A 230,686-nucleotide genomic window follows, 5' to 3' on the forward strand; every position below is an offset into this window, starting at 1 on the left:
TCGATGACCCGCAAATTTACGGGGCAGGCCTTCTGTCCTCAGTCGGGGAAAGCCGGCACTGCTTGACGGATGCCGTCAAGAAACATCCGTTTTCACTCGCGAAGGCGCTCGCAACAAAACATGACGTCACGAGCATGCAAAAAGAATTGTTCGTCTGTGAATCATTTGAACAATTGCGTGATGCATTAGAAGAGTTTGCGCAGACGATGTCATACGTCCGTGGCGGGCGTCACGGCCTCATCAAGGCGGTCGAGTCAGGTAATCTGTCGACGCTTATCTTTACGTCCGGTCTCTCGCTCGTCGGTGTTCCAGCAGCACAAGAAACATTCGAAACACTTGATCTCGTTCGATTTACTGGACCGACGGCACTTGCAGCGAATGGCGAAGTGCTAGAAGGTCAATCCCAGACGGAGCATCCGAACGGCTTTACGCTCTTACACGGGGAAGAATTGAATGCGGTTCTCGAGCAAGTCGAAGTCGGCGAGCGACTTGACTGGGTTGAAGGGACGTTACAATTGACGGGGCATGTCGCAGCAATCGAGCAAGTGAACGGCAAACGTGCCATCGCCGTCCTGAAAGACGTTCGATTGACGAAAAATGGTGTGACGGAGTTATTCGACCAACTGGATCTCGTGATCGGTGCGATTACGTCAACTTTCCCGGGAACAGAAGTCGAAGCCTTAAAACCGATTCCGGAAACCGTTGAATTTGAACGGATCGAACGTCCATTGACGGCAGCTGATCCGATTTTCGAAGCTGTTCGTGCGATTCGTGAAGGTCAGGCGAGTCAGTCGCGTCTGTCACAGCTGATTGATCAGACACTTGTCCAGTTACCGGATGCCTGGTTACTCCGGCTTGAACTGCTTGAACTGGCAGATGAAGTCGACCAACCGCGTCTCCTCGACGACCTCGAGCGCCTGAAGCAGACGTCACCGGAACGCGACGAGTTGATCACGCGTGGCATCAAGATGCTTGATCTCGTTCGTGCATGAAGTGGACGTTCGAGAAATCTGTCCAAACCTGTTAAAATGAATACGGTTCGTGGATGAAACGTAAACATAGGGGAGTGGACAGTGTGAAACAACCAAATTATTTTCAAGACGTCAAACAGTTCCATCAAACATTTAATCACCCGGGAGCGGAACGACCAACCCCGCTCGAACTCGAGCGTGGCATCAAACGGGCAACCTGGACGACAGAAGAAGCAGCAGTCGAGTTTCTGCATCAATCGTCACGGGATGAAGCCGAATTTTTAGCAGCAATCGATTCCCTCAAAGCAGGGATTGACCGGGCTGTTGAAAAATCATTAAAAGAAGTCTATCCGACGACGTCCATCGAACGTCTCGTTGGTCAAGGTGATGCCTTGACGGACGCCCTTTACTTCATCATGGGTAGCTTTGTCGAAGCAGGACTCGAACCGGGACCTCTCTTTGAAATCGTCCAACGCGCGAACATGGCGAAACTCGGGCCAGACGGTCAACCGATCTTCCGAGAATCCGATCAAAAAGTCATGAAACCGGACGGTTGGTTGCCACCGGAACCGCAACTCGAGGCCGAAGTGTTACGGCAGATGGATGAAAAAGCTTAAGGATGGAATACGATCGAACAAAAAGAACCACTTCCGCTTAGTCAGGGAAGTGGTTCTTTCAGCGTATAGACAAACTATAAGGAAGCGTAAGCATGCGGTATCGAGATGCAAACCGTTCGCGCGTCCCTGTCTCGCCTCGTCTTCAAAGCGACAATCTTCCGCGCCGCTACAGCAAAGCTGCAGGGTCGCGAACGATTGCTTTTCGCTTCAAAAGCGATTCGAGACGGATTGCGCCCTAAACCGTCTGCATGACTAGCTTTCCGTCATAGTGTTACCTAAAAAGCGTCACGTTTCGTTGACTCCTGCGGGGAAAGCAACGAAAAAAGACGCTCTATCTCCCGATAGTACTTTGTCTACAGTTTAAAAGAACCACTTCCGCTTAATTAGGGAAGTGGTTCTTTTTTTGAAAGTGAGTACATATTCGTTCTCTACAATCAGCTTACATTTGATAATCCGGCAGCACGAGCTTGCCGTCCGATTGAAAAATGATGCCTTCCGCTTCTAATGCAAGTTGCTGTTCTATCCCTTGTGAAATCTCGCCTTTGGCGTTGACGACGCGATGCCATGGTAAACGTTCCGCCTGACTCATACTATGCAGAATCCGGACGACTTGGCGAGCCGCCCGGGGATTTCCAGCAAGACGCGCGATTTGACCATATGTCGCGACACGTCCTGCGGGAATCGCACGAATGAGCGCTACGACGTCCTGCGTGAAGGGGGTCATCGGTCTTCGTTTGTCGAGACGATGTATTGCTGGACTTGATCGTCCTCATCAAAACCGATCGTGACATCCGTGATGTCTTGTTGGATGCGAAGCTGCAGTTCGAGTCGGTCTTTAATGTCGTCCGCTTGCGCTACGGTCATCGCCGGATCGATTTCAATCTCGACTTCGACGTGGAAGTGGTCACCTTCTTTGATGACTTCAAGTTTACTGATATCACGGACGTCAGGATCTTGCATGATTAAACCACCGAGCCGTGCCGCCATCGTTTCATCGGCTTCACCGAGTGCTCCGGCAGCGTTTTGCAAGAAAACGTTACCGACGACATAAAACATCATCAGACCGATGAGGACAGAGGCGATGCCTTCCGCTTGATGATAAGGCGTCACATGTGAAATGACGACGGCGATCATCGCGACGATGCCACCAGCCGTCGCGACTAAATCTTCTAAGAAGACAAGTCGTGTCGCAGGCTTCGCTTGTTTTAATGATCGAAAACTTTCGAGAATGAGACGTGGTCCTTTTGCTGTCAGTTTGGCATCGTGGGCAATTTCTTTCATCGCCTTAAAGAAGACAGCACTTTCAAGGAGGACACCGGCAAATAAGACAGATAGGGTGATCCAGAAGCCCGTTGACTCCGATGGGTCGATAATGTGTCCAATTCCTTCATGAATCGTTTCGTAAGCCATGATGCCGACGAATAAAATTGCGCCGAGCAGAACGAGGTTGACGAGTCGACCGAAGCCATTCGGAAAGCGTTTTGTCGGTGCTTTTTTACTGAGCGCTGAACCGATGAAGACGAAGAACTGGTTCGCGGCGTCGCCAAGTGAGTGCATCATTTCGGCGAACATCGCAACGTTTCCGGTTAAGGTGTAGGCAATGGTCTTGATGATGGCAATGATGGAGTTGACGATTCCGGCTGTTAATGCCGAACGATTTCCTCGTCGTAATAATGTAATGAATTCTCCCATGAGTGTGCTCCTTTTGTTAACAAACTATAGTAATAGTAGTAGTCTACACTAAATCGATAGGAGAGACTACAAAAAACCGCTCCGCACGAGGCGGAACGGCTGGATATCGAGCTATTACGTCAAATCAACGGTTTTGTTGATTTCACTCGAGTCATCATTTCCTGTGACTTTCTTCAGGACTTGTTTGACAGACTTAGTCGTGTTTCCCGTTTCCCAGTACTCGGCAGCTTCCGTATCAATCTTGATTAAAACGACTTTCGGATCTTCATAGCTTGTCCCGAGATACGCTTCGTACCGTGGACTCCATAGTTCTTTTTTGCGGGCGACATCTTCGACGATTTCTGCTTTCCCGCGAATCGAGACGTATGATTTGTCGACATAGGCGACGTTGACACTCGGATTTTTTAAGATTTCATTGTATTTCCCTGTTTCTTTTGAAGTGAGGAACCAGAGATCGCCATCGAACTCGATATCCTGTGTTTGCATCGGACGCGAGACAAGACCTTCATCTGACACTGTCGTCAGCATCGCCGTTTCGATTTTATCGACTAATTTTTTGACCGTTTCGACTGCTTCTTGATTCGTTGACATGTACAACACCCCATCTGTTCAATTTTTTTTACTGCTCACTTTAAGAATGTTCCCTGAATTTAAAATTGAAAACGTCATCAACGAATCAAGAAGCAGTTTTATTGCATTCCGTCGTTTCTGAGGCGTACAGTCTAAGTATGAATTTCAGTTTAAAGGAGCGTTTTACACGATGAAATTAAGTATATTGGATCAATCACCTGTCTCAAAAGGACAAAGCCCGTCAGAAGCATTACAAGAAACCGTCGATCTTGCGAAAACAGCAGATGAGCTCGGTTACACACGTCTTTGGGTATCGGAACACCACTTCGCGAAGACACTTGCCGGGTCGAGCCCGGAAGTCTTAATTGCCTACATGGCAGCTGTGACGAAACAAATCCGTCTTGGTTCAGGTGGCGTCATGTTACCTCATTACAGTCCTTACAAAGTTGCGGAGAACTTCCGTGTCTTAGAAGGGCTTGCCCCGAACCGGATTGACCTTGGGCTTGGCCGGGCACCGGGCGGCATGCCACTTGCGACACGTGCCTTACAAGAAGGTTCGTCGCCACGATTCGGAGGTGCCGACTACGGCGAGCAGCTTGACGATCTCGTTGATTACCTTAAAGACGGAGCACCGGCCGATCACCGTTTCGCAGGACTTGTCGCGACACCGGAAGTCGATACGACACCGGAAGCGTGGTTGCTCGGATCAAGTGGCGGGAGTGCGTTAAATGCAGCACAACGCGGATTCGGTTTCGCCTTCGCTCACTTCATCAACGGACAAGGCGGACAAGACGTGATGGATTATTACCGTCATAATTTCATGGCGACAACGTTTAATGAAACACCACAGACACTCGTCTCGATTTTCGTGACGTGTGCCGAAACGACGGAAGAAGCAGAACGGTTAGCATCAAGTCTCGACCTGTCACTGCTCTTACTCGAAAAAGGGGTTTCGTCAACCGGCACACCGACTCCGGAAGAAGCCGCAGCATACCAGTATTCGTTCCAAGATCAATTCCGGATTGCCGAAAACCGGAAACGGATGATTGTCGGAAATCCCGAAGACGTTGCCCGTCAATTGCAGGAACTCGCCGATTCATATGGAACGGACGAAGTGATGATTGCTTCGATGATTGCCGACAAAGAAGCGAAACAACAATCGCTCCGTCTCATCATGGACGCGGTCAAAGCAACGGTTTAAGTTAATCAAAACGTTCATCTCAGCTTACTGAGGTGGACGTTTTTTCAGGTTCAGCGATCTGATTCTTCGTAAGGCGTTCTGCCCGGATGTCATGGCGTAAATGGAAAAATCCAATCCCGACCGTCACGAGTAAACCGGACGAACTGATTCCGAGGATCAGATTGAGCGAGACGTAATCACTTAACAAGCCGAATAACAATATCCCGATTGGCGTAATCCCCATTGCGAGCGATTCTAGGACACCGATGACACGTCCTAAGTAAGCCGGATCGGTTTGCCGCTGGACGAGCAGTTGAATCGGAATGTTTGACCGGAGGATGATGAACCCGACCGTAAAGGAGAAGAGGAGAAAATAAGCAAATGTCCAGCTCGACGGAACGATTCCGAGTAACGGTAACAGCGGTGAAAGAAATAACACCCCGACTAAAGCAACTGACTGGAACAACGTCATCAATGGATGTTTGATCGTGAAGCGAGGGAGCGCAAGAAGCAGTGAACTGAGCAAGAGACCGAGACCTAAAGCGGCTTCAATCGTTCCGAACTGAAATGGTGTAACGTTAAGACGATCGAGCAAAATGATGGGATAGATGACTTCTAAGGCGATGAAAAAGAAATTCAAGACAAGTGCCATCAAGATGAGCGTCGTCAATACACGTTGCTTAAATAAATAACGATAACCTGACTGAAAATCTGCCCACATCGATGGCGGGCTTTCTTCATGAACGGCGGGGATGACGCGAAACGTCAGCCGCATGTTCCACAGCGCAGCGAGAGAAAACAAGCTAAGCGGCAAAAGCGTGAAAAGATGGATCGGTGCAAAGGCTAAGAGGAAACCGGCTAGCATCGGAGCGACAATCGACGAAAGGGAACTGATACTTGAAATGAGGGAATTACCACGTTGCAGTTCCGTATCGTCGAGCAAGCGGGGTAAGGAACTCATCAAGGTGACGGAAAGAAAGGTCGAAAGAGCCGTTAAAAGAGCACTGACGATCATATAATGAATCGTATGGACCGGAAAAAAGGTGGCATACCCGGCAAATCCGGCGAGTATGAAGGCACTTGTCGCCTCGGTCGTGACGATGATTTTTTTGCGGTTCCAGCGGTCGGACAGTACGCCGGCAACGGGCGATAACAGAATCCGCGGCAGTGTTCCGGCAAGTAAGACGAGTGCGAATTGCAGCCCGGATGACGTTTCCCGTAATACGGTCAAACCCGCGACGAACGTAAAGAGACTTGTTGCGAACAACGAACAAAACTTACCAAACAGGAGCCGTTGTAAATTTTTCGACATCATGATTCCTCCTTTTTGTTCAATTAAATTGAACTTTCCTTTATACTAGAAGAACAGGAGAAGTTTGTAAATATAAAAGTTAAATTAAATTGAACTTTATGAATGAATTGAGGTTAAAGCGATGCTTGGACAACGGATTAAAGGTTTACGAAAAGCAAAAAAAATGACGCAGTCGGATGTCGCAGACGGCATCATGACGAAATCGATGCTCAGTATGATTGAAAATGGTAAAGCGACGCCGTCTTTACCGGCATTACAAGCAGTCGCCCGGCGCCTGCATGTTTCAATCGACGAGTTGTTGATTGACCCCCGTGCCATTGAAATGAAGCAGGTGATTGAAAAAATCAATGCGCCGACAGGTGACTACTATGGGGAAGAACAGATCGCCGACATGCTTGCACCCTATTTAGAACCGGCGATTGATTCTTACTGGCAAGGTCGCATCTATGAGATGTATGGAAACGCATTACGTTTTTCGAACACGGAACAGGGCTTACATTATTTCGATTTAGCGGAGGAAATTTACAAGCGGCTTGAATTACGGGATGAACAGATCAGTGTGCAAATCTCGAAAGTCTATTTCTTATTTTTCCTGCGCCGTTACGAAGAGGCGTACCGGAAGGTGGATGCGATGATGATTCATCAGGACGTCCCACTTGCACCTGAAACGTTTCTTGACTATCAAATGTTACAGGCTCTCCGCGTCAGTGTGAACGAAGACAACTGGAGTCAGTCGATTGATTTTTTACGGGAAGGCATCCGTTATATGCGGGAAAAAGGCGTCTACAGTGACGTCAGTAACTATCACCGGTTGCTGGCGTTGTTCTTAAGTCTAGACGGAGACTTTGAGGCGGCCGACCATGAACTGGAATTACTGGAACATTTCTTTTTGTTCACGGAAGCAACAGCGTTCGAACGGATTCTTGTCGAGTTGACGAAAGGGACGATTGCGGTGCACCGAGAGGACTATGAAGGCGTCCAGTATGCGCGGGAAAGACTCGTTGAAGTCAATATTGAAGCGTGTATTCATTACATCGGATACTTCGAAGTCTATCTGTGTTTATGGAAGGACTCAAAAGAGACACTCCCGTTTGGCCTGCAAAGCGGTGTCACTAACATTTGGCGCGGTGCACATTTATGGCAAGTTGGCGGTGAATACGATCACGCGATGATGTTATATGCGCTCGCATTAGCGATGCGCGCCGGAGTCGGAATGGACCGTCGGGCAGAAGTGGAAGAAATGACGAAACAACTGTCACCGGGACGATTCAAACAAGAAATCGAGCAGATCTTAGCGGAATTGTCGTAAAAAAAACAGGGCGGGAAGACCCGGCAGGAAGCGAGGATTGTGCTTCCTTTTCCTACAGAAGTCGAGGATGAACATCTCGTACATCTATATCAGAGTCAAAAAAGACCCGACTTCCTGTCGACTAAGGGCAGGAAATCGGGTTTTGTGTCTCGCCTGAGGTAAGCGCGAAAGAATACTTGTTTTTTGAGTCAACCTTGTTGCATCAGAGGGCTTTAAAGCCCAGTAATTTTTGAGTCCAGTACTTTTCCGACAGGCGACTGATGCCGAGTGACGGTGTATTGGCATGGATGAATTGGTCATTGTTCAACATGATTCCGATGTGGGTCGGACCTGCGGCATACGTATTCTCGAAGAAGATGATATCTCCCCGGACCGGCTGACGTAATTTCGACAGCTTTTGACCGAGGTACAGGTCGTTGTTCCAGTAGCCATTGACGTTCGTCCGCCCGACTTTGTAACCGGCCGTATTCAACGTGTAGTTGATGAAACCCGAGCAATCGAATCCGCCGTTGATTGGGCTACTCGACCCCCAAACGTACGGTGTCCCGAGATACTGTTGACCGATTGAAATCGCCCGTTCCATGACACCGGAAGCAGGGACAGTCAAGACAGGAGGCGGTGTTACAGGCGGAGTCGTTGCAACAGTCCCGGTCGTGATATAGCTTTTCGCGACATAATAGTAACCTGTCCCAATTTTAATTTGGTACCAACCGGCTGTTGAACCGGTCGTTTCACCCATCACTTGGACGGTCGAACCGTGGGCAACTTGGGTGAAGACTTGTGAGGAAGTCGTCGGTGCCGTCCGGACGTTCAACCCTGACGGTGCATTGACGGTATAGGTTTTGGCTTGATCGACCGGAATGATTGAGACGCCATTCGTCGCAGGCGGTGTTTCTTTTGCTGTTGCAGCAACATAACTCGTGGCGACGTAGAGGACTTTTCCGTCGAGCTTGATTTGATACCAGGCGTCGACCGTACCCGTCACCGTCAAGAGCGTTTTATTCGGAATCGTTTTGTAGATTTGTGCCGACGCCGATGCTGCTAAGCGGGCATTCAATCCGCCACTTGCATTGACCGTATATTGTTTGGTCGCATCAACGGCTTTAACGGCTGTTGCGACAGGTGTCGTCACTGGTGGTTTCGATGTCGTTTTGACGGTTGATTTTTTCGCAGTGATGAGACTGGCATGAACGTATGCCGTCTTTTTCTTGTAGACGATTTGATACCAAGAACCGGTTTTCTTTTTGACGGACACGGCTGCATTTTTAGTAAGTTGTCCGACTTTTTTAGAAGCCGTATTCGCTTTCTCACGAACATTGACACCAGCTGTATTCGTTATGTAGGTCGTTGTCGTCGTCGTTTTAGCTGTCGTCGTCGTTTTTGCAGCAGTAGCTGCTTTCACATAACTTGAAGTAATGAATGCTTTTTTCGATTGATACCGAATTTCGTACCAAGAACCTGACTTTTTAACAGCGGTTACCGTTGTACCTTTTTTTAAGGTTGTGATGATAGGTGCGGAAGTAGTGGCAGCAGTTCGGATGTTGACATTTTCGGTTAACGTTAACTTTGTGGAGGCGGCTTCGACCGCGGTCGCTGAACTGACCAACGCGAGCGTCGTCAAAGCGAGAAGTGTCTTTTTCAAGTTGCGTAACTCCCTTCCAAAATGGTTCGAATAGAATCGTTGTTACCATTTTGTCATATGAGATGTTAATTCCCCTGTTTTTAAAATATATTTTTTATGAAAAAACTTACTTTGATTTTCAAAAATAATGATCTGTGTTTTGAGGCGCGATTAATCTAGAGTCTTCTTGTACACTAGAATTAGCTAGGAGGGGAATTTACAAATGTTAAAACGATTTTATCAATACTACATACCGCATAAACGCTTGTTTTGGCTCGATTTTTCGTCCGCCTTATTCGTTGGTATACTCGAGCTCGCGTTTCCGCTTGCCGTCCAGTGGTTCATCGATTCTTTGTTGCCAGAAGGCGAGCTGAACTGGATCATCTTAGTCAGTGTCGGTTTACTGTTGCTTTATGTCATCAGTACGATGATGCAGTTCGTCGTCAACTACTTCGGGCATAAGCTCGGTATCAATATCGAGACCGACATGCGGCGCCAATTATTCGGACACGTTCAAAAACAGTCGTTCCGCTTTTTTGATAACACGAAAACAGGGCACATCATGAGCCGGATCACAAATGACTTATTCGATATCGGGGAACTGGCCCACCACGGACCGGAAGATGCCTTCATTGCCGTGATGACGTTACTTGGTGCCTTCTCGATCATGCTGACGATTAATGCGCCGCTCGCGCTCGTTACCGTCATTGCTGTTCCGTTCCTGATTTGGTTGATTAGTTATGCCAACGTCCGGATGAATCGTTCGTGGGACAAGATGTACGGCAATATCGCCGAAGTCAACTCACGTGTCGAAGATAGCGTCTCAGGCATTCGTGTCGTCCAGTCGTTCACGAACGAAGCCCACGAAGTTGCACGGTTCGAGCAAGACAATGCAACGTTCCGTCAATCAAAGATCAATGCCTATAAAGTCATGAGTACGAGTCTGTCCGGTATTTACTTGACGACACGCTTGATGACGCTCGCCGTTCTTGTCTATGGTGCTTATTTAAGTTATAACGAACGACTCAGTTACGGCGAACTTGTCGGATTCATTCTTTACATGAACATCTTGCTGAAGCCAATTGATAAAATCACGGCACTCCTCGAACTTTATCCGAAAGGGATGGCAGGTTTTAAGCGATTCGCTGAAATGATTGATCAGGATGATGAGCTGAAGGATGCGCCAGACGCAATCACGGTCGATCGTCTGCATGGTGCGATTGAGTTCGATGATGTTAGTTTCGGCTACGAAGCCGATCGATTGATTTTAAAAAACATCAATCTGTCCGTTGAACCCGGTCAGACAATTGCCTTCGTCGGAACGTCGGGTGCCGGGAAAACGACGATTTGTTCGTTAATCCCTCGCTTTTACGATGTTTTAGAAGGGGCGATTACGATTGACGGCATCGATGTCCGGCAGATGACAAAAGCTTCGCTCCGCCAACAAATCGGGATTGTTCAGCAAGACGTCTTTCTCTTTTCGGGGACGATCGCTGAGAACATTGCTTACGGAGATTTAACGGCGAATCGGACGGATGTCATCGCAGCTGCCGAGCGCGCCCATCTCGGACAGATGATTGCTGATTTACCAGAGGGGTATGACACACAGATTGGGGAGCGGGGCTTGAAGTTATCCGGGGGACAAAAACAACGTCTGGCGATTGCCCGGATGTTCTTGAAGAATCCGCCGCTATTGATTCTAGATGAAGCGACATCTGCTCTTGATACAGAGACGGAAGCGATCATTCAAGAATCGCTCGCGGAACTCTCGAAAAATCGGACGACATTGATCATTGCCCATCGTCTCGGGACGATTCGAAATGCAGACCGGATTCTCGTCGTTACGAAAGAGGGCATCATTGAAGACGGTACACATGACGAATTGATTAAAAATGGTGGTTATTTCTCCCGATTACTTGAAAAGCAACGGGTCTGACATGCCTTTGAAAACCGGGTACCGGCTGTCTTTTCATTTGAAAGACGAGGTGAACCCGGTTTTTTCTTTTGAGGAACTTCGATGCGTATAGTCAGATTCGGGAATGATTTGTCAGGAAAAGGGGAAAACAGAACCGAAGGGAGGGCGCTTTGATGTATGGATTATTTTGTGAAAACTACAATCAGACCTATGCCATTCTCCGCGAGGAAACGTCCCACGATTTCCGCCGCTTTTTTGCCTTATCGTATACGATTCAAGACGTCGTGTTCGACCGAGCGGCCTACGATCGCTTAGCGCATGCCATTAAACGAAAGACAACACGCTTTTCAGCACTGCAAAGTCGCTATACGCCACTGCTGATTTCGCAACTTCAACTTTATAGCGACCGACCGGAACAGTTAGTCGAGCAAGTGATTGAAGCTGAAAAGCACATTAAACGACGCTTCATCAAAGACAAAGCCGTCCGCCCGTTTTTTGCCCTTGGAGAGCTCTTGAATCGACAGCGTGGTACGGACGCTTTGCCGGTCGTCGAACACTTTCGAGCAGAACGTCCGGGGTTGAATGTGACGAAACAATACGTCGTTACGGCAGCATTGATGGATCAAAAACAATTGCTCCCATCCTTCATCGAAGATGTCAAGACGAGTGAAGAATGGCTCAGTAGATGGATGGGACCGTCAAGCGAACGATTGATTGCCGCTCAAATCCTTGCTGCGTCAAACAATCAAGTAGAACAAAAACAACGGATTGAAAATTGGGTGGACATGCTTGAAAAGCGAGAAGTTCGCATGTTTGAACGTCTCTTCCCGCTACTCGCCCTTGTGCGTTCGACTGATCGTGTCGACTTGATATATGTGACACGGGTCGTCGATCGGGAACGGTCGCGGAATCGGTTTTCCGAAGAAGTCAACTGGTTGCTTGCGTTTCATCTATTACTGGCTAAAGCGGGGCATAGTCGGTTGCAATCAACCTTACTTGTACTCGAAACGCTTGAATTGACGAAAAAACGCTAAAAAGTAGCTCGCCAAATACATGGCGAGCTACTTTCAGACTGTAGACAAAGTGCTATCAGGAGAAAAAGTGTCTTTATTCGTTGCTTTCCTCGGGCGAGGCGCAAGCCGTTGCTCCTTGGTCCTATCGGACAATGAGCAGGGTATTGCCTGCCTCTGCAAGTGCGTTAAAAACGCACTTTTTCCCGTAGGAGTCAACGAAACATGACGCTTTTTAGGTAAGATCGTGACGGAAAGCCGGGCATGGAGACGTTTTAGAGCGCAATCCGTCTCGAATCGCTTTTAAAGCGAAAAGCAATCGGTCGCGACCCTGCAGCTTTGCTGTAGCGGCGCGGAAGGTTGCCGCTTTGAAGACGAGGCGAGACAGGGAAGCGCGAACGGATTTCATCTCGATACCGTATGTTTACGCTTTTTAATAGTTTGTCTACACGCTAAAAAGTAGCTCGCCAAATACATGGCGAGCTACTTTTTTGTCAGTCGAACGTCGTAAACGTTGCATGCTGTTCGACAGGATACAACTCTTTCCCGGCGACATCATTTAAAATCAATTGATTTCGCGAGACCGACATTCCAAGATTGTCGGCGGCAGGACCGTGCGAAAGCTCTAAGTTCGTCGTCGCGTACAACTGATGATTTGTTGCGATGGAACGAACGATCCGGTAATTCGCATCGACTTTCCAAGCCTGTTCACCTTCGAATTCGATGTTCAATCGGTCAATGAAGCGCGGTAATGCCGGGACAAAACCGGTTGCTGCGACGACGGCATCCGTGTTCGATGTCCGGACTTGGTTGAGTTCCGTATGACGCATCTCGATTGCAAATGACGTATCGTGTGTAATTTGTTCGACCTCAAGATTTGCGCGAATCTGGACGCGGTCTTTTTGATCCGTCGTCAAATCATAGAGGTGTTCGTAAATGGCCTGTAAGGTTTCCGGACTGATCCCGTTTTGCGACCGCTTGAATTTCGAGACGGCCTCTTGCCGGGTTTCAAGTGGTAATTGATTAAAATACGTGACATAACTTGGCGAAAAGATTTCTTCACCGAGTTTTCCGGTCTCAAGTGTTTCAAAAATCGTCGAACGTGAAATCCACTCGAGTTCGAGGTCCGGCGAGCGGTCGCTCGTCAATAGGTCGAGGAAAATTTCTGCTGCACTTTGACCCGATCCGACGATGGAAATTTTATTTTCCGACAGGAGCTGTTCTTTCTCCATGACATATTGTGTGTTGTGAATGACGTTTGAATCAAACGTATCGGGAATTGAAGGTTTAGACCCTGTTCCGATGACGACGTTACGTGTTTCATATGTCTTCCGTTCACCCGTCTTGACGTCTTCGACAAGCACCTCATAACTATCACCCGTGTCCTGAACATCGATGACGCGGGTCGAAAAACATAAGTCATCGAGTTGAGTTGCGACCCATTTCAAATACGAATTGTATTCTTGGCGCGAAATCAACAATTTTTCATAAAAATAGAACGTATGCAATCGATTGATGGAACGCAAGTAGTTTAAATAAGTAAAAGAAGACGTCGGATCAGCAAGTGTGACTAAGTCAGAGATGAAACTCGTTTGCATCATCGAGTCTTTAATCATCATCCCGGGATGCCACGAAAATTGTTCGCTTTCATCAAAAAAAAGTGTCCGTAATGGTGTCGGATGAGCGAGTGCGCTCAACCCTAAATTCATCGGTCCAATCCCGATGCCAATCAAATCATACATAAAGAGAGCCCCCCAAAGATATTGTTCTAAAACAATACCCGATATGGGAGGCAATTGAAACGTCTTGATGTGGAAGATTATAACTGATCGGTTGTCGTCGTCGTCGTCTTAACGGTCGATGTTTTACCATCGCGGATAATCGTCAACGTGATGTCACCGTCCGATTTAATCAGTGCCGTCTTGATGTCGACAAAACTCTCAATCGCCGATCCGTTAATTTTCGTGATGACGTCACCTGTTTTTAGCTTCGCGGAGGCAGCCGGACTGTTCGGTTCAACTGACATGATGACGACACCGGTTTTTTGGGATTCAGGCAACTTGACTTGATCAAGCAAATAACCGGCCGGGAAGGCGGAAACGTCCTGCAAGGCGACACCAAGTGTCGGATGTTTGACTTCACCGGTCGTTTCAAGCTGTTTTAAGATGGGCAGCGCATCGTCGATCGGGATACTGAAACCAACGCCTTCGACACCCGTTTCAGCAATCTTCATCGAGTTGATTCCGACGAGCTGACCTTGTTCGTTGATTAAGGCACCACCAGAGTTACCGGGATTGATGGCTGCATCGGTCTGAATGACGGTCGTATTGAAGTCATCTTGCCCATCGCTGTTCGTGTCGACAGGGACCGTCCGGTCGTTGGAACTGACGATTCCACGTGTGACGGAGTTTTGGAATTCACCGAGCGGGTTTCCGATGGCAAGAACGGTTTGACCGGCTTTTAAGTCAGCTGATTTTCCGACCGTGATGACAGCGGGAACGTCTTTTGCGTCGACCTCGAGGACGGCAAGATCGTATGTCGCGTCGCTACCGAGTAATTTCGCGCTCAATGTGTTACCGTCGTTTAATGTCACTTCGAGTTTCGAGGCACCGTCGACGACGTGGTGGTTCGTTATGATGTAGGCCTTTCCGTCTGCTTTTTTATAGATGACACCGGAACCGGAGCCGCTCGCCGCTTCTTCTTGCGTCATGCTGTTACCGGTTTGGTAGTTCGTGACGGTCACGACCGATTTTTGTGCAGAGGCGACGGCGTTCGTCACAGGGTCATTTGATGTCGTTGAAACTTGTTTCGGCATGCCGTTTGAAAGAGGCGTGTCCGCGACTTGTTGTTCTTGATCCATCAAAAGTGGAAACGCGATTGTTGCCGTCAAAACGGCACCGATGATGCCTCCTGTCAGTCCGGGTAAAAGTTGTTTTGTTTTTCCTGCCATATCGACCATTCCTTCCGTATCAATTTCTATTTTTACTGTATCAGATAACCAAACTGAAAATGAAATTGCGGACGTTTTTCCAAAATGACTCATCATTCCCCACAATTGTGCGACAGTTTCTTAAAGTTGAGCGAAAAGGGTTCGTCCGTTACACTGAGTTTGGTTCTTACTTATATCAACGGGGAGATGGAAGTCATGAAGTATGTGTTACGTTTGTTGTACGGTGGAGGATTATTATTTGCTGGGGTCGGTCATTTTCGAAACGAAAAAGGATTTGTCAGCATCATGCCGTCCTTTATTCCGTTTAAGCGGTTTTTCGTTCAAGTGACGGGTATCATCGAAGTACTATACGGTTTGATGTTGTTGACAGGTAAAGGTGTCGACATCGTCCGCAAGACACTACCTGGTTTTTTGTATGCCGTGTTGCCGGCGAATGTCAACATGGCCGTCAATCCGCAACCGATCAACGGTAAAAAATTGCCAGCCTGGGCGTTATGGACACGTTTGCCGCTACAATGGGTCTTAATCGCCTTAGCCAAACGTCTGAAATGAAATGAAGCCGCCGAGTCGATGTGATTCGGCGGCTTTCTTTAGATTAAAAACGTTTATTGACAGCGAGCAGGGAAGCTTTCGCAATTTGTTCGTACGTTGAATCATTCGGGTGGAACTGATCACTTGAGAGATCGCGTTTGACATCACGGACTAGGTTGAACGTATCGATGACTTCAATATCATATTCGAGTCCGAGTTGACGCGACTCGGCATTCCAATTTTGGACGATTGCGTCAAATGCCTCACCATTTTCACTGGCACGGAAAGGATTATACAGTCCGACGTAGAAGATGACGGCATCGGGATTTTCATCTCGGAGAATTTTAAAGGTCTTCTCCAAGTTGGTTTGAGCTGATTTAATCGTATCAGCAGTCTTTTTTGCATCAAAGTTTGCGACACCTTCACCACGGTTGAACAAATCATTCCCGCCAATCGTCACCGAAATGACTTTTGCCTGGCTAAGGGAGCGGAGGACTTCTTTTTGTTCAAGTTGCTTCAGTAAATCTTCCGTCCGGGCTCCGCTGACGGCGAGATTTTGGAAACGTTCGACGGTGTTGTCTTTTTTAAGTTCTTGACCGACGATTGCTGCATAACTGTTTCCGTTCGAAGCACCGACGCCGCGTGTCAACGAGTCACCTAAAGCGACGTAAGTCCCGCCTTTTGCAACGGGTTCTTCTTTCGTTGGTGTCAAGACCGCCCGTTTTGGTGGATTAACGACGTCGTTATAGGCGCTTGCAAATCCGTACCCGAAAAGTGCGGTCAAGATGAGCGAAACGCTTAAAAATAAAGGCCAAGCATATCGTTTCATGAATCGTTCCTCCTTTTACTGTTACGATGATTGTAGCAAAACTTTAGGAAATGTGCGGTTTTGAAGTGCTTAAACAAGTCAAATCATTCATTATTCCGCTAGAATAGACCATAAGAGGTGAGAAACGTGAATCCAACTGTAAAATTAGAATCGGTCACGAAGGTGATCGGAAAGAAAACAATTATTGATAACATTTCGTTTGAAATCTTCCCTGGAGAAGTCTTCGGATTTCTTGGACCGAATGGTGCCGGGAAAACAACGACGATCCGGATGCTCGTCGGATTGATTAAGCCGACGTCGGGTAAAATCACGGTCTGTGATTTTGATGTCCGCAAACAATTTGTCCAAGCGATGGAACGAATTGGTTCGATCGTCGAAAACCCAGAGCTTTACAAATACTTGAGTGGGCGCGAAAACTTGCGTGTCTTCGCCCGGATGTTACCGAATGTCGATGAAGCTCGGATTCAAGAAGTCATTGACTTAGTCGACTTGACGGCGCGGGTCGACGATCAAGTCCGGACGTATTCCCTCGGGATGCGTCAGCGCCTTGGGATCGCCCAAGCCTTGCTCGGTCGTCCAAGTGTTTTGATACTCGATGAACCAACAAACGGACTCGATCCGATGGGGATTCGTGATTTACGTCAATTCATCCGGAAACTCGTTGATGAGACAGGATTATCGGTTTTAGTCTCGAGCCACATCCTGGCTGAGATTGAGATGCTCGCTGACCGGGTCGCCATCATGAGTTACGGCAAAATCGTTCAAGTCGGGACGGTCAAGGAGCTCGTCGAGTCGCTTGCGCCAGGTGTCGACTGGCGGGTCGATGATGCCTTTAAAGCGAATGAAATTTTATCTGCGTCTGAAGACGTCCAAGTCTCTGAAGTCGTTGATGCGAATACCGTCCATACATTGATGGATTCAAGTAAGACACCGGCACTCAACAAACAGCTGTTTGAAGCCGGCGTCGAAGTCTGGACGATTGAACGAAAAGTCCAGACGCTCGAAGATCTCTTCATCACACTGACAGGGGGAGATCATATTGCGTAATCCGAACATGCTTGGTCTCGTCCGCAACGAAGTGACGAAAATTGCTTCGAAAAAACGTTTTGCCGTCGTCGCAATCATTTTAGTCGTTCTTGTCTCGATGTTTACGTATGCGCAGTATCGTGACATTCAAGAACAAATTAAGAAACAAGGAACGCTCGATTGGCGTGTCGAACTGCAACAAGATATCGTCGATACACAGAATCGACTGGCTTCGAGCAGTATTCAAGACGAGTTCCGCCAGTTTTTAGAATTTGATTTAAAACAGAATCAATACTATCTCGACAATGATATCAATCCGAACTACCCGGGTGCACCGACGTTCATCCGGATTTTCTTCTCGCAAGGATTAACGTTAATCTTGCCGCTCTTCATCATCGTCATCATGGCGGACATCGTCAGCGGGGAGCAAAACGACGGGACGATCAAGACGCTCTTGTCGCGGCCGGTCCGGCGCTGGAAAATCTTGATGGCGAAATGGATCACGGTCTTACTCTATACCTCGATGCTGATGGCATTGACCGCGTTCGTCTGTTACGCGATTTCCGGCATCGTCCTCGGGTATGACGGCTGGACCGCCCCGATTTTGACCGGGTTCCAAGCTTCGCCGAGCGGGACGTTCTCGACCGAGTTCGTGCATACGATTCCGATGTGGGAATACCTCTTGATGGCAATCGGTCTCGCCTGGATCGTCACAGCCGTCGTCGGAACGATTGCGTTGATGGTCTCTGTCCTCGTCAAGAATACGGCGACCGGGATTGGCATCATGATGGCAGTCTTGATTTCCGGAACATTGTTGACGACACTCGGTTCGAGCTGGACAAGTTCGAAATACCTCGTTAACGTCAACTTTGGACTAATCAATTATCTGGATGGTCAAGCACCACCGATTGAAGGCATGACGTTGCCGTTCTCGCTTGCCGTCCTTGGCTGTTGGACAGTCGCGACACTTGGGATCGCTTTCTGGAACTTTACGCAAAAAGATATGTATTAATCAAAAAAACCCCCTGTCCCGAATTCGGAACAGGGGGTTTTCGCAACGAGCAAGCCCGTCACTTGGAATCGAGAGGCAGTGCCTCTAACAGAAAGCCGATGCAGGTCAACTTCCGCGCTACGTACCAATCGTATCTTAATCATAGCGATTCCATTAATTGGTGTCAAACCTGCTCGAATGGGTTTACAGAAGCTTTAATTTGTAAAAAGGTAGATAACAGGTAAAAGAGGAGGGGCTAGGATGGCGGATTGGGGAATTATGTTGACGGGGTTAGTGATTTGCGGCTGGTGTGTATTCAGCGCGATTTATGACGACTTCATTCGTCGTGTTTAATCGTGTGAATCGTAACAAGTAGGGTACATGTCCTTTTTCTTCAGGATAGGTGCTCTTTTTTTGTCTCAAAACGGCTACGGCAGAACCATGAATTATGGTACACTGACATCAAAAATGATCAGTGTAGGAATGGTGATGTAAAGTGAAACAACCAGTCATCGTCATCGTCGGTCCGACTGCGGTCGGAAAAACGAAGACAGGTATAGAATTAGCGAAGCGCTTGAACGGTGAAATCATCTCCGGTGACTCCGTCCAGGTCTATCAAGGAATGGACATCGGTTCAGCGAAAGTGACAGAAGAAGAAATGGACGGTGTAGCGCATCATATGCTCGATCTTGTCAATCCGGATAATGAGATGAGTGTTGCTCGTTTTCAGACGCTAGCACGTCAGGCGATTGCGGACATTGCAAATCGAGGGAAAATACCGATCATCGTCGGCGGGACCGGGTTATACATCCGGGCGATTTTGTATGACTATCAATTTACAGCACAAGCGGAAAATAAAGAGTTGCGGCAGGAGCTGGAACAGTTTGCAGCGGAGCAAGGCGCAGATGCACTCCATGCCCGCTTGCGTCAACTCGATCCGAATCGGGCAGAGGAAATTCATCCGAACAATGTACAACGGGTCGTCCGGGCGATTGAAGTCGCCGAGAGTGGACAGACACAAACGTCCGGTAGTGAACCGAGCTTATATGAGAGCTTGCTGTTTGTCTTACATATGGACGACCGGGATCGCTTATATGACCGAATCAATGAGCGGGTCGATTTGATGGTGGGGCAGGGACTCGTCGAGGAAGTCCGGCGGCTTGTTGACGCCGGCTTCGCCGATACAAAAGCGATGCAAGCGATTGGTTACAAGGAAATCGTCCCTGTTTTAAGTGGTGCACCACTTGAACCGGCGGTCGAACAGTTGAAACGTAACACGCGACGCTTCGCAAAACGGCAATTAACGTGGTTCCGTCATCAATTTGATGGCGTTTGGGTAGAAATGGGAACGATTTCATTTGAACAAAACTTCAAAATTATCTATGATAGAACAGTAGGGTTTCTGAAAGCGGTTAACTCGGACTGGCCTGAAGACAGAAACAGATAAAATAGAGGGGGCACGGGGTCTTATGAAAGCGACATACAACATTCAAGACTATTTTTTAAATCAATTACGAAAAGATGCGGTTCCAACAACCGTCTTCTTAATCAGTGGGTATCAATTACGGGGATTAATCAAATCATTTGATAACTTCACGGTCATCTTAGAATCAGAAGGAAAACAACAACTGATTTATAAGCATGCCATCTCGACGTTCGCGCCGGCACGTAACGTGACGTTGTACGAACAAGAGGAAACGGAAGAAGTATCGCGTTAAACAAGACGACCGCGGGGGCCGTCTTGTACGAATTGCAATCCATTTAGATGAAAGGTCGCTGCGAAGTGACTTTTCATCTTTTTTTGTGGAGGATGACGAATGATACAGGAAAAAGTTGCTGGCGTCTTGTACCGACTCGCCTTCACAGCGCATTCATCATAATAACTCTTTTAACTCGTCGAAGGCTTCCGCGTATCGTCTTAACGAGACGTCTTTATAGAGACATGTCTTCGTCAGGCGGTCGTCTGTCGTCATCTCGTCGAAATACGTCTTTAGGATAAAGCTGTTGCGGAGCATCGACGGCGTGATCAACCGTTTATTATCCGACCGTTCATTGAGTTGCCGCATCATTTTCGTGATCATGACGATCGAAAGCTGTTTCGGCGCATTTTTACTGTAGAGCCAGCGGAACGTCATCCGGGCGAAGTCGAAGGCGACGAAAAACGGGTCCGTTGTATGATACCGTGGACGGACAGGTTCCGGAACGGTCTTCAAGTAACGAAGCATGACGTCCTGATCCTCGCGCTCGATTTGTAGTTTATACGTGTTCCCGAGCCGGTCGTGGACGAGCATCTCTTGCTGGGCAAAATTGAGGTCTTGCATCTTCAGTCCGATGATGTGGTGAACACGTAATCCGTACCGGTAGAACAATCGTAAAATCAATTCGTTGCGGTCGATCAAGTAGGGACGGGCGACGAGCTGGTGATCGGTCAAACCGCGGTCGGACTGATTCGTCCGGATCAACTGGTCATATTCTTCCTGTGAAGCGACATGGTGTGGACCGAGCTCATGGGTCGGTTGGGCATATTCAATCAGTTTTGCTTTTGATTGTCGGATTTGATAGTTCAGTTGATTGATGACGGTGACGATTCGGGCGACCGTCGCTTGTTTATAAAGTTTTTCCTCAATCAAGTATTCGTTGATGAATGTCTTCCAGGAATCGAGCGGAATCGCTTTAAAATCATCAATCGTCTCGAACGGTTGGTCGACTTCCGTCATGTAGCGGTGGACCTCGATTAAATCATAGCGGTACCGCCGGACGGTTGAGTCTTGTCGCCCGCTGACCGTCAAATAGAGGAGATACCGTTCGATGAACTCGGGCAACGTATAATCCAGTCGTTCGCGTGCCATGTTCCGCCTCCTTCAAACTTGTTATTCTTATCATAAACCGAACGAATGTTTCCTGTCCAAAAAAGTTCAGACGTGTAGCGGCGTGTGGTATGATTAGGGACGCAGAATGTCTTTATCTTGAAAGGAATGATTTTATGTCAGAACGCGTTATTGTCGTCGGTTGTCAGCTCCCCGATGTGCCAGACCATATTTATGCAGAATCGGTCGCGGAGCTTGAAGCACTCGTCACGACTGCGCACGGAGTCGTCGTTGGACGACTCGATCAAAAACGGCAAGCAGTCGATCGGCGTACGTTTATCGGAAAAGGGAAGGTCGAGGAACTGGTCGCGCTAGCGGAAGAACTCGAACCGGATTTAATTATTTTTAATGCAGAAGTTACTCCCGGTCAGATGAAGAACATCCGGATTGCACTTGAAGACCCGGAATCAATTAAATTGATTGACCGGACACAGTTGATTCTCGATATCTTTGCCGGACGTGCCCAGTCACGGGAAGGGAAACTGCAAGTCGAGCTCGCGCAAATGAGTTATTTGTTACCGCGTCTCAGTGGACAAGGAACGCAACTGTCACGTCTTGGTGGTGGGATCGGGACACGTGGTCCGGGTGAATCGAAACTTGAGACGGACCGTCGCCATATCCGTCGCCGTGTCGATGAAATCAAGAAACAGCTTGAGACATCGGTCGCGCACCGGGCCCGTTACCGGGAGCGTCGTAAAGAAAATCAGACGTTCCAAATCGCACTCGTCGGGTACACGAATGCCGGGAAGTCGACGATCTTCAATCGCTTGACGCACGCCGACACGTATGAAAAAAATGAATTGTTCGCGACGCTTGATCCATTGACACGTCAGTTCGATTTACCGGAAGGCGGACAAATCCTGTTGACGGATACGGTTGGATTCATCCAAGACCTTCCGACGAAATTGATTGCTGCCTTCCGTTCGACGCTGGAAGAGGTCCTCGAAGCCGATTTAATCATCCATGTCGTCGATGCCTCGAGTGAACACTATCTCAACCAAATGCAGACAACGAACGATGTCCTCGATGAGCTCGGAGCGGGTGAAATTCCGCAACTCGAAGTCTTCAATAAAAAAGACCAGTTGACAGACTTGTTCACCGGAGGAAAATTGCTGATCTCAGCACTCGATCCGACTGATATCGAACGGTTAACGCTCGAAATCGAAAAGTCGATTAGTGAGATTTTGGAATATCTCGAAATCCGGATTCCGGTCGAGGCGTTTGCTCACTATAACCCGGCAAAAGAAGTCATGATGAATTTAAAAGAACAATATGAAGAGGATGGATCGGTCACGCTTAAAGGGTACTTGCGTAAAGACACGCGTCTCTACTCGACATTGAAACAATACGAGGTGTAAGCATGTTTACAGAGTTAACGCATTATGAAACGATTCGCCCCTTCGTCGAGACGGCGGAGACGCGAATCGCTCCCGGTATCAAACGGACGCAAGAGATCGCGGAATACAATCAGTTCCGCGTCTTGAACGCGTTCCGGAAACACAAAGTCAGCGATTTCCACTTCATGCCGTCGACGGGTTACGGCTATAACGATGAAGGGCGCGATACGCTCGAACGGATTTATGCCGACGTCTTTGGTGCAGAAGCCGGACTTTGTCGCGCCCAAATCATCAGTGGGACCCATGCGATTGGAATCGCCTTGTTCGGGTTACTCTTGCCGGGCGACGAATTGCTGTATATCACAGGCAAACCGTACGACACGCTCGAAGAAATCGTTGGCATCCGGGGTGACGGGCGGGGCTCGTTAAAAGAACTCGGTGTCACCTATGACGTCGTCGAGATGAAACAGGCGGAGACGATTGATATCGATGCCGTTCTTGGCCGGATCACAAACAAGACGAAAGTCATCGGGATTCAGCGGTCGAAAGGCTACGCGACACGGCGCAGTCTTCCGGTCGAAGAGATCGGTCAGGCGATTGCGGCGATTAAAGCCGCGCATCCGGACGTCATCGTCTTTGTCGACAACTGTTACGGTGAATTCGTCGAGACGATGGAACCGACCCATGTCGGGGCTGATTTGATGGCAGGCTCACTGATTAAAAATCCGGGTGGGGGTCTCGCGAAAACAGGCGGTTACCTCGTCGGGCGGACGGACTTGATCGAACGGGCATCGTTCCGGATGACGACTCCCGGAATTGGTGCAGAAGCGGGCCCGTCGCTCTACTCGCTCCAAGACATGTATCAAGGGTTCTATATGGCGCCGCACACGGTCAGCCAGGCGTTGATGGGGGCGATGTTTACGTCGAGCATGATGGAGCAGTTCGGATTCGACACGGCACCGCATTACGCAGCAGAGCGGACGGATTTGATTCAATCGGTCTCTTTCCATGCCCCGGAACCGATGATTGCTTTTTGTCAGGCGATTCAAGCGGCGTCGCCGGTCAATGCTCATGCCTTACCGATTCCGGACTATATGCCGGGATATGCGGATGATGTCATCATGGCAGCAGGGACGTTCATCCAAGGGTCGTCGATCGAATTGTCGGCCGACGGACCGATTCGTGCGCCCTATACGGCTTACGTCCAAGGCGGGTTGACATTTAGTCACGTCAAAATCGCCATCATTTCTGCCGTCGACCATTTGATGGAAAAACAATTGATTCCGCAAACGCGGGTTTAAAATAATTACAAACTGTGAAAAGACCTTTGATGACAGGTTGTCTGACTTGTAGGAAAGTTGTGTTAACTTTCCTGACATAGCTTGACAACTTGCCTCACAGAGGTTTATTCTCATGGAGTAAGGAAAAAGGAGGAACGACATGGCAGACGTAACACGACAGTCCAAGCCACTGTTTCCGATCGGAGTCGTTCAAGAGTTGACCGCGTTATCTGCCCGGCAGATCCGTTACTATGAAGAACAGGGACTGATCAAACCGGAACGGACAGAGACGAAACGCCGCCTCTACTCGTTCAACGATGTGGATCGTTTACTGTCGATCAAGGAATATTTGGATCAGGGACTGAATATCGCAGGGATTAAAATGATTTTTGACAATGATCTCATCAAACGAGAACGCGTTGCGGAGACGGTCGTCAAGACACGTCCGGAACTATCCGATGGAGAGTTGTATAAACTCCTGAAAAATCAACTGAAGGAAGCAGGTCAACCTGGAAAAACGTCGCTCATCCAAGGTGAGCTCGGGCGTTTCTTCAAGTAAGTACCTGTTACCATATATGAAAAACAGAATCGGAGAGGGGAACTGTTACATGACACGCCGCAACATTACACGAGAAGACATTATGAAAATCGCTAAAGCTGAGGACGTACGTTTTATTCGTCTACAATTCACAGATATCCTCGGTACAATCAAGAACGTTGAAATTCCAGTAAGTCAATTGGAGAAGGCACTTGATAATAAGATGATGTTCGATGGTTCGTCGATTGAAGGATTCGTCCGGATCGAAGAATCAGATATGTATCTCTTCCCAGACTTAAACACATGGGTTGTCTTCCCATGGACTGAAGATGGAACAGGTAAAGTCGCACGTCTCATTTGTGACATTCACAATCCAGATGGCACATCGTTCTCAGGTGATCCACGTGGTCAATTGAAACGCGTACTTAAAGAAATGGAAGAGCTTGGTTTCTCTTCATTCAACGTTGGACCAGAACCGGAATTCTTCCTCTTCAAGAAGGATGCGGAAGGTCGTCCGACACTTGAATTAAACGACCAAGGTGGATACTTCGACCTCGCACCTGTCGATCTCGGTGAAAACTGCCGTAAAGAGATCGTCATCGAGCTCGAAAACATGGGCTTTGAAATCGAAGCATCACACCACGAAGTCGCACCGGGTCAACACGAAATCGACTTTAAATATGCGGATGCCATCACGACTGCCGATAACATCCAAACGTTTAAACTCGTCGTTAAGACGATTGCTGCGAAACATAACCTGCACGCGACATTCATGCCGAAACCACTCTTCGGTGTCAATGGTTCAGGGATGCATGCGAACATGTCCCTCTTCAAAGGCAACGAAAACGTCTTCTTCGATGAAGAGAACAGCAACATGCAACTCTCTGACGATGCACGCGCCTTCACAGCAGGTATCTTGAAGCACGCTCGTGCCTTCACAGCGGTCTGTAACCCGACAGTCAACTCGTACAAACGTCTTGTTCCTGGTTATGAAGCACCTTGCTACGTCGCATGGTCAGCCCGTAACCGTTCACCGCTCGTCCGAGTTCCTGCTGCACGTGGTCTTTCAACTCGAATCGAAGTTCGTTCAGTTGACCCGGCCGCTAACCCGTACCTTGCACTTGCGACATTGCTTGCGTCAGGTCTTGACGGAATCAAAAACAACTTGCAAGCACCTGCACCGATCGACCGTAACATCTACGTCATGGACAAACCAGAACGTGTTGCGAACGGCATCGATGATTTACCATCAACACTCAGCCATGCACTCGAAGTACTCAAAGCAGATGACGTCGTCATGCACGCACTCGGCGATCACATCGCGGAACACTTCGTTGAGCTCAAAGAAATCGAGTGGGATATGTTCCGGACACAAGTCACGGAATGGGAACGCGATCAGTACATGGTCTTGTTCTAAGTCTACTGGAAACGCCCGAATTTATTTCGGGCGTTTTTTAGCGTGTGGACAAAACAACATAAAGTGATAAAAGCATCTCCCTTTTCCGTTGCTTTCCTCGGGCGAGGCGCAAGCCGTTGCTCCTTGATCCTCACGGACAATGAGCAGGGTCTTGCCTGCCTCTGACAGTGCGTTAAAAACGCACTTTTTCCCGTAGGAGTCAACGGAAGAGCGATGCTTTTTAGACCGTCGCGCAGCCGTTTTGAAGACGAGGCGAGACAGGAAAATGCAACACGCAAGCATATCGGTATAACCCCTTCATTAGAGTTTGTCTACAGCCTGGAACGTCTGAATTTATTTCGGGCGTTTTTTTTGTGAGAATTCAAATTGATGGATGCTTACATTTTTATGATTTTATCAAAAATAGGCGAGAATACGCCCACTTCTAAACGATCAGGGTGAAGCCCGAGTGAAAGTGGGAGATGAATCGCCACCCTCTCTTTCGGGTATATCCTTTGTAAGGAGGTGAACCTCATGTTGACTCACAAGGCCTACAAATTCAGAATTTACCCAACAAAAGAGCAGGAAATCCTGATCGCGAAGACGATCGGTTGTTCGCGCTTCGTCTTCAACCACTTCTTGGCGAAGTGGGATGAGACATATAAAGCGACAGGTAAAGGACTGTCCTACGGGTCTTGTTCGAAAGAACTCCCGTCGTTGAAGCAAGCGTTCGACTGGCTGAAGGAAGTCGATAGCACGTCTGTTCAAACGAGCGTCAAACATCTTGCTGATGCCTTTGACCGCTTCTTTAAGAAGCAGAACGAAAGACCCCGCTTCAAGTCGAAGTGCAACCCCGTTCAATCGTACAAGACGAACATTCAAGGCAAGTCTCAACTTCCAGAAGTCTCGATCGTCGGCAACACGATCAAAATTCCAAAGCTGAAGTGGGTTCGTTTCGCCAACTCGAGGCAGGTCGTCGGACGCATCTTGAACGCGACCATCCGGCGGAATGCTTCAGGAAAATACTTCGTCTCCCTGCTCGTCGAGCAGGAAAGCAACGAACTGCCGAAGACGGGCTCATCCGTCGGCGTCGATGTCGGATTGAAGCACTTCGCCATCCTGTCGGACGGCACGGTGTACAAGAATGACCGTTACTTCCGCTCGCTTGAGAAAAAGCTCGCACGTGAACAACGTAAGCTCTCTCGTCGTCAACGGTTGGCCTTGGACAAGAAAGTAACACTTTCCGAGGCGAAGAACTATCAGAAGCAGAAGCGGAAGGTCGCCCGCATCCACGAGAAGATCGCGAACAAGCGAACCGATTTCCTGCACAAGGTATCGACCGAGATCGTCAAAAACCACGACGTCATCGGGATCGAGACCTTGCAGGTGAAGAACATGCAGAAGAATCGCAAGTTGAGCAAGTCCATCTCGGAGGTCAGTTGGTCGGAGTTCTTCTGCATGCTCGGATACAAGGCGGAATGGTACGGAAAGACCGTCGTGAAAGTCGGCAAGACCTTCGCCTCTAGTCAACTGTGCTCCCGTTGCGGACATCAACACAAAGACGTGAAACATCTTGGCTTGCGTGAATGGACATGCCCTAGTTGCGGCATCCATCACGACCGCGATGTGAATGCAGGACTGAACCTCAAACGAGAAGCTGAACGCCTCTTAGCTTCTTCAACCGTCGGGACGACGGGGTTAGCCTGATCAATTTTCGACCGTTAGGTCGGATCACTCAGGAATCCTCCACCTCTAAGCGAAGCGTAGGTGGAGGTAGTTCAACTTATGAACGGAGGGAAGCAAATGGAACTGAAACGAGCGGAACGTAAAATCGAAGCCCATCAGGAAGGTGCAGTGATTGGAGAAATCACATACAGCGACACGAACAACGGCATGTGGATCATCGATCATACGTATGTCGATCCCGCGCACCGGAACCAGCAAATCGGCGAACAACTCGTTGCCGAAATCGTCAACTGGGCACGGGAAGTTAACGTCAAGATACTGCCGTTATGTCTGTTTGCGAAAAAAGAGTTTGAACATCAATCGGATTATCAGGACGTACAAGCAAATACGTGAACACAAAAATCTCCTCCAGTCTCTCAAGACCAGAGGAGATTTTTTTCGAGTCATTGTTTGTGATCCCTGACTTTCATTTTGCGAGAAACAACCATCGCGCCGAAATAGGCGACGACGTACAACGCGACCAGTCCTTGTTTTAGCATATAGGGTAGATCCATTTGACTCGCGATCAGAAAAATCGCGCACAGCAATATCAAATAGGGTACAAACTGCTTATTTGGCACATCGGGACCTCCTTCACTATCCATTAATTTCTATTTTAAGGATAATACAAAGGATGCATCGAAACATGTTAAAGATGAATGAAGTGCTTACAGATACAATCGTAGAAATGCCATGGTGACGACACCGGTCACGACCGTCCAGGATAGACTTTTGCTGAAAATTGCCACCGCCATCGTCGGTAGTGCTGCGAAGATATGAAGCGTCGAAATCGTCGGAAACGCGTCGTCTTGCGCGATGAGTAGATTTTGAAAAAAGAGGGCACCAAGCAGGCAGACCGGAATGAACGAGAGCCATTCCGTTACAAGGCGTGGTAACGTCAGTCCATGAAGGACAAGAAACGGTAAGACGCGTGGAATCCAAGTGACGAGTCCACACGCTAAAAAAAGAGCGATTAATTCTGGACGGATTTCCATCGTGTGATCACGACTCCTATACTTGCACCACCGAGTGTCGCGCAAAGAACGGCGACTTCTGGAGAAAAGTAGCGCATGGTGATGTAAAGCAATAGTAAGACGATCAGTAAGAGGCAACTGTTCACGGCAATGCGGGAACGTTCTCCTTCGAACTGTAAGTACAATAAGCCGATGAACATCGCCGTCAAGGCAAAGTCGAGACCGAAGCGCTCCGGATCAGGGAACCAACTGCCGACGAGTGCTCCGAGAACGGTTGCGACAATCCAGCTAAGGTATGCAGTCAAGTTCAGGCCATGCATGAATGACGGAGAGAGTTTGCTCTTTTGAGCAACATTCATCGCGACAGCGAACGACTCATCTGTCAGTAATGTCCCGACGCCGATCCGATCACGGATATGCCGGGTCTCAACATGCGGTGCAAGCGTCAGACTCATCAATAAGTGCCTGAGATTGACGATGAACGTCGTCAGGATGATCGCGGAAAACGGGCTGTTCAACAGCAACAGGCTCGTGATGATGAACTGGGCGGCACCGGCGTAAATGAAGACGGACATGAATCCGACTTCAAGAGGGGATAAACCGGAGGCACGACCGACGATGCCGGCTGAAAAACCGATTCCGAGATAACCGAGAACAGTTGGTAAACAGGCTTTGACCCCTGCTTGGAATGAAGAAGACACGACACAATTCCTCCTTTTTTGACATGTAAGATGAGCATAGCATCCGTACTCAGAAATGGACACTAAGTGGTCAATATTTTCATATGTTTTCTTGACATAAGTTTGCTTGAATTGTGGTAAAGACTAAGTGGTAGTGCAAAAATTCGTTAGGCGAAGGAGCGTTCAAGATGGATAAATTAATGCAAGATGCCAACCGATTCGTATCAGATATGGTGGAAGGTCTCGTTTTAGCTCATCCGGATTTATATGCGAAAGTCGACGGCGTCAATGTCGTAAAACGAAAAGAACCACTGAACGGAAAAGTTGCTCTCGTTTCGGGTGGCGGAAGTGGACATGAGCCAGCCCATGCTGGTTTCATTGGTGACGGGATGTTAGCTGCAGCAGTTTGTGGGGAGGTCTTCACCTCGCCGACACCAGATATGGTCCTTGAAGGAATCAAGGCAGCAGATGCTGGTAAAGGCGTACTTCTCGTCGTTAAAAACTATTCCGGGGACGTCATGAACTTTGATATGGCGAAGGAACTGGCAGAACTTGAAGATATCGAAGTCGAGACGGTTGTCGTAAAGGATGACATCGCCATTAAAAAAGAAGAAGATCGCCGCGGTGTCGCAGGTACAGTCTTTGTCCATAAAATTGCTGGTGCGGCAGCGGCAGAAGGCAAGTCGCTTGCTGAAGTCAAAGCAATTGCCGAGAAAGTCATCGGAAGCGTGCGTTCGATTGGGATGGCACTTTCACCGTGTTACATGCCGGAAAGCGGAAAACCTGGTTTCGACTTACATGAAGATGAGATGGAAATCGGAATTGGAATCCATGGTGAAAAAGGAATCGACCGGAAACCGGTTGCGTCCGTTGAAGCAATCGTCACGGAACTGCTCGACCGACTGACAGCAGAAGTAACAGACAAAAAAGTCGCTGTAATGGTCAATGGTATGGGTGGAACGCCGGAATCGGAACTCTACATCACCTACAAGTATGTCGCGGAACAATTACAAGCAAAAGGCTACGACATCGTCCGGCCATACGTTGGAAACTATATGACATCGCTTGAGATGCACGGTTTCTCGATTACGTTACTTCCGGTCGACGACGAGCTCGTCGGTTACCTTGACGCAAAAACGAATGCAATCGGTTTTTAATCAGACTAAAAATTTTTAAAAGAAATAGAAGAGGTGGATTGAAATGAAGTTAACGACAGAACAGTTTCGTGAAAGCTTACTGAAGGCAGCAGCACAGATTGAAGCCCATAAAGATGAACTGACCGATCTTGATCGTGAAATCGGCGACGGTGATCACGGGATTAACATGTCACGTGGTTTTCAAGCCGTCCAAAAAGAACTAGAAGCACATGGTGAGTATGAAGATTTAGGTGATTTGTCAAAACAAGTTGGGATGACGTTAATCAAGACGGTCGGTGGGGCGTCTGGTCCGTTATACGGAACAGCGTTCGTCAAGTTCGCCGGAGCCTTTAAAGGGAAAAAAGAAGTGGAAGGGCAAGAACTGGCACAAGCTTTTGTTGAAGCGACGGAAGGCATCAAGATGCGTGGAAAGTCTGAATTCGGTCAGAAAACAATGGTCGACATTTGGACACCTTTCCATGAGGCCTTGAGCAAAGAGGCGGATTTAAACGCTGCACTCGAACAAGCGCTCCGTGATACAAAAGAACGTGTCGCGACGAAAGGGCGGGCTTCCTACTTTGGAGACGCGACAGTCGGCGTCCAAGATCCAGGTTCTTTATCGAGTGCACTCTTGTTACAAGAAATCGTGGAGGTGCTACATGGTTAATGTAATTCTCGTTTCACACAGTGAAAAACTGGCGACTGGTCTAAAGGAACTGCTTGCCGAAATGGCACCGGATACACCAATCCTGCTAGCGGCCGGTTTAGCGGATGGAAGCATCGGGACAGATGCTTCGCGCATTGAAGAGACATTGAATGCGCTTGACGATGACGGTGTCATCTTGACGGATATCGGTTCTGCAACAATGAATGCGGAGTTGGCCCTTGAACTGTATAGCGGTGACAAAACGGTCCAATTCGTCGAGGCGCCGCTCGTCGAAGGGGCATTTCTCGCGGCCGTCTTGAGTGGTCAATCGAAGTCACTGACTGAAGTCGTCGACGGATTGAAAAATGAATTCGCCTAAATGATTCGCCTAAGACCGTTCTCCCTTCTAAGTCAGGTATCTGCCTGCTCATTTAGAGGGGAGTTCTTTGGTGTGGCATTGAGAAGGTGTATGAATTTAAAAGGGCAAAGACAAAAAAAGAAGCAATTTCGAGTGATATCGAAATCGCTTCTTTTTTAATAGAGTGGTGCAAAAGTCATCGTTGTCCGATTAGACGTTTGCGTTGGCTTCTTTTTTATTCGGTGTGAATGCCATTGTCGCTTCGACCGCTTTTTGCCAGCCGGCATAACGTTTTTCACGATCGTCTTCTTTCATTTCAGGTGTAAACTGACGGTTGAGTTTCCACTGTTTTTTGATTTCTGCTTTATCTTTCCAATAGCCGACAGCTAGACCAGCGAGGTAAGCTGCACCAAGTGCCGTCGTCTCATTGATTTCCGGACGATCGACGGGAACGCCGAGAATATCCGATTGGAATTGCATCAAGAAGTCGTTCGCGACGGCTCCACCGTCGACGCGTAACGTTTTCAGTTCGATGCCAGAATCTTGCTGCATCGCTGTCAAGACGTCGCGAGTTTGGTAAGCGAGTGACTCGAGTGTTGCGCGGACAAAGTGCTCTTTTTCTGTCCCGCGTGTCAATCCGAAGATAGCACCGCGAACGTCGCTATCCCAGTACGGTGCACCAAGACCAACGAAAGCAGGAACGACGTAGACACCGTCTGTTGAATCGACTTTCAAAGCGTAGCCTTCTGAGTCTTTTGCATTTTTTAACATCCGGAGACCGTCACGCAACCACTGGATCGCAGAACCGGCAACAAAAATCGAACCTTCGAGTGCGTATTCCACTTTGCCGTCGACACCCCAAGCGATCGTCGTCAGGAGTCCGTGGTCTGAAGAAACGGCTTTTTCGCCCGTATTCATCAACATGAAGCAACCTGTACCGTATGTGTTTTTCCCTTCGCCCGGTTCAAAACACGTTTGACCGAACAAGGCAGCTTGTTGGTCACCGGCGATACCGGCGATTGGAACTTCGAAGCCGAAGAAGTGATACGGGACTGTGTTGTCATAGACTTCACTTGATTGACGGACTTCTGGCAACATCGATTTAGGAACAGTCAGGATTTCAAGTAATTCATCATCCCATTGTTGTTCGTAAATGTTGTACATGAGTGTCCGTGAGGCATTCGTGTAGTCTGTGATATGTGTTTTCCCACCTGAGAGCTTCCAGACGAGCCACGTATCAATTGTACCGAAGAGCAGTTCCCCGTTCTCTGCTTGCTCGCGCGCACCATCGACGTTATCGAGAATCCATTTGACTTTTGTTCCTGAGAAGTAGGCGTCGATGAGTAAGCCAGTTTTATCGCGGAATTTTTGATTGAGTCCTTGTTCTTTTAGCTCATCACAAATGTCGGCTGTTTGACGCGATTGCCAGACAAGGGCGTGATAAACTGGTTTTCCAGTTTCTTTGTTCCAGACGACTGTCGTTTCACGTTGGTTCGTGATTCCGATACTCGCGATTTCGCTCGGTTTGATGTCAGCCGTTCCGAGTGCATCCGCCATGACTGCTAAAATCGAACCCCAGATTTCATTTGCATCATGCTCGACCCAGCCTGGTTGTGGGAAGTATTGTTTGAATTCACGTTGAGCAGAGTTGACGATTTGACCATCATGGTCGAAAATGATGGCGCGTGAGCTTGTCGTTCCTTGGTCGAGTGCTAAAATATACTTGTTTTCCATCTGTGAGTCCCCCTTGAATAGTTAAGATACCTAATGCTCAATCAAAATAGCAGTTGATAGATGAAGACGGCGATTGCGCCTCCGATGATTGGTCCGACAATCGGAATCCATGAGTAACCCCAGTCTGATGATCCCTTACCCGGAATCGGTTAGATCGCGTGGGCGATACGTGGACCAAGGTCACGGGCTGGGTTGATTGCATAACCCGTCGTACCACCGAGCGAAAGACCGATGACGACTACGAGGAGACCGACGATCAACGGATTGAGCCCGTCTGCGAACGTATTCGCTCCGAGCGCCAAGATACCAAAGACGAGGACGAACGTCCCGATGATCTCAGATACTAAGTTCGATCCCGTATGACGGATCGCTGGACCTGTCGCGAACACACCGAGTTTTGCGGCTTGATCTTCTGTCGCTTCAAAATGTTTCATGTAATGAAGCCAAACGAGTACTGCGCCAAGGAATGCTCCGACAAGTTGAGCAGCGATATAGATAGGTACATCTGCCCACGGTAAGTCAGAATTGAGCGCGAGCGACAAAGTAACCGCTGGGTTCAAGTGGGCACCACTGGATGCCGCGATGTAAACACCGGTCATAACGGCGAGACCCCAAGCGAGCGTGATGACAATCCAGCCACCATTTTCAGATTTGGTTTTCTTCAGGACGACACCGGCGACGACGCCATCCCCGAGTAGGACGAGAATCAATGTTCCCATCATCTCACTAATAAAATTACTCATGCAAAAACCCTCCCTTTGGATTAAAGCGAATAATGCCTTTCTATTTAAACCTAACCTGAATTGATAACGTTTTCAATACAAATAATTGAAATATAGGAATAGAAATTTTCAATATTTAGGTTTAAAAAAATTAGAATTGGATAATAAAAAGACTTTTTCCATGATTGAATGGAAAAAGTCAGAATCGACGTTTTTTTCGTTTCTTTTTAGGGCGGAACCAACTACTCGTATGATCAAGGATGATATGAATCGTACTTGCGGTCATCACACCGATAATAAAAGCAGGCATGACGTCAATTAATGAGTCGACCGTGCTTGCTTGAATGATTTCACTATAGAAGGCTAAAAAGAGGAGTGGAATCAATAAAGCGGCACTGTAGAGTAGACGGATGACATCTCCGATGATCAAGCCATGTGACCAAATGGAACGGTGCGGCATAATTTTGACGTATGGCATCCAAAGGACACGCAAAGGACCAAAACGATAGTAAGGTTCCGATTTTAAGTCTAAGTCGGGCGAAAGCCATAATGTCCCGACGGCGATTCCGACAGCGGTCGGGAGCCAATCCGTTTGATTCGTTGCGACCGAATAAACAACATATCCCGTGAGGGCAACGGAGTTGACCGTATCATGTACATTTCCAGAAGGCATGAAAAAAGACCAGCTCTGCTGGTCCCTCTCTTAGTGAATCGTCCGGTAAACGCCGATGACCTTGCCAAGAATCGACACGTTATCGAAATACATCGGGTCCATCGAGTCATTTTCTGGTTGGAGACGTACCTGTTGATCTTCTAAGAAGAACCGTTTGACTGTCGCTTCACTATCTTCGGTCATCGCAACGACAATCTCCCCGTTTTCTGCTGTGTTTTGTTGACGCACGATAACACGATCGCCATCAAGAATACCTGCATTAATCATCGATTCGCCATCAATCGTCAACATAAAGACGGTTTCATTTCCTACATAATGTGCAGGGAGTGGGAAATGCTCTTCTATGTTTTCAATCGCAGTGATCGGAAGTCCGGCAGTTACCTTGCCGATAACGGGGACATGGACGATCGCTTCGTTGATTTCTTCAGGTTTATCAAGCAATATTTCAATCGCGCGTGGTTTCGTCGGGTCACGGCGAATCAGTCCACGTTTTTCTAGACGATCCAAATGACCGTGTACCGTTGAGCTTGAAGCAAGACCAACAGCTTCACCAATTTCACGAACTGAAGGTGGATAGCCCTTTAACTTCACTTCAGCGATGATGTAGTCAAGGATTTCTTGTTGACGTTTAGACATTTTCCGCATACGAATTGCCACCTCTTTCCGGATTGGTTTTTTTAGGATTTAGGAATATATGTTTCTAGAATTACTATAACATAGAACAAATGAGCGTACAAACAATTGTTCGATGTTTTTGTATTGACCGAACACTGGTTCTGTGTTTATTATAGATTATGCGAACAATTGTTCTGAGAACATTTATTCTAATAACCTATTTGGAGGGATTCATGATGATTCATTCTATTCGTACTCATGCCTTTTCAATTCTGTTTTATACGCTCAGTTTTGCTTTCATTCTTTTTCTTTTAACACCACGACCAGATGAAAAGGTCCACCAATTACTTACAGCGTCAGTCACGGTCGATGAGAACGTAACGGTCGAACAAGTAGCTGAAGTCTACAATGATGGTTCGATGACGAACCAAGAATACATTGACTGGCTGATCAAGAACAATGAGCTCGAAACAAAACATGTCATTTCGAAAGATAAAATCGTTGTACCAATCGCACAACAATGACAGAATATAAAAGTTGTTGAATGAACGAACAGGGGTGTGAGGTACGATGAAAGTAGTAATCTACTGTCGCGTCTCGACGGAAAAAGAAGCACAAGAGAGCTCACTAGAGCGGCAAAGAGCAGAACTGTCGGGACTCGCTTTAAAAAAAGGATTTGAAATCGTAGATATCATCGTCGAAAAAGAAAGTGGCTATGATGTAGAGCGAGAAGGGATATTGACCGTTCTTGATTATGTAACGCGTCATCTGGTAGAAGCAGTGCTCGTGACAGACGATACACGAATCGGACGAGGAAACGCCAAAATCGCGATTTTGCATACGTTCAAAAAACACGATGTCCAGTTGATGACGATGGAGTCAGACGGTGAATACAAACTGGCGGATGCAGAAGCGATGGTCCTCGAAATCGTTTCACTCGTTGAGGAATACCAACGGAAGCTCCACAATGCAAAAATTGCACGCGGCATGCGACGGGCTGTCGATAATGGTTTTAGACCCGAACAAAATCTCAATCGGCAAGGCGAGAATGCCGGCCGCAGTCGAAAGGAAGTCCCGATTGAAGAAATCGTTCGATTACGTGAACTTGGTTTGACGTTTGCTGACATCGCGACGACCTTGCGGGGCATGGGGCATGACATTTCGAAAGCGACGGTCAATCGGCGTTATCTTGAGTATAAAGAAGTTGTCCAGTCTTATGAATGAAAGCAGGTGTTGTGTCATCTTGACGCGACAAACTTGCTTTTTTTTTTCGGGTCTTTTACAGTAAGGTTACTATTGAAGTGCTCTATGTTGAGTCAAACAGAAAGAGGGATATTATGTTATCACAAGAACAACTCGATCGAATTAATGAACTTGCCAATAAATCAAAAGTCGAACCGTTAACAGAAGCTGAGACGGCGGAACAAAAAGAATTAAGAACGGCCTATTTAGAAGCATTTCGTGGTTCGTTCAAAAATCAAATGATGGGCATCAAAATCGTTGATGAAGAAGGAACGGATGTTACGCCTGAAAAATTGAAGCAAGCACAAGAAGAAGAACGCAATAAACAGTAAGCAAGTTTTGTATGAACGAAAGCTGCGTCGCTCAATCCGTGAGCGAGGTAGCTTTTTTAATGGGAAAATCAGTAATGTGTATCATGAAAGTCGCTTGAAAAGGGCAATAGAGAGCGCATTCATTTTAATGTGACATACTATTTAGAAAAGTTGTATCACATTTCTGTGTGTGCTAAAATGATATAGAATTTGTGAAAAAGAGAGAGGATGATTGTTTTGACGAACATGACAACAGTAGAATTATTAGCAGTAAATACGATTCGTACCTTATCGATTGATGCAGTACAAAAAGCGAACTCGGGCCACCCGGGAATGCCGATGGGTGCAGCACCGATGGCATTTACATTATGGGCGGATCATATGAACCACAACCCTAAAAATCCAGAATGGTTTAACCGTGACCGTTTTGTACTTTCAGCAGGACACGGTTCAATGCTTCTCTACTCACTCCTCCATTTATCAGGATACGACCTCGCGATGGATGACTTGAAGTCATTCCGTCAATGGAACTCAAAAACACCGGGTCACCCGGAATACCGTCACACAGCAGGTGTTGATGCGACGACTGGTCCACTCGGACAAGGCATCGCGATGGCTGTCGGTATGGCGATGGCAGAACGTCACCTCGAAGCGAAATACAACCGTGGTGATTTAAACGTCGTGGACCACTTCACGTACGGAATTTGTGGAGATGGAGACTTAATGGAAGGTGTCTCTGCAGAAGCGGCTTCACTCGCAGGACATTTAGGTCTTGGTAAACTCGTCGTCTTGTATGATTCAAACGATATCTCGTTAGATGGTGACTTGGACAAGTCATTCTCTGAAAACGTCCAACAACGTTTTGAAGCATACAACTGGCAAGTCATCCGTGTTGAAGACGGAACGGATATCGATTCGATTTCAAAAGCACTCGACGCGGCGAAAGCGGAAACAACAAAACCGACATTGATCGAAGTCAAAACGGTTATCGGATTCGGTTCGCCGAACAAATCAGGGAAATCGGCTTCACACGGTGCACCACTCGGCGATGCGGAAATCAAATTGACGAAAGCAAGCTACGTTTGGGATCACGAAGAATTCTATGTACCGGAAGAAGTCAAAGACTTGTTCGAAGAGCGCATCGAAAAACGTGGCGCTGATACAGAAGCAACATGGACAGAAAAAATGGAACAATATAAAGCAGCACATCCGGAATTGCACGCTGAGCTTGTTCAAGCAATCAACAATGAATTGCCGAGCAACTGGGAAGCAGATCTTCCGACATATGATTTGACATCGAAAAAAGCAACACGTCAGACAAGTGGGGAAGTCTTGAACGCTCTTGCGAAAAACATCCCATCAATCTTCGGTGGATCAGCTGACTTAGCTGGTTCGAACAACACGATGCTAAAAGGCGAAGCTGACTTCGATATCGATCCAAGCGGCCGTAACATCTGGTTCGGTGTCCGTGAGTTCGCGATGGCAGCAGCTGTCAACGGAATGGCACTTCACGGTGGCGTCATCCCTTACGGTGCGACATTCTTCGTCTTCTCAGACTACTTGCGCCCGGCAGTCCGTCTTGCAGCATTGATGGGGATTCAATCAATCTTCGTCTTGACGCATGACTCGATCGCAGTCGGAGAAGATGGTCCGACACACGAGCCAGTCGAACACTTGATGAGTTTCCGTGCGATGCCGAACTTGACGGTCTATCGTCCGGCAGACGGAAAAGAAACGATTGCCGCTTGGAAAACAGCTGTTCAATCGAAAAACAAACCGACGTTGCTCGTCATGACGCGTCAAGGTTTACCTGAACTTGAAGGCACGACAGTCGAAGGTGCTGAAAAGGGTGGTTATGTCATCGCAGGTGACGTAAACACAGCAGATACAATCTTGATGGGAACGGGTTCAGAAGTTCACTTGCTCGTCGAAGCACAAAAACAACTCGGTGAAAACGTTGCGGTCGTTTCACTTCCATCATGGGAGTTGTTCGAAGCACAAACAGCTGAGTACAAAGAATCTGTCTTACCAAAACGGATCACGAAACGTCTTGCAATCGAAGCAGGCGCGTCACTCGGTTGGTACAAGTACGTGGGAACAGAAGGACAAGTCATCGGAATCGATCGTTTCGGCGCATCGGCTCCAGGAGACCTTCTATTAAAAGAGTACGGCATGTCTGTCGAAAATATCTTGGAAACAGTCAAGCAACTCGGATAAGTGGAACAGGTGCGCGTTCATGCGCACCTTTTTCATGCATTATCTATGCAAACGGTTAGAATTATAGTATAGTAAAAAGCGACGTTTTAAGTTAGAGGAGGAAGCAACTTGGCTACATGGATTTGGATTTTAATTGCCCTTCTTTGCTTGGTAGCAGGTGTCGCCCTTGGTTTCTATATCGCTCGTCGATACATGATGAACTATTTGGAGCAAAACCCGCCAATCAACGAAGATATGATTAAGACATTGATGATGCAAATGGGTCAAAAGCCATCACAAAAGAAAGTCAACCAAGTGATGCGTTCAATGAGTGGTTCGATGAAATCACCTAAAAAATAAGCAGTTTCAAAAGGAGACCGTTGTGGTCTCCTTTTTGTTTGCTATTTACTGGAAAGATGGCTAATCTAAAATGTGAGACTATTTAAAATACTCAATTGATTTGAAAAAGGGGGGAGACTTGAATGGGAGTCTTCAAGAAATTGAGTTGGTTTTTTCGACTCGAATGGAAAGCATATAGCATCGGCATCATTTGTTTGATTTTTGTCGCAGGTCTCGAAGTGATTCCACCAAAAGTCATCGGGACGACCGTCAATGGATTAAGTGACGGTACATTGACGAAAGAGCGATTGTTTACACTCGCCGGGGTGCTCGTATTGATCGGAGTCTCGACCTACGTCATCCGTTACTTTTGGCGTTTTTACATCTTCGGCGCATCGATTCGGCTGGGCCGGTTGTTGCGGAGTCAGCTGTATGGGCATTTTTCAGATTTAGACCAATCGTTTTATAAGAAATACCGAAGTGGGGATTTGATGGCGCATGCGACGAATGATGTCCAAGCGGTTTCAATGACGGCAGGGGCAGGGATTTTGACGCTCGTCGATTCTGTGACGATGGGGAGTTTTGTCGTTGTCATGATGGTGACGACAATCAGTTGGAAACTGACACTCGTTTCCCTTCTGCCGATGCCGTTGATGGTCTACTTGACATCGCGTTACGGGAAGATGCTGCATTCCCGTTTTCATGATGCACAGGAAGCCTTTTCTGACTTGAATGACAAAGTAGCAGAAAGTATCAGTGGCGTCCGTGTTTTAAAAGCGACGGGGGAAGTCGAGTCAGACGTGACGACATTCACGTCGTTATCGGATGATGTCGTACAAAAAAACCGTCGTGTCGCAAAAATTGATGCGTTGTTTGATCCAACGATCTTTGGACTCGTTGGTCTATCGTATATCATCGCCGTCGGATACGGAGCGTATTTATTACAACAAGGGGAAATCCGGATCGGTGACATCGTCGCCTTCACTACATACTTAGGTCTCTTGACGTGGCCGATGCTCGCATTCGGCTGGTTATTCAATATCGTCGAACGAGGACGTGCTTCGTATGACCGAATCGAACGAATGCTTGCCGTGGAACCGGAAATTAAAGATGCGAAGGAAGCGGTGACGACCGTCGATTCACCACGACTCGATATCGCGATTGACCGTTTCATCTATGACACACAACCGGTTCTTGAACAAATCGATGTCACACTCGAGCCCGGAAAGTCGCTCGGAATCGTCGGACGGACAGGTGCTGGGAAGTCGACGTTCGTCCGGTTATTAACCCGCGAATATGATGTCAAACAAGGAGCCATTCGAATGGGAGGACAAGACATTAAACAACTCCTCCGCGAAACGGTCCGGAAGCAGATCGCCGTCGTCCCACAAGACCATTTCTTGTTCTCAGCATCGATTGCGGACAATATCGCTTTTGCGAAACCAGACGCTTCGATGGAACAAATCATGGAAGCAGCTCGTGTTGCTGCTGTCCATGACGATATTCTTGGTTTTAAAGAAGGTTACGCGACGATGGTTGGAGAACGCGGCGTGACGTTATCCGGTGGACAAAAACAACGGATTTCGATTGCCCGGGCGTTACTCGCCGACTGTCCGATTTTAGTGCTCGATGACGCGTTATCGGCCGTTGATGCGAAGACAGAAGAGGCAATCATCGATCATTTCCGCACGGCTGATAACGAACAGTCGCAAATCATCGTCGCCCATCGCTTGTCGGCCGTCTCCCATACGGATGAAATCATTGTCCTCGACGCGGGACGAATCATCGAACGGGGGACACATGAGCAGTTGTTGCGGCGAAAAGGCTGGTATAAAGAAACGTATGACCATCAACAACTCGAATCATTAGTTGAACAAGGGGGTGGACCGTTTGAATCATGATATCAATGAGAAAGACGTCTTGAAGCGTTTGCTTCGGTTTGTCGGTCCCTTTAAGAAGCAAGTCTTTGTGGCGTTCCTTCTTTTACTAGTCACGACGGGTGCAAAACTCGGAGGACCTTATTTAGTTAAAATCTTCATTGACAACTATGTCACGACTGGTAATTATCCAGTCCAGGAAGTCGCCTTATTATTTAGTGCCTACCTCATCTTGCATACGACAGGGATTATCGTCGATTATTTGCAAGCATTTGAATTTCAAAAAATCGCGTTAAAAGTCATTCAGCGCTTACGGATTGATGTGTTTCGTCACGTCATGCACCTGCGACTCGCTTACTTTGACCGGACACCGGCTGGGGTTTTAGTCTCGCGGATCACGAATGATACGGAAGCGATCAAGGAACTCTACATCGGCGTCCTCTCGACGTTTGTCCAAAGTGGTGTCCAATTGATCGGAACCTATATCTTCCTCTATTTCTTGGACCCAACGCTTGCGACAATCGCACTTGTCCTACTGCCTGTATTTTATTTCGTCATCTGGATTTACCGCAAGTACTCGACGAAATATTATGCAGAAGTCCGCGATTTGTTATCGAAAATCAATGCCCAGTTAAATGAATCGATCAACGGGATGGCAATCATCCAGCAATTCCGCCAAGAAAAACGATTGATGGCGGAATTTGAAGAGACGAACGTCGCCCACCAAAATGGTCGTTATAAAAACTTAAAGCTCGACAGTTGGTTACTTCGCCCAATCATCGAACTGATGCTGGCGCTCTCAATCGCGACACTCGTCACGTACTTTGGATTCTTATCGTTTACGGAGACGGTTCAAGTCGGTGTCGTCTATGCCTTCATTAGTTATCTTGAACGCATTTTCCAACCTGTTCAACAAATCATGCAACGGTTGTCTGAATTCCAACAGGCGATTGTTTCGGCCGACCGTGTGTTTAAAGTTCTCGATACGGATGAGCCGGAACCGACGAAAGGATTGCCTGGTGCAGCGAGCGTCACGGATGGACATATCGTCTTTGAAGACGTCCGGTTCAGTTATGATGGCGAGACGGAAGTCTTGAAAGGGATTACCTTTGAAGCGAAAAAAGGACAGACGATTGCCCTTGTCGGTCAGACGGGAAGCGGGAAAAGTTCAATCATCAACATCTTGATGCGATTTTATGCCTATCAGTCAGGACGCATTTTGATTGATGGACAGCCGCTCGAACAGTTGTCGGAAGATGAATTACGGCGTCACGTCGGACTTGTCTTGCAGGATTCGTTCCTCTTTACGGGAAGTGTCGCTGATAACATTCGGTTGTTTGACGATCGGATTTCGTTCGGAACCGTTGAAGAGGCGGCCCGTTTCGTTCAGGCGGATGGTTTCATTCACCAGCTCGATGACGGCTATGATAGCCCGGTCGCCGAACGCGGGGCAACATTCTCAGCCGGAGAACGGCAATTGATTTCGTTTGCACGAACGATGGCGCGTGATCCAAAAATCTTAATCTTGGATGAAGCGACAAGTTCAATCGATACTGAAACGGAAGAGAAAGTTCAGACGGCATTGAAGCGAATGCGAGAAGGGCGGACGACGATTGCAATCGCTCACCGGTTATCGACGATTCAGGACGCCGACTTGATTCTTGTGTTACATCAAGGGGAAGTCGTCGAACAAGGAAATCACCAAACGTTAATTGCGAAAGACGGACTCTATAAAAAAATGTATCAATTACAGTCGGGTCATGTGACTTCGATTTCGTAAATACACACAAAAAGGCCTGCCAGGCGATCTCGCCCGGCAGGTTTTGCTGTTACTTTTTTTAATTAGTAGACAGTTACTGTGACGTTTTGGCGTCCCCAGTTGATGGCTTCTTGTTGTGAACCAACGAGAAGGTCAAGTTTGTTACCTTGAATTGCGCCACCACGGTCGAGGACGATAGCTTCACCGATACCTGAGATGTGCATGCGTGTGCCGATCGGGTATTGTGAAGAAGCTGCTACGATACGCATACCATTGTACGTGATCGTGTTTGTTACATCATAACCGCTAGCAGTCAATGCACGACCGTTGTAAAGTTGGCTACCGTTGCTTGATGGATCGTTCGTGTATGCACTTACGTTCATCGTCACTTTAGTACCAGACTTCGCTGAAGTCGTTTGTTTAGTTGCAGTAGCCGGTTTAGCTGCTGCTTTAGGTGCTGGCTTAGCTGCTGGTTTTGCTTCTGCTTTAGGAGCTGGAGCTGGAGCTGCTGAAGTTGAAGCAGTAGAACCAGAAAGTGTAGTGTAAGCACTATGCACATAGCGCGTTTTACCATCGATTGTTGTTTTAATCCAAGAACCGACTTTACTTTCTACGTTTACTGTTTCCCCTTTATACAAGTTACCTACATCTTTCGAGTTCGTAGTAGGTTGTGTCCGAACGTTTAATACTGCCGTAGTGACTGTAGCTTTTTTAAAGTCGAATGATGAGGCAGCAGTAGTATATGCGCCATGTACATAACGTTTTTGGCCATTGATGCTTGTTTTGATCCATGCGCCAGAACGTCCTTCGACATTTAATGTTTGCCCTTTATATACGTTACCTACGTCTGCTGATGCTGTTGTAGGTGCTGTGCGAACGTTGAGTACTGCTGTGTCTACTTTTACCGTCTCTGAGGCAGCCTCTGTCTCTTGGGCGAATCCTACTGATAGAGCCGTTGCTGCAAGTCCTGCAGCGAAAACTGCTTTTTTCATTATTGATGTCCTCCTGACATATGCTGTGTTTACTGTTCCTACTCTACACCCCGAAACCGGGTAGTGCGTTTACAGGTCAATGTCATTAAAGTTACAAAAGAGGTCAGTGTGACAAACAGATTGCAAAAAGCGTGTTTTTGTCATTAGTAGGTCATAAAGCATGGTTTTTAAGTGGGTTCATAAGTCTTTATGCCTATATAAAGAATAAACGGAAGCAATTGTAATGTACAAAAGTCATGAATCAATCCCTTGTCTAAAAATAAGTTGAACCATCTTCTAATCAGACCGGAGGCGAAGTTTGAAAGAAGAAGGGGGGCATGACAATGAAAAAGCGATTGAACAAAAACAAACCCTCTGAATGGAAAGAGGGTTTGCTTAGAAAGGATTAGTGATCAAACAAGTACACTTAATGGAAGGTGCCACGAAATGACTGCATTGAATTTTCGTTTTATGTGAGGAGCCGCTCATTTGAAGAGCCGACGGCATAAGTTTGCATAATCCGTGTGTACTCGACTAATAACAAATCGAGTTCGTGACTGAGCTTCAATACATGGGGAGAGGTGAAACTAGACCGATCTGCTTGAAGATACAGTTCGCTTCGTTTTGCTTCAATTGCTAAGGTCAGTAATTGTTGGCTTGTCATAGCAGTCTCCCTTACATTGGTGTCGTATCCATATTCTAGCAAGTGATTATTCGGAGTGCAACGATATTTTAGTAAGATAAAGTAAATGTAATTTTTTTGTAATTTGAGAAGTCACGAATCTTTCTTATCTTTTGTGAGATAATAGGTGCTAAATGATGCGGAGTTTGGCAAAATAGAGAAGAACTTCTTCTTATAGAAAGGAGCTGCTGAAATGGAGCTCTCGCTGTGGTTAGCATTTGGGGCAGGGTTACTGTCATTCGTGTCTCCCTGTACGCTACCGTTGTATCCGGTATTTCTTTCGTACATTACCGGAGTATCTGTAACGGATTTACAAGAAAAAGGTGTCCGGGAAAGACGTTCACTTTTCCATACACTCGCCTTTTTAGTCGGGTTCGCACTCGTGTTCGTCGTCCTAGGACTGTCGACGTCACTCTTTGCGGACGTCTTCATCACGTATCGCGATACATTACGGATGGTTGGGGCCCTCGTGATTTTCGTCTTCGGGATCGTCTTAGTTGGTTTATGGCAGCCGACGTTCTTGATGCGTGAAAAAAAATTGAATCTTGGTGAACGCAAGGGCGGTTACATCGGTACAGTCCTCGTCGGAATCGGATTTGCTGCTGGATGGACACCGTGTACAGGTCCAATCCTTGCTGGTGTCATCGGTCTAGCGGCGACGAATCCGAGCCAAGGTATGCTCTACATGCTGTTTTATGTCCTTGGATTTTCGATTCCCTTCTTATTAATGGCCTTTTTTGTTGGACGTTCGAAACTCCTTGTCCAGTACAGTCTCAAAATGACGAAATTCGGTGGCGCCTTGATGATGGTCTTCGGAGTCATGTTGTATTTCAATGGCTTGAGTAAATTTGCGGCCTGGATGAGTGATATCGTTGGATTTACAGGATTTTAATTGAGGAAGTGATGAGATGATTTGGATATCAACAGGGGTCGCGCTCGTGATGGGGTTACTCATCAGCTTCATACGGGTGAAGGCGTCGGCGAAACCGACAAATGCCAAAAAGATCTTAATCCCTCCGTTCGCGATGTCGACCGGGATGTTGCAATTTTTATACCCGGCCTCTCGTTTGACTTGGACGGAGGTCGCGGAAGCATTGATCGTCGGGATGATTTTCAGTGTCTTCTTGATTAAGACGTCAAATTTTTATGAAGCAGAAGGTCAAATTTATTTGCAACGTTCAAAAGCATTTTTTATCGTTTTATTCGGAATCTTACTCGTACGGACGGTCGCAAAATTTGTGATCGGAGGTCAAATCGATATTTTTGAGACAGGTGGAATTTTCTATCTCGTCGCGTTCGGAATGATCGTCCCGTGGCGGATCGCCATGTATTTGAAGTACAAACAAGTCAAGTCGGGGATTGTTCCCGTCGAACATTTACCACAATCATGAAAAATGACCGCCTTGTCCGATTTACTGGACAAGGCGGTCATTTTTTGAATCCATCACACAGAATCTCGATCACTCAAAGTGGATGGATTCTGTCATCATTAACTTTGGAAGTAGAGTTCATATTCACGCCAATCGATTGCGTGTTCTTTTAAGGCTTTTTTCAAAAATTTATGATCACGTTTTGGAGTCGCTGAAATATATCCTTTGACGACAAGCTCTGACGTCATGACCGATGCACGTTCTTCAAGTGCGAACTGACCGATCCGTCCGGCAATTTTCCGCCGTGCAACGTCACGAAACGCTGCCGGAACAGGCATGACGAGGGCATTCAATAACTCCATTGTCTCGTCCGTCCACAAGTGTCGTGTTTGGTCGATGTACTCATCTTCCCAATCCATCATCGATTTGCCGTCTTCTTTCGGGAGTTTTTTTAAGAACTTCCGGAACATGAAGAAGCCGCCAATCGCCATTAGTGTAATCATGATAAAGCCCCAGAGCAAAATTCCGTTCATGAACCATGCCATCCGTGACTCATCCCCCTTTCAACATCATTTATAGATTAGCATAAATGGTTTTCTCATGCTATGATGAATGACGGAGAAAGTGAGGAGAAGAGATGTTACAGCCATATGTACAATTAGATGAATCCGGACGACCGCAAAAGGGGAACTTACCCGAGACAGCAGACGGTCGCGTCGTCGAATTTTATTATGATACGAGTGGAACGGAAATCACGGTCGTATTCGTGACGATTCCTGCTTTTGATGCCAGTCGCAAGCGGGCATTTACCGTCGGGAAGACGTTTAAGACGATCTCGACTCTTGAAGATTTTACATTAGTGAAATATGACCTTATAGATCATCAGATCCTCGCGACACTTGAAATGTTCGCCGATGGATCGAAGCGTCAAATCGACGCTTCGAGATTGCTCGACTATTAAAAAAAGAAGGAGACGCGGATTGCCGCGACTCCTTCTTTTTATTTCGCGTTCAGCGTGATTTGATCATGGTCAAGCTCGGCGATCCCGCCAATCGGAAACGTAAATAAAGGTTCCGTGTGACCGAAATCCGCATTCGCGATGACGGGGATTGTTTTAAGTTGCGGATAGAGACTGACGAGATAACGTAAATGTTCTTCCGTCATCTTCGTTGTCAGTTGGAACCGTCCGAAGACGATGCCACAGATTTCGTCAGCGCCCGGTTGTGCCAGCAACGAAGCAAAATCACGGGCAAACGTCGCCGGATGGACCTCGTAATCGTCCTCTAAGAAAAGGACGGCTTGACGTAAATCTGGGAAAAACGGCGTACCTTGTAATAAGTTCAACGTACAGAGGTTTCCCCCGAGAATCCGGCCGCGTGCTTGTCCGGACGATAAAATAAGATGACCGTCGTTCAAAGACGTGATGGTCCGGCCATCCATCGAGTCGTGCCAGTTGACGCTCGGGCGGACGGAGACCGGTTCGACTCCAAATAACATCTTTTTGAAATAGTCGAGCGTGTAGGCGTCACGCGAACTGAGTGCGCGTAACATTGGTCCTGAGTAAGTGACGAGACCTGTTTTTGTGAAAATCGCATTACTGAGCGCCGTAATGTCAGAGAACCCGCAAAGAATCTTCGGGTGGGTCCGAATCAAATCGTAGTCGAGTCCCGAAAGCAATTCGTTTGAGCTGAAGCCACCACGGACGCAAAGAATCGCGTCGACAGACGAATCCGCAAAAGCAGAGTGGAGGTCGTCAATCCGACAAGCGGGATCACTCGAACCGAACGGGTTAGTCGCACGGGCATGTTGACTGATTGAGACGCGGAGTCCGAGCGTTTCTAACAGTTCGATGGCATCATTGATGATTTTTTCATCGACACGCGCTAAGCTCGAAGCAGGCGCAAGGAGACGGACATGCGAACCTGCCTTTAGTTTATCCGGAGTAATCGGCGTCAACTGGCTTTCGATACACTCGATCCGGTTTTTGAACGGATCCTCCGTAAACAATCGCCGCCGTGGTGCAAGGCGATCGTCAAACGTGACCGGGTGACCGGCTTTATTCAAGCGCTCGGCGACACCATCCAAGTCGGGAAACGTGAGGCCGGGAGGTGCTTTTTTAGCCGGCTGAAAATTTTGTTCGATGCCAACGTGAATCGCTGCAGCGTGACTTGTAAACCAAACGCCACCCGTCGCACGGACACCAACGGGCTTTTCGACTTCTTTCATATGTAGTAGCCCGGCATAAAAAGCCCGGGTCGCATCTTCTGAAGCAGGTGGCGCAGCTAACTGAACATGATCAAGCATGACGACACTTCCTTTCGTGGTACATCAACCGACAAATTGTGTGACCCGTTTAAGTTCACGTTCGACAAAGTCTAGATAGAAGGAACCGTCAATGCGGTGGTCAAGACTTTGGGCAATTTCATAAATATTCGAACGGAGCAGTCCGAGGTAGCCGGCTTCTTCTTTACGGGCTGATCGGTAAGAGGCTGCGTAATGAGCGAGTAAGAACTGAAGGTAGCCGCGATCTGTCAAAAGCGGAATCAATTGTTTTTTCTCTTCCATCGACCAGACGTAATTCGGGTTGTAATACATTTCGGCGTAAAGATGATACGGTTCGTCACCACCTGTGAAGAGCGGCTTGACGCGGCGTACTTCTTGTGTGAGTTTCTCCATCCAATCGAATCGGTCCTGTTTACGACTGATGAACAATGGCAAGATGTACGGATGGGCCTGGTCCGGCATCCGTGAACACCCGCGCTCGTGTCGGATTGCTGCATACAATAGAAGTGCCCGGTCTTCGAAACCACGTTCAATCGCATACGTCATCCGGCTGAATCCTTCACACGACGGACAATCACTCAGTTCATCGGAAGGGGCATCAATCCATTCTTCCAAGTATTGATCCGCTTGTTCTTCGTCACCAAGTTTACTGTAAATCATGAAACCGATATAATCACGGGTCCGCGCAAATCCGTTGGCGTCACAAAAGTCGCTAAAACGTTCATAATCCGCCTCTAGCAAAGCGATCGAGACGTCTTCTTGTTCAGCGGCATAAATCAAATACGATTTATAGTTCCAGTACAGGTCAAGCTCCTGTTTATGTGTCAGTGTCAGTTCGTCCTTACGAATCCAGTCCATCAATAATGAAAACGAGACGAGGAACGAGCGGAAATGTCCGAGATCAAATTGATTTTGAGAAAAGGTCCATAATGCTAAGGGGCGAAGTGAATCGTCGGTCGTATCTTCAAAAATTGTCCAAAGTGATTCGCCACGTTCAAGTGACGGATTTTCCTCTTTCAATCGAAGATATAAGCTATTGAGTTCTTCATGAGGGTTCATCTGTACCCCTCCTTTCTTATATGAGTATACCACGCAGCGGATGAGAAATCGTTGATGATGCGGGCGCAACAAAAAATGATTCCGCTACGCATCAATGGCGCCTCGGAATCATTTCAAGAATTTGTGGGTGCAGTTCATTTGCCGGATGTAGTAAATCCTGGATCGTATAACTATTAAGTACCTGATGGAACGCTTCAATCGCTTCATCAAAGGCTGTTCGTGCAGGGTCGAGAGATGGGTATTCCACCATTCCCTCTTGCGGGTCCAAAAAATGAGTTGTTGGTTCGAACAACTGTACGATGTCACCGAGATAAATTTCATCCGGAGGACTTGCTAAGCGAAATCCGCCACCACGACCACGGACAGAATGAATCAAACCATTTTGTCCTAAACGATAGACGACTTTCATCAGATGATTTTTAGAAATGTCGTAACAGTCCGCTACTTCCTGGATTCGGACAAGCCGATCCGCATGTGCGCCTGCAAATAAAAGCGACCGGATCGCATAGTCCGTATAACGTGTCATGCGCATGTATATCACCTACTTAACTTAGATACTAGATGGGATTCGGAGGAAGAACAAGTCTTAATGTGTTTAATCAAACAAGTATTTTCAAGATTGTTTTTGCGTAAGGGTTCGGGCATAATAAAGGGGAAAGGTAGGTCATGGTATGCATTTTGATCAAGCATTACACCTCTTACAAAAGATGGGTCCAGAAGTGGATAAACGCGGTTTACGTATCGCGAGCCGGTTTTATGATCAGTTAGAAAAAAATCATAGCCGACAGCTTGAACAAATGGGACAGCAGGAGATGCGTTTACAAAATCGTGAACTTCGGATTTTACGCCTCAGTCGCCTGTTGCATCACGTGACGAACCAACAAGAACCGAGTGAATTGTTTAAGCTCGTTTTACTCGAAGAAATCAATCAAACGAAATCATTCATTCTGTCTTACTCAGAAATCGTCAGTCAGGAAATCCTACTCGCCGTGCAATGGGAATTTAAGCTTGAAGCGACAGACCCGTTGCTCGAAGCATGGTCTGTCGTCCATCACCAACTTGTTGATACGTGTCGTCACTTTTGTAAGTATTCTTCTCGTGACGATTCGAAGCAGCTTGAGGTGCTGTTGATTGCAGAAACACATCATTTAGGTGCTGTCATTGACGAAGCGAGGTATGCGTTGACGAATCAACGGAAGACGACGCTCGTCCACCTCAACGACAGGGAGGCGGTCTCGGCGAAGATGACGCGGACACTGGAAGGTCTGATTCAAAAGGGACTTGTTTTCCATACGATGCACCAAAATAGTGCGGATGAAGGGACGGCTGAATTTTTAGAGATGATTGCAAGCGACGACCCAATCGTATTCGTCAGTGGATCGAGTCGGTTCATTGCGGACGTCCAACGGATCCTCGAGCCATTACCGGTTATCTTTGGTCCATTTGTCGCGGATAATGCATTGCCATCTTAATGAAGGAATGCCTGAAAAAAGTTGTTTCAAGTACGAGAGCGGATACCCCGATGTTTTCGAGGGACGTCCGCTTTTTTTGTCGAATTAGCGTTGCTCGTGCGCAAGCTGGTTGGAATAACGGACTTTTCAGCAGAAAGAGGAGAACTGTTCGTTTTTCTTGAAAGCTATTAAGAGTATCAATGCCGGAGAATTCTTTCAAACTTTCAGGAGGGGTGACATGATTAACATCGAGAACCTGACACAACAGTTTTCAAACGGTAAAGGAATTTTTGATGTCACGATCAATGTGGAGAAAGGCGAAGTATTCGGGTTTCTCGGACCGAACGGTAGCGGAAAATCAACGACGATTCGCCATTTGATGGGATATATGAAGCCGCAACGCGGGCGGGCGACGATAAAAGGGCTCGATACGTGGGTAAATCAGGCGCAAGCGCGAGGTCACGTCGGGTATTTACCCGGCGAAATGGCGTTCCTCGACGGAATGACGGGGCTCGCGTTTCTCAACATGATGGCCGGTATGCAAGGGTCAGACAATCCAGACAGACGTGACGAGTTGATTAAAAAGCTCCAATTCAACCCGAACACACCGATTCGCAAGATGTCAAAAGGAATGAAGCAAAAGATTGGAATCGTCGCGACATTCATGCATGACCCGGAAATCTATATCCTCGACGAACCGACGTCGGGACTCGATCCATTGATGCAGAACTTGTTCATCGAACTCGTTCTTGAAGAAAAAGCACGTGGCAAGACCTTCTTGATGTCGTCTCATAGTTTTGCTGAAATCGAGCGAACATGCGACCGGGCAGCGATTATTCGTGACGGCAAAATCGTCGCGACAAAAAATATTCATGAGTTGCAGACAATGCAACGAAAATCATTTAACGTCACGCTCGATGAAGAAGTGGCTGTAGCCGCTCTGCTCGCTTCCGCCTTGACGACGGAGCGAATCGACGTGCGGACGGTCCGGGTCGAACTCCGTGGGAATTATGATTTACTCATCCAAACGCTCGCCCCGTATCATATCAAGAACATCAGTGCCGATGACCAAAGCTTGGAACAAATTTTTATGGATTATTATAATCAAAAGGAGTTGGGGAAATGAATCTCGCTCTTTATCGTCATATGATGCAGCTCCATCTGAAGATGTTTTTTGGTTTCGGGGTCGGCTCAGCCATGTATGTCACGTTGATCACTTCCTTGTATCCGCTGCTCGACGACAACATGGAACAGATTGACGACATGATGCAGATTTTACCGGAAGGAATGATGCGGGCATTCGGAATGGAGTCGATCAGCAACTACGGTCAATTCATCTCGGCCGAATACTATGGTCTGTTTTATCTTTTAATCTTGGGTGTCTTTAGCGTGATGGTCGCGATTCAACTCGTCGCACGGCTCGTCGACCGCGGTTCGATGGCCTATCTTTTATCGACGCAGGTTTCACGAACGAAAGTCATTGTCACACAAATGCTCGTCTTAATCAGTGGTTTAATTGTGATTCATGTTTTGACATTCGCGGGCGGGGCGCTCGCAGCACGGTTCTTAATCGATACGGACCGAATCGCACTCACTGAATTTTTCCAAATCAACTACGTCGGGTTTTGCTTGTTCTTAGCCGTCAGCGGTTATTCGTTCTTGATCTCCTGTTTGTTCAACGATGAAAAAAATGCTTTTGCGGTCGCCGGTGGCGTAACCTTTCTATTTTACGGGATGAACATGATGGGAAAAATCGTCACGAAAATCGACTGGATTCGGCATTTTACGCCGTTTTCGCTTTATGAACCCGGAAAAATCGCTAGTGGGGAAGGTGAGGTCCTCGTCTCAGTAATCATTTTAATCTTGATTGGTCTGCTGAGCTATGGTCTTGCCATCGTTCTTTTCCGGAAACGAAACTTGCCGTTGTGACTTTTTCTTGGGTGAGACACAAGGTGATGTCCCTTGCTCCTAACAGAGAACGAGCAAGAAACACCATTCAATGCAACTAAAAAGACAAGCGATTGATTTGATTAAAATCTAAATCGCTTGTCTTTTAGTTTTTTACAGGAACAGGTTAAAGCAACTATTTAGTATTTTTTTAAGTTTACTACCAACTTCTTCTTTAAGACCATTCACCTTACGCCGACTCGGACAACCGTTTCGCACGGCGAATCGAACGATCGAGTGCCAAGTAGACGAGTCCCGATAAACAACACGCGACCCCGATGGCGCCAAGCGCATAGTCGCCGTGACCGGATTCAAGGAACAGCGAACCGAGGAGCGGTGCCGTCACGCCGCCAATCAACCACTGCACGCTCGCAGCACCGTTATACGTTCCCCGTAAGTGAACCGGCGCGATTAAAGCGATGAATGTCATTTGGACCGGTGACATGATCATTTCACCGACCGTATAAAGGGCGTATATGACGAGTAAGAGAATGACGATGACGATATAATCCGTTCCGAGCGAGAAGAAGTAGGACGGGACGAATGCGAGTAAAATCATGCCGAGTCCGAAGACGCTTGCGCCGAGTAACATGACTTTCCCGAACGATTTACCGGATAGCTTCGCAGCAATCGGAAATTGGAACAGGACGACCATGATGCCGTTCAGTCCCATCAAGTACGGGAAAGGATTTTTTTCGTCCGGCAATCCCGGTAAGGCTTCTTTTAAGAAGACGGGTAACATGTTTTCGACGAGCGTGAAGCCCATCGAGATGAAGACACCAGCCGCAATGAAGATTAAAAAGACATGGTCCTTTCGTAAGACGGTCAGTGAAGAAAGTTGTGGTGTATCCACCGGATGCTCGATTTTTTCAGGTTTCGTCTCACCAATGAACAGCAGGAGGACGAGGGCATAAAGTACATAAACAATAGCCGCTCCATAGAAAATCAAGGACCGATCGATAAAGAGGACGGCGCTACCGATCAATGGACCGAACGCAGCCCCGATGTTATGCCCCATCCGTAAGAGACCAAACGATTCGTTTAATCGTTCCGGTGGCGTGACATCAGCGACCATCGCGCTCGCTGCCGGGTGGAATAAAGAGTTCGTTAGACCGAGCGTCGCATTTAAGATAAGCAACGGCCAAAATGTATCGGCAAACGTAAATCCGATCAGGGCGAGCGCATCCCCGACGATGGCGATGACCATCAGTGGTTTGCGGCCGTAAATGTCGGCGAGGTGCCCGCCGAGGAAGGATCCGAACAACGCGGAAATCGGACCGATCGCCATGATGACACCGACGAGGAGGTATGAATCGAGTTGGTCGGCGTAATAGAGTACGAGAAATGGTGCAATCATGAACATCATGATACCGGTTAACGTTTCCCCGACGAACCGGATCCAAATGTTACGGTCGAGCAGTTTTAATGAGTTGAACATAAATAAAACCCCTTATTATTCCGTTTTTAGACAATAGAAAAGACGGATACGCACAAATATGGGCATACCCGTCCTGATATAAGGGGGCAGCATGTACGTATACGCATACGCACACCCTGCTTAATTTTTAAAAAATTAAACGATTGGGTGACGTACAATGATCGCAGATGAGTTTGATACCTGAATCTGTCGCTGTGCTTGTGGCTGTTTCATGTGTACGTCTCCTCCTTCTAGTTAGTTAACTTCCTCGTCATCGTATAGAACATCAGGACGAGTTGTCAACTAAAAATCTGAAAATTAAGTCAATCATGTGAAATAGACGAACAGCTGAAAATTCGGTATGATAGACTAGTTGCGAAAAATGAGCTGGTTACAAGTATTGAATTTATCGTGAAGGGACTTAATCATACATGACAAAATTACAAACTGAAGTCGAGAAACGCCGGATTTTCGGTATCATCTCCCACCCGGATGCCGGGAAAACGACATTAACAGAAAAATTCTTACTCCACGGAGGGGCAATCCGGGAAGCAGGGTCGGTCAAAGCCCGAAAAAATTCGAAATTTGCCAAATCCGACTGGATGGAAATCGAGAAACAACGCGGAATCTCGGTCACGTCATCGGTCATGCAATTCGAATACGATAAAAAAATCGTCTCTATCATGGATACACCGGGTCACTCGGACTTCGGGGAAGATACGTACCGGATCTTGACGGCCGTCGACTCGGCAATCATGGTCATCGATGCGGCGAAAGGGATCGAGTCACAGACAAAAAAACTTTTCCAAGTCTGTCGGATGCGCGGTATTCCAATTTTTACATTCATCAACAAAATGGACCGTCAAGCACGTGATCCACTCGAATTGATGGAGGAGCTTGAAGAAGTCCTCGGTATCCCGTCTGTTGCCGTCACGTGGCCGGCAGGATCAGGACAACAGTTCGAAGGGGTCTACGACCGGGTCAACGAGAAGTTCCACTGCTTCAAACAGGACCGGAAGACGATTGAGCTGGGGGAAGAAGGGCTCGCAAACGACGAACTCGCTAACTCAATCAACAATGAAATGTACGATACGCTCGTCGATGAAGTCGATTTACTCGACGGCGCCGGCAATGCCTATGACGAGGAATTGATTGCAAAAGGTGAACTGACACCGGTCTTCTTCGGTTCAGCTCTCGTCGACTTTGGTGTCACACCACTGCTCGAACACTATCTCAACTTGTCCCCGTCCCCGACACCACGGGAATCGAACAAAGGGAAAATCGAACCGGCACAAGAATTCTTCAGTGGGTTCGTCTTTAAGATTCAAGCGAACATGAACCCGAACCACCGGGACCGGATTGCCTTTATCCGCATCTGTACCGGAAAATTCGACCGTGGGATGGATGTCGTCCTGACGCGGACAGGTAAGAAAATGAAATTGTCGCAATCGACGCAGTTCATGGCAGATGAGCGGGAAACGGTCAACGAAGCCTTTGCTGGAGACGTCATCGGTCTCTACGACTCGGGCAACTATCAAATTGGCGATACAATCACGAACGGTGATCCGTCACTCCAATACGAAGCCTTGCCGACATTCGCACCGGAATTATTCTTGAAGGTCTTTACGAAAAATGCCCTGAAGTCAAAACAGTTCCAAAAAGGGATTGAACAATTGGCACAAGAAGGAGCGATTCAAGTTTATAAGACGGAATACAACGAGGTCATCCTCGGTGCGATCGGTCAACTTCAGTTCGAAGTCTTCGAACACCGCCTTAAAGGCGAGTACGGCGTCGATATCTTAAAAGATGCGGCGAACTTCCAGGTCGCGAAGTGGGTCAAGGTGACAGAAATCAATGACGTGAAGAAATTGACGGATTCACGGACGGTCCTCGTTTATGACCGTTGGGAAAACCCGGTTCTCCTCTTTGCGAATGATTTCGTCTACGAACGCTTCGTCCAAAAAAATGAAGGTACGATTACATTAGTCGATTCGCCGCAACAGCTGAACGATTAATCAAATCTTGAGAGAGCTTTTCCGCGTCAGCGGAGGAGTTCTTTTTTTGCTTCGCTGTTTTGCTTCAGAAGAACATGGGTAAAAAAGGAAAGTAGTCCGATTCATACATTTTGTGAGAGGGATGGTGTTAACGATGGCGAAAAAATTCGTAGGCGTTTTTCATGATCAATCCAGCTTGGAGCAAAAGATGCATGCTTTAAAAGAACAAGGACATAAGGACTCCGACTTTTCAGTCGTCGGACGGGATGAAGCGGCCGAAGAGACATCGGGTGCGTCTTGGGTCGATGAAATGAAAGCGAAGTTCAGCAAGGAACCACCGTTACGCGAGACACTGAAACGCGTCGGGCATTCGGACGACGAAGCGGCGAAACATTATGAAGAAGTCGAGCGTGGTGGGATTGCCTTGTTCGTCAAGGAACGGGACGATCACGACCACGATCATGACCATGATCACGGGCATCGTCATGACCACACGGAAGATCGTCACGGAGGGAAAGTCGAAAATCCTGGCGTCAATGATTATGAGTCGGAGCAGGATGCGAATCACGAAAAAAGTACGCGGACGAAATGGGACGCAGACGATTTAAATAAATAAGGGACGAACACGGATTGGCTTTGATTAAACAGCCATCCGTGTTTTTTATTGGAGAAGTGTCTTCACTACCGCTGAAAAAAGGACGGGTGCTATACTGAAAGCACTTATTGAAGAGGTGAAACCATGAAAAAAACAGTCGCAACACTTACAGGGCTCGGATTACTCGGAACGGTCTTTATGACGCGTTATCCGTTATTCGGTCGCCGACCGTCTAAAGCCGATCAACAGGATTACAGACGATCCGCCCAGTTCAAAAATGGAAAGTTTCAAAATGAACTGCCGTTTCAACTGAAGATGGAATGGGAGACAACAAAAAGTATCTTAAAAGATTATGGGCGGGAATTGCCATCTTTAAAACCGGTCAAGCCATTACCTGTCGTACCGTTTGAGCGACGGACAGACGGGACAGAACCACGTGTGACCTGGTTCGGGCACTCGGCGTTCTTACTTGAACTCGATCAACAAACGATTTTCTTTGATCCGATGCTCGGTCGAGTTCCGTCACCATTCCCGAAATTCGGAGGCGGACGGTTCCAAACGACGGCACCGGTCGATCTCGATGCCTTGCCGCTGATCGATCTCGTCATCTATTCGCATGACCATTATGACCACTTGGATTATCATTCGGTTCTGGCATTAAAAGACCGGGTCGGCCGATTCATCGTCCCGCTTGGTGTCGCGAGCCGCCTGAAAGGCTGGGGTGTCGACGCAAGCCGGATTACGGAACTCGATTGGCACGAATCGATTGAGACGAATGGTCTTCGTCTGACGGCCACACCGGCTCGGCACTATTCGGGACGAAACGGGCTTGATCAATTTTCGACGCTTTGGGCCTCATGGGTCATCGAAGGCTCGAAAAAAGTCTTCTTCAGCGGTGACAGCGGGTATGGTCCACACTTTAAGGCAATCGGTGACCAGTACGGTCCGTTTGACTTGACGATCATGGAGTGTGGGCAATACGACACCCGTTGGTCGAGCTCGCATATGTTGCCGGAACAGACGCTTGCGGCACACCTCGATGTCAAAGGGGATGTGATGATTCCCGTTCACTGGTCGGCGTTTACACTGGCGTTTCACCCGTGGTTCGAACCGGTCGAACGGCTGTTGAAGGAAGCGGCGAAACATGACGTACCGGTCGTGACACCGATGATCGGTGAGAGCGTAACAGTTGCGAGTCAGACCCGTAAATGGTGGAGAGAAGTACGGTGAAGGTAGGTTAAGTGAAACTCATCGTCTTTTCCCGTACTTTCCTCAGGCTCGTTTGTCTCTGACAGCTCGAAAAGAACGCACTTTTTCCTGTAGGAGTCACGGGAAGAAGCCGAGGTTAATGGACTGCCATCAGATGATGACTCAAAAAAACATCCCCGCTCTTTCGCCTGTCGCGAGAGAGCGGGGATGTTGTGTTTTCGGACGGGTTAACTGGCAAGCCGTTCTGATTGAGTTTCTCGTCGCACGCGAAAACGTTCGATGACTTCAAACCCAAGCACAAGCATTGTTCCGATCAATAAGCCGTTACTGAAGAACGGACGTAACGTTAGCGGCAAAATCTCCGCCAGAACCGTCGATTGTAACAGAATACTGATTCCGATGACGGCACAAATCGCAAAGGCGTGTTTCCGACGGCTGGTCGTCATGCTGCTTTCAGCGGACTGCCAGGCAATCAGGAACATATGCGGTAACGTGGCGAGCAACGCCGCACTGGCAACACTGCGCGGCAACGTCGCGATGATCCCGATGATACTCGGGAAAAACCCGACCAAGGCGATGACGAGTGAGGCAATCAAAAACGGTCGGCGGTCCTTACTTCCCGTCTGGGCGATGAAACCACTTGTGATCGGCAACGGGACCGGAACGAGCGTCGAGAACGTCGCCGCGATCAAGTGAATGATCCCTTCGACCGTCAGACCCTGATGCAAGGCCCCTTTTTTCTGAATCGTCGCTTCGACGGCACTTAACGCAGCAATCAAGTTGACGATTAAAAGAATCGCAAACGGAATCGCGACGAGAAACGCACTGCCGTCAAATTGCGGCATCCCGAACGGTAACGCGGTCGGAACGGCAAAGACACCGGATGCTTCCGGCAGTGACGGGCGACTGACCAACCAGCCGACGACGATGCCGATCATCAAAGCGAACGGACGGAGCCGTGCCGGACCAAACTGGCTCAGTCCGAGGACAAGCAGGAATGTCAGAACACCGGCAAGACGTGTCGCTTCGACGGCGAGAACGGCACCCAGCATGACGCCGGTCAGTTGAATACATAATAAAAGCAAAAACGTGCCGCTGACGAGCGGCGTAAAGACCGGTAATAAAAAGCGGGTCCATCCGGTCAACCCGAGGAAAATCAAGACAACACCGGCGATGACGACCGCGGCCATCGCAATCGTAAAGGCCGTTTTTGAATCGACCGGCAGCGCGGCGATGACGACGAAGATACTGACCCATGAACCGGCCGGACCGGATACGATCGGTAACCGGTGACCAAACATACCATGAAGAAAACAGGCAATCCCGCCGACAAAGAAGGAGCGTTGGACAAGAGCGGCCGTCTCGACACTCGAGAGGTCGAACAGACTGGCAACGACGATCGGCAAGGCAATCGTATTGGCTAATAAGAAAATAATCCACTGGACTGTGGATGTCGTACGTTTCACAAAAATCGTCTCCTTTAAAAATCGCTGATTTTAGCATCGTATCATATGATTGATGTTATGATTCATACATATTTATGACTGAAAACATATGAAAGAGATGATGAATATGGATTTACGCCAATACCGCTATTTTTGTGCGGTCGTCGAAGAACAATCGGTCACGCGGGCAGCGGAACGGCTACGGATGGCTCAGCCTGCCTTGACGCAACAAATTCGCAAGATGGAAGAGTTGCTTGGCGTGCGGTTGATTGAACGCGCGGGACGCGGCATCCGGATTACATCGAGCGGTGAGCGGCTCTATGAACGGGCCGTCTCACTGTTGCGCTATGAAGCGGAAACGCGGATCGAAGTCAGTGACATCAAGGAAGGGCGGACCGGCATCTTACGGATCGGCGTCAATACGTTGTCCGCCGGCCGCTTGACGGGCTGGGTCCAAGAGATGAAACGACGGCATCCGCGGATTACGTTACAAATTCATCAAGGCGAGTCTGCTGCTTTGATTGATCGTTTGAAGGATCATGCGATTGACGTGGCACTCGTCCGGCTGCCGATTGAGGCGCAAGGCGTCACGATCGAGTGGATGGAAGAGGAACCGTTTTATCAGATCCATCATCCTGATTTTCCGGATGCCGATATGATTATTCCGAGTCAGGAAGGACTGGGTGTCTTTCAGACGCTCAGTCAACAGTTCGGGGTCGTCTCGCAGGAAACGTGTTCCGACGTTTTGACCTTGATTGGACTCGTCCGGTGTGGACAAGCGGTGACGCTGTTACCGGAAAGTACGCTCCGCGAGCTCGACATGACGGGACTGGTGCGGGAACGGTTACCGGACGCGACGAGTACGACGGCTCTTGTCTGGTTGACGGAAGATGGTCAATCGGCACTGACCCAACAATGGGTCTCGATTGTCCACGAGTAAGAACGAATTGTTAAAAAAGGGATTTTATAGGATACTTGAACAAGAGACAGGAAGGTAAGGGGGAGGATGAAATGAAGACGATTCGCGGAAAGTACGGCGAAGCGAAGATTTTTACCCACAATGTCGATGACATGACGATTGAGCAAGTGACAGGGATGCTGAATGAAAAGATTGCTGTCGACGGCAATGTCCGAATCATGCCCGATTGTCACGCTGGCAAGGGCTCGGTCATCGGAACGACGATGCGGATTCACGATAAAGTGGTTCCGAATCTCGTTGGTGTCGACATTGGCTGCGGGATGTTATGTACACAAATCAACCGTGAAGGAACAGCTGGTGTCGATTATGAGAAGTTGGATGCTGCGATTCAGGCACTGGTTCCGAGCGGCATGTCCGTCCGCAATCAGCCGCACCGCTTGTCGGAACAGATTCCGTTTGAGCAGGTGTTGGCACCGTTCAACGAAACACGGGCCCGATTGTCGATTGGTACGTTAGGCGGCGGCAATCATTTCATCGAATTGAATACAGACGAGGAAGACAATCTCTACCTCGTGATTCATTCCGGCAGCCGGAACCTCGGAAAAACGATTGCCGAACATTATCAAAAGTTGGCGGAAAGCTCACAATTCACCGTCGATACGGCGTCGGTCGTCGCATCGCTGAAAGAACAGGGACGGGAGCAGGACATCCAATCGACTCTGGTCGAGTTGAAGAGTCAGTTCAATGAAACGAATAAAGATTTGGCGTACGTGTCCGGTTCCGATATGGACAACTACCTGCATGACTTAAAAATCGCTCAAACGTATGCAGCACTGAACCGTCAAGCGATGACCGACGTCATTGTTGAAGCGATGGGCTGGTCGGTCATGGAACAGTTCGATACGATCCATAACTACATCGATCTCGAACAGATGATTCTCCGCAAAGGTGCGATTTCGGCGCAAGCTGGTGAAGTCGCCATCATTCCGATGAACATGCGCGACGGTTCACTGATTGTCAAAGGAAAAGGCAATCCGGACTGGAACTATTCGGCACTACATGGGGCAGGACGGATCATGTCCCGTTCGAAAGCCTTTAAATCCGTTGACCTCAAAGAATTTGAAGCGACGATGCAGGACGTCTGGTCGAGCTCCGTCGTCGAATCGACGCGTGATGAGTCACCATTCGTCTATAAACTGATGGAGGAAATCATCCGGAACACAGAGGACACGGTCGAGTTATTAAAAGTCATCAAGCCGCTTTATAACTTTAAAGCGAAGTGAGCCGGCAGGCGTCTGTGACTTTGAGCCAGACAAAAACCCCCGACCATCTGATTGGAAATGAATCAGTAGCGGGGGGATCGGTTACATAATATTTACCCGTTGTTAGTCTTCACTACTGCTGTACCAAAATCGGCGTTGAAGGCACGGCACCAAATCACGACGGTATTGTACTTCGTGAAATCGACATCTTGAGGGACGGCATAATTTTGATTGCCGGTATTGCCTTTTAAAGCCCCTAAGTTGATGCCTTCTTTTGGCTCCATACCCGGTTGAATAAGATAAACGAATAAATCTGTACCGTTCGTCGTCTTGAAATCCTCAAACCGGAGATACTGACCGTCATCTGCTTGAATCGTTTTGAGTGTTCCTGAGGTTTGATAGTTTTTTTCTCCATCGACGAATTTACCGGAGAACGTAAGCTCTTCCTCCTGCGTGCCAGGTGTCGTGGCTTCCGTTTCATCTTCAGTGTCTGGTTCCTGTTCTTCCGTTTTGACGTCAGAGGAAGTCGGGGGAAGTCCTTCGTCAACGGCTTTATCAAAAAGAAGCGGTGAGACTAACCACCAACTGATTGCTAGGATACCGACGATGACGACACCAAGGAGTATTTTTGTAATCGTTTTCATATGCATCACTCCACTTCAGAGGTTTTTCAGTGCAGCGTTCGGACATCTGCGTCTTGGTTAAATTTTATCATATGTGGAAGATATCCGTTCATCCGAAGACGCTAGTTACTTAGATATTTGTAAGTCTCCCCCTCATCAGCACTGCGGAGAAAGCCTGCTTTTACAAGTACGGATTGGGAGGCACGATTTTCATGTTCTGTATACGCGCAGACTTGCGTGACCTTCATATCCCGCAGTCCAAACTCGGTAACGGTCTTGACGGCTTCCGTCATATAACCGTGGCCGCGGAAGTCCGGTTTCAGGACATAGCCGATCTCAGCAATGTTGTTTTTGTAGCCGCGGCAAAAACAGCAGTTCCCGATGAATTCGCCGGTCGACTTTAAGTACAGTCCCCACGTGATTCCGTCCCCATTAAAGTAATCGCGGGCAATCTGACTCAAGATGTTGACTACGTCAAGGCTGTTTTTTGCCTGTTGACCATCATATGCCGTAATCTCAATCATCTGGTTCGCTTCACTGAAGCGAATTTCTCTTAGTAACAGCCGTTCGCTCATTAGTTCAGGAAAGACATCAAAATAGTATTTTTCTTTCACGGGGCATGCCTCCTTGAATTTGCTTCTTACCTCAAGTGTACGTTATCCGATCCGAATCGGAAGCATAACATCATCAAGACTAAAAATCCGTTCATTAATCAGGAGGAATTTACATGAAAAAGAAAGCCTTAGTCGTCATTGATATTCAAAATGACATGACAAAAAACTACAAAGAAGTCATCGGTACGATCAATCAGTCAATCGATTGGGCGGTTGAACAGGACATGCATGTGGTCTACATCCGGCACGAGAATTTATCGGCCGGGACAAGAACGTTTAAGACCGGGACACGTGGTGCCGAGTTGGCACCTGATTTGAATATCGTTTCAGATCATGTATTCACAAAATATAAGGGGAACGCCTTAACGAGTGAAGCCTTCGCAGCATTCATTGGGCAGCATGAGATCACCGACTTTTATCTGACCGGTGGAGACGCGACGGCTTGTGTCAAATCAACGTGCTTTAACTTACGTAAACTGGATTACGACGTGACGGTGATTACGGACGGGATCACAAGTTACGATAAAAAGAAACTGCCGGAAATGATTGAATACTATGCGAAAAAGGGGAGTGACATTGTTCAATTCAATAATTTAATTCGTAATTAACCAATACTTTTGAACAGAAAGCATTATGAATCAGCTTGAGAGGAATGGAGTAACGTGAAATTAATTTTGATGGGAATCAGTATTATTTTATTTGGAATCGCTCTGATGATCGGCTTTAGTCCAATGGGATTAAATGACTTTTTGGGTATTAAATTTGGAATGACAGTATCATTTGTTGGGTTACTCGTTACGTTCATGGACTTTTTTATCAGTGTGAAGCAATAAGCGTTTTAAAAAGCTGAAATTGAATGCCTCGATGACCAGTGTTGCGGAAGTCATGTATGGCAAAAGCTAAACATCTGTTTGACCGCTCGGGAGAACCGATTATTCTGGTTAGTCGCGTGAACAAAGGTGCTTCTTTGTTTGATCCAGGACCTCTTTTGTTTCCAGCACAGGAGGTCCTTTTTTGCAATTTTATCGAAAAAGTACGAAAGCTTGTTTGATTTTTTTACTATCTTACGTCAAGCAAATAGCGGATATAACTGATAGACCCATGTAAGGTATTTGCTGTCTCTAGTGTAGGGAACGAAACAATGTTTCGTCTATTTCTCATGGTTTGACCATCGTCAAGATAAATCAGGAATTATCCATCATCTGTCATCATTTTGAGCTTATAATTGAAGTGAAAACTGCTTATTATAGAGAAGTAAGAAATATTGGCATGTGAACTACACCATTTATTTAAAAGGAGAGATGTAACGTGTTAATCGTCGCAATTTTGACGAGTATAGCTTTGACAGGGATTCATGTGTACCAAGCTTCACGTCGGGTATGGAAAATGAAAGTATTCAAGAAGGAGCATGGAAAAAGTTTCCCTGTAGTATTGTCTTCATTGAATGAAGCATCTATTAGTCCATTCGTTTCAATGACGATACATATCACATTAAGTTATTTCATGTTTTTAGGATTGTTTGTTGGGGATGAATTGACATTCTTTGAGTTTTGGTGGATACAGCTCTTTTTTCACTTACCTGTTCCCATCCCATTCTTTTTCGCATCATTCCTGCAAGTGTATTATTTCTTCAAAAGGAAGCCCTGGCACTTGGATGCTTCATCGCTTATCTCATTCAAGCAAGTTAGTCAGTGGCAATCCATCGTGAAAAAGCATGGTAATGTATCTTTTGAAGATAATTATCGTTTTTTATTCAAATCGACTTTGGATGAGCAGAAGATTTTAGATGAAAGATACATCGCTGACATACTGCGAGCAAGTGATTTGCTTGTACAACAACAGCGAGCGGAAAAAGAAGTTTCAGATTCGAGTGCTTTTTTGAACGTCGAAATTGACGAAGAGGTTGACTTACTAAACGCATTGAACGAGGAACTTATCGGATTGTTTGATAGTTTGCTCTATGCAGTAGGAATGAAAAAGTCTCCCGCTTATATAGAAGAGAAAAAACGGGAACTGATGCAACGAAAACTCAACAAAATGATTTCCCCGGAGAAGCGGATTCCAATCGCTGAGGTAGAACTCTTAAAGTTGGTTGGAGACACCGATACGGAACCAGAAGTAAAAGCAAAGGCGAATGACGTACTTTTAGCCATTAAAAGTCGAACCAAGCAAGGGCAAGCGGAGTCGAAACGTGAACTGGACATGATTACTATCAAAACAGCGATGACAGTCGAAGGTATCACGGAAGAAGACTTGAAGAAATTGAAATGAATAAGATTAAACCTAAGACATCCATCCGGCTGTCTTTTTTCACGGATGCTGTGATGGTCACCGCTCTTTTTGCTTATCATAAGGAAACACATCAATAGGTATGAACAAAATAGTTTATTAAGAGCGACTATGACTTGGCGATAAAAAATGTTCTAGTCTCTGAAATGGCATATATTCGAAAAGTAAATGATATCTTTAGCCGAATCGATGATTGTTACTAGGATGCTGACGAGGTCGTCATACTGGATTGAATCATTTCAAAATTAACAGCAGCTTTAATCTCACGATTTGCCACTCTATTGTTCAAAGTGCTTATCAAAATCAGGCGAGAAGACTCCCACTTCTAAACGTCTAGGGCGAAGTAGGAGATAAATCGCCTTCGGACAAGGCGTGTCTTGCAACACGTCGATTGTTCGACAATGCTGGTTTAAAAACAATGAAAAACAGGAAAAAATTAACTGTCGCGTTCTTTGAAAACTGAAGATATGGGGTTGTGACAGGAAGTTCGTCTGTCACGTAAAATCTTCAACGTTCACCTTGCGGATGACCGAAGTAGCAAAAACCAAGCAGAGTAGGCATCCGCGCAAAAGAAACGGACAAGATAGACTTACAACCGTCGGGACGACGGGGTTAGCCTGATAAACTTCCGACCAATCGGTCGGATAACTCAGGAATTCTCCACCTCTTAGCGAAGCATAGATGGAGGTAGTTCAAGCAGTGGTGAATTGAACGATTCCAATCCATACGATAAATAAAAAATGAGAGAACTCCGCCATGAAGGAGCTCTCTCATTTTTTGTCTCTATTCAAACATTCTTCAGTATCATTAGATGCGATTAAATGATCAACGAATCGTTTTTAAGGCGCCAGCCCAAGGGATGACTTGATCGAGCATTTGGTTGACGGAATCTGCTTGAACGGGTGCTGCTTTTAACACCGCTCCATTCTCAAAGTCAGTGAACAGCGAAAGGGCAGGGTGGACGCGGACGTCTGCAATCAACAATTCGCCTAAAATCCCGCGTAAATGTTCTGCTGCCCGGGCACCGCCGACTGAACCGTACGAGACGATACCGGCTGCTTTGTTATTCCACTCAACACGAAGGTAATCGAGAGCATTTTTTAAGGACGCGGCAATCGAATGGTTGTATTCCTGTGTGATGAACACAAATCCATCCTGAGCGGCAATCGCTTCAGACCAGGCAGCTGCACCGGATGCATCGCCGTCTTTTTCACCGAGCAGCGGTAATTTGTAATCGGCGATGTCAATGATTGTATAGTTGGCATCTCCGCGTTTGTCCGCCAGTTCTTTGACCCAGTTTCCGACTTGTGGACTCAAACGGCCTTCACGTGTTGATCCCAGGATGATCCCAATGTTTAATGGTGTCATGTTCGTTTCCTCCTTTAATGGTGGTGTTTCCATTGGACCAAATAGTTTACTGAATAGATTCAAGATAATCCCTCGGGATTACAAATATTCTTTTTCGATCTTGCGTGTGCTGCGGACGGTATCGATCGGGCGGACCATTTGCTCGATCTGTTGACGTTGTGGTTCGAGGAATGGAGGTAATGATAATTTTTCTCCGACCGTTTCATACGGCTCGTCTCCCATGAAACCGGGACCGTCTGTTGCCCATTCGAACAGAACGCCGCGTGCGACACGTGCATACAAGGATTCGAAGAAGAAACGATCGACGTAGCCCGATGTGTTGAATTGTAAGTTGTGCATCCGTTCGATCCATTCATTTAAAGCGGCTGTATCTTCGACCCGGAACGCCACGTGATGGACGGTTCCGAATCCTTGGCGTCCGCTCGGAAGGAGAAGGTTATGTTCAACGATGACTTGCGCACCGTTGCCGCCTTCGCCCATTTCAAACAGATGCAGGGATCCGGCTTTGTCGATTTCCCGCATCAGCATCGCTTTTTCCAAGACATCTTTTAACCGGTCAAATTCGGCAATCCGGATGTGGATTGGACCTAAACCGGTAATTGCGAATTCTAATGGAACAGGACCGTTTTGCCACGGAGTTCCGGAGGCAATGCCTTCGTTATGCTCGTCTGAAATCAGCATATACTGCTGGTCATCGAAATCGACGAACGAAAGAGTCTTCTTACCGAACTGTTCTTTGATGCCGCGATGCTTCACGTCGTATTTATCGAATCGTTTGATCCAGTAGTGGAGTGCTTCGTCCGTCGGCACGCGGAAAGCGGTTTTAAAGATTTCATTTGTTCCGTGTGTTCCTTTTGGAATGCCAGGGAAGTCAAAGAACGTCATATCGGTACCGGCTGAACCTTTATCGTCAGCGAAGAATAAATGATAGGTCTGAATATCGTCCTGGTTAACAGTTTTCTTGACCAAACGCATGCCTAAGACATTTGTGAAGAACTCATAATTTTTCTCGGCACTGCTCGTGATGGCCGTGACGTGGTGGATTCCTTTTAATTCATTCATCTAAATCGCTCCCTTAATCGTTATTATCTCGAATTCGAGATATATAGGTAAAAAAATTTACTTATTTTGGGCTTGGTAGCCTATTTTTTTAGCAGTCTTAATGAACAATTCAATTTCCACCTGGTCAATCCCTTGGAAAACCTGATTAATGGCTTGTTCATGTTCTGGAAAAATCGTATCCATTAACGTTTGACCTTCTGTGGTGAGTTCCGCAAATGTCACGCGCCGATCCTCCGGACAGGCTTGGCGGACGACGTAGTTCTTTTTTTCGAGCTTATCGATGACATAGGTGATGCTGCCGCTCGTAATCAATACTTTTTTCCCAATCAGCTGAATCGGTTGCCTTCCTTTGTGATACAACAACTCGAGTACGGAAAAATCAGTCGGATTTAGTCCGGACTTCGCAACATCCTGTTTGATGACTTCATGAAGCGCATCGACTGCGCGGACCATGACTGTCAGTGCTTTTAAGTTCGGATTCGGCTGTTCCATTTCGTTCACCTCTTTTATCTTCAATTCATATATCTTCAATTCAAGATAAATATACCGTCTGTTTTTTATGGCGTCAATTGTTTTGATTGGTTTCTGATTGCATACACAGTTCGTTTGTCTAAAGCCTGATGTGGAATGGATCCATACAGCAACATGAAAAGAGGCAGCCCGTATCGTACGGGTTGCCTTTAGGATGGGGGAATACTTCACCATTTCAGTTCATTTAAAAACGTAAGAATGTCTTGGTTGATATCATTCATATCTTTTCCTAGTGTCATCAAGTGTTTGGAATGCGCAAATCCTTTAATCGTTTTTTGATCCGAAGTTACGCTTTCGAAAATCTTCTCGGCACTCGTCTTGTATGAGGGATCATCCAATTCCCCATACATGACGCAAACAGGAGAGACTATCGACGTTAAATGGTCTCGCGTCCTGTTAATGAGTTGTTCGAAGTCGGTCAGCGATTCAAAAGGGAGGTGCTCCAGTTCAGACATTTCAGAGGCAATCTGTTTGTCCTCTTTCCCTTCGAGTTGCTTATAGCGCTTGGCATAATAAACGATTCGTTTCTTTAGAACGGCTGCTTCTTTATCCATCGGTACGGACAGGGTGACTACACCGTTGATTTGCAACTCCTGTGCCGTTTTTAAAGCAAGAACACCACCCAGGGAGAGACCGACGACTGCTATTTGTTTAAATCCTTTGTCTTGCAACAGCTGATAACCGTCGAGAACATCTTGCCACCAGTCGGATGGTCCATACGACAAAAGGTCTTCTGGGGGCAGGCCATGTCCACTCAGTGTCGGGGCATAGCAGGAATATTGATTATGTTGCAGATAGCGACCAAGCTTTTTCATATCATTCGGATTGCTGGTGAAGGAATGCAAGAGCAGAACAGCGCGTTCGCCGCCTTCGTAATAAAAGGGCTTAGGGGGTAATAGTCGCATAGAAAAGTAAGTCCTCATTTCGTAGTTTCTGTCATGAATAAAAAAATCCTGATTTATCTTTAAAATGTAAAATATTATTATTTTCTTACTTTTTCACTACCTACATTTTGTAAAAAATATGATAAGGTGGATATATATTTTTAAAGCTTGATTTGTCCCAAAGAGGGAATCAACATTACCTCACTAATATTGCGTAAGAATCTTTTAAATGCAAAATTTTCTAAAGTTAATTAAAAATTTTGCGTTTTTGAGGATTATAAGAAAAGAGGAAAAAATAATGAACATTTCAGAATTAACTTTAAAAAACTTTAGATCTTTTGGAGAAGAATCGCAAACCGTCTCTTTCGATAAATTAACTGCATTAATAGGATCAAATAGTACTGGAAAGACTAGTTTAATATTAGCTTTATTGAGGCTTTTTGGCCAAAAAAATATAGAACGAAACTTAATTAAAAGTGATTTTCATTTATCTCCATTTGTAGATTCTAAAAGTGTTAACGAAATCAAATTATTACTTGAAGTGAAAATAGATTTTCCGGAGCTGATAGATACAGAGGTAGAAGAAGTAGATACAATACCTGACTTCCTTAAACATATAATTATAGATTCTCCAGGTAAAGCACCATACATAAGAATAAGATTGACAGGAGAATGGATTCAAGGTCAAAATCCAGAAGGAAATATAGAACAAGAAATATGCTATGTAACAGTTCCTTTTGGCGAAGACGAAGAGAGTGCTGTTCATCCAATTCCATTACATCATAGAAATCTGATTCAAATGATGTACGTTCCTGCAATGAGAGATCCAGCACTACAACTAAAGAATGCTACGGGAACTTTACTTTGGCGAATATTTAATAGCATTACTTGGCCAGAGAAGTTTAAGGAGGATATTAAAGAAGCAACAGGACCAGTAATAAAATTATTTAAAGATGTTGAGGACGTCAGTTCAATACAAGAGGTTCTAAATATAGAATGGAATAAATATCATCGAGAAATACGATATCAAAATGCTGAAATAATTTTTAATAGTAGTGATTTAGATAGTATGTTGAAAAAAATTGAAATCGCATTTTCACATAACGAAGAGGGTTCTATAACAAGTGTTAATGAATTAGGCGATGGTTTAAAATCTCTTTTTTACATTACGTTAGTTTCATCTTTATTAGAAATCGAACAAAATATCGATAGCGATAATAAGCCATTATTAAATATATTAGCTGTGGAAGAACCAGAAAATCATATTTCTCCTCATTTATTGGGAAGAGTAGTAGCAAACCTAAACAAAATATCACAAAAATCAAATTCTCAAGTTGTTTTATCATCACATAATTCTTCAATTATTAAGCGAATAAGTCCTGAACAGATAAGGCACTTACAGATTATTGAAGGTCGTACTAAGGTGAATAATATTAAATTACCTGATAAGACAAGTGATGCATACACATACATTAAAGAAGCGGTTACAGCATACCCAGATCTTTACTTTTCGAAGTTGGTGATTTTAGGAGAAGGAGATAGTGAGGAAATAGTTTTGCCGAAAATTCTCAATGCATTTAATATTTATCCTGATGATACAAGTATTTCTATCGTTCCATTAGGTGGAAGGCATGTAAATCATATGTGGAAATTATTAAATCAATTAGCTATTCCTCATCTGACATTATTGGATTTAGATAAAGAAAGAAATGGTGGTGGTTGGGGAAGAATAAAATATGTATTAAATCAATTAAATGAAAATGATAGATGTACTAAATCTTTAAGAACTGTACTTAAATCGAATGGAGCCGATAGAAGATTTTATACATATTCGTTAAAAGAACTGGAAGGTTTTCATAATAGACCTGTTACTAATAAAGTAGGTATGGATCTTTGGATAAGAAAACTAGAACGGCATAATATCTATTTTTCTTATCCTTTAGATATTGATTTTTCAATGTTGAAATCCTTTGAAACAGAGTATAAAGGTGTAATGCCTCAGGGACCTCGACTTCCAGAAAAAGATAGTACAGATTACGAAGAAAAAATTAAAAAATCAATAATAGCAACTTTAAAAAGTGAAAACGCGCTTGGTGAAACTTATAATGAAGAAGAACATGAATTAATGGTTTGGTACAATTCTTTGTTTTTAGGAAGAGGTAAACCAAGTACGCACATTGAAGCCCTAATGACACTTCGAACGGAAGGTTTTTTAAGAACGGCTCCTGCTGAATTATTAAGATTAGCTAGTAAAATTGAAAGTTTAATTCGATGAAGAAAGAAGGGAATGAAGATGAGACTGATAAAATCCGAAGACTGGTTACCTTCTGACCGAATTGTTTTAGAAGCCTCTGCATTAAAAGCAGTCAAGCAATCAGGAAATGTGTCAGTAATGGCAGGTCCTGGAGCAGGAAAAACTGAATTACTAGCTCAAAAAGCCGGATTTTTATTTGAAACAGGTGAATGTAAGGCGCGAAAAAAAATACTAGCAATCAGTTTTAAGGTTGATGCAGCTAAAAATCTTGAAGAGAGAGTTAAAAAAAGATACGGAAAAGATATAGCGATGCGTTTTGAGTCTAAAACTTTCGATTCTTTTGCTAAAGGATTACTAGATCAATTTATATGGGCTGTTCCAGAAAATTATCGCCCGAATAAAAAATATGATCTAATTTTATTCGAAAAAGAAATTAATAGAATCATTAAAGGGAATTTGAAGGAATCAAACCCATACTATCCAAATTGGCAATACGAGTATTCTGAAGATGTCTTAAATAAAAAACTAATTGAAGAAAGACTGCCGTTAGACTTAATCGAGTCTGATCTTTACTCATGGCTTATAAACAAGTCGTGGTCAATTTTAACCAAAGGAACTAGTTCTTTAAATAGTTCCTTAACCTTCCCTATGATTTCGATTATTGTCGAATATTTGCTAAGAAATAACCCGCAACTAATAAAAGCTATTAGATCTACTTATACACATGTCTTTTTAGATGAATTTCAAGATACTACACATGTCCAATATGATTTAATCAAAACTCTATTTATTGACTCGAAAGTTTCCATTACAGCAGTTGGAGATGAAAAACAGAGAATCATGGGGTGGGCTGGAGCAATTGACGATGCTTTTAACGTCTTCAAAAATGACTTCAATTCAAGTGAATTTACATTGATAAATAATTTTAAATCTGCACCAGAATTGGTAAAAATTCAGAATGTCTTTTCGAAATCAATCAGTGAAAATTCTTTGACTGTGAATTCTGCTGGTTTATGGGAAGAAATGGATGGGATTTGTGAAGTTTGGATATTAGATAATCATTTAAAAGAAGGAGACATTATTGCAAATTCAATTCAACAATGGATGATAGAAGATGGATTAACTCCTAAAGAATTTTGTATTATTGTTAAGCAACAAGAGCACATTTATGGTAAAGCGGTAGTAGATTCTTTGAATAGATTAGGTATAAATTCTCGGTTTGAAAAAGAATATCAAGATTTATTAGCAGATGAATGTATTGCAATAATAGTTTCAATTATAGAGTTATCTTTTTTAAGTAAAAATCCAGAATTATGGTTATCAATTACTGAATGGTTTATCGATATAAGAAAAACAAATCGTAAAGAAGAAATTGTTTTAAAAAAATTAGAAAATTCGATATCTATGTTAGCTCAAGGTGTTAGGAAAAAGTTAGAGCTTGCGGACGAAGAAAACTGTGAACATCTACTTGAAGAGATATGTAAAGAGATTTTAGAATTTATAAATTTAGAAGATTTAAAATCAAGATTTCCAAAATATAAACAGTCTGATTTATTAATAAAAAATATAGAACGTTTTATTGAGAAAATGACAATAGCTTATAAAAAATGTTTTAACTGGATAGAAGCTATAAATGATTTCAATGGTGAATTTAGTATACCAATTATGACTATTCATAAAAGTAAAGGCTTGGAATATAATACTGTATTATTTATAGGGCTAGAAGATGGAGCATTTTGGAGTTTTGAATCACAAACAGAGTCGGATAAAAAGGCTTTTTTTGTAGCGCTTTCTAGAGCTAAACAACGTATTATCTTCACATTTAGTAAAACAAGAGAAGTACTAAATTATAGGAAATTGTCCGTTAAAAAGCAATCGCTACGAAATATTTCAGAAGTTTATCATATTTTACAAAATGCTGAAGTTCCTATTAAGAGGTTTTAAAAATAAATAAGTCTCTATATAAAACTATCTACATCAAAAAACGCCCCCGAAACAACGGGGACGAAGCAACAATCTTTTTTCAATTAAACCGTCTCATCCGTAAACGTTTCACCCGTCCGGCGCACGGTCGCTTCGAGTTCGGCCGCAATTGCATTGATTGCTTCTGAATCTTCATTTACCTCGCTGATGATGATGACACCGTAGTGATCGGCACTGATTTGGTTCAGTGTCCGGTTAAACAAATCAAACGAATCGCGTTCATTTTTTTCGTCCCGGTTTGCGCCGATCAGGTACCCGGCGACAGAACCGACGAGCATCCCGAATGGTCCACCGACGACACCGACTGCCATTCCGATCATCGAGCCTTTGAACGATTGATCCTGTTGCGTAAAGTCGATCGCATCGATGAACGAAAACCCGTCCGTCTCATCACGTTTCGCTAAAACCATCTGTTCCATCTCGATTTCTTTGATCGCTTCAAGATCCTTGATCATCTCAAAGCCGGTTTTGGCTTTTTCTAAATCGTTGAAAATAATCGTCGTAACGACGTGGGTTGCATCCTTGTTTTTATATTGTGCCATAATGTCCGCCTCCAGAAAGTTCTGATGTCGTTCTACAGTTTAATAGTACCCGGAACGGAAGTATCGAAAACTAGAAACGTGAACTCCGCCTAAGCATATGATTGATATAACTTCTCAATTAGGCGATAAGGAAAACTTATCACAAGTCTTTTGTTCTTCCAAATTGTAACGAGACCCATATTATACTATGATAGAGGTGTACAAGTAAGCGGTATCAGGGGCTTGATGTCGTCAACACTTAAAGGGGGAATCAGCATGAAACAAACGCAACCAACGCAAGACGTGTTTGGTGCACGCCGCTCGTTTGAAGCGAACGGTAAAAATTACAACTATTACAGCCTTGAAAAATTAGAAGAACTTGGACTAACGGAAGTTAAGCGTCTTCCATATTCAATCCGTGTCCTGCTTGAATCGGTTCTTCGTCAACAAGATGGCCGCTCGATCACGAAAGAACACGTCGAAAACTTGGCGAAATGGGGAACTGCCCAAGTTTCGAACGATATCGACGTCCCGTTCAAACCGTCACGCGTCATCTTGCAAGATTTCACAGGTGTTCCGACTGTCGTCGATCTCGCGTCACTCCGTAAAGCGATGCAAGACCTCGGTGGAGATCCATCGGTCATCAACCCGGAAGTTCCAGTTGACCTCGTCGTTGACCACTCGGTCCAAGTCGATGCATACGGTTTCGCTGGTGCACTCGCTGAAAACATGGATTTAGAGTTTGAACGCAACGAAGAGCGTTACAAATTATTACGCTGGGCAACGACTGCTTTCGACAACTACCGTGCCGTTCCACCGGCAACAGGAATCGTCCACCAAGTCAACCTCGAGTACTTGGCATCGGTCGTCCTTGAAAAAGAAACGGCAGACGGCACAGTCGACGTCTATCCGGATACACTCGTCGGAACAGACTCACATACGACGATGATCAACGGTCTTGGTGTCCTCGGATGGGGCGTTGGTGGAATCGAAGCGGAAGCCGGCATGCTCGGACAACCGTCATTCTTCCCGGTCCCTGAAGTCATCGGTGTCCGCATCACAGGTGAAATGCACCCGGGAACAACAGCAACAGACGTTGCGCTTCGCATCACGGAAATGCTCCGTCAACAAAACGTTGTCGGTAAATTCGTTGAGTTCTTCGGTCCATCGCTTCACTTGATGTCATTATCTGACCGTGCGACGATCGCCAATATGGCGCCGGAATACGGTGCGACATGTGGATTCTTCCCAGTCGATACAGAAACGTTGACGTATCTCCGTTTGACAGGTCGTGAAGAAGAGTTGATCGAGAAAGTTGAAAACTACTCGAAAGCAAACGGCTTGTTCTACACACCACAAAACGAAGATCCAACGTTCACGAAAACAGTTGAACTTGATCTTTCGACGATCGTTCCTGCGCTTGCCGGACCAAAACGTCCACAAGACCGGATTGACTTGACAGACGTCCACACGTCATTCGAAAAAGCGTTGACAGCGCCGCAAGGCAATGCTGGATTCGGTCTTTCTGAAGACGAAAAAGATAAAGTCGCAGTCGTCCAGTATGAAGACGAAGCGGTCGAAATGCGTACAGGGGACCTCGCGATCGCAGCCATCACAAGCTGTACGAATACATCAAACCCATACGTCATGATTGGTGCCGGACTCGTTGCGAAAAAAGCAATCGACCTCGGATTGACAGTTCCGAAATACGTCAAGACGTCACTTGCTCCGGGATCAAAGGTCGTAACGGATTACCTTGAGAAATCAGGACTTCAACCGTACCTCGATGAGCTTGGATTCAACACGGTCGGTTACGGCTGTACGACATGTATCGGGAACTCGGGTCCACTCGACCGTGCTGTCGAAGATGCAATCCTCGGTTCAGACCTGCTCGTCTCGTCTGTCCTCTCGGGTAACCGTAACTTTGAAGGTCGGGTTCACCCGCTCGTTAAAGCGAACTACTTGGCATCACCACCGCTAGTCGTTGCGTACGCAATCGCGGGAACAGTTGATGTTGATATCATGAATGCTTCACTCGGAACAGGTAAAGATGGACAAGAAGTCTTCTTCGCAGACATCTGGCCGTCCCGTGACGAAATTCAGACGATCATCAACACAGTCGTCACACCACAAAGCTTCCGTGCTGAATATGATTCAGTCTTCACAGGAAACGAACGTTGGAACAACCTCGACGTTCCGACTGGCGATCAATATGACTTCGACGAAGCGTCGACATACATCCAAAACCCGCCGTTCTTCGAGAACTTGGCAAAGGAAGCTGGACATGTTGAAGCATTAAATGATCTCCGTGTGTTCGGTAAATTTGCGGATTCTGTTACGACAGACCACATTTCACCAGCCGGATCATTCTCGAAAACGACACCAGCCGGTCAATACCTCGTCAATAAAGGCGTTGCACCAAAAGACTTCAACTCATACGGTTCACGTCGTGGTAACCACGAAATCATGATGCGCGGAACGTTCGCGAACATCCGGATCCGTAACCAAGTCGCACCGGGAACAGAAGGCGGATTCACGACGTACTGGCCAACTGGTGAAACAATGGCGATGTACGATGCTGCGATGAAATATAAAGAAGATGGCACAGGTCTCGTCATCCTCGCCGGTAAAGACTACGGTATGGGCTCGTCACGTGACTGGGCTGCAAAAGGAACGAACTTGCTCGGCGTCAAAGCCGTCATCGCCGAGAGCTTCGAGCGGATTCACCGTTCAAACCTTGTCATGATGGGTGTCTTGCCACTGCAATACGTCGCAGGTACGTCTGCTGAGTCACTTGGTTTAACAGGTGAGGAAGCAATCAGTATCGCGATTGACGAATCTGTCCGTCCGCGTGACATCATCCAAGTCACAGCGACAGCTGCTGACGGAAAAGTCACGAAGTTCGAAGCGATTGCTCGCTTTGACTCGGAAGTCGACATCGATTACTACCGCCACGGTGGAATCTTGCCGATGGTCCTTCGCGAACGTCTGCAAAAATAATGGATTGTCGTTGATTGAAAAGGTGGGGGGAACCCCGCCTTTTTCTATAGGAGGGAGGCCAGCCGATGAGTCGGTTCAAAAAGTGGTTTCAGCCGAAAGAGGAAGAACCGTTACCGATTCGTGATGTCACGCTCGATGAAGTCAAACAGGCGACCCACGAATTTGAGTTAACGTTACCGAAAGGGACGAACCGGACGGTCTTACTCGACGAAGCACAAAAAATTGATTTAGACCGCCTGGCTGTCCACCTCGGTGTCCGGTCGACACAAAGCTTTTACATGTCGCGGGAAACATTTGCGATCATGGAAGCAAAAGACCGGGACATCGTCTATGAGATGGATCACGTCCAGCTCGCCGTCGATCGCTATTTTGATAAAGAAGGTAAATTACCATTGAAGAAGTACACGAAGACATTTCAAGTCGATTGTGCGATGTTATTTGCGACAGGCTTTTTACGCGAATTGCCACAGCATTCGTATTATCTCGTCGACGAATCGATGATCATCGCACGTGAACCAAAAGAAAATTAACCGAAGACGGGATGAATCGCGCGCACGTGATTCATTTCGTCTTTTTTTGTCGATTTGTATGTTCCATGAACGGAATCGTTCAAAAGTCTGCCGTATTTCCTCAGAAATCAGTTGAACTTAGACAAACCCTTTGTATTCTAGGCGTAAAACCGATACCATTAACTATGAATCGAGACTGATTAGGATGGTGTACATGGCATGACGAAACGAACGAGTACATGGATTGCTGTAGCAATCGTGGCAATGGCGATACTCCTTGCCTATAATTTTTATCTACTGAATACGACACAGACCGCTAAAGATGATGAAGCGACTCCGGTCAAACCGTTCTATACAATGTCACACATCCAGTACGTCGAAAAGAAATTATCGACGAAGGAGGATGCGCTGGAAGCACGGACGTACGAAGTCGTATTTGACGATCAGGGTCATTTCCGAACGGAGGTCATCGAAGGACCTTCGACAGGCACGACGGCGATTTGGGACGGTGAAATGTTCCGGGAATACGACGCCGACGGCAAGCTAGTCAATGAAACGGAAGCGTCGAAAAGTGTCAGTGCGCCGCGTCCATTCTTATCGCGTGGCTTCAATGAACAAATTCTTGACTTCATCGATAAAGGTGACTTTGGTCAAATCGAGGGCGAAGCGGACATCGCTGGTAATGCAGCAGACGTCTACGTCAAAAAAGAACCGGCCAGCACGGTTCCGGATGAGTGGATTAAACAATATCCATCGTTCTTCGATAAAGAAGACAATCAAGAAGAAGCGACATATTATGTCGCATCCGACCGTTCGAAAGTGTTAGGGGCGGAGTCACGGAATAACGGCAAGTTATTCTATTCCGTCAAAATGAAAAAAATCGAGTCGTTGGATGAATTTGATCCAGCTTGGTTAAAAATGAAGTAATCGAAAAACCGACTTGAACGTCGCACCTCGTGGCGACAAAAGTCGGTTTTTTCGAGAAATAGGAGGGACTAAAGCGATGGAAGCATTCTCGAAAGAGGAGATGTTCAAACAAATTGAAGCCTGGGAACAGGGTGAAAAAGTCGAGGAGGTCCGCGCCTTACGCTACGCACAAAGTAGTCGGCTGATACACGAGACGGAAGCACTCGTCCGGATTCTCGCGCTACTCGTCGAACACCGGTACATCATGACGGGACGGATTGATGCGCTGGCAGAAAGCTGGATTCAAGAAATCAAACAACACGGTCGCTTACCTGAACGCTTGGAGCAATTGATGATCGAACAACAATTACAAGGCAGTTATCAACTGCTCGTCGCGAACACGTTCCCGACGATTCGTGAAACGGATAATGCCAACGCAAAACGCTCGGCGACAAAAGATATGATTCAGCAGGCGAGTCAAATCGTACAAGAAACGGAACAAGTCGTCGAATTGACGGAACGCCTGCGACGGATCGACGCGACGCGCTGGACGGAATTGTTCGAGGCAGCAAAAGCGCTGCTCCTGTCGAGCGCCCGACTCGAACAGACGGCGACGGAGTTCGTCAACAGCTTACAGGAACGGTTTTACTCACGCGAAGCCTTCCGCGAGATGACGGAGCTGAAGGTGACGGCGACGGAAGAGTTACGCCGTGTCGTCTCATTGCTCCCGATTGAGATCAAACAAGTCGAACGCTCGGCACTCGAGGAACTCGATGCGATGATCGGCCTCGAAGACATCAAGCTCCGAGTCCATCAAATGTACCGGTTCTTGAAGTACCAGCAAAAACGGACGGAAGACGGTTACCGGTCGAGTGACCAGCCGTCACTGCACATGATTTTCATGGGCAACCCCGGGACCGGCAAAACGACGCTCGCTCGTCTGATGGCGAAAATCTATCATGAACTCGGATTGCTCGAACGGGCGGAAGTCGTCGAGACGGACCGGTCGTCGCTCGTCGGTGCATTCGTCGGTCAGACAGAAGAGCAAGTCATGAGTAAAGTCCGCGAGGCGGTCGGGGGTGTCCTCTTCATCGATGAGGCCTATGCCTTGAAACGGTCGGGTCAAAGTGGGAATGATTACGGACAAGCGGCAATCGATACGCTCGTCGCGGCGATGACGAGCGGGGAATACGCGGGACGTTTCGCCGTTGTCCTCGCCGGTTATCCGGAAGAGATGCGTGACTTCCTAAAAGCGAATCCGGGACTCCGGAGCCGTTTTCCGGAATCGAACCATTACCTGCTCGCCGACTATACGGATCAGGAATTGCTTGAAATCGGTCGGTCGATTGCGACGTCTAACGATTATGTCTTAACGGATCAAGCGGAGCGGACGCTACTTGCCCGTCTCGAACGCGAACGGGTCGACTCGAGTTTCGGAAACGGGCGTGCCGTCCGCAACATCGTTCTCGATGCAATCTTTAAGAAGGGTGCAAGCCTCGGCGAGAGTGCGAGTCACGAAGACTTTGCCCTGCTCGAACAAGCGGACTTCGAACTCGCGGCACCGGAAGATGAGTCGATTGATGCAAGGTTAGCGTCACTCGTCGGTCTGACAGAGCTAAAAGCAGAGCTCAAACAAATCCAGGCACTGCTCTCGATGCAACAACGGCGCCAGGAAGCGGGCTTCCAAGTCTTACCGGTCGAACTGCATGCCGTCTTCAGCGGCAACAGCGGAACAGGGAAGACGACGGTCGCCGCCCTTTATGCTGACGTGTTACGTCAAGCCGGGTATTTGAAACGCGGACACTTGAAAGTCGTCAGCCGGGCCGACCTCGTCTCCGGTTATGTCGGACAGACGGCGCAACAGACGCGCGACGTCATCCGGGACGCACTCGGTGGTGTCTTGTTCATCGATGAAGCCTATTCGTTAAACGGCGGGGCAAATGACTTCGGCAAAGAAGCAATCGATACGCTCGTCGACGAAATGACGAAACATAGCGATAACCTTGTCGTCGTTCTCGCCGGCTACGAGCAACCGATGCAGGCACTGCTTGCAAGCAATCCCGGTCTGAAGTCACGCTTTAAGCGCGAACTTCACTTCCCGAACTACGCAAAAGACGAGTTGATTGAAATCATCGTCAACTATGCGGAACGCTACGGGTACGTCCTGACGGAAGACGCGCGTCTTGCGCTAGAAGAACAGATTCAAGTCGTACCGAACGGCAATGCCCGCGCTGCGATTACAATCGTCGAGCGGGCAATCGCAAAACAGTCCGTCCGATTGATTGACAAAGCGAGTGTCAGCGGTTCAGAATGGTCCTATCTTGAAAAAGAGGATTTTTAAGGGGGAAGCTACATGCACACGATTGAAATACCGGTTCGCTATGCGGAAACGGACATGATGGGGATTGTTTATCATTCGAATTACCTCGTTTATCTTGAAATCGCTCGGACGGAGCTGATTAAGTCGCTTGGTCTTGATTATAAGGAAATGGAAGAGGCAGGCTACGTCTCACCGGTCACGAACGTCAATCTCGACTACAAACGGTCATTGACATATGGCGATACGGCGACGGTTTCGGTCTGGATCAGCCATTACGACGGACTGCGGACGATTTACGGATATGAAGTCAAAAATGCGGATGGTCAACTTGCCGTCGCCGGAAAAACGACCCATGTCGTCGTCAAAAAAGAGAATTTCCGACCGATTCGTTTACCAAAGGTCTTTCCGAACTGGCATGCCATCTATGAACAGATGAGTGCTGAGGATGCACGACTCGTCTCGAACTAAGCCTAAGCCCTCAGCAGGATTTCTTGCTGGAGGGCTTTTCTATTGTGTCAATTAGAGGTAACATAGAATAGCACGAAGGAAGAGGGGAATACACGATGAAGAAAATCGTAGCAGTCAGTACGTTAGCGCTCCTCCTTGCAGGATGTAATCCTGGGGATCAAGGCGCAGAAGATGCCACTAAAACAGAAGATACGACAAAAGAAAAAACGGATGATACCGTCGCCAAGGAAGATAAGAAGACAGACGCAGAAGTAGCGAAAGAAAAAGAAGCAGAAGAAGCAAAAAAAGAAGCGGACGCGAAAGCAGCTGCTGACAAGAAGGCTGCGGAAGAGAAAGCAGCAGAAGATAAGGCAGCAGCAGACAAGAAGGCAGCAGACGATAAAGCCGCTGCTGATAAAAAAGCCGCAGACGATAAAGCAACCGAAGATAAAGCAACTGAAGATAAAGCATCTGAGGATAAAAAGGATGATGGTAAAACAACATCGTCGCAAGATCCTGAGCCAGATAAAAAGTCTGAACCGGAATCAGAGACACCGGACGTCGATAAATCGGATACGAAAGCCGATTTAGGACTCGGTGAACTCGTTGTCGTCAATAAGAAATACAGTTTGCCAATTGACTACAAACCGTCTGATCTCGTCGTTCCAGACGTCAGTTTCTCTTACTCGGGCGTGCTCGAACAAAGTTACATGCGCGCACCTGCCGCAAAACAAATTGAGAAGATGTTCGCAGCCGCTAAAAAAGATGGCGTGACGTTGAATGCGGTCAGTGGTTTCCGGTCGGGTCAACGCCAGACCGTCCTCTACAATAACTATGTCGCACGAGACGGAAAAGCAGCAGCCGATCAATATTCGGCACGTCCTGGTCACAGTGAACACCAGACAGGGCTTGTCTTCGATATTTCAGCACCGAGCGTCGGAAACGGCTTGACAGCTGAACTCGGTAACACAAAAGAAGGTAAGTGGATTGCGAACAATGCAGCAAAGTATGGTTTCATCGTTCGTTATGATAAAGGGTTCCAAGCGCGGACAGGGTATACGTATGAGCCATGGCATATTCGTTACGTCGGTGTCGGTCCTGCAACACAAATCAAAAATAATGGACAGACTCTCGAAGAATATATGAAGGTCGGTCATTAATACTTTGGAGGTTGACCATGATTGAAATCATTGGGATTTTGATTCTCGGCTATCTGCTTGGATCGATACCATTTGCGTTACTTGTCGGAAAATGGGGACACGGGATTGATATCCGCCAGCACGGGAGCGGTAACTTAGGAACGACGAATACGTTTCGTGTCTTAGGTAAAAAAGCTGGGATCATCGTCTTGATTGGGGATCTCGGTAAGGGGGCGGTCGCGAGTCTCGTTCCGATTTTACTCGCGTCAGAGCTCCACCCACTCTTTGCCGGGCTCGCGGCAGTCATCGGACATATCTATCCGATCTTCGCAAAGTTCAAAGGTGGAAAAGCTGTCGCGACGTCAGGTGGGATGTTACTTGTGACAAGTCCGATCTTATTCATCATCCTGCTTGCCTCGTTCTTAACGACGCTTCGTTTCAGTCGAATGGTGTCGCTCAGCTCGATTGTCGCAGCAAGCATCGGAATCGTTGCTGCCGTGTCGATCGGCATCGTACAACACGACTGGATTGTTCCGACGTTCTTTACCGTACTTGCTTTGTTCGTCATCTTTAAGCACCGCGATAACATCGGTCGGATCCGTCAAGGGACCGAGTCGAAGATTCCGTTGTTTGATAAAGAAAAGCAATAACAGTCTGACTTTAGTCCACCTTTATTCACGTCATCCGTGAATAAAGATGGACTTTTTTTGTATGAGGGACGTGTTAATTCTGAAAAAATGAGGAATTCAACAACAATTCATAGGAAGCACACGTTTTTTTACACCGGATTTACAAGACCTTTACAGACGTTCGGTACACTAGAACTAGTACTCGTTAATGAAGGGGGAAGGTCGTGTGTCGTTACTCGGAGAAGAACGAAAAGGACAAATCATGAAATGGCTTGAAGAAGAAGGGAAAGTCATGACGAAAGATTTAATTGATCGATTGGATGTTTCAGGGGAGACCGTCCGTCGCTACCTGGAGGAACTCGAGCGGGACCGCCAACTCAAACGTGTTTATGGGGGGGCGATCTATCAAGGCGGGAAACCGGAATCGCCGATTTCTCGTCGGACGGATCAATTGTCACGTCGTCTTGCGCGTTACGCGAAAGGCTGGCTCAGTGAATACTCCTGTATTTTTTTAGGAAAAGGGGAACCCGTCGAGCACTTATTGCCGTACTTAACGGGAACGGCGACGATTGTGACGAACTCGCTGTCGATCGCAAACCATCTGGAACAATGTCGTAAGAATGGACCGTTCAGCGGTGAAATCCGCTTACTTGGCGGAACTGTCGATACCTATGGTCAAACCGTCGGTGTCGAAGTGTTGCAAGCACTTGATTCCTATGCGTTTGATGCCTGTTTCCTTGCATTTGACGGCGCAGAAATCGAACGAGGCTTCGTCAGTGACGACATCGAGTCATCCTTGATTCAAAAAGCCGTCATCGGTTGTACGAAAGACGTCTATGCCTTTTTAGCATGTGACGAGTTTGAGGGGAATCGCAAGTATAAAGTCGCCGAGTTCCGACGGGCTAAAATCGTCCTCAGTCCTTCGACCTATCCACCATCATGGGAGATGAAGTTGTTTAACGAACGGGTGAACTGGACCGTCGTCTCGTGATACACTAATGCGGGAGGGATGTACATGTTAGAAGTAATCGTTGCAACCGTCGAAGAGGCGACGGCTGCAGAACAAGCAGGCGCAGATCGACTCGAGCTCGTATCTGCCTTATCGGAAGGTGGACTGACACCCAGTTACGGATTGATTCGTCAAGTGCTGTCGGCGGTCGAAATCCCGGTCCATGTCCTTGTCCGGCCACATAGTAAGTCATTTGTCTATTCAGAAGCGGATCAGGAAACAATCATCACCGATATCGACTTGATTCGTGAATTAGGGGCTGCCGGCATCGTCGTCGGTTCGTTGACAGCGGATGGACGGATTGATGAAGGATTCCTCGGTCGTGTCATCAAACACAAAGGGGAGCTGTCGCTGACGTTCCACCGGGCCATCGACAGCAGCCGTGATATCCACGAAGCAGCAGAGGTCTTAGCCGACTTTCCGGAAGTCGACCGTATTTTGACGTCAGGTGCCAAACCGACGGCGCTCGAAGGGCAGGCGGTCATCGCGGAACTCGTCGAACGACACGAGGAATTGACGATTTTACCGGGCTCCGGCATTACCGTCGAAGCAGCAAAAGAGTTGTTGGAAACGACGAAAGCGACTGAACTCCACGTCGGTTCAGCGGTTCTCGTTAACGGAAAAGTCGATGCATCAAGAGTATCGGCCTTGAAATCACTTCTTTAAAAAAGCATCGGTAACGAGAGGTGCATCTTCCCTGAGTGGGAGGGTGGGCCTCTCCTTTTGTTTGTTGCTGTCGTCCGTCCATCTTTCAGTAGTTTGTCACAACTTTCTCTGAAATCGAAGCACGTCCCTATTTTTTCAAGCGGGACTACGTTAAAATCAAATGGGAAAGTGAAGTGAGAAGGGGTTTATGATGACAAATTCAGCGTACAAAAAAACAGCACTCGCGACATTAAAAGGCAACTGGTTTGTAGGGCTAAGCATTTCAATCGTTTATTTTGCGATTTTTGCCTTAGCGGCCAGTCGAATGTCGTTTGATCAAGAAGACATCGGAAGTATGATGAAGTTCGTGGGCTTGAACATCGTCGTCACGATTATTTTGGCACCGGTCACGGTCGGACGGACGATTTCCTACTTACGGTTCGTTCGAGGTGAAAAAGCCGGCATCGGAACGTTGTTCGAAGGATTCGCTTCGTTGAAATCATATGTCCGGACGATTCTTTCGTACACGGTCGTCACACTGCTCGTCTATGCAGGATCATTTTTGATTTTACCGGCGATCTATTTCTATCTTGTGTACCGACTCGTCCCGTACATTCTCGTCGATCGTCCGGAACTGTCGTTTATTCAAGTATTAGGGGAGAGCCGACGGATGATGCGTGGACAGAAACGCCGTTTAATCAAACTTTACATCAGCTTCATCGGTTGGGGAATTCTCGCCTTGTTGAGTACGGTCGGTGTCATCTTCCTGACGCCGTATTTCGATACGACGATGGCGCATTTTTATGAGAAATTAAAAGCGGAACAACCAACAGCAGTCGAATAATTGGCACGGATGGGTCCTCTGAGAAATCGGAGGACCTTTTGAGTTGGACTGGACGAAGAGGGATAACAATAGTTGAAAGAAATGTGTTTTATCCGTTCGCGCCTTCCTTCCCTTGTCTCGTCTCCCAAGCGGCAGTGATTTGTGCCGCTTCGCTACGCTGCAGGGTCACAAATGCACTGCTATTCGCCAGGGAGCGATTCAAGACGGACGGCTCGGTTGAATCGTTTTGTTTTCAGAAGCCAAAGATAATATGCTCAGAGGTATGCTGTTTGTGAGTCATGTAATGGTAAATTCGGAGTAAACCGACCGTTCGCGCCTCCCTCCCTTGCCTCGTCTCCCAAGCGGCAGTGATTTGTGCCGCTTCGCTTCGCTGCAGGGTCACAAACGCACTGCTATTCGCTAGGGAGCGATTCAAGACGGACGGCTCGGTTGAATTGTTCTATTTTCAAGAAGCCAAAGAATAGTATGCTCAGAAGCGTGTTGCTAATGATTTGTGTAAGGATGAACTTTTTCTGATTAGGTTGTAAGCCGACCGGTCGCTCGTTCCAGTCTTGCCTCGTCTCCCAAGCGGCACAAATCACTGCTATTCGCCAGGGAGCGATTCAAGACGGACAGCTCGGTTGAATTGTTCTATTTTCAAGAAGCCAAAGATAATATGCTCAGAATCGCTTCGCTTTTCGTGACTCCTACGGGAAAAAGCGCAAGGTAACCTTGCGCTGTCAGAGCCAGGCGAGACCCTGCTCCTTGTTCGTCAGAAGCAAGGAGCAACGGCTTGCGGCTCGCCCGAGGAAAGCACGGGAAGCAAGAAGCGGTTGCCGCAACAAACGGACTTTGCTCTTTATGATTTCTACGTGAAAAGCACGGGAAGCAAGAAGCGGTTGCCGCAACAAACGGACTTTGCTCTTTATGATTTCTACGTGAAAAGCACGGGAAGCAAGAAGCGGTTGCCGCAACAAACGGACTTTGCCCTTTATGATTTCTACGTGGAAAGCACGGGAAGCAAGAAGCGATTGCCGCAACATACGGTTGCCATATACGATTTCCCGTTAACCGATATCAATTGTTCAAAAAAAGGTCCACCCAACTGAATCGGGCGGACCTTTTTGTTACGGTTGCTGCTGCTGTGATTTTTCAGCGAGTAATAAATAGAGTGCTTGTGTACCAGACTCACCGTGCCCCATCGCTGCGAGCTCGTCATACAGTGATTTGACGAGCGCGAGACCCGGTGTCGAAATTCCCATCTCATCCGCCCGTTCAAGTGCCAGACGCATGTCTTTGATGAAATGTTTGACAAAAAATCCTGGTGAATAATTCTCCGCGATGACACGCGGAATCAAGTTCTCAAGTGACCAACTGCCGGCAGAACCACTTTTAATCGTCTCGACGAACTGCGTCGGGTCGATGCCAGAGCGTGTGACGAACAGCAACATCTCGGCTGTCCCAATCATCGAACCAGCGATGGCGATTTGGTTTGCAAGTTTCGCCGATTGTCCTTTTCCGGGACCGCCGAATAATGAAATCGAGCGTCCCATCGCCTCAAACAATGGTTTGACGTCAGCGAAAGCCTGTTCTTGACCACCGACAAGAATCGCGAGTGTCCCGTTCTTCGCACCAAGGTCACCACCTGTGACAGGTGCATCGAGTGCAACGAGCCCGTTTGCTTGTGCCTGCTCCGCGATTTTGACGGCGAGCGCCGGGCTTGATGTCGTCATGTCGATGACGATCGTCCCGGGCGCGGCATTCGCTAAAATTCCGTCTTCACTGAAGTAAATCTGTTCGACGTCTTCCGGGTATCCGACGATTGAAATGACGACGTCTGCGCCGGTGACGGCTTCTTTAATCGTGTCGACGATCGTCGCCCCGTCCTGTTCGAGCGGTAAGCCTTTTTCTTTTGTCCGGTTATAGCCTTGAACGGCAAAACCAGCTTTCAGCAAGTTTCGCACCATTCCTTGCCCCATGACACCGAGTCCAATAAATCCTATTGTTTTCGTCATCTGTGATTCCCCCTGATTGCATCGGTCTGACCGATGAATTGTTGCGTTACGAGTTTATTATACAAAACATTCGTCTCGACGAGGGAGTCGTGTGTTCCGATTCCGGAAACCCGTCCGTCCTCGAGAACGATGATTTGATCCGCGTGGCGGACTGTCGCCAGGCGGTGAGCGATGACGAACGTCGTCCGTCCGCGCATCAAGCGTTCGAGTGCTTCCTGGACGACACGTTCCGATTCCGAGTCAAGGCTAGACGTCGCTTCGTCGAGCAACAAGAGTTCCGGATCACGCAGCAAGGCACGGGCGATCGCAATCCGTTGCCGTTGTCCACCCGACAGTTTGACCCCGCGTTCGCCGATTTCCGTCATGTAGCCGTGCGGGAACGACTGGATGAAGGCATCGGCATTCGCCATTTCGGCAGCGTCACGAATTTCCTGTTCCGTTACGTCCCGGACGAGTCCGTACAGTAAATTATCACGAATCGTTCCCGATAAGACCGGTGAATCCTGCGCGACGTAACCGATCGCCCGGCGCCAGCTCTCAAGCCGGAACGTCTCGATGCCGTCCGGTCCGAGTGAAATATCACCTGACGTTGGTTGATAAAACCGCTCGAGCAACGCAAACAACGTTGATTTTCCAGAACCGCTTGGTCCGACGATCGCCGTCGTCTGGCCGTGCGGTAAGGAAAAGGACACGTCATGCAGTAACGTCGTCTCATCATAGCCGAACGAGAGCTGATTGAATTGAACCGCTCCGAACGGACGGGTGACGTCACGCGTTCCTTGTTGCTCCGGCTGTTCTTCGAGCAGTTCGGAAATTCGTTCTGTCGCCCCGCGTGCTTTCTGGAGTTTCGAAATGAATTCCGTCATCGTCACGAGCGGGGTCATGATTTGGAACAAGTAGAGTGAAAAGGCGACGAGCTCACCGGCAGAAATTTGGTTCGTCGAGACCCGGTAAGCTCCGAAGCCGATGATGATGATCAGCATCGATGTCAGCGTCACGTTGAACAGTGGTAACAGAATCGCTTGAATCCGACCTTCTTTGACGCCGAAGCCGAAGAGATTTTCAATCTTTTCGTTTCCACGGTCCATTTCGTAAGACTCGGTCGCTTGCGATTTGATGAGCCGGACTTCGCTCAACATCTCGGCGAAGAAGCCGGATAAGCCGGCGAGTTCTTTTTGGGTCGCCCGGGAAATCTCGTGCAATTTCCGGACGAGCGGGATGATGATCAGTAACGTCAACGGAACGGCAATCACCATGACAAGCGTCATCTGCCAATCGAGGAAAAATAAAATCGTGATCGCTCCGATGATGGAAACGACGGACGTCAACAGGCGGACGAGCTGTTCCGACAACAATTGTTGTAACGTCGTCGCGTCGTTGTTGAGACGGGAGACGAGCTCCCCTGATTTTGTTTCATCATAAAACGGGACCGGGAGACCGAGAAGGTGTTTCCACAGTAATGTTCGTAAGTTAGCGACGATGCGTTGTCCGGCAATCTGGAGCCAGTAAATCGAAAAAGCATTACTGACGAGTTGGACGAGAAAAACGACGATGAATAAGGAAATCAGTCCCGGTGTCAGCCGATCGACCGAGAAATTATCAATCAGTGATTTTAAGAACCACGGAATCATCAGTGCCGCTAATGCCTGGATGACTGAGACGGCGACGGCTGCTGATAGCAGACCGACCGGTGGATTACTTCTCTTGAGAAGATGTAAAAATGATTTGAATGTAGCTTGCTCCATACGTGCACTTCCTTTCCTACCTATTGTCTTGCGAAATTGAACCGGGGTCAACTTATAGTGATTGCTTGACAGTGTTTCCGTTTCTCGCTGACACTGAAGACAGATAGGTAAAAGAGAGGACGAGAGAAATGAAAGTACTAGTGGATGCCGATGGATGTCCGGTCGTTGATTTGACGATTCAGTTAAGTGAGGGAATAGAGGTGTTTTTAGTTTGTGATACGGCACATGAATTCAACCGGGCGGGGGCGACGACGATTACAATTGGGCAAGGTCCGGATGCGGTCGATTATGCGATCGTCAACCGGATTTCACCGGGCGACATCATCGTCACACAAGATTATGGACTGGCGGCACTTGCCTTAGCACGAAAGGGGCGACCAATTGATCAAAATGGGCGGATCTTCACGGATGACAATATCGATTTCCTGTTGCATACGCGGCATGTCGGTCAACAAATTCGCCGCGCCGGTGGACGGACGAAAGGCCCGAAGAAACGGACACCACATGAGGATAAACAATTTGCGGCGGCTTTTGAAACATTATTAGCCCAACAGCCATTAAAATGATTTTTCGCCTGACAAACGACGTGCATGGTATAATTTTAGAAACGAATTTTTAGGTGGGAGGAAGAAGTGCATTGAAAAAAGTTATGCGGTATCGTCCAACTAAAAAAACACGACCATATCGTTTGAAGAGTGGATCGTTTCCTTCGATCGAGCAAAGCACGGACGTCACGGCAGATCAGCAACAAATCGGTCAGCTGAAACACGACTTGCTCGCAGCCGAAGATAAATTAAGACACCGAAATGAAATCATGGAAACACTCGCGACACAAAACGTCGAATCTGCGTGCGAGACGCTTCTGTTGAAGCTGCTTCCGCTCATCGGATTGACGCGTGGTGCGATCATTCTCTACCGGCGCGAACAACTCAGTCATGTCGTGACAGAGGGGGTGGAAGAGATGGAGTTGATTGAAAAGGACTTAGATCAATATTCCGTTTTGCGCCGTGCATTTGTGATGCGAAAGTCCGTCCAACTGCCGATTGAAACAGGAGGATATGAGTCCGCGATTCCAATCCAGTCACCGAGTAACAACAGTGTCGTCGGGTTGATTTATTTAAAGCATGAGTTCGAACAGTTCAATTTAGAACAAGTCGGAGACATCTTAGACTTGTCACGCAAGCTCGGGATGACGTTAGAGCGACACCTCTTGTTCCATCAGATGGAGCATGAAAAAATCAAGACGTACCAGTTACTCGATTCGATTCGCGAAGCAGTCCTCTACATCGAGAGTAGTGGCGAACAAATCTATGCCAACCAAGCGTTGCTCGATATGTTCCCGCCAAAACTGTTGAATCAAGCACAAGGGTTTCGGCATGCCTACGAGCGGGCGACATCGCTGTTTGAGCACGTCGACCAGCCGGATGCGTTACACGATTATATTGGTCAGCTGATGAACGGTGATATACCGGGTGAAACGATTGAACTGTCCGCATTTCGAGGCAACCTCTTGCTCAGTGCCTATGCGGAGCGGATTGCGATTGCGAACGTCGAATGGGGCATGATGCTCGTCTTGCGCGATGTGACGAAAGATAAAGAACTCGACTTGAAGCAAGCTGAATTCGTGTCCATCGTCTCTCACGAACTGCGGACGCCGCTCTCTTCAATCATGGGATTCACAGAATTGTTGATGAAGCGTTCCCTCGACGGACCCCGTCAAAAAAAATACCTCGAGACGATTTATTCCGAGACCGTCCGTTTGTCTGAGCTGATCCACGACATTCTCGAAATTCAAAAGGGTGAAGATTTGACGCAAGGGGCAACAAAAAGAACGATTGATTTAAAGAAACTGCTGATTGAAATGAAAACGATGTTCGAGTTAGCGAGCAGTGAACATACAGTGCGGATGGCGTTCGGTTCAGGGGCACATCTCTTGATGGCAAGCGAAGAAAAAATGAAGCAATTGTTTACGAACTTAATCATGAATGCGATCAAATACTCACCGAATGGTGGAAACATCGAGATACGTACTGAAGTGACAGCGCAGGACCTCCGGATTGAAGTCGAAGATGAAGGGATCGGTATTCCGGATAAGGCGTTACCGTTCATTTTTGATAAATTCTACCGGGCCGATAACTCGGATACCCGGAAAATTGGCGGAACAGGTCTCGGACTTGCGATTTGTAAAATGATCGTCATGGACCATGGGGGTTCGATTTCTGTTCAGTCAGAAGTTGGTGTCGGAAGTCGCTTCATCGTCGAGTTCCCGATTCATCCGATGTCATGATACGAAAGGAGGCAGCACGATGAAAAATGCTCAAAGCCGCTACGAAGCCTTACATCCGCTCGTCGAAGAAATTTTAGGGAAACTCAGTGAAAAAATTGGCGTCAATTCGTTATTTTTCGCACTGAATGATTCAAGTAGCAACTTCATCGTCAAAGCAATCAATCAAGATCAAGAATTGATTGAAGAAGGATCGACGCATGTGTTCAACCACGTCCTTTGTAAACTGGTCATCGATGAAAATGCAGGGAAACTTCAAATCAATGAGTTGTTGACGAGTCCGTTGACGGTCGACCATCCCGTCACGAAGGCATTAGGAAACGGGAGTTTTCTGGGTGTCGCAATCAAAAACGCCGACAATGAGAAAATCGGAACGCTTTGTGCCTTTGACGATCGACCATATGACTTCTCAGCGAGCGATTTAGCATTGATTGAACATTACGCTGATGTCATTAGCAAATCGATCAGTGTCGAAACATACGTCATTAAAGATGCCTTGACGGATGTGTACAATGAACGGTACATGAACCGTTTGATTTCAAGTGTGACGATTCATCCAGCATTTTTAATGGTCTTGAACCTCGATAACTTTCACGCAGTCAATGCCAAATTCGGATACCGTGTCGGCAACCGGGTTTTACAAGTCCTCGCCGACCGGCTGAAATATGTTCCGATTCCGAATCATGTCGTCGGACGGAAGGACGGCAATGAATTCATCATTCTTGCGCCGCTTGATGAACGAGAGTTTGAACAAACGGGTGCGATGTATGCCGATTACATCATGGCAGCAATCGAGGCGCCGATCGCGGACATCGGATTTGAACCGATTCATTTGACGGCGTCGTCCGGCGTCAGTTTGTTGACGGGGGATTATACGAACCGACAGACGCAAGTCTATGCGGCAGAGGCCTTGATGCAACAAGTGAAGCTCGATGGAAAAAATGGCATTTTGTTCGTCAACCAGCAGCGAGAGTTCGAACAGCATCCGTTCGCTTCCGTTCTTGAAGAAGAGTTGACACATGCGTTAGAACGCGGGCAATTCGAACTGTATTACCAGCGGATTCTTGATATGAAGCGAGGGGTGACCGTTGCGGTCGAAGCCTTATTACGCTGGAACCATCCTGTGCTCGGATTCGTCAGCCCGACTGACTTCATTCCAATTGCAGAACGCATGGGGGTCTTTGGCGACATCGGTCGATTTACGATTCGCCAGGCGATTGCCGATCGCGAACGGTTCGAAGCAGAATTCGATTTACCGGTTTCAGTTGCGGTTAATCTTTCCGCGAGTCAATTCCAGTCGAATCAACTGTTAGAAGAACTCTTATCCTTTTCGAAGCAAGCAAACTTTAAACAAGATCGTGTCGTCCTCGAGATTCGGGAAGAAGTATTGCAGACAGGACGGAAAAAAGCAATTGAGCGCCTTGAACTGTTACGAAGCGCGGGATACCGCTTGACGGTCGATCATTTCGGTAGCCATTATGCATCGCTCAATTCATTGCTTCATCTACCGGTCCAGGCGGTCAAGCTCGATCCGATCTTCACCCGACGTTTGGCTCAAAATCAGCTCGAGCAGTCAATGATTCGCTCAGTCTATGCTTTGACGGAAACATTAAATATTTCACTTGTCATTCAAGAGGTCGAGACATTATCGCAATACAAGCAGGTGGAAATGCTAGGCGAGCGTTTGTATGTCCAGGGGCATTATCTGCATCATCCGCAACCGCTCGATAAGTTGATTACGGACTTTGCGAAGAAAATGCAACCTCTTGATGTTTAACGGAAATCGTTCAGGGAATACTCTTAACTGTAGCTTAATTTTGTTAAGGGGGATTTCTCATGAATGAACAACACGATAAAGAAACAGATCCAATTACATCAGGTAATCAGATGACGAATGATGAAATTGCGGGACGTGACAAAGAGGCAGCACCGGATACTCGCGATAAGCATGATCAAGCAAAAAACCAAAAAGCGGATGCTGAGAAATCAGCCGATGCGTCCGATGAACAACCGGATCTTTCGCACGAAGCAGACGACGACTCTGATGTCGAAGCGAACGAGGAAACGAATCAAGATAACTAAGTGAGCGAATCGCATTCGTTCCACGCACTTAAAAGGCATCGACTCTTTCAGATGAGTCGATGCCTTTTTGAATTTAAATGAAGAGGTTATCTGGCAAACACTTCTTTTTCGTTCAATCGGGCTGAACGGGTCTCGCTTTTTTACGGCGAGCAGTTGGAATGTTGCATTTGCTTCTGCATAATCGGTACATGTGTCAGCGAGCGTTTCCCATTCATAAGGGGAATCAGAAAGAATATTTTTTTAATATCTGTTCGCGGTTTGTCCCTTGCAACATACAATTGACGAAGACTGCGCCTTCACGCAACTGGTTCAAGATGTTGTTTACGAACGTCGTCAAGCATCGCTACTGCTACTTCCCGCATCGCCGCCGTCAAATCCGCCGTCGACCATTCCGCCATCTGTCGCATGCGACGTGTCAGTAAGATCGACTGGAAACAGTAAAAAGGGGACTGTTTCCGTCGCAATGTCGTCGATCGTCGGAGCAAGTTGAGCAAACAGTAGCTGCAGTGTCGGATGGTTCGCGAGATAGAGCCGGACAGCCGTTAAAAAAAGTAAGTCCTTTCGATGCTTGAAGTGGACATCCGAGCGAAGTTGCTCGACGATTTGGTCGAGTTTTGAAGCATGTTCGGCAGGATCACCGAGTAAGGCGAGCAGACCGTGGAATGCAAGTGGGATGTGAGATTTACGATAACGTGTGCGCGATGCCCGTAATTGGTCGACATACGCCTCGAAATCGTCTTCAGGTAAAAGTGAAAAGAGGAGAGCGACGATATAGGTCTGTTGGGCGCGTCCAAACCGTTTCTTTAACCGATCGTAAGCGTCTTCCACGCGTGCAAGAAGATGCTCGACTTCACCGCGCTTGTAACATTGGAAAAAGAAGAGTGAGCCGAGTAAAGGGGAGACGATGAAACGGTGTTGTTTTTTGGCGAGTCGGTAAAGGGATAACGTCCGATGTAAGTGAGCGTCTGATGGATTAAGTCGGCTGATCAGCAGAGCGGTCGAGAAGGCATTTGCAGGATGCGTCATGCGATGCGTCGCAAAAAAACTTTGAATCGACATCATTTCCGTGATGCGCTCAAACGGAGACGCATCAAAAGCGTGGATTTTCGATGCGAGGAGCAGTGCCTGGGTCTGGTGCGAATGTAAGTGAAGTTCGATGTAATCAGCAGTCTGTTCGAGCGTCGAAAATTCTGTCGCATAATGGCCAATCGTTTGATCAAAAGCAAGTTCGATCAAGATATTGTCTTGGTAGCTAACAAAATACTGTCCTACGTCTTCGAGCTGATGCAAAAAGCGTGTGCTTTCCTCCATCACAGCCCACCCCCATCTTCATTTTCCCTATTTTACCATGAGCAACCGGTAGAAGTTAACCGTCGAGTTGATCAATCATCCGTTCGGCGGCACGTCGATAGAGATTGCTCATATGTGCAAGTGAAAGGATTTGTTGCAGCTGATCGATTGGTTCGTTTTCATCAGCCAACGCTTGCTCAGCTTCGAATGTCTCGAGATTCCGTACCGTGTTTTCTAGGTAGCTTGCATAGAAGGCTTCCAGATTGAGCGTCTCGTTTGCAACACCTTGATTCAATTCAGTCAATGTTGCTTTGATGTCATTGATTGAGACGGTTCCTTTCAGTTGATAAATCAAGCTGATCAGAATGAGATGATTCTTCGTATATTTTTTATTCGTGACGGGGAAAAAGAGTTTCTTTTTCGCGTAATTGTTAATCATCGTCTTCGTCAAAATCGTTTCGCCTTCTGTCCGCGTCGTTGCTTCAAATGTCCGTTCGAACAGTTGAATGACTTGATCCATATACAAGTCGATGTTCGGAATATCGTCTAACTGGAGTTGGCGATCGAGCGGTCGCGATTTGTCGTCATCGTGTGTCATTAAAAAAACCTCCATGAAATTTACAGGTAATGCTTTCTATTTCTCTACTATATGATAAGATATCTATATAACGCCATGTAGTATTGAAAACTACATAACTTTTGGAGGGTAACTTATGAAAACGTATATGCGCGAACCGATTAATGGATTGACTCATCTCGGGGGAGCCATCTTTGCCTTTGTCGGACTTCTTGCTCTAGTCATCAAGGCCTCACTTGAACGGGGCGCGGCCATCGCCATTGTCGCGGCCATCATTTTCGGAGTCAGTATGATCGCCCTGTATGCCGTCTCGGCAACTTATCATATGGTACTTGCAAGTGACCGGGCGATTGCGATTTGGCGCCGCCTTGATCACTCGATGATTTATTTATTGATTGCCGGATCCTACGCACCGTTTTGTCTCATCAGTTTGAACGGACCGACCGGTTGGGTATTGTTCTCGATCGTCATGTTGATTGCCGTCTTCGGAATCACATTTAAGTTAGTCTGGTTCAACAGTCCGCGTTGGTTATCGACGACGCTTTATATCGGAATGGGCTGGATCATGGTCTTCGCGATTACGCCGCTTGCCGCAGTTCTGTCGCCAGTCGGAATCGGCTTACTATTCCTCGGCGGAATCTTTTATACCGTCGGTGGAGTCATTTACGGATTGAAACCAAGTGCATTATCGTTCAAGTATCTTGGTTTCCACGAAATTTTCCACGTCTTTGTCTTACTTGGAAGTCTCGCGCACTTCTGTTGCGTCTATTTCTTCGTCATTTAACGTTCATGAACCGGGTACGGCGGAGACGTCGCACCCGGTTTTTTGATTAAAAGGCGCAGGATTCGGGAAAACTATCAGTGAACTGGAATTAGAGAATGGAGGGTGAACGATGCAAGAACAGGATAAAGCATTGATTGCGCAAGCTGCACTCGCATATGTAAAACCCGGCATGACACTCGGTCTCGGTACGGGTTCGACGACACGCTATTTTATTGATGCTGTAGGAAAAGCAGTGGACGAAGGATTAAAAATCGAAGCGATCGCGACGTCGATTGAGACGGAAGAACAGGGCAAGCGGCTCGGAATACCGATGCGTCAGTTACGTGATGTCGAACAGCTTGATCTCGTCATCGATGGGATTGACCAGATTGATGAACAGTTCCAAGTCATCAAAGGCGGCGGCGGCGCATTGTTCCGGGAAAAGCTCGTCGCGCTGCAAGCACGCGAAGTGTTGTATCTCGCAGACAGCTCGAAGTTCGTTCGCCGATTGACGGGACCTTTACCGGTCGAAGTCGAACCGTTCGGACAGACACATGTCGAACGACTTCTTGCGGACAAAGGAATTTCCTATACACACCGCAAAACGGCAGAACAAGCATTCGTGACGGATGGAGGCCATTTGATTTTGGATGTCGCCCTGGATCGTGTCCCGGACGTCGCCCATTTCGTACGGGAATTGAAGTCATGGAGCGGTGTCATCGAAACCGGTTATTTTGAGCGGCAACCGGATCATGTGTTGACTCTAGAACACGGAAATATCAAACTGCTTGCCCACCCAACGATGCGGAGCGGTGGCGGAATCGTTTGAACTTGACTCAACGTAGTCGGGATAGATAAGTAGTGCATCATTACTCGTTTTTTAAGGAGGAACAGTCATGAAGCTACGGAAGCGATTTTTATTTGGAGCCGGTGTATTGGCAGGTACAGGACTTGTCATGAAAAAAATGAAATCACGGCGCCCGCCGAGTCATTTGAAGGAGTATTTGGACCACCTCGATCAAGATGAGAGTCAAGATGCGGATAAAGACGAGGATGAAGTAGGATTGACGAAGCTTGATTCGATGTACCGGTCAGAGTGGCAAGCGAACGGATTCCCGCGTTCGCAACAAGAACTCGATGAATTAAATAAATAAAAAAATGACAGAAATCCGGAAGCGGACTTCTGTCATTTTTTTTAGTATGTAAGAGACCCGGCGATGATTAAGCCGATCGATAACGAGAGGAACAACAACAATAAACCAACGGCTTCGTTGTTGGCATCGATTTCCTTCGTCATGCTGAGACGCGGAATGAGCAGATCGGCAAGATAAAACAGGACGATTTGGAAAACGATCGCGAGAGCCCCCCACAAAACCATGTCGAGGATACTGACAGAGTTTGCGATACTTGAATAGAGCACGATCGCAAGTCCGAGAATCCGTCCGCCGAATGCATAAACGGCTGCTTTTTTACCTTGACGAATCAATTCCATTTCCTTTGATTTTGTCGTCACTTCAAACAGGACAACACCGATTGCGAGCAAGAGCGTCGCTACACCGATATAGGCGAGTGTTGATAAAAACAAGTCACTGAATGCCATATCATTTCCCCCTTAAGAACGTTTCTTGTTGTTGCGGTCTTTTTTTTGCTGAATCGCGACATAGAGCTCAAGTAAGGCACCTACTAAAATCCCGGCCGATACATACAGATAAAAATTATCTCCGATAAATCCAAACAATAAACCGAGGAGAAGACCAATGAAAATGTACGGTCCTTTTGTTAACTTCATATTCTTCACCTGCCTTACTATCAAACGTAGCTGATTTTTTGGATTACGTCCATCCTTAATTGAATCACGTCGTCGTCGCGATCTCTTTTTGTACGGAATGGAGCGTGACTTGGTTTCGACCGGATTGTTTAGAAGCATACAGTGCTTGATCGGCATGACGGACTAAATGATCAATATTTGAAGTTGTCTCTTCAAAGCTTGCGACACCAAAGGATGCCGTCACGCGAAGTGTTTGCCCGGTCTGTGTCGTGAAAGGAATAGTTTCAATGCGCTCACGCAATTCTTCAGCGAGGGCCAAGACGCACGTTAACGCAAGATTTGTGATGATGAGTGAAAATTCTTCGCCGCCGTTTCGTGCTAGGTAGCCAGTATCTCCGACTCCATCACGTAACCGTTTTGAGAATTGACGTAACACGTCGTCACCAGCCTCATGCCCGTACGTATCATTGACCGACTTAAAGTGATCGATGTCAATCATGATGAGGGCGACCTGCTGTTCTTTGAAAATACTTTGCCGTTTAATGTCCGTTAAGTAATCTGAAAAAGCACGCGAGTTGTGTAGACCCGTCAAAAAGTCGATTTGCGCTTTATGTTGGAACGTCCGTAACGCAAGCTTCGTCATCCGGATGTCTTGGATGATGAGTAAAGTCAACCAGCTACTGACAAAAGATGCAGGGGTGATGACTGACAGGATTTCGACGATTTGACCGGTATCGCGTAAAACGATGCTTAAAATGATAGCGTGCAGAAGCGTCGCATAAAGCGTCACCGTCATGAAGGTCTTTTTTGAATACAAAGGCATCAGTTTGACAATCAGGGAAATACCGACAGCGAGACTGATGATGAAAAAACATGCCGCATAAGCTGCGAAATTCGTACTGATGGTAAAGCGGTAAACGATGATGGCGACAGTCACGATGAACGTCGGCAGTGGACCTGCGAAATAGGCGGCGACAATGACTGGGATATGGCGTAAGTCGACTAAAATCCCAGGGGCCGGTTCAATCGTCATCTGCATCAACACAATCGCGATGACACTCAAACATAGACCATACAAAATACGCAGTGATCGTTTGGAGTCTAGTGTGATCGGTTGAGGAGATAATTTTCCGAGTAAATAAAATCCACTCATCAAAAAAGTGATATTGTGAAGAACATCATAGATGATTGTTTTCATATGTCGTGGACTCCTTTTAAACCGATTATGTCTATTGTACTATAATGCCGACATCGATTTTCAAAAAAAATATCATTAGTGTTTCGTCTGATTGTTGAGTAGTGGGCATATTCTCTCATGGCTTCAAAAAAAATACATATGACCTCAATGGTGAACATGAGATGTATGTGTTTATAATGATGCTGACGCGGTCGTCATGATACCGGCTTATGCAGCACCGCTAGGTCTGATGCCGAAACAGGATGCATTCGTCACGGAAGTCAAAAAGTTCTTAGAAGAAAATTATGATGAAACGGCGATACCGGCTTTCAACTGATATTCAAACAAAAGTGACTTGTCGGACAATCGTTAGAACTCAGTTTAAAAAATCACCCGCTTCACACGTCTGCTTGGCGTCGTGTAAAGCGGGTGATTTTTGTTGATTAAAGCAAAATGGACGGTCTGCCTGATCAACTCAAAACCGCTTCATTGTGCCGTCAATTGTTTTGCATAACCGCTCTTTTTCAAAATTTCCTCAGTCGGCATGTGTGTCCATTCTTTTACTGGGATATCAGGATTTTTCTGAATGAAGTCGGTCATAATCGTATTTCCGATCGCATAATTCGACCAGCCGGGAATCTGCAAATCATGATTGCCATTTTGTAAATCAGAAAATGTGGCGTGATACGCGTTTACTTCATGCAGAACATGCTTAAAGGAATGGTCGAGCAGTGGTTCTGTCCAAGGTGGATTGACATCTGGATAGAGAGCTTTCGCAAATAAATCTGCTTTTCCTTCCGAAATGATATTATCGGCAATCGATGAAATTCCAAGCTTTTCGAGTAAAACGGTGTGATGGTATTCATGGACAACTGTATAGGCAAGCATCGATTGATCGACATCACGATCGATGTAAAGCACTAACAGATTTTTGGCGAGTGCAACTCCTGTCACACCACCCATTCGTTTGTTGTTCGTGGGGTTATCTGCGTTGATAGGAGCGACTAGTATAACTAAATCGTTTTGGCGAGGTAACTGTTTCAATGCTTGTTGCAACGATTGTTTGATTTGTTGCTGTATCTCGGTTTGATGCTGCTGTAAGTAGGTGACGTTTTCTTTTAAGTGTTTGAGGTCGTTCATCGGTTGGTCGAGTGGATTATAGACACCAAGCTGTTCCGAAACCTGCTCCTGCTCACGTATCCGGTGATTTTCTTTTAATACATAGCTTTCGAACAGCGCTCCATTTTCCGTCGGAGCTTTCAGTGCTGCATCGACATATGCCTGATAGGCATCGTAAAGTGGGATGATCTTAATTGTTTTATCATCTTGAGTGAAGGTAATACCCGTCGGCTTGGTTTTTTGTGCTTCCGGTTCCTCGGAGCACCCGGCGAGCAAGCTAGCTAAGACGGCACTCACAATCAATCGTTTCATACCAATCACGTCCTTTCTTCTGTTACGTGGGAGAGCGTTCGAAGAAACCATTTTTTGAAACATTTCTTCTTTTATTAGCGTATAGTAAGATAATGTAAGAATCAAATTGATTATGGATTTTATTGGATTAGAAACTAGGAGGGAATCGCGTGCGGAAAAGTTATGAATTCTTTTTGCTTTATAACAAAGAAATGTTCTTCAATAAGTTTGCTTATCTCTATACGCTCGCCGTACCCCTTGTCATCGTTCTCCTGCGCCACTTCGACTGGTTCAAGGATTCCCCGACGTGGACGGTCTTTCAGTCGGCGATGATTCAATTCTTTGCGATCATGATCGTGTTGACTGCAATCAATGGAATCGGCATTTCATTACTCAACCAGCGGGAAAGTGGCTTTTTGAAGATGTATACGTTTTTGTCCGGGCAAAAATTCCCGGTCATCTTCGGGCGTCTTATGTCGCAATGGTTTTTCCTCACGTTGAACATGTTCGCTGCCAGCCTGATGATGGCGATGGTATTTCATCAACCGTTGCTGAAGACCGTACTGATGACTGGATTACTTGCGCTGATCGTCCCACTGCCGGTCTTTGTCTGTAGTCTGCTGATTGCTGCGCTCCCGTTGAAACCGGAGACGATGACACCACTCGGGACGATTTTAATTTTTGCCGTCTTCGTTTTCATCGATGTATTCGAACTGACGGATAATCGGCTGCTTGCGTTTTTTTCATTCTTGAATCCAGCGAATTTAATCTTGAATGAAGCCCGCTTCCTGACAGGCAGTGTCAGTGACGGGACAATAGGCTTATCGATTCTAACAGGTATCCTGGTTTATATAGTAGTCGGCTACGTTGCCTATCAGCGGTTGTCGATTACGTCAAAAACAAATCGTTAACGGAAGGGGACGGACGGATGCAACTCGGGACAATCGATTATAGTTATGATAAAAAACGGATGATTTTAGATAAAGCGGAACTTGAGCTCGATCCGGAACGGTTGAATGTCGTAATCGGTTTAAACGGTTCAGGTAAATCGACCTTGTTTGACGTTGTTGCCGGGGCACTGCCGGCGGACGGGTTTCAACCGCCGTTTGAACGGACGGAGATTCTTTATCAATTGCAGCAGGCACCGCTCCCGCCGATGCTAAAAGGAAAAGATTTAGTCCGGTTGATTTTGAAAAGTGACCGGACGGAGCCGTTCCGTTCGTTATGGGATACATATGTCGCCTCGTTACGCGAACAGGAGCGAAGCCGGTTAGAGCGTCTGCAAGACTTACGGCTCGGTCAGATGTCAGCCGGTGAAAAACGGTGGCTGGTCATCCGAACGGTCTGTCATCTCGATCGTACACTCTACATCTTTGACGAGCCGACGGTCGGGCTTGACCCGGAGTCACGACGTTTCGTCGTCGAGGCGATCGGTGCGTTACTCGACCGTCAAAAAATCGTATTATTGTCGACGCACATATTGCATGAAGTCGCCCACCTGCCGTGCAGGATGCATTTTCTCCATCATGGAAAAATCGTCTACAGCGGCTCCTATCATGCCTTCGTCGCGCGTTATGAGACTGATAATCCAGATATCGCGTTTGAGCGTTTCTTGGCGGAGCAGCAGATTTCGTAACGGAAAGTGACGTCCGTTCATCAATTCTTCACATCAAGAGACGTTTGAAGCGGTGCCGGAAGAGGAACTCCTTCTATTGTAGGATCATTGTTCATTGTTTCGTGTTTTCTCGGAAAGGATGTTGATTATGTCAGAACGTGTCTTCATCAGCCCAAGCAAGTACGTCCAAGGAAAAAACGTCATCGACCGGCTCGGTACATACGTGAGCCCGTTCGGAAACAAAGCACTGTTGATTGCAGACGAAGTTGTCTTTAAAATCGTCGGACAACGGATTCATGACTCCTTTGAAACCGAAAAGATTGGTATCGAACAAGTCGACTTTAGTGGCGAAGCATCGCGGCATGAAGTCGAACGAATCACGAAGCAGGCGAAAGAAGCGGACGTCCGCTTTGTCGTCGGGGTCGGCGGTGGGAAGACACTTGATACGGCGAAAGCCGTCTCGGACGAACTGACGGTGCCTGTCGTCATCGTGCCGACGATTGCTTCGACTGATGCGCCGACGAGCGCGTTATCGGTCATTTATTCTGATGCCGGGATTTTTGAGAGTTATCGCTTCTATAAAAAGAATCCCGATCTTGTCCTCGTCGATACGAAGCTGATCTCGGAAGCACCGGCGCGATTCTTCGCGTCCGGGATTGCCGACGCGCTCGCGACCTGGGTCGAGGTCAGAAGTGTCATCGCATTCGGCGGGAAGACGATGGCCGGTGGTCGGCCGACGATTGCGGCAGAAGCGATTGCGAAACGCTGTGAGGAAGTATTGTTCGAACATGGTCGACTCGCGTATGAGTCGGTTCAAGCAAAAGTCGTCACGCCGGCTCTTGAAGCAGTCGTCGAAGCGAATACGTTACTAAGTGGACTTGGTTTCGAAAGTGGGGGACTGGCCGCGGCACACGCGATTCATAATGGCTTTACAGCACTTGACGGGGACATTCATCACTTGACACACGGCGAAAAAGTTGCGTTCGGGACGCTCGTCCAGCTCGCACTTGAGCAACACAGTCAAGAAGAAATCGAGCGGTATATCGCATTTTATATGGACCTCGGGTTACCGGTCACGCTCGAAGACGTCAAACTCAAAGATGCCTCGCGCGACGACATCTTGAAGGTCGGGGAAGCGGCGACGGCAGATGGTGAAACGATCCATGATGGATTCGACGTGACGGCGGAAGAAGTGGCTGATGCAATCATCGCCGCGGACCGTTACTCGAAAGCCTATCAATCAAAATTAAAATGAGTCAGAAAACAAACACCCCCGACCGGATGTGGTCGGGGGTGTTGTCTTATAAGTAATCGAGCGGATTGACACTGCTTGCAGCGGATGTTGCGCTGTAGACATATGTACCACGATGAAGCTCGAAATGAAGGTGTGCGCCGAAGGCATTCCCTGTTTCGCCGACCGTTCCGATCAGTTGTCCTTGCGAGACCGTTTGACCGACTGAGACGCTCCGGCTGTTTAAGTGAGCATAAAGGCTCGTGAAGGAAGATCCGTCAATTGTATGAGTCATCATGATGTAGTTCCCATACGCGCCGTAGTTTTTAGACGTCGTGACTTTACCAGCAGCTGTCGCGTAGACGGGTGTTCCTTTTGCAGCACCATAATCGATGCCGTTATGGAACGTATAACCGTAAACGCCGCTTGAAGAACCGTATCTTTGTGTGATAGTACCTTTCGTTGGTGTAATGAAGGTTTTTGAAGCTTTACTCGCTGCTAAATATGTACTTGTTAGTGACGTAGTTGAATACTTTGTGACATAACTACTGTAAACATAGCGTTTTTCTCCATTATAAAGAATCTTCGACCAATTACCTTCTTTTCCGAGGTAGAGATATCTTTCACCATTATCGACTGATCCAACTATACGGCTGCTAGTCGATGAACCTGTACGAACGCGAAGATTATCAACATTAATTTTTACTTTATCATAACTCGTTACAGAATATTTTTTCACATAAGAAGAATATACATATACTTCACGTGATCCATAAAGAATTTTAGTCCAGTTCCCAGATTTCCCGAGATATTTATATGTATACCCTTTGTTGACACCAGCGATAATAGTTGAGGATGTAGAAGGACCAGTTCGAACTCGTAATCCATCTTCAAGTATTTTTACTTTATAGTACGTTGTCGCAGCATCAACTTTCGGTACTGCATATGTTGTCATTCCAGCTACTGCAATGGCAGATACTGTTAAAGTCGTAAAAATTTTTTTCATATATGTTCGTCCTCCTTGAAAATCAACACGATAGGTCAGTTATTTGCTGAAAATATGTTCTACTAAATTTCATAAATGAGTATAACATTACTTAAAATGTTTAAATATTACATTAACATTTCGGAAATGTTTCAATAGAATATATTTAAGTTATCTAAAAATAATATATGACATTTATTGGTTTTTCTATATATATCAACGTTTTTTAGATGTTTAAAAAATGTTCATACACTGGGGAATTGATAAAAAGTGTGACAAGATGAGGGCGTTTAAGATAAAATTGAAATGGAAATAATAGTATTTTTTAAAATTTGAATTTTTGTAATATTGATGTTTAAAAAATTTTTTTAAGTTTTCAAAATAGGAATCTAAACAAAAAAGACACCTGATTAGAGGTGCCTTTCATTGACTTAAAGTAAGTTGAGTGGGTTGACACTACTTGCGGCTGAAGAGCTGCTGTAGACGTAGCTGCCGCGATGAAGTTCGAAGTGAAGGTGAGCACCGAATGCATTACCTGTGCTACCGACTGTCCCGATCTTCGTTCCTTTTGCAATCGTTTGACCCGCATAAACTTTACGTGAATTGAGGTGGGCATAAACACTTGTGTAGGTTAAACCGTTCACCTTATGTGACATCATGATGTAGTTTCCGTACGCGCCTTGATATTTTGATGAGATGACTTTCCCAGTGGCTGTCGCATAGACAGGAGTTCCTGTCTTCGCTCCGAAGTCGACACCGTTATGGAACGTATATCCGTAGCGGCCGCTTGCATTGCCATAGCGTTGCGTCAGAGTCCCGCTTGTCGGGCGAGTGAAGCTAGACGAGACAGACGCTTTTTTTGCAGTGCTCGTTTTAGACTTGAGGCTGTACTTTTTAACGTATCCTGAGTATACGTAGCGTTTTTCTCCACCGTAGATGATTTTCGTCCAGTTTCCTTTACGTCCAAGGTATTTAAACGTTTGGCCTGAGTTGACGCCTCCGATGATCCGGTATTTTGTTGAAGGGCCGGTCCGAACGCGAAGTCCGTCTGCCATGACTTTTACTTTGTAAGAAGTTCCAGCTGCTTCAACCTTACCTGTACCCGTAACTGCAAATCCTGAAACGACAAGCGCGCTCATCGTCATAGTTGTCAAAATACGTTTCATGTTGTAAATCCTCCTGATGTGAAAACAAAGTGTCGGGTCAATGAAAAATGAAATGACTGAGTCATTTAATAGGATGTGTTGTATATAGAGTAGATTGAGTTAGTAGAATGAGTGGTGCTTTCGAACAAACTGAGTATAGCATTCGGAATTTACATATCGATATTTCAATTTTATTTCTAAAATATCTTTAGATAATATATATTGTAATCTTTATTTTTGAATAATTACGCAATCCCTTGAGATGAGGGTTCATCCATGTCATCTGTTTGACTTTTTTATTACAAAGTCAATTATGGGAAATTGTGATATTGTATCGAAACATAACAAAGGAGTGTGAAACAGTTGGATATTAACTTTAAATTTGATAAGCAACGATTCAATCATCGGGCGGCTGCCGTGATCGTCAAGGAAGGGTGCCTCTTAATCCATCGGAATATTCGAGATGATTTTTGGGCCTTAGCCGGAGGACGGATTCAACTGATGGAGAGCGGGGAGACAGCGGTTGTCCGCGAAATCAAAGAAGAATTAGGATTAGAAGCACAAGTTAAACGTTTTTTGTGCGTCCACGAAAATTTCTTTACATATGAAGACGTCGCTTTTCATGAAGTAGGTTTTTATTACGAAGTCGAGTTGTTGGATGAGATCAATGTGACGACGGAAGATTTTTACGGTGTCGAGGGCGAGGAACTGATTTACCGGTTCGTCCCGATCGACCAATTGCCATCCATTGAATTCTATCCCCTACAGCTAAAAACGATGCTCAAGACAGGTGAGTGGGACCGTCTAATAAAAGAATGAGTTCCTGGAGTAAGACTTGTATCCCCTTTTTGAAGGGGATTCTGGCTGTAGACAACGTGCGATTGGGAGATTGAGCGTCATGTTTCGTTGCTTTCCTCGGGCGAGGCGCAAGCCGTTGCTCCTTGATCCTCACGGCCAACGAGCAGGGTCTTGCCTGCCTCTGGCAAGTCGCGTTAAAAACGCACTTTTCCCGTAGGAGTCAACGAAACATGACGCTTTTTAGGTAATACCGTGACAGAAATCTAGCATGCAGACGGTTTAGCGCGCAACCCGTCTCAAATCGCTTAGAACCGATTGCCGTTTTGAAGACGAGGCGAAACAAGGCAGCGCGAACGGATTGCCTCTCGTTATAGCCTATTCATGTTTCATAAGAGTTTGTCTGTAGTCAGTATCCCCTTTTTGAAGGGGATTTTTTTGTGGAATGACGTTTATTCATATATCGCAAGGGAATGTTAACTAAGGAAGTCAATTATCAAAGTAGAGGGGATGAGTAAGATGCGCGAAAAGCAACTGAGGGACATGCATGAAGAAGCAAAAGGGCAAACACAAGATCATCAACCAGGAATCGAATCGGAAATGAATCCGGAACCGATTTATGACGATCCCGAGTATGTCGGCTCCGGGAAGCTGAAAGGGAAAGTCGCGCTCATCACTGGCGGTGACAGCGGGATTGGTCGCGCCGTCGCGATCGCTTACGCAAAAGAAGGTGCAAATGTCGCGATCGTTTACTTAAATGAAGGACAGGACGCGGAAAAAACGAAGCAGTTAATCGAAGGGTACGGAGTTAAGGCCCTTGCATTTGCGAAAGACGTCAGCCGTCCGGAAAATGCAAAACCAATCATTGATCAGGTACTTGAGGAATTCGGTCAACTGAATATTCTCGTCAACAACGCAGGAAAACAATTTCCGCAAGATGATTTTTTAGACATCACACCGGAGCAGTTGCAGGAGACGTTCGAAACGAACATCTTCTCGATGTTTTATTTGACGCAGGCTGCCGTACCGCATCTTAAAGAAGAAGATACAATCATCAATACGTCGTCCGTGACGGCTTATCGCGGGGCACCGACGTTAATCGATTATTCGGCGACAAAAGGGGCGATTACGACGTTAACACGTTCGCTTGCATCGAGCCTCGTGGAAAAAGGCATTCGTGTCAATGCCGTCGCACCGGGTCCGATTTGGACACCGTTAATTCCGGCGACGTTCTCTAAAGAGAAGGTCGAAGCACATGGGGAAGACACGTTACTGAAGCGTCGGGGACAACCTTCAGAAAATGCTCCGGCTTATGTCTATCTCGCATCACGCGACTCAAGTTACGTCACGGGGCAAACAATCCATATCAATGGCGGCGATTACATCACATCATAAGGAGGTCTTTTTTATGAAGAAGAATCCGAACGAAGTACCGGAACACGAACCGAATCACGAACCGAACGAAGTGCCGGGAACACCACCGTCGGAGATTCCGGACACCCCGCAAGAAGATCCAATTCGTCAACCGGAACCGGACACGTTCCCGGAACCGACAGAAATACCGGATGCACCACAAGAAGATCCGACACCGTATTGATGGCAGCGATGACCTAACTAGCTGATTGACACCGATTGCATTTACTTATGGGGAGGTAACAGTATGACGAATAAAAAAGAAGAACAAATGAAGGCGCACCAAATCGATAACACGAAAAAAGCGGGACTGACGACGAATCAAGGGTTGAAAATGGCGGAAGATGAATTTTCGCTAAAGGCAGGACTACGGGGACCGACATTGATTGAAGACTTCCACTTTAGAGAGAAGATGACACACTTTGACCATGAACGGATTCCAGAACGAATCGTCCACGCTAGAGGTGTCGGGGCACATGGTGAATTTCAGGTATACGAACCGCTAGCTGAGATTACGAAAGCGGGCTTTTTGAACGATCCCTCGAAAACGACACCGGTCTTCGTCCGTTTTTCGACGGTCCAAGGGTCACGCGGTTCAGGAGATACGGTCCGTGATGTCCGCGGTTTCTCGACGAAGTTTTATACGGGTGAAGGCAACTACGATTTAGTCGGGAATAACATTCCGGTATTCTTCATTCAAGATGCCATCAAGTTTCCTGATTTCGTCCATGCCGTCAAACCGGAGCCACATACGGAAGTTCCGCAAGGCGCAAGCGCGCATGATACGTTTTGGGATTTCATCGGTCAAAATCATGAGACTGCACATACGGTCATGTGGGCGATGAGTGACCGTGGAATTCCACGGAGCCTTCGGATGATGGAAGGGTTCGGCGTCCATACATTCCGACTCGTCAACGCACAAGGGAAGGCACACTTCGTTAAGTTCCACTGGAAACCAAAACTTGGTGTTCATTCGCAAGTCTGGGATGAAGCACAAAAAGCACTTGGTAAAAATCCTGATTTCCACCGCGTTGATTTATATGAAGCAATCGATAAAGGGGATTTCCCGGAGTGGGAGCTCGGACTGCAATTGATTGCGGAAGAGGATGAGTTTAAGTTTGATTTTGATATTCTCGATCCAACGAAACTATGGCCGGAAGAAGAAGTACCGGTCCGACTCGTCGGTAAAATGACATTGAACCGAAATGTCGACAATTTCTTTGCGGAAACAGAACAAGTAGCGTTCCACCCAGGACACATCGTTCCGGGAATTGATTTTTCGAATGATCCGTTGTTACAAGGGCGGTTATTCTCATATACGGACACACAGTTGTCCCGACTCGGAGGACCGAACTTCCATCAAATTCCGATCAATCAGCCGGTTTGTCCGTACCATAACAATCAGCGGGACGGCATGCATCAGATGGCGGTCCATAAAGGACAGACGAGCTATCACAAAAATGGTTTGAATGAAAATCAGCCTGAGCCTGTCCCGGTCGAAGAAGGCGGTTTTGAACATTACCAGGAAAAAGTCGACGGCCATAAAGTACGTGGCCGGAGTGAAAGTTTCCTCGACTTTTATTCACAGGCGAAGCTCTTTTACAACAGCATGACTGCTGTTGAACAACAACACATTCGTGATGCCTACAGCTTCGAGCTCGGAAAGTGTGAATCTGATGTCGTCAAAGCGAATGCCGTCGATCTGCTGAATCATATCGACCATGCCCTCGCGAAAGAGGTTGCGGAGAACATTGACGTTGCGGTACCGACGACGGATGAAGGGGTTCAATCAGAGAAACGCTCAGATGCCCTCAGTATGGAACATACGATTCGAAAAACGGATACGCGCAGTGTTGCTCTGTTGCTTGCAGGGGACGTGGATGCAAATCAGGTGAAGGCGTGGGTCGAAAAACTAGCGGAGCATAACATCAATTACAGCCTCGTTGGTAAAAAAGCCTATACACTAGGTGAAATGAAAGTAAAAGAAACGTATGATACGGTCGATTCAAGTTTGTTTGACGCCGCATTCTTAATTAGCGCATCTTCAAAAGTAGCGGACGACGTGCTCGAATTTATCGAGAACACGTATAAACATGCTAAACCGCTGGCGTTACATCTCCATGATGACTCAGTACTCGATAAGTGCCGTGTTGAAACGGATCAACCGGGTGTCTTCTTATTCAAAGAACATAACTTGGATCATTTTGATTCGTTCATCGAAGGCATCGCCCAAGCACGTTTTTGGGACCGGAAATAAGAATAGTCAAGGACCTCCAGCGTTGACGGGAGGTCCTTTTGACGTCGTTAAAATAACGTATGACTCTAATCAATATGTAAATAAAAGCCCTTTTTACACTGCTGAATCTTTACTCTTCATAAAATTTGTTTACATCCTGATAAATGACAAAATAATCAAAAAAACAGGAACTTTTTAGGTAGGTATCCGTAGAATAGGTTAAACAAAGGGGGAAGTTCAAATGGAAATCATTTTGGGGATCATTGCCGTCGGAGCAGCATTTTGGTTTTTCTTCAGTTACTTACTCGGCTTTAAAAAGAAAAATATCACGATGACGTTTGACGATCGTTTTTATACGCTTGATGAACATGTCAAAGCGATCGAGCAGAAATTAAAGCAGGATGGAAAACAGGTCGAGTACTTAGGAAACCGCCGTTTTTTAGTAAGCGGGAAACGTTATCTGTTCGTTGAACGGACCGTTTCGATGTCAGGTGTTCCGATGCAACAGACGATTTTAGAGTTCGAAAAGTAAGTAAAAAAGGTGATGCCGACTCAGAAATGAAATCGGCAGCACCTTTTTTTATGTCGATAGATAATTGAGACTAACAATTCTAGAAGGCTGGTCAAAAAGAAATAAAATCAATAGATGGGAAATGATTGACAGTCAACTGTACTATCGATATGATACAGAGAGAAAGTGTATTACTGTTTTAATACAACGAACGGTGAAAGGTGGTCGAGGGCACGTGCAATTTGACCAAAGAAGCCCGGTGTATCTTCAAGTCGTCCGTTGGTTTAAGGAACGAATCGCGACAGAAGACTTAAAATGCGGGCAAGAAATTCCATCGCGTCGGGAAACCGCTGCGCAACTTGGAATAAATCCGAATACGGCTCAAAAAGCATACAAAGAAATGGAGGACCAGCAATTGATTACGACAGAACGGAATGTACCGAGTAAAATCACGATGGATCAAAACATTGTAAAAAAAGTCCGGACGGAGATGTTGGACGAAGCAGTCGCACAATTCATCGAGGCGGTCCAAGCGATTCAGATACCGCTCGGCGAAGTCGTTACAAAAGTCGAAACCGTCTATCAATCAACGGAACGGAGGAAAATTGATGCTTGAAGTCCATGGATTAAAGAAACGATATGGTCGTAAGAAACCGATCTTAGAAGGGGTTTCCTTTTCAGTTCGCCCGGACAGTATCACCTGCCTGATTGGTTTGAACGGGGAAGGGAAATCGACGATTTTAAAAGCAATCATGGGCCTTGTGCCGATCGACGCCGGAACAGTGCTGGTCGACGGTGAAGTCTCGCGCGAAAAAATTGCTTTTGTTCCCGATCTTCAAACGATGCCTTCTTACATGACGATTGGAGATGCTTTGCTTTACATGAGTGATTATTATCCGGACTGGAATCCGAAGGTCGCGGAAGAATTAATGGGGCTGTTGAAGCTGTTATCGACCGACCGGATTTTAGAACTGTCAAAAGGAAATCAGGCGAAGTTCAGTTTGGTGCTCGGTTTTGCACTAGATCGTCCCTATTTGTTGCTTGACGAACCTTTCGCAGGAATTGATTTATTTACGAAAGAACAAATTGCCTGGCTATTTTCGAGTCATTTCATGGAAGGACGTGCAATCTTGATGACGACGCATGAAATCGTCGAAGTCGAACATTTGATTGATCGGGTCGTCTTTTTACAGGATGGTCGGATTATCGATGAACACGATACAGAAGAAATGCGGGAAATGTACGGAAAATCGGTCCAAGACCGCATGCGGGAGGTTTATCAACGATGAAACAATATCTGATGCTGACGAATGAAGAGTTAAAACGAAGCTGGAAAATCATCGTATCGTTCATTCTTGCGATTGCGAGTATCGAAATCTTAATTGTTGTCGGACGAATCATTTACCATGAACGCCAAGTTCAAAGTTACATGAAGAGTGCAAAACTGTCTGAAGTCGAAGCGATTCAAGAAATCGGGAAATTATCGTTTGAACAAGCCAGTTCTTATTTCAGTTATATCATTATGATTGGAGTTGCGTTTGTGTTGCTGTATGCGATTCAAATCTGGTACCGGGATTGGTTAGGTGAATCCAAATACATATATCGGTTATTACTATTACCAGGTAGTCGCGCAAAAATCTTTTTCGCAAAATTTACTTCACTCGTACTCGTGATTGTCAGTTTCCTTGGTTTACAGTGGACGGTGATTCAACTCAGTCATGTGATCTTCAACTGGTTAATTAAAGGTGGGTACAGGGAGTCTTCTACGCTCGGTCTTTCAAGGAGCCTTAATAAATTGTACATGATGAACTTAGTCGATTTACTTGTGCTGGTCGTCTTATCGCTGTTCATCGTCAGCTTCTTGTTCCTGTTCGTTCTGCTTGAACGGTCATACGGGAAATCAAAAGGGATGCTGTTCATCATCATTGAACTAGTTGCCTTTATAGTTATTTCAATTAGTATGCAGTATAGCTTAGAAATGATTGACGGGTTGCTTCAAGAAGAATTCGGAGCAATCGTTCTGTCAGTATTTACGTTGTATTTTATTTATACAATTTGGAGAAGTTTGCGTTTGTTAAAATGGAAAATCACAGTATAAGGAGGAAACCATGCGAAATTTTAAATTTGTACTCATTCTGACTGTCGTCAGTTTCTTGACGATCGGCATTTACGGATGGTTCATTCATTCGATGGATGAATCAGAATTTGTAATCGAGACGGTCAAAGGTGATCCAAAACAACAAGCAGTCCAGTCCATCCACGCTGAAATCTTAGATCGTGGTCTAAAGCCAATGGATTATGAGGTCACGCTGGATGGTCGTGTGCAAAAAACAACACATGATTTTGTGGACCAACTCTTCAAAAATCCTTTTGACACCGTCGATGCTCCCCTTGCGTTCCGACGCTTTATTGCACCTAATTCGGTTAATACGTTAGAGCAAGATGGTATTGTCTATGCGATGCGTCTGCAGAAAGAGGGACGATGGGAACTACAATATTTTAATCAAAAAAAACAACGCCTCTTTAAAAAAACAGTATCAGCACCAGCTGGAATCAAGTACAAAGGGGAAGTGCAATTCAATCCGTTCCAACGTTCTGGTGACAGCCTGTACGTTTATGTCGTAGATGAAGATCCAACGAGTGTAGGAAATCATTTCTTTAAGTTCGACTTAAAAGCAGATACGATTCGAACAGTCGATTTACCGAAGACATCAAATGAGTACTTCAATGTTCTTGGGATTAACGGTGAGAAAATCGTTTATCAGACAGAAGGAGATATCAATGGATTAGACGCGACTAAACGAAACACGTACATCAGTGATGGAAAAACGGTTCAATCTCTGACTGCACTAGATTCAATCGATCTGTATCAATCTGAACTCATCGAGGATGGAAAAAAACTTGTTGCGCTTATAGATGATGTTGATCAGGAAAACTTCAAGTGGATTGTATATGATATCAGTAGTAGGAAGGTGACTCATCAATCAAATGATTTTAACAAATGGCAGGGTGCTGACGGGTCAAGTACATATTTCCGACTAGAAAACGGAGTAATCTACACGGGGGTAAATACAGGGACCGGCATCTTTAACGTCCAAGTGATTGATCCGTTGTCGGGAAACGTAATTTATGAAGGCAATATCAAAGATCGATTAAAGGGGAAAAACATAATATTAAATGAACTCGTAATAAAATAATTGTGATTAAGGCTGAAAACCTGTTGCAACAAACAATTTTAGAGTTCGAAAAGTAAGTGAAAACGCGCGGCTGACTTCATTTCAGAGTCCGCCGCGCGTTTTTTGTCATTGGTACGATTTAATGAGGATGTCCTGTTTTGTGTAATAGCTCCATGTCAGGTCCTGGGCTTCGACTTTCTTCGTCGTCACGGCAACAAACGTATTTTTACTCGTATAAATGCCGACGAAGTTCGGCGTCTTCGCTTTTTTCGCCTGGACGAACAATAAGTCACCCGGCATCGCTTTTTTCAGTTTGACGGTCTTCAATGGCATCAGTGCTTGCTTCGCAACCGTCCGCTCAAGCATCAAACCGCTTTTTTGATAGACGTATTGCGTGAAGCCTGAAGCATCAAATCCTTTTGTCGTCGTGCCGCCTTCTTTATACGGTGTCCCAATCAGTGACGTGGCGAGTTTTGCAATCGCAAGTTTCTTTTTCGCGAGTGCTTTTTCGGACAACGGTTTTTTCGTCTCGACTTTTGTTGGTGTTGCGGCATACGCAACGACTGGACTGACGGAAGCCGTTACGAGTAAGGCAGTCAGTGGGATGGCATAATACGGTTTCATGAAAAAAACTCCTTTAACTAAGTTAGGGTGAACAGCTAACTTCAGCCTATCATGTAGATTTACAGATAAAGCAACAAGTTGGCAACATTTCCCTAACAGTCTTGTAAGGTTCGGGCTGAGAGGATGGCTTTTTTGACGATAGAAGGGACAAAAAAAGATTCCCTTCACATTGTGTCCGAGGAAACAAGTGAAGTGAGAATCTTTTCGTTCCAGTTCGTTTATGATACGCGTCGGTCGAGTCGGAAGCTAATCGCAGTCAACAACGCGGCAAGCAAAGCGACTAGTCCGCCGACGAGCGCCGTATTCATCATCGGTCCGCTCGCATACACGAGTCCACCGAGCGCGGAGCCGAAGGCAATCCCGACGTTACTTGCGACCGGCATCAAGGACGCAGCCAGTCCTTTCGCTTCCGGATTGAACTTTTCCGCCAAGTCGATCAAATAGATTTGTGTCGACGTCGTCAATAAAATCGACATCAGTGACATCAAGGCGATGTTGATCAGTCCGAGCGTGACGGAAGACGTTGTGACATATAGGGCTGCTAAGACGATGGCTTGCACGACGAACACGAACCGTAACCGGCCGATTGGATTATGACTGGCGATCTTCCCGGCGAGAATGTTACTGAAAATCGAGACGACGCCGTACGCGAGGAGGATCGGACTGATCCAGCCCCGCGGCAGCTCAAGTTCAAGTTCGAGAATCGGCACGAGGTACGTGTAGACGACATAGGTCGCACCAAAACCGAACGACGGGATGAAGAAAGCGATCATGATGCGCGGATTTGCGAGCAGGCGCAGTTGATCCTTAACCGAACTTGTCGCCGTCGCCTGTTGCCGTGGGACGACTTTGAAGACGGCAAGAAATGCTAGCAACCCGAGACCGGTCGTCAGCCAAAACGTCGCTTCAAAACCGGCGTGTTGCCCGATGAACGTGCCGATCGGAACACCGAAGACGTTCGCGAGCGTAAAGCCGCCGAAGATGAACGACACGGCGACACCGCGTTTCGCAATCGGAACACTGTCACTCGCGACGACCATCGCCAGCGAAATCAAGACACCGGTCAGGACGGCGGTGACGATCCGTGTGGCGAGCAGAAGCGAGTAGGTGTCGGCGATGCTGCTGCAAAAGTTCAAGACGACCCAAACAAAGATCAGGCTGAGCATCAATTTGCGACGTTCGAACCGCCCCGTGATCGACATCGTGACCGGTGTCCCGATCGCGAAGGCAATCGCAAAGGCGGAGACGAGTGTCCCGGCTTTCGCGATCGTAATCCCGAGGGCCGAAGCGATTTCTGATAAAATCCCGACGATGACGAATTCGCTTGTGCCTAAGACGAACGTCAGCAGGGAGAGGGTGGCGATTAAAAGCCAGTCCGTTTTACGTAAACGGGTAGTAGATGACATATCAATTCCTCAATTCTAGCGCCAAGCGGCGCGAAACTATCGTTTTTCAGAATAGCATGATTCGTGTGTCAGGTGAACGGGAATCGGATGGAAACGGAAAAGAAGTACTATTTTGAATAGCATGTCAATTTTCTTCAGGCAAGACTACGCTATAATGAAGGAGAGCGAACCGGACCAAACTAAAAATCGAAAGGTAGTGAGAAAAATGCAAGCGACGATTACGTGGAATCACAAGATGGGCTTTAGTGGCATGACGGAGTCCGGACACCAACTGGCAATGGATGCAGCACCTGAAAATAACGGGGAGAACGGCGCACCACGACCAACCGAGTTGTTGTTGCACGCAGTCGCCGGCTGTACGGGGATGGACATCGTCTCCATTTTAGAAAAAATGCGTTTACCGTTAACCTCGTTTGAGATGGACATTGAGGGAGAACGGGCGACGGAACACCCGCGCCGCTTTACGACGATTTCGATTCATTATCGTCTCGAAGGCGACTTGCCGGACGATAAAGTCCGCCGTGCCGTCTCGTTATCAAAAGATAAATACTGTTCTGTCTCGAAATCGCTGAATGCTGAAATTGAAGTCTATTATTCAATCAATGGCGTCCGAAACGAGGAACCGCTTTGAAACCGATTTACCTGCTTTTAACGGCATGCTTTTTGACGGCATGTGCGAGTGAACCAGCAACAGAACCGAAGACGAAACCGGAACCGAAGACGAGTCAGCAACAGCCGGTCGCTGACGAACCGACGGCTGCTGAACAGGCGGAGCAAGATATCAAACGTCAGCTCGAAAAACTCTCGACTGCTGAGAAGGTCGATCAATTGTTATACATCGGGATCAGCGGGACGACGTTATCGGACGCGGACCGCCGTCTGTTAAACGATCACGCGATGGGCGGTGTCCTGTTACTCGGAGGCAATATCACGTCAGACGCCCAACTGAAAACCTTGACGGCAGCAATCAAGAACGCACAAGACGACGAAGCGCTCGCTTTCCTCGGCTTCGATGAAGAAGGAGGACGTGTCAGTCGTGTCCCGGATCAAACGTTTCATTTACCTCCGAGTCTGACGCTCGGTCAGAAAAACGATCCGGCATTGATGTTAGAAACCGGACAGGCGCTTGGTGCGATGTCACGGTTTTATGGATTTAATATGGATTTTGCCCCGGTTCTTGATGTCAACAGCAATCCGGCGAACCCGATCATCGGTGACCGGGCAGTCAGTGCTGAGCCGGATGACGTCGCGCGACTCGGTATTCCCTTAATGGAAGGAATCAAGTCGGAAGACGTCGTTCCGGTCGTCAAACATTTTCCCGGACACGGCGATACGACCGTCGACTCGCATGTCGGCTTACCGACCGTGACGAAGACGAAAGCGCAACTCGAGCAACTGGAACTCGTCCCGTTCAAAGCGGCCATCGATGCTGGAGCGGAGATGGTGATGGTCGCACATATTTTATTCCCGGCGCTCGATGCGAACAATCCGTCGTCGTTATCGGAGCCGGTCATGCAACAGCTATTGCGTGACGAGTTGAAGTTTGATGGCGTCATCGTGACGGACGACCTCGTAATGGGTGCAATCACGAAACAATATGGTCTCGCCCAAGCTGCGCGACTGGCGCTAGAACGTGGTGCCGACATGGCGATGTTCTCGCAAGCCGGTGCTTACGCGGATGTCCATGCGGCAATTATGCAGGGGATCAAAGACAAGTCGTTATCACGGGCTGACCTCGACGCGAAGGTGACACGTGTCTTACGTCTGAAACAAGCGTATGATTTAGCAGACACGAAGCTGATTCCAACGCGTGAACAATTGACGGAACAGGTCAAAACGATCAAGGATACGCTGAACTGACAAGTCAGACTAGAAATCAAGCGAGTGGTCATGGTAGACTACGAATGAACCAACCAACACTAAATAGTTCTACACTAGGGGAGTCTCGCAGCAGACTGAGACGGAAATATCCGGACCCTTTGAACCTGATCTAGTTCGTACTAGCGGAGGGAAGTGGCTTCTGATTATCATCCTGTCTCAGGTCTTACCTAGACATTCTTCGGACCACTCCATCATGTTCATGGGGTGGTCCTTTTTGTGTAGCAAGGAGGAGAAGGTATGCGTCCGAAGTTACATATTGTGACGACCGGGACAAAAGAGCTGACACATCTTCTAGAAGTCTTGCCGGCTGTTTCGCCGTACGCCGACAAGATTCATATCCGGGAACCGGGTTGGTCGGCGGACCGACTCGTCCAATTGATCGAGGCGCTAGTATGTGCCGGTGTTCCACGTGAAAAACTAATCGTCCATGACCGGCTCGATGTCGCCCTCGTGACGAAGGCAAGTGTCCAGTTGACGTCGCGTAGTATTCCCGTTGCCGTCGTGCGCCGTCAATTCGGCGAGCTACAGATCGGCCGATCAATCCACTCATTGACGGAAGCGCTTGAGACGGGCAGCGACTTCGTCATGTATGGTCATGTCTTTGCGACGGCGTCAAAACAGGACGTCGCCCCGCGCGGACTCGCGGCACTCGCGCAAATCGTCACGTTTTCAAAAGTCCCCGTCATCGCGATCGGTGGGATTCAGCCGGAGAATGTCGCGGGTGTCCTCGCGACCGGCGTTGCTGGCATCGCTGTGATGTCAGGGATTCTCGGTCAGGCAAATCCGGTCGAAACAGCCCGGTCGTATCGCGAGGTGCTTGATCAATGAAAGCAACAGAGACTTTAATCATCGGTGCAGGCGTAATCGGTTTGATGCTCGCCTACGAATTGCTCAAACGAGGACAGCCGGTACGCGTGCTTGAGCAAAGCCGGTGTGGCGAAGGAGCGACGCGGGCGGCAGCCGGCATGCTTGCGACGGATCATGAACTGATGCCTGCCTTACATCAACTGGCGGCAGCGAGTCGACAGCTTTATCCCGACCTCGTCCGTGAGCTGTTTAATGAGACCGGCATTGATAGTGGCTATAAAGAAAATCCCTTTCGGTTGATCCGGGGGCACGAGGAAATTCAATTTGCATCCGTCGGTCAAATTGATCCCGTCCAGTTGACGCGTTCGCTCCGTCAGGCAATTATCGGACGCGGCGGTGTGATTGAAGAACAGACGACGGTCACGGGACTGCTCCGGGCAGGGGCGACCGTCGTCGGCGTTGCGACGAGTAACGGTAAGCGCGAAGCGAGGAACGTCGTGGTCGCAAGCGGTCGGGGGGCGGAAGCGTTACTCGCGACGAGTGGTATCGAGATCGCGACGGTCCCGGTCAAAGGCGAATGCCTTGCCGTCCGGCTTCCGGGACATGTCTTGACCGAGACGTTGTTTAGCGACGACGTCTACCTCGTCCCGAAGTTTGACGGACGGATCATCATCGGGGCGACGGAACGGATCGGTGACGAGACGACATCGGTCAGCGTCAGCGGGATTGAACATCTCCTGCAGGCGGCGGCGCGACTATTCCCGGCAATCAGAGAAGCGGAAATCGTGGACATCTGGTCCGGGATTCGTCCACAAACAGCGGACGGATTGCCTTATCTCGGGCAGGTCCCGGGAGTCGGGCACCTATTCGTCGCGACCGGGCATCATCGGCACGGGATATTACTCGCCCCAATCACGGCGTCCATCCTGGCAGACGAGGTAACGGGCATCGCGACGAAATATGAGCTTCGTCCGTTTTCATTACATGAATCGAGGAGGAACACGAATGCAACTCACCATTAATGGTCAACCGTATACGCTTGACGGATCGATTTCGACAATCGACGGATTGATTCATCATCTCAATTTGACGGAAAAAATGGTCATCATCGAACAGAATCGACAGATTGTCGAGCGGACAGCATACCAAAACACACCCATTCAAACAGGCGATTCTTTTGAAATCGTTCACTTCGTAGGAGGCGGTTAATCATGTTAACGATTGGTCAAACGACATTTCAGTCGCGGTTATTACTCGGAACGGGCAAATACCCCGACGTGACGACACAGCAGCAAGCAGTCGAGGCATCGGGAGCAGACATCCTGACTTTTTCCGTGCGCCGGATGGATATCTTCGAAGCGAGTCAACCGAACTTTTTAGAGGCGCTTGATTTGAGTCAGTATCATTTATTACCGAACACGGCGGGGGCGAAGACAGCGGAAGAAGCGGTTCGGCTGGCAAAACTTGCCCGCGCGTCCGGACTGTGCGACATGGTCAAAGTTGAAGTCATCGGTTGTGATAAAACGCTGTTACCGGACCCGATCGAAACGTTGCGGGCATCGGAAGAATTATTAAAAGAAGGATTCACCGTCTTACCGTACACGTCAGACGATTTGTTGTTGGCACGAAGACTGGAAGAACTCGGGTGTCACGCCATCATGCCTGCCGCGTCCCCAATCGGATCCGGACAAGGAATTCTAAATCCACTGGCCTTAAGCTTCATCATCGAACAGATGACGGTCCCGGTCATCGTCGATGCAGGAATCGGTTCACCGACCGATGTCGCCTACGCAATGGAACTCGGCGCAGACGCCGTCTTACTTAATTCGGCTGTCGCCCATGCGAACGACCCGGTCAAGATGGCGCGAGCGATGAAGCTTGCCGTCGAAGCGGGGCGACTTGGCTTTGAAGCGGGACGGATCGAAAAGAAACGGTACGCGACGGCGAGTAGTCCCGAGACAGGGATGAGTCGATGACGGATCGTTATTCACGGCAAACCCGGTTTCGTCCGATCGGTCAGGCGGGACAGGATGAGCTGACAAAAAAACATGTCCTCATCATCGGCATGGGCGCACTCGGAACGGCAAGTGCCGAACAACTCGTCCGGGCCGGAATCGGCAAGCTGACGATCGTCGACCGTGATTACGTCGAGTGGAGCAATCTTCAACGCCAGCATCTTTATACAGAGGACGATGCCGCACAGCATGTCCCGAAAGCGATCGCGGCGGAGCGCCGCTTAAATGCCATCAATCAGGAAGTCGAGATTATAGCCCATGTCACCGATGTCACGCGTTACGAATTACCGCAATTGATCTCAGGTGTCGATTTGATTCTTGACGCAACCGATCACTTCGATATCCGGATGCTGATTAATGATGTGGCGGCGCAACACAAGATTCCGTGGATTTACGGAGGGTGCGTCGGGAGTTACGGCATGACCTATACGGTCCTCCCGGACGAGACCCCGTGTCTGCATTGTCTGCTCGAACATTTACCGCGCGGGCAAGCGACGTGCGAGACGGCGGGTGTGATTGGTCCGGCGATTCAACTCGTCGCCGCTTATCAAGTCACGGAAGCCTTGAAACTCCTCGTCGGTGCGACGGACGCGTTACGGCAGGAATTGCTCGCGTTCGACGTCTGGACGAATGAACAGAGCCGGATCAATGTCGCGTCTTTAAAGAAGGCATCATGCCCGTCCTGCGGCGAGAACCGGACCTATCCGTATTTGACGCACATGCCGGTGCAGTTTACAACATTGTGTGGACGTGACGCCGTCCAGGTCCGTGGAGATGAATCACGTGACTTAGAACGTCTTGAACAGAATCTGAGCCCGGTCGTCAGTATCGTCGCGAAAAATCCGTACTTGCTCAGTTTTAAGACAAAGACGCATCGATTCGTCGCCTTTCGTGACGGGCGTGTCCTGATTCATGGGGAACAGGAACTCGTCCGTGCGAAACAGCTCTATCACGCCTTTTTCGGTTAAAAAGTCACAAATAAATCAAACTAACATTCAAAATATATGTTTTAGATGTTTGGAAAAGAGGTAAATAAGACTTCAAGACATAAAATGGCGTTTTAGGTAGACTGAAAGCGAAGAGGAGTGATTAGGATGAAACAAGAATTCGATAAAATGGTCCAATCATCGGACCAGACGAAGCGGACAGAACAGACAGCTGAACCGGTTCAGCAGGCGAATTGGAATCCAGATCGGTACCGGACAAACTTAAATCCGTTCTATCTGTCACCTTGTAGCGTCGAACGACGGGAAGATGTTGAAGCACATGCCAATCATCTGATCGAAGTTGAACCAGACGCGTCCCCTCTTGCCCAAATTTTCGAGCAACAACAAACAGCCCATATACCGAACAAACATCGTAGCTCAAAATTCACGACAGGAATTGTAGTCGGTGCTATCATCGGAGGGTCCGTCTCCATCATCACTTCTGTCAAGCGGTTGCGGCACAAACATTAAGGAAATGAATGCATGGAATGTAAAGGATAGTAAGGTCCGGTCGCGTCCGGTCTTTACTGTCTTTTTTTTGATTGCAGACGCATGCCGGATCGAAGCGTATGCGCGGACGAGAGTCGTCATTGCCGTTTAAGACGTGTTAAACTGGACTTAATATATTAGTAAAGTGAGGGTGAGGAAAGATGAAATGGATTCATACAGCGGATTGGCATTTAGGCAAGATCGTTCACGGCGAATCGATGATTGACAATCAACGGGCCGCGCTCGAAGCATTTTTAGCATTACTCGACCGGGAACGTCCGGACGCGGTGGTCATTGCGGGCGACTTATATGATCGCGCCGTCCCACCGACCGAGGCGGTCGAACTGCTCGACGCGACACTCGCGGACATCGTCCTCGACCGCGGGATTCCGGTCATCGCGATCAGCGGTAACCACGATTCGGCGGAACGGCTCAGTTTCGCGACGACCTTGCTCGAACGGTCAGGTCTGCATCTCGCTGGTAAATTAACACCGGTGATTGAACCAATCGAGATTAAAGGCGTCAAGTTTTATCCGGTCCCGTTCGCAGATCCGGCGATCGTCCGTTACGTCTATCAGGACGACACGATTCGGAATCATGACGAAGCGATGCGAAAAATCATCGAACCCTTAACAATTACAGGACCGAGCGTCCTCGTCGGTCATGCTTTCGTCATCGGTGGACTTGAGACCGACTCGGAGCGTCAACTGTCGGTCGGGACGGCAGGGCAAATCAGTGCCAGTACGTTTGCGCCGTTCACTTACACGGCACTCGGTCACCTACATAACCCGCTCGCGATCCGTTCCGAGACGATCCGGTACAGTGGATCACTTTTAAAGTATTCGTTTTCGGAAGCGAGTCACGTCAAAGGCGTTGATATCCTGACGCTCAATGACGCAGGAACGTTTGAACGTCGCTTTGAGCCGATTGCCCCGAAACGCGATTTACGGGAGGTGACGGGAACGCTCGCCGAGCTGATGGATCCGACGTTCGTCGCGACACAATCGACGGACGACTACATCAAAATCAACTTGACGGACGCGGAAGCGTTGATTGATCCGATGGGTAAGCTGAAAAAAGTTTATCCGAACATCCTGCATCTAGAGCGGACCGGTTTTACCCGTGAGAGCACACGCTCCGTCCAAGCATCGCGCGACCAGGTCAAGACGGCGACGCTAACCGATTTATTCAGTGAGTTTTATGAAGCAGTCCGGGAAAAACGACCGACGGATGCGATGCAGACCGTCTTAGAGGAGGAAGCGACATGCGGCCAGAACGATTGACCTTACGGGCGTTCGGCCCGTTCGCAGAAGAACAGACGATTGATTTCACGGCACTCGCCGGACGGACGATGTTCGTCATTTCCGGTAATACGGGAGCCGGCAAAACGACGATTTTTGATGCCTTGACGTTTGCCCTTTACGGGGAGACGTCAGGCGGCGAACGGGAGATGACGGATTTACGGAGTCATTTCGCGCGCCCGGATGTCAAAACGGAAGTCGAACTGGAATTTTTACTGAAAGGTGAACGCTATCGTGTGATTCGCCAACCGAGCCAACCGCATCCCGTCAATAAAACGGACTATGCGCACGAGGCAGAACTGGCACGGTTCGACGGGACGGCGTGGCAACCGCTCGCCATTAAAATTCCCGAAGTCAAGCAACGGGTGCAAAGTCTGTTGCAGCTTGACCATAAACAGTTTTCGCAAATTTTGCTGTTGCCGCAAAATAAATTCCGGGAGCTATTGATGGCGGAGTCAAAAGACAAACTGCAAATCCTGAAGCAATTGTTCAAGACGGAGCAGTACGGTGAGTTCCAGCAACGCTTGCACCGGAAAGCACTCGATCTTGCAGCCGCAATCAAGGAGACAAAAACGAAACAGCTCGCAAAACTGGAGGAATTGCCATTAGAAGTCGATTGGGTCAATCAAAACGAGACGACGATCCGGAGCGTGACGGATGAATTGCTAGCGTCGCTCGATGAAACGATCACTGCCGCAAAAACAGTCGAACAGCAGGCACGTCAAGACGTCAATCAGGTCAGTGAACGCTTCCGCCAGGCGGAACAACTCGAACATGCCTTCGTCGAACATGAACGGCTGTCGCGACTCGAGCAAGAACTCGCCGTGACGTTACCCGACATCACGCGACAAGCGAACCGGTATGAGATTGCGACACGTGCCGCGGCCATCACGGGACGATACGATGCCTTCTTGTCAGAGCAACAGACGGTCGTCCGCCTCGAGACGGCGCAAACACAATTGACGACAGAACTGACGACGTTGCAAGGACGTCTCGACCAAATCACCGGACAAGCGGAACAGTTAGCGAGTCGCGAACAAGAAATCCGCGACGGAGCCCGACGGATCGACCAAATCGAGACGGAATTGAAGCAACTGCGCGAACAGGAACACCTGCAACAAAAACAAAAAAAATTGGCGGGGGACGTCGCACGCCTGAACCCGCAAGCATTGCTGACAGAGCGTGAGACCAAACGTGCCGAACGGACCCGCATCCAAGCAGAACTTGCGGCACTGGCTGACGTCTCGGACACGCAACTGACGTTACAAGAACGGCGCTTCAGTCTTCAGACTCTCGAACAAAAGCGGCTCGAATGGCAACGGAGTGAAACGGAACGCGAACAATTGATTGAACGCGGGACCCGTGTCCGGAAAGAGAAGGAAGCGGCGGAAACGGCCTATGCGGAAGGACGGCGCAAAGAACGGATGCAACTCGCGTCCGAGCTTGCTGAACATCTGCACGATGGGGAAGCGTGTCCCGTTTGCGGGAGCCGTGAGCACCCGGAACCAGCGGTGAAGACACAACTGGATGACGTCGAAGCATTGCATCAGCTGTACTTAAAAGCGCAGACGGCCCATCAGGAATTACAGGCGACGTATCGGACGCTTGCGGAGCGGAAGCAACAACTCGAACGCGATATCATGACACTCGGGCAAGAACAGACGCTGCCGACAGAACTCGATTTGATTCGTTCAGAAATCAACCGTCTCGTCGCAGCAGAAGCCGAACAAAAACAGCAACAAGACAAAAAACGTCAGCTCGAACAACGCTTGCGGACGCTCGAAACAGAACTCGAGACACTGACAAGTCAAATCGATCAGCAACTCGCGTCACAAGGAAAACTTGAACTTGAGCTTGCCCGACTCGAGGCATTGCTGACGAAAGCAGGCGGGCCGTCGGCGTCGAAAACAGTTCTCGAACAGGAACAACAGACACTGCAGGCGAAACAGACACAATATGAAACCGACCGAGCGACGGTCGATCAACAAAAAAATCAACTCAATCGGGAAGTCGCAGAACGACAGGGACGCCTTCAAAACATTACTGAAGAGGCGACGACGCATGCGGCAGCGCGGACGCAGGCGAAGGCTGACTTGGAACAGGCCTTGTCGGAAGAGCATTTTGAGACATTAGAACAGTTCGAACAGGCCCGTTTGTCCCGGCAGGAGATGCAACAACTCGCAGCAATGCTTGAAGCGGATCGTGTCAAGCGCCAGGAAGTTGCGACAGGACTCGAACGCTTGAAGCAACAAATCAATGCCGCAGCGCGACCGGATCTTGCGCAGTTACGGACGCTCGTCGAAACAGCGGAAGGACGCTTGGCGGAAGCAATAGACCAACGTGTCGGTGCCGAGAAGGAACACATCCATGTCAAACAGCTGATTGATGCCTGGGCGACGCTCCAACAAACGATTGAAGTCGAGGACGCCCGGTACGGGATCATCGGGGAGCTGGCACGGGTCGGCGTCGGTGAAAATGCGCAACGGATGACGTTCGAAACCTACGTCCAGACGGCGTACTTCGATGAAATTCTCCAGGCGGCAAACCGCCACCTAACGGAGATGACATCAGGTCGCTTCCAGCTTGAACGGAAGACGGAAGCCGGGAAAGGTCTAAAGAAATACGGACTCGACCTGAATGTCTTTGATGCCTATACGTCACAAACGCGGCATGTCAAAACATTGTCCGGGGGCGAAAGCTTTAAAGCGTCGCTTGCGCTGGCGCTTGGTCTGTCGGAAGTCGTCCAAGAAGCGAGTGGCGGCGTTTCCCTTGAGACGATGTTCATCGATGAAGGATTCGGAACACTCGACCCCGAGTCGCTCGAACAAGCGATCGAGACGTTACTGTCGATTCAAGCGAGCGGACGGATGGTCGGGATCATCAGCCACGTCCAGGAACTGAAGTCACGGGTCGATGCCAAAATCGAAGTCACGCAAGGAAAAACAGGCTCGACGATACAGCTTGTCGTTGAATAAGGAGTGAGACAAATGGAAGTCAATCAAATGGTAACGAAGTCGGATTTAATCCGCGACCTGAAACAGCTCGGGGTCGAACCGGGGATGAAAGTGTTCGTGCACAGTGCGATGAAACAGATCGGCTGGGTTCCGGGCGGGGCACAAACTGTCATCGAAGCCGTCCAGGAAGTCGTCACCGAGACAGGCTTGATCATGATGGCGACACAAAGTACCGATAACTCGGACCCGAAAAACTGGAGTCGTCCTGCCGTACCGGAAGAGTGGTGGGAGACGGTCCGTCAAGAAATGCCGGCGTATGATAAACGGAAGACGCCGACGCGGAGCGTCGGCAAAGTGCCGGAATTGTTCCGGACGTTTCCGGACGTCGAGCGCAGCGACCACCCGATGTGGTCGGTCGCAGCCTGGGGGAAAGATGCGGCCGAGTTCGTCGCGGACCACACGCTCGAGAACGGATTCGGTCCCGGCTCACCGATTGAACGGTTCATCGAGGCGGACGGTCAGATTCTACATATCGGCTCACCGTGGGATTCGACGACGGTCTGGCATTATGCCGAATACGGGATTGAGCGTCCGGACATCGAGAGCGGGTGTAAAATCAAACAAGGCGATGACGAAGTATTCGTTCACTATTGGCACCGCTTGATTGATAGTGACCCATTCGGTCCGATTGGCGAAGGGTTCACGGACGAATCGTTCGTCACGAGCGGAAAAATCGGGGGTGCGACATCACACCTCGTCTCCACTAAGGAATCGATTCCCGTCGTCATGTTCCAGCTGAGTGCTTTAAATAGCTGGTTAAGCTGAAACTTTTTCAGGAACGATTCGTAATAAGACACAGAGAAATTAAAAGGAGTGAAAGCAAGATGGCAACACGATTTAAAGTAAACCCAGCGCTGCGCCGTGGTTTTGAGACGGCACGGGCTGGTGAACGACCGATGACGAAAGCAGGGACGATGAGTAAGATTTTCCTGCTGCTAGCCTTCGTCACGGCAGCTGCCGGAGGAACGTGGTTCTTTTTAGCAGCGAATCCACAATTTTTATTCCCAGCCTTGATTGGCGGGGTCGTCCTCGGCTTGATTTTTGCACTGATCATCACCTTTAAACCACGGACTGCTCCGGTACTTTCACCGGTCTACGCAATTGTCGAAGGGGTCGCGGTCGGTGCGATTTCACTGATGTTTGAAAGCATGTATCCAGGGTTAGTCGGTAAGGCGGTCCTCGCGACCTTCGTCGTCTCGTTTGCGATGTGGTTCGTCTATACGACCGGGATGATTAAAGTGACGCAACGGTTCCGTTCTGCTGTCACGGCAGCAATCCTGTCGATTCTTGTTTTGTATGGCGTCAACTTGTTGCTCGCCTTGTTCGGTGTCGACCTTCCGTTCATGACAGGCAGCTCGCCACTCGCGATCGGGATTCAGTTCGTCATCGTCATCGTCGCCTCGCTGTCACTCGTGATGGACTTCGATTTCATCTCGCGCCAAGTCGAGGCACGGGCACCGAAGTCGATGGAATGGGTCGCCGCATTCGGATTGATCGTGACGATCATCTGGTTGTACATCGAAATGCTTGATCTGTTGTATCGTCTGGCAGCGCGAGATTGATGCGTAGTTGAGAAATCGTTTCCGCTTTTTAGCGGAAATGATTCTTTTTTTATTAAGTACCTTGCATTATAGAGTACATTGTTTTACATTGTATATAAGAGGTGGTGGGAGAAGATGGAAATTGATAAAGAGCTGTTAAAAGGACATATCGACACCTTGATTTTGGCGTTACTGGTCGACAAGGACCGGTACGGGTATGAAATCGCAAAAGAAGTGCGGGAAAAAAGCGCGGATGCGTTTGAGTTAAAAGAAGGAACGCTTTACCTGTCACTGAAGCGACTGGAAAAGAAGGCGGCCGTCATCTCGTACTGGAGTGATGAAGCGGCTGGCGGTGCACGCCGCAAGTATTACCATCTGACGGACGAGGGACGGGCGTTACTGAGGACGAAACGGCAGGAATGGCAGGTCGTCAAACGATTGATGGATCAATTTTTAGGAGGGGACCCCGATGATAGATGAGTATGTAAATCAGCTCTACCGCTCGGCTGATCCGGATTTGCCGGAAACGAAGGAACTGAAAGATGAAACGCGGCAACACCTGGAAGAAACCGTTTCTGAGTTGATATCAGATGGGTATGCGCAACAATTAGCGATGAAGATAGCGATCGAGCGCTTTGGTGGCGAAGAACAGTCGCAGGCGTTGATTCAAGAATTGCAACTGGTGCAGAAGCTATTCGCAAAACGGATTTTACGTGCCGGGATTGTTGTATTGGTGTTGAGCCTGATGTTTGGTTTCAGTGGTTTCATCGTCCGGAGTACATCGGCTATTTCGGAAAGCGGTATTCGACACCAACTAGGGGAAGAATGGAAGGCAACTGATTCCGCTCCGCTGAAGACAGTTGTCGAAGAAGAGTGGATGGTCACGGCAGCCCGGATATACAGTACGTCGACTGAAGGCGAGCGATTGACACTTGAACAAAGCTATGGAAAAAGCGTCCCCGCTGTTTTTCAACCGTTCATGTCATCACCTCTTAGCGGTGCACCGGACGAAGGGTGGGAAGTCGAATTTGATGAGATTGATACGGTCGTCATCGGTTTAGCCCTTGCATTACTCGGATTATCGGCGGCACATGTCTTGTTTGCAATCTGGATCATCATTCAGCGGCACCGGACGGATCGGCTATCGCGAACGACGACCGTCTTGTCGATCGTGATTCCTGCCCTCAGCATCTTGTTGTATTTCGTCACAAAAAAACGACCATAACCAAAGGAGGAGAAGCCGTTGCAATCGATTATCTGGACAGAATTAAAACGAAGCATGACACGTCGGACGTTATGTCTGGCTTTGCTGCTCCCGCTGATTATCCTGTTACAGTTTAACCAGGTTCGGACCGGATACGTATTCTTGACGTGGCAGGGGGTGTTCGAAGAATCTGCCGGAACGATTATCGCCGTCGCGTTTCCGTTAATCTGTTGTGTGCTGTACCTGCCAACGGTCGCCCGTGAAATCGATCATCAGTTCATCCGGTACGCGCGGACCCGTGTTTCGCTAACGGACTATCTCATTGCCAAAGGAGTCGTCAACGCCTTGATCACGTTTATCGTCTTTTTTGTGACGATGCTCGGCTGGATGCTGTTTTTACGGTACATAGAGCCGAGCTTGAACTGGATGACATATGAACAGGGTCCGGAATCATTGACGACGTTCACCCAAGCCTTCACGACGGATGGGATGTATATGATCGCTTATGCGGGATGGATCGGACTCAATGCGATGGTATATGCGACAATTGCGTACTTGTTGTTGGTGTTGTCCGGGAAATTATTTCTGGCAGTCGGTCTTCCGTTTTTGTTTTATCACCTGTTGAACTTTGCGACCGGTTTGCTCAGTGTCCCGCAATTTTCGCCCGTCAGCACGATTTTCCCGTTTAACATTATCGCGATGCCGTTGTGGACGATATTTGTTCCGTTCAGTGTCCTGGGATTGATGTTGCTCGGACTGATGATCACGGGGATGAAGCGGACGGAGTGGGAACTGTGAGCCGGATCGTCTATGCGGTTTGTTGGCTTCAAGTGACGCTTTTTGCGGGTATCTGGATGTATCAAGATCAACAGGAAGCGCTTAGTAAAGGAATCGAATTTAATCAATGGGATTTAATGACGGCAGTGACGATGAATACCTATTTGTTGATGTACGATATTTTGTTGCTTGTTCTCCTGTTATCGATTGTTCTAATACAAAGGGACTTAACGGATTTCCGGTTGATCCGCTTCCCGAATACACGGAGTGCGTTGATACATAGTACCGGACGGTTCGCTAAATCGTGGGGAATGGGGTTATTAGTGTATGCGATTGTCGGATACCTGTTTGCACTGCAGGCACCGGCTGAAACGAATTGGAGTCTTGCGGCACGGGCCGGACAGGTATTTTATATCCCAAAAGACTCGGTGTTTTTGAACATTTCGCCGCTGCTTGCCCATTGTCTGCAACTTGGATTTTTATTTGTCGGCGGTTTGCTGATTCATTTATTACTGGGTTTTTTCTACCTGTGGACGAAGCAGCGGAAACTCTTGTACCTGCTTTCGGGCCTGCTGTTTCTCGGGACAGGGCTTGCCTTTAAAATCGGACTTCCGAGCCTATTTTTCCTGTTGTCGTTAGCCGCATTGCTTGCGCATCAGGCGTATGAATTTTGGATAGGTTGCGTTTTTGTCCTGGGCATCGGATTTTTACTTCTTGACCGGCCGATTCGTTTGCCGAAAAGCGGCGGCGCATCCGCTCTCTACCTAGTTTGTTGTGTATTAATTTTCTTGATGCAGCCATCGGGACAAACGTATGGTGATTACTTACTGACCGTATTCAGCGGCGTTCGGTCTGATGGTTTCACGCTGCAGGCATATTTGAATCATGCCGTCTTATTTTTTGGCTATACATACCTATTGACGCAACGATATGAACGAGATGTCATCGACCAAGGACTCTATCATATCATCCGGCATCGGTCATTGAATCGATGGTTTTCCAAACAAGTGGCTTGGCTTCTTGTGACGGCAACGGGGACAGTCATCGGTCTTGTCAGTTTGGCGACACTGTTCGCAGTTTGGAATGACGTGGTGTGGACGACACAGGTAAACAGTTTGTCGGTCAATCTTTCAACGATTCTCTATCACACAATCGTCAACGGGACGCTCCAACTCATCGTGTACGGATTGATTCTGTTTTTGGTCTTGTACTGGACGCGCGAAGCCGTTCAAGGGATTTACTGGATCGGAGGAGGGATGGTGGCACTGTTACCACTCGTTCAAAACGACTGGATTCCGATTGGACGAAACGGAACGGTTCAGTTGCTCGACCATTCCGCTTACACGATCAGCCTCCAACTAGTTGGAGCAAGCCTCTTCGTTTATATCGTCATCCAGTTCGTGTTCAAAAAACACGTCCGGACAAATCATTAAGGAGGAAAATACGATGATTACATTAACGAATGTCAGTAAACAATATAAAGGATATGAATTATTTCACGACCTGAACGCCTCGTTCGAAACGGGGAAGATTTACGGCATTACCGGTATCAACGGGTCCGGCAAATCGGTTTTATTCAAGATGCTGTGCGGGTTTGTCTTTCCTGACGCTGGAACGATTGCAGTCGACGGACAAATCTTGACGGGGAAACACCGTTTTCCGAAAGACTTCGGCATCTTGATCGAACGACCGGGTTACATCGGTCAACTGGACGGATTCACGAATTTAAAGGAACTCGCCCGGATTCAAAATAAAATTGATGATGCGGCAATCCGTCGGGCGATGGAACAAGTCGGACTGGCACCGAATTTGGCGCAAAAGGTTAAACATTATTCGCTCGGGATGAAACAAAAACTTGGAATCGCGCAAGCCATCATGGAAAACCAACAGGTCTTGTTACTCGATGAGCCGTTTAACGCACTCGATGCAGAAAGTGTCGAGCGAATTCGGGCAATGCTGATCCAGTATAAAAATGACGGTCGAACGATTTTCTTGACGAGCCATCATCAACAAGACATCGATTTGTTATGTGACGAAGTCTATCAGATACATGATGCAAAGTTGAAAAAAGTAAATCAATAATCAGATTGTCGTTTTTGGATATTTTTGTAATAATGGACGAGTTGAAAAAAATAATCGCTAATGCGCTTGACCGACAAATCGAAGAAGGGAAGAATGACATGGATTTAATCTTCATGATGAAGGAACGGCTCGGTCTGTTTGCATTTTTATTCGCATTCCTGCTCCTGAACGCCCTGCTCCTCGTGGCAATTTGGAAAGTAAAAGTTCAGCTGCCAAAACCGTTGTTGGTTCTGTTGACGATGTGTTGTACGTTGTTCATCTTTGCGACGATTGGTTTCATCGTCAGCACGTTATCATTTGGATATAATTCATAATGATGTTTAAATTATGACAATAATTGAAGTAAAGCAAATAATTTATCAATCGAATTAAACAGGCAAACTTTCCACTCACTTAGGGAAGGTTTGCCTGTCTTTTTAGTTTGATGAATCAAAATGAAGAGAATCGACATACTGCTTAGCTTCGAGTAATGAATAACCAAGTTGATTTCGGACTAGTTTAACAGCTTCCACCATCTGATCCTCTTGAAGAAGGTGTTTAACTTGATGTTGGAGTTTAACCTCATCCGCATCTACTCCCGGCATTCCAAGGTGAATTTGAATACGTTTAATTTCCTTCGTTAATTGCTGTTGCTGGATCCGCTGCTTGGCTAGTTGTTGTGAAATCGATTGCCAGATGATGGCAAGAAGCAAGACGGGCAACCATGTGAATAAAGCATCCATCAATGCCTCCACCTCCTTTTGTTCACCGTAGCATAGACTGTACCATGTAACAAATAGTGGAAAAGTCATGAGAATACGTTTATTCTTAATAAGTGGTAAATAAAGGTTTTTTAGGTGAAAGGAATGAAAAAAGTGGAAAAAATCATTGTATCGTTAATTCCGTTGTTAGTCCTCATAGGTGGTGTCATGTTCGGTGGTTTCGTCGTGACGCTCTCAAGTCTGTATTACTTACGGCGCCGCTCATTTGAACGAAGTACATATAAGCAAGTAACACAAGAACGATTCCTCAAAGCGGTCCGTGACAAAGGGCTGTGGGGCGAGTATTTGACGACACGCCAACTAGAAAAGATCGACGGATACGGAAAGTTTGTCATCAATACATATGTACCAAAAGCACGGGGGAAAGGCCTGACGGAAATCGACGTCACGTTCATTCATGAGAGCGGGATTTACGTCCTCGAATCGAAAAACTACAGCGGCTGGATTTTCGGGAAAGAAGCGGACCGCCAGTGGACACAGATGTTCAAGAATCGGTTCAAGCAAAAATTCTACAACCCGATCAAACAAAATGAACAGCACCTGAAGAGTCTTCAAAAGTTTTTGTCTGAAACGGTTGAGGCAGATGTTTTTAAATCACTGATCGTCTTCAGTGAACGGTGCGAACTGAAGAAAATCACGGTCGATTCGAGCCATGTCCATGTCATCAAGCGGAATGAGTTACGCCGGACCATCAATAAACTGGCGACGGTTAATCGTTTGACACCAGCACAAGTCGATAACGTTTACGAGGAGCTCAAGCAACGGTCACAAGTCGATCAAATGATTAAAGACGCGCATATCGAATCGATAAAATCGTTTACGTCGTAAGTAACTGTATACATTTTAAATGCGTGAGGGGGATTGCTTTTAATGAAAGATGCTTTGAGCACACTTGAAGCTAGTTATACAAGATTGATGAAAGAAGACGAGTCGAATGGTTTAGATATTGAAGCCTTTCTTGAGCGTCATTCAAAAATCATTGATACATACGAAGAGCTGATTACCAAAAAGTACATTGCTTTTCAACGAGATACTGCAAACCAACTGTATGAAGAAGAACTGGATTTTGTGCAAACTAACATAAAGCCGTTGTTATCGAAGTTTAAGCATGAAATGGATCAGAAGACCTTGCAGTATATCGGAGATAAACCGGACTACACCAGACTGCGAGAGAAACTGAAGAGCAAACAGAATAGTTATTCGGAATCTAATACAGCAGTCCGTCTAGAAGAAGATCAACTCGTAAATCAATACTTAAAAATTACAGGTGGATTAACTTCACCGTCCAATCAAAATCAGGATTTGAGCGACTTGTACAGTTCTTTATATGACAAAAACGAAGATGTTCGAGAGCGTGCATTTCGTAATATAGCACTTGCTTATGGTCAAATTGAACAAGACGTTAACCTGATTTTTGATCGACTCATTAACTTGCGGATCAAAAAAGCGGGAGAAGTAGGTTTAAATACGTTTTCTGAATTTGCATTTACTGAGCTCGGACGAACTGATTATACACCAAACAATTGTAGAGAAATTGCCGGAGCGATTAAACAGCACTTCCTACCGATTAAAGAGAAGCTGCAAAGAGAACAGGAAAATTACTTAGGAAAGAAACACCTTTCACCTTGGGATAGCAAAGTGTCACCTTACTCTGACATAACGCATGTTTACGGTGATTCAGAAGACGTATTACTAAAAACGGTTGGCGATATCTTAAGAAAAATTGATCCGTACTTTTACACCGTCTTCAACGCGTTACACCGTACAGGAAACGTTGATTTAAAACCTAGAGCGAATAAAGCACCGGGCGGATTTTCGGAATTTCTCCCGGCTTCTCGTGAATCGTTTATATTTATGAATATGACAGGGACGTTTGATGATCTTGTTATTTTCATGCATGAAATCGGTCACGCCATCCACCATGATTTAATCAAGGACATTCCGTTCAGTGAAGACAAGCGAATTACGATGGAAGTGTCAGAGTTTGCTGCGATGTCGTTAGAGTTGCTCTCAATGGAGCATTGGAATCTCGCAGTCACTGATCAGTTCTCGCTCTATCAAGCTAAAATGGAACACTTCAGATTAATCGTCGAATTTCTTCCTCAAACCATCATCGTTGATCAGTTTCAAGACTGGGTCTATCATCATCCTACTCACAGCCATGAAGAGCGAAGAAAAAAATTCGAGTCGCTCACCGACATGTATGATACGGGTGTCGTCGATTGGGGGACTGTATCAGCATGGAAAGGGCAAGAGTGGATGAGCGTCATCCATATTTTCGAAACGCCGTTTTATTATATCGAGTATGCGATTGCTCAAATTGCTGCGCTCCAGCTGTATATGCACTATAAAAAAGACCCGATGGAGACGCTAGAACGATTCAAACGGGCTTTGGCGATGGGCAGCAGTCGTTCCGTTACAGAAATTTATGAGCTTGCCGGTGTCAAATTTGATTTTTCTGAAGCGACGTTACGTCCTTTGACACAGTTCATTACGAGTGAATTAGAAGCAATTCATCCTGAATGAAAAGCCATTTAAGAAAGGACTACCTTTTGCATGCTAACCTTTGAACTTCCTTGTTTTTTGATGATTACGATCTGTTTACTTATTCTTTCTTACCGCGTTAGACAAGGTAAAATTTCAGGACGACGCTTTAGTTACTGGATGATATTTTCCGTTTATCTTGCCGGCGTCGTGGCAGTTACGTTATTTCCATTACCCGTTCAACGAAGCTTGATTGATGATGTAATTCGTGAACAGTATGGGGAACAGCATAACTTCATTCCGTTCAAATTGCTGTTTGATACGGTAGTGTCAGGACAAGGCAAAGTTTTTTTGATCCAGATCATGGGAAATGTCCTTTTGTTTGTACCGTTAGGAATCTTTGTATTAGTTCTTTATCCGAGGATGAAGCGACGGAACGTCATCTTGCTTGGGTTGTTGATGAGTATAGGCATTGAATCGACACAAGCGATTACGGGTCTGTTCATCGGCTACAACTACCGAAGTTTTGACGTCGATGATTTGTGGTTGAACGTATTAGGGACGATGCTTGGTGTGCTAATCATATCTGGATTTTTGAAAAGGATCCGTTCCGCGCAACAGAAAAATAGAAACATCGACGATTCAAGAAATGTCATTGACAACTCCTCTTCCTGACCAGTATAGTGAGTAAGTCGAAATAATAAGTAGTGCAACTATTTATCGGAAAGAAGGGGAAGCATGTGAAGGAAGTCGATTGGTCGCTTGGAATGCACTTGTCGCGCAGCTATCACTCATTTAAACGGGCGGCGACGAAGCGGATGGACGTGCATGGTCTGACACCGGAACAATTCTCCGTTTTAAGTGAACTGCATAAGCAAGAGGGAGTGTCCCAGAAGCAGTTAGCGCTCGTGACGGAACGGGATCAAACAACCGTCGGGAAGATTCTTGATAAGCTTGTCAAAAAAGGTTTCGTCATGCGAACGTCTGACCCGAGAGATCGCCGTGCCTTCATTCTTTTGACAACAAAAGAAGGTGTCCGCGTCCTGGAATCCCTTGAACCGACGCTTGATGCGTTGCAAGCGGAAGCGTTTCAGGGTCTGACGAAAACGGAGATTGAACACTTCATTCGGACGCTTGAAACCATTCACAAAAATGTGACGTGAGTGGTTTTCTTTTTCGGTTAAATAGTTGCACATGCTATTATAAGTAATGCATATAAAAAGGGGATACAAAAAATGAAGACAATGAAAGACGTATTTGCAATCACACAAACGAAAGTCGGGCTGATGTTCGCCCTCGTCGTACCGGTTCTCTTCCTCGTCGTCTGGATGACAGGGTACCAAGGTGCGACGGAACGACTTGATCAATTACGCGTCGCGGTCGTGGCGGATCAAGGCTCAGCAGACTTCTATCAACAGTTCAAAGCTGAAAGTCCATTTACCGTCTCGCAAGTCAATTCAACAGAAGCCGGACTGAAGCAACTCGACCAGGGTGACGTCGAAATGGTCCTCGTCGCCGACTTGACGAATGAACAGCACGTGACGTTCCACGTCAACCAAGCCAATGCAGAGTTCGCCAATGGAATCCTGAAGCAAGGGGCAGGACAAATCGTCAATCAACTGAATGGAGATGTTCCATTCACATCCGATATTATCATCGAACATCGCGTGTCAGATTTCTCGACGTCGATGTTACCGATCATCCTCGGCTTCGTCATTTACATCGCGGTCATGACGATGGGGATTCAGTTTAATCTCGTGACACAAATTCTTCAGAAGCACCATCAAAAGTGGGCGCTCTTTTGGAGTAAACAACTGTTGCATGGCATCGTCCTCGTCGTCGTGCCACTTGTCATGGTGACGATTGCCTTCTTGTTCTCGGATAGTACAGCATCCTTTTTAAAAATCTGGGGATTTCAAGTCTTATTAACAGCAGCCTGTATCAGTGTCACGCAAATGAACTTTGCGATCTTTGGACCAATCGCACCGCTCGTCAACGTCGCGCTGATTCCGTTCCAGTTGATGACGGCAGGAAATATCGTGCCACCATCGATGCTCGCACCGTTCTATCAGTCGCTCGGTCAGTTTCTTCCCGTCCCGAATGCAGTCGCAGGACTGACACGATTACTTTACTTTGATGGAGATATCTCGAAGTATGCCTTTAACCTGGTAATCATTTTAATTGTGACGTTAGGCGTTACGTTGATCGTAACGGCGATCCGTCGCGATCAAGCACACATCGTTGAAGTGAAACAAGCGTCATGAAAAAACGAGCGACCTCCGGAATCGGGGTCGCTCGCTTTTCGTTTTATGCAAATACGTCAGCGATTGGTGTGTCGCCTTCAAGGAGTGTGATCGTTTGCCGATACGACGATTCTTGACCGATTGAAGCGACGATGACGGCTGCGACATCTTCGCGGGCAATTGATTTTGTATCCGCATCAGACGGGTCGGTCGTCACGGCACCTGTGCCGGCGTCGTCCGATAAACCGCCGGGACGCAAAATCGTATAGTTGAGTTTGCTGTCACGTAACAAGCGATCGGCGTAGTGTTTTGCGACATAATACGGTTTCATGCTGTCAGACCAAGTCTCTGGCGAATCGGCGTTCAAGGCACTGACCATGATGAATTGTTTCGCGTTTTGTTGCTCTGCTGCCGCAATTGATTTAGCGGCACCGTCTAAGTCAATCAACATCGTCTTGTCGGCACCGGTGTGTCCGCCGGATCCCGCTGTGAAGATGACGACGTCGCTATCTCCGAGTGCGTCCTGGATCGATGCCATGTTTTGCTCGAGATCAAGCAAGACAGGAGTCAGTCCGAGTGCTTCAAAGTCAGAAAACTGGTCAGGTGACCGCAGACCGACGCGGACTTCATGAGTCGAGTCACTCAATTGTTTGGCGACGTGCCGTCCGACTTTCCCGTTCGCTCCGATAATGAATACTTTACTCATCTTACATTCCTCCATTTCGCTAATTGATTCTTTTTTATTATGGAAGAACGGTAAGCCGGAATGCAATCGAGAGGGCTTGGCACAATACATCGAATGGAACCAATTTGACGAAATAATCAAAAAAATCTTGGATAACATAACGCAATATGATACTGTTTTGAGTATTACACAGAAAAAAGCGTCAGACAGAGAGAGGAAGCGAGCAGAGTGAATAAAAGAGGATTAGCACTTGGAGGAAGTCTGTTGCTTTCTGGTCTATTGGCAGCAACACGATTAAAAGATGTCACCGGTTCACTCAGTGTCGGGAAACAAAACGTCTTCACGACGAAAAAAATCGTCGTCGGGACGACCGGGGATTATAAACCGTTTACGTACTTGAACCGTCAGACGAATCAATATGAAGGGTTTGATATCGACGTCATCCGCTCGTTTGCCGAGAAAGCCGGACTGGAAGTCGAATTCGTCCCGACGACATGGGGGACGCTGACACGTGACTTACGTGCCGGGAAATTCCATATGGTCGTTGGCGGCGTCACGAAGAACATCGAACGGGAGATCGTCGGTGACTTCACGAAAAGCTATCTATCGTTTCAAAAGACACCTCTTGTCCGCGCTTCCGATCTCGATGTGTTGACGTCAATCGAAACAATCAATCGTCCCGATGTGACAATCGGCTTGAATCCGGGCGGTACAAATGAACAGTTTGTCCGCCAAACGTTTGATCAGGCACATATCGTCATGTATGCGGATAATTTGGCAATTCCGGCGGCAGTCGCAACGGGAGAAGTGGATGTCATGATCACGGATACCGTCGAAGCGATTTATTACGCATCGCTTGATGTCCGGTTAGGTGCCCCGAAAATTAATGAAAAATGGATTCCGGCCGAAAAAAGTTATCTCATTCAAGATCGGCAAACGGAAGTCCTGGATGTCATGAATCTTTGGATGAACTCCTATGAAGGAAAACAACGGATTGCGCAATTAAAAGACAAGTGGTGTGTCGCTTCGGTCGCACACGACGTGGTATAGAGAATTAAAGTAACGGGCAAATCCATTTGGGATTTGCCCGTTGTTGTGCAAACAAGGAAAAGGGGGTAAAGGTAATGAAACAACGTAAAGATAGTCTTAGTGCAGAAAGGACGGATGACCGTGATTGAAGTAGAGCAGTTGACGAAGGAGTACAACGGGAAAAAAGTAGTCGACCAAATTTCATTTCATGTGAAAAAAGGGGAGATTTTTGCGTTTTTGGGACCGAACGGCGCCGGCAAGTCGACGACGGTTCAAATGCTGACGACGTTGATTGCCGTCTCGTCCGGTCACGCGACGATTAATCAATATGATATCGAACGCGATCAAAAAAACGTCCGGCTCCAGATTGGCGTTGCCTTGCAGGAAACAGGTATCGATAATGATTTGACGGGTCAGGAGTTGCTCGTACTGCAAGGAAAGTTGTTTGGTTTTTCCCAAGAGAAAGCAGTCGAACGAGCCCATGAATTATTGGAGCTTGTTGGTTTAGCAGCAGATGGCAAGCGCCGGTCCGGGACGTATTCCGGCGGGATGAAGCGGCGGCTCGACTTGGCACTGACGCTCGTTCACCAACCGACTGTCCTCTTTCTCGATGAACCGACGACGGGTCTTGATCCAGCAAGCCGGTTACAGATTTGGACGGAAGTCCGGCGCTTGAACGAAGAATACGGGACGACGATTTTCCTGACGACACAGTATCTCGAAGAAGCCGATCAATTGGCCGACCGGATCGCGATCATCAATGACGGCAAGTTGATTGCGGAAGGAACAGCGGCAGAACTGAAAGCGATGAACGGAGCTGAACGGATTGAAGTCGTCCTTGAAGACGAATCCGCCAGTGAAGCGTTTCGAGCGGCATTTTCGGGACGGATTGAAAAAGAGACCGTTCTCCTGCCGTCAGATGGAACAGAGACACTCAAACAGGTCGTCCGCTATTTGGATGATCACCAGCTGACGGCACGCTCGCTCGTCGTCAAACAGCCGTCACTCGATGATGTGTTTATTCAGTTGACCGGTCAAGCGTATAAGGAGGACAAGTGACATGTGGCGGGAAACCTTGATTTTGACAAAACGCAGTTTACTCGTGACGTTACGGAATCCGTTCTCATTCATCCCGAATTTAATCATCAGCGTCTTTTTCCTGCTCGTCTATACGAGCGGATTATCCGGCATCTCGAGCTTACCCCAGTTCGGGGGCGTCGATTATTTGAACTTCATCTTACCCGTCTCAATCGTCTCCGGTGCCGTCGGTGGAGCAGGGGGCGCGGGACAAGCCCTCGTCAAGGATATCGAGAGCGGTTACTTCGCACGGCTGCTGTTGACACCGGTTTCGCGGACAGCCATCGTCCTCGGACCGATGCTTGCCGGGATGTTACAGTTATTCGTCCAAACACTGTTGATTTTCGGCATGGGCTTTTTACTTGGATTATCGATTCCTGCTGGAGCTGCAGGTTTTTTCTTGACGATTGTCCTTGCGCTTGGCTTCGGACTTGCCTTTGCCGGCTATTCGGTCGGGGTCGCCCTGAAAACACGCAATGCACAGGCCGCACAAGCCGGAACGTTGTTGTTCTTCCCATTGATTTTCTTATCGACGACGTTCGTCCCGAAAGAGTTGATTGAAGCGGAATGGTTAAAAATCGCAGCGACACTCAATCCGACAACGTACATCATGGAAGGGATGCGGGCCGTTTTGTTACGTGAGACGATTGACTGGAGTGTCTATACGCAAGGGGTGCTTGTCGCGGCCGTTCTCAGTCTTGCGATGGTCGTGTTTGCGGCACTGAATGCACGGGGAGCATTAAAAAAATGACACAAACAAGCACCTGTCAGAGGACGATTGTCCGTTCTTTGACAGGTGCTTTCGTTACGCGTCAAAAATCATATCACTTAATGCGCCTGTATAAAGGCGCGTTTCTGTCGTTAAGACGATTTGGTTTTTGCGCATCTTGATGGTTCCGGATAAGTGCTCCTGTTGCTCCGATAAAAAGGACATCCGCCCTTGCTCGACATACCGTTTTCCTTGTTGCTGTAAGACGTGGGTCTGCTGATTATCCGTCGAGACGAGATAGTCTTTGTAGATAGCAAAATCCGTAAACGGCCGTTTCGGTGCGTGGAATGCCTGACTCGTTCCTCCTTGCAGTTGAACGATCCGGTAGTCGGAGTAATAAAAGAACCAGACATCATTCGCGGACGAGACGTTCATTGCGTAACAGTCATCGATGGGATAGTCGCGATTTTTAAAGACGACTTTCCCCTGGTCGTTAAAAGCGACGAGACCGAACGATCCAACTGAATTGGTCGCGGCGTCAGCAAAGACGCCTTCATCGAAATAGCTGACCCAAATGTGGTCACGCTCATCGACTTGGACATTTTGAATGCCGTCGTCGAGACAATAACCGTCAGTCAGATGACCGACTTGATCGTAAATAAAAGCATTCGGTAACCATGATCCGTCGACATCGTCATCACAACGCGAGGCGACGAGCAGGATCCGTCCGTCAGAAAACGATTCGACATAACTGAAGTCAACGTCTTCCTGGGCGATGATGATCGTATTGCGCCACTCATCGTGAATTCGATGGACATGCAAGACGGGGCGGTGCCGTTTTTCATCGTAGATTTGTTCGACGAGAAGAATATGACCGGCAATCGTCAGTCCCGTCGCGATATGCGTTCCGCGGATATGTGAGGCGGTGACACGATCCAGATGCATGGTTACGGTTTTGGATGTCTCCAATACAAATCACTCCTTTTAAAAAAAGCCTGTCGCAGTAGGACAGGCTGTAAACAGATTATGTCGTACGTTGGCGTTTCTTGAGGGCGACGTACAAGACGATCATGACGACCGCTGCGATTAGGATGCCGTTCGTATACGGAGCGGCGACGTCTTTAATCGAGCGCCAGTTCGTTCCGAGCGTCTCACCGAGGTAGAGAAATAAAATCGACCACGGGATGATGGCGAGAATCGTGTAGATTGAGAACTTTGTTTGATCCATCTTCGCGAGACCAGCCGGAATCGAGATCGCGTGGCGGACGACGGGGATGAACCGTGCCCCGAAGATGACACCTTGTCCGTATTTGACGAACCAGCGTTCCGCGAGATCAAGATGGTGTTCCGTGATCAATAAATATTTTCCGTACTTTAAGATGAGTGGACGACCGCCATAGCGGGCGAACCAGTACAAAAATAATTGCGAGAATAATCCACCGATGACAGCGGCGACGACAGCGAGCGGCCAGCCGATCGTCCCTTGAGAAATCATGAATCCACCATAGGATAAGACGATCTCACTCGGGATGATTTCAATCATCAAGCCAAGCGCGATTCCGAAATAACCTAAGTCAGCTAAATATAGTAAGACGGTATTGACGACGCTAGATAACACGTTTCACACTCCTTTAGTTGCACTTCATTCCTTCATTTTAGAGAAGTCCGGTCGAAATGGGAAGAAAAAAATCACCCCGTCGTTAAAACGAGATGATTTCTTTATTAAAGAATGACGGCAGCAATCGTACCGAAAATCAGTAATGGTAAGTTGTAGTGTAAGAATGTCGGAATGACCGTTTCACGCATGTGATCGTGTTGTCCGTCGGCATTCAATCCGCTCGTCGGTCCGAGTGTTGAATCACTCGCCGGACTACCGGCGTCACCGAGTGCACCGGCTGTTCCGATGATGGCAATCGTCGCCTCGAGACTGAATCCGTACTGGATACAGAGCGGGACGAAGATGGCGGCGATGACCGGAATTGTCGAGAAACTTGAACCGATACCGACCGTGACGAGGAGTCCGATCGATAACATGACGAAGGCAGCGACGAGCTGCGAATCGCCCATCAACGATTTTGAGTTTTCGACGAGTGGTTCGATATCACCTGTCTCACGTAAAACGTTTGAGAAGCCGTTCGCTGAAATCATGACGAATCCGATGAACGACATCATCCGCATACCGCGTGTGATGACATCGTCTGCTTCGCTGAAGCGGACGAGTCGTAACACGAGGAAGAGCAGGAGACCGGTCGTCGCAGCGATGATCATCGATTCAGTCGTCAACTGGACGACGAGCGTCGCGATGACGACAATTGAACTCAGTAATAATTTGGATTTCGTGACGACGGGAATCTCGTAATCGTCTGGTGCGATGTTCCGCATCTCATATTCACGCGGTTTTCGGTAATTGTATAGACCGAGTAACAATCCGAACAACATCCCGAGCGCCGGGATTGCCATCGCTTTGATGACCGATGCGCCAGCGGTGTCCATCCCGTTTTCTTGTAAGTTCGGTAACAGAATCTGATTGAGATAGATATCACCGAAACCGATTGGTAAAAACATATACGGTGTGACGAGACCAAACGTCATGATAATCGCCATCCGGCGCCGGTCAATCTTCAAATCATTGAACAGACCGAGTAACGGCGGGATGATGATCGGAATGAAGGCGATGTGAATCGGCAAGACGTTTTGTGAACTGATTGCGAGTAATAAAATCGCGAACATGATGAACCCTTTTAACTTCTTGACCGACGTCGCATCGGCACTGCCTTTTGAGCGAGCAATCAAGCTATGTGCGAGGGCGTCCGGCAGCCCGGTTTTTGACAGGGCGACGGCAAACGCACCGAGCAGGGCATAACTGAGGGCAATTTCTGCGCCGGCTCCAAGACCACCTGAGAAACTTTCAATCGTTTTCGTTAGACCAAGACCGCCGAGCAAACCACCGGCGAGAGCGCTGATGACCATCGCGAGGACGATGTGGACACGGAAGATGGCTAAGACAAATAAAAGGATAACGGCTAAAACAACAGCATTGAACATAACTTTAAAACCACACTTTCTTTTGGTATCACTGTACTATACTAAAGTATCATACAGACCGTTCTTTTTGCTGTCAAGAAAAAAACATGAAAAGGCACGACCGGTGTCGGTCGTGCCTCCTTTCTACTATATAAAGACAGGTTTAGCAATCGACGCGGTCGAGTTTCCCTGTCCCTGGGTCGATGACGAGTCCATGGACGTTTGTGCCGGGTGGTAATAACGGATGGTTTTTAATTAAACCAACGGAATGGCCAACGTTTTCTTCGACTGACGTGAATCCACGTAACCATTGCTGTAAGTCGACACCGGAGGCTTCGAGTGTCTTTAAGACTTGTTGATTGATGCCGCGTCCTTCCATCTCGGCAATCATCTTCGCCGGATCAATTGTACTCATGCCGCAGTCGTGGTGACCGATGACGATGACTTCTTCTGCACCGAGTGCATAAAGCGCAACGAGAATCGAGCGCATGACGGAACCGAATGGATGCGAGAGGACGGCCCCTGCATTTTTAATGATCTTCGCATCGCCGTTTTTGAGACCGAGCGCGTGCGGGAGGAGTTCCGTCAAGCGGGCATCCATACACGTTAAGATCACGACCTTTTTATCAGGGAATTTATCCGAGATGAATTGTTCGTATTGTTTTTCTTCGACGAATTGTTCGTTGAACGCAAGCATTTGATTGACGATTGTCATAAAACTTCCTCCTTCAAAACAAATAAATATGTATCTTTTAATAGATTACACGATGTTTTGTCCGTCAGACAAGCAAAGAAAATAGGTGCTGTGAGAAAAGTCACAGGCAAGGAATTCAAAAAGGATGCCTTGTCCGACAACACCTTTTGAGAATGAGAGCGTTTTCAATGATGTGAAATAGTTCACAGGATGGTCATGCACAAATCATCAAAAAGGCGGTATGATTGATTTGTGAAGGAAAGCACAAACTATTGAATATCAGCTTGGCATTCCTAACATCTAGTAGGGAAATGCAGACTCAGATTCGTTCCAAAATAGGGAGGAAACCTAACATGGCTGTCAAAGAAAAAATCAAACAAGACGTATCACCTGTCGAACAAACGATCAATAAAATCGTCGCAAAAGGTCAAACCGCATTACAAGAATTATTAACATTTGATCAAGAGAAAATCGATACGATCGTCCGTGACATGGCGCTTGCCGGTCTCGAACGTCACGTTGAACTGGCACGACTCGCCGTAGAAGAAACAGGACGTGGTGTCTTTGAAGATAAAATGATTAAAAATATGTTTGCGACGGAATATATCTATAACAGTCTCCGTGAAGAAAAAACGGTCGGTATCTTAGAAGAAGATGTTCAAAACGGTATCACGTACATCGCGGAACCGGTCGGTGTCGTCTGTGGCGTCACACCTGTGACGAATCCGACATCAACGACGATGTTCAAAGCGTTGATCGCGATTAAAACACGAAACCCGATCGTGTTCGCCTTCCACCCGTCAGCGCAAAACTGTTCACTCGAAGCTGCAAAAACATTACGCGATGCTGCCGTCAAAGCGGGTGCACCAAAAGATTGTATCCAGTGGGTCGAACAACCGTCACTCGAAGCAACAAAAGTCTTGATGAACCATACGGATATCGCGATGGTTCTTGCGACCGGCGGAGCCGGCATGGTCAAATCAGCCTATTCAACAGGTAAGCCGGCACTCGGTGTCGGACCAGGGAACGTTCCATGTTACATCGAAAAAACAGCGAAAATCAAACGTGCCGTCAGTGACCTTGTCCTTTCAAAAACGTTTGATAACGGAATGATTTGTGCATCGGAGCAAGCGGTCATCATCGATCAGGAAATCTACGCGGAAGTTCGTGCGGAGATGGAAGCACTCGGTTGCTATTTCTGTACAGCAGATGAGAAAAAACGTCTCGAAGCGCTCGTCATCAAAACCGATACATGTGCCGTCAATGCCGACATCGTCGGGAAACCGGCAACCTGGATCGCAGCAAAAGCCGGCATCGACGTCCCGAGCAACACTGTCATGCTTGTCGCAGAACTTGAAAAAGTCGGCTCAGAAGAACCACTCTCACACGAAAAACTAAGCCCTGTCCTTGGTGCGTATAGCGTCCAGTCAACAGAAGATGCGTTCCATGTTGCTGAACGGATGCTTGAAATCGGTGGACTCGGTCATACGGCAGTCATCCATACGACGAATGACGACTTGATGACGGCGTTCGGAATGCGGATGAAAGCCTGCCGGATTCTCGTCAACAGCCCATCAGCACACGGCGGGATTGGTGATCTGTATAACGAATTGACGCCATCACTGACACTCGGTTGCGGATCGTACGGGAAAAACTCCGTCTCTGAAAACGTAACGGCGAAACATTTACTCAATGTCAAAAAGGTGGCGAGACGACGCGTGAACATGCAGTGGTTCAAAGTACCGGAAAAGATTTTCTTTGAAAAAAATTCAGTCCAATACTTGAAATCGATTCAAGATGTCTCACGTGCGTTGATCGTCACCGATCAAGCGATGGTCGAGTTCGGCTACGCGGATAAAGTCATCCGCAACTTACCGGCAGGCGTCAGCTACCGGATCTTTGACCAAGTCGAACCGGATCCATCGGTAACGACCGTTCAAGTCGGAGCGCAAGCGATGCGCGATTTTAAACCAGACTTAATCATCGCCCTTGGTGGCGGATCAGCGATGGATGCAGCGAAAGGCATGTGGCTCTTCTACGAGCAACCGAACGAAACGTTCTCGAACTTACGTCAAAAATTCCTCGATATCCGGAAACGGGCCTATAAATTCCCGGCGCTCGGTAACAAAGCGAAGTTCGTCGCGATTCCGACGACATCCGGTACAGGCTCTGAAGTCACACCGTTCACCGTCATCACGGATAAAGAGAAAAACGTCAAGTATCCGATTGCTGACTATGCGTTAACACCAGACGTCGCAATCGTTGATCCGGAATTCGTCATGACGGTCCCGGCATCAATCACGGCGGATACCGGAATGGACGTCCTGACCCACGCGACAGAAGCTTTCGTCTCCGTCCTCGCGAACGACTACACGGATGGACTGGCGTTAAAAGCAATCAAGATGATTTTCGACTACTTACCACGCGCTTATGCGAATGGTGACGATGCCGAAGCGCGCGAAAAAGTTCACAATGCCTCAACGATGGCCGGCATGGCGTTCGCCAATGCTTTCCTCGGGATTAACCACTCGATCGCACACAAAATCGGTGGGGAGTTCCACACGCCACATGGTCGGACGAATGCAATTCTAATGCCACACGTCATCCGCTACAATGCAGCGAAACCGACGAAACTCGCTTCGTTCCCGAAATATGAATCATTCATCGCCGATGAACGGTACGCAGAAATCGCCCGTTATCTCGGACTACCGGCAGCGACGACGGAGCAAGGTGTCGAATCACTAATCCAAGCGATCACAGAACTCGGACAACAGTTGAACATCAAAATGTCATTCAAAGCCCAAGGCATCAAAAAAGCCGACTTTGAAGCAAAACTCGATAAGATGGCAGTCGATGCATTCGAGGATCAATGTACAACAGCGAATCCGAAAATGCCGCTCGTGACGGAACTTCGGAACATCATGGAGCTTGCCTACGAAGGCGTATAACAGAGAAAAAAATCATGGCAATCAAAAGAGCCTTGCTTCCGGTCGACGGAGGCAAGGCTTTCGTTCGTAATCAAAAGAGACACCGACAAAACTGTCCTGTCATTATTGACAGATATTTCTAAGACCGCTAAAGTGAAGGTAACTTGAATAGAATCACTAGGGGTGTTACTAAACTGAGATGAGTAGATACTCAAACCCTTTGAACCTGAACTAGTTCGTACTAGCGTAGGGAAGTGTAGACTCTAATAAACAAGCGAAGACCAGTCTGTCGGTTTTTTGTTATGTGATTATTTAGACGTGCGCAACTTTCCTTTTGGAGAGTTGCGCTTTTTTTTGTTTACGACTTCGCTATTTAAGTTGCAAAAGACGATGAAGGAGTGGAAGACAGTGAACAGAACAGTGTTAGTGACGGGAAGCAGTCGAGGACTTGGCGCGACGATTGCAAGAGTATTGGTGAACAAGGGGTTTAAAGTTGTGATTAATTATTATAAGAGCAAGGATGCGGCAGAGGAACTCGTAAATGAGCTTGGTGCAGAACATGCCATTGCCCTGTATGCGGATGTCACGAAGCGACAAGACGTCGAGACATTGATGCAGTCAGCGACAGCTCATTACGGACAAATCGATGTCGTGATCAATAATGCATTAGTCGATTTTAAGTTCGATCCACGCGCTCAAAAATCATTCATCGATTTGGAATGGGAAGATTATCAAAAACAGTTGGATGGCACGTTGAAAGCAGCGTTCCACGTCGTGCAAAGTGTTCTGCCGCAATTCATTGAACGAAATAGCGGCACCATCATCAGCATCGGCACGAATCTGTATCAAAACCCGGTAGTTCCCTATCACGAATATACGACGGCAAAAGCAGGATTGATCGGCTTTACGCGTAATCTTGCATCAGAGCTAGGACAGTACGGCATAAACGTGAATGTTGTCTCCGGCGGCTTGTTGAAAGTGACGGATGCCAGTGCTGTGACGACTGCTGAAGTATTCGAATTGATTGCTCAATCAACTCCGTTAAAAAGAGTGACGACGCCGGAAGAGGTGGCGCAAATGGTCGCCTTTTTAGCGTCAGAAGCCGCCTCTGGCATTACCGGTCAAAATCTAACCGTAGATGGCGGATTGACGATGAATTGATGTCAGCGTTCAGGAGAAAGGAGTCAGGGAACTAAAGATGACGAAAACGAAGCAGTTAAACGTCGGTGTTTTATTGTACGGTTGTGGGCATCATCAAGCGGCATGGTTAATGCCGGATTCTACGATTGAAGAGATCGGGGAGAGCGGTTATTATCAGCGATTGGCCCAACTAGCGGAAGCGGGTTGTTTGGATGCCGTATTTTTTGCTGACAATCAATCTTTTCCTGCTGCAAGCGCAACTGAACTACCGGCCTTTTGGCTCGATCCTTTAATCAATTTAACCGCTATTTCTCAAGTAACCCGGCATATCGGGTTAGTTTCAACGATATCGAGTACATTTTCGAATCCATATACAGCGGCGAGACAACTGCTAAGCCTTGATCACGTGACGAACGGACGTGTCGGCTGGAACCTGGTTACGTCGATGACGGACTGGGAAGCGTTAAACCATAGTATGGATGCGCTCCCTGCAAGGGACGAACGGTACCAAAAGGCGGATGAATTTGCGTCTGTAATGGAAAAATTATTTTTGTCCTGGGATCAAGCTGCTTTTCTTTCGAGTCGAACGGACAACCGGTTGATTGATTCTGATAAGATTCAACCGATCCATCATAGCGGGACCTACTTCAATGTAAAAGGTCCTTCGTCTACACCGCGTAGTCCTCAAGGGAAGCCGGTGGCGATGCAGGCGGGCGCATCTGCCCAAGGGATTGCACTTGCATCGAAGCACGCGGATGCCGTCTATTCGGTGTCGTGGAATGTAAAGCAAGCGAAAGCATTCCGAGAAAGTCTACAGAAGCAAATCAAAGAAAGTGAGTCACCGGAGCGGCAGATTAAAATCTTTCCGGGATTGGTTACATACGTCGGTCAAACCCGGGAAGAGGCGCTGGCGAAGAAAGCTGAACTGGATGAAAATTTACCGGTCGCGAACGCCTTGAAGCAACTGAGTTTCTTTTTGCAACAGGACTGTTCTGATTGGGATCTTGACAAAGCAGTGCCGTTCTTACCACCTGTCGATGCGTTTTCAGGACCTGTCGGACGCTATAAAACAATCCTTGAAATCATCGATGATACAAAGCCTACACTAAGAGAACTATTAGGTTATCTGGCAGCTGGTGGGGGACACCTGACACTGATAGGTACACCGGAAGAAATCGTCGATCAGATGGAGCTGTGGTTTGAAATGGGTATCGCAGACGGGTTCAATCTGATGCCGCCGTCACTCCCGTCAAGCTTAGAGGATTTTGTAGATCTGATCGTTCCTGAACTGCAAAAAAGAGGGTTGTTTAGAAAAGCCTATCAAGGGACTACGCTTCGGGAACATCTTGGTTTAGATCAGGTGGGGGAGTCGGACGTGAAAAATTTCGTAAACTAAGCGTTCCTGCCAATCGGAGTTCGGAGTCAGGGAAGTAGTCCGTTCGTCATGAACGGGCTACTTTTTGTATTTAATGCAGAAGATTCGTTTTCAAATCACCCGGAACAGGAATAACTATACAAACAATCTAGTCAAGGGGAGGCGCTTTTATGGAGCGGAGGCAACAGCGAAAGGAACGCTCGCATATGTTACGCAATATCTTGTTTGGTATAGGACTCGCCTGTATTGGTTTTCTCGTTCTGTTCGGCGTCATGACCGTCCTTGTCCAACAAATCGAGAAATCTGCCGATTACCAGGCGTTCGTGGAACTAATGCAGGACGCGGACGTCTCATGGACGACACTCGAATTGACCCTCGTGTTCCTTCTGTTTTTCATCAGCGGAATGGCTGTCACGTTGCCGGAAGCCGTCAAAGAAGGATTGACGAATCAACTGATTGGCGCAAATGACACGGGGAACATCTTATCGATTTTCGGAATCGATCTCAACCAAGTCTTGGAACCGCTATCCTTCCGCGCCGAATACGGCAGTCCCTTTTTATCGATTTTCGGAATCGGTCTATTCCTAATCTTATTCTTAGTTTTACGGATCGGCGCAACGCGTGTGACATGGACGATTCGAACAGTCAGCTTTTTAGCAGCAAGCTTCGTCTTGTTTGCATTTACGTTCAACACAGCACTCGGGATTGATGTGCTGACAATTGATCGAGCGACCGTCTGGAACGGAATCTTTATTTTACTCTTTTTGACCGGTCTGTTTTATCTCGCGTTTTATCCGCGGCAACTGTCCGGTATGTCAGCGGCTGCCCGTGCTGCGATCGTCATCCTGATGGTCGCAAGTAGTGCACAACTGTTCTTTACGGTGACGGATGAAGCGAAATATGAGGGGGACGCCTCGACCCGGACCTGGTTGACCGTGTCGAGTTTAAACGCAGGCAGTGACGGCTGGTATGATTTGATGCACGGCAGTCAAGTGACCTATAAGGCGAACGTCCTTGGGGCTAGATTAAATGTCCCGGTGACGTTTTTGAACGGTGAAACCGACGTGACGCGGTTGAAACAATCAATCGACGACGTCGTCAACCAAATCGACGGCGAGCGCGTCACGAATCAACTGTTGACCGTCATCGGTGGCGAACGGCCCGATTTATCGAATACGCGTTTGACGCTTGATGCAGTCGATTATGGGACGGCGCGAAATGTCGTCCTCGCGATGGACGCCCGGTCGGCTGGGCAAACGGCGGCCGCTGATCAAGTCGAACAAGACAAGCCGTTCCCGTTTTGGCTGTTCCTGATTGTCCCGTTCGTCGTCTATCTCCTTGTCAGCATCCGCGCCTTCAACAAATTATACGATCCCGTCCTGTTTGCCGTGACGACCGGCTTGATTAGCTGGTTCATCTGTTCGCTGACGGGGACATCGTTTGCACTCTTATGGCAGGACGATGCTCTCGTTCGATTCAGTCAAGAGACGGCGACGATGACGACGATTCTCTATGCGACGGTACTGGCACTGATTGCTGGTTTCATCGGTTACGCGATCAAACGACAGCATCATGGTGATAGATGAAGGGTAAAAACCGTTTCCCGTAAGTTCGGGGAGCGGTTTTCTTTTTTACAAGTAAATTTGTAAAGGTGCAAGGTTAATGTAAAGCCAGTTTGTGGAATTAGTTAAGAAGGTTAAATAAGACGGATGTCCGACCTATTCAAAGAGGCTATAAGCTACAATGAAAGCGTGTTAAATTAATTGAGCAGTCATTTATTTCTTAGGGGGAAACCAGATGAAACAGGCTACAAAAATTATTATCGCTACCACGTTGATCGCACCGATGTTAGCACCCGTCATCCAAGTCAAAACACTCGCAGCAGATGACAGTGTCGTCAAGCTACGTTTTCTAGAAACAACGGATTTACATACGAACTCGATGAACTACGATTACTTCAAAGACGCGCAAGATGAGTCAATCGGTCTCGTCAAAGCAGCGACCGTCATCAAACAGCAACAAAACGTCGTCGGCGAAACGAACAGCTTCCTGTTCGATAACGGGGACACACTCCAAGGCACGCCGTTCGGGGATTATGTCAAAAATCAGTACGATCAAGGCAACAAAGGCAAACACCCGATGTATGAATTAATGGAATACCTCGGATACGACGCGGTCACGCTCGGCAACCACGAGTTCAACTTCGGACTCGACTTCCTGAAGTCAGCGATGAGTGCTTCTAGCGGTTCGATTAAGTTCGTCAACTCGAACGTTCTCGACGCCGTGACGAAACAACCAATCGTCGCGGACTACAATGAAGACGGAAAAGACTATCAAATCATTGAACGGCAAGTGATGGATCAAAACAATCAACCGAAAACAATCAAAGTCGGCGTCTTCGGTGTCGTCACACCACAAATCATGGCGTGGGACGCGGGGAACTTAACCGGTAAAGTGACGGCGGAAGCCATCATCCCGGTCGCTAAAGCGACGGCGAAAAAACTAAAGGACGAGGGTGCAGACGTCGTCGTTGCGCTGGCCCACTCCGGAATCGGGGATACGATCGACCAAAAAGACGGCGATGAGAACGTCGGGTATGCGTTATCGAAACTGGCTGACATCGATGTCTTGATGACCGGTCACCAGCACGGAAAATTCCCGGCAGCTGACTCGGCATTCAATAAGTTACCGAACGTCGATGCGGAAAAAGGGCTGATCAACGGAAAACCGGTCGTCATGGCGAACACACAAGGGAAAAATGTCGGTGTCATCGATCTGCAATTGAAACAAGTCGACGGCAAGTGGACAGTCGATACGTCATCTGCGAAACTCGCTGACGTCACGAAAGAGACGGTCGCGGACGCCGGTGCGGTCAAACTGATCGAGAAGTCGCATCAAGGAACACTCGACTATATTCGTCAGGAAGTCGGAACGATCAACGACGATATCCAAAGTTTCTTTGCACTCGTCCAGGATGATGACTCGGTCCAGTTCGTCACGAACGCTCAAAAATGGTACGTCGAAAAACAGTTAAAAGACAATGCGGAACTCGCAAAATATAAAGATTTGCCACTCTTATCTGCCGGTGCACCATTCAAAACGGGCGGACGCAATCAAGTCAACGCAGCAGATTACACGTTGATTAAAAAAGGCCCGATCGCACTGAAGAACGTCGCCGATCTATATGTCTATCCGAACACGCTTGAAGTCGTCAAGGTGACGGGCAAAGACGTCAAGAACTGGCTCGAGATGTCTGCCGGTCAGTTTAATGAAGTATCAGGTGAACAAACCGATTTGTTGAATAAGGATTTCCGCAGCTACAACTTCGATATCCTCGACGGACTGACGTATGAAATCGACATTACGAAACCGGCGAAGTATGACTACAATGGCGACGTCGTCAACGCGGATGCGAGCCGTGTCCAAAACATCAAGTACGAAGGCAAGGAAATAACGGATGAGCAGGAATTCCTTGTTGCGACAAACAACTACCGTGCCGGCAGTGCATCGTTCCCGGGTCTTGGTGGCGGAAAAAACATCGTCTACAAGTCAGCGTACGAAACACGGAACGTCATCTCAGACTTCATCCAAGCCAAACAGCCGGTCGACTATAAGGCCGATGCGAACTGGTCGCTCGTAGCAAGTAAACCAATGACGGTCAACTTCGATTCAGCGGAAGCGGCAGCAGCATATACGAAACGTTACGAAGGTATCACGAATACAGGCGTGACACGTGCCGGTGAAACGGGAACGTTCCTGAAGTTCGAAATGAACGTGCCGATGAAAAACTTCAATGTTAACGTCGCAACCGTCAAACCAGGGGCGAAAGTCGTCACAGGAACATCTGTTGCTGGAGCGAAGATTACGGTCAAACTCGGATCAACAGTTCTCGGAACGGCGACTGCTGACGAAACAGGAAAGTATGCGGTAACGGTTCGTCCGGTCAAGCTCCGTGACAAGCTGACGGTCGTCTCGGAACTCGGATTCATGAAAAAATCAGCAACCGTCACAGTCGGAACAGGCTTCGTCGCGACACCGGCGATCGATAAAAAGTCGGCCGTCTACGGTTCGACGGTCTTGACGGGTAAAGCGACAGCAGGACTTGATGTCACGCTGTACAAAGGTTCAACGAAAATCGCCAAAGCGAAAACAACAGCGAGCGGCTTTAAGCTTCCTGTTAAAAACGGTCTGACGACAGGGACATACACAGTCAAGTCGACGGATATCTCACATAAAGTTACGAAAAAAGCATCATTCACGATTAAAAACACCTACCCGGTCAAAAAATGGACAGGTAAAAAGACGTTGACGGGCAAAGTCGAAAAACGTCAAATCGTCCGTCTGTTTGAAAAAACAAGTAGCGGCTATCGATTGATTGCTCAAGACGTCGCCGACAACCACGGCAACTACGTCCTGAAAATGCGGACGGGTCTTGCGACAGGTTCGTACAAGATGAATGTCTATACGGCATCTGATCGTCTCGATCAATCCCGTTACTTCATCACGAAAAAATAACTGAACGAAAACGACCTCGCACGTGTGAGGTCGTTTTGTTTTGCTTAAAGAACTGGCATACTTAAAGAACAGAGGAGAGGATTGTTATGAGACAAGTCATCGTTACACCGTATCAAAAGGCGTGGGCAGAACTGTTTGAAACGGAGGCGGCACAACTGCGGGCGATTTTCGGGCGACGGTTGCGCGGTATCCATCATATCGGCAGTACATCGGTCGCGGGACTGTCGGCAAAACCGATTATCGACATCTTACCAGTCGTCGATACGCTCGATGAGATCGAATCGTTCGATACGGCGATGGAAGCACTCGGTTACGAAGTCATGGGGGAGTTCGGCATGCCGGGACGACGTTACTACCGCAAGGGCGGCGATGCGCGGACGCATCACATCCATCTCTATGCGGACGGGAGTCCGGAAATCAGGCGACACATCGTCTTTCGCGATTACTTACGACAGCATCCGCAAGAAGCAATAGCTTACAGCGACATCAAGGAACAACTAGCGAAGCAGCATCCAGTCGATATCAGTGCCTACATCGCCGGTAAGGATGCGTTCGTCAAGGAAATGGAACACCGGGCGCTCGCGTGGTGGCCGCATGAATGAGTGGCAACAGGCGTTACAACGGCACGTCGCCGTTGGTGTCCGGACGACAAGCCGATTGATGGAAGTGATTCAACCGGACGATTGGCAGAAGCAACCGATTGCGGGGAAACGGTCCGTGTATGAAGTCGCCGCCCATCTTGCGGTACTACTCGAAGCAGATGTGCGGATTGCGACCGGCGCGACGGCAGAGGAGATGGCGCAGTTTTATGCGATCCCGGTGCCGACCGGTCAGCTTGTCGACCGCTTGGACCAGTCGTGGCAGTATTATCAAGACCGGCTGGCAGGTGGTTTTGCGACGGAACCGACCTACTGGGGCGTCAGAGACAGTTCGTCCGGCTGGTTGGTGGAAGCAGCTGTCCACTTGTATCATCACCGGTCACAATTATTTGATTACTTAAATCTGCTTGGGTACGACATCGAGCTGGCGTTATTTGAATAAGGGGGGATTAAAATGGAACGGATTGTTGAGACGATGGACGGACGGTTTGACACCCGCTTGACGGGAACGGGCGAAGTTACATTCATCCTCGATCACGGGATGATGTCGAACCACCACCAGTGGGGCTGGTTACGCGGCGAGTTATTGCAGCTCGGACGCGTCTTTGAATATTCACGGCTCGGGTACGGCAAGTCCTCGCGCGGCAAAACGAAACGATTTTTTAGTCAGCAGGCGGCTGAACTCGGACGCGTCCTGGATGTACTCGCAATCGACGGACCGTTTCTGTTCATCGGTCATTCGCTCGGGGCCTATATCTCGCTCGAACTCGGGCACCGTCGTCCGGACGAGACGGTTGGCATCGTCTTGCTCGATCCGTCACATCCGGAAGTCGATGTTGAACTACCGGACTGGTATGAGCGGATGCAGGAAAAGTGGAACCGTTTTTTGTATGTCCTCAGTCATATCCGTCCTCTCGCCTGGTTGATTCCGGACAATCTTGGGGCGCGGATGTTCAAAAGCCTTCCGGAAGCGGACCGTGTCCCCCTGTGGCGACAGTTGAGCCGGACGCAGCACTGGCGGGGCACGCTTGACGAGTGGGACACCGTCGCACACAACAATCAGCAGATTCTACAGCTCGTCCCGCATGTGACGCCGCCGGTTCTTGTATTATCAGCTTCCGATTGGGCGGGCGGGATGCCTGAAAAATGGCTGAACAAAGATTTGACGAAACGGATCAATGCGGCTCATGAACGGTTTGCCGGTAGTTTGCCGGATGCGAGATTCCATCTGATTGCGAATACGAACCATTACACGATTGCCGGTTTTTCAAAAGAGGCTGCTGAAAGAATCGTCCAGTTGATCCGGACGACGTTTTTTGAATGAACGGACCGTCGTTGTCGTGACGTTTTTAATTTTTCGGGACTTGACAGTCTAAAGCGGAATCGTTACTATTTAAAACGTAATCATTACGATTTATAAAGGGGACGATTTACATGTCACGCATTCCGATCACGGTCCTGTCCGGTTATCTCGGTGCAGGAAAAACAACAGTCTTGAATCATTTATTACATAATCGGGCAGGGCGGAAGCTCGCCATCATCGTCAACGACATGAGTGAAGTCAATATCGATGCAGCATTGATTGAAAAAGCTGGCTTTTCACGGACGGAGGAGTCGTTCGTGACGTTATCGAACGGTTGCATCTGTTGTACGCTTCGTGATGATCTATTAGTTGAAGTCCGTCGCCTCGTCGACCAAGGCGATCTGGATGGCATCGTCATCGAATCAAGCGGGATCTCGGAACCGATTCCGGTTGCCCAAACGTTTACGTACGTCGACGAAGACAGCCAAATCGATTTGACGGACGCGACGAAAATCAATGCGATGGTGACGGTCATCGACGGGTACAGTTTCCTAAAAGATTTTGAGTCCGGCGAATCACTAATTGAACGGCAACAGGCAGTTGATGAACAGGACGTCCGGGAAGTCGTTGACTTGCTCGTCGACCAGGTCGAGTTTGCGGATATCCTTCTCTTGAACAAGGTGGACCGACTGACGGCGGAAGAACGTATCGAAGTCATCCGTTATTTGAAGGCGCTGAACCCGGTGGCAAAACTGATTGAGACGACCTACGGACAAGTCGACCCGGCAGCAATTCTTGACGTCGATTTATTTGATTTTGAGCAGGCGGCAGGAAGTGCCGGTTGGATCCGTGAGCTCAATGCCGAGGAACATGTCCCGGAGACGGAAGAATACGGGATTCAATCCTTTGTCTATCGGCGGGAGGTCCCGTTTCATCCGGAGCGCCTGCTTGCGTTGATTGAGACGTGGCCGGAAACAATCGTCCGTGCGAAAGGATTTTTGTTCCTCGCGACACGACCGGAAGTGGCACTCTTGTTTCATCAGGCAGGATACGCATCGAACATGGAATACGCCGGACGGTTTGAGACTGTGAATGACCGGCGGACGGAACTCGTCCTGATCGGGATCGGTTTGGATCAAAAGCGGCTTGAAGCACAATTCGATGCCTGCCTCGTTCAGCGAGATGAAACTGATTGGGCCTCGCTCGCCGATCCGCTTCCGGGTTGCGCGATGTACGATGAAGTTTTTTAAATTCAGGTCAACTTTTGAAGAAATCACATCTGTGGTTTCTTTTTTTGCTATATTTTTAAAGGGAACAGGGAAATGACGATAAGAGAGTATGTTTCATAGAGGGGGAAGTAAAGTGCGCAATCGGGTTTTACAGTTCGCGCTCGTGTTTTTAGTCGCTGGAGGTATCATTTGGACATTGTATCAGTTGGATTACCTCTATTTTGTATTAACGATTTCCGCGGTCGTCGTGCCGCTCGCCGTCATCATGATCATCTTCATCGAAAATCGGACGGCAGAATCGACGATCGCCTGGTTTCTAGTCTTAATCTTTTTACCGATTCTCGGGGTCATCATCTGGATGATGTTCGGTCGGAACCCGCGTCGCCGTCGTCGGAACCGCCGGTCGCATGATGAGCGGATGTTACTCAAACAAGCGACTCGCCCGGTCCGGTCGCTTGCCGTCAGTGAATTGCCGGCAAATCACCTGAAGCTCGCCAACACGATTCGAAACTTCGGCGGCGGCGGGGTCGATGTCCATACGGCAAGTAACATTTTGACGAACGGAACGGAGACGTTCCCGGCGATTCTTGAGGCGATCCGGAGTGCGAAGCATCACGTCCACATCCAGTATTACATCTATCGCAACGATGAGACGGGGAAGGCGATTCGTGAAGCATTGATTGAACGGCTTGAAGCCGGGGTCGAAGTCCGCTTCATGTACGACGGGCTCGGCAGTTATATGCTCGGAGAAGGGTTTTTACGTCCGCTCCGTGACGCCGGAGCAAAAATCGCCGCGTATGATCCGATTTCGAGTCCCTTATTCATCTTCACGGCGAACTTCCGGAATCACCGGAAAATCGTCGTTATCGACGGCAAAGTCGGCTTTACCGGTGGATTGAACGTCGGCGACGAGTACGATGGTAAAAACAAGAAATTTGGATTTTGGCGCGATACGCACCTTCGACTCGAAGGGCGTGCCGTCAAGGAGTTGCAGGCGACGTTTTTGGATGACTGGATTTATGCGCATCTTGAAGGGACGGATACATGGGAGACGTTCGGTGGCGGGGACGGATTAGCACGCTACTTTCCGAAACACGACGCTGAGACGGACGGGGCGGTGCAAATCGTCACGAGTGGACCGACGTCAAAAGATCCGGCGATCCGTAATGCCTTGATCGCAGCAATCATCTCTGCCCAGCGCTCGATTTGGATTGCGACACCCTATTTAATTCCGGACAATGAAACGATGACATTGCTCCGCCTTGCGGCACGGGCCGGGCTCGACGTCCGGATTTTGACGCCGGGACGAGGGGACAGCTTCACGTCGTATTACGGGACACGGTCTTATTTCGGACCATTGCTCAAAGACGGAGTGAAAATTTATACGTATAACCGTCACTTCATCCATGCGAAAATCGTGTTGATTGATGGCAAGATCGGCGTCGTCGGGACGGCGAACATGGATATTCGCAGTTTCGTCCTCAACTACGAAATCATGGCGTTTCTCTATGATACGGAAAGTGCATCGAAGCTTGAGCGGGACTTCATCGATGACTTCGAAGTTTCGATTCAGTTGTCGTCCAATGATTATGTCAAGCGGTCACTTCGTTTCCGTCTATTCGAATCATTCTCGCGGCTGATTTCACCTTTATTATAAGAAGTAGAGTCCGTAGTTCCGTCGATAATGCATTGGCGGGACTACTTTTTTTGAATAATGGATTAGTTGGAACTTGAAACGGGAACAAACAGTTTTATACACTTAGGGTGTACATCGGTTGCACTACTTACTTTTTGGAAGGAAGTGAAAAGGACGATTTCGTCCTGATCCCGTATGCGAACAATTGACGAATCCCATTTCTATACGCGAGACATGAAACCACTGGCACGACCGGAAGCGATCATTCAAGGTGATCATTACCGCTTCACGATTTTGACGAGTCGGATGATTCGGATGGAGTATGCGGAGGATGGTCGCTTTGAGGACCGGCCGACGCAAACGGTCTGGAATCGCGATTTTCCTGTTCCGTCATTCCGAATTGTCGAAGACGATACGGAATTGCAAATCATCACGGAACATGTGCACCTCCACTATACGAAAGGTCCGTTCGCTGAGAACACGTTATATGTCGACGTGCTCGGGAACTTCAGTACGTACTACAGCCGCTATACATTCGGCGGACCGCTCCGGACGCTTAAAGGGACGGCGCGGACACTCGACCATGCGGACGGGGAGATTCCGCTTGAAGAAGGAATCATCTCCCGCCAAGGGTACGCGGCGATTGACGACTCGGCTTCGTTCGTCCTGACAGAAGATCATTTCGTCGAACCGCGTCAAGCCGGGGCAAAAGATATTTATTACTTCGGTTATGGTCATGACTATAAACAAGCGTTGAAGGACTTCTATCATTTAACAGGACCGACGCCGATGTTGCCGCGTCAAGTTCTCGGAAACTGGTGGAGCCGTTACTGGCGCTATAACGAAAAAGAATACAAAGACTTGATGACACGTTTCAAAAAAGAGGACGTCCCGTTTTCCGTCAGCGTCATCGACATGGATTGGCACGTGACCGACATTCCGGAAAAATACGGGAGCGGTTGGACCGGCTATACGTGGAACCGCGACTTGTTCCCCGATCCGCGAGGCTTCCTGAAATGGTTGAAGGATGATGACCGGATGGTGACACTCAATTTACACCCGGCAGACGGTGTTCGCGGTTTTGAAGAGGCTTATGAAGCGATGGCAGTCGCGATGGGACTTGATCCGGATACGGAAGACCGAATTCCGTTCGATTTTTCGGACAAGACGTTCATCGAAAACTACTTCACGAAACTGCATCACCCGCATGAGGCGGACGGCGTCGACTTTTGGTGGATCGATTGGCAACAGGGAGCAAACTCGAAGATTAAAGGGCTCGACCCGCTCTGGATGCTCAATCATTACCATGCGCTTGATATCGCCCGTGACGGCAATCGTCCGTTAATCTTCTCACGCTACGCAGGACCCGGCAGTCACCGTTATCCAGTTGGTTTCTCTGGTGATACGATCATCTCCTGGGCATCACTCAAGTTCCAGCCGTACTTCACGGCGACGGCGTCGAACATCGGTTACGGCTGGTGGAGTCACGATATCGGCGGACACCAGCGCGGTGAAAAAGATGATGAATTATCGACGCGCTGGCTCCAATATGGCGTCTTCAGTCCGATCATGCGTTTGCACAGTACGATGAGCATCTTTAACGGGAAGGAACCGTGGCGGTATTCGGTCGAGGCGGAACAAGTCATGAAACGGTATTTACGGTTGCGTCATCAACTCGTCCCGTATATCTACACGATGAATGCCCGCAATCATTTTGACGGATTGCCGCTCGTCTCACCGATGTATTATGAGCATCCGGAAGACGAACTTGCTTATGCCGTCCCGAACCAGTATTATTTCGGAACGGAAATGATGGTCGCACCGATCGTCGAACCGATGAATCAGAAATTACACGTCGCGGCGACGACGGCGTGGTTGCCGGACGGGGAATGGTTCGATTTCTTCTCCGGTCACCGTTATACAGGCGGGAAACAAATGCGTCTGTTCCGAAAGCTTGATGAACAGGCGGTTCTCGCGAAAGCAGGCGCGATCATTCCACTCGGTCGACACGTCGAGCACTCGAACGCCTTGCATAATCCGGAACATCTCGATGTCCACGTATTCCCTGGCGCCTCGAACCAATTTACGCTGTTTGAGGATGACAGTGTCGGTGTCGCCCACCGGGACGGGGAAAATGTCGAGACATCGTTCGAACTTGACTGGGTCGCCCGGACGATGACGATCGCAGCACCAATCGGAAAACAGGAACTGTTGCCTGAAAAACGGGTCATCACCGTGATTTTACGTGGTGTCAACGAAGGGTATGTCGTCCGTGACGGGGAAACGTTACCGGGCGAATATGATCCGAAAAAACAATCGTTGACGGTGTCGCTCGGTGAAGTGACAGAAACGGTCACGTTATCGCTCCAAGTCGAAATGTCAACGAACGATAACCGGATGGAACGCTTATATGAGTTCCTCGATCAGGCGGAAATCGGCTATGACTTGAAGGACCGTCTCTATCGTCTGTTGACGCAGCGTCTTGAGCCGATCAACTTGATGCATCAGCTCCAGGCACTGGATCTTGAAAAGGATCTCGTCGACTGTTTACTTGAATTGATGCTGTACTGACGCGAAAATCAACGGCAGGGTGAGTAGTATTCACATCATCGTAGCAACTTTTCTCAAGTGAGTCATAAGCCTGTATGTATGGATTTTTCGAAATCCGTGCATACAGGCTTTTTTTGTCTTGGTTGGGGCGGTGTCTCACTTTATAATGGCTATAGTAGCTAATACGACCTGCTCTTTAAAATGTTATAGCCATAAATAAGTTTGATTTAAATCATTATAATGGTTAAATACATTTAAATGGGTTAAGGTTAAAAAAACATCTTAAAGGAGACATGATCATGTTAAATTCAGATTTAGATATTCGTTTAGAACCGCGCATTCAAGAATTATATCGATTACATAAGGAACGCTCTGCACATATCGACTGGAGCTATCACGAATTCATTCCTTGGGACAAGGCGATGTCATTTAAACGGGTTCCTTGGGAGGAAAGTCAAGTCACGCTTCCGGAAGGTGTCATCGTTGCGGTGGAAACGGCCTTACTGACAGAAGTGAATTTACCTTGGTACACGTCGCATTTGGATTACACCTTTAAAAACTCGATGGAGGTCATCAATGATTTCGTCCGTACGTGGACGGCGGAGGAAGATCAGCATTCGAGCTTACTCGAAACGTATTTACTCGTGACACGAAACGTCAACCCGACCCGGTTGCATCAATTAAGAAGACGCGTCGTTGAAAGTGGTTGGTTCCCGGACTTTACGAATCCTTTAGCGACAATGGCGTATACGTCATTGCAGGAACTTGCGACGCTCGTTTTCTATAACAACGTCGCAAGAGTGGCAGGGCCGCATGACAAAGACTTGGCGACGCTGCTTCGCCGTTTGGCGAAAGACGAAGCCCTTCATTATGCGTTCTATCGCGACACGGTGAAAGCGCACCTGGAACTCGATCCGAACTTCATCGTGTTCTTTGAAGATGTCATCATTAACTTCTCGATGCCAGGTGCCGTCATGCCGGACTTTACCGAGCGTATGAAAACCATCGCCGTCGATACGAATTACGGACCACTCCAATACTTCGACCAAGTATTAGATGTCGTCGTGAAATACTGGGATATCGAGAACTTGGAACCGACGAGTGAAGAGGCCAAACAATCTCAGGCGAACATCATGAAATATCATGGACGTCTAAAACGAATCAAAGAACGCCAATTAGGAAAAAGTAAGCAAGATGTCTGAAAAGGGGAGCGGAATGAACATGACGTGCGAAATATGTGGAAAAGAAACGAATAACCAAGTCAGTTATCTGGAACTGGAGACGTGGGAATTTAAATCTTTGAAGACAGATGAAAAAGACTTTCATGCGGTTTGTTACAGCTGTTTTGATAAGCATACGAACCAGTTCATCGATCAAGAAATGGATCTTGAATTGAGAAAAAAACGTTCGCAGATGGTGAATAAAGAAGTCGAAGCAGAAATCGAAGCTATTCTTGAAGTCGAAGTCGAAAAGTGATTCGAACCGCTTTACCGATGAGACAAGACAGCATCCAGACGTAAATGCTTGAATCGTCCTAAAAAAAGGTGTTCTCCCGTGTGTATGATTCGGGAAGAACACCTTTTTGTTGACGTATTATTTACGCCGCAGTTTTTTCGCTTTTTGTTGCATCTCACGATACGTAATCATCGGACTGTCGTCGACGGTCAGACGCAAGTGGTTCGGTTCGCCTTTAGACGTGATGCCGGAGCAGTATAATATGTCGGCATATTCGTTGAATAAATCTTCGAATGCAGGCAAGTGGTGCATCAAGCGACCGGGGGAGCCCCATCCGCATAAGACAACACCATTTTTGGCGCGGACTTGCTGTAACGTCTGTTCGACGAATTGGTAGTTGATTTCGTCATAGCTCGCCTGGGCGAACGGTAAATCTTCACTGACGAGTAAATCAGGCATCAAGCTGATGATATCGTATTGTTTGACGGGAGCACTGACGTGTTTCTTCATCAAGTTATACGCCCGTTGTGTCGTCGTCCCGGACAAGAAGGCGTCCGTCGTCCGCGGTGTATAAATCATCGCGGCGACGTGCGTTCCTTCCTCGATGTCGTCGAAGATGTAGCTTCGCAAATAACGTTTCGTCTTGTCTGCATCAAATGTCGTCTTGACGCGGATTGACGATTCCTCGATCTGAAGTGATGAAAGATCGGGTTGTGTCATGGTGGTGCCTCCTTTAATTGAGTAAACGTGAGCTGACGCGAAGAAGTAGGGCGAGTGTCTTTTGTTTGAAGTCGAGGTCGTTCGCATCAATCGTCTCGACTTGCTGTTGGTAGTTATCATATTGTGCGAGGACGTCGACGACATATTGTTCACTGCGATTGTATTCAAACAGTGCGGACTCGAGCGTCTGGCGTTCAGATGTTTTCGTGACGTCATGCTGGTTGAGGTACTTTGCTGCCGTATGGGCGCTATCCGTCAGGTTCGTCGGATCGGCTTTGCCGTCCTGGTCAGCATCGACCCCAAGACCGCCATACTTTTCAATTGCTTCCGGATCCGTCAAATCAATCCCGTCGTGCTCGATGTCACCAAGCGACGTACCACCTTCATATCCCCAACCGACCCATGTTTTCGGCATGAATTGGAATGGACCGATGGCGCCGACGGACGACTGCATCGCGGAAGAGTTCGAAAAAATCGTCTCGACCCGATGGATTGCTGCTAACAGCTTCCAATCGATTTCATAACGGTCACCGGCTTGTTCGTAGATGTCGATGTTCTCGGCAGGGACGCCGTATTGCCCGTAATAGGTACGATACAATTCATTTTGGACACGTTCCCGATTCTGCCAGTAGACGAAGCTGCCGGCGATGAGGACGAACAGTACGAACAAGATGCTAACTCGTAAAAACTTTCGCATAATGTTCTCTCCTCTTTCGATGATTCCACTGAATGGTATCACATTTTCAAGGGGGCTAGTAGCTATTTCTTTGCTAGGCGGTTGGTGGTAAAGGATTTAGCCGTTTTTGTGCCAATTTGTGTCCATTCGGTTAAAAAAAGCAAGACGCGGGGAATGTTGTTAATTACTGACATCGTCAACAGCGGAAAAGTTTGTTAGACTAAACGTCAGACGCAGACATCGTTCAGTTTCATTAGTTTGTCACTTGCACGAAAGGTCAATCGGCTTGTAGAATAAGAGAGTAAACGCTTACACATCAAAGGAGATGGACGAAACCATGCGAACGATCACTTCCACTGGCGAACGAAAGAAAACGAGTTGGATTTTGAACATCGGTAGTCAGCCTAAGTTAAAGACGGACGGAGTGATTGAAACGTCGATGGATCATGAGCGACGCATCCTCTTTCAGCAATGGTCGATTCCGACGACGGAGACGTTAATTTTTCGGTTTAAGCAACAATTCCCGAACCATCTCTGCGAGAACGGGTATGATGTGTATGGAGCGGCTGCTTTTGATGAGCAGGTCGTAGAACTGATTTCGAATTGGTTCATCGAACTCGTCACGGTCTTGACGGCGATTCAACGGACAAAAGGGATTCATCATGTTCATATTAAAGGCGGCGTCGCGAAACGTACGGACTTTTTACCGACGATTCGCAGAACGTGTCGGGCCCTCGAGTCGACGCTCGACATCACTTAATTTCAAAATGCCGCTACCTCGAAGCAAGCGTTCGACGGTAGCGGCATTTTTTTGTTTCGGAAAATCGGTTTCATTTAATAGGTATTTCGTGCGTGAGAGTCGAAAGAAGTTACGTACGCGAATCGAGATTCTTCTCGACGGAGCGGCAGGCACGGAGTAACGCGTCCTTGAAGAAGCGATCTTCCTGTGAAGCCAGTTGGCGTGTCGCATCTTCGTCGCCACGCAGTGACTTGCCGAGCATTTGGATGACCTTGACCCAGCGGCGGACATGGTCGAGTTGTGGACGGCCCATTGCGACATAGACTGTGAACCAGTCATTTTGATCGCGGCGGATCATCCGTTGGAATAAGGATTTCGCTAAATCGATTTCTTCCGTCGAAGGCAGTTCGTTCGTTTCGAAAAACTGACGTAAGCCCCGGATGGCCGTCACATATGCCGCGAGGACTTCAGCCGACGGTTGGTGTTTTCCGTAGTCGGAAGTCGACAAGTGGATCAAGGCCGGTTTTTTCTCGATGCCCGTCACCCAAGCTGCTATCGTTTTACTGCCTTTGAGCGCTTGACGGTTCGCGACGGGAAGTTTTGCCGTGACTTGTCCGACTTTCCCGATGACGGTCACTTTACTGTTGCGTTCCTGAATCTCCGTGACCTTCATCTCGACGGTGTCACCCATCTCGAACGGGATTGCTTTCGGTTGGAGCTTCTCACCGGCAGAGAGGGGTGAGCGTTTACGAATCATCCGTAACGCTTCTTGCTCCATCCGGTCGTCGAGCGACCATAAGTGTTCCGGAGGGACGTTACGGAAACGGCGGCGCCGCACCTTGATATATTGATCAAGCGACTCCGCTGCTTGTTGACGGGTCGCGTCACCGGTCGCGACCGGTCCGATGATGTCTCGGAGCGTGATCGACTCGAGTCGTTCCATAATTCCTTCGAATGGAATCAGTTCCATTACATAGAGACTACAGACGACGAGTTCGCATTCGCGAGGGGTAAGAGGGCGTTTGGCCATAAATTGACTTCCTTTCCAGCTGGTTGATAACACTAGTATACCAAAAAAAAGTCATCATCACCTCAATCGGTGATGATGACAACTGGTACGTGTTAGAGGACGTAGGCGGATTCCGAGCTGTTTTGCAGTTCGGCTTCACGCAGTTTGATGATGCCGTTATAAAACGGGTCGTGTGCGACCATCAAGTTGCCGAGGGCTTTGACCTCAGCGACCGTCGTGTCTGCTTTCGCACCGGATAACCGAAGGCGAAACGGTTTGTTCGTCGATGTGTCGAACGTCAATAAAATGGTATGTTCCATGAGAATCCTCCTTTAAGATTAGGCGTTGAGTAGAGCGTAGTCACGACTGATTTCACTGTGTGTGTATGTTCCTGTGATCATTGCGCCGATGGCTTGACCGATTGCAGCGACAGCTTCAGGTGCTAAGTCTGGACGGAGTCCGTTGAAGCGACGACGGGCGATGAGGGCATCTCCGTTCGGTGAAACTTTATCCGCTCGTTCGAAGACGACGACGAGACTCGTTTTGATTTCTTCCGCTTGTGTCATGTGTATCACCTCCTTCGCCCCTATTAACAGGATGCGAAGAGATATTGTTCGAAAGGAAGTGAAAAAAAGGATGATTTGGTTTCGATTTTTACGAAAGATGTCCTTTTTAAAGATGCGGACGTTAGGCTATGCGTCGTTTTTCTTTGTATTCGGCGTCGCCTTACTGATGTATCTCGTCGAACCGGAGACATTCGGCTCGTATTTCCGTGCTGTCTACTGGACGATGACGACCGTCGTCACGGTCGGATACGGTGATTTCTTCCCGAATACGGATTTCGGGCGGATGATGACGATTTTTGTGTTCATTTTCGGGATTGGGATCGTCGGGAGTTTGATTTCGAAGCTCGTCGACGGAGTCCAAGTGATCCGTGATCAAAAAGAGAGAGGGTTGTTGCAAGTGAAAGAGTCAGGCCATACGATTGTCTTCGGCTACAGCCGCCGGTCGAAACATGTCATCGAAGAACTGCTCGAAACGACAGATGTCATCCTCGTCGATGATTTGGAGCGGGAACCGTTCAGTCATGAACGGTTCCACTATGTCAACGGGGACCCGGCACTCGCTTCGACGTTACAACGGGCGAACGTCAAACAGGCAGCGCGTGCAATCGTCCTCGCTGATCATTCAATGCCACCGGCGCTGGCGGACGGTCGGACGCTGCTGATTGCTTCGAGTATCGAACGCGCGAATTCAGACATCTATACAATCGTCGAGATGATGCTCGAAGAACATCTCGACAGCTTTGAACAAATCAAGGTCGACGAAGTCATTCTCGGGGACGAAACGATTTCCCGGATGGCGATTCTCGCTTCCCACCACCCGGGCGTGACGAAAGTCGTGACGAACTTATTGACGAAACACGGGGACGGGATGTTCTCGATTCCGGTGCGGCCGGAGTGGACGACGTACCGGGAAGCGTTCCATGCGATGCTCGAAGAAGGCGTGACGATTTTGTCCGACGGAAAACGACTCGACCTGAACCGCCGGCTCGACGAAACGATTCCGCCCGGCTCATTGTTGATCGTATTATGTGGAGAAGAAACAGCTAAACGGATTGGTGCTTTTTAAAAAAGAAGATTACGTTTATTTCTTTTCGGGTATAGTAAATAAATTTACTATGTAGAGGAGAACTTATTATGACGAACGAACAACCAGAATGGATTCAGGAATTATTTGAGACTGTCGATCAAGGAGATTTGAAAGATGTCCCGAAATTACTTTATATGGCGCTAACATTAGAACCAAGTTATTTCACGAAAGCAGTCAGCCGACTCAACCAGCGGCTGGAAGTCGAAACGCTTCAGGACGTATCCGAGCTGTTGACGGTGTATCGTCAATTCTTCATCTCGGCGAACCCGTCGGAAGAATATTGGACGATCGCCTGGAATGAATTGATTCAAACGATGCACCACTTCATCGACCGGACGGAAGCACAACAACTCTTTAAAGAGCACGTCGATTTAATCGACTGGTGGTCAAGTGAATCGTTGTTATCGTTACCGAGCTGGTTGACGGTCCTCGATTTAGCGGAACGTATTGATGCGCTCGACCAATTCAGCAGCTACTTGCCGGACATCTTTGAAAGTTACGCTCTTGAGACTGCGAAAGATGAGCCGTTTGCGCGGCTTGCCTGGTATGCCCTCGCAAGTCAACAACAAGCGTTGCTTGAGCCACACCGGGCGCGAATCGCCGAGTCGGAAGCGACTGAAATCCGCTCGCTCCAAAAGTCTGATTTACTCGATCAAATTGATACGACGCGCGTCCATGTGTTAAAGTCGAAGAACAACGAACCGATTGAATTGATGTTTGATCGAAAATGGACATTATAAAATAATGAACAGCAAGTCACATCGAGAAACTACACGAATTTAATCCAAGGGGTGTAGTGATGATACACGTCAATGTACCGAGCGGTGACTACATCGTTCTAGTTGAAATCAATCGCGAAGTATTACTTTGTCAGACGTTAGAAGACGCGGATCAAGCTCAGCGCGACCGCTATGAACTGGTCGGGAGAATGAGTGAACGCCTTCCGGCAGAAGTAATCGGTCCCTCGATTGCGGATTTCGTCAGATTTTCAACGGGTTTCATTGGCGAATCTGTAATATGGCACGAGGACGAAGAAGCGTTTTTTTGTCAGCAGTTTGAGACATTTGACGGTTCTCCGCTCGGAGAAGACTTGACGGGGATTGACGCCGCGCGCTGGCGCGTCGTCCTGGCACGGTACTATGCGTATGTCACGATTGGGAAAATCACTTCATTTGAAGTCAGCGAAGAATCAGGTGGCACTGTTCCTTTTTAAGTCCGTTGAATCAGCAAATCAATCAAATCGGCGTGTGTTAACAGAAGGGCAGGGTCTATATGAAAAAGCAACTTGTATCACTCACTGTCGCGCTTGCGGTCGGTCTACCGACGACGGCATTCGCTAGTTCCCAATATGTCCAGTACGATCCGACGTTCACTGACCAACAAAAACAAACCTGGTTAAAAGACCAGGGCCTAAAAGAAGTACGTCCGCTGAAACAGGACGGATTTTCGCTCGTCGAGCCACTCGCACATCTTGATGAGGATGAAATTGAGACAGATTTAATTCCAGTAACAGAGGTCGAAAAGGCCGTTGATTCCGCACAACTGCAACAAACATATCTTGATCAATCTAGAGTCCCTACTTACTGGAAGTACAGTCATGGGAAATCAGATATCCGCGTTGCGATCATTGATGACGCGATCGATACGAAACACTCGGAATTCAAGAACGTCATCTATAAGACGACGACGATTTCCGGAATCCGTAAACCGGATGACCACGGGACGCATGTCGCCGGTATCGTCGCAGCTGCAGAAGACGGAAAAGGCATCGTCGGTGTCGCTTCCGGCGTCAAGTTGATTGGCGCGGATGTTTTTGACGGCGATTTCGCCAGTTCGATTGATATCGGTGACGGGATTTTGTACGCAATCGCGCAAGGCGCAGACGTCATCAATCTGTCTCTCGGTCAATACGAATTCGATCCATATATGGAAGCAGCGCTGAAAAAAGCAGAAGCGAAAAATATTATTGTTGTTGGTGCAGCTGGAAACGATGGACGCAATAAATTACTTTTCCCGGCATCAATGACCTCTGTAATATCAGTTGGATCGGTTGGGGCGCTTGGTCGAGCGTCATCGTTCTCGAACTACGGACGTGGACTGAACATCATGGCACCGGGGGAAGGGGTCTACTCGACAATCGTCGGGAATAAATATGGCTACCTTGATGGGACATCGATGGCGACGCCGATCGTCAGTGGCGTCATAGCGCTCGCAAAATCAAAAAATCCATTTGTTTCAAATAATGCACTTCGGAACAAACTTTATGCAGCGGCAACCAAAAAATCAGGGGATACGTCACTTCATTACGGGAATGGCCGGTTGAATGCAGGTGTTTTGGCAAAAATCCCTGCTCCTATTTCAAAAATTTCAATACCGTCTGTCGTGAAGCCTAATCAAACATTTTCTTTTTATTTTAATGAATATTCAAATGCAAAAACCAGAACGCGTTTATATAAAAATGGCACTGTAGTTAAAACGTTTACCGATAAAAAATTACTGAATGGTTTGTATAAGTTTTCCTACAAGCTAAAGGACAAAGGGACGTATAAACTCGTCTTCACGACGTCTGCCGGCCGCCATACACGAACGGTCGAACGTGTCCTGACGGTCAAATAATCAAATAAAAAAGCCAATTCCTCATGTGAGGAACTGGCTCGAAGAAAAGACTCAAAGATCTTGCTTTGGGTCTTTTCCTTTTTTATAAACGGGAGTCGGCACGGTGAGCGTCTCACCTGTCCACTCGATTTTCGCTTCCATTTTATACCCGGTATCATCCTCATGGACAAACGAGAGGCGTCCCGAATCAATTAGTTGATACAAACCGAATTCAACCTGTTCCGCCCATGAGCGTAATGTCATCGCTTCATCATAGAGTGGAATTTGTTGCGGGAATCGTTCGTTCATCAAAAGAATATCGTGTTGGTCGAAATGATAGCTTCGTTTTGATAGCGCATCCGGCTGTTTCACATTAAATGGTTCGAATGCGTGGATGAGTTCTCCTTTACGATAAAAGGCAAAGATGCCGTTGCGGAGATGCAGCGCCTTGATTTCATCGATTTCGATCAAGAACGTCAGCTTCCGGACGGTACGCTGGTTCGTACCAGAGCGTCGTTTTTTCATAGTACATGCCCCCTTCTGAACCATTGTACTATACCGCGAAATCACGTGAAAACGCAACTTTTTCGATTGTCCTTTTTGAAAATAAACCTTGCGGGAAACAGGGGAGTGCGCTACACTGTTAAGCAGTGACTATGTTGGTTCGGACAATTGCGGGGCACTCCGGTGCTTTGAGGAAAGTCCATGCTCGCACAACCTGCGATGGTTGTAGTGATCGTGCTACACGAAAAGATAAGTGTAGGCAGCGTCGTGCTGACGGCAGAAGGAACGCCTAAGTCTTCGGATACGGCCGAAACTTCTTGAAGGTGCCACAGTGACGGAGCCTTACTGGAAACAGTAAGGGTGGAACGAGGTAAACCCCACGAGCGAGAAACCCAAATTTGGTAGGGGAATTTCCGGAGCGGAACTGAACGCGAAGGAGAGCGTATGTAAATACGGAGATAGATGATTGTCGCCCACGTGTGAGGGTCAAACCGTTTGCAACACTAGGGAACAGAACATGGCTTACAGGACCACATAGGCTGTTATTTTTACTTTGAACGAGAGTCCAGGTCCAACTGGGCTCTTTTTTTATTGAGTTGAACTTGGAAATTTTAAAAACAGGTAGGAGCGTGAACAATCATGGCAAAACGTTTAGTCATCGCGACGGCGGCAATGGGCATCGAGGCATTGGTCGCAAAAGAAGTCCGCGATTTAGGATATGAGTGTACGGTCGAGGACGGAAAAGTATACATCGACTGTGAGATGGAGGACATTCCCCGTCTCAACCTCTGGTTACGGACAGCGGATCGTGTCAAACTCGTCGTTGCGGAATTTAAGGCGACATCATTCGAAAAATTATTTGATCAAGTCAAGGACCTGCCGTGGAGCGAGTTGCTCCCGTGGGAAGCGAACTACGTCGTCAACGGCCGCTCGGTCAAATCGAAGTTGTTCTCGATTCGTGACTGCCAGAAAATCACAGAAAAAGCGATCGTCTCGCACATGCAGGAAGCGTACAACAAAGGCGACGAGTGGCTGCCGAAAACGGGAGCGAGCTTCCCGATTGAAGTTGCGCTCTTAAAAGACATCGCGACGCTGACGATCGATACGTCAGGCGATGCTCTCCATAAACGCGGCTACCGCGAGTTCCACTCGGCGGCACCACTGAAAGAGACGATGGCAGCGGCAATGCTGATGTTGACGAACTGGAAGCCGGACATGCCGCTCTATGACGTCTTTACGGGATCAGGAACGCTTGCCATCGAAGCGGCAATGATCGGACGCAATATCGCACCCGGGATCAACCGTGAGTTCGTCTCGCAGGAATGGGCAGCGATTCCGAAAAAAGCCTGGTTCGACGCGATCAAGGAAGCAAACGAAAAAGCCGAGTGGGACAAACCGCTCAAAATCTATGCCAACGATACGGATCCGGAGATGGTCAAGCTGGCGAAACAAAACGCTGAGCTCGCTGACGTCCGTGACGCAATCAACGTCATGCAACGCGACGCCGCTGACTTCAAGCCGAAGGAAGACTTTGGTGTCATCATCGGGAACCCGCCGTACGGGGAACGTTTGGAAGATGCTCGTGAAGTCCATCAGCTGTACCGGAAGATCGGCAATGCGTTCCGTGAATTCCCGTACTATAGTGTCTACATGATCACGTCGTACGTCGAGTTCGAAAAAGCATTCGGTCGTCCGGCGACGAAACGCCGTAAGCTCTATAACGGGAACATTGAAGTTCAGTTTTATCAATACTACGGATTGCGTCGGAAACGTCCGCAAGCGTAACTTGAAGAAACCGCTCATATGAATGGGCGGTTTCTTTGTGTCTCCTGAATGATAACAGTAATGTCGTTTTAATTAATTTAAAACTTTAAGATATGAAAATCTCTGTATATCATCATTAAACTTTCTTTTTGAATCTGTTTCTTGTATTTGAATATACCAACGCCAAAATAATGAGAGTTGAAAGTAAAATAACGCCAATAACAAATAAAAATTGCTTTTTTAATATCTCACTCAGTGCAAATAATAATAAACTGAAGCTAATACCAAACATAACTTTCCCCATGAATTTACACAAGGCTACTTCATCATATTTGGACTTTTCACTGTCAGACATTGTATTATAACCTGCAAGTAATGATGCTCCTTTTCCTTTTGATAGGAAGATAGCGAAAATTAAAAAAGGAACCAGGAGAATAAGATTAACAATTGCTCCATTCACAATAAATACCTCCTTTATATATTTTTAGTATATACACTGTAAGGAAGAGTTGCTAAATGAAGAGTATAGTCAAGTTAATTAAATTTCCAAAAGGTTTAGGGTAAGCGATTGGAAAATACGAAAAAGAGAATTAAATTTTCTTTTTTGCCAGAGGAGTTTATGAAGTGATGCGAAAAAAATTGAGTTAAAAGCATATTCGTATCACGATTGAAGTCACGAGTGGTCTCGACCATCTCATAAGTTTCTTTTTTATTCAAAATAATTATTCTTGACACAATTTGTTAATTTACAATAGACAGCATTAAGTAATAATTAAAGCCGTCAAATCGACGGCTGAGATGTTACCATTCAAATCCTTCTTCACTGTAAGATCCATCCGAATTGAAGAAGCGTTCTTCTGCTTTACCGCTTGATGTATTCGTATAGATGACGTATACATCAAGTTGATCGTACTTATCCGCCATTTTTTTAGCAGCTTTACGAGCATTGGCCTCATTCGTAAACGTTTCCGTCATAGTTGCTTTTTGATGGTTCTCTACACCATGTTCCTCATAACCTTCTACTGACCAGACTTTTTTTGATGACATAATAACCAACATCCTTTCATTGCAGAGCGAGTTGTGTAATGCTTTGCTGTTTATCATTATGCTTGGTTTCATTAAAGTTAGTCAAATCATCATCCTTGCTTGTATAGAGAATAGCATCCAGTAGGGACTTCAGATTGAAGACGAAAAACGATTGTTCTCTTACACGAGAAGAATCGTTTTTTAGCTTTGCTTAATTTAGGTGCTCGCTTACATTTTTGTAATCATCAGAAATATCAAATCATACTTCGTTTTAATATGGTAAATTATTGATGTTGGCAAATGGTTGAAGAAACCTGCCTGGATGTATGAAAAGGCGTTTGACTGTTGAAGATTTTAAAATATGCTCGACTAAGGGAGGACGAAGAATGGATTTTCTATGGATGGGTTTACTTTATGCAGGCATACTCGGAGTGCAGTATGTATTATCGAGTCAAAAGAATGTGTACTTAGGGGCAGTTGTTCCGTTGCTTTTTGTAGCGGGAATGACTTGGCGGTATGTTAACGTCGAGTCGGTTAGTACAATGCAATACTTGCTAATCACAGGGTTTGGTTTGCTTTGTTTGGTAGCCGAGTGGGGGAAAGGCCGAGAGGTGTTTCGGACAAATCAAGAAAAAGAATGGAATCGTATGAGAATACAAGATTTCAAGTGAGAAGCTGTCCCGATATGTGCCTTAAAAAAATCGCTCGATTTGAGCGTTTTTTTTATTGTATTATCCAATCATGATAAACACACCTACGACAAAGAAAATCAAATATCCTGATAACAGGAACAAGGCGATGAATTTACCTACTCCTCTTGTACTGAAAAGAGCAGTCACAAGTGCTGATGTTAAACCGATAATTAGAATGTTGGTTCCCCAAAATCCGTTAACATCTAATAAAAACAGTTGAGCAAAACTGACAATGATAAGTGCAACGGATATCCAACCAAGGTGTTTTTTCACGTATTGTCCTCCTAAGAAAGTAAATCAGTTACTTTTTATATTGGTTACAGCGAAGTAAAATATTCGCACGCTTTCTTCAGGTGCAACACAAGCCGCAATTACAACCGGAAAGCATCCTCAGTTGTTGATGATAAAGTAAAATCGTGCTCTGCACTTAGAAGAAGCTATTTACTTATCTATATTACCATATAATGTAATTAAATAAATAAAATTTTTATTTTTAAAGATTTGTATTTCAGTCATTACTTGTAAATGAAAGGAAATACTTAATTAATTGCCGAAAAGAATAACAATAGGAAACACAACAAGGAGAGGGGGAATCGTGTCATGTGGTTACTGTTTGGGATACTCGCCATCTTCGCGACGGCGGTGAATCTGATTTTGTACTTCATCGGCAAGGACTATAAGCTGGCAATGGCTGCCGGGTTATCGCTGACGACGCTCACGCTGTGCGCAGAATACAGTCAAATTGCGAGCTGGGTCGAAGCCGAGGACTGGGCGGCGCTCGCGGACGTTGTTCCCGGAATGGAACGCGCCTGGTGGTTCTTAACGATTATGTCGATTGGACTGAATCTGACACCACTGTTACTCGAATACAGAAAAAACCGATCTTGATTAACGCATAAATTCATTTTGAACAGGAGGTCGCTTGCAATGACCTATACCTATGCACCACTGACGCAACGTCAGGCGGAACAGATTGCGTATGACTGGAAATACGAGGGTGACTTTGCGTTCTACGATATGCCGAATGACCAAGAGGATTTGGAGGGATTTTTGGATCCGGACAAACGGACGGAACATTACTATGCGGTGATGGACGGTACGCAACTGTTCGGATTTTTTGTGTTTGAACCCGGACAGGACAGCCTTGAATTGGCGTTAGGGATGCGGCCTGATTTGACGGGACGAGGAAACGGAACGGCCTTTTTGGAATCCGGTCTTGCCTTTGCAATCAAGCAGTATCAACCACGTCACATTGAATTAGCCGTCGCAACGTTTAACGAACGGGCAATCCGGCTGTACACTAAAAGCGGTTTTGAACCGGTCGAGCAGTTTCAGCAGGCAACAAACGGCGGAAGCTATGAATTCGTCAAAATGCGTCTGCATACAGGAGGGATGGAATGAACATCGAACAGCAGTTATTTGAGGCAGCAAAAGAATTAATCGAAACGAGATATCCGAACGGATGGGGCGGAGCGGCAGCGATGGCGACCGATGACGGACGGATCTTGACGAGTGTCGCACCCGACGTCGTCAATGCGTCGACCGAATTGTGTATCGAGACCGGTGCCATCCTCGAAGCACACAAGTTAAACTGTCGGATCACACATACGATTTGTGTCGTACGGGACGATGAACAGGCACCTTTCAAGATTTTGAGTCCATGTGGTGTCTGCCAGGAGCGTCTGTTTTACTTTGGTGCGGACGTTAAAGCTGCCGTCACGAATCCCGAGCAAGCACTAGTCTATAAAGCACTCCATGAGTTGCAGCCGTACCATTGGTTAAAAGCGTATCAATAGGTAATATACGTGTTATTACAAAAAGATGAGCGTACATGAGTTTCATGTGTACGCTCATCTTGATTTTTTGGGTTGATACAAAAGATTATTTCAATCTAGCACGAACCGAAAGTTTCTTTTGTGATAAAGTCTTTCGGACATAAGTTCCTGCACCTAACGCAACAGCGGCACCGATACAGCTCGACAAGCAACCGAGTATTAAGTACATCGATGGATCTGATTCACCAATCAGGACGGAGGCGATACCTCCGATCGCTGGAAACAGCGCTACCATGTAGCCGCTTTTGGCACCACCGATTTTCTCGACCAGCTTTAAGTAAAAGAGCCACGCTCCAAACGAAGCAAGCAGCGTGAGGTAGAGAAGGGCAGATAAGTAAGAAATAGAGGACGGTAGACGGATGTCTTGCCCCTGCAATACGACGACTGTGCCGAGAAGCACACCACCTGCGATAAATCCGATTGCATTCGCATAAATCGGATCAACTTGTTTCTTCGCGTTCCGTGCTGAACTGGCGTCGCCGATTGCTGTAATGGCAGTACCGAGCAGGGCAAGCACGATTCCTTTTACATCATTCGGATGTATGTCGTGTAGAGTCGGGTAGAGTAAAATCAAAACGCCTAGCACACCTAATATGCCCCCCATCAGGATGCGGATATGTAAATGTTCTTTTAAAAAGATTCGTAAAGCAACGGGCGTGAAGATGACTTTCAATGAAAAAATCAACGTGACGATTGCAGCTGAACTGAACATGGTCGCGTAATAGAGACACAGATAGCTGAGTGCGAAGTTACAAATACCAAACACCAGGAGATACGGAAGATCCTCTTTCGAAGGTTTTCCTTTTGGCTTCATGATCCAGACCAGACTACTAAACAAAATCGCTGTCAGGAATAAGCGATAGGTCAACGATAACTCTAAGCTGACCGGCGTACCTTGAATCTTGACGGCAATGAAATTAAGCCCCCAGATCAATAAACAAAAGATGTACATAAAAATCGTCATCGGTATTTTCCACTCCTAGATCAAGACAATCAGCGAAAATCCAATCAGGATGTTGATGAAATTGAGGACATCCGTTGTTTTGGTATAAATTGATCTTCCCGTTTTCTTTGCATTGTCATTGAGAACCATCAAAATGACAGCAAACAGCGTCGTCAAACCGAGCGGGGCGTTGAGAAAACTGTCGGAATACGTGAATGAATTAATTACGAGGTAAAGACTGTTCAGTATTGAAAGATAGAGTAATGTTTTTTGCATCCAATCACATCCTGTTTGATTTATTATATGATTATACATTTTTACATAAAATTGCCACATGGGGAAGGGGAGTCTTTCATGTTTTCTCCTGTAACAATCTAAAATTTTGGATTCTTCACAATTGATTTTCAATTAAAAACAGGAAAGAGAGAGGGCGCTTATGTTTGCAAAAATTGAACAGCAAATCAAAGAACAGATACAGGCACAATCGATTCCGGGATTTTCCATGGCGGTCGTGCAAGATCAGGAAGTCATTTATTCGAACGGATTTGGTATCACGAACAGAGAAGAGGGCGGCGTTCCTGTTACCTCTAACACACTTTTTCGGATTGGCTCACTCAGTAAGCCGTTAACTGCAACGGCGATTATGGTATTGGTGGACAAAGGTCTGTTGAATCTCGATCTTCCGATTAAAGAATATGTCCCTCATTTTGAATTACAGGACAAAGATGCTGCTGAGATCATCACACTGCGTATGCTATTAAATCATTCAGCCGGGATTCAAGACGGGACAGACCTTATTGGCAGTCGTGATGTAACGGCACTTGAACACTATTTTTTGCATGAGGTCCCGACGTTGTCCATGGTTGCTCCGCCCGGCTTGATCTTTTCGTACAGTAACCATCACTTGAACATTGCCGGATATGTCGCGGAATTCGTATATGGAAAGTACTTTCCCAAATTGATGAAAGAAGTCCTTTTCAATCCACTCGGTATGTCTCGTACCGTCTATGATCCACTGCTTGCGATGACCTATTCCGTAGCACTCGGTCATGAACGAACAGAGCAGGGGGATCAGGTCGTAAGACCGTTCTATGAAAATGCTGCGAATTATCCTTCTTGGTTTGCCATGTCGACGGTAGCGGATTATGCCAAATTTTTAATCCTGCATCTCAATCAGGGACGATTTGAGGAGCGTTCGATTCTCTCTCCTGCAGCTACAAAGGAGATGCAGACCAAGCAAGTAAATCGCTATAATCTGAATCAACTCGGTTGCGGCACGACCTTCATCACGGAAAAGTATCATGGATTTTCAACGATTCGGCATGGGGGAGCCATCGGGACCTATATATGTTTCATGCTGGCTGTCCCGGAAAAAAAGCTTGCGATCGTCACGATGGCAAGCCAAGACTACGGGATTGATCTAGCCTATGAGGTCATGGATACGTTACTCACCGTAAAGTCGACGGACCTCAAGCCGCAATCCATCCAACCTAACGTCAATCATTGGGAACGGTTTACCGGGTCTTATCTAGGAAATATAAGTGGACTGGCACGAATCTTTGTAGAAGGAGAAAACTTAACGTTGGACCTGAACGGACAGGAGATGACACTTCATGCATTTGACGAAGACATCTACTTTGCGAAAGATCCGGAAGGAAACGCTGCCGTGACGATTGGTTTTGCCGGTAATTTTGATGAAAAAGTACAGTATATTGTTGTCGACGGTCACGCTTGTAAACGAATCGATTCGAAAAAAGTGTTGCTTCCTCAAGCGGAATGGACACCACTGATCGGCCATTATTCGAATGGTGCCATCTCGTTTGATTTACAAGAAGAAGAGACTTCCTTGTATTTAATTGATGAAGAGGAGTATCTGGTTTGTACACCACTGTTCGGTCAATTCTTTTACACAGAAAAGCACGGGCTGCTGGAGATCAGAGAAGTAGAAAATACGCGGATGATGATTTTGCAGGATAACTGGAAGCTTGATAAAGTGGCGGATTAAAAAAACATAGAATGGTATGAGTTAAAAAATATCTTGAATTAATGAAGAGGAGCAAAATCCCATCACTGTTAAAGGTGAAGTCACTTTGCTCCTTTTCATCATACGTATGAATAATGGTTAAGCGATGTTTGCAAAAACAATCGTTACTAAGAAGAAAACGAATATGTTTACTCATCCATAGGTCTTAGCTCCCTGGTTTGTAGATATCACGACGATGGCCAATCTCAAGAATCAAAATCACGACTTTGTCCTCTTGGATGTCAGCGATCAGACGGTAGTCGCCAATGCGATACCGCCATTCACCCGAACGATTCGAAACCAATCCTTTTCCATGACGACGCGGATCATCCGTCCCGACCAGGTTCTTCTTGATCCAGGACATGATGATCCGCGTTTGTTGAGGATCCATCTTCTTAAGGGACTTTTGAGCTCCGCGCTCAAACTCGACTGTATATACTGTCATTCTAAATCAAGTGCCTTTATCATATCATCAAACGAGATTGCTTCTGATTTTTTGCGGTGTGCTGCCATGGAATCATGATAGAGTTGTAAATCAATCTCATCTTCAATACGATCGAGAACGGCATCGCGAACAAGTGTAGAAATCGTGATGTTTTTTGCTTTCGCATATTCTTTGATAAGTCGCGTATCCTCATCATCGAGTCGAACAGAAATCGTACTCATCCTTATCATCTCCTTTGTAATACATTGTAATACATATTTAGATGTTAGTATAGATACGAGTTCGTTCTCACTTCAATCTATTTTGATTAAGAGAGCAAACTGACCATCACCATTCTCCGACCATCTTGCTTGAAGTTCATATGCGTACGTTCCACTCTTTTTTGGTATTACGAGTTGCTTATTTTTTAACGTAACCGGGTTACTTTTTTCAGTCATGTGCAGACCGTCCGCGTAGATTTTGTCGACGCATTGACCTCTAAACATACCACTCCAGCAAAATGTACCTTGGACCGTTAAAATACTTTGTCCCTTTATCTCGACACGGGGATCTGGCGGCTCATTACATAAGGGTTCGAATTGAACAAAAAAACGCAAAGATGATCATTACAGAACCAGTCAATAAGTATTTACGCATTTGAAACTGTTCTCCTACGCAAGTAGTATCTTAAAAAATCAATCATATTTTTAATCAGATCATCTGATGTGAGTTAAACTGAAATGTGGCTTAAATCGGATATCAACTTCCGTTTTTCCTGAATTGTCTCGGATTTTTAAACACTCATTTTCATTTCTGATTGATTCTATATGATGTAGTTCAAAATCGAAGATCGTCCAATTGTATATATCACTACTTAGACTGACGATGCATTTATTTTCATATTGTGAGATATACAGTAATATCTGAAACCCGAGCTTATCGATTTTACTATACATATAGAACCCTGCTCCTTCCTTTGGTATGTGTTGTTTATAGGTAGGTGTCGCGGTAATGACTTTCATAAGGATTTCGTCCTTAATGTTTAGAAGTAGGCAGATTTGTGGCTAGTTTTGATAAAACTAATGAATCAAGCAAGATTTCTTTGCTTGATTCATTCTGGAGGTTCCAAATGACAATCGAAGTAATTAAAAATATAAGGGTGTTGTTTCGCGAAGAAGCGAAACGACCAGTCCCATTGTTGGACTACCTTGAACTAAACGATTTACGAATCGATGAACTTCTGAAAGAGGAAGATCGGAATGGTGAATTTATTATTGAATTCAAGCTTGAACAAGACACCATCACGTTGTCTTACGAAATGCATGAGAGGGAAGAAACATCACAAGTCGAATACATCGTGTATTTCATCTGTAAGTGGAAATGGATTTGGCAATGGTATTCGAAACGATTTTTAGAACACGACATACCATTTGACGTTTATCCGACAATTATCGATTACGCGAAAGCCCGCATACGTCCACTCGAATTAATGGAAGAAACGATTCAAGAATTAGAGGGATATACAAAAGAATAAGTAGTTCAGATAACGTGGAGAAACTTCAAATTAACAGCACAAAAGGTATACCAAAAAACATTATAAATAGCAGTAAATTTAGCAATAAAAAACGCTTGGAGAACCAAGCGTTTTTTTGCGGTTTTTTATAAATTAAATTTTCCCTTAACTGTTTGTGCAACTTCTTCCGCACTCAAGTTTGTATTGTTTATCTTAATATAGTTGGTGAAGTTGATTTCGCCGTCTAAGGAATTCAATCTATATGTCTGCATTGTTTTTATTAAGTCATTTTCAGACCATTCAATATTCCTTTTCGATGGCTTATGTTCAAGTCTATTAGAACTTTTATTTCGCTCAAGTCTTTCATTCAAATCAGACTCAAGTTCTACATAGTACACAGTTCCACCTTTAGACTCAAAAAGCTGAGCGACTTGATTGACATAATCCCAATCTGCTTGTAAATCAAACGCCCATACATAAGTAAAAATCATTCCGTATAAATCACTACTTGATACTTCTTCAAATATCTCTTGCCGAAATAAACTTACTAATCTCTTTCCTTCTTTCGTACCGTAGTCAAAGAAATGATTAACCAAATCAATAGTCATATGATTATGAAATAGTTTCAAATCTGTTATTTTTGCTAATTCCTGTCCTACTGTCATTTTGCCAACTGCTTGAGGACCAAAAATAAGAACAAATTTCATAAGCTCTCTCTCCTAAAAATTATTTATTATCTCTTATTATGGGTCGGGACCGTTCGATGACTTTGAAGAGTCCGATCAAAATCTGGATCAAATTTTAGAATATGATGAAATAAACAGTAAAGAAAACATGCGAGAACAGGGACTTTATTTTGATCCGGAGATGGAAAGATGGATTCAGATTCCGGCTTCTCTCGACATCATCAAAAAGATAATTCGGCCATTATCAAACGTAATGTAAGGACGGGCTCGACGTTTAAGAAAGCATCCTGCAACGATATTTTTTTGTATTCACCGAACCTGACTCAATTGAATCTGTGCTCTTTTCACTACTATTTTGCTTACGCATCACTTAAGAAGATCTTGGTACTTATACCCCTTTAAGATGTCTTGTTGATCGGCAAATGTCCAGTCTGATATGGAACGGTCAGGATTCGTTTTAAAGTAATGATTCATGATATCCCGTCCTAAGATGTAGTTACTCCATTGAGGAATATCCTTTTGGTGGTTACCGCCTACAACTTCTTCATAAGTAGCTTCACCGCTCTCAATCAGACTTGCTACATGTTTCTTGGTCTTGTCATCCATTCGGACGTTCCATGGCGTTGAAACGTCTTTGACGACACGATCGGCAAAGGCATCCGCCTTGCCTTCGGTGATGATTGAATCAAGAATCGTATTCATCTTATATTCAGGTGTATCATGAAGAATCAAGTGATGGTATTCATGCGCGATTGAATAGGCGAGTATATTTTTATCAAAGTTTGTATCGAGATACAGAATGAACGTGTCTTTATATGCTGCGCCGAATACTCCCTTCATGGATTCACTCATAGAAAAATACTCCGAGTTGGTAGGTGCGATGAAAATCGTACTTTTCTTTTTAGGAAGTACCTTATTTGCAGCGGTATAGTTTTTTATGATGATGTCTTTGATTTCGTCATGGTGTTTCATCAAGTCGTTTGTCCGATCCACCAGTTCTTGCTCGTAAGCAGTTGATTGCAACATGAAGTAGCCTTTTAGACTGGTCGTATCAAAGTTTTCTTTCTTTCCGATTTCATCTATGTAGCCGAGGACAGAATTAGCATAATTTTTTTTATCCGCTTCTGGATCATTTTCTTTAAGGGATGCCTTCAAATAGTTTTGATAGGGGGTATAAAGCGGCACGATGTTTAATTCACTATCCTTACCGATTTTCACAGTTTCCGGTTTGAATTCTTTACTTTCGGAATGTGTCACTGCTTTTTCTTTTTCATCTGAACATGCGGATAACAGAAGGAACGGGACACAAAGCATAGGAACGATTACTTTTTTCAACGGGATGACCTCCATTAGTGTTTATTATTTTGTCAATATGTAGGAATGAATGCTTCAGTGAGCGTAAGTTCAATGTAGTGAAGCGACATTACTTTATACGGTAGACCGCTGCATAAGGTTTCGATAATTCCTTTTATTTACAAAAAATATCGTGTATTAAATTGTTTTGAAAACTGATCGAATAAGAAGTTATCGAAATCGTGAAACCTGCTTTGAGAAGAAGAAGTAGAAGAGAGCAAAGGGGATGATGAAATGGTACGATGTACGAATTGTGACTACAAGTGGAAGACGAAAGAAGTACTGGCGGTTGGTTTTGCGAAGCATGGCAAGCCATGCCCGAACTGTGGTGAGAAGCAGTATCTTTCAAAAGATACGCAGCATTATCTGTCGCTCGGATACGTCAGCCTGTTTTTTTTACTGATCATGCCGTTTGTCGTTAAGCTGAGTGACCGGGAAGAACACATCTGGTAAGCAACTGGTTGCATGTTCAAAAAAGACGGAGTTTTTTCAGCGGCGTATACTGACGGAAAAGGGGGCGCGACGGGATGCCATCACTCTATGAGATTGAAGTGAAAGACGCAACCGGACAGACCGTTTCATTACAAGATTATGCGGGAGAGGTACTTCTCATCGTCAATACAGCGAGCAAATGCGGGCTCGTCGGACAGCTAGGAGACTTGCAACGGTTGTATGACACGTATGCGAATCAAGGCGTCAAAGTCCTCGGATTCCCGTGTGACCAGTTCAACCATCAGGAATTTGCTGATCAGCAAGAAACGATGCAGTTTTGTCAGCGGAATTACGGTGTAACGTTTCCGATGTTTCAGAAGATTGACGTCAACGGACCGACGGAACACCGGTTATATACGTATTTAAAACAACAGCAGGGAGGACTATTGTCGTCAAACATCAAGTGGAATTTCACGAAGTTTCTTGTTGATCGGCAAGGGCGGGTCGTTAAACGGTTTGCCCCGGTTGATTCGATCCAGACGATTGAAAAAACACTGGCGCGCTATGTATAATGAAACCACGTCCCGTCCGGCGCAAGCCGTCGGGCAGGGCGTATCGCATCACCCTACCTTTGGCGAGGTAGGTTTTTTTTATGTCAGTTCTCTTTCGGCAGATTAAAAGAATGTCGGATGGTAAAATCACTCATCTTGTGACCAAGATCCGTAAAAACAGGCGGACGCGGGGACAGGATATGAAAGTCCTGTTCGAAGGCTCGAATGGAGTAATGGGTCCAGTCTCGCGACGGGTCTCGCTTCAATCCCATCCAGGCCGTCGCAAAGGTTAGAAGTGCGGAGTCCTTATAAAGGACGAGTGGAACCGTATTAAACTCCACCCCGTCATCCAGTTCATGCAAATCCGACGACCGGAGTAAGACACAATCTGCTTCAAACAATAGTTCAAAATAATTGCAGGAATAGTCGCCGATGAGCACCATGATTTCGTCCGTATGGCCGCGAAAATAAAGTGCTAACCGATCGCTGTTTTTCTCATCTATGACTAAGTGATCAAGTGCAATCTGATAGTCTTCCCGGTACAACAGTTTCTCAAATGTGATGTGCATGACTATTCCTCCTTAAGAGTGTTTTTCCTTGGCGAGTTCGAGGATGTCCGGCTGTCGTGTCGAACGCGACGACCAGACGAGTAGTCCGATACCGCAGAATAAAAGCGAAATGCCGACCCACGATAACAGACTGAGCGTTTCCCCGAGGACAAAGACGCCGAGTAAAGCAGCGGTCAACGGTTCACCGAGCGACAGCGTGACGGCAGTCGAAGACGAGACGTGCGCAAGACCTCGTGCGAACAACAGATAGGCAACACCTGTTGCGAAGACGCCAAGATGCAGACTGATGCCGGCACCGCGCAGACTAAAGACCCATGACAGATCGAACAGGAACAGGAGCGGCGACAACAAGAGAGCGCTGAGTGTAAAGACGACGGCGACGACCGACAGCGGGGGATGGGTTTTCACCAGATTCCGGCTGACGAACGTGTATGCGGCGAACGACAGTCCGGCACCAAGAGCGAGCAAAATGCCGAGCGGATTGACCGAGACTGCCGCTTGATTCATGACGAGCAGCAAACAACCGGCAATCGAGAGTAATGTCGACAGCCACCAAATCGTACCGGGGCGGTTTTTTAAGACCAACCATTCAATCCCTCCGGAAAAAATCGGCGCACTGCCGATCGCGACGACCGTTCCGACGGCGACACCGGTCATGAGAACAGCGGAAAAGAACAATGGCTGATAGGCGGCCATGCTGAGGGCGGCTAGAAAAACCGTGAGCAGCGGCCAATCTTTTAAGGTCAGCTTTCCCGTCAGTAAGACGAGGCACAGTAAAAATAATCCGCCGACCGCCAAACGAACGGCGCCGATCGCAATCGGATGAGCCGCTTCCGGCGCAAAGGCTTGCGACGTGCCGGTCGTGCCCCACAGCATTGCTGCGAGTAAAATCAGCAACATCGACGATTGTTTCTGCATGGATTACCTCCGAATTTATAGACATAGATGCTGTTTGAGGATCATTTTTGATTAGAAAAAGAATACCACAGAACCAAGAAAGAAGAATCACCTAATTTATTGGTAAAATGGTAGAATCGAGGAAGACGTATCAGCGAGCCTCAGATAGAGATACAAAAAGGATGGAGATCATGAATCAAATCGCAGTTGTCCTAGATGGACTCAAACAGAAAATCAGCATGGATCGACGTTCATTCAACGGAAGTATAACGAAATCGGTCAAGCAAAATTTAATTTGCTCGAACCGATGAACGCCTAGTTATTGGTCATGCTCTTTACCGGGCTGGGAATAAGCAAGAATCACGTTTAAAAAGGAGCATCATGAAATGAAAAAATTACTCATCGTCCCGTTATTGTTCAGTTTAGGCGGATGCATGTCCCTCGATACGAAACCGAGCAGTACAACAGTCGAAAACCGTGTTCAAGGCAGTGTCAAAGAGGGATTTACGTTTGAATACAAACTGTCGAATACAGGTGATTATCCTATTAAAGTCGCCTCCCGTGCCGGACATTTGTTGAACGTGCAAGTGCGCAAGCACGATACGCAAAAAATCGTCTACGATTCGTACCAAGAAGTCGAGCCAAAACGATTGTCAAAAGAAGTTCAACCGCATACAACGGTGACACTGAAGAAAACCGTTGAAGCCGGTGCCATTCCAGCGGGTGTGTACGACATTGACTACATCGTCCGTGACAACATAGGGGAAGCTACAGCCGGTGACGGCGAAATTCGATTAAAATAATTCAATCCAGGAGGAACACCTATTGAAGAATCCAAATTATCGTTACGGTACGTGGGCATTGATTGTCAGCTTTTTCTTGTTTTTCATCGTTCAACTATTCAGTGCCTACATAAAGCTGTCACCGGATTATGCAGGTGAGGAACTCGGGGCATATCATTTGATGTACTTCCCAATCATTGCCCTTGCTATTGGCAGTGTCCTGTTGATCAACGGCTGGTGGCAAGAAGATGTAAAGCGGCAGGCAAAAAAGCAGGAACAATTGGAAGCAAAAAAGACGATGGAGAAAATTTAACTAAATTTAGCGAGAATTCTCCCACCTCTAAGCGTACCGGGACGAAGCCCAGCGTAGGTGGGAGATGAATCGCCCGTCTTGGCAAGATTGCAATCGTTTGATACAATCAGTGTAACTAATCAAAAGGACTGATATATCAATGAAAATGGACACAAATAAACATTCAGTCTTTCTTCTGAATTATCATCTTGTCCTAGTCGTGAAATACAGACGCAAAGTGATCGATGACGCCATCTCGGAGTTCGCGAGACAGACGTTCGAACGAATCGGCGCGTCGTATCATATCACGCTGAACGAGTGGAATCATGACGGCGATCATATCCATGTGCTATTCAAAGCACACCCGAACACGGAGATGTCAAAGTTTCTGAACGCTTACAAGAGCGCAAGCAGCCGACTGATCAAACGAGACTTTCCGCACGTCAAGAAACGATTATGGAAAGAAATGTTTTGGTCTCGAAGTTACTGTCTGGTGACGACCGGAGGTGCGACAATCGACGTCATCAGACACTATATCGAAAAACAAGGAAAGGAGTGATTGCTTTGCTGAAGGCGTACAAGTTTCGACTCTATCCAACGAAACCCCAACGAGAATATTTCGTGAAGACGTTCGGTTGTGTCCGTTTCGTCTACAATAAGATGCTTGAAGAGCGTATCCGATTGTATGAAGATTCGAAGCTCAATCCTGACACGAAGCAGAAGCTCCCAACCCCAGCGAAGTACAAGCCCGAATTCCCTTTCCTCAAAGAAGTCGACAGTCTTTCTCTTGCGAACGCTCAGATGGACTTAAACAAGGCGTATACCAACTTTTTTCGAGATCGGTCTGTCGGGTTTCCGAAATTCAAATCGAAGCACAATGACCGGGCCTCTTACACGACAAACAATCTGAAGGGGAGCATCCGCATCGAAGATCGTAAGGTGAAACTTCCAAAAATCGGTTTTGTGAAGTTGAAACAACATCGTCCGTTTGATGGTGTGATCAAGTCCGCGACGGTCTCGATGACGAAGACCCGGAAATTCTTCATCTCGATCCTAGTCGATCAAACCGAAGAGCAATGGGTTCCAGCCAAGAATAAAGTAGGAATCGACCTTGGTTTGGAGCACTTCGCCATCATGACAAACGATGAGTGGGTTTCTGAGAAAGTTGCCAATCCCCGTTTCCTTCGAAAGTCCGAAGAGAAGATCAAGAAGGCGCAACGCGCCTTGTCCCGCAAAAAAAAGGGAAGTAAGAACCGAGAGAAGGCGAGGATGATCCTCGCCAAGAAGCATGAAAAGATTGCACATCAACGTAAAGATTTTCTTCATAAGCTGTCGAAACGGATCGTTGACGAAAACCAAGTCATCGTCGTTGAGACACTAAAGTCGAAGAACATGATGAAGAACCATAAGATCGCCAAATCGATTGGAGACGTCAGTTGGTATGAGTTCATCCGACAGTTAGAATACAAATGCAAATTCTATGGACGAACACTTATCAAAGCGGATCAATGGTACGCCTCTACTCAAATCTGTTCTTCTTGTGGAGTAAAAGGCGAGAAGAAAACGATCGATGTACGCGAATGGACGTGTACTTGCGGCGCTCATCATGACAGAGATATTAATGCGAGTGTCAACTTGTTGATGTTAGCAGACTGAAAACCCTTCAGGGTGGGAACCACCCGATGAGCTTGGTAAATAACCGTAGCTAGTAAAAGTACGATCTTCCCAAGAAGCTCCCACTTCAATTTGCAAAGAAAATAAGTGGTGAGTAGTTCACTTTCTTAGACGGGTGAAATGAATTGATAAGGGCTGTTCAATTTTAAGTGAGGTTAACAGTGGATGAAATCGTAAGTATGAGTTTTTGTCAAATACTGAAATGATTTCATTTCCCAAAATTATCTTAACACTTGTAGGACTAGTGATGATTGCATGGGGCACCATCGGGATGGTATTACACACCCGGATCACCGCGAGTTTCCATAAAAGCATTTTTTGCATTTGCAAGAGAATTTTTAACGATAGGAAGTGAACTCATGACGAAAAAAAATCAGCATGTCACACCACATCCGGATGGTGGTTATCAAGTCAAAGCAGCAGGAGCCTCCAAAGCCACAAAACGTTTTTCGACGCAAAAAGAAGCTATTGCCGCAGGTCGTGAAATTGCGAAGAAGCAACAGGTAGAATTAATCATTCATAACAAAGAAGGTCAAATACGCGATCGGGATTCGTACGGAAACGATCCTTTTCCGCCACGTGGATGACGAACGTTTGGTAGAACTGCACAATAAAGCACGTCCATACAAACTGGACGTGCTTTATTGTGCAGTATTTTTCGTGTGTGAACTCCTTTGAGTGCGCCACTTAAAGTTAAGAAATACTTCAAAGATGAGAGCTCATGGTGCATGAAAGGAGAATTACTTTGTTAACACGGGTGAAATGACTGTAGACACCGTATCTAGTCCTTCGGCCGTCACCCGAAGTCCTTTGACGTTGATTTCAAAATCGACAGGGTCTGCACTAAATATGATCGTATACCGATCAAATTCTTTATTTATTATCAGAGAGCACAACGCGTGAAGCTCGAGTGAAAGTGGGAGATGAATCGCCACCCTCTCTTTCGGGTATATACGTTGCAAGGAGGGGAATATCATGTTGAAACACAAGGCCAACAACTTCAGAATATACCCGACAAAAGAACAGGAAATCCTTATCGCGAAGACCATTGGTTGTTCGCGCTTCATCTTCAATCACTTCTTATTGAAGTGGGATGAGAGGTATAACGCGACAGGTAAGGGACTGTCTTACGGTTCTTGTTCGGAAGAAATTCCGATGTTGAAGCAGGCGTTCGACTGGTTGAAAGAAGTTGATAGCACGTCTATTCAAACGAACGTCAAACATCTTGACGGTGCTTTTGACCGCTTCTTCAAGAAGCTGAACGAACGGCCACGCTTCAAGTCAAAGTGCAACCCTGTTCAATCGTATAGGACGAACATTCAGGGCAAGTCTCAACTTCCCGAAGACGGGCTCATCCGTCGGCGTCGATGTCGGACTCAAGACCTTCGCCATCCTGTCGAACGGCACGGTGTACAAGAATGACCGTTTTTTTTTCGTTCGCTTGAGAAAAAGCTGGCGTGTGAGCAACGCAAGCTTTCTCGTCGTCAACGGTTGGCCTTGGACAAGAAAGGAAAACTTTCCGCATGCTCGAATACAAAGCGGAATGGTACGGCAAGACCTTAACCTCTAAGCGAAGCGTAGGTAGAGGTAGTTCAATTTGAGCCTTTCCACGACAGACTGAACTAACGGTTCAGTAGCATGAAATTTTGAAAAGACAGGGGATGACTAAATGTTTTCAATAACAATAGAGAGTTTTATACGCATTACCACTGTAGGATTTTTAGCTTATATCAGTCTAATAATTTTTTTACGAATTTCTGGGAAGCGGACATTAACTAAGTTGAACGCTTTCGATTTAGTGATTACAGTCGCACTTGGTTCTACTTTATCTACTATTTTACTTAGTAAGGATGTCAGTTTATTAGAAGGATTGACTGCACTTACTCTATTAATTTTAATGCAATTCATAATGACATTCATAGCTGTTCGTTTTGAAAAATTCAATAAACTCATTAAGTCAGAACCACGATTGCTATATTTAAGAGGCAAATTTCTTGAAAGGGCTATGAAAAAAGAAAGAATCAGCAAGAACGAGATCTTACAAGCTATGCGTAATAAAGGAATCGGGGGATTAGAGGAGGTGAAAGCTGTTGTTCTTGAAACAGACGGTAGCTTATCAATTATTAAAGGAGAACTAGAGGATACTTTATCAGAATTAGGCGGAAAAACGCCTACTTCTAAACGATCCGGATGAAGCCTGAATGAAAGTGGGAGATGAATCGCGACCCTATCTTTTAGGTATATCCTTTGAATGTGGTGAACATCATGTTGACACAGAAGGCCAACAAATTCAGAATCTATCCGACAAAAGAGCAGGAAATCCTGATTGCGAAAACCATTGGTTGTTCGCGCTTCGTCTTCAATCACTTTTTAGCGAAGTGGGATGAGAGGTATAACGCGACAGGTAAGGGACTGTCTTACGGTTCTTGCTCAAAAGAACTCCCGTAAGCAGGAGATCAACGAAATGCCGAAGACGGGCTTGTCCGTCGGCGTCGATGTCGGACTCAAGACCTTCGCCTCTAGTCAACTGTGCTCCAGTTGCGGACATCAACACAAAGATGTGAAACATCTTGGCTTGCGTGAATGGACGTGCCCGAGTTGTGGCATCCACTACGACCGTGATGTGAACGCAGGACTGAACCTCAAACAAGAAGCTGAACGCATCTTAGCTTCTTCAACCGTCGGGACGACGGGGGTAGCCTAATCAATTTTCGACCATTAGGTCGGATTACTGAGTTGTGCAATACATGAACTTACTGCGTGTCAAAGCAATTAAGAAAGCCTTCTGATTGGTCAGATTTATATTTTTCGTGCAGACGATAAAAGGTCTCTTTCTCATTGAGCAGAATGAAACAACCCCGGTCGTCAAAAATATACAGGATGATGTCTTTGGCAGGGTTGACGAAAAAAATTTCAGGATAGTACGTCTGTCTCGCCTTAAAGCGGGGATACAATTCAGGAAAGTCCTGATTGCAGATTGCTTGAAGCAACTTTTTATAGCGAATGGACTGTCTGCTCGGCAATAAGCGGGCATATTGGTAAATGACCTCTTCCTCATCGCGGACAGCCTTTTTTTCGAACTCAAGCGCGTATCGATTCTTGTTATTTTTGAGATAACGCTCAAAGATCTCCGTACTTTTCGCCGGAGGAGACTGGAGTTCTTTTCTGACACGTACAATGAGGTACAGACGGTCGTCTTCCTGAAACAGATCTTCAAACAAAGCGAGGGATTTTTGATAGACCTTCTCAAAGTATGCCATATTCAATTCGTCGGAATCCTCTTGTATTTGGTAAAGTTCTTTTTGCAAGTCGAGACTGAGTGTCAGCGGACGCTTCGCAAAAGATTCTTCCAAAACATCTGGATTGTCAAAGTGGATGCGGAAATAATCGTTTAGTTTCATAAAGTGTTCCTTCCTTGGCAGTTGTTGTGTACTTTCCTATTATATTTAAGAACGTCTCCGGATGAATGAAGATTTCCAGTTAAGGGGATCAAAGATAGAATCAAAATAAAACAATCCACTCAAAAGGAAGTGAACGCATGGCGAATCAGCATGTTACACCACATCCGGATGGCGGTTATCAGGTCATTGCGGAAGGGGCATCGAGAGCAACGAAGCGATTTCCGACACAAAAAGAAGCGATCGCAGCCGGACGGGAAATTGCGAAAAAACAACAGGTCGAGCTGATCATTCATAACAAGGAAGGTCAGATCCGCGATAAAGATTCGTACGGCAATGATCCGTTTCCTCCAAGAGGTTAAGAAAGTATAAAACACGTCGCATTAAATGGACGTGTTTTTATTGTACATTGAGCCGTCATGCCATTCTTTCTGCAACAAGGAATACATATACAAATCATCGAATTGACCACGTGTCTTCTCGTACTGACGCAGCAGTCCTTCCCGCTTGAAACCAAGCCGTTCGAGCAACCGTTGAGAGGCCGTATTGTCCGGCAGAACAAGCGCTTCGATCCGGTTTAGGTCCCATTCATTAAAACCGTGAGCGAGTACGGCCTGAACGGCTTCTTGTGCCAGTCCTTTGCCCCAGTGAGCAGGACTCAGTTCAAAGCCGAGTTCCGCCCGCTGTTGCCGGGAAGAACGGTTCAGGAAACCGCAACTGCCAATGATATCAGGAGTTGCATGTTCGGTGATGCCCCAGCGGAGACCGGTCTGTTCTGTTCGGATGGAGTGATACCAGTTGATTTCGTCCAACGCATCTGCTTCCGATTGGAAGGGAGCGAGCCCCATCGGTTTAACGACACGTTCATCAGCGAGATACGTCAGTAGACTCGGAGCGTCGAGCGGTGTCACCTCGCGGAGCGTCAGTCTTGTGGTTTGCAGGATGGGGAATGGAGAAGTAGTCAAAGTAATCCCTTCTTTCCATGGATTTAATATAATCCGGTCATGGTCAGCTTCAGAAGCATCGATACAATGTATTCTTTGGCGATCGTTTCGTCGCTGAATTTCTTTTGGTCAAACGTCATGCCACGTTCCCGAAAAAACGTGTACCACGTACCTTGTTCTTCATAATAATGAAATCCGTCCAGCAAACGATTGGATTCGGTCGAAGATGGTTCAGGTATTCCGTGTGCCGTCGTATAAGCCAAGACTTCCGCTCGACTGACAGTAAAAACGTCTGCGTAGGAATGATTTCGCATATTCAGGACACTTAGTGTTTCGCAGGCGAACTGTAATGGATTTCCGTACAGCAGGACTTCAATTTGTTTTTTATGATCAATCACTTGTCTCGACTCCTGTTCTGAAAACATGTATTGATTTTACGACCAAAATACATTTCCATCATTTTAACATTTGATTAAGTTTAAAACCATATAGTGGTAAAATAGATGCGAGATAAAAAGAAAAATTCTGCTCTTTATCATGGTGTTTATGTAATAAGAGGGGGCCAACCATGAAAAAAATCATCTTAGGCGAACTGCTAAAATTTTATGGAAAACAGATGGGGACGAGCCTGTTTTACATAGGGGCATTACTTGTGTTTCCTTTTAGTGTTCTCATGAAAGTTGTTGCCGATATTCGTGAAACCTATACCTATATGGACTTTGCTAGTTTACTGGATGGGCTCGTCATCCCGATGCAGGGAATCATGTTATTGGTTGCCGTCTATATGTACCGACTTGTCGCGGATGAAATCCAGTACCGACAAAGCATTCTTTTTCCAGACATCGTCCGGATTCAGTATCAACGCGTGATAGCAATACTCATGAATCATGCTCTGTTTACCGGTATGACTCTTTTGTTTGGTGCCACAGGAGTGTTTGTCTATTTTCATCAGGAACAAGTTCCGTGGTCTAGCTTCCAACTGGACATATTACGGCACATCTTGATTTTTTATTTTCTTCCACTTGTCCTCGCAGCCTTATGGGGAATAAATTGTGCGATGATTTTCGGGAAACAAAAAGTCGGAATGCTTGTATTGGTTCTCATCTGGGTGTTCCTCGGACCTCTGAATACCGAGTTCTTTTCTGCTTATTTTTATGAAGGTGGATTGGAAGGAGACCGTAGTTTTCTGTTTATTGGTCCTTTGCAACCTGGTAGTGTATATGTGCCGCTCGTTGGATATCTTGGAAACCAAGCATTACTGTTGAAAATCTTCATTCACATCGTGCTTCAAAGTATCATTCTGTTTCTGTTAATTGGTCAGTGGCACCTCAGATTGTCACGACAATGGATGACAGTAGTCATTTCATTACTCGTGCTTTGCCTGCTGATCATAATCTCACCTTATGCGCTGGCGAACAACCAACAGAGCTTTGACCGGAGTCACGATGCTGAGCTAGCCCAACATTATAAAACACCTTATCGGTTTCAGCCGAATCATAAAAATTTGGACTATACGATTCAAAAGATGAATTTAACTTTAAATCCTGTCGAAAATCAGATAGAGACGGAGGCGGAACTGAACATCCAGTCAGATCAGGCGCATATTGTATTGTCTTTATGGCACGAGTACCGCATCACATCCGTATCAGCCGGACAAAAAAAGTTGCAGTATAAACGGTACGGCGACTTTATTAGCATGTCGCTTCCTCCGCAGGCACGAACGCACACCGTGACGATTCGTTATCAACTCCATAACAGTCCTCATTTTCCGGTGACGAAGGAAGAATGGTATCTGCCGGCGACGACAAATTGGTACCCGGCCCGCCAAGTTGAGCCCATCAATCGTTTAGGCATGGAGACGCTTGATCTGATTGTTGACCGATCTAATCTGATGAACGTGCGAATCATAGGTGAGTTGCCGAATGATCTCGTATCGAATTTAACAAGACAGGATGAAAATACGTACATAGGACGAGTATCAGGTGTGACGTTGCTTCGCGGGAACCTGTCGACCTATGAAGCTAGAGGGATCCAGATCGTAACGGATTCTTCCTGGTCCAATCCTTCGACTTATTGGTCGCCGGTCGAGCAGGTACTGAAACATACAAATACAGTTATTCGGCGCACGTTTGGGAAAAAAGTGACTTTTCCGGATAAGGTGGTGCTTATTTCGCCGAATCTTGAGCGAAACAGTTTCTATGATAGTCATCATTTATTATTGCAAGTAGGCACTAACCTCAGACTGGATCAAAGCTTAAATGAAGTGATTGCGGCCTATGTACCGGGCTTGATGTGGTCGGAAGCACCAAGCCACGTCAAAATAGATCCAAAGTGGAAGCTGTTTAATGCCGCACTTGCCTACTGGTTGCAAATCGAACTGAAACTCGAACCGATTGAGATTGATTCATTTTATCTTCAACAAACCGGACGGGATATGAAGCAACTTAACGGTTGGATCAAAATGTTTTCTGATCGCAGTCATGACCAGCAGTTGGTGCTGTTACAGAAATGGTACCGTGAGTTGAATGCCAAGCAGAAGGGAGGGAACAGGGATGATTGAAGTGCAACATCTGTCCAAGTCTTACCGCAAAAAACACATTCTGCATCAAGTCTCGCTAGAAATCGAAGGTATCTATGGATTGCTTGGTCCAAACGGAGCCGGGAAAACAACATTAATGAAAATGCTCTGTGGATTGACGTCGATTACCGGCGGGCAGATTGTGATTGACGGTCAATCCGTTGTCCGGAGAAAGTATGCCGATGTTTCCGATCGAGTCGGTTTCCTACCGCAAGATTTTAATGTCTATCCGACTTTAAAAGTGGAAGAAGTACTTCTTCATTTTGCTTTATTGCAAGGAATCATGGAGATGAACCAGCGGCAGGAACGGGTGGAGGAAGCATTGAGACGCGTCAATCTGCAAGACAAAGCACAGACACGGATGAGTGAGTTGTCCGGAGGGATGCGCCGCCGGGTCGGTATTGCGCAACTGTTGTTGCGGAAACCGGAGATTTTAATTTTTGATGAGCCGACAGCTGGTTTAGATATCGAGGAACGGATTCGTTTTCGTAATCTGTTACATGAGTTGGGGGTAGACCACACGATTGTCATCTCCTCGCATCTCGTCGAGGACATCGAGTTCCTCTGTACAAAGATTGGGATTATCAAAGGTGGCTCCGTCCAGTTTGAAGGTACTCCGTCCGAGTTAAAAGCACAAGCGGTTGGCTACATCGGACAAGTTGACATCATGGCAGATGATCTTGGAAGGTGGATGCAGGATGAGCGTGTCGTACATTTAAATGAAAAAGGTGATGTTGTGGAAGTTCGTTTTTTAGAAGATGAGGCGACTGGCATTTCTACAATCGAACCGAAGTTAATGGATGGCTACTTGATGGTCATGCGACGTGCGACATGAAGAAAAGGCGGATTCTCCATCACTTATTTATGTTCGATTGGAAACTGCACGGCATCGCTGCATTGCTTCCGGTGCTGGTCTTCCTTGTGCTGGAGGTGTCTGCGTTATCGGATTGCCTGACGTCCGGAATTCAAATCGTTCATACCGTGTTTATTCCGTGTGTGGCGTGGACCATTATGTTACACCTCCACCCTCTATTTGAAGAAGGAGCGTATCACACGTTAGTTTTGCAGTATCGAAAGTGGATTTGGGTAGATGCAGGCAGGTTTTTCCTCGTTTATTTTGGTGGATACATCGTGTTGATGGCGACAATTCTCGAATTAGATTTTAGCGCCTTGCCATTTCTTGTATATGTTCATCATATCTTGTTGCTGTTGTTATTTTTATTTGTCGGGATGAGTCTGATGTTGTGGACTCAGAAGTTTGAATACGCGCTCGCCTTAATCTTGATGTACACCTTATTAGAAATCGTCACAAGAGGACAGTTCATGCCATGGCCACACGTTTTTCAGTTCGATGATAATCTGACCGATCCTCTTTACCAATCAAAAGTCCAACGGGTTGGTGTTCTGACAATCCTTTTTGCCGGATTGTCGGGTATTCGATTATGGCAACGATCTTAAACGAAAACCGACTATCAAGTCTTGCTATTAACGTTCTTCCGTCTCGACAATTTACCGGACAGAATCAATCCGCCGGAACATCCGATTTTGCTCGAGTTCATTAAGGCGCATCAATCATAAAGGGGCAATGTAATCCGTGACACAGTTACGAGTTTTGTTCCGGTAAAGGTAAGTCGATAGATATCCGGTTTTGTCGTCTGCCGTAGAAAATCAAAATCGTACATCGCATCAAAATGATGGAGAATCGTCGTCATGATCAATCCGTGCGTACCGATGACGATTCGTTTTCCAGCGTTCTTTTGCAAAATCAACATCAATGCCTGAATTCCACGGTGCTGACACGAACGAAATGTTTCCGAACCGTCACGCGAAAAAGCATGATCGATAAACATGTGTTGGACGAGCGGATAGACGTCAGCTTGCGGCATCGTCTGATGTCGTCCGGAAAAGGCACATTCCCGTAAGTCGTCATCAATCAAGATGTCTTTCCCAAAATGACGCGCTGCCGCTTCGATCGTCAACAATGAACGTTGATACGGACTGGAGAAAAACAGATCAATCTTTTTATCTTTTAAGTAGGTTGTGACGTGTTGTGCAGCCATTTGTCCGCCATCAGTTAAACCGCGTGTTCGTTCATCCAAATCGGTTTTCGGAGATTCAGCGTGCCTTACAAAGTAAATAGTTGTCATAGGAGATGAATCCTCCTTTCTGTGATGGAGTAAAGTAATTGGTGAGGTAAAAATTAAAGGATGCAGCTGACAAAGCAGATTAAAGGCTTACTTGATTAATTATGAGTCATTTCACAAAAAAGAGACATTCATTTTAAACTATGTGGAATGGGAATAAAGAGGTTGCTCTGGGATGCGTTTCAGAAGCTAGACTGGAAACGAACAGTACATCATCCCGTGAGGAGGAACACCATGCGCTTATTTGCCATTGATTTAGACGGTACCTTGTTACACTCAACTCATATAATTTCAAAACGAAATGTCTCAGCCATCAAGCGATGTCAGGAGAACAGAGATATCGTCGTGATCGCGACAGGGCGAGCGGCGTTTGATGCAGCGCATCTGTTACGGATGCATCAGCTTGACTGTCCGATCATCGGTTCAAACGGAGCTGAACTCCGGATAGAACACGAAGGAATAACGATACGGAAAAATGTTTATGTCCCCTCTGATGAGAGTGAAGCCATCTTAAACTGTTTGCTGAAGCAGGACGTATATCTTCAAATTTACTTGGAAGACGAAATTCTGATGACGTATGACGCGACGAATCAGTTGATGAAACAAATCAAAAAGGAACAGAGAACCAATCCGTTGTTTCAAGCTGACGAATTCCTTCAATCCGTGCAACCACAATTGAAACAATACGGTATCCGGGAAGTAACGGATTTCTTAAATGTCGATTTCGCGAAAGTCATGAAATATATGATCGTCAGTCCGAACGCAACCGTACTGAAACAGATTCAAAATGACTTATCATCGCAAAACTGTACCGTTACATGTTCCGGCCCATTTAACCTCGAGGTAACGGCGAACGGAAGCGATAAAGGTATGGCATTGCAACAATTTGCTGAACGGATGGGAATTCCACTGTCGGCAACCGTAGCGATCGGCGATCATCACAATGACTTGCCGATGTTTCGGGTGGCCGGGACAAGTATTGCAATGGGGAATGCGGAAGACGCCGTTAAACGACTGGCGACTTACAAGACAGGACATCATGATGACGATGGAGTTGCCATGGCGTTAGAAACGTTCTGTTCGATTCAAGTCGGACATAAAGGAGTACAGGATGGCAAATATTACTGAGATTGCAAAAACCGCCGGCGTTTCCCGCTCGACGGTCTCCCGTGTGTTGAACAATCAGCCATATGTCATTGCTGAAAAACGGGAGGCTGTCTTACGGGCAATGAAGCTACTGGATTACCGGCCGAATCAAAACGCGGTTCATTTGTCGCGTGGCAAAACAAATGTCATCGGTGTGATGGTCCCGCAAATCAACCATCCGTTTTTCAGTCAACTGATCGAGGGCATCGGTATTGCCTGTGCCGAACAGAACATTTCGATGCTCATCCATCAAACGTTTAATGACAGGCAACAGGAACAGCTGTCGTTTACACAACTGCGGCATAAACAAATCGACGGGCTGATCATCGGATCGTCAGTCAGTCCGCCGGAAGTACTTGAGCGTGTTCGACGCGATGGTCCGGTCGTAATCTGCGAACAGCGGGAAGAAAGTCTCGCGCAGGTCGCTGTTGATCATCAAAGCGGAGTCTTAGCAGTGTTATCTCATTTAGTGGAAAAGGGGCATTCTTCTCTCGGACTGTGTCTCGGAAATCCGGCGAGCGGAGTTGGTTTGATTCGCCGTCATACTTTCAAAGCGTTCGTTCAGGAACACGGACTACTCGTTTCGCCGGATTGGTATTTTGAGGAGAACTATTCCTTTGCCGATGGACAAAAGGTCATGAATCAGTTGTTGACGCTCACAGACCGACCAACGGCGATGATTGTCGGCAACGATTATGTCGCTGCCGGCATCATTCATCAGGCGAAACAAGAAGGTGTTAAAATTCCGGATATGCTTGCTGTGACCGGTTTTGACAATCAGGCGATTGCGGAGGCGATAGGGATGACGACCGTTGCCCAACCGATTGAACGACTCGGAAAAGAAGCGGTCCAAGTGCTCAATCAGTTGATCCGAGGAAAAGAAATGCCCGTCAGTCAGCCGATGCCACTTGAACTGATTGTGCGTGGAACGACATAAAGGTGGTATCTCATCTTCGCGAAGAGGTAGACACAGAGAAAGTGTATTTCAAGAAACAGGCTGAAGTTAACGTACTCAAAAGTAGGTGGCCAGGAGGAGTTACATGAAAATCTATCAATTTTTGACGACTTGTAATATTAAGTGCAATATCTAACAGAAAAGAAGAAAAGTCAAAGGAGGACGTCTCGCAACGAGGGTGTCTTCCTTTTGTATTTATGCAAGCGATTGCATTCCTATTCTTTTAATACCTTGTCCTAAAAGAATCATATTTCTTGCAAAAAACTAGTTTTTATTTCTTAGTTTTTGTGTAAGAATAGAAAACAATAAACTGAGAGAATTTTTAGAAAAATGAACGAACAGACTATCTGCTTTTCGGGATAGGAGAGAGAAATCGTCATTTTTCAAATTCTAAATAATTTATTTGCTTTAAGCCTGGAGGGGAAAGTATGAAAGTGTTGAAAAGATGGAACCGGATTAGTTTAGTGAAACAAATTGTAATTGGCTTAATTTTTGGTATTATCTTAGCGGTATCGATTCCTGAAACCGCAAAATCCTTAACCATCTTTGGCACACTGTTTGTTTCCGCATTGAAGGCAGTCGCACCTGTTTTAGTATTTTTCCTAGTCATGGCTGCGATTGTACAACATAAAAAGGGACAGCAGACGAACATGAAGTCGATCATCTTCCTGTATCTTCTCGGTACGTTCCTAGCGGGATCGATTGCTGTCATCATCAGCTTCCTGTTCCCTGTCTCCATCACGCTGACGGAGAGTGCAGAGAAATTGGCTGCTCCGGATAATGCCGTCGACGTGCTCCGGACACTCGTCCTGAACGTGGTCGACAATCCTGTCAACGCATTGATCAATGCCAACTATATCGGCATTTTAGCGTGGGCAATCGTCTTAGGGTTAGCACTTAAAAATGCCTCAGATACGACGAAGACGTTCATCTCGAACATCTCCGACTCAATCGCACAAGTCGTCGGGTGGATCATTAAACTCGCTCCACTTGGCATCATGGGAATCGTCATCGGTTCGGTGACGGAAAATGGTCTTAAATCACTGCTTGATTACGGTAATTTATTATTGGTCCTGATCGGGACGATGCTCGTCGTTGCACTGGTCGTCAATCCATTAATCGTTTTCATCAATGTCCGTCAAAATCCCTATCCGCTCGTCTTCAAGTGTCTCCGTGAGAGCGGGATTACGGCCTTCTTCACACGGAGCTCGGCAGCGAACATACCGGTCAACATGGAACTCTGTAAAAAGCTTGGCCTCGATAAAGAGACCTACGGGATTTCGATTCCGCTCGGTGCGACGATCAATATGGGCGGCGCGGCAATCACGATTTCCGTCTTGACGCTTGCAGCGGTCAACACGCTAGATATCGCGGTCGATCTTCCGACAGCCATTCTCTTAAGCGTCTTAGCTGCCGTTTGTGCATGCGGAGCTTCCGGCGTTGCAGGTGGATCGCTCCTCCTGATTCCGCTCGCTTGTAGCCTGTTCGGGATTCCGAATGATTTAGCGATGCAGGTCGTAGCCGTCGGACTGATCATCAGTGTCCTGCAAGATTCGTTTGAGACAGGACTCAACTCGTCAACAGACGTTTTATTCACAGCGACAGCTGAATATAAAAAACGTTTGAAGGAAGGGGAACAACTGTCGATCAACCGATCGGTCATGGCTGCAGAAACAGCTGAAAAAGTCGTCAATAGCTGACTCGATTGTAAATGTATCGGTGATGCTACAAAAAGGTTAAAACCACCCGGATGGGATGTGTTTTAACCTTTTTTCTTTAGACGAATCGACCAGCTTGGATTAACATCATAAAATAAAAATTCCCATAAATGGTTATCCATTTTATAATGAATAAGAAAATTTGATTTTTTAAGAAAAGTAATCACCGAGCAGAATCTATTAATTACATAGAACACCTAGAAGCTCAGTGTGGCGTGATAACGGGTCATCTCGAGATTGAAGAATTACAAAAAGATGCGCTCAATTGATGCAGTTTCAGGATGCACCGTTTCCGAATGCGGCTACGATGACGTCTCTCGGATTATTACGGTTTCCGCTACAATTCGAGAACGGAGCCGTCGTCGATCATTAAGCGATGCTGTCCGTGATGAAAGAAGAAGCCGAGTGACTGATTGAATTGCTATCGCTTGACGCTAGAGGCGTTGAAATCAGGAGACGCCTTGATCTTCGGACGGACTGGGCGAAACGATTGCGTCAACAGTTACCAAGCGATACGGTGATTCGCCAGTTGAATGGAGAATGGTTCGCCGACCTATAAGAACGGGAGGGAAGTCATGCAACTCATCAAACCAATTAACGGTCAGAATCATTTTTGGCTGTTCGAGAAGGATGGACGGACACTTTACACGTTTCACGGCATCATGGGAGAACGGTTAGAAGAACCAATGAGCGAGCAGAAGTTCTCGCGCTTTTTTCATCTGGATGCTTATATTCGGGAGCTCGCAGCTGAGAAAGAACAAGACGGATACTCCGTCGTTCAAGAAGCGGATTACCAAGAAGTTGTCGTCGAGATCTTTGGTCAGGAGAAAGAATATGACGTCATCTCGGAGCATCGCGCGAACATCGAAGAGGACCTCAATGAATTTCTTTTTTCGTCGGGAAACGGTTATTTCTTAGAGGATGACTATGGTCCGGAAGCAATCGAATTCGTCCTTTATGTTCTCGAACCGTCTCAGATCGTCGAACCCGTCATTGATTATTTTAAGAAACAGTATGGCGTGACGAAGATCCGGGTGGGGCAGGCAAAGGTTCATTACGGCCGACACTTGACCGGACTTTATCCTACAGGGAAGAACTTTAATCGGAAAAATTAATTCGAAATTTCGTAAAAGGAGTATTGAACATGAAACAGCAAATCGGCTTACCAGGCATCACGGAAGAACGACTCCAAGAGATAGAGTCAGAACTCGGCTTCGAGCTTCCGAAAGAACTACGAAACAGGTACAAGCGCGAAAACAAGTTCAGCGTCGGTGAATGGGAATTTCATCCGATCAAGGACGAGCAATATATCAAACGGACATGGGACGATCTCGTTCGTGTCAACAAGGAGGACTCGGATGATTATCCAGAAGGGTTCTTCCGGATTGCGGCGGACGGAAGTGGTGACGAACTCGGGTATCAGCTTCCGAATACGGAGACGATCGTCTTGTGGGATCACGAGGAACAAGAATTGTTGCCGGTAGCGCCGACGTTGAAGGCGTTCATTGAAAAAGAACAACAAGTGGACCGTAGTGCAGAACAAGCAGAACTCTTCTTACAGACGGTTCTTGAGACAGGCGTTGTTTATGGGCTATCAAAGTTCGAACAGTCGGGCTGGGCGTATTGTCCGTCAAATCAAGACGAGACGGACGTGCTGTTATTCTTTTCGACGGAAGCGTCGGCAAAAGCACTGCAGACGAAGGAATGGGCGAACTATCATCTGATTCGTTTAGACGTCGACCTGCTCGTTGAAGGATGGTTACCGAACATGATCGACGACGGACTGTATTGCGGACTGAATTGGGAACCGGAGCTCGTCGGACTTGAGCTTGATCCGGAAGATGTTCTGGCAGATCTGGAAGGTTAACATGATTCAGACACTCAGTAAACAAGTGGGAGGCATCACCTATGTCTGGTTCTTGTACCGCGACGGTCGAACGATTCAGATGTATCACGGTGTCACCGAACAATGGAAGCTCGATCAAGATGTCAGCGATTCAATCGAAGAACAGTATACATTTCGGCGCCAAGCAAAACGACGGATGGAGGAATTGATTGCAGAGAAGGAGGCGGAAGGATACAAGCAGGATGATATTTACGGGATGCAGCTCGGACGAAAGGAACGCGAGACGTTTCGACGCCGGACGACATGGCTCGCTTATCTTCTTGTTGGACTAGGGCTGTTCTCTATTTTGATGCCATTTTCCGTTTCACCAATTATTATTCTCGGGGTCGCCATACTCATGATGTGGTTAGTTTTCCTAAGTAAAGACCATCTGCCGACATGGCTTCGGGTGATTTGTTTTATTAGTTATTTTATTATGCATGTCAGTTATCGCCAGGAATCGTATACTCCATATTTGTACCCTGTGCTTTCAATCGGAACTGGAGCGCTTCTTTGGTTGTACCTCCGAAAAACGAGATAGACAATAAAATCGTAAAAAGAATTTTAAAGTAAATAGGTTGATGAAGAAGAGATTGACGACTAAAAGAAGTTTAATCTTTGGAACTTTTTCTTTAACGAAACTTAATAAAATAAAATATCGTAGTTACTAACATCCTAACATTCTTATGCCGAAAAACAGTTTGCTTTATGAAAATCGATAATAAATATTTTGGAGGAAACGCTTGTGATCTTACCATTCATCGGTCTTGTTGCCGGTCTCTTCTTATTGATAGTAGGAACGTACCTCATCCGGTCGAAGCATGCGAAGCAGACGCCGTTAGAGGGACATGGGAGTTACGTCGACAACATCGATTCATTCGTTCTTGGCATCCTACTCTCAATCGGAACGATCATTTTTTTTTCGTTGACCGTCAGACAGTACGGTTATATATGTATCGCAGGAGGATTGTTCGTACTGTACGGTGTCAATTCTGTCTGGTAAACGATTGAGATGAGGAATTGACTCATCTTGGAAGTAGTACATAAAGCGGAGTAAAGGGAGAGCACAATGATTCAATTATTAAAACAAATCGACGATCAAGTGCACCACATCGTCTATCACCAGGAAGGACGAACGTTGTTTTACCGGGAAGGGATTGCCCGCAAAGAACAGATAAAGAATAGTGAAGACATGATGGAAATCAATGAAGAGTCGTCGACTGTCCGCGTACCCTGTCGAAATACGATTGTCGCCTATCGTCAGAAAAAAGAATGGATTCGTGAGAAGCTGGAAGACGGCTATATGCGCTCAACGTTTTCGCAATCAGAAGCGATTGAATACCGCACAGACCGACGGATCATAAAGTTGCGTATTTTAAGCGCTTTACTCGTCCTATTGAGTGGGTTACTGACGCTGACCGATATCTTACCAATCCCAGGATACATAACACTCGTCGTTCTGATGCTTTTCTGGCCGATGCATCTCGAAGGGAAATCAGTACGTGAGCGCTTTTATCGCTGGTCAGGAGTACTTTTCCTGTTTGCGTTAGCTGGCTCATCGAAAAATTACTTAACACCAATCAATCTTTCGATTAACGGAGCGGTCTGTCTCATCTCAGGATTCATTCTCCTGTTGTATACGACAGAACAATTACAGAAACTTGCGACGAAAGGAATCACGTATCATGACGAATCAATCAAACAAGGTGATTGAACTCAAGCGCGCCAATGGTCAAGCGACCGATTACTGGGTTAGTTAACGGATGGGGCGCACGCTCTATCAAGTGTCCGTTCAGGAACAAGCGGATGGTCAAACGGATGAAGGGGAAGTCATCAAAGAACGTTTTCCGTTCTACTTCGGGATGAAGAAACGGATGCTCGAGTTAGCAGAAGAGAAGGAAACAAACGGCTTTCGACCGTTGACTGAAGAAGAACGCACAGCGAACATCATCGAGACAGAAGAACCTATGCTTGATTCAGCTTTCTTCAAGCCCGCTATTCGGTACGCTTGGTTGATGCTCGGTCTTGGAATCCTTCTGTTTCTGCTGCCTTCACCAATCCTAAACGGACTCGCGTTCGCACTCGGCTTATACGTCTGGTATGAGACGTTTGGGCAAGCGGGAATGCCGCGCAGTTATCAAAGATATTTTCACGGGATGCTTGCGGGGTTGACGATCTTACAGGTGTTATCAGCGATTGAATTGGAACGGGAAGTGCAACCGTATTCCGCTGCAATCTGCGTGTTTTCAGCAGTGATGTTGGTATTGCTTGTCGTACAATACCATTGGAAGAGAACCGATCAAATCGGACATGGTGAAAGTATCAGTATTCGAAAAATAAAAGAATATCCTGATTTTGATGAGTAAAAGTAAAAATCTCAGTCTCTCCATTTTGGGAAGGCTTATGGATATTAGAATACTGTAAAATATAGGTATCATGTTGATTTTCATGATTCATCAACTGAATCGGTCGACAGGGGAAGGAGTTAAGCATGAATCGTTATACCAGGGCCACTCGCGCCGCTGTACTATTGTCGATGTTCGACATGAGACGACGAGCGATTAGATTGTTAGGGAAGCACGTCGTGCGTCTCGGAGAACCAAGAGAAAAATCGAGTATGTTGCTCCAAATCGGTATGCTGCATCTGGAACTCGCGGAAGAGCAAGAAGCGAGTCGATATTTCGTAGAAGGATTGACGATCGTAGAATCGATGGAACTTGAGTATGCGCCACAGTTTTTAGCTATTTTACAAGTCATTCAACGGCAAGAGACACCGATGGTTGCAGAGTACTGGGTTCAAAATTTTACTTATCGGATTGTAGATCATCCGAAGTTCACACGGACGATTGCTGGTCTTGAGCTTTCAACCAACTAAAATCATGCATTATGTCCGCTATTTTTCGTACTTCATGATTCTTGTCACGGTCTTTTAATATATTTCGATGTATCTGACATCTGACAAAAAGCTGTTGATGATGGGACACAGTTGCTTCATCATGCTGGTAGTTATAATTTTTATTCGTGTATCTGGCACACTTTTTGACGCGGTGTGCAAAAAAGAAGGGAACGATGTAAGTAACGGGTTCCGTTTCCTATCGCAAAACTCTAAAATGTATAACAAAATGACTGGCAAATTGTACGCTAATTTGTTAGTCATTTTTTGTTGTTATATTGAGGTTTTCATTAAAATATCATCTTTTTTTGTAATGTAATTGATACCTCGATTTGTTAGCACACAATCAGTAGTGTAAGGCGACAAATTGACTGGCAAATTGCCTTACACAAATTTACCTAAAAAAGGGAGATGGACAAATGAAAATCGAACCAAAGTAACCGAGCGCCAAACCGAAACAGTTTAAGCTTTCCTTCAAGTCGCACAAGATTTTGGAGCATTACTCTGATTACACAGGCTTAACGGAATCACAGGTTTTAGAGGAAGTCTTACCGCATTTACTGAATGACAAAGACTTTATCGCACACATCGAAAGCAAACGCAACAACACACGCGTCAAGCGAGAGTTGGGATTATGAGATGCTTAAAATCAAACGTATCACAAACTTCACCGACCGTATTTGCCTAACAGACCCGAATATACCCTCCTCAGAAACCACACAACGACACCTCGATTACCTCACCTTGTCAGACAAAACTATGGGAACTCAATACGCCAAATTTACTTTCAGACCTACGCACTTTACTTGGAAAGGAAAAACACACGAAATCCAAATCAACTACTGCTCCAATCCATTTTGTAAAAATCATTTAGAACCACAAACGAAATAAGGAATCGGCAAAAACCAACGCTATAACATCACAGGAACCACTCCTGACCGAAGCGTTATTTGAAATCCCGATCCAACCGATCCGAACATCATACCCACTTTGAACTGCAACACCAAATCGTATTCCAATGGGTCTTTGGCAACCGAAATTGAACGCTTGGTCCTAATAAACTCAGTCGTACCCTTAAATCCCGTTTATCAGTTTCACAAAGATGGGTGTGCCAATCCAGAAACCTTTTTCACGCAGCCAAAGACATTTTATAAACGTGGAAAGGCGTCTTCAAGCGCACAGATTGTCCAGTGTAAAACGTGTAATAAGTACACGAACATTCTACCATCCAAAGTGGAAACGACTTCTTATCATCAAAAACGGAACGACATTTTGCCGATGTTCGCGGATATGATTATTCATCACATTCCTGTATCAGGCACTTGTAAGGTCTTGAAAATTGGTCGTTCGACTTATTATGAAAAATTGGAATGGTTGTATCGCTGTTACTTGGAATTCCTTGAGACAAGGGAAAAAGCATTCGAAAAGAAAGTGTTCCCAAGAATCTGGGTAAACACCGATATTATGATGTACGTCCTCAACAATGTCCGAAAGAAAGGGCAAACGAAAAAATTCAAAAGAGGAAACCAAAAACAATTGCCGACACAAGTTGTCATTTCTACGGATATGAGTTCAAGATATGTATTCCGTGCCAATGTTGCTTATGATTGGGATATTTCGTTCGACCAAATTGAATTTGATACCTTCACTTACAAAGACGACCATTTAAAAGAAGAGCTACGAAAGAATGCAAAATACACAAAGCATTCATATTACCCGCAGTTTCCGACACTTAATGACAATCAAACCAACGCTGATTACAGTCGCGAGATGATTGAATTAAACCGCAGAAAAGAATATGTGGATGGTCTTCACGTGAAGCATACTTATACTGCGATGGCTCAACTGTTTTTAATCAAGCAGATGGTCAAAACACCTAAATGGCGATTTGTAAGTGATGATGATCGTGTGTTGAAAGTGGCGATTAAAAAGGCTTTCGCAGAAGAAATGAAAAATGGACAAGCTCACTATCTGGTGAACAACTTTGACAAAACGCTTTCCAGAGAAGAGGCTTACAAGGAATTCATCGAATTAAGTAAATATCTTCGGGACTGGGCCGAAACCAAAGGAATGAAAGACTTACCGCATTATGAAAAAGCGGTTGCCTACCTGACAGAAAAATTAGCTACACACAAATTCTACGAAACCAAAACAGCACCTAACGGAACAGATTATAATATCCATAAGCCGAATGAAATTGAACATCCAATAGCAATGGCTGACAGAGGAAATCGATACATTAATGTTCTGAGCGATACATCGAAACTATCGGATGAGCATTTGGCGCGATTGATCGTAAGAGCTAATGATAATTCGGTTAACACATTCTTTCAAGAAATCCGACGGTCAATCTCAATTTTAGAGAGACCACTTATTACAAGTCGTGGCGATGGGAAAAGTAATATCTATTCAAACTTCAATCCGCGCTACGCACAAATGAGTATTACGATTTTACGAACCTACTATAATTTCTGCAAGACCTATCAAGTTGGCAAACCAGAAATCGGACCTGACGTAAAGAAGATTAAAAAGCTAAAAAACTCCAGCTCAAAAACTTGGCATTGCCAATCGTGTTTATACCTGGGAAGACATTATTTATAAACGTTAAAACAAAAAACGCTTAACCAATCTTCGGCTAGGCGTTTTCTAATGAGTCGAGAGTTTTAAGGAAGGACTGTGTTAAAGGTTGAAGTTGATATTTATAGAAAAAATAGGACTCCCAATTATATGGAAACCCTATACTAAATTATTGTCTTATTAAACTAAAGCAATTTCATTAGATGAATTGTTCATTAAGGTGTGTTCCAAAAGAAAGTTGTGACTATAAAAGGAATAATAATCGCAATGAGTAAGATTAAACCATTTCCAATTAAACCAATCTTCTTATATACACCTTTTTCGGCAAATAGTGCTAAAACGAACCCTATTGCAGATAAAATAACATTGCTCAACAAAAGATTGTCATTTCCGAAAAGCATAATAATATAGAATACTAATCCAACAAAAAATAAAACAGTGGAAAGAGTACCTAAAATTCTTTTCATTTTTTATACCCCCTTATTTTTTTCTCAAACTAATTTACATTGTTATTTTGTATATTCACTACAAGCTTCTTTCCTTCTTTTATACTTCAGAACATTTCGTTATTCATATTACAACTATTTTCCATATAAAATCCAAATACCCTGAAATATCTATAAAAAACACCCCAACCGCTAAAGCTCTGTATTACCAGAATTTCTCGCAAATTAGGGCGCATTTTGTTATACAATTTCTATTACATTTTGTATCACATTTTAAAGTTTTGCGATAGGAAACGGAACCCGTTACGATGTAAGTCGTCTCCTTCTTTTCTATACGTTAAGTTAAAGTACCAAACGTCAGTAGTTTGTTTAAATGTCAACTCCGATTATTTTAAGAATTGCAACGATTACGATGACGGATAACGCAAATGATCCGGCATAAGCCAACTGCTTTTTCATAGACCAAAGTTCTTCCTTCTATGTTTCAAAGTTAAAGTTGCCTGAGGCAAGTATGTACGCATACGTTTCTTGTTCATGCTGTTATCGTAACACGGCTGCAATTTTTTGTTAATAATATTCAATTTAGAAAAACATGACTCATTGAAGGTGGTAATCGAAGTGCCTAAAAAATCACTGCAGGACCATGCTTTTTACGGAAACATCAAAAAGCTGAAAAAGTGTATCGACCGCGGGGACGATCTGGATGCACTGGATGAAGAAGGAAATTCGGCATTGCACTGGGCAATCGAGGAAGGGTATGACGAAATCGTCACGCTTTTGCTTGAGCACCGCGCAGACATCAACCGACAGAGCCGGGACGGGTTAATGCCGTTGCACCTTGCGTTGTATGAAAACCGGTCCGCTATCGCAATGCAACTGATTGATGGTGGTGCCGCTATTGATTTTGACGGACACGGATTCACGGCGTTGCACTTCATCGCCGCGCGCTCCGGCAACAAACGAGTCTTGCGTCGTTTACTTGAAGATTGCACACGTGTTGATTGGCAGACGGATGACGGAGTAGGTTATACACCTCTGCATTATGCCGCACAGGAAGGAAAAGTAAAGAAGATTGTCATGCTGGCAGCGGCAGGAGCTGATGTCAATCGCATCGAAATGAACGGATTCACACCATTGCACCTCGCAGCAGGAGAAGGACATGTCAAAGCGGTAGAGGCGTTACTGGCGGCAGGGGCAGACATCGAAATCGAAAATCGATTAGACGATAACAATACAGCTTTGATGCTCGCCAGTCAGTATGGTCTGACGGACATCACGAAAGTGTTGCTGGCACACGGTGCAGAGCGGGATCATCAGGATGCAAAAGGGCGAACGGCGCTCGACTTTGCATTGAAACACCGGTATCCGGAAATCATTAAGCTGTTCCAAACCATACATAGGGGGAAATAAGATGAAGAAATGGATTGGTCTCATCATTCTTGTACAAACGATCTTGTTTGGCATGCTGATTATTCAACTCGACAAGATGACAGACACGATTGCGGAAGCTGGGGCATATATCGCTACGAAAAACGGTAGTCTTGCTTGGGGAGGCGGTCTTCCGGTAATGGATTATGTCTTATTCGGCATCTTGATCATTGTCGGCGTCTTCCTCCTCATCCCGGAAGAAAAATTAAAGTGAAAACGATTAAAAAGTTGTAGGTCGATTTTGCTCTTAGGTGATAAAATAAAAGATGGGATATTTCTCCTGATATTTACTTAATTTTATTTAAAAGGGTGGGTTCATATGAAAAAAGTAACATTTCGGAACGTGTTAGCAAGCGGTGTCGTGACAGCGCTCGTATTGACAGGGGCTTCCTTCCAGGGAGGAGTCGCCGATGCGGCGACAAAAACAAAGACGACCCAAGTCGTGAAGAAGAAGACGGACTATAAAAAGTATCGCGCGAAACAATTGAAAGTTGTTGCTTCATACGATAGCACCCTCTTTCACATAGATCGATTTGGTGGCATCAAAGTGCCGGACTATGTGACTGATCCTGTCTACCGTGCACAAGTCGAACGGTATAATAAAAAAGTCGAGGCGTTTAAAAAAGACCGTGCAGCTGCGGTCAAAGAAGTCAAAGCAATTAAAAAATTCATTCCTGAAGTGAACACGGCGAAGGAGAAAAAGATAACGGATCGACGTGTCGCGGCCTTGAAGAAAGAAACGGCACGCTTGAAGACGAAATCACAAGCGTTGTTGAAACAGGGCCAGGCCCTGTACAAAGTCATCACAAACTATGAGAAACAACAAGTCCTCTCGTTTGAAAGCCAGTACGGTTCAATCAGCGAAGCGTTGACGCTGATCAGCTACCGTGACTATTTGACGCGCTTGGACAACTATTTAACAGAAAATCATTACAGCAAGGATGCAAAAGCGGATATTATCGACCTCAACAGTGAACGGATGTTAAACGCGCGGGAAGAATCGTCAGAACGATTAGGGGATACGCGTGGCAAGATGTTCCTGTTGATTTACGCCGGTAAATTCGAAGAAGCGAATGAACTCTTTACGTATGCGAAAGATACGATCGTCGTCGAGGAAAATGCCCGGCTTGACGCGTTATACACGAAAATCATTAATCGGTATATGAAGAAGTAAGTATGAAACAGCATCCTTGCCGGGATGCTGTTTTTACGTAAACAAACAGGAAAGGAAGAATCATTCTCCCTTTCCTGTCGTCGGTTAATTTCCTGGCTTTGTTTTATAGAAACTGTAGAAGACGCTGATCAAAATGACGAGGACGATCGTTCCAAGCGACATCCAAATCGGCATTTTGTAGACATCACCGAGAATCATCTTCGCTCCGATGAAGACGAGCATGAAGCTGAGTCCGTGCTTCAGGTAGTAGAAGCGGTCGATCAGGTTCGCGAGGACGAAGTAGAGACTACGGAGACCAAGGATTGCCATAATGTTCGCATAGAAGATGATGAACGGGTCACGCGAATAGGCAAAGCTTGCTGCGACCGAGTCGACGGCAAAGACGATATCCGAGATCTCGATGAAGATCAACGCGATCAACAGCGGTGTGAAGAACAACTTGCCGTTGATTCGCTGCGTGAACTTACCGGACGAGATGTCTTGTGTGATCGGCAAACGCTTTTCAAGCCAACGGACCGTCTTGTTCTCTTCAAGCGACGTTTCCTGCCCGATGTTCTTGAACATCATGTAACCGGTGTAGACGAGGAACGCACCGAAGATGTAGTAGACCCAAGCAAAGTTATCAAGAAGCGACACGCCGGCGACGATGAAGATGACGCGGAAGAGGATGGCACCGAGAATACCCCAGAACAAGACTTTGTGCTGATACTTCAGTGGAATCGCAAAGTACGCAAAGACGAGTGAGAAGACGAAGACGTTATCAATCGCGAGCGCCTTTTCGATGAAATAAACGCTCGTGTATTCGATTGCGGCGTCGCTGCCTTGCGCATAGAATAACCAACCGCCAAAGGCGACGGCGAGTCCGATCCAGACGAACGTCCAGGTCCAAGCTTCTCGAAGCGAAACCTCATGAGCTTTCCTGTGAAATACGCCAAGGTCCAGTGCGAGCATGATGAAGACGATCGCTAAAAATACAATCAATAGTGTCAACAGCGCTTCCTCCTTTTAAGTGGTGTTCTGTTCATATTTCAATTATAGGTTCAAATGAACTTAAAGTAAAGAGAGGAGTGTGCTGCTTTTGTTTAAAAAATCAGTCAGACACTTTTTCGCCTTAAAATCAAAAGGAACGTCAAAAGGGGGGAATGGAATGGAAAAAACAAGTGCCATCAACAAAACCGCCTGGGAGTACCGGGCTTATGAATTTTGGCGACAACGTGACGGGGCGCCGCTGGATAAAGCAAACGAGATTTTGATTAACCCGAAAGCAAGTCTTAAAAAACATCAGGACTATTTTCAAGAAGTGACCGGCAAACGGATTGCTAACCTGTGTGGTTCGAACGGTCGCAAAGCGGTTCCACTGGCGTTACTCGGTGCTGACGTCACGGTCTTCGACATCTCGGAAGAAAACCGCCGTTATGCGCTTGAGCTTGCGGCCTGTGCCGGGACGGAAATTGAATACATCGTTGGTGATATTCATGACATCGACTTGCAAACCTATCAGCATCAGTTCGATATCCTGTATCTTGAAGGCGGGATATTACATTACTTTCATGACCTGGAGGCGTTCGCGTCGATTTTGTTTGCCTTGCTCAAGCCGGGCGGGAAGCTGATTTTAAGCGACTATCACCCGATCAAACGTTGTATTGATGGGGAGTCACAGTACATCCCGCGTTATTTCGGTCAGGAGATATATGAAGCGGAAATTGCGTACCAATCGCATTTTGATCCGGCTGAACAAACGGAGTTTCCGAAGGTGATGCTGCGGCACTATACGATGAGTGAGATTGTGAACACGGTCATCCGGAGCGGCTTCACCCTCGCACAACTGGACGAGCACCGGGGCTGGAACGGCGAAAACATCCCGTGGGAATTCACGCTCGTCGCGACAAGATAAAACCCAGCGTCCTGATGGATGCTGGGTTTGTTTGACGATTATCGGTTTTTGTCATTTGCAAATATGAAAATTCATTTTTACAGGCGTTCAAGACGACGTGAAACGGCAGTCAAGATGACGGCCAGAATGACCATGATGCCGCCGACCCACGGTGTGTGGACGAGTCCGATCGTATCGGCGACGAATCCGCCGATCGTTGCACCGAGTGCAATTCCGATATTAAAAGCGGCGATGTTTAGGGCTGAAGCGACATCGACCGCTGCCGGGACATATTTTTCTGCCAACTGGACGATATAGAGCTGGAGTCCCGGGACGTTCATGAAGGCGAGCAGCCCCATTAGAATAATGCCGATGATGCCGGCGACTTTAAACGGAATCATGAAGGACATCGCGATCATGACGATCGCATGGACGATGAACATATAGAACAATGCTTTGATTGGATTACCATTCGCAAGCTTTCCGCCGACGGCGTTGCCGATTGCAACGGCAATCCCGTAGACGAGCAGAATGATACTGATCAAGCTTGGGCTGATTTTCGTTACGTCCTGCATGATTGGTGTTAAATACGTGAAGGCGACGAACGTTCCGCCGTAACCAAGAGCCGTGATCAAGAAACCGAGCATTAAGCGTCCGTTCGTCAACAATTTGAACATGTCGGAGAACTTAGCAGGTGGAGATTGTTTCAAGTCTTTCGGAATCAAGAAGAAGCTGGCGATGATGGAAATGATTCCAAGTGCTGCGACGGCAAAAAATGTCGCGCGCCAGCCGAACGATTGACCAATGAACGTCCCGAGTGGCACACCTGTAACGGTCGCGACAGTTAATCCTGTGAACATCAAGGCAATCGCACTGGCTTTCTTATGTTCCGGTACAAGCTGGACGGCAATCGTCGCACCGATTGAGAAGAAGACGCCGTGCGAAAACGCCGTGATGAAACGGGCGACGATCAACAGTTCAAAACTGGGAGCGACGGCAGAGACGAGATTACCGGCGATGAAGACGACCATCAATGCCATCAGTAACGTCTTGCGGTTCATCCGATTTGTTAAAGCAGTCAAAATCGGCGCACCGACGGCGACACCGATCGCGTAACCGGAAATGATGAGACCAGCGAGTGTAATACCGATATTTAAGTCATCGGCGATCGCTGCGAGCAGTCCGACGGGAACAAACTCCGTCGTACCGATACCAAAAGCGCTAATTGCAAGTGCGAGCAGGGCGAAGCGGCCGTTTTGCGGGACCTGTTCCCGTTCGGCACGCGGATTTAATTGATTCATGATGATTCCTCCTAAAGTAAAATGAAGTAAAGCAGCGTAAGCGTGCTCTGAACGACCGGGCCCGGTTCGTTTTGATGAATGAGAAACACTTAGGCGTGACCTCATCATAGAGCGAGAGATTTATAATTGGAAGTACGTACTTTCAAGTACCATAGGCACTAAAAAGTACCCTACCCTCATCGATTGAAGCAATGGACGAAGATGGCTTGTACTTTCCGTTGACAATTGTTATCATAAACCCATCAAATCAACTTGAGAAGTACGCACTTTCAAGTACGATAGGCACTAAAAAGTACCTGTCCCGCTGTACTTCAAGAATCGAAAGGAAGAATCAGCATGGCCTACAACATTCCGGTCGAAGCGACGCTACAAGTCATCGGAGGCAAATGGAAAGTCGTCATCATGTGTCATCTCATTAAAGGCGAACGCCGGACAAGCGAATTGAAAAAACTGATGCCGAACATCACGCAGAAAATGTTGACGCAACAACTACGGGAACTCGAACAGGACGGTGTCATCATCCGGACCGTTTACGAACAGGTTCCGCCGAAAGTCATCTATTCCTTATCCGAATACGGTTGGTCGTTGCGCCCAATCTTAGACGCGATGTGCGCCTGGGGGGAAGGACATATCGATTTGACGGGCGAGGAAGTCGTGTCTTCTTAAAGAAAACTATCATACTGCACATCAAAACGACCGCCTGGAGTCAGGGCGGTCGTTTTTGTTAGTCCGATTGGAGTGTATGACCATGCGAAAGGAATTAGGGGGTTAAAACAACGAATTCCTTATTAAGGAAATTCATACCTTAATAGGAGGTGGTCGATTTGAATAGTTCGTTAATGTTTCCGGTCGATGTATGGTTTTACATTTATTTTGCCATCGGGGCAGTGGTTGTTTTTCTCATCGGTTACGGGATTGCCAAGAAAACGCAGAAGCAGGACAGAGGCTTTTCGTTTATCCTGCTGATGAGTGTAGTGTTGTTCACGGCTCTAGCTTACTGGTTCAACGGTGCGGCAAGAGAAGTCTTTATGGGAACGTTGCCTTGGCTGTTCAATCTCGTATTCGGCGGCGTACTGCTGATCGTGTTCCTTGCCGGTTCCAAAATGATTTTCAAAAGAATTTAAAGGTCAGTCGCTGTCGACGGACGGTTCCTTTCATAGGACCGTCCGTATGTACGTGGTTAAAGAAGGTAACGACTCCCTCGTCGTTCGATGACGAGAATGTGATCCGTGATTTCTTCCGGTTCATCGCCGAACGCATCATATGTGATTCGTTCGGACAATCGAATTTGGTATTGCTCCAATCCATCGATGGTTTTCAAATAGTCCGGCAATCTTTCGGTCGGTTCCGTTAAAGTTGGATTGGTAAACGGAAAATTATCGTCGTTCGGATTGTTTGTATGGATAAAAACGGCGTCCAATCCTGCATCGAGCCGGGACAGTTCGATCCAGAGCTGGTACGGCTGACCCCACGTTTGAAGGGCGGCGTTTAACTCATCCATCAGATGAAACAATGCCTGGACATGTGCTTTTCGCATTTTAAGGTGACCATTTCCGAACCCGTCAAAATCAAGGTGGACGTGCCAAAAATCGAACCAGCTGTCGGAACTGAAATCGAGCGGATGAGCGCTAGGTTGTTGTTTCTTTTGCAGATTTCGGAAGTAACGGCGTTTGCCTCTGAATTTTTTCATATCTTTAGTACTCCTTTACGTGAATCGAGTTATGTAGTTATCATTTTTACACGTCAAACTAAGTTAAATAAAGCGAATCGGATAATTTTTGATTAAATATCGTTAATTTCTGTTTTTACTTGGTGGTAAATGGAAATTCCTATATAATGTGAATTAACATTAGTTCACTTTAAATACATCTTTACTGAACTATGAAATGAGGAGGTTTTTACATTGGGAAAATTTTCTTCGGATATTCGTTTGGTCTCTCAAAGGATTCAACAAATTCAACATTCGATTTCTACCGAAGAAGCTACTAAAACTGCTTTAATTATGCCGTTTTTTCAAACGTTGGGTTATGACGTATTTAATCCGGCAGAGTTTACTCCTGAGTATATTGCTGACGTCGGAATAAAAAAGGGTGAAAAGGTTGATTATGCAATCATGGATCAGGGACAGCCGACTATTCTTATTGAAGCTAAATCAATCCGAGAACCTCTCACGAAACATGATTCGCAACTGTTTAGGTACTATGGAACGACGCAAGCTAAGTTTGCTATTTTAACGAATGGCGATACTTATCGATTCTACACGGATTTAGAAACACCTAACGTAATGGATACTGTTCCATTCTTTGAAATTACACTGTCTACCATTAAAGATAATGAAATCAAAGAGCTGTACAAATTTAAAAAACAAGAATTTAACGTCAACACGATTCTCTCTACAGCAGAGGAACTAAAATATTTAAGCGCGATTAAAGAACAGTTAAAAACACAATCACAGTTACCGAGCGACGAGTTTATTAGATTACTGATTCAAGACTGCTATCAAGGGATTAAAACGCAAACTGTGGTTGATAAGTTTAGACCTATCGTTTCAAAAGCGTTTACGCAGTTCATGAATGAGAATATGAATGAACGAATCAAACATGTGATTTCAGGAGACTCGGAATCATCGACGGTTTCTGTTCCTTCCTCACCAGAGTTAGAAGCAGAAAATACCATCGATGAATCGGTTGTAGATATTCCATCACAGCCTTCGATTGAAACCACACAAGAAGAAATTGAGGGGTATGCGACCGTAAAAGTGTTACTTGGATCGACAGTCGATAAAAATCGGATTTTTTATCGGGATAACGCGAGCTACTTTAACATTCTGATTGATGATAGTAATCGGAAATGGGTCTGTCGTTTGCACCTTAATTCATTAACAAATAAATATATAACTTTCCGTGATGAACCGAATGTGCGACATAAAATTAATGAAGTATATGAAATCGAACAATATAAAGAGCGCTTATCAGATATCGTCAACGAAATCATTGCTTCAACTTAATTTCCTTATTTATATGCTTGTCTTCACAGAATTTTTGGCTAGGAAACTTGCTGCTTCAGTGGTTGGAATGTCAGTTCCAATTCTTACTTTTGATAGCGAGGGCATTGACGTGATTTCCGACATGAATCGCTTTTAAGGGAAAGGGTAACCAAAACCAGCCCTGCATCGTAGCGTAGCGGCGTACAAGATTGGCGCTAAGAGGCGATTTGAGAAGAAAATGAAATGAGCGGCGAAACATACATGAACACCAGATTTTTAATTGTTCTACAACCTGCCTACCTTTAGCGAGGTAGGTTTTTTTTATTTCATTTCAGTAATTTTATTTTAATTTGTTCACGCTTTCAATTAAAACATTGTTTCTTAAATGAGGACTTGCTATACTGTTGGTGAACACGGGGAACTTGCGCACGAATCACAGATCAACGAGCGATGTACAGTCAAAACGATGTTTTATATTACATTGTCTTATAACGGCCAATGATTTCATTAAAGGGGAGCTGAGCACATGGGACAGAAACTCAACTGGACGGCAACACTCGGATTGACGACGGCGCTACTTGCCGCATCACTTCCGATGCAACCGGTCGCGGCCGAGACACCATCCGTCACGGAGCGGGTCGACGCGCAACTCGATCAGATGACGCTTGAACAAAAGGTCGGTCAAATGATCATGCCGGATTTCCGCCTGTGGAACGGGGTCAACCATACGCAACTGGCACCGGAAGTTGGACGGATCATCGACCGGTTTGATTTAGGCGGCGTCATCTTGTTTGCGGAAAATGTCAGTGCGACGGAACAGACGACGAAACTGGTCCATGACTTGCAGGAAGTCATCAAAAGTGACGCGAGTAACGACATTCCACTGTTCGTGACGATTGACCAGGAAGGCGGCATCGTCACACGCCTCGGGACGGGGACGAATTTACCGGGGAATATGGCGCTCGGGGCGACCCGCAGTGCATCCTACGCGGAAGCGGCAGGCGGCATCATCGGGTCCGAACTGCATGCACTCGGCATCAACGTCAACTTTGGTCCGGTCCTAGACGTCAACAACAATCCGGGCAATCCTGTCATCGGTGTCCGCTCGTTTTCAAGTGACCCGCAGCTGGTTGGGGAACTGGGTTCGGCGATGACGCAAGGCATTCAGAAGCAAGGAGTCGCTGCGACGGCGAAACACTTCCCGGGACACGGAGATACGGCAGTCGACTCGCATTACGGCTTACCGGTCGTCGACAAATCACTGGCTGAACTGAACCAGCTGGAACTGATTCCGTTTAAACGGGCGATTGCGGAAGGCATCGACATGATCATGACGGCACATATCGGGATGCCGCAAATTGAGGATGAAGTCGTCGAGTCAAAACAAGGAACGTTCCCGCTGCCGGCGACGTTGTCGGATGACGTCATCACCGGTGTCTTACGGGAAGAGCTCGGCTATGAGGGACTTGTCGTCACCGATGCCTTGAACATGCAGGCGATTGCCGACAACTTTACGGAATCGGAAGCCGTCATCAAGACGTTTAAAGCAGGCGTCGATATCGCCTTGATGCCGACGATTTTAAGATCTGCGAACGATGTAACGAAACTGGAATCGATTTTTGACGACGTACTTGCAGCAGTCGAAAACGGTGACCTGTCTGAAGCGGACATCAATCGTTCCGTCGAGCGGATTCTGACGCTCAAAGCGACACGCGGCATCTGGAAGGAAACGGACAAACCAGTCACGCTCGATGAAAAACTGGCGCAAGCGAATACAATCGTCGGTAGTCCGGAACATAAAGCACTTGAACGAGAAATGACGGAGGCAGCAGTCACGCTCGTCAAAAATGATAAGAAAAAACTGCCGTTCAAACCGAAGAAAGGCGAGACGATCCTTGTCCTGTCACCGACAAAAGATCAGACGGACAGTATGGTCAAGACGATCCGATCGCTTGAAAAAAACGCCGGTAACCTGAAACGCGTCAACATCTTGACGGAAAATTATACAGCGTCGACACCGCACCTGGAGCAAAACCAGGTCTTGCAAGAAAAGCTGGATGCGGCGGACTACATCATCGTCGGCTCAAACGTCAACAACAGTGACAAGCTGAAAGCGACGTCGGCGGATCATTATGTACCGGCGGAAGTCTTCCATCAGGCGAAACGCACAAAAACACCGTCTGTCCTGCTCAGTCTCCGAAATCCGTATGATGTCGCCGTGCAACCGGACGCGAAAGCGCAACTGCTTGTGTACGGTTTTAAGGGCGATCCGAATGGTCCGGACTCGGAAGCCGGGAACACGAAATCGGCCGGACCGAATTTACCGGCAGGAATCCGTGCCATCTTTGGTGAAGTGAAACCACAGGGAAAACTACCGGTCGATGTCCCGAAATTTGAGGACGGCCTCTTTAAAGAGGCGCTTCATCTCGAGTTTGGAGACGGGTTCCGGAATTGGAACCGGTAAGTGTGAAGGGAATAGGTGAGCTCAATCAATCAGATTGGGCTTTCCCTATTGACTCTTTTGCAATAAAATTTCAATAGTTTTTTAAAAGGAGTAAACTAAAGTTTTTCAAAAGGTTACATAGTGAGTAGAGAGGGTGTTGACGATGTTAGATAAATTAGCAACAGAACGACGAAACGAACGAACGATGCACCTGGACGACATGGCGGTCGAAGACATGTTGACTGTCATGAACGCGGAGGATCAAACGGTCGCTACTGTCATTCGACAAGAAATCCCGGTCATCAAACAAGTCGTCGAGCGCGTCATTCAAGCGTTTCAAGTAGGTGGACGCCTGATTTACATCGGAGCCGGAACGAGCGGGCGCCTCGGTGTCCTCGATGCGGCGGAATGTGTACCGACGTTCGGGGTCTCACCGGACATGGTCGTTGGACTGATTGCCGGAGGTGAGCGGGCACTGATTAAAGCCGTCGAAGGGGCAGAAGACAGTAAAACGCTTGCCGTCGAAGATTTACAGGCACTTAAAGTAAACGCAAACGACACCGTCATCGGCATCGCGGCGAGTGGGCGGACCCCGTATGTCATCGGTGGTCTGGATTATGCACGCAAAATCGGTGCGACGACGGCTGCCCTGTCCTGCAACAAGCAGGCGGTCATCAGTGAACACGCGGAATTCCGGATTGAAGTCGAAACCGGACCGGAAGTCTTGACCGGTTCAACTCGACTCAAAGCCGGAACAGCACAAAAACTCGTCTTGAACATGATTTCGACGGCGGCGATGATCGGCGTCGGAAAGGTCTATCAAAACTTGATGGTCGATGTCCAATCGACGAATGAAAAGTTAGAAGTCCGGGCAAAACGGATGATCGTCGAAGCGACAGGGGTTGATTTTGAGACAGCCGCGCGTACTTTCACTTCGGCGAATGGTCACGTCAAGACGGCGATTGTGATGATTTTAGCCGACATATCGTATGATGAAGCAGTCGAACGCTTGCACCGCGCAAACGGATTCGTCCGTGATGCACTTTAAGGGGGGATAAACATGAAGAAGGAAGAAATGCTGGCATCCGCGATTCTTGAACATGTCGGGGGAACGGATAACATTCGGCAACTCGCCCACTGTATGACACGGGTCCGCTTGAGCCTAAAAGACCCGACGAAAGCAGACATCGAGGCACTCAAACAAATTGACGGTGTCATGGGTGTCATCGATGACGAGACGTTGCAACTCGTCGTCGGACCGGGGACGGTCAACCGGGTTGCCGACCATCTCAGCCGCACGACGGGACTGGCGATCGGTGAGGAATCGGTTGATGAGAACTTGACGCTTGAAGAGCGGGCTGCCATCGAACGGCAAAAAGTAAAGGACAAACAAAAGTCACCGTTCAAACGTTTCTTACGACGAATCGGAAACATCTTCATCCCGCTCATCCCGGGACTGGTCGCGTCCGGAATCATCAACGGGGGGGCGAACTTCGCGAAGAATGCCGGGGTTGATGCAACAGTGACCTGGATGCAGATTCTGTTGTTACTCGGAAGTACCGTCTTTGCCTACTTAGCGATCCTCGTCGGCTGGAATACGGCGAAGGAGTTTGGGGGCACACCTGTCCTCGGAGCGATTGCCGGGGGGATTTTATTTAATCCGTTACTCGTCGATATCGTTATTTACGGGGAACCGCTTGTTGTCGGTCGGGGCGGCCTGTTTGGTGTCATCTTTGCTGCCTGGTTGATGACCTACCTTGAAAAACATATCCGGCGCTTCATGCCGGTCTCGATCGATATCATCTTTACACCGCTCTTGACCGTCTTGATTGTCGGCTTTACGGCACTTTATGCCATCATGCCGGTCGCCGGTATCTTGTCCGACGGCATCATGTTCGGGATCAACGCGGTGCTTGAGGTCGGTGGACCGCTCGCCGGTGCCGTGCTGGCCGGATTCTTTTTACCGCTCGTCATGGTCGGTCTCCATCACGGCTTGACGCCGATTCATCTGGAATTGTTGAATACGATTGGTGATACGCCACTTCTACCGATTCTTGCAATGGCAGGTGCGGGTCAAGTCGGGGCGGCACTGGCGATTTTCGTCAAGACGCGCAATCAGCGTTTACGTAACATCATCAAAGGGGCGATTCCGGTCGGTTTTCTCGGGATCGGTGAACCGTTACTGTACGGGGTCACGTTACCACTCGGTCGTCCATTCTTGACGGCGTGTATGGGAGCGGCCGTCGGTGGCGCGTTCCAGGCGACGATGAAGACGACGGCGCTTGGAATCGGTGTATCCGGTCTATCGTTGACACCGTTGATTGATAACGGGATGTACTTGACGTATATTGCCGGTCTCGTCATCTCATACGTCGCTGGATTCTTCTTTACGTATTGGTTTGGGTTTAAAGAAGAAATGGCAGATGGGATTTAACGGGGACTGTCGATTTCAGAGAGAACAAAAAAATGGAACATCACGTTTGAGGTGATGTTCCATTTTTTTGACGCACGACCCTTTCAGAATCAATGAACGAAAAACTGATTCACTGATTTGTCGGACTTCAGGTGATCCTGGATCAGCTTTTTCAAGTCTTGTTCCTGTTCGACTGTGCTGAGTTGCGTGTTGTACCACCCGTCAAGTGTTGCCCGAGTTACCGTATATGCATTGTCCGGGAAGGTAAACGTGATATGGTCGACATTGTCGACGAGGGCAAACAGATACGTTGCGTTGTACAGAACCGTTTCTTTGATCTCTTGTTCGACGGCTTCAGCGTCGATTTCCTGATAAGTCAAATGAATCCCATAGGGTGTTTGTTTTGTTTCAAGTTCAATTTGATGTAACTCTTGATGGTGTGCCAATTGCTTGACGATGTTCCCGACGGCACTGTTATCGCCGACATAGGAGTGCTTATAACGGAACACATCTGTCTTCGAATCGGCATGTTGGCTGTAACCGGTCCAAATCAGTACCAGACAGGCAACCGCCATAAACGGAATTAACATTCGTTTCATACAATCTCTCCTTTTTGGATCTCACACTCATGGTATCATAATTCATGAAAAATCTCCTAAAAAATTCTTATATTGGAACTTTCGTAACAATTCATAGCGTTCATACATCCAGTCAATCAGGAAGAGGGAAGCAGATGAAAGGACTCGCTGTTTATTTAAGTGAACCACTGACAGATGAAAGTACGAACAGATTAACCCGGATGCGCGGTCTCGGTTTTACCTCGATCTTTACGTCGTTACATATTCCGGAAGACGATTCCTCCTTGTACACGAGTCGTTTGCAGGAACTTGGGCGACTGGCGCAACAGCTCAAGATGGAACTCGTCGCGGATATTGCACCAAGTTCACTTGCCGCACTCGGCAAGACGTGGGACGATGCTGCTACCTTAATCGAATGGGGTGTGACCGGATTACGCGTTGATTACGGTGTCACACCCAAACAAATCGCGGATTTGTCCAAACAACTGATGGTCGCCTTAAACGCCAGTACCGTGACCGCGGAAGAACTCGATCTGATGAAAGCGGAGGGCCTTGTCCTCGAACAGGTCGAAGCGTGGCATAATTTTTATCCGCGACCGGAAACAGGACTCGACCAGGACTGGTTTAATGCGAAAAACCGCTGGCTCCGTGAACAGGGGATTCGTGTCCAAGCCTTCATTCCGGGGGACGGACAACTGCGTGGTCCGCTCCATGAAACATTACCGACACTCGAAGACCATCGCGGACAATCACCGTTCGCCTGTTACCTCGAGCTGGAAGATTCCGTTGACCGGATTCTGATCGGGGACCCCGGTTTGTCGGAAAGCACGATGCGACAGTTCGCGGCGTACCAGGAGGGAATCCTTGTCCTCCGGGCGACAGGGCAAAGCGATGACACGTTGTTGACGCACGTACAGACGAATCGGTTGGATCCGGCACGGGATGTCATCCGGTCGGTCGAGTCGCGTAGTTCCGTCCGTCCGGGCAATGGATGGCTTGAACCTGCGACCTTATCAGACCGGCCTGTCGGATCGATCACGATCGATAATTTGCGTTACGGTCGGTACGCCGGTGAGTTACAGCTGACGAAACGGGATCTTGCGGCTGACGAACGGGTCAATGTCATCGGTCGCGTGATTGAAGCCGACCGGCCGTTGCTGCAACAGATTGGACCCGGGGGACGGTTTCGAATTGACTGGTGCTGACCGCCGAGGCATAATAAGCGGTCACATTGGAAGAGACGCCTTTTCCTTGCATAAATGCGCAAGGGATAGGGCGTCTCTTGTTGTGTACGTGTCATCCTATCTCGTGAAAGGGACGGAAACATCATTCTTTAACCAGTTTTCCCGAATTGTTTCAAGAACGATTTCCGGATCATCCCAGTGTAAGATGTGGGAAGTTGACGGAGCAGCTATTACTGTCCCACCGGTTTTTTCCTGCCAAATGGCAATTGCTTCTTGGCGGAACGGTTCATCCGAGACGGGTAACGTCGCCCGCAGCAACACAAGGTTGTCTCCCGGAACGTCGTCGAGGAAGTCGAGAATTTCGTCCTGGTACATTTCGGTCAGAATCGCGCGTGCCGTTTTTGCACGGGCATGCCAGTAATACCGTCCGTCCTGCATCCGGACAAAATCTTGTCCGGCCAAGTCGAGTAACGGCGACCGGCGCATCTTTGGTCCATAGACGGCGACATCTAAAAACTCTTCAAGTGTCGCAACCGATTCTTCAAAGTCCGTCTCGTAAAAGGCCGCTTCCTCCTCGAGTGGTGTGCCACGCAACCGTTTGCTTTGATACCCACCGTCAATCAAAATCGAGCCGCGGACCCGCTCCGGCTGTTCCTTCTGATAAAAGAGCGCGATGAAACTGCCCCAAGAGTGCGAAAGAAAATAGAAGTCTTGGATATGTAGAAGTTCAAACAGTTGGTTCAACCAGTTGGAAAAGCGAGCGAACTGATAATCGCGTTCGTCCGTGAACGGTGCCGTTTTCCCGTGACCCGGGGCATCAATCGAAACAATCCGGTAGTCATGTTTTAAGGCATCCGCCAGTTCGATGAAGCTGAGACTCGTTCCGCCGAGACCATGCAGGCAAAAAATGACCGGACGACCCGATTCGCCCCATTCGGTGACTTGTGTAGAGGTACCTGCGCATTCAATGTTATACCGTTTCATTTGATTTCCTCCGTTTCGGTAGGTGAGTTCTTACTTTTTAACCATTATTATACATCATTTATTGTATACTGAAGCTAAGAAATTGAATGGAAACACTATGGAGGGAATGCGGAATGAAAATTACAGTGGCAAAACTTTGGACGGATCAGGTAAAACCGATGCAGGACTTTTATACGAAGACACTTGGTGTCAAACTCGTCGAGAAGACGGAGGCATCCTTTACGGTGCAAATCGGGACGAGTCAGCTTCGGTTTGAACTGGACACGACGCAGCAAGCGAAACAATATCACTTTGCGTTCAATATTCCGGGGGATGCGTTTCAGCTGGCGAAGGACTGGTTGCAGCAACGCGTCCCATTATTGATCGAGAACGGGGAAGACGAAATTTATTTTGAAAACATCGATGCCCACTCCGTCTACTTTTACGATCCGGATGAGAACGTCGTCGAGTTGATTGCCCGCCATGCCGTCAATCCGGATAAGTCGCTTACAACGTTTAGTGTACAGGATATGCTCGATATCGGTGAAATGAACGTGACGACGCCTGACGTCGCTGGTGTCGGGGCAAAATTTGCTGAACTCGGTATCGTTCGGCGGGATCGTCAGCCGGTCAAACCGGATTTCCTGAACTTCCTCGGAGAAGCGGAAGACGGGACCCATCTGTTGCTCGGACGTGCCGGACGGCCGTGGTTATTTTCACCCAAAATAGCGCTGACGAGTCCGCTCGAGTTAGAGACCGATAATCAGATGCATGTCCGACTTGATCGGGAGGGTGTGCTGCATCGTAAATAAGAGGTAGAACGGTGTCTACGCGATTGAAAATGTGTTAATGACGTCTAAAAGAGGAGAGTGAATCATGAAAAGAGTCCATGTGTTCAGGCGTTTTCTAGCTGCTGCTTTTCTGTTGTATGGAGGATACTTAGCTGTATTTGAAAGACCGGACACGCTCAGTATCGCTTTAATTTTAGCGGGCATCACCCAGTTAACGGTTGATTTGGTTTTTCCGCCGAACGATCCGGTTGATGAGAAGCAACGGTCCGTCCAGTCGAAAAGTGGCAGTACAACTTATGCTTTAAGTATTCTGTATGCGTTCGCTCTCTTAGCGCTCGTTCACTTTAATCTCATTCAACATGTCATGACGGCGTTATTGATCATGATTAGCTTACAATTGCTCACCTACCCGGCAATGCTATTCTTCTATAAACGTGTTATGTAGGAGAACAGCGGGCGCTTTCTATCTTTTCCTTCAAAAAGAGTGAGAAACAAGAAGCTTGAGTCGCTTAATTTTCAAAGAACATGACATTGATTTTATTCCTGATTTTGAGTGTTTTTAGACCAAGAATGTCGTGCAATTGACGTGTCTCAAGACACGTCTTGCCCGAAGGCGATTCATCTCCCACCTGCGCTGGCCTTCGCCCTGAGACGCTTAGAGGTGGGAGTATTCTCGCCTGATTTTGATAAAACGAATCAGAATAGTTCAGCACTCATCAATTTGGTGAGTGTTTTTTAATGGCGACATAGAAGCGGATTGGCTTAAAAATGACAGTAAAAGTCAACCCTTTCACCGATTATCCATTGACAATTCTTAGTACTCGATCTTACAATTGAAAATGATTATCATTACAAGTAAGGGGCCCTGTTTACTATGAACGTTTCACGCCGCAAGAAATCCATTATCCAAGCTGTTTCCATCCTGTCAATTACGACCCTGTTGTTCGGTTGTTCGAATCCGAACGAAGGTGCTGACAATAAAAAAGACAACGACACGCTGACGCTTGCCTGGCCGCGCGACATCGGCGAGATGAATCCGCACGTCTACAACCCGTCACAACTGTTCGCCCAGTCGATGGTCTATGAACCGCTCGTCCATTATGCGGAAGGTGGAAAGCTGGAGCCATTCCTCGCCAAGTCATGGGACATCTCAAAAGACGGAAAAACCTATACCTTCAAACTGCGCGACGATGTCAAGTTCTCTGACGGTTCGGTGTTTGACGCAACAATCGTTAAAAAGAACTTTGACGCCGTCCTCAAAAATAAAGCCTTACATAGTTGGCTCGGCTTCATCTCAAAAATCGATAAGACGGAAGTGATTGACAAGCAGACGTTCCGGATGACGTTATCGGAAGCCTACTACCCGACGATTCAGGAACTGGCGGTCGTCCGTCCGGTCCGCTTCCTAGGAGAAGCCGGTTTCCCGAAAAACGGCGACACGTCTAAAGGTGTCGAACAAGAAGTCGGGACCGGTCCATGGGTGCTCGACGAGTATAAAGCGGATCAATATGCGACGTTTAAAGTCAATAAAAACTACTGGGGAAAATTGCCGGACGTCAAAAAAATCAAGGTCGACATCATTCCAGATGCCGAAAGCCGCGTACTCGCCTTTGAAAAAGGCGACATCGATTTGATTTACGGCGAAGGGGCAATCAGCGTCGACGCCTTTAATCAACTGAAAGAGACGAAGTCCTACAAGACGACGATGTCGGAACCGGTTGCGACGCGTCTGTTGATCATGAACACAAAGAAAAAACAGCTTGCGGACGAACGCGTCCGTCAAGCGTTGCAATACGGCTTTGATAAAAAGACGCTCGTCAAAGGAATCACGTCCGGTCTCGAAGCCCCGGCTGATTTCATCCTGCCGCCGAACTTGCCGTACACGTCGAACCTGAACGTCGAGAAACGGGACTTTGATGTCGATAAAGCCAACGCCTTGCTCGACGAAGCCGGCTGGAAACTGCCGGACGGCAAAAAAGTCCGCGAAAAAGACGGACAACCGTTACAGATGGAAATGATGTATGATGCAGCAGAACTTGTCCAAAAAGCGATGGCGGAGACATTACAGTCAGAGTGGGCGACAATCGGCGTCGATTTAAAAATCGTCGGTGTCGAGCTACCGGACCAAGTCCAGCGCTTCAAAGACAATAAATTCGATATCAACATGTACAGTAACTTCGGGGCACCGTACGATCCGCACACGTTCGTCAACATCATCGGTACGGACGGATTCGGGTTCAAAGAAGCGATTGCTGCTTATCCGAACAAGGATCAACTGTTACAGGAAATGAAAGATGTCCTTAAAACGACGGATGAAACGAAACGTCAGAAGATGTATGCCGAAATTCTGCCGTCGCTCCAGGATCAGGGAGCACTCGTTCCGATCTCGTATTTGAAAAAGATGGCGATTTATCAAAACGGGGTCACGAACTTTAAATTTGCCGCAAACCGGGATGAAAGCCCGTTCGCTCAAATCGGCATCAATTGAACTACCCCCACCTGCGCTTCGCTAAGAGGTGGAGGATTCCTGAGTTATCCGACCGATCGGTCGAAAATTGATCAGGCTAACCCCGTCGTCCCGACGGTTGTAAGTCTATCTTGTCCGTTTCTTTTGCGCGGATGCCTACTCTGCTTGGTTTTCGCTACTTCGGTCATCCGTAAGGTGAACGTTGAAGATTTTACGTGACAGACGAACTTCCTGTCACAACCCCATATCTTCAGTTTTCAAAGAACGCGACAGTTAATTTTTTCCTGTTTTTCATTGTTTTTAAACCAGCATTGTCGAACAATTGACGTGTCGCAAGACACGCCTTGTCCGAAGGCGATTCATCTCCCACTTTCACTTGGGCTTCGTCCTAGACGTTTAGAAGTGGGAGTATTCTCGCCTGATTTTGGTAAAAGGAGGTGTACGGAATGGGCTTCTATATTCTGAAACGGGTCGGGTCGGTCATTCCGATCCTGCTCCTCGCGATTTTCTTGCTGACGGCAATGATTCACTTGTCACCGGTCGATCCGGCACAAGCCTATCTGTCTGCCGCCCACATTCAACCGACGGAAGAGGTGCTCGCGCAAAAGCGGGCCGAGTTCGGACTCGACCAGCCATTTTTGACCCAGTACGCGACGACGGTCGTCCGGCTCGCCGGATTTGATTTCGGGACATCGTACGTTTCCGGGAAACCGGTCCTTGACGAAGTGTTGCTTCGTCTGCCGGCGACGGTCCAACTGGCACTGTCGAGCCTTATGCTGGCGATTCTCGTCAGTATCCCGCTCGGCTTTCTCGCGGGAATCCGGAAGAATGGTTTTTTTGACCATTTAAGCCGGGCGATTGCCTTCATCGGTGCGTCGATTCCGTCGTTTTGGCTCGGCTACCTGTTGATATTCTTTTTTGCCGTCCAGCTCGATTTGTTACCGGTCGGCGGGATTGGCAGTCCGAGTCATGTCATCTTGCCGGCGATCACGCTGGCGTTGCCGTTGATTGCACTTTATACACGGCTGTTGCGGACAAGTGTCATCGAGACGATGCGTGAACCGTACGTCCTGTTTGCCCGGACGCGCGGAATCCGGGAAACGGTCATCTTAGGAAAACATGTCCTCCGCGTCGCGATTCCGCCGATGTTGACGGGACTCGGGATGAATCTCGGGAAACTGTTGACGGGGACGATCATCGTCGAGACCGTCTTCTCGTGGCCGGGATTCGGTCGTTATTTTATCGAAGCGATTTTTGACCGCGACATGCCGATCATTCAAGGATACGTGTTTCTCGCTGCGTTGCTGTTCATCGGCAGCAGTCTGCTCGTTGATCTATTGCAACTGGCAATCGATCCACGGATTGCCCGGAAAGGAGGGGACAGACGATGAATGTTCCGCTTGGACGACCGCGTCTGCTTGACCGCCTGTCGAATCAACGGCTGATTTTAATCGGCTGTTCCGTATTTTTAGGGCTGTTGTTTCTCGCGGCTCTGGCTGCACCGTGGCTTGCCCCGCATGATCCGTTTCTCGTTAATTTGGCAGTCAAACTGCAGGATCCGTCCTGGACGTATCCGCTCGGGACCGATCATCTCGGACGCTGTACGTTGTCACGTCTGTTGTACGGTGCCCGCGTGTCGCTCGGATTCGCCGTCCTGATTTTTGCTTCATCCTTGCTGATCGGCTTATTGGTCGGGACACTCGCCGGCTACATCGGCGGCTGGGTCGACCAACTGCTGATGCGGTTTTGTGACGGAGTGATGGCGTTCCCGAGTCTGATTCTTGTCCTCGGTCTCGTCGGGATTTTCGGACCGGGACTGAAGCAGGTCATCATCGCCTTAATGCTCGTCCAGTGGGTCTATTATGCCCGGATGTTCCGGGGGCTGATCATGACGCTGAAGGAAAAGAATTTCATTGCCGCAGCACGCGTCAACGGCTCCTCGCACTGGAAAATCTTTCGGACGCACTTGCTGCCGAACATCCTGCCGCCGCTCCTTGTCATCGGGACGCTTGAGATGGGCTGGGCAATCATGGACATCTCGGCGATGTCGTTTCTCGGACTCGGTGTCCAGTCGCCGGCAGCCGAGTGGGGGGCGATGATTCATGAGGGGAAATCGTACATCCGGTCGAATCCGGAACTGATGATTTATCCCGGCCTGATGATCATGCTCGTCATTGCCA

237 protein-coding genes, 1 other RNA gene, 4 pseudogenes and 2 riboswitches (2 of these 244 only partly in view) are annotated in these 230,686 nt (G+C 46.9%); of the genes and pseudogenes, 167 read left to right on the forward strand and 75 right to left on the reverse strand.

Annotated features, from left to right (window positions below):
• Together P403_RS0113970 and P403_RS0113975 are read left to right on the forward strand one after the other, a co-directional pair.
• A protein-coding gene (locus tag P403_RS0113970) for an aromatic amino acid hydroxylase (protein WP_029333228.1) crosses the window boundary here: on the forward strand, window positions 1-992 show its 3' portion. The gene continues 658 nt to the left of window position 1, outside the view; 992 of the gene's 1,650 nt are visible here — the last part of the coding sequence; its start codon lies beyond the left edge, outside the window; the stop codon is at window positions 990-992.
• 83 nt (window positions 993-1,075) lie between these two features.
• A complete protein-coding gene (locus tag P403_RS0113975) occupies window positions 1,076-1,588 on the forward strand; it encodes a pyrophosphohydrolase domain-containing protein (RefSeq protein WP_029333230.1) in 513 nt (170 codons plus the stop codon).
• A gap of 439 nt (window positions 1,589-2,027) precedes the next feature.
• Here P403_RS0113975 and P403_RS0113980 read toward each other — a convergent pair whose 3' ends face one another.
• The 3 genes from P403_RS0113980 to P403_RS0113990 all read right to left on the reverse strand — a co-directional run bounded on the left by P403_RS0113980 (window position 2,028) and on the right by P403_RS0113990 (window position 3,871).
• Window positions 2,028-2,312 (reverse strand): MGMT family protein, encoded by a 285-nt coding sequence (locus P403_RS0113980; protein WP_029333234.1) that lies wholly within the window; start codon window positions 2,310-2,312, stop codon window positions 2,028-2,030.
• Window positions 2,309-3,280 carry a cation diffusion facilitator family transporter gene (locus P403_RS0113985; protein ID WP_029333236.1) on the reverse strand — a complete coding sequence of 324 codons (972 nt, stop codon included), beginning with the start codon at window positions 3,278-3,280 and terminating at the stop codon, window positions 2,309-2,311. Before P403_RS0113985 ends, P403_RS0113980 begins: the two co-directional genes overlap by 4 nt.
• Before the next feature lie 114 nt (window positions 3,281-3,394).
• Complete coding sequence (locus P403_RS0113990) at window positions 3,395-3,871, reverse strand: pyridoxamine 5'-phosphate oxidase family protein (protein WP_029333239.1); 477 nt, start codon at window positions 3,869-3,871, stop codon at window positions 3,395-3,397.
• Window positions 3,872-4,040: 169 nt separating this feature from the next.
• Here P403_RS0113990 and P403_RS0113995 point away from each other — a divergent pair, with 169 nt between their 5' ends.
• Window positions 4,041-5,051, forward strand: coding sequence for an LLM class flavin-dependent oxidoreductase (locus tag P403_RS0113995; RefSeq protein ID WP_029333241.1), 1,011 nt, complete (start codon window positions 4,041-4,043; stop codon window positions 5,049-5,051).
• A 19-nt stretch (window positions 5,052-5,070) separates the two neighbouring features.
• Here the strand turns inward: P403_RS0113995 and P403_RS0114000 are convergent, their stop codons facing one another.
• Window positions 5,071-6,342, reverse strand: coding sequence for an MFS transporter (locus tag P403_RS0114000; RefSeq protein ID WP_029333243.1), 1,272 nt, complete (start codon window positions 6,340-6,342; stop codon window positions 5,071-5,073).
• A gap of 121 nt (window positions 6,343-6,463) precedes the next feature.
• On the opposite strand from P403_RS0114000, the gene P403_RS0114005 reads away from it, so the two are divergent.
• Window positions 6,464-7,651: a helix-turn-helix domain-containing protein gene (locus P403_RS0114005; protein ID WP_029333245.1), complete on the forward strand. Its 1,188-nt coding sequence runs from the start codon at window positions 6,464-6,466 to the stop codon at window positions 7,649-7,651.
• Between the two features lie 202 nt (window positions 7,652-7,853).
• On the opposite strand, the gene P403_RS0114010 is transcribed toward P403_RS0114005, so the two are convergent.
• Window positions 7,854-9,293: a C40 family peptidase gene (locus P403_RS0114010; protein ID WP_029333246.1), complete on the reverse strand. Its 1,440-nt coding sequence runs from the start codon at window positions 9,291-9,293 to the stop codon at window positions 7,854-7,856.
• Between the two features lie 202 nt (window positions 9,294-9,495).
• Here P403_RS0114010 and P403_RS0114015 point away from each other — a divergent pair, with 202 nt between their 5' ends.
• Together P403_RS0114015 and P403_RS0114020 are read left to right on the forward strand one after the other, a co-directional pair.
• Window positions 9,496-11,208 carry an ABC transporter ATP-binding protein gene (locus tag P403_RS0114015; protein WP_029333248.1) on the forward strand — a complete coding sequence of 571 codons (1,713 nt, stop codon included), beginning with the start codon at window positions 9,496-9,498 and terminating at the stop codon, window positions 11,206-11,208.
• Between the two features lie 152 nt (window positions 11,209-11,360).
• Window positions 11,361-12,221, forward strand: coding sequence for a DUF4003 family protein (locus P403_RS0114020; RefSeq protein WP_029333250.1), 861 nt, complete (start codon window positions 11,361-11,363; stop codon window positions 12,219-12,221).
• A 470-nt stretch (window positions 12,222-12,691) separates the two neighbouring features.
• Here the strand turns inward: P403_RS0114020 and P403_RS0114025 are convergent, their stop codons facing one another.
• Entirely contained in the window at window positions 12,692-13,939 is a 1,248-nt protein-coding gene (locus tag P403_RS0114025; RefSeq protein WP_029333251.1) for a lysine N(6)-hydroxylase/L-ornithine N(5)-oxygenase family protein, read from the reverse strand.
• 77 nt (window positions 13,940-14,016) lie between these two features.
• Window positions 14,017-15,240: a S1C family serine protease gene (locus P403_RS0114030; protein WP_235195225.1), complete on the reverse strand. Its 1,224-nt coding sequence runs from the start codon at window positions 15,238-15,240 to the stop codon at window positions 14,017-14,019.
• Between the two features lie 102 nt (window positions 15,241-15,342).
• On the opposite strand from P403_RS0114030, the gene P403_RS0114035 reads away from it, so the two are divergent.
• Window positions 15,343-15,699 carry a DoxX family protein gene (locus P403_RS0114035; protein ID WP_029333257.1) on the forward strand — a complete coding sequence of 119 codons (357 nt, stop codon included), beginning with the start codon at window positions 15,343-15,345 and terminating at the stop codon, window positions 15,697-15,699.
• A 43-nt stretch (window positions 15,700-15,742) separates the two neighbouring features.
• Here the strand turns inward: P403_RS0114035 and P403_RS0114040 are convergent, their stop codons facing one another.
• Window positions 15,743-16,507 carry an SGNH/GDSL hydrolase family protein gene (locus P403_RS0114040; protein WP_029333259.1) on the reverse strand — a complete coding sequence of 255 codons (765 nt, stop codon included), beginning with the start codon at window positions 16,505-16,507 and terminating at the stop codon, window positions 15,743-15,745.
• A gap of 126 nt (window positions 16,508-16,633) precedes the next feature.
• Between P403_RS0114040 and P403_RS0114045 the strand changes: the two genes are divergently transcribed.
• The 4 genes from P403_RS0114045 (at window position 16,634) to hfq (ending at window position 20,242) form a co-directional block, all read left to right on the forward strand.
• On the forward strand, window positions 16,634-17,554 hold the full coding sequence (locus tag P403_RS0114045) for an ABC transporter ATP-binding protein (protein WP_029333260.1): 921 nt from the start codon (window positions 16,634-16,636) through the stop codon (window positions 17,552-17,554).
• Entirely contained in the window at window positions 17,547-18,545 is a 999-nt protein-coding gene (locus P403_RS0114050) for an ABC transporter permease (RefSeq protein ID WP_034801277.1), read from the forward strand. Before P403_RS0114045 ends, P403_RS0114050 begins: the two co-directional genes overlap by 8 nt.
• Window positions 18,546-19,020: 475 nt before the next feature.
• Window positions 19,021-19,971: a tRNA (adenosine(37)-N6)-dimethylallyltransferase MiaA gene (gene miaA, locus P403_RS0114060; protein ID WP_029333263.1), complete on the forward strand. Its 951-nt coding sequence runs from the start codon at window positions 19,021-19,023 to the stop codon at window positions 19,969-19,971.
• Window positions 19,972-19,993: 22 nt separating this feature from the next.
• Window positions 19,994-20,242 carry an RNA chaperone Hfq gene (gene hfq, locus P403_RS0114065; protein WP_029333264.1) on the forward strand — a complete coding sequence of 83 codons (249 nt, stop codon included), beginning with the start codon at window positions 19,994-19,996 and terminating at the stop codon, window positions 20,240-20,242.
• A gap of 156 nt (window positions 20,243-20,398) precedes the next feature.
• Here the strand turns inward: hfq and P403_RS0114070 are convergent, their stop codons facing one another.
• Complete coding sequence (locus P403_RS0114070; protein WP_029333266.1) at window positions 20,399-21,373, reverse strand: tyrosine-type recombinase/integrase; 975 nt, start codon at window positions 21,371-21,373, stop codon at window positions 20,399-20,401.
• A 134-nt stretch (window positions 21,374-21,507) separates the two neighbouring features.
• On the opposite strand from P403_RS0114070, the gene hflX reads away from it, so the two are divergent.
• From hflX to P403_RS0114105, 6 genes are all read left to right on the forward strand, one after another.
• A complete protein-coding gene (gene hflX / locus P403_RS0114075; protein WP_029333268.1) occupies window positions 21,508-22,749 on the forward strand; it encodes a GTPase HflX in 1,242 nt (413 codons plus the stop codon).
• 2 nt (window positions 22,750-22,751) lie between these two features.
• Window positions 22,752-24,029 carry a methionine gamma-lyase family protein gene (locus P403_RS0114080; RefSeq protein ID WP_029333270.1) on the forward strand — a complete coding sequence of 426 codons (1,278 nt, stop codon included), beginning with the start codon at window positions 22,752-22,754 and terminating at the stop codon, window positions 24,027-24,029.
• Window positions 24,030-24,168: 139 nt separating this feature from the next.
• A complete protein-coding gene (locus tag P403_RS0114085) occupies window positions 24,169-24,567 on the forward strand; it encodes a MerR family transcriptional regulator (RefSeq protein ID WP_029333272.1) in 399 nt (132 codons plus the stop codon).
• Between the two features lie 49 nt (window positions 24,568-24,616).
• The gene (gene glnA, locus P403_RS0114090) at window positions 24,617-25,963 is read left to right on the forward strand and encodes a type I glutamate--ammonia ligase (protein ID WP_029333275.1); all 1,347 of its coding nucleotides are present in this window, start codon (window positions 24,617-24,619) and stop codon (window positions 25,961-25,963) included.
• Window positions 25,964-26,476: 513 nt separating this feature from the next.
• The gene (tnpB, locus tag P403_RS0114100; RefSeq protein WP_029333279.1) at window positions 26,477-27,649 is read left to right on the forward strand and encodes an IS200/IS605 family element RNA-guided endonuclease TnpB; all 1,173 of its coding nucleotides are present in this window, start codon (window positions 26,477-26,479) and stop codon (window positions 27,647-27,649) included.
• Window positions 27,650-27,745: 96 nt separating this feature from the next.
• A complete protein-coding gene (locus P403_RS0114105; RefSeq protein WP_029333281.1) occupies window positions 27,746-28,021 on the forward strand; it encodes a GNAT family N-acetyltransferase in 276 nt (91 codons plus the stop codon).
• A 314-nt stretch (window positions 28,022-28,335) separates the two neighbouring features.
• Here P403_RS0114105 and P403_RS0114115 read toward each other — a convergent pair whose 3' ends face one another.
• Both P403_RS0114115 and P403_RS0114120 read right to left on the reverse strand, forming a co-directional pair.
• A complete protein-coding gene (locus P403_RS0114115) occupies window positions 28,336-28,662 on the reverse strand; it encodes an AzlD domain-containing protein (RefSeq protein ID WP_029333282.1) in 327 nt (108 codons plus the stop codon).
• Window positions 28,641-29,342, reverse strand: coding sequence for an AzlC family ABC transporter permease (locus P403_RS0114120; protein ID WP_029333283.1), 702 nt, complete (start codon window positions 29,340-29,342; stop codon window positions 28,641-28,643). The genes P403_RS0114115 and P403_RS0114120 overlap by 22 nt, the downstream gene beginning before the upstream one ends.
• 167 nt (window positions 29,343-29,509) lie before the next feature.
• On the opposite strand from P403_RS0114120, the gene dhaK reads away from it, so the two are divergent.
• Genes dhaK through dhaM form a run of 3 tightly spaced genes read left to right on the forward strand, consistent with a single transcriptional unit; the run spans window position 29,510 to window position 31,482 of the window.
• Window positions 29,510-30,478 (forward strand): dihydroxyacetone kinase subunit DhaK, encoded by a 969-nt coding sequence (gene dhaK, locus P403_RS0114125; RefSeq protein WP_029333284.1) that lies wholly within the window; start codon window positions 29,510-29,512, stop codon window positions 30,476-30,478.
• 43 nt (window positions 30,479-30,521) lie between these two features.
• Entirely contained in the window at window positions 30,522-31,124 is a 603-nt protein-coding gene (gene dhaL, locus P403_RS0114130) for a dihydroxyacetone kinase subunit DhaL (protein WP_029333286.1), read from the forward strand.
• The gene (gene dhaM / locus P403_RS0114135; protein ID WP_029333288.1) at window positions 31,117-31,482 is read left to right on the forward strand and encodes a dihydroxyacetone kinase phosphoryl donor subunit DhaM; all 366 of its coding nucleotides are present in this window, start codon (window positions 31,117-31,119) and stop codon (window positions 31,480-31,482) included. Before dhaL ends, dhaM begins: the two co-directional genes overlap by 8 nt.
• Window positions 31,483-31,671: 189 nt before the next feature.
• On the opposite strand, the gene glpK is transcribed toward dhaM, so the two are convergent.
• The 4 genes and pseudogenes from glpK to lexA form a co-directional block, all read right to left on the reverse strand.
• Entirely contained in the window at window positions 31,672-33,195 is a 1,524-nt protein-coding gene (gene glpK, locus P403_RS0114140) for a glycerol kinase GlpK (RefSeq protein ID WP_029333289.1), read from the reverse strand.
• A 41-nt stretch (window positions 33,196-33,236) separates the two neighbouring features.
• Window positions 33,237-33,938: pseudogene (locus P403_RS16145) on the reverse strand (MIP/aquaporin family protein).
• Between the two features lie 178 nt (window positions 33,939-34,116).
• Entirely contained in the window at window positions 34,117-34,590 is a 474-nt protein-coding gene (locus P403_RS0114150) for a metal-binding protein (protein ID WP_029333296.1), read from the reverse strand.
• Window positions 34,591-34,620: 30 nt separating this feature from the next.
• On the reverse strand, window positions 34,621-35,235 hold the full coding sequence (gene lexA, locus P403_RS0114155; protein WP_029333297.1) for a transcriptional repressor LexA: 615 nt from the start codon (window positions 35,233-35,235) through the stop codon (window positions 34,621-34,623).
• Between the two features lie 206 nt (window positions 35,236-35,441).
• Between lexA and yneA the strand changes: the two genes are divergently transcribed.
• From yneA to P403_RS0114190, 7 genes are all read left to right on the forward strand, one after another.
• The gene (gene yneA, locus P403_RS0114160; protein ID WP_029333299.1) at window positions 35,442-35,729 is read left to right on the forward strand and encodes a cell division suppressor protein YneA; all 288 of its coding nucleotides are present in this window, start codon (window positions 35,442-35,444) and stop codon (window positions 35,727-35,729) included.
• 46 nt (window positions 35,730-35,775) lie between these two features.
• Window positions 35,776-36,429 (forward strand): YneB family resolvase-like protein, encoded by a 654-nt coding sequence (locus P403_RS0114165; protein WP_029333301.1) that lies wholly within the window; start codon window positions 35,776-35,778, stop codon window positions 36,427-36,429.
• A gap of 113 nt (window positions 36,430-36,542) precedes the next feature.
• Window positions 36,543-36,779 (forward strand): DUF896 domain-containing protein, encoded by a 237-nt coding sequence (locus P403_RS0114170; protein ID WP_029333302.1) that lies wholly within the window; start codon window positions 36,543-36,545, stop codon window positions 36,777-36,779.
• A gap of 207 nt (window positions 36,780-36,986) precedes the next feature.
• Window positions 36,987-38,975: a transketolase gene (gene tkt / locus P403_RS0114175; protein WP_029333303.1), complete on the forward strand. Its 1,989-nt coding sequence runs from the start codon at window positions 36,987-36,989 to the stop codon at window positions 38,973-38,975.
• Window positions 38,976-39,083: 108 nt separating this feature from the next.
• Window positions 39,084-39,314 carry a YneF family protein gene (locus P403_RS0114180; RefSeq protein WP_012370001.1) on the forward strand — a complete coding sequence of 77 codons (231 nt, stop codon included), beginning with the start codon at window positions 39,084-39,086 and terminating at the stop codon, window positions 39,312-39,314.
• Window positions 39,315-39,436: 122 nt separating this feature from the next.
• Window positions 39,437-41,194, forward strand: coding sequence for an ABC transporter transmembrane domain-containing protein (locus tag P403_RS0114185; RefSeq protein ID WP_029333305.1), 1,758 nt, complete (start codon window positions 39,437-39,439; stop codon window positions 41,192-41,194).
• Window positions 41,184-42,950: an ABC transporter ATP-binding protein gene (locus P403_RS0114190; RefSeq protein WP_029333307.1), complete on the forward strand. Its 1,767-nt coding sequence runs from the start codon at window positions 41,184-41,186 to the stop codon at window positions 42,948-42,950. Before P403_RS0114185 ends, P403_RS0114190 begins: the two co-directional genes overlap by 11 nt.
• A gap of 62 nt (window positions 42,951-43,012) precedes the next feature.
• Here P403_RS0114190 and P403_RS0114195 read toward each other — a convergent pair whose 3' ends face one another.
• Window positions 43,013-43,921, reverse strand: a complete 909-nt coding sequence (locus P403_RS0114195) for an SH3 domain-containing protein (RefSeq protein ID WP_029333308.1) — start codon at window positions 43,919-43,921, stop codon at window positions 43,013-43,015.
• A gap of 448 nt (window positions 43,922-44,369) precedes the next feature.
• Window positions 44,370-44,564 carry an aspartyl-phosphate phosphatase Spo0E family protein gene (locus P403_RS0114200; protein ID WP_029333310.1) on the reverse strand — a complete coding sequence of 65 codons (195 nt, stop codon included), beginning with the start codon at window positions 44,562-44,564 and terminating at the stop codon, window positions 44,370-44,372.
• A 211-nt stretch (window positions 44,565-44,775) separates the two neighbouring features.
• On the opposite strand from P403_RS0114200, the gene P403_RS0114205 reads away from it, so the two are divergent.
• Both P403_RS0114205 and P403_RS0114210 read left to right on the forward strand, forming a co-directional pair.
• Window positions 44,776-45,474, forward strand: a complete 699-nt coding sequence (locus P403_RS0114205; protein ID WP_029333312.1) for a cytochrome c biogenesis CcdA family protein — start codon at window positions 44,776-44,778, stop codon at window positions 45,472-45,474.
• A 16-nt stretch (window positions 45,475-45,490) separates the two neighbouring features.
• The gene (locus tag P403_RS0114210) at window positions 45,491-45,973 is read left to right on the forward strand and encodes a CcdC family protein (RefSeq protein WP_029333313.1); all 483 of its coding nucleotides are present in this window, start codon (window positions 45,491-45,493) and stop codon (window positions 45,971-45,973) included.
• A 98-nt stretch (window positions 45,974-46,071) separates the two neighbouring features.
• On the opposite strand, the gene P403_RS0114215 is transcribed toward P403_RS0114210, so the two are convergent.
• Entirely contained in the window at window positions 46,072-46,497 is a 426-nt protein-coding gene (locus P403_RS0114215; RefSeq protein ID WP_029333314.1) for a DUF2621 family protein, read from the reverse strand.
• A gap of 92 nt (window positions 46,498-46,589) precedes the next feature.
• Here P403_RS0114215 and P403_RS0114220 point away from each other — a divergent pair, with 92 nt between their 5' ends.
• Window positions 46,590-46,913: a hypothetical protein gene (locus tag P403_RS0114220; RefSeq protein ID WP_029333315.1), complete on the forward strand. Its 324-nt coding sequence runs from the start codon at window positions 46,590-46,592 to the stop codon at window positions 46,911-46,913.
• Between the two features lie 38 nt (window positions 46,914-46,951).
• Here P403_RS0114220 and P403_RS0114225 read toward each other — a convergent pair whose 3' ends face one another.
• From P403_RS0114225 to P403_RS0114235, 3 genes are all read right to left on the reverse strand, one after another.
• Window positions 46,952-48,256: a VOC family protein gene (locus P403_RS0114225; RefSeq protein ID WP_084157677.1), complete on the reverse strand. Its 1,305-nt coding sequence runs from the start codon at window positions 48,254-48,256 to the stop codon at window positions 46,952-46,954.
• 24 nt (window positions 48,257-48,280) lie between these two features.
• On the reverse strand, window positions 48,281-49,294 hold the full coding sequence (locus tag P403_RS0114230) for a hypothetical protein (RefSeq protein ID WP_029333318.1): 1,014 nt from the start codon (window positions 49,292-49,294) through the stop codon (window positions 48,281-48,283).
• Between the two features lie 91 nt (window positions 49,295-49,385).
• Window positions 49,386-49,826, reverse strand: a complete 441-nt coding sequence (locus tag P403_RS0114235; protein WP_029333319.1) for an RrF2 family transcriptional regulator — start codon at window positions 49,824-49,826, stop codon at window positions 49,386-49,388.
• A gap of 139 nt (window positions 49,827-49,965) precedes the next feature.
• Between P403_RS0114235 and P403_RS0114240 the strand changes: the two genes are divergently transcribed.
• The 3 genes from P403_RS0114240 (at window position 49,966) to P403_RS0114250 (ending at window position 52,674) form a co-directional block, all read left to right on the forward strand.
• On the forward strand, window positions 49,966-50,766 hold the full coding sequence (locus P403_RS0114240) for a hypothetical protein (protein ID WP_029333321.1): 801 nt from the start codon (window positions 49,966-49,968) through the stop codon (window positions 50,764-50,766).
• A gap of 217 nt (window positions 50,767-50,983) precedes the next feature.
• Window positions 50,984-51,871: an ABC transporter ATP-binding protein gene (locus P403_RS0114245; protein WP_029333322.1), complete on the forward strand. Its 888-nt coding sequence runs from the start codon at window positions 50,984-50,986 to the stop codon at window positions 51,869-51,871.
• Window positions 51,868-52,674 carry an ABC transporter permease subunit gene (locus P403_RS0114250; protein ID WP_029333324.1) on the forward strand — a complete coding sequence of 269 codons (807 nt, stop codon included), beginning with the start codon at window positions 51,868-51,870 and terminating at the stop codon, window positions 52,672-52,674. The genes P403_RS0114245 and P403_RS0114250 overlap by 4 nt, the downstream gene beginning before the upstream one ends.
• A 208-nt stretch (window positions 52,675-52,882) precedes the next feature.
• Here the strand turns inward: P403_RS0114250 and P403_RS0114255 are convergent, their stop codons facing one another.
• Window positions 52,883-54,130, reverse strand: coding sequence for an MDR family MFS transporter (locus P403_RS0114255; RefSeq protein ID WP_029333326.1), 1,248 nt, complete (start codon window positions 54,128-54,130; stop codon window positions 52,883-52,885).
• A 410-nt stretch (window positions 54,131-54,540) separates the two neighbouring features.
• Here P403_RS0114255 and P403_RS0114260 point away from each other — a divergent pair, with 410 nt between their 5' ends.
• The 3 genes from P403_RS0114260 to P403_RS0114270 all read left to right on the forward strand — a co-directional run bounded on the left by P403_RS0114260 (window position 54,541) and on the right by P403_RS0114270 (window position 57,928).
• Complete coding sequence (locus P403_RS0114260) at window positions 54,541-56,124, forward strand: peptide chain release factor 3 (RefSeq protein WP_029333327.1); 1,584 nt, start codon at window positions 54,541-54,543, stop codon at window positions 56,122-56,124.
• 133 nt (window positions 56,125-56,257) lie between these two features.
• Window positions 56,258-56,719: a general stress protein gene (locus P403_RS0114265; RefSeq protein WP_235195226.1), complete on the forward strand. Its 462-nt coding sequence runs from the start codon at window positions 56,258-56,260 to the stop codon at window positions 56,717-56,719.
• Window positions 56,720-56,842: 123 nt separating this feature from the next.
• Window positions 56,843-57,928 (forward strand): MBL fold metallo-hydrolase, encoded by a 1,086-nt coding sequence (locus P403_RS0114270; protein ID WP_029333331.1) that lies wholly within the window; start codon window positions 56,843-56,845, stop codon window positions 57,926-57,928.
• A gap of 206 nt (window positions 57,929-58,134) precedes the next feature.
• Here the strand turns inward: P403_RS0114270 and P403_RS0114275 are convergent, their stop codons facing one another.
• Window positions 58,135-59,373, reverse strand: a complete 1,239-nt coding sequence (locus tag P403_RS0114275; protein WP_029333332.1) for a purine/pyrimidine permease — start codon at window positions 59,371-59,373, stop codon at window positions 58,135-58,137.
• A gap of 106 nt (window positions 59,374-59,479) precedes the next feature.
• Here P403_RS0114275 and P403_RS0114280 point away from each other — a divergent pair, with 106 nt between their 5' ends.
• Window positions 59,480-60,292 (forward strand): LysR family transcriptional regulator, encoded by an 813-nt coding sequence (locus tag P403_RS0114280; protein ID WP_029333334.1) that lies wholly within the window; start codon window positions 59,480-59,482, stop codon window positions 60,290-60,292.
• Window positions 60,293-60,363: 71 nt separating this feature from the next.
• Entirely contained in the window at window positions 60,364-61,554 is a 1,191-nt protein-coding gene (locus P403_RS0114285) for an RNA-splicing ligase RtcB (protein ID WP_029333335.1), read from the forward strand.
• Window positions 61,555-61,646: 92 nt separating this feature from the next.
• Here P403_RS0114285 and P403_RS0114290 read toward each other — a convergent pair whose 3' ends face one another.
• Entirely contained in the window at window positions 61,647-62,177 is a 531-nt protein-coding gene (locus P403_RS0114290) for a DM13 domain-containing protein (protein WP_029333341.1), read from the reverse strand.
• Between the two features lie 101 nt (window positions 62,178-62,278).
• Window positions 62,279-62,770, reverse strand: coding sequence for a GNAT family N-acetyltransferase (locus tag P403_RS0114295; protein WP_029333343.1), 492 nt, complete (start codon window positions 62,768-62,770; stop codon window positions 62,279-62,281).
• 113 nt (window positions 62,771-62,883) lie between these two features.
• Between P403_RS0114295 and P403_RS0114300 the strand changes: the two genes are divergently transcribed.
• Together P403_RS0114300 and P403_RS0114315 are read left to right on the forward strand one after the other, a co-directional pair.
• Window positions 62,884-63,378: a cysteine hydrolase family protein gene (locus P403_RS0114300; RefSeq protein ID WP_029333345.1), complete on the forward strand. Its 495-nt coding sequence runs from the start codon at window positions 62,884-62,886 to the stop codon at window positions 63,376-63,378.
• A 700-nt stretch (window positions 63,379-64,078) separates the two neighbouring features.
• Window positions 64,079-65,041, forward strand: a complete 963-nt coding sequence (locus P403_RS0114315) for a hypothetical protein (protein ID WP_029333347.1) — start codon at window positions 64,079-64,081, stop codon at window positions 65,039-65,041.
• A gap of 843 nt (window positions 65,042-65,884) precedes the next feature.
• Here P403_RS0114315 and P403_RS0114320 read toward each other — a convergent pair.
• From P403_RS0114320 to P403_RS0114335, 4 genes are all read right to left on the reverse strand, one after another.
• Complete coding sequence (locus tag P403_RS0114320; protein ID WP_420805695.1) at window positions 65,885-66,490, reverse strand: NADPH-dependent FMN reductase; 606 nt, start codon at window positions 66,488-66,490, stop codon at window positions 65,885-65,887.
• 15 nt (window positions 66,491-66,505) lie between these two features.
• Complete coding sequence (locus tag P403_RS0114325; RefSeq protein WP_029333350.1) at window positions 66,506-67,489, reverse strand: ring-cleaving dioxygenase; 984 nt, start codon at window positions 67,487-67,489, stop codon at window positions 66,506-66,508.
• Between the two features lie 57 nt (window positions 67,490-67,546).
• Complete coding sequence (locus P403_RS0114330) at window positions 67,547-67,981, reverse strand: MarR family winged helix-turn-helix transcriptional regulator (RefSeq protein WP_029333352.1); 435 nt, start codon at window positions 67,979-67,981, stop codon at window positions 67,547-67,549.
• Between the two features lie 206 nt (window positions 67,982-68,187).
• The gene (locus P403_RS0114335) at window positions 68,188-68,925 is read right to left on the reverse strand and encodes an alpha/beta hydrolase (RefSeq protein WP_029333353.1); all 738 of its coding nucleotides are present in this window, start codon (window positions 68,923-68,925) and stop codon (window positions 68,188-68,190) included.
• 277 nt (window positions 68,926-69,202) lie between these two features.
• Between P403_RS0114335 and P403_RS0114340 the strand changes: the two genes are divergently transcribed.
• The gene (locus P403_RS0114340) at window positions 69,203-71,179 is read left to right on the forward strand and encodes an ATP-dependent nuclease (protein ID WP_029333354.1); all 1,977 of its coding nucleotides are present in this window, start codon (window positions 69,203-69,205) and stop codon (window positions 71,177-71,179) included.
• An 18-nt stretch (window positions 71,180-71,197) separates the two neighbouring features.
• Window positions 71,198-73,102, forward strand: coding sequence for a UvrD-helicase domain-containing protein (locus P403_RS0114345; RefSeq protein ID WP_338042112.1), 1,905 nt, complete (start codon window positions 71,198-71,200; stop codon window positions 73,100-73,102).
• A gap of 83 nt (window positions 73,103-73,185) precedes the next feature.
• On the opposite strand, the gene P403_RS0114350 is transcribed toward P403_RS0114345, so the two are convergent.
• Window positions 73,186-73,683 carry a hypothetical protein gene (locus tag P403_RS0114350; protein ID WP_029333358.1) on the reverse strand — a complete coding sequence of 166 codons (498 nt, stop codon included), beginning with the start codon at window positions 73,681-73,683 and terminating at the stop codon, window positions 73,186-73,188.
• A 255-nt stretch (window positions 73,684-73,938) separates the two neighbouring features.
• On the opposite strand from P403_RS0114350, the gene acnA reads away from it, so the two are divergent.
• From acnA to P403_RS0114405, 11 genes are all read left to right on the forward strand, one after another.
• Window positions 73,939-76,662 carry an aconitate hydratase AcnA gene (acnA, locus tag P403_RS0114355; RefSeq protein ID WP_029333360.1) on the forward strand — a complete coding sequence of 908 codons (2,724 nt, stop codon included), beginning with the start codon at window positions 73,939-73,941 and terminating at the stop codon, window positions 76,660-76,662.
• 65 nt (window positions 76,663-76,727) lie between these two features.
• Window positions 76,728-77,192 (forward strand): DUF3939 domain-containing protein, encoded by a 465-nt coding sequence (locus tag P403_RS0114360; RefSeq protein WP_029333361.1) that lies wholly within the window; start codon window positions 76,728-76,730, stop codon window positions 77,190-77,192.
• Between the two features lie 198 nt (window positions 77,193-77,390).
• Window positions 77,391-78,098 (forward strand): hypothetical protein, encoded by a 708-nt coding sequence (locus tag P403_RS0114365; protein ID WP_029333363.1) that lies wholly within the window; start codon window positions 77,391-77,393, stop codon window positions 78,096-78,098.
• Window positions 78,099-78,174: 76 nt separating this feature from the next.
• Entirely contained in the window at window positions 78,175-80,418 is a 2,244-nt protein-coding gene (locus tag P403_RS0114370; RefSeq protein WP_034801287.1) for an AAA family ATPase, read from the forward strand.
• A 12-nt stretch (window positions 80,419-80,430) separates the two neighbouring features.
• Window positions 80,431-80,865, forward strand: a complete 435-nt coding sequence (locus P403_RS0114375) for an acyl-CoA thioesterase (RefSeq protein WP_034801290.1) — start codon at window positions 80,431-80,433, stop codon at window positions 80,863-80,865.
• A 95-nt stretch (window positions 80,866-80,960) separates the two neighbouring features.
• On the forward strand, window positions 80,961-82,004 hold the full coding sequence (locus P403_RS0114380) for a M15 family metallopeptidase (protein WP_029333366.1): 1,044 nt from the start codon (window positions 80,961-80,963) through the stop codon (window positions 82,002-82,004).
• 17 nt (window positions 82,005-82,021) lie between these two features.
• Window positions 82,022-82,633 carry a glycerol-3-phosphate 1-O-acyltransferase PlsY gene (gene plsY, locus P403_RS0114385; RefSeq protein WP_029333367.1) on the forward strand — a complete coding sequence of 204 codons (612 nt, stop codon included), beginning with the start codon at window positions 82,022-82,024 and terminating at the stop codon, window positions 82,631-82,633.
• A gap of 205 nt (window positions 82,634-82,838) precedes the next feature.
• A complete protein-coding gene (locus P403_RS0114390; RefSeq protein ID WP_029333368.1) occupies window positions 82,839-83,603 on the forward strand; it encodes a DeoR/GlpR family DNA-binding transcription regulator in 765 nt (254 codons plus the stop codon).
• A gap of 24 nt (window positions 83,604-83,627) precedes the next feature.
• Entirely contained in the window at window positions 83,628-84,287 is a 660-nt protein-coding gene (locus tag P403_RS0114395) for a copper homeostasis protein CutC (protein WP_029333369.1), read from the forward strand.
• 190 nt (window positions 84,288-84,477) lie between these two features.
• Complete coding sequence (locus P403_RS0114400; RefSeq protein WP_029333370.1) at window positions 84,478-85,110, forward strand: DUF975 family protein; 633 nt, start codon at window positions 84,478-84,480, stop codon at window positions 85,108-85,110.
• Between the two features lie 812 nt (window positions 85,111-85,922).
• Window positions 85,923-86,198 carry a hypothetical protein gene (locus tag P403_RS0114405; RefSeq protein ID WP_029333371.1) on the forward strand — a complete coding sequence of 92 codons (276 nt, stop codon included), beginning with the start codon at window positions 85,923-85,925 and terminating at the stop codon, window positions 86,196-86,198.
• 18 nt (window positions 86,199-86,216) lie between these two features.
• Here P403_RS0114405 and P403_RS0114410 read toward each other — a convergent pair whose 3' ends face one another.
• Window positions 86,217-87,104, reverse strand: coding sequence for an NAD(P)-dependent oxidoreductase (locus tag P403_RS0114410; protein WP_029333372.1), 888 nt, complete (start codon window positions 87,102-87,104; stop codon window positions 86,217-86,219).
• Window positions 87,101-88,849, reverse strand: a complete 1,749-nt coding sequence (locus tag P403_RS0114415) for an ABC transporter ATP-binding protein (protein ID WP_029333373.1) — start codon at window positions 88,847-88,849, stop codon at window positions 87,101-87,103. The genes P403_RS0114410 and P403_RS0114415 overlap by 4 nt, the downstream gene beginning before the upstream one ends.
• Window positions 88,850-88,977: 128 nt before the next feature.
• Here P403_RS0114415 and P403_RS0114420 point away from each other — a divergent pair, with 128 nt between their 5' ends.
• From P403_RS0114420 to P403_RS0114435, 4 genes are all read left to right on the forward strand, one after another.
• Entirely contained in the window at window positions 88,978-89,415 is a 438-nt protein-coding gene (locus P403_RS0114420) for a YaiI/YqxD family protein (RefSeq protein WP_029333374.1), read from the forward strand.
• Window positions 89,416-89,486: 71 nt separating this feature from the next.
• Entirely contained in the window at window positions 89,487-91,136 is a 1,650-nt protein-coding gene (locus P403_RS0114425) for a sensor histidine kinase (RefSeq protein ID WP_235195227.1), read from the forward strand.
• A gap of 19 nt (window positions 91,137-91,155) precedes the next feature.
• Window positions 91,156-92,910 (forward strand): EAL domain-containing protein, encoded by a 1,755-nt coding sequence (locus tag P403_RS0114430; protein ID WP_029333377.1) that lies wholly within the window; start codon window positions 91,156-91,158, stop codon window positions 92,908-92,910.
• Window positions 92,911-92,969: 59 nt separating this feature from the next.
• A complete protein-coding gene (locus P403_RS0114435) occupies window positions 92,970-93,215 on the forward strand; it encodes a hypothetical protein (RefSeq protein WP_029333379.1) in 246 nt (81 codons plus the stop codon).
• Between the two features lie 333 nt (window positions 93,216-93,548).
• On the opposite strand, the gene P403_RS0114440 is transcribed toward P403_RS0114435, so the two are convergent.
• Together P403_RS0114440 and P403_RS0114445 are read right to left on the reverse strand one after the other, a co-directional pair.
• A complete protein-coding gene (locus P403_RS0114440) occupies window positions 93,549-94,526 on the reverse strand; it encodes a DUF4003 family protein (RefSeq protein ID WP_029333380.1) in 978 nt (325 codons plus the stop codon).
• Window positions 94,527-94,581: 55 nt separating this feature from the next.
• The gene (locus tag P403_RS0114445; RefSeq protein ID WP_029333382.1) at window positions 94,582-95,103 is read right to left on the reverse strand and encodes a DUF1836 domain-containing protein; all 522 of its coding nucleotides are present in this window, start codon (window positions 95,101-95,103) and stop codon (window positions 94,582-94,584) included.
• Between the two features lie 115 nt (window positions 95,104-95,218).
• On the opposite strand from P403_RS0114445, the gene trhA reads away from it, so the two are divergent.
• The 3 genes from trhA to P403_RS0114460 all read left to right on the forward strand — a co-directional run bounded on the left by trhA (window position 95,219) and on the right by P403_RS0114460 (window position 96,999).
• Entirely contained in the window at window positions 95,219-95,866 is a 648-nt protein-coding gene (gene trhA, locus P403_RS0114450) for a PAQR family membrane homeostasis protein TrhA (RefSeq protein WP_029333383.1), read from the forward strand.
• 109 nt (window positions 95,867-95,975) lie between these two features.
• On the forward strand, window positions 95,976-96,674 hold the full coding sequence (gene rpiA / locus P403_RS0114455) for a ribose-5-phosphate isomerase RpiA (RefSeq protein WP_029333384.1): 699 nt from the start codon (window positions 95,976-95,978) through the stop codon (window positions 96,672-96,674).
• 67 nt (window positions 96,675-96,741) lie between these two features.
• Window positions 96,742-96,999, forward strand: coding sequence for a hypothetical protein (locus tag P403_RS0114460; RefSeq protein WP_029333386.1), 258 nt, complete (start codon window positions 96,742-96,744; stop codon window positions 96,997-96,999).
• A gap of 41 nt (window positions 97,000-97,040) precedes the next feature.
• On the opposite strand, the gene P403_RS0114465 is transcribed toward P403_RS0114460, so the two are convergent.
• From P403_RS0114465 to P403_RS0114475, 3 genes are all read right to left on the reverse strand, one after another.
• Complete coding sequence (locus tag P403_RS0114465) at window positions 97,041-97,445, reverse strand: DUF350 domain-containing protein (protein WP_029333388.1); 405 nt, start codon at window positions 97,443-97,445, stop codon at window positions 97,041-97,043.
• A gap of 12 nt (window positions 97,446-97,457) precedes the next feature.
• A complete protein-coding gene (locus P403_RS16680; protein ID WP_167331096.1) occupies window positions 97,458-97,634 on the reverse strand; it encodes a hypothetical protein in 177 nt (58 codons plus the stop codon).
• A gap of 64 nt (window positions 97,635-97,698) precedes the next feature.
• The gene (locus tag P403_RS0114475; RefSeq protein WP_029333390.1) at window positions 97,699-98,811 is read right to left on the reverse strand and encodes a GGDEF domain-containing protein; all 1,113 of its coding nucleotides are present in this window, start codon (window positions 98,809-98,811) and stop codon (window positions 97,699-97,701) included.
• Between the two features lie 169 nt (window positions 98,812-98,980).
• Between P403_RS0114475 and P403_RS16535 the strand changes: the two are divergent.
• Window positions 98,981-99,127 (forward strand): annotated as a pseudogene (locus P403_RS16535) (MetQ/NlpA family ABC transporter substrate-binding protein); the annotation flags it as partial.
• Window positions 99,128-99,276: 149 nt separating this feature from the next.
• Here the strand turns inward: P403_RS16535 and P403_RS0114485 are convergent.
• Window positions 99,277-100,221 (reverse strand): DUF2268 domain-containing putative Zn-dependent protease, encoded by a 945-nt coding sequence (locus P403_RS0114485; RefSeq protein ID WP_029333396.1) that lies wholly within the window; start codon window positions 100,219-100,221, stop codon window positions 99,277-99,279.
• A gap of 149 nt (window positions 100,222-100,370) precedes the next feature.
• Between P403_RS0114485 and P403_RS0114490 the strand changes: the two genes are divergently transcribed.
• The 3 genes from P403_RS0114490 (at window position 100,371) to P403_RS0114500 (ending at window position 103,070) form a co-directional block, all read left to right on the forward strand.
• Window positions 100,371-101,111, forward strand: a complete 741-nt coding sequence (locus P403_RS0114490) for a hypothetical protein (RefSeq protein WP_029333397.1) — start codon at window positions 100,371-100,373, stop codon at window positions 101,109-101,111.
• Window positions 101,112-101,128: 17 nt separating this feature from the next.
• Window positions 101,129-101,836, forward strand: coding sequence for an AAA family ATPase (locus tag P403_RS0114495; protein ID WP_029333400.1), 708 nt, complete (start codon window positions 101,129-101,131; stop codon window positions 101,834-101,836).
• A gap of 127 nt (window positions 101,837-101,963) precedes the next feature.
• Complete coding sequence (locus tag P403_RS0114500; protein WP_029333402.1) at window positions 101,964-103,070, forward strand: glycerol dehydrogenase; 1,107 nt, start codon at window positions 101,964-101,966, stop codon at window positions 103,068-103,070.
• Window positions 103,071-103,116: 46 nt separating this feature from the next.
• On the opposite strand, the gene P403_RS0114505 is transcribed toward P403_RS0114500, so the two are convergent.
• Entirely contained in the window at window positions 103,117-104,052 is a 936-nt protein-coding gene (locus P403_RS0114505; protein ID WP_029333404.1) for a peptidoglycan DD-metalloendopeptidase family protein, read from the reverse strand.
• Between the two features lie 410 nt (window positions 104,053-104,462).
• Complete coding sequence (locus P403_RS0114510) at window positions 104,463-105,197, reverse strand: peptidoglycan DD-metalloendopeptidase family protein (RefSeq protein ID WP_029333406.1); 735 nt, start codon at window positions 105,195-105,197, stop codon at window positions 104,463-104,465.
• Window positions 105,198-105,530: 333 nt separating this feature from the next.
• Between P403_RS0114510 and P403_RS0114515 the strand changes: the two genes are divergently transcribed.
• The 9 genes from P403_RS0114515 to P403_RS0114555 all read left to right on the forward strand — a co-directional run bounded on the left by P403_RS0114515 (window position 105,531) and on the right by P403_RS0114555 (window position 113,328).
• Window positions 105,531-105,995, forward strand: coding sequence for an NUDIX hydrolase (locus tag P403_RS0114515; RefSeq protein WP_051667423.1), 465 nt, complete (start codon window positions 105,531-105,533; stop codon window positions 105,993-105,995).
• Between the two features lie 495 nt (window positions 105,996-106,490).
• Entirely contained in the window at window positions 106,491-107,366 is an 876-nt protein-coding gene (locus P403_RS0114520; RefSeq protein ID WP_029333409.1) for an SDR family oxidoreductase, read from the forward strand.
• Between the two features lie 13 nt (window positions 107,367-107,379).
• Complete coding sequence (locus P403_RS0114525) at window positions 107,380-107,568, forward strand: hypothetical protein (protein ID WP_029333410.1); 189 nt, start codon at window positions 107,380-107,382, stop codon at window positions 107,566-107,568.
• 63 nt (window positions 107,569-107,631) lie between these two features.
• On the forward strand, window positions 107,632-109,641 hold the full coding sequence (locus tag P403_RS0114530; RefSeq protein ID WP_029333412.1) for a catalase: 2,010 nt from the start codon (window positions 107,632-107,634) through the stop codon (window positions 109,639-109,641).
• Window positions 109,642-109,861: 220 nt separating this feature from the next.
• Window positions 109,862-110,152 carry a hypothetical protein gene (locus P403_RS0114535; protein ID WP_029333417.1) on the forward strand — a complete coding sequence of 97 codons (291 nt, stop codon included), beginning with the start codon at window positions 109,862-109,864 and terminating at the stop codon, window positions 110,150-110,152.
• Window positions 110,153-110,366: 214 nt separating this feature from the next.
• Entirely contained in the window at window positions 110,367-110,747 is a 381-nt protein-coding gene (locus P403_RS0114540; protein ID WP_029333419.1) for a GntR family transcriptional regulator, read from the forward strand.
• Window positions 110,740-111,420 carry an ATP-binding cassette domain-containing protein gene (locus P403_RS0114545; RefSeq protein WP_029333421.1) on the forward strand — a complete coding sequence of 227 codons (681 nt, stop codon included), beginning with the start codon at window positions 110,740-110,742 and terminating at the stop codon, window positions 111,418-111,420. The genes P403_RS0114540 and P403_RS0114545 overlap by 8 nt, the downstream gene beginning before the upstream one ends.
• Window positions 111,417-112,229 (forward strand): hypothetical protein, encoded by an 813-nt coding sequence (locus P403_RS0114550; RefSeq protein WP_029333423.1) that lies wholly within the window; start codon window positions 111,417-111,419, stop codon window positions 112,227-112,229. Before P403_RS0114545 ends, P403_RS0114550 begins: the two co-directional genes overlap by 4 nt.
• 10 nt (window positions 112,230-112,239) lie before the next feature.
• Entirely contained in the window at window positions 112,240-113,328 is a 1,089-nt protein-coding gene (locus P403_RS0114555; RefSeq protein WP_029333424.1) for a hypothetical protein, read from the forward strand.
• A 105-nt stretch (window positions 113,329-113,433) separates the two neighbouring features.
• On the opposite strand, the gene P403_RS0114560 is transcribed toward P403_RS0114555, so the two are convergent.
• Both P403_RS0114560 and P403_RS0114565 read right to left on the reverse strand, forming a co-directional pair.
• The gene (locus P403_RS0114560) at window positions 113,434-113,931 is read right to left on the reverse strand and encodes a C40 family peptidase (RefSeq protein ID WP_029333425.1); all 498 of its coding nucleotides are present in this window, start codon (window positions 113,929-113,931) and stop codon (window positions 113,434-113,436) included.
• Between the two features lie 218 nt (window positions 113,932-114,149).
• Window positions 114,150-115,337, reverse strand: a complete 1,188-nt coding sequence (locus P403_RS0114565) for an MFS transporter (protein ID WP_029333426.1) — start codon at window positions 115,335-115,337, stop codon at window positions 114,150-114,152.
• A gap of 205 nt (window positions 115,338-115,542) precedes the next feature.
• Between P403_RS0114565 and P403_RS0114570 the strand changes: the two genes are divergently transcribed.
• From P403_RS0114570 to P403_RS0114655, 18 genes are all read left to right on the forward strand, one after another.
• On the forward strand, window positions 115,543-115,968 hold the full coding sequence (locus P403_RS0114570; RefSeq protein WP_029333427.1) for an OsmC family protein: 426 nt from the start codon (window positions 115,543-115,545) through the stop codon (window positions 115,966-115,968).
• Window positions 115,965-117,197: a beta-N-acetylhexosaminidase gene (gene nagZ / locus P403_RS0114575; RefSeq protein ID WP_029333428.1), complete on the forward strand. Its 1,233-nt coding sequence runs from the start codon at window positions 115,965-115,967 to the stop codon at window positions 117,195-117,197. The genes P403_RS0114570 and nagZ overlap by 4 nt, the downstream gene beginning before the upstream one ends.
• Before the next feature lie 66 nt (window positions 117,198-117,263).
• Window positions 117,264-117,366: riboswitch (TPP riboswitch) on the forward strand.
• A gap of 89 nt (window positions 117,367-117,455) precedes the next feature.
• On the forward strand, window positions 117,456-118,046 hold the full coding sequence (locus P403_RS0114580) for a thiamine phosphate synthase (protein ID WP_029333429.1): 591 nt from the start codon (window positions 117,456-117,458) through the stop codon (window positions 118,044-118,046).
• Window positions 118,043-119,047 carry an NAD(P)/FAD-dependent oxidoreductase gene (locus P403_RS0114585; protein ID WP_051667425.1) on the forward strand — a complete coding sequence of 335 codons (1,005 nt, stop codon included), beginning with the start codon at window positions 118,043-118,045 and terminating at the stop codon, window positions 119,045-119,047. Before P403_RS0114580 ends, P403_RS0114585 begins: the two co-directional genes overlap by 4 nt.
• Window positions 119,031-119,234 carry a sulfur carrier protein ThiS gene (gene thiS / locus P403_RS0114590; protein WP_029333431.1) on the forward strand — a complete coding sequence of 68 codons (204 nt, stop codon included), beginning with the start codon at window positions 119,031-119,033 and terminating at the stop codon, window positions 119,232-119,234. The genes P403_RS0114585 and thiS overlap by 17 nt, the downstream gene beginning before the upstream one ends.
• Window positions 119,235-119,236: 2 nt before the next feature.
• Window positions 119,237-120,001, forward strand: a complete 765-nt coding sequence (locus tag P403_RS0114595) for a thiazole synthase (protein ID WP_029333432.1) — start codon at window positions 119,237-119,239, stop codon at window positions 119,999-120,001.
• The gene (locus P403_RS0114600) at window positions 119,998-121,008 is read left to right on the forward strand and encodes a ThiF family adenylyltransferase (RefSeq protein ID WP_029333433.1); all 1,011 of its coding nucleotides are present in this window, start codon (window positions 119,998-120,000) and stop codon (window positions 121,006-121,008) included. The genes P403_RS0114595 and P403_RS0114600 overlap by 4 nt, the downstream gene beginning before the upstream one ends.
• Before the next feature lie 126 nt (window positions 121,009-121,134).
• Entirely contained in the window at window positions 121,135-121,497 is a 363-nt protein-coding gene (locus tag P403_RS0114605; protein WP_029333434.1) for a hypothetical protein, read from the forward strand.
• A 179-nt stretch (window positions 121,498-121,676) separates the two neighbouring features.
• Complete coding sequence (locus P403_RS0114610; RefSeq protein ID WP_029333435.1) at window positions 121,677-122,798, forward strand: exonuclease SbcCD subunit D; 1,122 nt, start codon at window positions 121,677-121,679, stop codon at window positions 122,796-122,798.
• On the forward strand, window positions 122,780-125,791 hold the full coding sequence (locus P403_RS0114615) for an AAA family ATPase (RefSeq protein WP_029333436.1): 3,012 nt from the start codon (window positions 122,780-122,782) through the stop codon (window positions 125,789-125,791). Before P403_RS0114610 ends, P403_RS0114615 begins: the two co-directional genes overlap by 19 nt.
• A gap of 12 nt (window positions 125,792-125,803) precedes the next feature.
• On the forward strand, window positions 125,804-126,595 hold the full coding sequence (locus P403_RS0114620) for an AAC(3) family N-acetyltransferase (RefSeq protein WP_029333437.1): 792 nt from the start codon (window positions 125,804-125,806) through the stop codon (window positions 126,593-126,595).
• Between the two features lie 59 nt (window positions 126,596-126,654).
• Window positions 126,655-127,392 (forward strand): Bax inhibitor-1/YccA family protein, encoded by a 738-nt coding sequence (locus P403_RS0114625; protein WP_029333438.1) that lies wholly within the window; start codon window positions 126,655-126,657, stop codon window positions 127,390-127,392.
• Window positions 127,393-127,506: 114 nt separating this feature from the next.
• Window positions 127,507-127,851, forward strand: coding sequence for a PadR family transcriptional regulator (locus P403_RS0114630; protein ID WP_026833286.1), 345 nt, complete (start codon window positions 127,507-127,509; stop codon window positions 127,849-127,851).
• On the forward strand, window positions 127,841-128,596 hold the full coding sequence (locus P403_RS0114635) for a permease prefix domain 1-containing protein (protein ID WP_029333439.1): 756 nt from the start codon (window positions 127,841-127,843) through the stop codon (window positions 128,594-128,596). The genes P403_RS0114630 and P403_RS0114635 overlap by 11 nt, the downstream gene beginning before the upstream one ends.
• 18 nt (window positions 128,597-128,614) lie before the next feature.
• Window positions 128,615-129,373, forward strand: coding sequence for a hypothetical protein (locus tag P403_RS0114640; RefSeq protein WP_029333440.1), 759 nt, complete (start codon window positions 128,615-128,617; stop codon window positions 129,371-129,373).
• On the forward strand, window positions 129,370-130,785 hold the full coding sequence (locus tag P403_RS0114645; RefSeq protein WP_029333441.1) for a hypothetical protein: 1,416 nt from the start codon (window positions 129,370-129,372) through the stop codon (window positions 130,783-130,785). The genes P403_RS0114640 and P403_RS0114645 overlap by 4 nt, the downstream gene beginning before the upstream one ends.
• A 13-nt stretch (window positions 130,786-130,798) precedes the next feature.
• Window positions 130,799-131,434 (forward strand): ABC transporter ATP-binding protein, encoded by a 636-nt coding sequence (locus P403_RS0114650; RefSeq protein ID WP_029333442.1) that lies wholly within the window; start codon window positions 130,799-130,801, stop codon window positions 131,432-131,434.
• 32 nt (window positions 131,435-131,466) lie between these two features.
• Window positions 131,467-131,748, forward strand: a complete 282-nt coding sequence (locus P403_RS0114655) for a hypothetical protein (RefSeq protein ID WP_029333443.1) — start codon at window positions 131,467-131,469, stop codon at window positions 131,746-131,748.
• 102 nt (window positions 131,749-131,850) lie between these two features.
• On the opposite strand, the gene P403_RS0114660 is transcribed toward P403_RS0114655, so the two are convergent.
• Entirely contained in the window at window positions 131,851-132,156 is a 306-nt protein-coding gene (locus tag P403_RS0114660; protein ID WP_029333444.1) for a hypothetical protein, read from the reverse strand.
• Window positions 132,157-132,288: 132 nt separating this feature from the next.
• On the opposite strand from P403_RS0114660, the gene P403_RS0114665 reads away from it, so the two are divergent.
• The 5 genes from P403_RS0114665 (at window position 132,289) to P403_RS0114685 (ending at window position 136,943) form a co-directional block, all read left to right on the forward strand.
• Window positions 132,289-133,023 carry a nuclease-related domain-containing protein gene (locus tag P403_RS0114665; protein WP_029333445.1) on the forward strand — a complete coding sequence of 245 codons (735 nt, stop codon included), beginning with the start codon at window positions 132,289-132,291 and terminating at the stop codon, window positions 133,021-133,023.
• 42 nt (window positions 133,024-133,065) lie between these two features.
• Window positions 133,066-134,721, forward strand: a complete 1,656-nt coding sequence (locus P403_RS0114670) for a M3 family metallopeptidase (RefSeq protein WP_029333446.1) — start codon at window positions 133,066-133,068, stop codon at window positions 134,719-134,721.
• 30 nt (window positions 134,722-134,751) lie between these two features.
• The gene (locus P403_RS0114675; RefSeq protein WP_029333447.1) at window positions 134,752-135,354 is read left to right on the forward strand and encodes a VanZ family protein; all 603 of its coding nucleotides are present in this window, start codon (window positions 134,752-134,754) and stop codon (window positions 135,352-135,354) included.
• Window positions 135,355-135,419: 65 nt separating this feature from the next.
• On the forward strand, window positions 135,420-135,842 hold the full coding sequence (locus P403_RS0114680; RefSeq protein WP_029333448.1) for a MarR family winged helix-turn-helix transcriptional regulator: 423 nt from the start codon (window positions 135,420-135,422) through the stop codon (window positions 135,840-135,842).
• A 72-nt stretch (window positions 135,843-135,914) separates the two neighbouring features.
• Window positions 135,915-136,943 carry an ABC transporter permease gene (locus P403_RS0114685; protein WP_029333449.1) on the forward strand — a complete coding sequence of 343 codons (1,029 nt, stop codon included), beginning with the start codon at window positions 135,915-135,917 and terminating at the stop codon, window positions 136,941-136,943.
• Between the two features lie 43 nt (window positions 136,944-136,986).
• On the opposite strand, the gene P403_RS0114690 is transcribed toward P403_RS0114685, so the two are convergent.
• Window positions 136,987-137,628 carry an SDR family oxidoreductase gene (locus P403_RS0114690; protein WP_029333450.1) on the reverse strand — a complete coding sequence of 214 codons (642 nt, stop codon included), beginning with the start codon at window positions 137,626-137,628 and terminating at the stop codon, window positions 136,987-136,989.
• Between the two features lie 207 nt (window positions 137,629-137,835).
• On the opposite strand from P403_RS0114690, the gene P403_RS0114695 reads away from it, so the two are divergent.
• The 3 genes from P403_RS0114695 (at window position 137,836) to P403_RS0114705 (ending at window position 140,464) form a co-directional block, all read left to right on the forward strand.
• Complete coding sequence (locus P403_RS0114695) at window positions 137,836-138,657, forward strand: transporter substrate-binding domain-containing protein (RefSeq protein ID WP_029333451.1); 822 nt, start codon at window positions 137,836-137,838, stop codon at window positions 138,655-138,657.
• Between the two features lie 114 nt (window positions 138,658-138,771).
• Window positions 138,772-139,695, forward strand: coding sequence for an ATP-binding cassette domain-containing protein (locus P403_RS0114700; RefSeq protein ID WP_029333452.1), 924 nt, complete (start codon window positions 138,772-138,774; stop codon window positions 139,693-139,695).
• Between the two features lies 1 nt (window position 139,696).
• A complete protein-coding gene (locus P403_RS0114705; protein WP_029333453.1) occupies window positions 139,697-140,464 on the forward strand; it encodes an ABC transporter permease in 768 nt (255 codons plus the stop codon).
• 54 nt (window positions 140,465-140,518) lie between these two features.
• On the opposite strand, the gene P403_RS0114710 is transcribed toward P403_RS0114705, so the two are convergent.
• The 4 genes from P403_RS0114710 to P403_RS0114725 all read right to left on the reverse strand — a co-directional run bounded on the left by P403_RS0114710 (window position 140,519) and on the right by P403_RS0114725 (window position 144,161).
• Window positions 140,519-141,391: a hypothetical protein gene (locus tag P403_RS0114710; RefSeq protein WP_029333454.1), complete on the reverse strand. Its 873-nt coding sequence runs from the start codon at window positions 141,389-141,391 to the stop codon at window positions 140,519-140,521.
• Between the two features lie 55 nt (window positions 141,392-141,446).
• A complete protein-coding gene (gene uptA / locus P403_RS0114715; RefSeq protein WP_029333455.1) occupies window positions 141,447-142,040 on the reverse strand; it encodes an undecaprenyl phosphate transporter UptA in 594 nt (197 codons plus the stop codon).
• Between the two features lie 104 nt (window positions 142,041-142,144).
• Window positions 142,145-143,467, reverse strand: a complete 1,323-nt coding sequence (locus P403_RS0114720; protein ID WP_029333456.1) for a Na+/H+ antiporter family protein — start codon at window positions 143,465-143,467, stop codon at window positions 142,145-142,147.
• Between the two features lie 142 nt (window positions 143,468-143,609).
• The gene (locus P403_RS0114725; RefSeq protein ID WP_029333457.1) at window positions 143,610-144,161 is read right to left on the reverse strand and encodes a beta-class carbonic anhydrase; all 552 of its coding nucleotides are present in this window, start codon (window positions 144,159-144,161) and stop codon (window positions 143,610-143,612) included.
• Between the two features lie 332 nt (window positions 144,162-144,493).
• Here P403_RS0114725 and adhE point away from each other — a divergent pair, with 332 nt between their 5' ends.
• The 13 genes from adhE (at window position 144,494) to P403_RS0114790 (ending at window position 162,890) form a co-directional block, all read left to right on the forward strand.
• Window positions 144,494-147,088, forward strand: a complete 2,595-nt coding sequence (gene adhE, locus P403_RS0114730; RefSeq protein WP_029333458.1) for a bifunctional acetaldehyde-CoA/alcohol dehydrogenase — start codon at window positions 144,494-144,496, stop codon at window positions 147,086-147,088.
• 148 nt (window positions 147,089-147,236) lie between these two features.
• Window positions 147,237-147,337, forward strand: a riboswitch (TPP riboswitch).
• Window positions 147,338-147,457: 120 nt separating this feature from the next.
• On the forward strand, window positions 147,458-148,228 hold the full coding sequence (locus tag P403_RS0114735; protein ID WP_420805696.1) for a 3-oxoacyl-ACP reductase: 771 nt from the start codon (window positions 147,458-147,460) through the stop codon (window positions 148,226-148,228).
• A gap of 37 nt (window positions 148,229-148,265) precedes the next feature.
• Window positions 148,266-149,603, forward strand: coding sequence for an LLM class flavin-dependent oxidoreductase (locus P403_RS0114740; protein WP_029333460.1), 1,338 nt, complete (start codon window positions 148,266-148,268; stop codon window positions 149,601-149,603).
• A gap of 149 nt (window positions 149,604-149,752) precedes the next feature.
• On the forward strand, window positions 149,753-151,168 hold the full coding sequence (locus tag P403_RS0114745; protein WP_029333461.1) for a hypothetical protein: 1,416 nt from the start codon (window positions 149,753-149,755) through the stop codon (window positions 151,166-151,168).
• A 211-nt stretch (window positions 151,169-151,379) separates the two neighbouring features.
• Window positions 151,380-154,097, forward strand: coding sequence for a bifunctional 2',3'-cyclic-nucleotide 2'-phosphodiesterase/3'-nucleotidase (locus tag P403_RS0114750; RefSeq protein ID WP_029333462.1), 2,718 nt, complete (start codon window positions 151,380-151,382; stop codon window positions 154,095-154,097).
• 86 nt (window positions 154,098-154,183) lie between these two features.
• Window positions 154,184-154,699, forward strand: a complete 516-nt coding sequence (locus tag P403_RS0114755) for a GrpB family protein (RefSeq protein WP_029333463.1) — start codon at window positions 154,184-154,186, stop codon at window positions 154,697-154,699.
• The gene (locus P403_RS0114760) at window positions 154,692-155,138 is read left to right on the forward strand and encodes a DinB family protein (protein ID WP_029333464.1); all 447 of its coding nucleotides are present in this window, start codon (window positions 154,692-154,694) and stop codon (window positions 155,136-155,138) included. Before P403_RS0114755 ends, P403_RS0114760 begins: the two co-directional genes overlap by 8 nt.
• A gap of 12 nt (window positions 155,139-155,150) precedes the next feature.
• A complete protein-coding gene (locus P403_RS0114765; protein ID WP_029333465.1) occupies window positions 155,151-156,020 on the forward strand; it encodes an alpha/beta fold hydrolase in 870 nt (289 codons plus the stop codon).
• A 110-nt stretch (window positions 156,021-156,130) separates the two neighbouring features.
• Window positions 156,131-157,249 carry a GTP-binding protein gene (locus tag P403_RS0114770; protein ID WP_029333466.1) on the forward strand — a complete coding sequence of 373 codons (1,119 nt, stop codon included), beginning with the start codon at window positions 156,131-156,133 and terminating at the stop codon, window positions 157,247-157,249.
• Between the two features lie 112 nt (window positions 157,250-157,361).
• On the forward strand, window positions 157,362-158,885 hold the full coding sequence (locus tag P403_RS0114775) for a cardiolipin synthase (protein ID WP_029333467.1): 1,524 nt from the start codon (window positions 157,362-157,364) through the stop codon (window positions 158,883-158,885).
• 213 nt (window positions 158,886-159,098) lie between these two features.
• Window positions 159,099-161,435 (forward strand): glycoside hydrolase family 31 protein, encoded by a 2,337-nt coding sequence (locus tag P403_RS0114780; RefSeq protein WP_235195229.1) that lies wholly within the window; start codon window positions 159,099-159,101, stop codon window positions 161,433-161,435.
• A 278-nt stretch (window positions 161,436-161,713) separates the two neighbouring features.
• Window positions 161,714-162,616, forward strand: a complete 903-nt coding sequence (locus P403_RS0114785; RefSeq protein WP_029333469.1) for an acyl-ACP desaturase — start codon at window positions 161,714-161,716, stop codon at window positions 162,614-162,616.
• A 13-nt stretch (window positions 162,617-162,629) separates the two neighbouring features.
• On the forward strand, window positions 162,630-162,890 hold the full coding sequence (locus P403_RS0114790; RefSeq protein WP_029333470.1) for a hypothetical protein: 261 nt from the start codon (window positions 162,630-162,632) through the stop codon (window positions 162,888-162,890).
• Window positions 162,891-163,007: 117 nt separating this feature from the next.
• Here P403_RS0114790 and P403_RS0114795 read toward each other — a convergent pair whose 3' ends face one another.
• A complete protein-coding gene (locus P403_RS0114795; protein ID WP_029333471.1) occupies window positions 163,008-163,589 on the reverse strand; it encodes a DUF1643 domain-containing protein in 582 nt (193 codons plus the stop codon).
• A 13-nt stretch (window positions 163,590-163,602) separates the two neighbouring features.
• Complete coding sequence (locus P403_RS0114800) at window positions 163,603-164,286, reverse strand: lytic transglycosylase domain-containing protein (protein ID WP_029333472.1); 684 nt, start codon at window positions 164,284-164,286, stop codon at window positions 163,603-163,605.
• A gap of 316 nt (window positions 164,287-164,602) precedes the next feature.
• Between P403_RS0114800 and P403_RS0114805 the strand changes: the two genes are divergently transcribed.
• On the forward strand, window positions 164,603-165,025 hold the full coding sequence (locus P403_RS0114805; RefSeq protein WP_029333473.1) for a hypothetical protein: 423 nt from the start codon (window positions 164,603-164,605) through the stop codon (window positions 165,023-165,025).
• A gap of 109 nt (window positions 165,026-165,134) precedes the next feature.
• Here the strand turns inward: P403_RS0114805 and P403_RS0114810 are convergent, their stop codons facing one another.
• The 3 genes from P403_RS0114810 to P403_RS0114820 form a co-directional block, all read right to left on the reverse strand.
• Window positions 165,135-166,034, reverse strand: a complete 900-nt coding sequence (locus P403_RS0114810; protein WP_029333474.1) for a hypothetical protein — start codon at window positions 166,032-166,034, stop codon at window positions 165,135-165,137.
• Between the two features lie 92 nt (window positions 166,035-166,126).
• Window positions 166,127-166,333 carry a DUF2922 domain-containing protein gene (locus P403_RS0114815; protein ID WP_029333475.1) on the reverse strand — a complete coding sequence of 69 codons (207 nt, stop codon included), beginning with the start codon at window positions 166,331-166,333 and terminating at the stop codon, window positions 166,127-166,129.
• 18 nt (window positions 166,334-166,351) lie between these two features.
• On the reverse strand, window positions 166,352-166,579 hold the full coding sequence (locus P403_RS0114820) for a DUF1659 domain-containing protein (protein ID WP_029333476.1): 228 nt from the start codon (window positions 166,577-166,579) through the stop codon (window positions 166,352-166,354).
• A 70-nt stretch (window positions 166,580-166,649) separates the two neighbouring features.
• On the opposite strand from P403_RS0114820, the gene P403_RS0114825 reads away from it, so the two are divergent.
• From P403_RS0114825 to P403_RS0114840, 4 genes are all read left to right on the forward strand, one after another.
• A complete protein-coding gene (locus tag P403_RS0114825; RefSeq protein ID WP_235195230.1) occupies window positions 166,650-167,645 on the forward strand; it encodes a potassium channel family protein in 996 nt (331 codons plus the stop codon).
• A gap of 68 nt (window positions 167,646-167,713) precedes the next feature.
• The gene (locus tag P403_RS0114830) at window positions 167,714-168,406 is read left to right on the forward strand and encodes a hypothetical protein (RefSeq protein WP_029333478.1); all 693 of its coding nucleotides are present in this window, start codon (window positions 167,714-167,716) and stop codon (window positions 168,404-168,406) included.
• Between the two features lie 59 nt (window positions 168,407-168,465).
• Entirely contained in the window at window positions 168,466-168,879 is a 414-nt protein-coding gene (locus tag P403_RS0114835) for a hypothetical protein (RefSeq protein ID WP_029333479.1), read from the forward strand.
• A 59-nt stretch (window positions 168,880-168,938) separates the two neighbouring features.
• Complete coding sequence (locus tag P403_RS0114840) at window positions 168,939-170,282, forward strand: S8 family peptidase (RefSeq protein WP_029333480.1); 1,344 nt, start codon at window positions 168,939-168,941, stop codon at window positions 170,280-170,282.
• Window positions 170,283-170,333: 51 nt separating this feature from the next.
• Here the strand turns inward: P403_RS0114840 and P403_RS0114845 are convergent, their stop codons facing one another.
• Complete coding sequence (locus P403_RS0114845) at window positions 170,334-170,786, reverse strand: hypothetical protein (RefSeq protein WP_235195231.1); 453 nt, start codon at window positions 170,784-170,786, stop codon at window positions 170,334-170,336.
• A 135-nt stretch (window positions 170,787-170,921) separates the two neighbouring features.
• On the opposite strand from P403_RS0114845, the gene rnpB reads away from it, so the two are divergent.
• Together rnpB and P403_RS0114850 are read left to right on the forward strand one after the other, a co-directional pair.
• Window positions 170,922-171,295, forward strand: an RNA gene (gene rnpB / locus P403_RS16470) — RNase P RNA component class B.
• A 109-nt stretch (window positions 171,296-171,404) separates the two neighbouring features.
• The gene (locus P403_RS0114850; protein WP_029333482.1) at window positions 171,405-172,550 is read left to right on the forward strand and encodes a THUMP domain-containing class I SAM-dependent RNA methyltransferase; all 1,146 of its coding nucleotides are present in this window, start codon (window positions 171,405-171,407) and stop codon (window positions 172,548-172,550) included.
• 115 nt (window positions 172,551-172,665) lie between these two features.
• Here P403_RS0114850 and P403_RS0114855 read toward each other — a convergent pair whose 3' ends face one another.
• Window positions 172,666-172,989, reverse strand: coding sequence for a DUF3784 domain-containing protein (locus tag P403_RS0114855; RefSeq protein WP_029333483.1), 324 nt, complete (start codon window positions 172,987-172,989; stop codon window positions 172,666-172,668).
• Window positions 172,990-173,330: 341 nt separating this feature from the next.
• Window positions 173,331-173,576: a hypothetical protein gene (locus tag P403_RS0114860; protein ID WP_029333484.1), complete on the reverse strand. Its 246-nt coding sequence runs from the start codon at window positions 173,574-173,576 to the stop codon at window positions 173,331-173,333.
• Between the two features lie 365 nt (window positions 173,577-173,941).
• Between P403_RS0114860 and P403_RS0114865 the strand changes: the two genes are divergently transcribed.
• Complete coding sequence (locus P403_RS0114865; RefSeq protein ID WP_029333485.1) at window positions 173,942-174,226, forward strand: hypothetical protein; 285 nt, start codon at window positions 173,942-173,944, stop codon at window positions 174,224-174,226.
• 60 nt (window positions 174,227-174,286) lie between these two features.
• Here the strand turns inward: P403_RS0114865 and P403_RS0114870 are convergent, their stop codons facing one another.
• On the reverse strand, window positions 174,287-174,520 hold the full coding sequence (locus P403_RS0114870; protein ID WP_029333486.1) for a hypothetical protein: 234 nt from the start codon (window positions 174,518-174,520) through the stop codon (window positions 174,287-174,289).
• Between the two features lie 327 nt (window positions 174,521-174,847).
• On the opposite strand from P403_RS0114870, the gene P403_RS0114875 reads away from it, so the two are divergent.
• Genes P403_RS0114875 through P403_RS0114885 form a run of 3 tightly spaced genes read left to right on the forward strand, consistent with a single transcriptional unit; the run spans window position 174,848 to window position 176,043 of the window.
• Window positions 174,848-175,135, forward strand: a complete 288-nt coding sequence (locus P403_RS0114875) for a hypothetical protein (RefSeq protein WP_029333487.1) — start codon at window positions 174,848-174,850, stop codon at window positions 175,133-175,135.
• A 39-nt stretch (window positions 175,136-175,174) separates the two neighbouring features.
• The gene (locus tag P403_RS0114880) at window positions 175,175-175,648 is read left to right on the forward strand and encodes a GNAT family N-acetyltransferase (protein WP_029333488.1); all 474 of its coding nucleotides are present in this window, start codon (window positions 175,175-175,177) and stop codon (window positions 175,646-175,648) included.
• On the forward strand, window positions 175,645-176,043 hold the full coding sequence (locus P403_RS0114885; RefSeq protein WP_029333489.1) for a cytidine deaminase: 399 nt from the start codon (window positions 175,645-175,647) through the stop codon (window positions 176,041-176,043). The genes P403_RS0114880 and P403_RS0114885 overlap by 4 nt, the downstream gene beginning before the upstream one ends.
• Window positions 176,044-176,128: 85 nt before the next feature.
• Here the strand turns inward: P403_RS0114885 and P403_RS0114890 are convergent, their stop codons facing one another.
• Window positions 176,129-177,046 carry a DMT family transporter gene (locus tag P403_RS0114890; protein WP_029333490.1) on the reverse strand — a complete coding sequence of 306 codons (918 nt, stop codon included), beginning with the start codon at window positions 177,044-177,046 and terminating at the stop codon, window positions 176,129-176,131.
• A gap of 15 nt (window positions 177,047-177,061) precedes the next feature.
• Window positions 177,062-177,301, reverse strand: coding sequence for a hypothetical protein (locus P403_RS0114895; RefSeq protein ID WP_029333491.1), 240 nt, complete (start codon window positions 177,299-177,301; stop codon window positions 177,062-177,064).
• 160 nt (window positions 177,302-177,461) lie between these two features.
• Between P403_RS0114895 and P403_RS16150 the strand changes: the two genes are divergently transcribed.
• On the forward strand, window positions 177,462-179,030 hold the full coding sequence (locus tag P403_RS16150; protein ID WP_051667426.1) for a serine hydrolase domain-containing protein: 1,569 nt from the start codon (window positions 177,462-177,464) through the stop codon (window positions 179,028-179,030).
• Window positions 179,031-179,214: 184 nt separating this feature from the next.
• Here P403_RS16150 and P403_RS0114905 read toward each other — a convergent pair whose 3' ends face one another.
• Together P403_RS0114905 and relB are read right to left on the reverse strand one after the other, a co-directional pair.
• Entirely contained in the window at window positions 179,215-179,493 is a 279-nt protein-coding gene (locus P403_RS0114905) for a type II toxin-antitoxin system RelE family toxin (protein ID WP_029333493.1), read from the reverse strand.
• Window positions 179,490-179,714, reverse strand: a complete 225-nt coding sequence (relB, locus tag P403_RS0114910) for a type II toxin-antitoxin system RelB family antitoxin (RefSeq protein WP_029333494.1) — start codon at window positions 179,712-179,714, stop codon at window positions 179,490-179,492. The genes P403_RS0114905 and relB overlap by 4 nt, the downstream gene beginning before the upstream one ends.
• Before the next feature lie 887 nt (window positions 179,715-180,601).
• Between relB and P403_RS0114925 the strand changes: the two genes are divergently transcribed.
• Window positions 180,602-181,006, forward strand: coding sequence for a hypothetical protein (locus P403_RS0114925; protein ID WP_029333496.1), 405 nt, complete (start codon window positions 180,602-180,604; stop codon window positions 181,004-181,006).
• A 125-nt stretch (window positions 181,007-181,131) separates the two neighbouring features.
• On the opposite strand, the gene P403_RS0114930 is transcribed toward P403_RS0114925, so the two are convergent.
• Together P403_RS0114930 and P403_RS0114935 are read right to left on the reverse strand one after the other, a co-directional pair.
• Window positions 181,132-181,692, reverse strand: a complete 561-nt coding sequence (locus P403_RS0114930; RefSeq protein WP_029333497.1) for an AAA family ATPase — start codon at window positions 181,690-181,692, stop codon at window positions 181,132-181,134.
• A 345-nt stretch (window positions 181,693-182,037) separates the two neighbouring features.
• Entirely contained in the window at window positions 182,038-183,006 is a 969-nt protein-coding gene (locus P403_RS0114935) for a DUF2268 domain-containing putative Zn-dependent protease (RefSeq protein WP_084157679.1), read from the reverse strand.
• A gap of 252 nt (window positions 183,007-183,258) precedes the next feature.
• Between P403_RS0114935 and P403_RS0114940 the strand changes: the two genes are divergently transcribed.
• A complete protein-coding gene (locus P403_RS0114940) occupies window positions 183,259-183,477 on the forward strand; it encodes a hypothetical protein (RefSeq protein ID WP_029333499.1) in 219 nt (72 codons plus the stop codon).
• Window positions 183,478-183,551: 74 nt separating this feature from the next.
• Entirely contained in the window at window positions 183,552-184,028 is a 477-nt protein-coding gene (locus P403_RS0114945) for a glutathione peroxidase (RefSeq protein WP_029333500.1), read from the forward strand.
• A gap of 83 nt (window positions 184,029-184,111) precedes the next feature.
• On the opposite strand, the gene P403_RS0114950 is transcribed toward P403_RS0114945, so the two are convergent.
• Together P403_RS0114950 and P403_RS0114955 are read right to left on the reverse strand one after the other, a co-directional pair.
• Window positions 184,112-184,576, reverse strand: coding sequence for a hypothetical protein (locus P403_RS0114950; protein ID WP_029333501.1), 465 nt, complete (start codon window positions 184,574-184,576; stop codon window positions 184,112-184,114).
• A gap of 12 nt (window positions 184,577-184,588) precedes the next feature.
• A complete protein-coding gene (locus P403_RS0114955) occupies window positions 184,589-185,494 on the reverse strand; it encodes an EamA family transporter (protein ID WP_029333502.1) in 906 nt (301 codons plus the stop codon).
• A 365-nt stretch (window positions 185,495-185,859) separates the two neighbouring features.
• Here P403_RS0114955 and P403_RS0114965 point away from each other — a divergent pair, with 365 nt between their 5' ends.
• The 9 genes and pseudogenes from P403_RS0114965 to P403_RS17030 all read left to right on the forward strand — a co-directional run bounded on the left by P403_RS0114965 (window position 185,860) and on the right by P403_RS17030 (window position 190,925).
• Entirely contained in the window at window positions 185,860-186,276 is a 417-nt protein-coding gene (locus P403_RS0114965; RefSeq protein WP_029333503.1) for a hypothetical protein, read from the forward strand.
• 22 nt (window positions 186,277-186,298) lie between these two features.
• Entirely contained in the window at window positions 186,299-186,568 is a 270-nt protein-coding gene (locus P403_RS0114970) for a hypothetical protein (protein ID WP_235195232.1), read from the forward strand.
• Window positions 186,569-186,707: 139 nt separating this feature from the next.
• Window positions 186,708-187,106 (forward strand): IS200/IS605 family transposase, encoded by a 399-nt coding sequence (gene tnpA / locus P403_RS0114975; RefSeq protein WP_029333505.1) that lies wholly within the window; start codon window positions 186,708-186,710, stop codon window positions 187,104-187,106.
• A gap of 5 nt (window positions 187,107-187,111) precedes the next feature.
• Complete coding sequence (tnpB, locus tag P403_RS0114980; protein WP_029333506.1) at window positions 187,112-188,203, forward strand: IS200/IS605 family element RNA-guided endonuclease TnpB; 1,092 nt, start codon at window positions 187,112-187,114, stop codon at window positions 188,201-188,203.
• 377 nt (window positions 188,204-188,580) lie between these two features.
• Window positions 188,581-188,808, forward strand: coding sequence for a DUF2188 domain-containing protein (locus P403_RS0114985; protein ID WP_029333507.1), 228 nt, complete (start codon window positions 188,581-188,583; stop codon window positions 188,806-188,808).
• A gap of 388 nt (window positions 188,809-189,196) precedes the next feature.
• Window positions 189,197-189,712 (forward strand): annotated as a pseudogene (locus tag P403_RS16160) (helix-turn-helix domain-containing protein); the annotation flags it as partial.
• A 178-nt stretch (window positions 189,713-189,890) separates the two neighbouring features.
• The gene (locus P403_RS0114995) at window positions 189,891-190,415 is read left to right on the forward strand and encodes a DUF421 domain-containing protein (protein ID WP_029333508.1); all 525 of its coding nucleotides are present in this window, start codon (window positions 189,891-189,893) and stop codon (window positions 190,413-190,415) included.
• A 71-nt stretch (window positions 190,416-190,486) separates the two neighbouring features.
• A pseudogene (locus P403_RS17025) lies at window positions 190,487-190,663 on the forward strand (helix-turn-helix domain-containing protein); the annotation flags it as partial.
• A 22-nt stretch (window positions 190,664-190,685) separates the two neighbouring features.
• Complete coding sequence (locus tag P403_RS17030) at window positions 190,686-190,925, forward strand: zinc ribbon domain-containing protein (protein ID WP_034801303.1); 240 nt, start codon at window positions 190,686-190,688, stop codon at window positions 190,923-190,925.
• Between the two features lie 49 nt (window positions 190,926-190,974).
• Here the strand turns inward: P403_RS17030 and P403_RS0115005 are convergent, their stop codons facing one another.
• Window positions 190,975-191,622: a DUF3885 domain-containing protein gene (locus P403_RS0115005; RefSeq protein ID WP_029333509.1), complete on the reverse strand. Its 648-nt coding sequence runs from the start codon at window positions 191,620-191,622 to the stop codon at window positions 190,975-190,977.
• Window positions 191,623-191,759: 137 nt separating this feature from the next.
• Between P403_RS0115005 and P403_RS0115010 the strand changes: the two genes are divergently transcribed.
• Entirely contained in the window at window positions 191,760-191,981 is a 222-nt protein-coding gene (locus tag P403_RS0115010; RefSeq protein ID WP_029333510.1) for a DUF2188 domain-containing protein, read from the forward strand.
• Window positions 191,982-192,002: 21 nt separating this feature from the next.
• Here the strand turns inward: P403_RS0115010 and P403_RS0115015 are convergent, their stop codons facing one another.
• Together P403_RS0115015 and P403_RS0115020 are read right to left on the reverse strand one after the other, a co-directional pair.
• Entirely contained in the window at window positions 192,003-192,584 is a 582-nt protein-coding gene (locus tag P403_RS0115015; protein ID WP_029333511.1) for a GNAT family N-acetyltransferase, read from the reverse strand.
• Window positions 192,585-192,607: 23 nt separating this feature from the next.
• Window positions 192,608-192,961 (reverse strand): hypothetical protein, encoded by a 354-nt coding sequence (locus P403_RS0115020; RefSeq protein ID WP_029333512.1) that lies wholly within the window; start codon window positions 192,959-192,961, stop codon window positions 192,608-192,610.
• 170 nt (window positions 192,962-193,131) lie between these two features.
• Between P403_RS0115020 and P403_RS0115025 the strand changes: the two genes are divergently transcribed.
• The 3 genes from P403_RS0115025 to P403_RS0115035 are packed head-to-tail and all read left to right on the forward strand — an operon-like array spanning window position 193,132 to window position 196,599.
• Window positions 193,132-195,123, forward strand: a complete 1,992-nt coding sequence (locus P403_RS0115025; protein ID WP_029333513.1) for an ABC transporter permease — start codon at window positions 193,132-193,134, stop codon at window positions 195,121-195,123.
• Window positions 195,116-195,976 (forward strand): ABC transporter ATP-binding protein, encoded by an 861-nt coding sequence (locus P403_RS0115030; RefSeq protein ID WP_029333514.1) that lies wholly within the window; start codon window positions 195,116-195,118, stop codon window positions 195,974-195,976. The genes P403_RS0115025 and P403_RS0115030 overlap by 8 nt, the downstream gene beginning before the upstream one ends.
• Window positions 195,973-196,599 carry a hypothetical protein gene (locus tag P403_RS0115035; protein ID WP_029333515.1) on the forward strand — a complete coding sequence of 209 codons (627 nt, stop codon included), beginning with the start codon at window positions 195,973-195,975 and terminating at the stop codon, window positions 196,597-196,599. The genes P403_RS0115030 and P403_RS0115035 overlap by 4 nt, the downstream gene beginning before the upstream one ends.
• 110 nt (window positions 196,600-196,709) lie before the next feature.
• On the opposite strand, the gene P403_RS0115040 is transcribed toward P403_RS0115035, so the two are convergent.
• Window positions 196,710-197,288, reverse strand: coding sequence for a histidine phosphatase family protein (locus tag P403_RS0115040; RefSeq protein WP_029333516.1), 579 nt, complete (start codon window positions 197,286-197,288; stop codon window positions 196,710-196,712).
• Between the two features lie 231 nt (window positions 197,289-197,519).
• Here P403_RS0115040 and P403_RS0115045 point away from each other — a divergent pair, with 231 nt between their 5' ends.
• From P403_RS0115045 to P403_RS16180, 11 genes are all read left to right on the forward strand, one after another.
• Window positions 197,520-198,413, forward strand: a complete 894-nt coding sequence (locus tag P403_RS0115045; RefSeq protein ID WP_051667430.1) for a Cof-type HAD-IIB family hydrolase — start codon at window positions 197,520-197,522, stop codon at window positions 198,411-198,413.
• Window positions 198,397-199,368: a LacI family DNA-binding transcriptional regulator gene (locus tag P403_RS0115050; protein WP_029333518.1), complete on the forward strand. Its 972-nt coding sequence runs from the start codon at window positions 198,397-198,399 to the stop codon at window positions 199,366-199,368. The genes P403_RS0115045 and P403_RS0115050 overlap by 17 nt, the downstream gene beginning before the upstream one ends.
• Before the next feature lie 446 nt (window positions 199,369-199,814).
• A complete protein-coding gene (sstT, locus tag P403_RS0115055; protein ID WP_029333519.1) occupies window positions 199,815-201,086 on the forward strand; it encodes a serine/threonine transporter SstT in 1,272 nt (423 codons plus the stop codon).
• A 593-nt stretch (window positions 201,087-201,679) separates the two neighbouring features.
• On the forward strand, window positions 201,680-202,219 hold the full coding sequence (locus P403_RS0115065; protein WP_029333520.1) for a hypothetical protein: 540 nt from the start codon (window positions 201,680-201,682) through the stop codon (window positions 202,217-202,219).
• A 29-nt stretch (window positions 202,220-202,248) separates the two neighbouring features.
• Window positions 202,249-202,971, forward strand: coding sequence for a DUF2750 domain-containing protein (locus tag P403_RS16335; RefSeq protein WP_051667432.1), 723 nt, complete (start codon window positions 202,249-202,251; stop codon window positions 202,969-202,971).
• Between the two features lies 1 nt (window position 202,972).
• A complete protein-coding gene (locus tag P403_RS0115075) occupies window positions 202,973-203,530 on the forward strand; it encodes a hypothetical protein (RefSeq protein WP_029333522.1) in 558 nt (185 codons plus the stop codon).
• Between the two features lie 204 nt (window positions 203,531-203,734).
• Complete coding sequence (locus P403_RS0115080) at window positions 203,735-203,992, forward strand: hypothetical protein (RefSeq protein ID WP_029333523.1); 258 nt, start codon at window positions 203,735-203,737, stop codon at window positions 203,990-203,992.
• A 66-nt stretch (window positions 203,993-204,058) separates the two neighbouring features.
• Window positions 204,059-204,703, forward strand: a complete 645-nt coding sequence (locus P403_RS0115085; protein WP_029333524.1) for a hypothetical protein — start codon at window positions 204,059-204,061, stop codon at window positions 204,701-204,703.
• Window positions 204,704-204,752: 49 nt separating this feature from the next.
• Window positions 204,753-205,355 carry a hypothetical protein gene (locus tag P403_RS16175; RefSeq protein WP_235195233.1) on the forward strand — a complete coding sequence of 201 codons (603 nt, stop codon included), beginning with the start codon at window positions 204,753-204,755 and terminating at the stop codon, window positions 205,353-205,355.
• Window positions 205,356-205,480: 125 nt separating this feature from the next.
• The gene (locus P403_RS0115095) at window positions 205,481-205,864 is read left to right on the forward strand and encodes a hypothetical protein (protein WP_152638929.1); all 384 of its coding nucleotides are present in this window, start codon (window positions 205,481-205,483) and stop codon (window positions 205,862-205,864) included.
• Window positions 205,865-207,172: 1,308 nt separating this feature from the next.
• A complete protein-coding gene (locus P403_RS16180) occupies window positions 207,173-208,483 on the forward strand; it encodes a hypothetical protein (RefSeq protein ID WP_152638930.1) in 1,311 nt (436 codons plus the stop codon).
• Window positions 208,484-208,674: 191 nt separating this feature from the next.
• On the opposite strand, the gene P403_RS0115105 is transcribed toward P403_RS16180, so the two are convergent.
• Complete coding sequence (locus P403_RS0115105; RefSeq protein ID WP_029333526.1) at window positions 208,675-208,926, reverse strand: hypothetical protein; 252 nt, start codon at window positions 208,924-208,926, stop codon at window positions 208,675-208,677.
• Between the two features lie 597 nt (window positions 208,927-209,523).
• Between P403_RS0115105 and P403_RS0115115 the strand changes: the two genes are divergently transcribed.
• The 3 genes from P403_RS0115115 to P403_RS0115125 all read left to right on the forward strand — a co-directional run bounded on the left by P403_RS0115115 (window position 209,524) and on the right by P403_RS0115125 (window position 211,507).
• Window positions 209,524-210,315, forward strand: a complete 792-nt coding sequence (locus tag P403_RS0115115; RefSeq protein ID WP_029333527.1) for an ankyrin repeat domain-containing protein — start codon at window positions 209,524-209,526, stop codon at window positions 210,313-210,315.
• A 1-nt stretch (window position 210,316) separates the two neighbouring features.
• On the forward strand, window positions 210,317-210,547 hold the full coding sequence (locus P403_RS0115120) for a hypothetical protein (RefSeq protein WP_235195234.1): 231 nt from the start codon (window positions 210,317-210,319) through the stop codon (window positions 210,545-210,547).
• A gap of 105 nt (window positions 210,548-210,652) precedes the next feature.
• Window positions 210,653-211,507, forward strand: coding sequence for a hypothetical protein (locus P403_RS0115125; RefSeq protein ID WP_029333529.1), 855 nt, complete (start codon window positions 210,653-210,655; stop codon window positions 211,505-211,507).
• 84 nt (window positions 211,508-211,591) lie between these two features.
• On the opposite strand, the gene P403_RS0115130 is transcribed toward P403_RS0115125, so the two are convergent.
• A complete protein-coding gene (locus P403_RS0115130; protein WP_034801309.1) occupies window positions 211,592-212,497 on the reverse strand; it encodes a TerC family protein in 906 nt (301 codons plus the stop codon).
• A gap of 157 nt (window positions 212,498-212,654) precedes the next feature.
• Here P403_RS0115130 and P403_RS0115135 point away from each other — a divergent pair, with 157 nt between their 5' ends.
• Window positions 212,655-213,401, forward strand: coding sequence for a class I SAM-dependent methyltransferase (locus P403_RS0115135; RefSeq protein WP_029333531.1), 747 nt, complete (start codon window positions 212,655-212,657; stop codon window positions 213,399-213,401).
• Window positions 213,402-213,478: 77 nt separating this feature from the next.
• Here P403_RS0115135 and P403_RS0115140 read toward each other — a convergent pair whose 3' ends face one another.
• Entirely contained in the window at window positions 213,479-214,681 is a 1,203-nt protein-coding gene (locus P403_RS0115140) for an MFS transporter (RefSeq protein ID WP_029333532.1), read from the reverse strand.
• A gap of 336 nt (window positions 214,682-215,017) precedes the next feature.
• Between P403_RS0115140 and P403_RS0115145 the strand changes: the two genes are divergently transcribed.
• Both P403_RS0115145 and P403_RS0115150 read left to right on the forward strand, forming a co-directional pair.
• Window positions 215,018-215,347 carry a winged helix-turn-helix transcriptional regulator gene (locus P403_RS0115145; RefSeq protein WP_026829663.1) on the forward strand — a complete coding sequence of 110 codons (330 nt, stop codon included), beginning with the start codon at window positions 215,018-215,020 and terminating at the stop codon, window positions 215,345-215,347.
• A 158-nt stretch (window positions 215,348-215,505) separates the two neighbouring features.
• A complete protein-coding gene (locus P403_RS0115150; protein ID WP_029333533.1) occupies window positions 215,506-215,805 on the forward strand; it encodes a hypothetical protein in 300 nt (99 codons plus the stop codon).
• A gap of 56 nt (window positions 215,806-215,861) precedes the next feature.
• On the opposite strand, the gene P403_RS0115155 is transcribed toward P403_RS0115150, so the two are convergent.
• On the reverse strand, window positions 215,862-216,371 hold the full coding sequence (locus tag P403_RS0115155) for a hypothetical protein (protein ID WP_029333534.1): 510 nt from the start codon (window positions 216,369-216,371) through the stop codon (window positions 215,862-215,864).
• Between the two features lie 213 nt (window positions 216,372-216,584).
• Here P403_RS0115155 and P403_RS0115160 point away from each other — a divergent pair, with 213 nt between their 5' ends.
• From P403_RS0115160 to P403_RS0115175, 4 genes are all read left to right on the forward strand, one after another.
• Entirely contained in the window at window positions 216,585-217,688 is a 1,104-nt protein-coding gene (locus P403_RS0115160) for a type I restriction endonuclease (RefSeq protein WP_029333535.1), read from the forward strand.
• A gap of 505 nt (window positions 217,689-218,193) precedes the next feature.
• Entirely contained in the window at window positions 218,194-220,131 is a 1,938-nt protein-coding gene (locus P403_RS0115165; RefSeq protein ID WP_029333536.1) for a glycoside hydrolase family 3 protein, read from the forward strand.
• A 142-nt stretch (window positions 220,132-220,273) separates the two neighbouring features.
• Window positions 220,274-221,158: an N-acetylmuramic acid 6-phosphate etherase gene (murQ, locus tag P403_RS0115170; protein WP_029333537.1), complete on the forward strand. Its 885-nt coding sequence runs from the start codon at window positions 220,274-220,276 to the stop codon at window positions 221,156-221,158.
• Between the two features lie 12 nt (window positions 221,159-221,170).
• The gene (locus tag P403_RS0115175; protein WP_029333538.1) at window positions 221,171-222,544 is read left to right on the forward strand and encodes a PTS transporter subunit EIIC; all 1,374 of its coding nucleotides are present in this window, start codon (window positions 221,171-221,173) and stop codon (window positions 222,542-222,544) included.
• 89 nt (window positions 222,545-222,633) lie between these two features.
• Here the strand turns inward: P403_RS0115175 and P403_RS0115180 are convergent, their stop codons facing one another.
• Window positions 222,634-223,122 (reverse strand): DUF4825 domain-containing protein, encoded by a 489-nt coding sequence (locus tag P403_RS0115180; RefSeq protein ID WP_029333539.1) that lies wholly within the window; start codon window positions 223,120-223,122, stop codon window positions 222,634-222,636.
• Window positions 223,123-223,256: 134 nt separating this feature from the next.
• Here P403_RS0115180 and P403_RS0115185 point away from each other — a divergent pair, with 134 nt between their 5' ends.
• On the forward strand, window positions 223,257-224,306 hold the full coding sequence (locus tag P403_RS0115185) for a DUF871 domain-containing protein (RefSeq protein ID WP_029333540.1): 1,050 nt from the start codon (window positions 223,257-223,259) through the stop codon (window positions 224,304-224,306).
• Between the two features lie 96 nt (window positions 224,307-224,402).
• On the opposite strand, the gene P403_RS0115190 is transcribed toward P403_RS0115185, so the two are convergent.
• Window positions 224,403-225,269: an alpha/beta fold hydrolase gene (locus P403_RS0115190; protein ID WP_029333541.1), complete on the reverse strand. Its 867-nt coding sequence runs from the start codon at window positions 225,267-225,269 to the stop codon at window positions 224,403-224,405.
• A 113-nt stretch (window positions 225,270-225,382) separates the two neighbouring features.
• Between P403_RS0115190 and P403_RS0115195 the strand changes: the two genes are divergently transcribed.
• The 5 genes from P403_RS0115195 to nikC all read left to right on the forward strand — a co-directional run.
• Window positions 225,383-226,060: a VOC family protein gene (locus P403_RS0115195; RefSeq protein ID WP_029333542.1), complete on the forward strand. Its 678-nt coding sequence runs from the start codon at window positions 225,383-225,385 to the stop codon at window positions 226,058-226,060.
• Between the two features lie 64 nt (window positions 226,061-226,124).
• Window positions 226,125-226,484, forward strand: coding sequence for a DUF2178 domain-containing protein (locus P403_RS0115200; protein WP_029333543.1), 360 nt, complete (start codon window positions 226,125-226,127; stop codon window positions 226,482-226,484).
• A gap of 429 nt (window positions 226,485-226,913) precedes the next feature.
• A complete protein-coding gene (gene nikA, locus P403_RS0115205; protein WP_029333544.1) occupies window positions 226,914-228,527 on the forward strand; it encodes a nickel ABC transporter substrate-binding protein in 1,614 nt (537 codons plus the stop codon).
• 425 nt (window positions 228,528-228,952) lie between these two features.
• Window positions 228,953-229,897, forward strand: coding sequence for an ABC transporter permease (locus P403_RS0115215; protein WP_029333545.1), 945 nt, complete (start codon window positions 228,953-228,955; stop codon window positions 229,895-229,897).
• Window positions 229,894-230,686, forward strand: partial view of a nickel ABC transporter permease subunit NikC gene (gene nikC / locus P403_RS0115220; RefSeq protein ID WP_029333546.1) — the 5' portion only. It continues 62 nt past the right edge of the window; the window shows 793 of its 855 coding nt (coding positions 1-793); its start codon is at window positions 229,894-229,896; its stop codon lies off the right edge, out of view. The genes P403_RS0115215 and nikC overlap by 4 nt, the downstream gene beginning before the upstream one ends.

This window comes from Exiguobacterium oxidotolerans JCM 12280, from assembly GCF_000702625.1.
Lineage (GTDB): Bacteria > Bacillota > Bacilli > Exiguobacteriales > Exiguobacteriaceae > Exiguobacterium_A > Exiguobacterium_A oxidotolerans.

Excerpts from the sequence above, each read along its gene's own strand:
- P403_RS0113980 (WP_029333234.1), bottom strand. The coding sequence starts at position 2,312 with ATGACCCCCTTCACGCAGGACGTCGTAGCGCTCATTCGTGCGATTCCC.
- P403_RS0113985 (WP_029333236.1), bottom strand. The coding sequence starts at position 3,280 with ATGGGAGAATTCATTACATTATTACGACGAGGAAATCGTTCGGCATTA.
- P403_RS0113990 (WP_029333239.1), bottom strand. The coding sequence starts at position 3,871 with ATGTCAACGAATCAAGAAGCAGTCGAAACGGTCAAAAAATTAGTCGAT.
- P403_RS0113995 (WP_029333241.1), top strand. The coding sequence starts at position 4,041 with ATGAAATTAAGTATATTGGATCAATCACCTGTCTCAAAAGGACAAAGC.
- P403_RS0114000 (WP_029333243.1), bottom strand. The coding sequence starts at position 6,342 with ATGTCGAAAAATTTACAACGGCTCCTGTTTGGTAAGTTTTGTTCGTTG.
- P403_RS0114005 (WP_029333245.1), top strand. The coding sequence starts at position 6,464 with ATGCTTGGACAACGGATTAAAGGTTTACGAAAAGCAAAAAAAATGACG.
- P403_RS0114015 (WP_029333248.1), top strand. The coding sequence starts at position 9,496 with ATGTTAAAACGATTTTATCAATACTACATACCGCATAAACGCTTGTTT.
- P403_RS0114020 (WP_029333250.1), top strand. The coding sequence starts at position 11,361 with ATGTATGGATTATTTTGTGAAAACTACAATCAGACCTATGCCATTCTC.
- P403_RS0114025 (WP_029333251.1), bottom strand. The coding sequence starts at position 13,939 with ATGTATGATTTGATTGGCATCGGGATTGGACCGATGAATTTAGGGTTG.
- P403_RS0114030 (WP_235195225.1), bottom strand. The coding sequence starts at position 15,240 with ATGAGTCATTTTGGAAAAACGTCCGCAATTTCATTTTCAGTTTGGTTA.
- P403_RS0114035 (WP_029333257.1), top strand. The coding sequence starts at position 15,343 with ATGAAGTATGTGTTACGTTTGTTGTACGGTGGAGGATTATTATTTGCT.
- P403_RS0114040 (WP_029333259.1), bottom strand. The coding sequence starts at position 16,507 with ATGAAACGATATGCTTGGCCTTTATTTTTAAGCGTTTCGCTCATCTTG.
- hfq (WP_029333264.1), top strand. The coding sequence starts at position 19,994 with ATGAAAGCGACATACAACATTCAAGACTATTTTTTAAATCAATTACGA.
- P403_RS0114070 (WP_029333266.1), bottom strand. The coding sequence starts at position 21,373 with ATGGCACGCGAACGACTGGATTATACGTTGCCCGAGTTCATCGAACGG.
- hflX (WP_029333268.1), top strand. The coding sequence starts at position 21,508 with ATGTCAGAACGCGTTATTGTCGTCGGTTGTCAGCTCCCCGATGTGCCA.
- P403_RS0114080 (WP_029333270.1), top strand. The coding sequence starts at position 22,752 with ATGTTTACAGAGTTAACGCATTATGAAACGATTCGCCCCTTCGTCGAG.
- P403_RS0114085 (WP_029333272.1), top strand. The coding sequence starts at position 24,169 with ATGGCAGACGTAACACGACAGTCCAAGCCACTGTTTCCGATCGGAGTC.
- glnA (WP_029333275.1), top strand. The coding sequence starts at position 24,617 with ATGACACGCCGCAACATTACACGAGAAGACATTATGAAAATCGCTAAA.
- tnpB (WP_029333279.1), top strand. The coding sequence starts at position 26,477 with ATGTTGACTCACAAGGCCTACAAATTCAGAATTTACCCAACAAAAGAG.
- P403_RS0114105 (WP_029333281.1), top strand. The coding sequence starts at position 27,746 with ATGGAACTGAAACGAGCGGAACGTAAAATCGAAGCCCATCAGGAAGGT.
- P403_RS0114115 (WP_029333282.1), bottom strand. The coding sequence starts at position 28,662 with ATGGAAATCCGTCCAGAATTAATCGCTCTTTTTTTAGCGTGTGGACTC.
- dhaK (WP_029333284.1), top strand. The coding sequence starts at position 29,510 with ATGGATAAATTAATGCAAGATGCCAACCGATTCGTATCAGATATGGTG.
- dhaL (WP_029333286.1), top strand. The coding sequence starts at position 30,522 with ATGAAGTTAACGACAGAACAGTTTCGTGAAAGCTTACTGAAGGCAGCA.
- dhaM (WP_029333288.1), top strand. The coding sequence starts at position 31,117 with ATGGTTAATGTAATTCTCGTTTCACACAGTGAAAAACTGGCGACTGGT.
- glpK (WP_029333289.1), bottom strand. The coding sequence starts at position 33,195 with ATGGAAAACAAGTATATTTTAGCACTCGACCAAGGAACGACAAGCTCA.
- P403_RS0114150 (WP_029333296.1), bottom strand. The coding sequence starts at position 34,590 with ATGCCTTCTGGAAATGTACATGATACGGTCAACTCCGTTGCCCTCACG.
- lexA (WP_029333297.1), bottom strand. The coding sequence starts at position 35,235 with ATGCGGAAAATGTCTAAACGTCAACAAGAAATCCTTGACTACATCATC.
- yneA (WP_029333299.1), top strand. The coding sequence starts at position 35,442 with ATGATTCATTCTATTCGTACTCATGCCTTTTCAATTCTGTTTTATACG.
- P403_RS0114165 (WP_029333301.1), top strand. The coding sequence starts at position 35,776 with ATGAAAGTAGTAATCTACTGTCGCGTCTCGACGGAAAAAGAAGCACAA.
- P403_RS0114170 (WP_029333302.1), top strand. The coding sequence starts at position 36,543 with ATGTTATCACAAGAACAACTCGATCGAATTAATGAACTTGCCAATAAA.
- tkt (WP_029333303.1), top strand. The coding sequence starts at position 36,987 with ATGATTGTTTTGACGAACATGACAACAGTAGAATTATTAGCAGTAAAT.
- P403_RS0114185 (WP_029333305.1), top strand. The coding sequence starts at position 39,437 with ATGGGAGTCTTCAAGAAATTGAGTTGGTTTTTTCGACTCGAATGGAAA.
- P403_RS0114195 (WP_029333308.1), bottom strand. The coding sequence starts at position 43,921 with ATGAAAAAAGCAGTTTTCGCTGCAGGACTTGCAGCAACGGCTCTATCA.
- P403_RS0114200 (WP_029333310.1), bottom strand. The coding sequence starts at position 44,564 with ATGACAAGCCAACAATTACTGACCTTAGCAATTGAAGCAAAACGAAGC.
- P403_RS0114205 (WP_029333312.1), top strand. The coding sequence starts at position 44,776 with ATGGAGCTCTCGCTGTGGTTAGCATTTGGGGCAGGGTTACTGTCATTC.
- P403_RS0114210 (WP_029333313.1), top strand. The coding sequence starts at position 45,491 with ATGATTTGGATATCAACAGGGGTCGCGCTCGTGATGGGGTTACTCATC.
- P403_RS0114215 (WP_029333314.1), bottom strand. The coding sequence starts at position 46,497 with ATGGCATGGTTCATGAACGGAATTTTGCTCTGGGGCTTTATCATGATT.
- P403_RS0114220 (WP_029333315.1), top strand. The coding sequence starts at position 46,590 with ATGTTACAGCCATATGTACAATTAGATGAATCCGGACGACCGCAAAAG.
- P403_RS0114225 (WP_084157677.1), bottom strand. The coding sequence starts at position 48,256 with ATGCTTGATCATGTTCAGTTAGCTGCGCCACCTGCTTCAGAAGATGCG.
- P403_RS0114230 (WP_029333318.1), bottom strand. The coding sequence starts at position 49,294 with ATGAACCCTCATGAAGAACTCAATAGCTTATATCTTCGATTGAAAGAG.
- P403_RS0114235 (WP_029333319.1), bottom strand. The coding sequence starts at position 49,826 with ATGCGCATGACACGTTATACGGACTATGCGATCCGGTCGCTTTTATTT.
- P403_RS0114240 (WP_029333321.1), top strand. The coding sequence starts at position 49,966 with ATGCATTTTGATCAAGCATTACACCTCTTACAAAAGATGGGTCCAGAA.
- P403_RS0114245 (WP_029333322.1), top strand. The coding sequence starts at position 50,984 with ATGATTAACATCGAGAACCTGACACAACAGTTTTCAAACGGTAAAGGA.
- P403_RS0114250 (WP_029333324.1), top strand. The coding sequence starts at position 51,868 with ATGAATCTCGCTCTTTATCGTCATATGATGCAGCTCCATCTGAAGATG.
- P403_RS0114255 (WP_029333326.1), bottom strand. The coding sequence starts at position 54,130 with ATGTTCAACTCATTAAAACTGCTCGACCGTAACATTTGGATCCGGTTC.
- P403_RS0114260 (WP_029333327.1), top strand. The coding sequence starts at position 54,541 with ATGACAAAATTACAAACTGAAGTCGAGAAACGCCGGATTTTCGGTATC.
- P403_RS0114265 (WP_235195226.1), top strand. The coding sequence starts at position 56,258 with ATGGCGAAAAAATTCGTAGGCGTTTTTCATGATCAATCCAGCTTGGAG.
- P403_RS0114270 (WP_029333331.1), top strand. The coding sequence starts at position 56,843 with ATGAAAAAAACAGTCGCAACACTTACAGGGCTCGGATTACTCGGAACG.
- P403_RS0114280 (WP_029333334.1), top strand. The coding sequence starts at position 59,480 with ATGGATTTACGCCAATACCGCTATTTTTGTGCGGTCGTCGAAGAACAA.
- P403_RS0114285 (WP_029333335.1), top strand. The coding sequence starts at position 60,364 with ATGAAGACGATTCGCGGAAAGTACGGCGAAGCGAAGATTTTTACCCAC.
- P403_RS0114290 (WP_029333341.1), bottom strand. The coding sequence starts at position 62,177 with ATGAAAACGATTACAAAAATACTCCTTGGTGTCGTCATCGTCGGTATC.
- P403_RS0114300 (WP_029333345.1), top strand. The coding sequence starts at position 62,884 with ATGAAAAAGAAAGCCTTAGTCGTCATTGATATTCAAAATGACATGACA.
- P403_RS0114325 (WP_029333350.1), bottom strand. The coding sequence starts at position 67,489 with ATGAATGAATTAAAAGGAATCCACCACGTCACGGCCATCACGAGCAGT.
- P403_RS0114330 (WP_029333352.1), bottom strand. The coding sequence starts at position 67,981 with ATGGAACAGCCGAATCCGAACTTAAAAGCACTGACAGTCATGGTCCGC.
- P403_RS0114335 (WP_029333353.1), bottom strand. The coding sequence starts at position 68,925 with ATGCGACTATTACCCCCTAAGCCCTTTTATTACGAAGGCGGCGAACGC.
- P403_RS0114340 (WP_029333354.1), top strand. The coding sequence starts at position 69,203 with ATGAACATTTCAGAATTAACTTTAAAAAACTTTAGATCTTTTGGAGAA.
- P403_RS0114345 (WP_338042112.1), top strand. The coding sequence starts at position 71,198 with ATGAGACTGATAAAATCCGAAGACTGGTTACCTTCTGACCGAATTGTT.
- P403_RS0114350 (WP_029333358.1), bottom strand. The coding sequence starts at position 73,683 with ATGGCACAATATAAAAACAAGGATGCAACCCACGTCGTTACGACGATT.
- acnA (WP_029333360.1), top strand. The coding sequence starts at position 73,939 with ATGAAACAAACGCAACCAACGCAAGACGTGTTTGGTGCACGCCGCTCG.
- P403_RS0114360 (WP_029333361.1), top strand. The coding sequence starts at position 76,728 with ATGAGTCGGTTCAAAAAGTGGTTTCAGCCGAAAGAGGAAGAACCGTTA.
- P403_RS0114365 (WP_029333363.1), top strand. The coding sequence starts at position 77,391 with ATGACGAAACGAACGAGTACATGGATTGCTGTAGCAATCGTGGCAATG.
- P403_RS0114370 (WP_034801287.1), top strand. The coding sequence starts at position 78,175 with ATGGAAGCATTCTCGAAAGAGGAGATGTTCAAACAAATTGAAGCCTGG.
- P403_RS0114375 (WP_034801290.1), top strand. The coding sequence starts at position 80,431 with ATGCACACGATTGAAATACCGGTTCGCTATGCGGAAACGGACATGATG.
- P403_RS0114380 (WP_029333366.1), top strand. The coding sequence starts at position 80,961 with ATGAAGAAAATCGTAGCAGTCAGTACGTTAGCGCTCCTCCTTGCAGGA.
- plsY (WP_029333367.1), top strand. The coding sequence starts at position 82,022 with ATGATTGAAATCATTGGGATTTTGATTCTCGGCTATCTGCTTGGATCG.
- P403_RS0114395 (WP_029333369.1), top strand. The coding sequence starts at position 83,628 with ATGTTAGAAGTAATCGTTGCAACCGTCGAAGAGGCGACGGCTGCAGAA.
- P403_RS0114400 (WP_029333370.1), top strand. The coding sequence starts at position 84,478 with ATGACAAATTCAGCGTACAAAAAAACAGCACTCGCGACATTAAAAGGC.
- P403_RS0114410 (WP_029333372.1), bottom strand. The coding sequence starts at position 87,104 with ATGACGAAAACAATAGGATTTATTGGACTCGGTGTCATGGGGCAAGGA.
- P403_RS0114415 (WP_029333373.1), bottom strand. The coding sequence starts at position 88,849 with ATGGAGCAAGCTACATTCAAATCATTTTTACATCTTCTCAAGAGAAGT.
- P403_RS0114420 (WP_029333374.1), top strand. The coding sequence starts at position 88,978 with ATGAAAGTACTAGTGGATGCCGATGGATGTCCGGTCGTTGATTTGACG.
- P403_RS0114430 (WP_029333377.1), top strand. The coding sequence starts at position 91,156 with ATGAAAAATGCTCAAAGCCGCTACGAAGCCTTACATCCGCTCGTCGAA.
- P403_RS0114435 (WP_029333379.1), top strand. The coding sequence starts at position 92,970 with ATGAATGAACAACACGATAAAGAAACAGATCCAATTACATCAGGTAAT.
- P403_RS0114440 (WP_029333380.1), bottom strand. The coding sequence starts at position 94,526 with ATGGAGGAAAGCACACGCTTTTTGCATCAGCTCGAAGACGTAGGACAG.
- P403_RS0114445 (WP_029333382.1), bottom strand. The coding sequence starts at position 95,103 with ATGACACACGATGACGACAAATCGCGACCGCTCGATCGCCAACTCCAG.
- trhA (WP_029333383.1), top strand. The coding sequence starts at position 95,219 with ATGAAAACGTATATGCGCGAACCGATTAATGGATTGACTCATCTCGGG.
- rpiA (WP_029333384.1), top strand. The coding sequence starts at position 95,976 with ATGCAAGAACAGGATAAAGCATTGATTGCGCAAGCTGCACTCGCATAT.
- P403_RS0114460 (WP_029333386.1), top strand. The coding sequence starts at position 96,742 with ATGAAGCTACGGAAGCGATTTTTATTTGGAGCCGGTGTATTGGCAGGT.
- P403_RS0114465 (WP_029333388.1), bottom strand. The coding sequence starts at position 97,445 with ATGGCATTCAGTGACTTGTTTTTATCAACACTCGCCTATATCGGTGTA.
- P403_RS16680 (WP_167331096.1), bottom strand. The coding sequence starts at position 97,634 with ATGAAGTTAACAAAAGGACCGTACATTTTCATTGGTCTTCTCCTCGGT.
- P403_RS0114475 (WP_029333390.1), bottom strand. The coding sequence starts at position 98,811 with ATGAAAACAATCATCTATGATGTTCTTCACAATATCACTTTTTTGATG.
- P403_RS0114485 (WP_029333396.1), bottom strand. The coding sequence starts at position 100,221 with ATGAAACGATTGATTGTGAGTGCCGTCTTAGCTAGCTTGCTCGCCGGG.
- P403_RS0114495 (WP_029333400.1), top strand. The coding sequence starts at position 101,129 with ATGCAACTCGGGACAATCGATTATAGTTATGATAAAAAACGGATGATT.
- P403_RS0114500 (WP_029333402.1), top strand. The coding sequence starts at position 101,964 with ATGTCAGAACGTGTCTTCATCAGCCCAAGCAAGTACGTCCAAGGAAAA.
- P403_RS0114505 (WP_029333404.1), bottom strand. The coding sequence starts at position 104,052 with ATGAAAAAAATTTTTACGACTTTAACAGTATCTGCCATTGCAGTAGCT.
- P403_RS0114510 (WP_029333406.1), bottom strand. The coding sequence starts at position 105,197 with ATGAAACGTATTTTGACAACTATGACGATGAGCGCGCTTGTCGTTTCA.
- P403_RS0114520 (WP_029333409.1), top strand. The coding sequence starts at position 106,491 with ATGCGCGAAAAGCAACTGAGGGACATGCATGAAGAAGCAAAAGGGCAA.
- P403_RS0114525 (WP_029333410.1), top strand. The coding sequence starts at position 107,380 with ATGAAGAAGAATCCGAACGAAGTACCGGAACACGAACCGAATCACGAA.
- P403_RS0114530 (WP_029333412.1), top strand. The coding sequence starts at position 107,632 with ATGACGAATAAAAAAGAAGAACAAATGAAGGCGCACCAAATCGATAAC.
- P403_RS0114535 (WP_029333417.1), top strand. The coding sequence starts at position 109,862 with ATGGAAATCATTTTGGGGATCATTGCCGTCGGAGCAGCATTTTGGTTT.
- P403_RS0114545 (WP_029333421.1), top strand. The coding sequence starts at position 110,740 with ATGCTTGAAGTCCATGGATTAAAGAAACGATATGGTCGTAAGAAACCG.
- P403_RS0114550 (WP_029333423.1), top strand. The coding sequence starts at position 111,417 with ATGAAACAATATCTGATGCTGACGAATGAAGAGTTAAAACGAAGCTGG.
- P403_RS0114555 (WP_029333424.1), top strand. The coding sequence starts at position 112,240 with ATGCGAAATTTTAAATTTGTACTCATTCTGACTGTCGTCAGTTTCTTG.
- P403_RS0114560 (WP_029333425.1), bottom strand. The coding sequence starts at position 113,931 with ATGAAACCGTATTATGCCATCCCACTGACTGCCTTACTCGTAACGGCT.
- P403_RS0114565 (WP_029333426.1), bottom strand. The coding sequence starts at position 115,337 with ATGTCATCTACTACCCGTTTACGTAAAACGGACTGGCTTTTAATCGCC.
- P403_RS0114570 (WP_029333427.1), top strand. The coding sequence starts at position 115,543 with ATGCAAGCGACGATTACGTGGAATCACAAGATGGGCTTTAGTGGCATG.
- P403_RS0114580 (WP_029333429.1), top strand. The coding sequence starts at position 117,456 with ATGCGTCCGAAGTTACATATTGTGACGACCGGGACAAAAGAGCTGACA.
- P403_RS0114585 (WP_051667425.1), top strand. The coding sequence starts at position 118,043 with ATGAAAGCAACAGAGACTTTAATCATCGGTGCAGGCGTAATCGGTTTG.
- thiS (WP_029333431.1), top strand. The coding sequence starts at position 119,031 with ATGCAACTCACCATTAATGGTCAACCGTATACGCTTGACGGATCGATT.
- P403_RS0114595 (WP_029333432.1), top strand. The coding sequence starts at position 119,237 with ATGTTAACGATTGGTCAAACGACATTTCAGTCGCGGTTATTACTCGGA.
- P403_RS0114600 (WP_029333433.1), top strand. The coding sequence starts at position 119,998 with ATGACGGATCGTTATTCACGGCAAACCCGGTTTCGTCCGATCGGTCAG.
- P403_RS0114605 (WP_029333434.1), top strand. The coding sequence starts at position 121,135 with ATGAAACAAGAATTCGATAAAATGGTCCAATCATCGGACCAGACGAAG.
- P403_RS0114610 (WP_029333435.1), top strand. The coding sequence starts at position 121,677 with ATGAAATGGATTCATACAGCGGATTGGCATTTAGGCAAGATCGTTCAC.
- P403_RS0114615 (WP_029333436.1), top strand. The coding sequence starts at position 122,780 with ATGCGGCCAGAACGATTGACCTTACGGGCGTTCGGCCCGTTCGCAGAA.
- P403_RS0114620 (WP_029333437.1), top strand. The coding sequence starts at position 125,804 with ATGGAAGTCAATCAAATGGTAACGAAGTCGGATTTAATCCGCGACCTG.
- P403_RS0114625 (WP_029333438.1), top strand. The coding sequence starts at position 126,655 with ATGGCAACACGATTTAAAGTAAACCCAGCGCTGCGCCGTGGTTTTGAG.
- P403_RS0114630 (WP_026833286.1), top strand. The coding sequence starts at position 127,507 with ATGGAAATTGATAAAGAGCTGTTAAAAGGACATATCGACACCTTGATT.
- P403_RS0114635 (WP_029333439.1), top strand. The coding sequence starts at position 127,841 with ATGATAGATGAGTATGTAAATCAGCTCTACCGCTCGGCTGATCCGGAT.
- P403_RS0114650 (WP_029333442.1), top strand. The coding sequence starts at position 130,799 with ATGATTACATTAACGAATGTCAGTAAACAATATAAAGGATATGAATTA.
- P403_RS0114655 (WP_029333443.1), top strand. The coding sequence starts at position 131,467 with ATGGACGAGTTGAAAAAAATAATCGCTAATGCGCTTGACCGACAAATC.
- P403_RS0114660 (WP_029333444.1), bottom strand. The coding sequence starts at position 132,156 with ATGGATGCTTTATTCACATGGTTGCCCGTCTTGCTTCTTGCCATCATC.
- P403_RS0114670 (WP_029333446.1), top strand. The coding sequence starts at position 133,066 with ATGAAAGATGCTTTGAGCACACTTGAAGCTAGTTATACAAGATTGATG.
- P403_RS0114675 (WP_029333447.1), top strand. The coding sequence starts at position 134,752 with ATGCTAACCTTTGAACTTCCTTGTTTTTTGATGATTACGATCTGTTTA.
- P403_RS0114685 (WP_029333449.1), top strand. The coding sequence starts at position 135,915 with ATGAAGACAATGAAAGACGTATTTGCAATCACACAAACGAAAGTCGGG.
- P403_RS0114690 (WP_029333450.1), bottom strand. The coding sequence starts at position 137,628 with ATGAGTAAAGTATTCATTATCGGAGCGAACGGGAAAGTCGGACGGCAC.
- P403_RS0114700 (WP_029333452.1), top strand. The coding sequence starts at position 138,772 with ATGACCGTGATTGAAGTAGAGCAGTTGACGAAGGAGTACAACGGGAAA.
- P403_RS0114705 (WP_029333453.1), top strand. The coding sequence starts at position 139,697 with ATGTGGCGGGAAACCTTGATTTTGACAAAACGCAGTTTACTCGTGACG.
- P403_RS0114720 (WP_029333456.1), bottom strand. The coding sequence starts at position 143,467 with ATGTTCAATGCTGTTGTTTTAGCCGTTATCCTTTTATTTGTCTTAGCC.
- P403_RS0114725 (WP_029333457.1), bottom strand. The coding sequence starts at position 144,161 with ATGACAATCGTCAATCAAATGCTTGCGTTCAACGAACAATTCGTCGAA.
- adhE (WP_029333458.1), top strand. The coding sequence starts at position 144,494 with ATGGCTGTCAAAGAAAAAATCAAACAAGACGTATCACCTGTCGAACAA.
- P403_RS0114735 (WP_420805696.1), top strand. The coding sequence starts at position 147,458 with ATGAAGGAGTGGAAGACAGTGAACAGAACAGTGTTAGTGACGGGAAGC.
- P403_RS0114740 (WP_029333460.1), top strand. The coding sequence starts at position 148,266 with ATGACGAAAACGAAGCAGTTAAACGTCGGTGTTTTATTGTACGGTTGT.
- P403_RS0114745 (WP_029333461.1), top strand. The coding sequence starts at position 149,753 with ATGGAGCGGAGGCAACAGCGAAAGGAACGCTCGCATATGTTACGCAAT.
- P403_RS0114750 (WP_029333462.1), top strand. The coding sequence starts at position 151,380 with ATGAAACAGGCTACAAAAATTATTATCGCTACCACGTTGATCGCACCG.
- P403_RS0114755 (WP_029333463.1), top strand. The coding sequence starts at position 154,184 with ATGAGACAAGTCATCGTTACACCGTATCAAAAGGCGTGGGCAGAACTG.
- P403_RS0114760 (WP_029333464.1), top strand. The coding sequence starts at position 154,692 with ATGAATGAGTGGCAACAGGCGTTACAACGGCACGTCGCCGTTGGTGTC.
- P403_RS0114765 (WP_029333465.1), top strand. The coding sequence starts at position 155,151 with ATGGAACGGATTGTTGAGACGATGGACGGACGGTTTGACACCCGCTTG.
- P403_RS0114770 (WP_029333466.1), top strand. The coding sequence starts at position 156,131 with ATGTCACGCATTCCGATCACGGTCCTGTCCGGTTATCTCGGTGCAGGA.
- P403_RS0114780 (WP_235195229.1), top strand. The coding sequence starts at position 159,099 with ATGAAACCACTGGCACGACCGGAAGCGATCATTCAAGGTGATCATTAC.
- P403_RS0114785 (WP_029333469.1), top strand. The coding sequence starts at position 161,714 with ATGTTAAATTCAGATTTAGATATTCGTTTAGAACCGCGCATTCAAGAA.
- P403_RS0114790 (WP_029333470.1), top strand. The coding sequence starts at position 162,630 with ATGAACATGACGTGCGAAATATGTGGAAAAGAAACGAATAACCAAGTC.
- P403_RS0114795 (WP_029333471.1), bottom strand. The coding sequence starts at position 163,589 with ATGACACAACCCGATCTTTCATCACTTCAGATCGAGGAATCGTCAATC.
- P403_RS0114800 (WP_029333472.1), bottom strand. The coding sequence starts at position 164,286 with ATGCGAAAGTTTTTACGAGTTAGCATCTTGTTCGTACTGTTCGTCCTC.
- P403_RS0114805 (WP_029333473.1), top strand. The coding sequence starts at position 164,603 with ATGCGAACGATCACTTCCACTGGCGAACGAAAGAAAACGAGTTGGATT.
- P403_RS0114810 (WP_029333474.1), bottom strand. The coding sequence starts at position 166,034 with ATGGCCAAACGCCCTCTTACCCCTCGCGAATGCGAACTCGTCGTCTGT.
- P403_RS0114815 (WP_029333475.1), bottom strand. The coding sequence starts at position 166,333 with ATGGAACATACCATTTTATTGACGTTCGACACATCGACGAACAAACCG.
- P403_RS0114820 (WP_029333476.1), bottom strand. The coding sequence starts at position 166,579 with ATGACACAAGCGGAAGAAATCAAAACGAGTCTCGTCGTCGTCTTCGAA.
- P403_RS0114825 (WP_235195230.1), top strand. The coding sequence starts at position 166,650 with ATGATTTGGTTTCGATTTTTACGAAAGATGTCCTTTTTAAAGATGCGG.
- P403_RS0114830 (WP_029333478.1), top strand. The coding sequence starts at position 167,714 with ATGACGAACGAACAACCAGAATGGATTCAGGAATTATTTGAGACTGTC.
- P403_RS0114835 (WP_029333479.1), top strand. The coding sequence starts at position 168,466 with ATGATACACGTCAATGTACCGAGCGGTGACTACATCGTTCTAGTTGAA.
- P403_RS0114840 (WP_029333480.1), top strand. The coding sequence starts at position 168,939 with ATGAAAAAGCAACTTGTATCACTCACTGTCGCGCTTGCGGTCGGTCTA.
- P403_RS0114845 (WP_235195231.1), bottom strand. The coding sequence starts at position 170,786 with ATGAAAAAACGACGCTCTGGTACGAACCAGCGTACCGTCCGGAAGCTG.
- P403_RS0114850 (WP_029333482.1), top strand. The coding sequence starts at position 171,405 with ATGGCAAAACGTTTAGTCATCGCGACGGCGGCAATGGGCATCGAGGCA.
- P403_RS0114860 (WP_029333484.1), bottom strand. The coding sequence starts at position 173,576 with ATGTCATCAAAAAAAGTCTGGTCAGTAGAAGGTTATGAGGAACATGGT.
- P403_RS0114865 (WP_029333485.1), top strand. The coding sequence starts at position 173,942 with ATGGATTTTCTATGGATGGGTTTACTTTATGCAGGCATACTCGGAGTG.
- P403_RS0114875 (WP_029333487.1), top strand. The coding sequence starts at position 174,848 with ATGTGGTTACTGTTTGGGATACTCGCCATCTTCGCGACGGCGGTGAAT.
- P403_RS0114880 (WP_029333488.1), top strand. The coding sequence starts at position 175,175 with ATGACCTATACCTATGCACCACTGACGCAACGTCAGGCGGAACAGATT.
- P403_RS0114885 (WP_029333489.1), top strand. The coding sequence starts at position 175,645 with ATGAACATCGAACAGCAGTTATTTGAGGCAGCAAAAGAATTAATCGAA.
- P403_RS0114890 (WP_029333490.1), bottom strand. The coding sequence starts at position 177,046 with ATGACGATTTTTATGTACATCTTTTGTTTATTGATCTGGGGGCTTAAT.
- P403_RS0114895 (WP_029333491.1), bottom strand. The coding sequence starts at position 177,301 with ATGCAAAAAACATTACTCTATCTTTCAATACTGAACAGTCTTTACCTC.
- P403_RS16150 (WP_051667426.1), top strand. The coding sequence starts at position 177,462 with ATGTTTGCAAAAATTGAACAGCAAATCAAAGAACAGATACAGGCACAA.
- P403_RS0114905 (WP_029333493.1), bottom strand. The coding sequence starts at position 179,493 with ATGACAGTATATACAGTCGAGTTTGAGCGCGGAGCTCAAAAGTCCCTT.
- relB (WP_029333494.1), bottom strand. The coding sequence starts at position 179,714 with ATGAGTACGATTTCTGTTCGACTCGATGATGAGGATACGCGACTTATC.
- P403_RS0114925 (WP_029333496.1), top strand. The coding sequence starts at position 180,602 with ATGACAATCGAAGTAATTAAAAATATAAGGGTGTTGTTTCGCGAAGAA.
- P403_RS0114930 (WP_029333497.1), bottom strand. The coding sequence starts at position 181,692 with ATGAAATTTGTTCTTATTTTTGGTCCTCAAGCAGTTGGCAAAATGACA.
- P403_RS0114940 (WP_029333499.1), top strand. The coding sequence starts at position 183,259 with ATGGTACGATGTACGAATTGTGACTACAAGTGGAAGACGAAAGAAGTA.
- P403_RS0114945 (WP_029333500.1), top strand. The coding sequence starts at position 183,552 with ATGCCATCACTCTATGAGATTGAAGTGAAAGACGCAACCGGACAGACC.
- P403_RS0114950 (WP_029333501.1), bottom strand. The coding sequence starts at position 184,576 with ATGCACATCACATTTGAGAAACTGTTGTACCGGGAAGACTATCAGATT.
- P403_RS0114955 (WP_029333502.1), bottom strand. The coding sequence starts at position 185,494 with ATGCAGAAACAATCGTCGATGTTGCTGATTTTACTCGCAGCAATGCTG.
- P403_RS0114965 (WP_029333503.1), top strand. The coding sequence starts at position 185,860 with ATGAAAAAATTACTCATCGTCCCGTTATTGTTCAGTTTAGGCGGATGC.
- tnpA (WP_029333505.1), top strand. The coding sequence starts at position 186,708 with ATGAAAATGGACACAAATAAACATTCAGTCTTTCTTCTGAATTATCAT.
- P403_RS0114985 (WP_029333507.1), top strand. The coding sequence starts at position 188,581 with ATGACGAAAAAAAATCAGCATGTCACACCACATCCGGATGGTGGTTAT.
- P403_RS0114995 (WP_029333508.1), top strand. The coding sequence starts at position 189,891 with ATGTTTTCAATAACAATAGAGAGTTTTATACGCATTACCACTGTAGGA.
- P403_RS17030 (WP_034801303.1), top strand. The coding sequence starts at position 190,686 with ATGCCGAAGACGGGCTTGTCCGTCGGCGTCGATGTCGGACTCAAGACC.
- P403_RS0115005 (WP_029333509.1), bottom strand. The coding sequence starts at position 191,622 with ATGAAACTAAACGATTATTTCCGCATCCACTTTGACAATCCAGATGTT.
- P403_RS0115010 (WP_029333510.1), top strand. The coding sequence starts at position 191,760 with ATGGCGAATCAGCATGTTACACCACATCCGGATGGCGGTTATCAGGTC.
- P403_RS0115025 (WP_029333513.1), top strand. The coding sequence starts at position 193,132 with ATGAAAAAAATCATCTTAGGCGAACTGCTAAAATTTTATGGAAAACAG.
- P403_RS0115030 (WP_029333514.1), top strand. The coding sequence starts at position 195,116 with ATGATTGAAGTGCAACATCTGTCCAAGTCTTACCGCAAAAAACACATT.
- P403_RS0115035 (WP_029333515.1), top strand. The coding sequence starts at position 195,973 with ATGAAGAAAAGGCGGATTCTCCATCACTTATTTATGTTCGATTGGAAA.
- P403_RS0115040 (WP_029333516.1), bottom strand. The coding sequence starts at position 197,288 with ATGACAACTATTTACTTTGTAAGGCACGCTGAATCTCCGAAAACCGAT.
- P403_RS0115045 (WP_051667430.1), top strand. The coding sequence starts at position 197,520 with ATGCGCTTATTTGCCATTGATTTAGACGGTACCTTGTTACACTCAACT.
- P403_RS0115050 (WP_029333518.1), top strand. The coding sequence starts at position 198,397 with ATGGCAAATATTACTGAGATTGCAAAAACCGCCGGCGTTTCCCGCTCG.
- sstT (WP_029333519.1), top strand. The coding sequence starts at position 199,815 with ATGAAAGTGTTGAAAAGATGGAACCGGATTAGTTTAGTGAAACAAATT.
- P403_RS0115065 (WP_029333520.1), top strand. The coding sequence starts at position 201,680 with ATGCAACTCATCAAACCAATTAACGGTCAGAATCATTTTTGGCTGTTC.
- P403_RS16335 (WP_051667432.1), top strand. The coding sequence starts at position 202,249 with ATGAAACAGCAAATCGGCTTACCAGGCATCACGGAAGAACGACTCCAA.
- P403_RS0115075 (WP_029333522.1), top strand. The coding sequence starts at position 202,973 with ATGATTCAGACACTCAGTAAACAAGTGGGAGGCATCACCTATGTCTGG.
- P403_RS0115085 (WP_029333524.1), top strand. The coding sequence starts at position 204,059 with ATGATTCAATTATTAAAACAAATCGACGATCAAGTGCACCACATCGTC.
- P403_RS16175 (WP_235195233.1), top strand. The coding sequence starts at position 204,753 with ATGGGGCGCACGCTCTATCAAGTGTCCGTTCAGGAACAAGCGGATGGT.
- P403_RS0115095 (WP_152638929.1), top strand. The coding sequence starts at position 205,481 with ATGAATCGTTATACCAGGGCCACTCGCGCCGCTGTACTATTGTCGATG.
- P403_RS16180 (WP_152638930.1), top strand. The coding sequence starts at position 207,173 with ATGATTATTCATCACATTCCTGTATCAGGCACTTGTAAGGTCTTGAAA.
- P403_RS0115105 (WP_029333526.1), bottom strand. The coding sequence starts at position 208,926 with ATGAAAAGAATTTTAGGTACTCTTTCCACTGTTTTATTTTTTGTTGGA.
- P403_RS0115120 (WP_235195234.1), top strand. The coding sequence starts at position 210,317 with ATGAAGAAATGGATTGGTCTCATCATTCTTGTACAAACGATCTTGTTT.
- P403_RS0115125 (WP_029333529.1), top strand. The coding sequence starts at position 210,653 with ATGAAAAAAGTAACATTTCGGAACGTGTTAGCAAGCGGTGTCGTGACA.
- P403_RS0115135 (WP_029333531.1), top strand. The coding sequence starts at position 212,655 with ATGGAAAAAACAAGTGCCATCAACAAAACCGCCTGGGAGTACCGGGCT.
- P403_RS0115140 (WP_029333532.1), bottom strand. The coding sequence starts at position 214,681 with ATGAATCAATTAAATCCGCGTGCCGAACGGGAACAGGTCCCGCAAAAC.
- P403_RS0115145 (WP_026829663.1), top strand. The coding sequence starts at position 215,018 with ATGGCCTACAACATTCCGGTCGAAGCGACGCTACAAGTCATCGGAGGC.
- P403_RS0115155 (WP_029333534.1), bottom strand. The coding sequence starts at position 216,371 with ATGAAAAAATTCAGAGGCAAACGCCGTTACTTCCGAAATCTGCAAAAG.
- P403_RS0115165 (WP_029333536.1), top strand. The coding sequence starts at position 218,194 with ATGGGACAGAAACTCAACTGGACGGCAACACTCGGATTGACGACGGCG.
- murQ (WP_029333537.1), top strand. The coding sequence starts at position 220,274 with ATGTTAGATAAATTAGCAACAGAACGACGAAACGAACGAACGATGCAC.
- P403_RS0115175 (WP_029333538.1), top strand. The coding sequence starts at position 221,171 with ATGAAGAAGGAAGAAATGCTGGCATCCGCGATTCTTGAACATGTCGGG.
- P403_RS0115180 (WP_029333539.1), bottom strand. The coding sequence starts at position 223,122 with ATGAAACGAATGTTAATTCCGTTTATGGCGGTTGCCTGTCTGGTACTG.
- P403_RS0115185 (WP_029333540.1), top strand. The coding sequence starts at position 223,257 with ATGAAAGGACTCGCTGTTTATTTAAGTGAACCACTGACAGATGAAAGT.
- P403_RS0115190 (WP_029333541.1), bottom strand. The coding sequence starts at position 225,269 with ATGAAACGGTATAACATTGAATGCGCAGGTACCTCTACACAAGTCACC.
- P403_RS0115195 (WP_029333542.1), top strand. The coding sequence starts at position 225,383 with ATGAAAATTACAGTGGCAAAACTTTGGACGGATCAGGTAAAACCGATG.
- P403_RS0115200 (WP_029333543.1), top strand. The coding sequence starts at position 226,125 with ATGAAAAGAGTCCATGTGTTCAGGCGTTTTCTAGCTGCTGCTTTTCTG.
- nikA (WP_029333544.1), top strand. The coding sequence starts at position 226,914 with ATGAACGTTTCACGCCGCAAGAAATCCATTATCCAAGCTGTTTCCATC.
- P403_RS0115215 (WP_029333545.1), top strand. The coding sequence starts at position 228,953 with ATGGGCTTCTATATTCTGAAACGGGTCGGGTCGGTCATTCCGATCCTG.